Below are 230,686 nucleotides of genomic sequence, written 5' to 3'. Positions count from 1 at the left end.
TGGTGAACCAGAGCGGTTCACGAACCGGGCAGAGCACCTCGGTGATCGGTGGTACGACGTCCACGCCTTCCGTATCGGTGACCCCGAAGAGCGCAAGGTCGCCATCGCGTTCAAAGATATCAGCGATTCCAAACACTACCAGATCGCTCTCGAACGTCTCAACGAAGCGAGCCGGGAGCTTATCGACGCCGACGCCGAGACAATCAACGACCGCGTCGCCGAACTCACTCGGGATGTCCTTGATGTCGAGTACGCCACACTCTGGCGCTACGACGAAGTGTCTGGAGAGATCCGAGAGCACGCGAGCAGCACGGTCTCTGGTATCGACAGCGAGGCGCTCCGGTTGCCAGACGAGTCCACCGATACGGTATGGGAGACGTTTATTGGGGGCGATATCGACGTTCAGAATGACCTCGACATCCCGGTGGACGAGCCGTCCCGATCTCTACTCCGGAGTCGAGTGATACTGCCGCTCGGGAGGCACGGCGTCGTTTGTCTCGGTTCGACGCAGGTCAACTCCTTCGACGAACGAACGGTCGACCTCGTGGAGACGTTCGCGGCGACCGTCGAGACCGCATGGGACCGCGCCGACGGAGAAGCGGAGTTAGCGGACCGGAACGAAGAGTTGGCCCGTCTCGACCGGCTCAACACACTCATTCGAGAGATCGACAAAGCGCTCGTGGCTGCCGACACACGTGAAGAGATCGACGACGCCGTCTGCGAACGGCTAGCCGACTCCGACCTCTACGAGGCGGCCTGGCTCGCCACCTACGATTCGGAAACGGACACGTTGCGGCCACAGACCTGGGCGGGCATAGATAGTCGCCACTTGGAAGACCGGACCGTGGCTGTAGGAGACGCGTCGAGCGACGATCCACTCGTCGCTGCCCACCGAACGCGAGAGATACAGGTCGTCTCCGACATCGCCGTCGACGCCCGCGCAGCTGGATGGCGCGAAGACGCGCTCGGACGCGGCGCGCGCTCGTGTCTCACCCTTCCACTCGTCTACGAGGAGTCGATATACGGCATCCTCACAGTGTACGGTCGGGCCCCACAGCCGGACGAGCGCGAGACGGACGTGCTGGCGGAACTCGGCGGGACCATCGCGCACACGATTTACACGCTCGAAGCGACCACTACCCGACGGACCGACAGCATCGTCGAACTCACACTCCAGACAACGATGGCCGAAACGCCACTCGTTCGTCTTGCGCGGGAGCTGGACTGCGTGATCGCGTTCGAGGGGCTGGTACCGGGGGCTGACGGTGACACCACCGTGTTCTTCACCGCACACGACGTGTCTCCCGAGGAACTGGTGGCTGCCAACGAGCAGTTGCTCGCCATCGAGGACCTGCAGCACGTGGCTGCCCGAGAGACCGGGCCCCTGTTCGAGGCACGGCTGACCGAGGAGACGCTCCCCACACGGTTCCTCGAACGGGGCGCGACCATCGAGTCGCTACGCATCGATGCTGGGACAGTGACAGCCGTTCTGGAGCTGTCGGAGTCGGCCGAGGTCCGCGAGTTCGTCGAGCAGTTGCAACGAGACATGTCCGACCTCGAACTGCTCTCGCGACGAACGCGAACGCGCGAATCGGGATCGACACTCCAGCAGACCGTTCTCGACCGGCTGACGCCGCGCCAGCAGGAAGTCCTCCAACTGGCCTATCGGAGTGGGTACTTCGAGATGCCACGGGTTCAGACGGGCGAAGAGTTGGCCGACGTGCTGGGGATCGTGCCATCGACGTTCGCCAAACACATCCGGAGCGCTGAGCGCAACGTACTCGACGTGATCTTCGCTAACGGACACGAGTTGCAAGAGTAGAGGCGAAATAGTTTCATCGCTCTGCTTCACGACGTGGATTATTTCTGCAGTCCAATCTTCCCGTTGTGGCGTCGAACGGAATGTATGACCATCGACCAACCGCAGAGCGATTCAGAAAAGACGCTGATTGCGGGCGACTCCACCGTAACTGGCGATCCGGCGTCGCTCTCGGAGATGTTGGAGGTACTCAGCCGCCGTCCGAGGCGCCGGATTTTCTTTCACCTGCTTCACGAAGATGAGGCGGTTCCAGCCGAGTCCCTGGCAAGAGCGGTGGCTACGTCGGACTTCTCGCCTGTAGCTGACGGGGAAGAGCCCAGCGATGGGAGGACTGCATGAATCATGACCGGTGATACCGACTCAGCGGACGCCGGTCTGGACTCGATGCTTGACATCCTGTCGAACAGGTATCGTCGCGGTGTGCTCGTCGCGTTGCTGGACCACAACCCACAGGACGTCGACGACCCGCAGGTCCCCAACGACGTTCACCTCGAATCCGGGGATCTGGAACAGCTGATGATCAACACGCGCCACACGCACCTTCCGAAACTGGCGGATGCGGGGTTCATCGAGTGGGACCAGGAGACGAACACGGTTCTGAAGGGCCCTCAGTTCGAGGAGATTCGACCGTTACTGGAGTTGATGGCGAACCACGCCGACGAACTTCCTGACGACTGGCTCTAAGTCCTCGACAGCTCAGTCCCCGACACAGTGTCCCTCGCTCCCCGAAGCAATTCGAATCACCTCTGAAAGCGGCGAACAGCTACTCACAGCCGCTCGTGAGCGGACGGGACAGGCAGAGTCGACGCAGTCGCGGTATGAAGGGGCGCACACGACGTTCCTCTACGACGAGAGAGGGAAGGCGTTCATGACGAAGATCGGCTTACAGAGCTACTTGAGAGCGCCGAGGATGACGTCTGGCTGGTGCCGTCGATTACACTCCAGCGTTCCGTCGATAATGACCAGTCCGAGAATCGTCAACCCAGTGTTCCCTCGAAAACACGGCTTGAATGTCGCAAGTGCGGTCGAATGACTAAACACCAGTTCCAGGAGTTCGAGTCTCTTCCAGATGACGAGTGGTCGGGCCAGCCGATGTGGGAGTTCCAGGTGTGTCAGTCGCCTCGTCACGGGCCGAATCCAAAATAGAAGTGTCGAGTGAGAGTCGCAAATCGCTCTCGCTCTTATGTAGAGCTGGGGAATGCCCCACGGTTACACTGTGATGGCTGATCTCAAGAGAATATGTCTCAGCCAGCATTCGGGAAGATGCTGCAACAGCTCGTTGATCTTGGAGTGATTGAACTGCAGACGAAGCCGCTCGATGATCAAATCGAGCGGCGACTCAAGAAATTCTGGGAGCAGGCTCCGTGTCCAGAATGCGGTGATCCAAGCATCCAAACGTGGCCGTCATCGAATCGTGTTATCTGCCGAAGCTGCGGGTTCAAGCCGGTTTGCACCTACGGAACACCGTTTCACGAGAAGCACCTCACCACTGGAGAGGTGCTTCTCGCATTCATCCTCTATGCCGACACGCTGTTGAGTATCTCGAAAATTGCGACACTGCTCGATCGAGCGTACAAGACCGTCTACTACGCCATTCGAGAGGTCGAAGCCGCGGTTCAGCGAGGCTTCCCGGTCGTCTGGAACCAGTTCCAGCAGGAAATCGACGGACCGGTACAAATCGATGAATCCAGCAGCGTCTGTTCAGGATACAAAGGCCAAGACCCGCCGCGGGACAGCCGTCACCGCGGCGGGTCGTCTCGATCAGGACGCTCGCGCTGGCGTGGACGACACGGCGACCAGATAACGCTCGTTGCGGCGTGCCGCGACGTGCTACGGGTTGTTCACGGCCAGCTTGGCATCAGTTACGAAACAGACCTTGATCCAGTAATACAGGAGGCTGAAGACCTCTCCCAGCCGCTGGGAGAGGTCTGGACTAATGGTCTCCAAGCGTATCGGCAGATGGTGTACACTCACCAGATCGTTGTGCACGACGAGACGTACGTCTCGCCTGACGGTGTCCATATTGACCAGGTTGAGTGCCTCTTTTCACTCATCAAACCGTGGCTACGGAAGTTCCGCGGCCTGTCCAAGCACGGCTTGGAGCAGGCCGCTCACACATTTGGAATCATCCGTTCATTGAATCTCGCTGGCGCATCCCTCGTAAGCGTCATCGACTGCCTTGCTATGGGGGCATTCCCCAACTCTACATAAGAGCGGCCTCGAAGTCGCTGGCGATCCGAAGTGGGACGGCAAACAGGGTCGGTTGGAACTGTACTACGACGAATTTTCGGACCAATTCAGGGCCTTTCAGCCTGTCACGGTAGACAATTCCCGACAGGATTCACCACTGGCGGACGAAACCGCCGCTCTGGATATCGGTGCGAACAACATCGTCGCCTGTACGACTACGTCCGGCGAGCAGTACCTGTACGAAGGCCGCGGCCTGTTCGAGCGGTTCCGCGAAACGATGCGGGAGATAGCCCGGCTACAGTCGAAACTCCGCGAGGGCCGATACTCGTCGAATCGGATTCGGCGGCTGTACCGGCGCCGGACGCGACGGCGCGACCACGCGATGGACGCGCTGGCCCGCGACTTGATCGAACGACTGTACGACCAAGGCGTCTCGACGGTGTACGTCGGCGACTTAACCGACGTACTCGAGACGCACTGGTCGGTTCGGACGAACGCGAAGACACACAACTTCTGGGCGTTCCGGGCGTTCATCGACCGACTGGCGTGTACGGCCGAAGAGTACGGGATCACCGTCGAAGTCCGCTCCGAAACGTGGACCAGCCAAGAGTGTCCGCAGTGCGGTTCGACGGAGGACACGACTCGACACCAAGACACGCTCACGTGTTCGTGCGGCTTCGAGGGACACGCAGACCTCACCGCGTCGGAGACGTTCTTGAGACGGCACGAAACAAATGTACCACGGCCGATGGCACGGCCCGTGCGATTCGAGTGGGACGACCACGACTGGTCGGAGATACCACACTCTCACGAAAGACCCAAAGAAGCGCGCACGAACCAGAGTATCCTACACACGTAGGAGAAAGTCGCTCGCGTGGTGGTTCGGCATGAGCCGAGACCCCCAACGTGAGGATTCCCGCGCCTTTAGGCGCGTGGAGGATGTCAATGGCAGTAGGTTCGAAGCGGTAGTTGGTGCAGAAACGAGTGAACTCATCGCCCCATAGCAGAATTGCGAGTCCCCAGCCATCACCTGAGCGGCTGTTGGGTGCATACCCAACACACTTATCGTGTTGGGAGACAAACCAACAGGGGAGGGATGGGCTAAGAACTCACGCACCGCTACACCCACGTCGAAGCCGGACTCGTCGAGAACGTCGTCATCCGACGGACGACCGATACAGATGCCTACCCGTCCGGTTGGAAGTACACATTGCACCTGGGAACGCTGCAAGATCTGACGCTCATCCGCTACGACAACGCTCACGAAGACACCAAAGGCCACGAACTCCACACCGCTGCCGGGGAGGCAGACGTCGAGTTCTCTGGTATGGAAGAACTCATCGTCGAGTTTTGGGCTAGTGCTGACGAATACTGGGACACGATTGGTGGCAACCCACCCCCACCCTATTGAACTGCAGATACAATACAGATCCAATCCACCCGAACATGACCACGCTTCACATCACCGTAGGCGATCGAGCACAGCTCCGAGAGGACACGCTCCAGTTCATTCAGACTGCTGAAGCTGATGAACTGGATGAAAGCGATGAGCGTGCAGTGCTCCAGTTCGGGACTTATGACGATCTCGTCGACAGCCTCACACCACTGCGCCTCGATCTCATCCAAGCAATCGCCAAAGAACGCCCATCAAGTATGCGGGAGGCTGCACGACTCGTCGACCGCGACGTCTCCGATGTCCATGCAGATCTGAAACAGCTGGAGGTATTGGGTATCCTCGAACTCAAGGAAGGTGGCCCTGGGGGAGCGATCCAGCCAGTTGTCCCGTTCGATAAAATCGAGATGCACATCGACTACCCACTTCTCGACGACGTCGACGTAGACAGTACTCCCGCTAGTGCAGACTAGCCACTTGTTTTTCACCCTCTGAAAGGGTGCGAGCGCTATCAGATGGCTCTCGTGGAGAACGTATGTCTGACTCAAAGCAACAACCAAGCCGAGCAGTTGAATCGCCGTCCAGTAGAGAACGCACGAACCGAACCGAGTACGTCGAACGAAGCGATGTCGGCGTCTCCCTCACTGTGAAGCTGACTCGCGGTACTGGGACTCGAGGAGTGGATATGTGATGTCGGACCCTCAATCGCGTGATGATCATCCATGGAGGGAGAAAGAGACGCTTCGGGAACTCTATTTTGAGAAGGATTTGTCGCTAAGCGATGTTGCTACTGAATTAGACTGCAGCAAGCACACCATCATAAACTGGATGGACCGGTTTAATCTCGAACGAGAATCTCGTGGAGGGACGCCGCAATACCCCATTCTAACTGATAAATCCCGACTTCAGGACCTGTACGTTGATGAGGAGCTATCCGCAGTAGAAATCGCTGACCGTATTGGTTGTTCAACGAATATCGTGTACTCATGGCTAGACCGACATGGTATTGAGCGACGTGAACCGGGGCGCCATCTAGTCGGTGCTCGGGGTAGCGAGCATCCTACATGGAGAGGAGGTCATGAGGAGAATCGAGGTCACACATGGAAGAGACAACGCAAGCGAACACTTGCTCGAGATGGATATCAGTGTCAAAACTGTGGTTTGACTAATGAGGAGCATCTGGAGCAATACGATCGAGAAATTCACGTTCATCATATAGAGCGATATTCATCATTTGAGTCCTGTGTCGAGGCGAACAAGCTCAGTAATCTTGTCACACTCTGTCGCCCGTGTCATGACGAATTAGAAGGCGAACCACCCGCCAAAGTAAAGGCGAAAACACTGGAAGAGGCCCGCGAGGATATGGAAACCCTCCGCGAGTACATCCACGATCTCGCCGAGAGTACCCGCCAGATCCAGCTAACAGACCCACACGAAGAGTAATTCTTTTGGGTGTTGCACAGAATTGTGTAACCATGGGATGTACGAGGTATGCGGTGAAAAGGAACTCAAGGTAATCCTCGCGCTCGACCCAGGAGATTCCATCTCCGGCGTCGCGCGAAAGATCGACGAGAACCGCGAGACGATTCGGCGCGTCGTGAATCGCCTCGAAGAGGCGGGATACGTCGCGTACGATGATGGCCTCCACCTCGTCGATCAGACGCTCCGCGACGTCGGTCTCGAGTTCCTGACGGCGGCAGCAACCACCTTGCCGCCATCGATTTCAGAAGCGTACGTTCTCCCGCAGTTCGCGGGTATGGAGTATGCATTCACTAGAATCGATGCGGTCTACGTCTGGACCCGCAGTGGTTACCAGGTCGCTCGCAATCCGGAGGACTACCCGCTGTTCATCGCCGTCCGCGAGTCCGATCTTGACGCCTGGACGGCGTTTTTCGATCGGTTCGGAATCCCGACTGCAGAAGAGCGCCAGGCCGCTGAAGACCTCGATGGAACCATCCAGGTCGTTCTGGAGCCACGGTCACAGATCGATGCCGAGATGGTCAACGGACGACCCGTCATCTCGCTCCAAGAAACCGTGTCATTCGCAAAAGAGCATTACGCGCATTTCCAGTCAGCACTCGACATGCTCGGACGGATGTACGACAACGTCGACTCGGCCGCAGCCTACCGGATGGACTGACTGGGATTCCCTACAGGCTCTCTACGGACGTTCAACATTGCAGCAGCACTCGTAAGACTGCTGAGCCGTTGAATCGGAACTGAACGACGGGTTTCGATTTGTGAAGTTCGTGGGAATGCAGACCATTCCGGGGAATATTGTCGAGCCACGGAAGCGACCAGGGCTATCCGATTAGAGTGCGTACGTGTACTATGGAATTCGTTCGTGGAATCGAAGTCGCTGACAGGGTGTATCGATTCGGGACGCGCCGGATCAACTGGTACATCGTTGAGGAAGACGATGCACTCACTGTCGTCGACGCTGGTCTTCCCGACCACTGGGACCTCCTCGTCGAAGGTGTCGAGGCACTCGGATACACATTATCCGATGTCGCCGCGATCCTCATCACGCACGGCGACCTCGACCATCTCGGATTCGCCGAATGGCTTCGAGAAGCCGCTGACGCGCGGGTATGGATTCACCCCGCCGATGTGCAGCGGGCGAACACAGTTTCCCGCTCGCTTCCACCTCTCGACTTCGTGAAGGTCCTCTGGAAGCCCCCTGTGTTTTCGTACTTCGTCGAGGTCGTCCGTTCAGGCGTCGGATCAGTACCACGGCTCACGGCGTTCGAGATCTTCGAAGACGGCGACGAACTTGACGTTCCTGGGCATCCGACTGTCATTCAGGTTCCTGGCCATACGTCCGGGTCGTCCGCGTTCTACCTCCCTGATCGAGATGTGCTCTTCTGCGGTGACGCCCTGATGACGTACAACGTGCGAACCGGCCGCCACACCGAACCGACGGTGCTGCCACCGATACACTACGACACCGAGAAGGCACGGTCGTCGATACGGAAACTGGACTCCTGTGGCGAGGTCGTACTGTTGTCCGGACATGGTGAGCCCTGGGAGGGCCACATGAGGAACGTCGGGTAACAGCTAGCTCGGCGGGCCAATAACAAAGTCCGTTCGCCGCGAAGTATAGTGGGAACACGAGGGGGGTCGGAAGAATCCCCCCGCGCTCCAGCACCAGTCCGATGAATCCAATCGAGAGAGGAAAGATCACGCTCGACGTGTGGCGGGCCAGAGGAGGGACCCGTGCAGAGATAGAGGCTCGGCAGCGACGACGACTCGCTGAAATGCTCTCGTTTGCCCGGCGACAGTCACGGTTCTACAAGCGACACTACGCCGATGTCCCCGAGGGCAGTACCGACCTCACACAGTACCCGCCGGTGACGAAGCCGATGCTCATGGAGCACTTCGACGACGTCGTCACGGACACGGCGATTACCAAAGCCGAGGTCGACGCGTTCGTCGCTGACGAGACGAAGATCTGCCAGCGGTTCCTCGGTCGCTATCCGGTCTGGACGACATCGGGAACGACAGGAGAACCGGGCATCTCCGTCCAGGACGACACCAGTTTGGCGCTGCTCGGAGCGCATCCAGATCGCTGGATACTGGATGCGGTACTCGACATCGACACGCTCAGGCGACTCGTCAAACACAATCTTCGAGAGGCCGTCATCGCAATCACCGGCGGTCACTTCCTCGGGGCTTCCGCGTTCGCCCTGCTCCAGCGCGAGTCCAAATTCCTCGAAAACCGGATTCAGCTGTTCTCACCGACGCAACCCCTCGACGATATCATCGAGGCACTGAATCGCTACCAGCCTGCACTCCTCATGGGCTATGCGAGTGTCATCGTCGAACTAGCCCGCGCCCAACGAGACGGTCGCCTGCACATCAGCCCGGCATTCGTCTCCCCGGCGTCAGAACCAGTTTCTGAAGCCCAGAAGCGCGACATCGAGCATGCATTCGATTGCGAGGTGCGCGAGGCGTACGCTGCAACCGAGTTCGACCCGATCGCAATCGAGTGTGGCCACGGAAACCTCCACGTCAACGCCGACTGGGTCGTCCTCGAACCCGTCGACGAGGAGTATCGGCCGGTCGATCTCGGGGAACCCTCGGAGACGGTACTGCTCACGAACCTCGGGAATCGCATTCAGCCAATCATCCGGTACGACCTCGGCGACAGCATCACGATGTACGACGAACACTGTTCGTGTGGCAGTGCATTCCCCGTCATCGACGTCGAAGGGCGCCAGGGCGACGTCCTTCACTTCGAGACAACGGACGGACGCGACCGTCCGATCTTCCCGCTCGCCCTCTCTGGCGTGGTCGAGGACGTGCCAGGGGTCCGTCGGACGCAACTCGTTCGAACCGGTCCGTCCACCATTCGCATTCGGCTGGAGGTCACGTCAGACTGTGACGACCTGGTCGTGTGGGAGCGCGTGCGTGCGGGCCTCGAGACGTTCCTGGAAGACCAGGGCATCGCTGGGATTACTGTCGAGAGAGCGGCTGAGCCACCGCAACGCGACCCCCTCAGCGGGAAGTTTCGACACGTCTGGGCCGAACAGACCTGTGACGGGCCTGGAAACGAGTCATGTTGAGTCGGGGATGTCCAAACGAATGGGCAAACCACGTAGTACTCCGATGGCGTCCGCGGCGAACTGTCTTTACTCCACGGACCGAACTACATCCCTGTATGACCCAGAACACCACCAAAACAGCGATATCGTTCGAATCTGGGGGGATTCGGTGTTCTGCGGATCTGTACTTACCGCTTGAGATACATCGAAGACTCCCGTGTATCGTCATGGGCCACGGCTTCAGCGGCACGAAAGACCTGGGACTGCCTGCGTTCGCGGAGCGATTTGCTGCCGAGGGATTTGCCGTCCTGGCGTTCGACTATCGACACTTCGGAGAGAGCGGTGGGGAACCGCGCCAGGTCGTCGACGTCGAACGACAGCGTGACGACTATCGTGCGGCGATTCGTCGCGCTCGAAGTCTCGGGATGGTCGATCCCGACCGCGTCGCCATCTGGGGAACGTCCTTCGCCGGTGGACACGTAATCGCCGTTGCTGCCGACGATCCGAAGCTTGCCGCCGTCATCACACAGGTTCCGATGCTAGATGCGTTCCGGGGACGGGGGTCCGAGCGAGCTCCTGTCGGGGTCTTCGTTCGGATGCTTCTCGCGGGCGTGTACGATGCGGTGCGGGGTAAACTCGGGCTATCCCCGTATCTGGTTCCCGTCATCGGTGAACCAGGGGGATTCGCGGTCATCACCGAACCCGATGCGAAGCCGATTGCGGAGCGACTCGCTGCCGATGCAACAACGTGGCGCAACGAGTTCGCTCCGTGTGTCGTGTTCGACCTTCCACGATACGAGGTGGGGACCGTCGAACGCATTACCGCCCCAATTCTCCTCTGTGTCGCAGAAGAAGACCAACAGGTATCGCCGGAATTTGCCGTACAGGTCGTCGAACACGCCCGAAATTCCGAGATTATTCGATATCCGGTCGGGCACTTTCAGGTCTATGTTGGGGAGATGCGAGAGCAGGTGATCGAAGACCAGCTAGCGTTTCTACAACGGCATCTCAGAAACACGCACCAGACGGCCTGAATCTCGTCGTGGAGCGTGAACAGCCTGTCCGCGGACAGTATGTGAATCGTGGTTGGTCGACTTCGGAGTCGTCACCCACCGTCGCTGGAATGAGGCCTGTTAACTATACTCCTCGCTCGCGAACGCACAAGTAGTGGAGGATGGCATGAGACAGAGTCCGATAACCAAGGGGAAGCTCGTACTCGACACCTGGCGGCTGAAGCGAGCGGATGCTGCGACGATTGCGTCTCGTCAACGACAGCGACTCGAATCCCATCTCGCGTTCGTACGACGTCAGTCCCGATTCTACAAGCAACGGTACGCGGATATCCCCCAGGGGACGACAGATCTTCAGCGCTTTCCGCCAGTGACGAAGTCGATGTTGATGGAGCACTTCGACGACGTCGTCACGGACACGGCGATCACCAAAGCCGAGATCGACGCGTTCGTCGCCGACGAGTCAAAAATCGGCCACCGATTCCTCGACCGCTACCCAGTCTGGACGACATCGGGAACGACAGGTGAACCGGGGGTGTTCGTCCAGGACGAGACCGCATGGACCGTTGCAGACGTGCTGGGTGATCGGTGGATCCTGCCCGCAATGGCTGGAATTTCATCACTGTCCCGACTCTTCAGGCAGAATCTCCGCATCGGGGTCGTCGCAGTCTCGGGCGGTCACTTCGGCGGTGCGGCCGCCCTCGAGATGATGCGTCGAGAATCCATCTATGGAGAGCGTCGCCTTCGGCTCTTCTCCCCGAAGAGCCCGATCGACGACCTGATCTCCGACCTGAACCAGTACCAGCCCGCCATCCTCAGTGGCTACTCGACCGTCCTCGTCGAACTGGCGCGAGCCCAGCAAGCCGGCCGTCTCGACATCAGCCCGGCACTCGTTCGCTCCACGGCAGAACCCATCTCCGAGACACAGAAGCGAATGCTCCGGGACACCTTCGATTGTGTGGTCCGAGAACTCTATGGAGCGACGGAATTCATCCCCATCGCCGTCGAGTGCGGACACGGGAATCTCCACGCCAATACCGACTGGGTCGTACTCGAGCCGGTCGACGAGGACTATCAGCCGGTCGAACCTGGAACAGCGTCGGACACCGTCCTCATCACGAGCCTCTCGAATCGAGTGCAACCGCTCGTTCGGTACGATCTCGGGGATAGCATCACGCTGTACGAAGAACGGTGTCCATGCGGGAGCGCGTTCCCCATCATGGAGGTCGGCGGACGGCAAGGGGACGTCCTCCAGTTCGAAACCGATGAGGGGGAGGAGGTGCCAATATTCCCACTCGCACTCTCGAGCGTCGTCGAAGAGGTTCCGGGTGTGCATCGAACCCAGATTATCCGCACAGCCCCCACAACACTTCAGGTCCGCTTCGACGTCACCCCTGATGCGACCGAGGAGGAGGGCTGGGAGCATATCGAACAGGAGCTCCAGTCGTTCCTTCGTACTCACGGGATTAGCTACGTAACAGTCGAAGCTGCATCGGAGGCTCCACGACGGGATTCACGGAGCGGGAAGTTCCGGCACGTCTGGTCCGAACTAGAAGACCAGTCCACCTGATTCTATGCTCAATCGACTCAAGTCTGGGTATGGGAGATAATCCGCTGAGTTTTACTTTCACGATGGTACGATGACGCTTATATGTAAGCGCTGAGACTACTCGATGGCAATAGTGACAACTGAAATGAAGCTTGAGGTGCGTTAGCTTACCGAACCGCCTTGCTCGTGAAGCGGGAGATTTTCGACATAGGCATCGACGGTTTCCCGCTTCATTTGCCTAGTTCTAACGGTTGAAGTCGGCGCTGTCTATCGATTCACCAGAGCCGTTCAATTCATTATGCTCGTCTCTAGTGTTTCGGCAGGGTCCACGGCTACCTTTGAGACGAATGGAAAGATTGTAGCTTCATGACCAAACGAGTAAGGCTTTTAACTGTTACCGGATTATTAGTAACTATCAGATGTACGAGGTTCTCGACGACACGGCGGCGCAGATAATCCTTGCCATCGAGAGTGGTGACTCCATCCGAGGTGTCGCCCAGCATCTCCACACGCCGTACGAGACGGTGAGACAGGCCGTCAATCGGCTCGAAGACGCAGGCTACGTCCACTATGACGACGGTCTCTCAGTCGTCGACGAGCGTGTGAGAGACGCTGCCCGCGAGCTCGTCGCTTCCAGCGCCGGCGTCAGTCCACCCTCCATCGAAGAGGCGTACGTCATCCCACAGTTCGGTGATTGGCCATTCGCTTTCACACGGATTGACGGCGTCTACGTGTGGACACAGGGCGGCTATCAAGTCGGTCGCGAGCCTGACGACTATCCACTGTTCCTTGCCGTCCGTGAGCAGGACGTCGACGCCTGGCAGGCGTTTTTCGAGTCGTTCGACTTCCCAACCGCATTCGAGCGACAACCCCGAGACGACCTGGACGGACCACTGCAAATCGTTCTCGAACCTCGCTCGTCACTCGACATCGAACACGTCGAGGGGTACCCGGTGATCCCGAGAGCCGAGACGATCGAGTATATGCGCGAGAACTACGCCCAATTCCAGTCGGCACTGGCGATGCTCGACCGGATGTACGAAGATCTTGATCTCGGCGTCACGTACCGGGAGACGGAACGGGTCCAGCCATGAGCTTCAACAATCGAAGTGACGCACTCATCGAACTGCTCGATGAGCTCACCCAAGAGGGGCACGAGTGCGTTCTTGTCGGCGGCTACGCTGTCTCAGCATTCAACGCTCGCTTCTCAACGGACCTCGATATCGTCGTCGCCCCGGACTCCAAGGCCGACTTCGTCGAGTTCCTCGAACATCGGGACTTCGAGGAAACGGACAGCCACGCCAAGGAATGGTTCTACGACACCGAAGTGATCGAGTACGAAAAGCGACTCACGCCGCAACAGCCGATCGGCTTCGATCTCCTGGTGAACGGACTCGGGTGTCGCCAGACTGAGGCACAGTGGTCGTTCGACTACCTGTACGACCACAGCCACCAACAGAAGGTCAGCGGCGGGACGGTAACGACGACGGCCAGGGTCATCGATGGAGCGGTTCTCATCGCGGTAAAGCTCCACAGCGGCCGCGAAACAGACCTTCGGGACGTTCTAGCAGTCGCAGAAAAGATCGACCTCAACGCTGTCACGCCCCACCTGCGCCGAGGAGACAATGATGCGCTACGGGAGCAACTTGAGCGTGGACTGGAGATCTTAGAGAGCGACGAACTCAAGCACGGGTATCGGAGTGACTTCGGGGCCTCAGCTGTCTCAGAAGAAACGGTCACGGCTCTTCAAGAGTACCTGTCTGCGCAGATTAACCACCTGAGATGAAGCGGTCAGGGTCTCGTTGATCGGAAACAAAGATACGAACCTCTTCAGCGGTGCTTGCATTCGGTCAAAAAATTGGAGGGCGGTGTCAGTCGACCGTCGCTAACTGGATCCTCGGTGACGGCTGCCGACCACCGGAAGAGCGTCCCACTGCCACCTCACCGTCAGCGACGGGCTCTGTCTCTGCTGTCGAAGCGTCTTCCTCTCGATGTCGAGTATCGAAGCGATCGTCGCGAACGGCGATGACGCCGTCTCGATTGAGACTGACGGTGAGGATGTCGCGCCCGGTTTCCAGTCGGTGTGCGAGTAGTTCGTGAATCTCCACTGGTGCAGCACTCGGTAATACGAGATCGAACGAGTGCGGGCCCGTCCGCTGGACGATGTACTCTCCAGGTGGGGTGGTCGCGTCGACGATCGCGGCGAGACGCGTGACATCCTCCCCGCCGTGAACGGCGGGACTTCCCCTCCGAGGGGAATCCAATCTGGCAGGTTTCAGTCCAAGGAAGCCGCGAGCGTCATCTGCGAGGTGGTCTCGCTCGTCTCGCGGTGGACTGTGCGCTGTCACTGGCGCTCCCATCCTGCGGCGAGTCATCGCGTCCGGGTTCCCAGCGGACGCTCTCTCCCCACGGGTCGACGCGACCGGCGATATTCGCCGCCGTCGCAAGATCGCAAAGCGATCTTGCTGCCCGTCAGGACGCAGTCCTGCCGACCGCGTTGATGTCTGCTTGGAACTCCGTTACGTGGCAGTCGTCGTTCGCGCACCGGAACTCGGCTTGCGCCCCACGTCGTCCGATGTGGCCGCACTCGTGGCACGTCTGCGACGTGTACGCCGGATGCACGTACTCGACGGCGATACCGTCCTCCGTCGCCTTGTCCTCGATGCGCCCTTGCAGTCGGGCGAACGCCCACGAGTGAAGCCGACGGTTCATGTACGTCCCGTAGTCAAACCGCTCGCGGATGTACTCCGGAGTCGTCGCCCACCGTCGCAGAAATGAGGCCTGTTAACTATACTCCTCGCTCTCGAATGCACAACGTACTGGAGGATGGCATGAGACAGAGTCCGATAACCAAGGGAAAGCTCGTACTCGGCACCTGGCGGCTGAAGCGAGCTGATTCTGCGACGATTGCATCTCGTCAACGACAGCGACTCGAATCCCATCTCGCGTTCGTCCGACAGCAATCCCGATTCTACAAGCAACGGTACGCAGATATCCCCCAGGGGACGACAGATCTCGAGCACTTCCCGCCAGTGACGAAGTCGACGCTCATGGAGCACTTCGACGACCTCGTCACGGACACGGCGATCACCAAAGCCGAGATCGACGCATTCGTCGCTGACGAGACGAAGATCGGCGAGCGCTTCCTCGGCACGTATCCGGTTTGGACAACCTCTGGGACGACAGGTGAACCGGGGGTGTTCGTCCAGGATGAGACCGCATGGACTATTTCAGACGTATTGGGTGATCGGTGGATTGTGCCCGCAATGGCCGGAACTTCGCCACTCTCCAGACTCTTCACACAGAATCTCCGCATCGGACTCGTCGCTGTCTCGGGCGGTCACTTCGCCGGTGCGGCCGGTCTCGAAATGATGCGTCGAGAATCCGTCTATGGAGAGCGTCGCCTTCGGCTCTTTTCTCCAAAGAGCCCGATCGACGACCTGATCTCCGATCTGAACCAGTACCAGCCCGCCATCCTCGAAGGCTACTCGACCGTCCTCGTCGAGTTGGCGCGAGCCCAGCAGGATGGTCGACTCAACATCAGCCCCGCACTCGTGATGCCCACAGCAGAACCAATCTCGGAGGCACAAAAGAACGTTCTCAGACGGGCTTTCGATTGTGTGGTCCGAGAACTCTATGGGGCGACGGAATTCGTCCCGATTGCCGTCGAGTGCGAACACGGAAATCTCCACGCCAACATCGACTGGGTCGTGGTCGAACCGGTCGACGAGGACTTTCAGCCGGTCGAACCTGGGACGCCGTCGGACACCGTTCTCATCACGAGCCTCTCGAATCGAGTGCAACCGCTCGTTCGGTACGATCTCGGGGATAGCATCACGATGTACGAAGAACAGTGTCCATGCGGGAGCGCATTCCCCATCATGGAGGTCGGCGGACGGCAAGGAGACATCCTCCAGTTCGAAACCGACGAGGGAGAGGAGGTGCCGATTTTCCCACTCGCACTCTCAAGCATCGTCGAAGAAGTTCCGGGTATCCATCGAACCCAGATTATCCGCACAGCCCCCACAACACTTCAGGTCCGCTTTGATGTCACCCCTGATGCGACCGAGGAAGAAGTCTGGAAGCATATCGAACAGGAGCTTCAGTCGTTCCTTCGTACTCACGGGATTAGCCGCATAACCGTCGAAGCGGCATCTGAGCCTCCACAACGAGAGGAACGAAGTGGGAAGTTCCGGCACGTCTGGTCCGAACTGGTAGAGTAGTCGACCTGAGTTTCAGGACCGTCAGTTCAGCTACGAGCGTGCCCATCAGATCGGGCTATCTTTGAACAGCGAGAGAATCCCGTCCTGAGGCCAAAGGCCGAAGGGTGGACGTGAATCGCGTAAATTCCGTGCCGCGTCCGGTGAACTACCCTGCCCTACCGCGCTCGGGCCTCCCCGGCCCTCGCTTGTTAAGCACAGGGCTTCCTGCTTCGGTGTCGGAACGTGCAGGGAACGTCCCCACAGCGTCCACAAGACGCTCCGCGTCTCGTGCGGCCCGGCAGAACGCTGTTGGCGTTCTGCGGACGGTTCCAGACTCCACAGGCGGCTTCCCTTGACAGGTGGTTCGGAGTGTCCCACTCCTCCCGGTTCGACACTCGGCCACAACCGACGATGCACGCTTGTTGTCGCGTTTGAACACCGCCGGAAGCGTGGTGAGCATCTTACTCTCACCTTCGACCGCTGTGGTAGTAAGGGTGCCGATTCACACGAAACCAAGACGTGCGGGCGCTGTATCCCTCCCTGCTCGCTTCGCTCGCTGCGGATAGCGCGGGACCGTCGGTCCCGCTGACCATGCGAACGGCGTCGCCGTGAGCAGAAGGGGGCTTAGCGCCCTCAATTACAGCTAAATGACGCGAACCAGCCCTGGTCCTCGACGCCATAGAACGGCTGGTGATACTTCACGGCGCGGCGCACGTGTGGCACTTCGCGTTGGATGATCTCGTCGAATTGTGTCGCGATCGCCCGCTTCCAATCCGGCAGCGCCGCGATGTACGCCTTCACCGCTACCGATCCATCGGTATCATCACCCCTTCGCGCCGCCTGGTACCGTTTTTGCCGCTCTTCCCATTCTTGCTCCGTTGGAACCTGGTCCGACAGCTTGATTTCTCCGACGTCTTCGTCCACGATGGTATTCCTCCCTGCTCGGCCTGCTATCGCGGTCACGACCAGGATCGAGTCTGGCTCTTCGGATCCAGAAAACAGGTCGAAGTCCAGCCGTAACGTCCCGCCTCGCCAGTGGCGAGCGAAGCCTACCCAGCCGTCGGGATGATCGTCCTGGATGTCTTGCTCAACCCTGAATAGATCCATCAAGGCTGGAATGACGTCGGCCCCCCATTAGAGCCCCCTGTCCAGATCCGTGAAACGAACCTCCTCGTCATGGTCGGCATGGTAGTAGGGTGCTCTGATCGCTCGATTCGCCATCACGAGTTCAGAGACCCGCTGGATCGTAAGTGGGCCAGACACACGCATACTCACTCACCGATAGGTGGTATGGGAGTGTGACCTCCTCCACGCCCTAAACGGCGTGGGATCCCACCATGGGATATCACCCGAGCGTGGCTTTCGAGGTTTCAACCCGCACTTCCAAGGGAACCAGCAGCATACTGGGGGACCCTCTCGGTTTACCTCCCTCGGGAGGGCTGTGGCCCGGTCACTCAGGCCCCGTCTCCGGCCGAGTCATCGGCATACGTGTGTTCTCTGGTATGACTCTCTCCACCGGAGTAGCATACTGAAACAGGCCAGACAGCCGCTTAAACGTACCGAAAACGGATATTCGGCCCGGTATTGACGGCGGTTGTCGCCCCGGGCCTACCACTCAACCCGCGCCTAAAGACGCGGGTATGCGTTAGACATTCCTATCAATATATCCGCGGTGAGTAGCTATCGCCCGATGCGTACCGATCCGCCGTGCAAATTACCCGCCTTCTACCCTGCACAACGACTGAGAAATTCATTGGATCTGGTATTTGATTATGGGGGCTACAACTCGCACCTTCAGGGTTGAAGCTACACCTGGATGACTTCTAGCGACTGAATTCTCGCTGGAACGGTCCCTGTGTTCGTCCACTCGCCGCCAGCCCGTCGAAGCACAGAGCCAGTGTGCGTTCCTGCAAACACACCACCGTCGGTCTCATCGAGAGCTGTCCACGCGAGTACGAACGCGTCGCCAGCACCAGGATACGAGACGGCATCGAGGGTCTCACCCTCGTCCGTCGACTCGAAGAGCGTGGCGTCCATCTCGCTAACCCATGGCCCTCGGGTCGCCGCCGCATACAGCCGGTCGCCGTGACTGAACGCCTCCCGGAAGTACGGATGATTGTGATCGTCGAGGCGCGTCCAGGAGTCACCGGCATTTCGCGTCCGGTAGAGCCCGCCACCACACGAGACGACCAGTTCGTCACCACTCAGGGAGAGGGCGTGGTGGACGTCGAACTGGAGGTTGTCCTCCCGTTCGTTATGGAGTCCCGCTCGGCGCTCTTCCCATGACTCGCCGCAGTCGTCGCTCACGAGAACGCCGCCGACCTCGACGCCGGCTATCATCCGATCTGGAGTGTCAGGGTGAACACTGAGACTCCTGACGTGGGCTTCGTTGCGGTGGCGAGGGGTGTGCCACGTCTCGCGCGACGGCACATCCTGAAAGCCCGTTAGTTCCCGCCAGGTGGCCCCGTCGTCCGTGGAGATGTATAGGTGCGCGGGATGTGTCCCGGCGTACAGACGTTCGGCGTCGGGACTCTGGACCACCGAGTAGACTTCGCGTCGGGGGACAGCCAGGTCGGTCCAGGTCTCGCCGCCGTCGCGTGAGCGGAACAGACCGGAACGCGTGGCCGCGAACATTGCGTCGCCGAACCGCCGCACGCGAAGGACGAGTTCGCTCTCCAGGACACGCCGCGAATCGGCAATGTCGTCGGTGTAAGCGCGATATACGCCCTCGTCGGTGCCGATAAGGAGCGCCCCGCGGCTCATTGTGCGTCCTCCATGACATCGCCTGAGCGGTTCGCTGTCCGCCGCAAGGCCCCGACGATGGTGATCGCTGCGGTCACGTGCATTAGACCAAGGATCGCGTAGATGACCGTGGGAGCACCCGCGAGCGCCGGCGTGAGAAGGTTGGCGTACGAAAGGACCCACACAGCTGCAGCGATGATGGTGAACGTCCGGTTCGGCCGCGTCGAATAGCGCGCGATGATGCCGTACACGACCGTCGCCCCGATCGCACCGACCGTGGAACTCGCGACGACCGGTCCCCAGCCAAGCGGGAGGGGCGTGAACGCAGGGGGGACATCGAGGACAGCGAGGGCAAGTTCGAGGACGAGAACGTTCACCCCGCTCGCTGTGAGGATCGCGAGGACACCGGACTTCGTCAGTTGGGTAATGCTGACCTGCGTCGAGGCTTCTGCGTCGGCCGCTGTTGCCGTGGTTGGCATACCTCGTCCTATTCCAGGAGCTATCACGGTAGTACCCGTGAACAGGTTCACCAACGTATATACCTCGGACGCGCCCCAAGCAAATCCCGAATGCTATGCCCCGCGTACACTTGAAAATCAACCCCGCAGCGTCCGAGGATTGGCTGGCTACACTGTCGACCGAATTCCCGGACACCGAGTTTCAATTGCTGTCGAGCCATCCCACTGACACTGGGGTACTCGGGATCCTCCAAATACAGGGGCCAGATACGGACGAGATCGTTCGTCGCTTCGACGATGCCTCAGAAGTGCGATCGTATGATCTGTTACATACCGACGAACGATCTGTGCTGATTCGGGCTACGACACCAGTTCCGGAGGGATATCGGGCGAATCGAGAATCTGGAACGCCTCCGAATTTTCCCGCTCGAATGCAAGATGGGTGGATACATACCGAGTTGACGGCTTCGCACGAGCGGCTTTCACAGTTCACCGACGAGTTAGCAGCGGCTGACATTCCGTATCAGATACTGTCGGTGACGCAATCGCACGATTCGACAGAGGAGCTCACCGATCGCCAACAAGAATTCATCACTGAAGCGGTCGAACGGGGCTACTACGATAGCCCCCGCGGCTGTACGCTCACCGAGCTAGCGGAGTCGTTCGATGTCAACAAATCAGCCGCGAGCGGGGTACTTCACCGCGCAGAAGGTCGGATCATCAAGGAGTTCGTCGCAGCGTCGGTCCCAAAAACAGCTCTGGACGGAGCGCCAGAATAGCCACCCCATCTCAAGCTATCGTAGCAGTCGACCGAGCACGAACAAGCCAACGGAAACTCGTTTTCGGAATCTGATTGCTAGTTCACGAGTTTCGGTGAGCACGAACGAACGCCCGTCGCAGGACAGTCAAGAGGATGTATGTCTCGTACTTCTGGGTCCGGCAGTGTTCGCAGGGCTGCATGTCCGTAACTATCTCATCGATTGCGTCGTCGTATTCGTCAGTGAGCGTTGCAAGCGCATCCGTAATCTGGGGCTGGACGGCGTCGATCATCTCTTCGACGGTAGGAGCGGCCGAATCTGGCAGCGAGTACGAGAGAACGATTGTATTCGCGTGATAGTATTTTGTCGTCCCGCCGCGCCCCTCTTCGAAACGAACGACGTCCACGAGGTTGGCATCCCGTAACTCGTTGATGTGGTGGCGAACCGTGTTCTCCGTGCGGTCGACGCCGCGGTCAGCGAGGCGGTCGTGGACCTCGGTCGCAGTCAGGGCCTCGTCGGCCAGAATATCGAGGATCATCGCCCGCATCGGTTCGTCAATGGCGTCCGAAACCCGCGTGTCTCGAACCGCGATGTCGTTGAGACGGTGGTCGGTACCGGAACTATTCATACGTGAATTGAGCGCGAGCATGCGGGAAAAGGTAGCGGGATGCTAGTGAGATGGTTTTTGAGCTAGATCCGACACCAAAGCCTAGATGGCCCGTTTGACTGTTCCAACGAGCTATTCCACCGATAAAACATATCATCTAAAAAATACTTATTGAGGTCTCGGCTCTACATAGAACTGTAATGAGCGACACGACCCAGTTTCGCGTCCTTGACTTCGACTGTCCGACCTGTGCAAGTATCGTCGAACGCGCCCTCGCGAACGTCGATGGCGTCCAGGATGTCGAAGTCCACTACACGACCGGCCGCATCGAAATCGAGTACGACAATAGCATCGCGAACCCCGACGTGTTCGCCCAAACCATCGAAAACCAGGGCTACACTCCTCAACCCGTCTAGAACATGGACAAGAAAAAAGTTACACAGTACTACCGGAAACACCGGAAGGCCATCGTCACGGCGACGAGTGGCCTACTCTACGGCGGTGGCTGGAGCCTGGGATACCTCACTAGCTTCGACACCGCAAGCACCGCCGTGCTCATCCTCGCGGCCGTTGTCGGCGGGTACGACATCGCGAAGATTGCCTATCATGAGGTCACCAACCGGACGCTCGGGATTAAGACCCTCGTAACGCTGGCCGCCATCGGCGCTATCGTCATCGGCGAGTACTGGGAAGCCGCAGCCGTCGTTTTCCTGTTCAGCCTCGGCAGCTACCTCGAGGGCCGGACGATGCGCAAGACTCGGACTGCCCTTCAAGAGTTGCTGGAGATGACGCCCGCAACGGCGACTGTCCGCCGCGACGGGAGACTCCAAGAAGTACCCGCCCGCAAGGTCGATGAGGGTGAAATCGTCGTCGTCAAGCCGGGCGGGAAAATTCCGGTTGACGGCACCGTCGTTGACGGCGAGAGCGCCGTCAACCAGGCGCCGGTCACCGGCGAGAGCGCCCCCGTCTACAAGGCCGACAGCGATGAAGTCTACGCCGGGACGGTCAACCAAGACGGTGCGCTGGAAATTCGGACGACGGGTTCAGGCTCGGATACGACGCTCGAACGGATCATCCGTCGCGTTGAGGAGGCCCAGGAGGCGCAATCGCCCACAGAGAGCCTCATCGATCAGTTCACGAAGTACTATACGCCGGGTATTATCGCGCTGGCTGTCGTCGCGTTCGCGATCACGCAGAACGCGATACTCTCGCTGACACTGTTGGTCATCGGCTGTCCCGGCGCACTGGTCATCGGCCCGCCGGTCAGCATCGTCTCTGCGATCGGGAACGCTGCCCGATCGGGCGTGCTGATGAAGGGCGGCGATCACCTCGAACGCGCTGGCAAGATCGACCTTGTCGCCTTCGACAAGACCGGTACCCTCACGAAAGGTGAAACGCGCGTGGCGGCTTCGCCGTCACGGAAAGGCGAGAACGGCGACGCCGTCCTCGCAGTCGCCGGCGTCGAGGGGGTCGGCGTCACCGACAACGAGGTACTCGCGTTCGCGGCGACCGCCGAGAAGAAAAGCGAACACCATCTCGCCGACGCCATCTTAGACGCGGCCCGCGAACGCCCGACCGCTGCGATGGACGGTGGAACGATGGTCGCCCAATCGGATAACACCGCTGTCAAACTGCAGTCGATACCCGATCCGGATGACTTCGACGTGGTCGCCGGCAAAGGTGTCGTCGCCCACGCCGCCGGTCATGAGCTTATCGTCGGCAACCGGGCACTGCTGGACGATCGCGGTATCGACATCCCCAAGCGCATCACCGAATACGTCCACGAGCGTGAGGCGCGCGGCGAGACGGTCGTCCACGTCGTCCGGGACAGCACCGTTATTGGCGCGATCGCGATGCGCGACGAACTTCGAGAGGCCGCCCCCAGCGTCGTCGCTGCGCTCCAGGACGCTGGCATCGAGACGGTGATGCTCACAGGCGATAACGAGCGGACGGCTGCCGCGATCGCTGACGAGGTCGGTATCGATGAGTACCGTGCCGAACTGCTCCCCGAAGACAAGCAGACCGTCATCGAGAACTACCAGACCGACAGACACGTCGTCGCGATGGTCGGTGACGGCATCAACGACGCGCCGTCGCTGGCGACCGCCGACGTCGGCATCGCGATGGGCGCTGCCGGGACGGATACCGCCATCGAGACAGCAGATATGGCGTTGATGGCCGACGATCTCGACCGCATCCCATACGCAGTTATTCTGAGCAAAGCGACGCGATGGAACGTCCTCGAGAACGTCGGGCTCGCGGTGTTGACCGTTGCCGTCCTGCTCGCGGGCGTGCTCACCAGCTACGTCACCCTCGCCTCCGGGATGCTCATCCACGAGGCCAGCGTCCTCGCGGTCATCCTCAACGGGATGCGGCTGCTTCGCTATTGACCACCAGAAACCATCACTAAAACCAATGACAGCAAATTCAGATACGACTGACACGACCCACACTGGAACCGATTGGCAGATCGATTACGACATCGACCCGATCGAGATCCGCGACCCCGTCGCGGAGGCTCTGGGCGTCCTCGCTCCGGGCGAACCGTTCGTCGTCACATATATGGACGCAATGAAAGAGGCCGGCCACTCCTGTCCGACGGCCTCGGGAGCCTACCGAATTGTCCAACTCGGACTCGAGGCGCTGTATCCCGACGACTATCCGGTCCGAAGCGAAATCGAAGTGCAGGCAGCGGGTCCTCGGGACGACACCGTGTATGGCGTGATGAGTCGCATCATCTCGTACGTGACGGGCGCAACCGAAGACGACGGCTTCGGCGGACTGGCCGGCGGCTACGGCAGCCGCCGCGATCTCTTGCGCTTCGATGTGTTCGATCCGGAGACTGCGGAGCCGACGTTTCGTTTTCGGCGAACTGACACTGACGAGACTGTCGAAGTGACCTACCACGTCAGCGACGTCCCCGACGGCGGGCCCGCAATCGGGAATCTACAGCAAATTCTCGACGGGTCGGCGAGCGAAAAGCAGCGAGCGGACTTCGCTGACGCCTGGCACCGCCGCGTGCAGGTCGTCCTCAGCGACGATTCCCTGTTCACCATCGAAACAATCTGATTGGCAGTCAGGAAACACCGTTTTCTGACGATGCCCGAAGGGGCGAGCAGGGAGTGGCATTAGCGCATCGATTCAGGGAAGAGACAGCCTCTCAGGGGAGAAGTCAGTCAAGCTTCCATGTGCTCCTCAACGAACCAGTGAATGATGTGGCCCTCGGCACGATGGAGCACGTCGCTACACGTTGCGTTCGCGATGTCGAGCGCCTCGGCCACGTCACTCAACGTTGATTCTCGCGGTGCGCGGTAGTAGCCGGCTTCAACCGCGGCCATCAGCACTTCTTGCTGACGGTCAGTCAACAATTGGTCGGCCTGGCTCGCATCGATCTCGCGAACGTACTCGATAGAAAAGCCGATCCCCAGATCGTCGAGGTGGTCTCGGAGGCTCGAGAGACGGCTCGTCGACGTTGTCACCTCCCATGTAGCCTCCCCATTCTGGATGTCGAAGGGCATCTTGAGCGGCACGCCGGCTCGCCAGACCGGGAGGAGTGGGAGCGGGTTCACCGTCTGTATCTGAAGGAGCGCTTCGTCGTCGTGTTTCCAGAGTAGCTCGAGGTCCTCGACGTCGTCGCGGGCCTGAATGTCGGTGATGAGAGGAAGCGGATCGGTCGCAATGAGTCGAACGAGTCCGATCCCAGTTCCTTCGCCGGGGATACTCGTAACGACCTGGAACACTACCTCCGGGTGGGCGGTTGAGAGGTCTTTGATCCAGGTACTGTCCGGAATGTGGATCGTAAGTTTCGCGTGTGGCATCGTCAGTAAGTCTCCTCAACAGGTCGCTCAAAATAGCGCTAGTTGCGAATATGTTAGGTATCTCCTGGAATGTTCGCACTGACGACTAACCAGCAGAGCACTCTAAATCACGTAATAACGGTGCTCCTCCCAAACACGACGATAGACGGACTGAACGCACAATCCCATTTCATCCGTACCTACGTAGCTGGGAGGCTGTTTCGCGCCAGGTATGGCGTAGCAATTGCTGTGTCTCGTGTCCTGCCCACGTCTGTAACCCGGGAGGTGAGTCCTCAATAATGTTCGATATGAGCGAGTGGATCACGAACAATGCTCGGCTCGTCGTTGCCGTCATGATCATCGTGTCCGCGGTCGTCGCTGCTGGTATTCCAATGGTCGAACGCTCGACCTCACTCGACCAGTTCCAAACCGACGCCGACGAGGCTGACGCCCTCGAGTACGCCGACGAGAACTTCTCCAGCGGAACGACGGACACGACATCCGCACAGGTCATCGTGAAAGACGACGACGTACTCGATACGGAGACGCTCATTTCGATGCTCGAATATGAGCGGGCGCTCCGGACCAACGAAACAGTCAACGAAACACTTGTCGAGAACGATTCCGTTCGAAGCGTCGCGAACCTGGTGGCGACCGCGGCAATTCGTGACGAACGGGCCGGCGAGCTGCAAACCCGTGAGCGCGAACTCGCCGGGACGGAGGCAGCACTCGCGGATGCCCTCGATTCGCTCGCCGACGACCAGAACGCCAGCATTCGATCCGCTTTCGAGGCCGTCGACGCGAAGACGTCCGTAAACCTCACCGAGGAGGACTATGAGCTGTTCGCGGACGCCGTCGAGAACCGACGCGGAGAGACAGACGGAAACACGACGACCAACGGAAACACGACAGCCACAGCTCAAAGCGAGACGAGAGCTGGCACCTGGAACGTCACAACACGGATACTCGATGAGGAGTACGCGAGGCTCTCCGAAAACAGGAGCGACCTAGCCAACCTCGACCCCACTCTTGGGGACCAAATCGAGGAGCTCCGATCGCTGAACGATTCGGAGGTCGAAACGCTCGCCGCGGACGTGCTCGCTGGAAATTCGAGCCAATCGGCACGGGCGCTCGCCTTCATGCCCAACTACTACGAACCAGGATCAGCCACAACCAACGCGACGCTGCTCGTGGTGACCCAGGAGACGCCGGGTGGATCGTTCGCGCCGGGTGATGCGCCAGATGAAATCGAGGACTCACAGGTCGCCATGACGGATCTTGCGCCGGATGACGACTCGATGTCCGTCCTGGTTTACGGCGACGGCATCGTGTCCACAGAGATCATGGACTCGATGGTCGACAGCGTCCTGCTGGTCGGCCCGCTGGCCGTCGCCTTCGTCTTGCTCGTGCTCGTGGGCGTCTACAGGGATCCGCTCGACATCCTGCTCGGACTCCTCGGCATCGCGCTCGTACTCGTATGGACGTTCGGCGCGATGGGATGGTTCGACATCGCGTTCAGCCAGCCGTTCATCGTTGTACTCGTCCTCCTCATCGGACTCTCCATCGATTATGGACTCCACGTCGTGATGCGCTATCGTGAGGCCCGTGAGTCAGGCGAGACGCCCCCAAGTCGCGCCATGGCTACCGCACTCGGCAGCGTCGGTGTCGCACTCGTTTACGTCACTGCGACCACCGTCATTGGGTTCCTCTCGAACCTTACGAGTCCGCTCGCGGTCTTCCGCGAACTCGGTATCGTCAGCGCGATTGGAATCGTCGCCACGCTTCTCGTCTTCGGCCTCTTCGTCCCGGCTCTGAAAATCGAACTCGACAAACTTCTCGAAAGACGGGGAATCGACCGGGTAAAACCAGCCGTCGGAACCGGAGGTGGGCCAGTCAATTACCTTCTCGATACGGGCGCGACACTGGCAGCGAAGGCCCCATACGTCGTCATCGCCATCGCACTCCTCGTCAGCGCCGCAGGTGCCTACGGAGCGACGGACATCGACGCCAGTTTCGAGCAGTCGGACTTCCTCGCGGAGGATCCCGATGACTGGCTGAAAGAATTGCCCGGCCCGATCGCACCGGGAACGTACACGGCGGAGACGGCGATCGACACGCTGGACCGGGACTTCGTCAGACAGGACACCACGGCCACGATACTCGTCAAGGGCAACGTGACCGACCCCGCGACACTAGACCGCCTCGACACGGCACGCGCGAACGCCAGCGACATGTCAGCGACGGAGACATACGCTGACGGCGAGGTCGCGGTGACCGACCCGATAACGGTGATGAACCGAGTTGCAGCGGACAACGAGTCGTTTAACCGGACGTTAGCAGCCGCCGACACTGACGGTGACGGCGTCCCAGATAGGAACGTGACTGCCGTCTACGACGAACTCTATCGGGTCGCCCCTGCAGAGGCTGCCGACGTCAGCCACCGCGACGACGGCGAATACCGGGCTGTTCAGATGGTCGTGACCGTCGACAGTAGCGTCGACGACGGAACCGTCCGTAAGCAAATGGAGTGGGTCGCCGCCGACACCGACGGAAAGGATGTTTCGGCAATCGCGACTGGCGACGTCATCGTCAACCAGATCACAGCCGACCAGCTCGCAGAGACGGCGCTGCTGAGTCTAGTCGTCGCGCTGCTGTCGGTACTCGTTGTCCTCGTGGCGGCCTACCGGGTCACTGAAGGGAGCGCCTCGCTCGGCGTCGTTACGATCGTTCCCGTTGCGTTCACTTTGACGTGGGTGCTCGGGACGATGGCGCTGCTTGACATCCCGTTCAACATCGTCACCGGCATGATCACCGGGCTCACTATCGGGCTCGGCGTCGACTACAGCCTCCACGTCAGCGAGCGGTTCAACCAGGAGCTCGCCGACGCAGAGACGGTTGTAGCGGCGCTGCACGAGACCGTGACCGGCACCGGCGGCGCTCTGCTATCGAGCGCGGCGACGACAGCCAGCGGGTTCGTCGTATTACTCGTCGCGATCCTCCCGTTCCTCCAGTCGTTTGGGCTCATTACCGCGCTCACGATCGTCTTCGCGTTCCTTGCCAGCGTGTTCGTCCTTCCGAGCCTGCTAGTCGTCTGGGCACGGTTCGTGGAACATGACACGATCACGGAGCGATTCGATACAGTCACAACGGCGGAGCGCACAGGAAAGTAGCCGAAGGCGGCCCCGATGCTACGCGCACCATCCACCATCCCTACGAGTGTTGAACTCCATTTCGAACGTTTTCGTCATATACTCGAATTACCTGAATCGAGGCGCTACTGTCCCTTCCTCAGCGAGCGCCGACCGAAGGGAAGGCGCGAGCAGGGAGGGGAGACAGCGCCGCACGAGTTTCTTGGACTACTCTACAGCAGACCCGCAGGCCCACAATATCGGTGGATTATGAGTATCTACCTCGTAGATACACTCAATGGATCGGTACGAGGTCGAAGGACACGAAGTCCTCGAAGCCGAAGTCAAACCGACCGGCAACGGTGCGCACATCTACATCCCAAAAGCGTGGACTGGCGCGACCGTCAAAGTCGTCCGCGTCTCCGAGCCAACCGACGAAGACGAGTAGACCATGCGCTACAACTACAGGTATCGGCTCAACCCGACCGACGAACTCCACGAACGGTTAGCGTGGACTGTCGATACCTGCAGGCAGGTCTACAACCACTTTCTGCACCGACTCAACCGAAAGGACAGCACAACCGCCTACTCCGAGCAATCGGTCCTTCCCGACCTCAAACGCGAGTGGACGGACCTGAAACAAGTCCACTCGAAGGTGCTGCAGAAGGTCGTACAGCGGTTGTACGACAACCTCTCAACACTGAAGGGGCGGAAGGACAACGGCTACCGCGTCGGCGAACTCAAGTGGAAAGGCCCGCAAGAATATCGCTCGATCAAGTACAGTCAAACCGGCTTCGAACTCAAAAACACGAGTGGCCGTACTGTGCTCTCTCTTTCAAAAATCGGTGATATTCCGATGGTCTACAGTCTTACAGCGAGAGTGCCTCGGGGCTTGACCCCGAGGGTGAATCGCGTAAGCTTTATTAGCTTCACTAACGTGTTTAAAGATACAGTTGTGCGAATTAAAGACTGTACTTCGTCGCAACTGTGCACAGTTGCGGAGGAATGTGGCTCTCTCAAAACCCACGTCTTCGGCGTGGTGCGACGGACGCCATCGGGCCGTGGTGGAGCGGCCGACCCTCACGGACACACCGCATGTTCGGGTGTGAATTCTAGATGACCCATCTCGGGGAGTCCGAGGGGAATCAAATTCGCCTGCGGCCATATGGCCCGTTTCTGGGCTTGCCGCCAAAACGGTGAAGCCACGGGGCTTGCCCCCGTGGTACTTCACCACCGCGACGTTCCCGCCGACGCCACGATCAAAGAAGTCGTCGTCAAGCAAGAACCGACCGGCGAGTGGTTCGCTGTTCTCGGAATCGAAACCGAAGACGACGCACCGCCGAAGCCCAAGACTCTTGAGGATTGTGTCGGGATCGACGTGGGTATCCTGAAGTACGCTCACGACACCGACGGCACCGCCGTCGAACGTCCCGACCTCTCAGCCGAACGCGACCGGCTGGAACGCGAGCAACGAACACTCTCGCGCAAAGAGCACGGGTCGGCGAACTACCGCAAACAACAGCGTGCCGTCGCCAAACGTCACGCCGATCTGCAACGGAAGCGCCGGGACTTCTTGCACAAACTCTCGAACTACTACGCCCAGGAGTACGACCTCGTGGCGGTCGAAGACCTCGACGCGAAGGGTCTGATGGAACTCCCGTCGAACAGCCGGAACCGTGCCGGAGCAGCGTGGGGGACGTTCCTGCGGATGCTCGAGTACAAGTGCGAACGCGAAGGAACGCACTTCGTCGCGGTCGATCCGGCCGGAACGACCAAAGAGTGTGCAGCCTGTGGCGTCGAGACGGACAAACCACTGTGGGTTCGCGAGCACTCGTGTCCCTCGTGCGGGTTCACGGCGGACAGGGACTGGAATGCGGCCTCCAACATCTTGGGACGCGGCCTGAAGCACGTAGGGACGGGCTGTCCCGAATCAACGCCTGCGGAGACTGCGCTCCCTACGGGGACCGATTCGGTTCCTGCAAAGCGCGTCATGGAAACAGGAAGCCCCACCCTCACGGAGCGAACGGCGCAAGCCGTGAGCGAGTAGGGTGGGGAGGAAGTCACAGGGGTTGCGAGCCACTGACATCCATTTGTACGAGTTCGAGCGCGAACAGCGCCGTCGCCACGGTAATCGAAACTGCTCCAACCAAAACCAGTACGGGGGGAAGACCGAGATATATCTCCGAGAGGATACCAATCGGCATGAGGAGTCCAGCGAGCGCCAACAGCGAAATCCATCGAGCACGACGCTGGCGAACAGGCAACCACAGGAGCAGTGCCCCAAAGACGATATTGAGCAACGAAAACAAGTTACCGTGGGCGTGCGCGAGGCGGGTCTCGAAGTGCGGGCTCACGTTCGCTCCTGCAATCCATGCCTCGCGGCCTGGGGCAAAATCACGCATGTAGATCAGAAAGAATCCGTAGAGCATGAATAAGATCATCACTCCGAGGCCGATTCCGATGTTCCACTTCCCGACAGCCGAGTCGGACATATAGCGTGTAAATCATCGCCCATTGACATAGGTATTAGGCGAATTGTAGAAGAAGGTCGTTGGAAAGCATACGTTTTCTGAATCGTATCAGCGTGATCGACGGCGAGACCCCAACTAATCACGAATATATTCGACATGTGCTACGTTATTCGCGGGAACCCATTTTGGGGCTGCGCCCATATGTGTAACTATGACACGCCAACCGATTCGGTTCACTCCGTTCCACCTCGCAGGCGCGTTGTTCCTGCTCGCCGGCCTCGTATTGGCTGTCTATCACGGCCTCGAGCAGTTCAATCTCGTTCCGCGTCTCGGCTGGGTTTCGTGGAGCCACATCCACTTCGTGACGATCGGTGGCTTCACGCAACTCCTATTCGGGATGCTCCCCCAGCTCACGGCTCGCAAACTCGAGCGTCCACTGCCCTCGAAGTACTACGACTGGCTGAATTTTATCGGATTGAATGGCGGGTTTCTCCTGCTATGGTACGGACGCGGATGGGGCCACACCTGGGCGTTCGATGGTGGCCTTATCGCAATCTGGCTGCTCGTCGCAGGATTGCTGGTAATACTGCTGCGGATGGTCATGCAAAGCGCTCGCGCGTGGAACGCGACGATCGGGCTGTACCTGGTATCGATTTTCGTATTCCTGTGGGGGATCACATACGCGTACGGGCTATTTGCGCACACCTGGCAAGTTCCCGGAGGCTGGCTCGGCTTGCGCGAAGCTCATGTCCACGCCAACGCGTGGGGCTTTCTCGGGCTCGCAGCCATCGGCACGCTCTACGACCTCTTTCCTCGCATGCTCGGTACCGTTCTCTACAGCAAGAAGTTACGGAATTACTCGGCGTGGTTATTCATCGCCGGCATCTTTCCGCTGATCACCGGTCCCTGGATCGGGATGGGGCGGACAGTCACGGCGACTGGATTGGTCCTCTTCGCGACGGGGTTCGCACTATATCTGTACAACCTCGTCCAGACGTATCGATCGGCGAACTCCCGATCGGGTATTGCGGTGTCGGTGCTGGTAGCCCAGTTCTGGATGCTCGGGCCAGCGGGGTTCGCACCGTTCGTCCTGTTCGGTGTCGAGTGGGTGGATCCGGCATATATCGAAGACGGCGCTCTCCACTTCTTCTTCGTGGGATGGGCGCTCCCAATCGCGCTTGCCGGACTCTTGCTCTACTTCCAGAATCTCCCCGCCCTGCGCGAAGGGCGTTTGGGGGCCAGTGACCACGTCAGCGAGGCCGATCTCCTCCCGGGTGGAGACATTCCGTCCGTGATCTCAACGTGGATGGTCTGGGTGTGGAACATCGCGATCTTACTGGTTGGCGTCGGCTTCTTCTATCAGGATCAGTCGTGGTCGGCATACCTCTTTGGCCCCGGATACACTGCTCTCGTCATCCTGTGGCTCTATGAACTGGCCCAGGCGTTCCGCTTGCGCTGGGCTATCCAGACGACCGCAGAGACGACTACCGACGCAGATCTCTGAGACAGCGTGTCATAGAACACTTCTCGTAATTGTTGACGTGGTAGATACAGACCGGGCAGTTATCGGAGGGTTTTATTGAAAGTCATTATCATTACGCTCCTCGGATCTGCGTTACCGAAATTCGTCGCCTGTGATCGTCTCGAGATACTAAGAACGACGTTCAATCTGTACTGTCAGCGGCGCACGATCTCGGCGACCTCACAATGGCGGAGGTGCAAGCTAATCTCGTCGGACTACTACTTGCCGGCCACGACTCCTTAGCAGTAGCGCTCATCCACGCGTGGTACGAGTTGAGTTGCCATCCCAAAATACGGGAGTCACCCTACCGATCCGTGACCAGCTCAATATCGACCTGTTTGTTAGTGCTGACGCCGGCGGGATGTCCTCGCGGTTGGTGATGAACCGGGTATCAAGAGCCCGCTCACGGATGCCGTCATGCTCTCGGCGATCACTCACCTATGGGTTGACGAGAGCCTCGGTATGTATGGCTATGGAAGCGACGGTGCGCTCATCCTCGACGAGGTCACAGACAGGATCGCCCGTGCCGCCAAACGCGACGACTTGCTCGGTGCGTTGGGACTCACACCACGAATCGTCGACGAACTTGGGGACCTCTTAGAAGTCGTCACGATGGAAGCCAGCCGTCTCCCTGTCGCCGTTGCCCGAAGCAGAGTCGGCGATACCACGATTCGAGATGACGCCCGGTCCGTCGAATTCACCCCGGCGAGTACGGTGACATTCTACCTCGTTCTAGAGGCAATCGCAGTAGCTTCTGATCTCAACGAACTGTTGGATCGAGCGTCGTTATGTATCGGGGCCGTCCCAGTTGGTCAGTTCGAGAAAGTTGCCATCGGGATCATGGAAGTAGATGCTCGTGCGAGATTCGTGCACCTCCACATCCCGGTCGACTAACCGCCGTTCGACGGTGTTGATTTCGTCTTCAGTGGCACGGAAGGCCAGATGGGGGTCGTCTTTCTCCTCAGGATGGTTAGGCGTTACATCCGGTCGATCAGCGAGGTTCATCAACTCTCCGTCGCCAATGTCCATCCAGTAGTAGTTCGCGGTCTGCATAGTGTTTTCGGGGTTGTCGGGGCCGATAGGAGCAAACTCAAGTACCTCCTCGTAAAATGAAACTGCACGAGGAAGGTCCGATACCGCAAGTGCAGCGTGGTGAAATCCTTCAACCATACTGCATGCTAGTGTTGACAGTGAGTTAAACATTGGCCAACGACTATACTGCAACGAGTATTATATGACACTACCGGCACAGGGAGTTTCCGAGGTTGCTCTCGAAGTATCTGACATGGATCGTGCAGTATCATTCTGGACAGAGACGCTTGGATTCCCGATCGTCGACCAATGGGGGTATGCCGATGGTCAGTTCACCGGGACGGTTACAGACGGGAAAATTTGGGCAACCTGGATCTATGTCGGTGGTAACACTCGTGTCGGTCTATGGTTACCTCGCGAGTTCGCCGACCAGGATGAGGAGCGAAGAGGCGGGTCCGTAACCGACTGGCCTGGCTCTGCACTCTACGACGAGGGCGGTGAACACGTCCACTTCGCACTCTACGTCGACGAGACCGATTTTGACGACGCTTACGGATTACTCCAGCAGAAAGGTGTTTCGGTGACCGAACGGGAGTTCGCCGCTGATGCTCCGTACCGGTCGATGTATTTCAAAGATCCGGACGAGCACGTTATCGAGTTATATACCCGTCCAATGAAAGACAATTATCAACTGAATCCGACTGGGTGACCTCCTCCCCATCGTACACGACGGGGCTTCCCACGAGCCGAGGCTTGCTGCGTTGGGAGAGGGACGGTGTAACACCCGACGGGATGCTGGCTGGACCACGCCACCGTTACTCCTCTCCCACGAAGGGTTCGGAGGTATCTGGCTTGGTTTGCGTCGGTATCCTCACCCCTTTCGCAGGGATACCCACGAGACTCGAGTCGGAACGCCGATGGTGTCCGATTGTCCCAGCACGGGCGCAAGCGTGCCACGTCGGTCAGCATCCAGTACGGCCACAGACCATGTGAATCAGTGGTGCGGCGATTCACGTCTGGCCTACAGGCCGGGATTCTATCGCCGTTGCAAGATCGTTTCCAACTATGAGAAGATGTAAGCGAAGATTCATCTATCAGCCCTGTTAAGTTTATAACCCAGGAGCATATGCTGGAGTAAGTAAAATATACCACCCCAATGATCGAGAGCAAGACACAGGTACAACGGATAGCCGAATATCTCTGGCAGCGATTCTATTGAATCGTATCCCAATCGTGCAAACATAAAATTCACAACTACCAGAACGGTCCTCGCACTCGTCCTCGTCTATGGTATCTACATCGGAGTTTACATCCTGAGTCCAGCACCATTATACACGGCAGTGATGAGTTCCATCATCTTCCTCATCTTCGGAATCCGAGTGTACTATATTGTGCTCTATTGAAAATGCGGTACGGCGGCGGGGTCAGTAGATTTTGAGCCAAAGAATTATACATTTTGGCCGAGAAGTGACGCGACTTTCTCACCTAATCTGGCGGTGCTCGAGGTGATCATCTCGAACCAAATATATTCCAACCACAATCAAAGGTATTTTACTGAATAGCAACCATCATAATTGCGGTATCCTCACGCAGTCTCCCATTTTCAATAGAGCAGTTTTGCTACACGTAGTGCCTTCTCAACGAGGTCAAGGAGTGCGACTGCCATAATCGGCTTCTCGACCTCGTTCTCTCAAATTATTCCGGAACAGTCCCGACGCCGTCTGCTGTTTTCAATAAAGCAAGCAAAACAAGCTTTGGGGAATCACGCGGGGAAGCCCGAGTCAGGCGGGCTTCCCCGCGAAGCACACATCGTTGCTCATTGTATTCGGAAGGAAGAAGGCCACACGTTCACCGAACTCGTTGATCGGCTCGGGCTTATGCCAGATATCTGCGAACGTCTTGGCATTCACCCAGATGCATTGCCTGACCCAACGACGTTCTACCACTCGCTTGACCGATACGCGATGTACGTCTGGCGGGCGTTGCTGCGCGCTTCCGCGCAGCAACTCCGCCACTCCGGCCACGTCGCTCTCGACAGTACGTTCTTCGAACGGAAGCAAGCCTCACAGTACTACCTGCAGCGACAGGGTCGAGCGGTGAAGACGATCAAAGCGACGACACTCACCGATACAGAGTCATTAGCGGTGCTAGACGTGCATTGTTGTATCGAGCGCGAACACGATACGAAGGCTGGCCCGCGGGTCGTCCGCCGGAACGCGGACGACCTGCGGGCCGTCGTCGCCGACAATGGCTTCCAAGACTGGCACACCGAATACGAACTGTCCACGTACGATCTCGATTATCGTGTTCATCATCGTGGATCGAAACCGATGGCTGTAGCACACAACGCGCTCAACCAGACGAACAGCTACACGCAGCGATGGATGGCAGAGACGTCCTACTCAACGACGAAGCGAACGCAAGCCTCCGCCTTGCGTTCGCGGTTCTGGTACCGTCAGTTCCGTGAGATCGTCCTCATGTTCACTCTCCATAACATCAAAAAACCGCTAAGAAGCTATGATCGTACCGCCGTACCGCATTTTCAATAGAGCACGCTTGCTGAGTTGTGTCCAAGCAAGCAAAGCAAGCGGACGGTACAATTCACTCACGATCAGGTATCACCGATGATACGTTGGAAGTATTCACAGGTGAATGAATATCGGTACTTCCCGAACGTCGCTTCGTGAACTGTGCTGAGTCATGGACGAACGGAGTGAATGCCGTGTGGTAACTGAGTGAACAGGAAATAGAATCCACGGATGAGGAGAAGTAAAGTAAGAAGGCTGAGATACGCTGTTCTAGACGAATGCTGTTGCTCACCAGGAGCTTGCCCAAGGCCGCGGGCTGGCGTCAGCCCGCGGCCGGCGCGTATGCTTCTGGCACACCTGTTCCGTTCATCTCGATCTCCCAACTCCGCTCTAGCTCTTCCTCTAATGCATGTCTGATCCAGTCAGAGAAGGTCTTGAACGTGAATTCCTCGGGCAGGTCGCGCCCGCCCCGCTGGGGGCGGGCGACGACCGCCCATCGAAGCACAAGCCAGAGGTTCTCCAACAGGAATCCAACCAGGACGAACGCGAAGCGGATGATTGGGTCTTGTGTCGTCGTCACCACTCGTGCTTGGCGAAATACACGGTAGCTCGTTTCGATCGCTGACCGTTTCCGATAGAGTCGTTCGACTTGTTTCGGCGTACGATCGGCTAGATCGCACGCCACATAGCCTCGAACGACCTCGCCGCTTTTCCCGCGATCTCCGGCGTGATATGACACAGCGACCGCGAGCGGGAACTGGAATTCCCGCTCGCGGCCTTTGTACATCCGATAGGTCGTCATGTACGAGCAGTGCGTATCCAGCTTCTTCCTCATGCGCTTGCCCTTCTTTTGGACGGGAACGACAGTCGCAGCAATCTCCCGTGAGCGGCGCAGAATACGTTCGTTGTAGAAGCCACGATCAGCCAAGAGCAACTCTATCTCGAAGGGATAGACTTCGACGCGGTCGAGGACGCGCTCGACCGCGTCGGCCTCTTTCTCATCACTACGGACGTACGTCATCGCCAATGTCACTGGCTTTCCGTTCGAGACGAGATACGCCGTGCAGTACCGGTGGCACGTCGTTGTTCCGTCTTTTGCGTGCATGCGGCAGAGTTCACCTTCTTCATCGGCGTACGTTCCGTGGTAGGGGTTATCGACGAAGTCAATGGAGACGATCCTCGACCGATCAGGGTCGAGGATCGTCATCGCCAACTCCTTGAGAAGGCGGTTAGCAACCCGCTCAAGCCACTCTCGGTTGAGCGTATGTAGCCAGTCCATGACAGTATCGTCACAGGCAGCGTTGTCGTTGTCCTTGCACGTCTCCCAGATGGATGTCTGGTTCACTGCTGCAAGAACCACGACAGCCCAGATATCGCCGGGATCGAGGGGCGAGCCCACGATCCCTGGCAAAGGGAGCTGGCAGATGACGTCTTCCGCTAAATCTTTCACGTCCGAGTCCGAAAGAACACCGTCTGGCTGAGGGGTTTTGAACACATTCACTCAACCAGACATCTTCCTCATCAGACCCACGCTTTAGCTTCAGCTCTCACACCAGTCGGGAAGTACCGAATATAGATACCCGCAAGTACTGAGTTTGTTTTGATGAGTAGCACTTTTGAGGGGTGGCCCGCAGGAGATACGAGAAAGGTATCTCAACAATGAATGCTCTATAGCAGCGACGAGACCGCCAAGTTGGTCTGATTCTAGCCCACTTCACGAACCTCTGTATACTCCCCGATACAGGACATACCCAACAAAACTCGAGAGATACGCGACTGCTATCGTGGTCGTCAGCGCTGACCGCCCTACAATGGCAATAAGTACAACAATAACCGGTCCAAGGAGCAACATCGAATCGAAAACCAAGTCTTCGGCACCGCCTTCAAGCGGTTCTCCCACAATCGGAAGGCTGTCGATTTTCATCGATATAGCCCACCACGGTCGAAGACCGTCCGTAACGTGACAAGTACGGGGATGATTTCGAGGCGGCCAATCCACATATTAAATAAGAATATTATCTTGCCGAGCGTCGGCAACGATTTGGGACCGGTGATGCCAGCTGAGAGGCCGACGTTGCCCTGTGCGCTGGCCACTTCGAAGATGATGTTTTCAAGGGTGTATTCACCCTGTGGAAGGATAAATAGGAGAACGAAGGTACCGACAGCGAGGAAGACAAACCAGAGGAAGCCGATGATGGCTGCTTCCTCAAACTCCTGACGTACTTCCTGTTCATTAAGCCGGCGACCGTTGATTTTCAGCCGGCGAACTGCACTCCTGGGATAGAAAACGTCAGAAATACGGAACCTAATCCCTTTCAACAGCGTGAGTGCTCTGATGAGTTTTATTCCACCAGCTGTCGACCCGGACGCACCACCGACGATCATCCCGAAGACAACTGTGAGCTGGGCCTGGGCTGGCCACCGGCCAAGTGCCACGTTGGTCGTGTCGGCAGCGGTTTGGAAGCCGGCGCAAGTCGCCGCTGAAACGAACTGAAACGAACTGTAGCGAAACGCCGCGAACAGCGTGTCGTACGTCTCAGTTACGTAGACGAATGCAGTGAGTGCGAGCGTGCCGGCACTCATATAGATAAATACCCAGCGTGTCTGGAGATCCGTATAGAAGTTTCGGAGGTCGCCTTGGAGGATGAGATAGTGAACCGGGAAGGCGATGCTGCCGAGTAACATGACCGGTAAGAGAGCGAAGTCGATAGCTGCGCTATCGTAAGTGGCAATTGAGTTGTCAGTAATTGAGAATCCGCCAGTCGAAAGCCCAGTCATGCCGTGGTTGATCGCTCCCCAGAGCGGCATGCCGACAACCCACAGCAGCAGAATAGAGACGAACGTAAGAAGGAGAAAGATCCACCAGATCGTCTGGACGGTCGAGACGATACTCGGATGAATACGCTCGGATCGGGCTTCACTCTCATAGAGGGTTAAAGAACCACTGCCGGGCCGTGAGAGAATCGCCGTTGTGAGGACGATTACGCCGACGCCGCCGATCCATTCGATAAATGACCGCCACCATTGGAGGGTTCGCGGCAAGACCTCCTCGTTGTCGGTCATCGTCAGTCCGGTGCCGGTAAAGCCACTCATGCTTTCGAAAACGGCATTGATCGGATCAGTGAACGCCGCGACCGTCGGCGTCTGTGCCGGCGTTCCAAGCGCTGACGGTGCCATCTCAATTGTCCACGCTATGAGCAAGAAAGGCAGCGAGCCAAAGAGCGCGACGCAGAACCAACCTAACGCGGCGATGATCATCCCGTGTAACTTCCCAGGTTGGGCAGCCCCGCGAAACCGCGATGTTAGGGCATAGCCGGTAGCAAACGGCACCACTCCGGAGACGAGCAACGCGGGCATCGCCCAGTACTCGCCCCAAGCTAGCGGAACGAGCAGCGAGACGAACAGGAGCCCGGCCAGTGCCTCGAATATCCGCCCAAGGTCTCGACCGATCGTTTCCACCGCTCCGTTCATTTATTACCCACTGTCCCGTCTGGATTCATATACACGTCGAAACGTCGATCACGCCTCTCGACCCTACCTTCTCGGTGAGTATTGCGGCTGACAGACATAGATAGATAACTGTCTGTAGTGGCTGTCACTTCACCCGATCTTCGTAGTGGCCGAACACGTCCGTCAGTTCGGGTTCAGCGCCAAATCCCGAATAGACAGTAAGCAGATCGTCCGTGTGGATTTCCGTATCGCCCTGCGGGGTCAGCGGCGGATCCTGTCCCTCGCGTTCAATTGCGACAATTAGGACATCATCAGGGATGATCCCCTCGTCTGCGGCCCCGACGATCGTCTTTCCGGCAATCGGTGCGTTTTCGCCGACTCGGATTTCGAACACTTCCGCTTCCTCGCCAATCCGCATATAGTCGACGATTGCTGGGCGAGCTACTGAACGATAGAGGTACCCAGCAATTAGTTCCTGTGGATTCTCCATCGTGTTCACACCGATCTGACGAAACACGTTCATGTGCTCGGGGTCGTGGACGACCGAGACGATTGCAGGAACCTCGTGTTCCTGTGCGAGCAGACAGACCATAATATTGGTCGCATCCCGGTCGGTCGTGCTTATCAGGGCATCAGCGTTCCCGATTCCAGCATCAATGAGAGCTTCGTGGGCCGTCGCATCGTCATTGAGAATCAGACAGTCGTACTCACCGGCAGCCCGGTCCGCACGCTCGGGATCTTTCTCGATGACGACGACCTCGTTCCCCGATCGGGTCGCGATATCGATCAGTGGAATACCGATATCGCCCGCACCGACGACGATGATGTACATCATGTCGGCCTTGTCGCGTCTATGATGAAAATATACCGCTTCGACGTACAAGTCGTGTTCTCGGGCGATAGCCGTTCGAGCCTACTCGATTGATGGTCGCCACCGTTACTTGTCCCAGGGCGGTCGCCGCCTTTGTCGCTTCGCCCGTTCTTCGGATTCACTCAAAATTCGCTCGATCGCCCACGCGGCCCACAGAAAAACAATCGCCATGAACACCACCATTTCGGTCCTGATGATCGAACCGTACCATATGGCGAGGACGAGGGCCATGATCGCCACCGCAACAGCGACGACGCTGAAGACGTCGTAAAACGAGTGTGGGTGACGGACGCTCGGTAAGCGAACGTTCATGAGTTGGATTACGCGCGGCTCGTATAAAGATCCTGTACCCGTCTCGGCCGCGACTTGAGTCCTGGGATCGGCGAGTATGCCTAGCTGCTATTCTTTCAATCCGTCAGCACGGAGTAAACGGTGAACCACCTCGAGGTCAAATGGTTCGAAAGGCCGCCAGCCTTTCCTCATTGTGGAATCGGAGATCTCGTTTGCAGTCAAATTCCGACTGAATCTGACGATATCACAAGAGAAGTTCGCTCTCTCGAACGTCCTTGAGGCATTCACCTCGAATCCCTGTGGATATAATATGAATCACGAACGGCGTGACAGTCATGATGACTTAATACGTTCCTGCCGAAAGGCCGTAATATATCGTGTCCAGACGTGGCTACGTAAGCGAGGTGGTCTATGCGGCTTCGAACTGACTGGCGGGCCAGTTTCGCGCTCGTTGGAACCCTCCTAAAATATCTTGCCGTCCCGCTCGTAGTTCCGATCGTCGTCGCGCTCATCTACGGTGATCCCTTATACCCGTTCATCGCGACGATCCTCCTCACAATCATCTTTGGTCATGGTCTTGAGCGGCTCAGCCCCGAACCGGATCTGGAGATTCGCGAGGCGATGCTGTTCGTCGCGATTTCGTGGCTCGCGGTCGCCGTCGTGGGCGCAGTGCCGTACGTGCTCGCGGGGTGGGGAACCGAATCGACGATTGCTCACCCGGTCAACGCTCTGTTCGAGTCGATGTCCGGCTTCACGACGACCGGAGCGACGGTTTTAGGCGAAATTTCGCTCGAGCGCCACTCTCACGCCGTGATGATGTGGCGACAGCTCACACAGTGGCTTGGCGGCATGGGGATCATCGTGCTAATGGTTGCAATCCTCCCCGAACTCGCGGTCAGCGGGGCACAACTGGTCGAATCAGAAGCGCCGGGGCCGCAGTTGCAGAAACTAACACCGCGGATCGCCGAAACAGCGCGCATTCTCTGGCTGGTCTACTTCGCTTTCACAGTCGTCTATATCGCTATCCTTTACGGACTCCACCTCGCTGGACTTGCCCCGAACATGGGACTCTACAACGCGATCTCCCACGGGTTCACGACGCTCCCTACGGGCGGATTCTCGCCAGAGGCCGACAGCGTCGCGGCATTCTCCGCGATTGTGCAATGGACAGTCATCCCGTTCATGATCATCGCCGGGACCAACTTTGCACTGTTCTGGCACGTCTTCAGCGGTGAACGGCACCGTTTCGTTCGAAACTCCGAGTTTCGCGCCTACATCACTGCTATCGCCGCTTTAACAGTACTTCTCGCTGCGGTTCTCTATGCCGGTGCTGCGCCGGCACTGGCGGAACTCGGCGGCATGACAGAAGGGATATTCGGAAACTCGTTACGACAGAGCGCCTTTCAGATTACCTCAATGCTGACTTCGACCGGATATGCGACCAGCGACTTCGCCGACTGGAACTCGACGAGCAAAGTCATCGTCTTGTTTGCCATGCTTGTCGGCGGCTGCGCCGGCTCGACCGGCGGTGGCATCAAGGTCGTCCGGTGGCTGATTGTCTTCAAATTCCTTCGTCGGGAACTGTTCACGGCCTATCATCCTGAAGCCATCCGCCCGATTCGGCTCGGTAACAACATTGTCGACGAAGACGCCATTCGCGGCGTACTCGGTTTCTCGTTCATGTATCTGGTTATCTTCGCCCTCGCGACGCTGATCATAATGCTCGATGCGAGCCGCATCGGATACGCGATAACACCGCTCGAGGCATTCAGCGCAAGCCTCGCGACGCTCGGCAATATCGGCCCCGGCTTCGGATCGCTCGGCCCCTTCGGAAGCTACCTCGAGTTTCCTGACAGTTCGAAATTGTTGATGGTCTTTCTTATGTGGATTGGCCGCCTCGAGATCATCCCTGTTCTTGTCTTGTTCACTGGCGGATTCTGGAAACGGTGAATCGTCTCGGGGTCAAGCCCCGAGGCTTCCCGTTTCTACGACGTGACTTGCAGACACGCGCTGGAAATCAGTGGTGTCCGTAGCGGTCACAGTCTCCATGGGCGTAGATTCGGAGTGAACCACTTCTAGTGTGTTGAGACCACGCGACAGCACGTTCAACGACGCGTTCCAATCCCTGTCCAGTTCGAACCCGCACGCCGGACACGAATGCTCGCGTCTCCAGATGGGCTTCCACGTCGAAACGCCGCACGAGGCGCACTCCTTGGTCGTCCCGCGCGGCTCGACTTCTTTGACGTGACAGCCGTTCTTCTCGCCGTGGTGTTCGAGGATGGTAATGAAGTCGCGCCACCCGACCTCGGCCTTGTTCCGTGCATTCTCCGGTGATTCGAGCATCTCCCTTACGGTGAGGTCTTCGACGAACACGGCGTCGTACTCGGTGGTGTAGAAATGTGCGAGCTTGTGCTTGAAGTCCTGCTTCTTGTTCGACATCCGAGCGTGGACTTCTGCGACACAGCGGCGTTGCTTCTCCCAGTTGTTTGATTCGTACTCTTTCCGAGAGAGCGAGCGTTGCTCCGTGGTTGGGAGCAATCGAAAGCGAGGGCTGTATATCATCCGATGTGTCTTTATGTACGACAGCTTCTACGGTAAAGATTCTGGTTGTCTCGTGTTTGAGACTCGTGGGGGTGCCGTATCCCCGCCCTACTTGCTCCCGCCGGTCGCTCCTCGAGGGCGGGGGCTTGGCACTCTCACCGCCACTGCTAACGGACCGTTCTTTGCCGCGTGAGACTCCTGCATACATGGATGTAATTTGACCGAAAGACACATTATTCTGTGTGTCCATAGGATCCTGTATGCCCAGTATCACGGTCAACGTAGATGATGATCTCAAAGAGCGAATGGAAAACCATCCGGAGATCAACTGGAGTGAGGTTACGCGCCAAGCCATCCAAGAGAAGATTGAGGCACTCGAAATGATGGACGAACTTACTAGTGAAAGTAAGCTCACCGAGCGCGACGTTCAGGAAATTGCCAATAAGATTAACGAACAAGGACGTAAGCGCGTCGAAGAAGAGTCGGCGTAGACTCGACGGATGAAGCTGGTCATTGACGCCAACGTCGTTATCTCTGCACTCATTGCTAATTCGAAAACACGGGAACTCATTGTCACACTCGAACCAGAGCTCTTGACACCCGCCTTTGTTTATGACGAAATCGAGAATTATGAAGAACTGATCGTGGATAAATCTGGAATGAAGCCGGATCGAGTAGCACAGTTCATCGACCTCTTGTTCCAGTACATTGAGGTCGTTCCTGCCGACGACTTCTATCCGGCTATCGAAACAGCAAAAGCGGAAATCGGAGATACTGATCCTGACGATGTGTTGTACCTCGCGTGTGCGATCGCCAGTGATGCCGCTATCTGGAGTGACGATTCTGACTTCGACGAACAGAGCCTAGTGGAGACGTACTCGACAAGTGACGTGATCAACTCGTTTGACACGCTCTAATTCGGAATGTCTGTCTCTCAGTTTCACTCTGGAGTCGGCCCATAGCGCGGCATCCCGCAGACCTGGCACTCCCAGATTGCATGGCCGGTCCAGGTTTCGTCGGGAACCGATTCATGAGCACTGAATCGATGATCGGTTGTGCGTCCGCACTGGTGACACTCGAGGCGTTCTTTGGTCGGAATGCCACTGTCCTGATGCTCAGGTTCACGTTCTTTAGGTGCCTGCTGGAGGGCAATTGCGGGGACTAACCATGCATCACCACCGGCGTTGTCGAGCAGCGTCGCAAGTCGCTGCTCATCGCGAATACCCATCCCACCCTCGTCACAGAGATAGGTTGTTGGTTCGCAGTCGCTATCCACCGCTGATTGGTCAGTCCACGCTGTTCGATCATGAGCCGCTGCGAAAAGCTGCTCACCGTCAGTGGATGAGATCCGTACTGCAGCGGGTAGTACAGGCCACCGATCGGTCAATTGGGCTGCAGGCTCGTCCTCGAGATCGTAGATGATCGTACAGTCGTCGACCGTTGATTCCGTCGCACTCGAAGCAAGGAGTGTCGCAGCGGCCGCGCCTTTCGCGACGGCACCATAGAACGTCGACGACTCGACAAGCATGTGGACGACGCCAAGCAGTGTCCACTCTGTTGGTGGTACGTCTGTTTCAGAAGAGGAGTTCTCGAGATGGTTGGTGAGACAGAACAGGCATTTGGTCCGGTCAGCTGGGATCGGTGCGCCACAGGACCGACACTCGGTATCCGTTTCCGTTGGAGTGTCTGGATATCCAGCCGTCGCCGTCGCAACTCGTTGTCGATCAGGCTCACCGTCAGTACACTCGCTGAGTGTCTCATCTGGGATATGCGACGCTTCGCCGGTCGGACGAAGCTCCTTAACGTCAGAATCTCGGTCAGTCTTGGTTGAGTAGTGAACCGTATTGTCTCATGTCTTGATGCAGGCTCCAGCTCGATAGAGATGATCTTGGAATAAGTTCACTTAGACGCTATTGCTGACGAAGTCCTGATTCTCGAGCTTCACAGTTGCTGGCACAATGGATACACGCTGGCAGATCACTACCAACGGCGAAAACCCGATAGTAGTTCTCGGTGACATGAGAGCCACAGCCATCACATTCTGGCATTATCCAAATTTATGTTGTTACTCCAGTAAATATCTTGTTCTAATACTTGTGTATTTTTTCTAAATAGCATTCTATCTAAGTGAGATTAACTCTTTTCTGGGTCTGGTATTGTTGCGGTTCAATAAGGTGTCCACAGTCCTCACAACGAGTTTCGACTGCGTTGGTGGTCACCCGTCCGTTGCATTTGGGACACGGACTAGCGCTCGAGGCGGGCTGGATGTCTTCGTCGAACGTTGTCTGGTAGATCACTCTGAGAGTCATGGTGTTCACGAGGAGCAACGAGTAACTCCGACTGCTCCTCACCTGCTCGTGGGATAGAGAAACCTATCTCGAAGTAGACTGTAGCATGGTTCCTTTATTCAGGACTCCTTGCGAAACTCGCGGCAAGTATAGAGCAGCAACATACTGTTCTACAGTATTACAGCGAGAGTTCCTCGGGGCTTGACCCCGAGGGTGAATCGCGTAAGCTTTATTATCTTTCCTAACGTATTTAAAGACACAGTTGTGCGAATTAAAGACTGTAATTCGTCGCAACTGTGCGCAGTTGCGGAGGAATGTGGCTCTCTCAAAACCCACGTCTTCGGCGTGGTGCGACGGACGCCATCGGGCCGTGGTGGAGCGACCAACCCTCACGGACACACCGCGTGTTCGGGTGTGAATTCCAGATGACCCATCTCGGGAAGTCCGAGGGGAATTACATTCGCCTGCGGCCATATGGCCCGTTTCTGGGCTTGCCGCCAAAACGGTGAAGCCACGGGGCTTGCCCCCGTGGTACTTCACTACGTTTTGGCTGAGATAGTGTGCTGGTTAGATTAGATGTCACGGACGTGAGAGAGATGGTGGTCGAATAATGTAGTGGCAGATCGATTATAGAACATGATCCAAGGGCAAATCAAGCGTTTGCTTGAGTTCTTTATCGTAGGGATCGTATTCGGTGTAACCGAAGATATCCTCGCCGTTTTAATTGCTACTGATGCAGAACTGTCATTCGATATAGTAGTAGTAGTGGTGCTAATCGCAATTCCGTTTGCCATAATCTCGGAACTTATTGTTGATCATCCAAGATTCCTTCATTTTGAGAAGATATCAATGCGAATCAGTTCATCAATCCTCGGCCACGAGAGTATCCAAAACAAGAATCCACCCGGTGATCTTCAGAAAGAGACCGCGCCATGGCCACACCATCAGTATTACTGTGACATCTGTAACATTGAATTCGAAACGGGAGCACTACTCCGGGAACATCTCAACCACCAACATCCTGGTGTACATATCCATTGGTCTATCCATGCCGATAAAGCAAGTCAGTAGTCTAGTATCCAGTAAGGCGTTCAGTACGCACGCGTAGTTACCGAAGCAGGACACCCCTGTTTCGAACCTGAATCTGAATAAAGAAACCGTATTACCAATCACTGTCATGATGAGCAGTAACTCTTTACTCTGGACTGAGCAATCAATTGAGATCTGAATCACTGACTGTGTTAAGAATCATGTGGGTCTAATGAACTGATGGGGAGTTAGTGAACCCGTCCAGCGCGAAACCGGTAGGTCAGGAAACGATTCATAGGTAAATATTACAGGCTGATAGAGCGTTCATTCTAAACTCCTATCGTCTGTTCTGGAGTGACATGGATCGTCGCAAATTCCTGGCCTGCTCCGGAGCCGCTGTCGGTGGCGGAGTGTTCGGGGGCTATGCGTTCGCCCGCACCGAATCGACGTCTGCACAAGCACTTGAGGACGACGCGGCGAGCAAGCACCGGCACAGCTCCAGCAACTTGAGGGCGAGTGGCCGAAGTTTCGCTACGACCTCGCCAACACCGGATTCGCCGCGACCGAAACCGGACCGGAACCGCCGATTTCGCCGCGGTGGCGCTTCCAGATCGGCTTTTCTGTGTTCTCCTCGCCGGCGGTGGCCGACGGCACCATCTACATTGGGAACGTGTACGCGCTGGACGCAAAGACGGGCACCGAACAGTGGCGCTTCCAGACCGGCAGTTCTGTGCCATCCTCGCCATCAGTGGCCGACGGCACCGTCTACGTCGGGAGTGACGATGGCAACGTGTACGCCATCGAGGGCGAACCGCCCGAGCCTGAGGCGTCGATCACGTTCGCCGACCAGGAGTCCGACAGCACCAGCGTCGTGATCGACCAGGTTGACCTCTCCCACGGCGGGTACATCGAGATCACCGACGCAGAGGGCACCGTCCGCGGCCAGTCGACGCTCCTTGAGGCTGGGACCCACGAGACCGTCGAGGTGACGCTCTCGCCGGTCCTTGAGGAGACCTCGGAGCTCACCGCGACGGTCTATCTGCCCACTGGCGAGCCGTATCTCGGTCCGGACGGCGAGCCTGTCAGCGCCACGGCGCTGATCACCGTCGTCGAACCCGTCCAGCCGACAGCGTCAATCACGTTCGACGACCAGAAGTCCGACGGCACTACCGTCGTCATCCAGCAAGTCGAGCTTTCAGAGGGGGGCTACGTCGAGATTGCCGACTCGAACGGCGTCGCCCGTGGCCGAACCGCGAACCTCGACGTCGGGACGTACGAGAACCTCAAAGTGGCGCTCACCCCGCCGCTCACGGAGACACAACAGCTTACCGCGACCGTCTACCGTGATCTCGACGCTCCGTACCTCGAAGATGGCGAGCCCGTCAGCGCCACCGCCCTGATCATCGTCCGTCCAGACGAGAAGCCGCCGAAAAAGATCCGCTGCCAGAAAAAACGCGCCGTCAAGCGAACAAAGCGCGAGTACAAACAAGCCAAAAAGAAATTCCAGAAAGGGCAACTAAGCAAGAAGGAACTGAAGAAAAAACAGGGTTACTACGAGCGGGCCAAGCGCGAGTACGAGAAGTATAAGAACCGGTGTAAGTAGTCGCCCCGAGTTGATCGAGTGATCTGTGCGGAGCAGGCACATACGTGCCGTTCGATACACCGTATCGGAACGAGCGCTACTCCAGTTCATCTTCGGTGCTGTATTCGTACGTGTACTGACTGATCAATACTCTTTGTCGATCAGCTTGCAGTCTGTGCCACAGTAGCGCTGTGAGTTCAGCAGGAATCACCCGAACTACTCGACTTCTGTCAGGGATTGTGTGACCGACTCAGAGCATGCGTTCAGCACGACCGTCAGTGTGAAGCGGAAGACGAGCGACGGTCGAGTCACACCGCCTCAGCCGCCAGAACATCGATGTTCGCGTCCTTGTCACTCGACCGGTTGAGCTTCGGGGAACTGATAGCTCCCGTCGAGAATCTCCTCGCGGGGACCGTAGAGTCGGACCACGTAGAACCACTCCTCTGGGGTGTAGAGGAAGTTCGGTTGATCGGGATCTCCGCCGAAATGGATCGTGACACTCCCGTCATCGGCTTGCTCTGCAGTCACGTTGTTAATCGTGTATGCGTCATACTCGTTCTCCTCGAGAAACCCATCACTGTTGTAGACGGTGACCGACCAGAACGCGTCGACGGGGACGTTTTGGGCAGTGAGTGTGTATGGCGTCTCACCGTCGTTCTGCTCGGGAATCCTCGATGAGTAGATCGTTTCGGATTCCGGAAACCCGAACGGTGTCACGCTAGCGAGCAAGTACTTCACGGGGTTGACCTCGCCGACATCGCCATACGCGCCGCCGAAATCGTCCATCGTTTTGACGAGCGTGACGAGCGCGTCGAAGAGTTCGTCGTGTGCCTGGCGGTCCCAGTTGGGAATTTCGAACGTGCCGGCCGAGTCCTGACTCACTGCGAGTTCGTCCTGTAATCCATGGACAGTTTCTACGTCGTCCGGATCGGTCGGGTCGACGAATGTGCGGACGAGGACGATGGTGTACCGCGTCCCGATCCCGTCCCGTGTCAACGTGTACTCGCCGGGATCGTAGAGAGTCCCTTTCACGTACTGGTCCTCGTCGAGGACGACCATCGACTGGTAGCGGTCACCGGTGTCCGGTTTGGTGATGGTGACCGGCCCGGTTAGATCGAAGACACCGAACGAATAGAACGTGTCGTGATTGGGCAAGGCTGCAGGCTGCTCACCCGGGGGAAGGAGGGTTCGGTAATGATAAAACTCGCCGAACCCGCCCTGTTCGACGATGTTCTCCATTATGAGATGAATCTGTGCCCGTGGGAAGTTTTCCCAGGTCACTGGGACTGACTCGTCAGCTGCTGACGTCTCGGTTTCAGTCTCCTGGGTGTTCGCCTCCGAGGCGTTTTGGCTGGCAGTGGCACTGCCACCGGCTAGTGCGAGCATTCCGGCAAGGCCCGCCCCGCGAAGTGCACTTCGGCGCGTTGCCCGCAGCGGTTCGAAGTCCGATTCTGGTGTCGTGTGGGTTGTTTCTTTGCTCATGGCTCATGCCTCTCTGAGTGGCCTACAGCAGCAGCTGCGGCCGACTCACACGCATCCACTCCAGCATTCCATATAATACGGTGACGATACCCGAGAAGGATTTCAGGACCTGATGATGGTGGTAGATGAATGACTATCTGTGAACTACCCTGCCCTACCGCGCTCGGGCTTACCCAGCCCTCGCTTGGTGCGGACGGAGCGTCCTGTTTCTGTGTCGGAACGTGCAGGAACAGATCCCACAGCGTCCACAAGACGTGGAGCGTCTCGTGCGGCCCGGCAGAACGCCGTAATGAGTGACGGAAGTTATGGGCATAGACTGAGACGGGCGAGTAATGGGAGGAGACCGGCGAGGCGATCTTGTTCGTCATCTAAGTGAGCAGGAGTTGGATCGTCTGCTGGACGAAGCAGACGATCCAAAGATCATCAAGCGACTCACCTTTGTCAAACGTCTCTACAAGGGAGCAACGTACGAGGAAGCAGCCGACGACGTTGGCAAATCTGCGTCGACTGGAAGTCGCTGGGCGCGTCGATGGAACGATGGCGGACTTGGTCAGTTGACACCGAACTTCGGGGGCGGAAGGCCCCCGAAGCTCGGTGACGAGGAACAAAAGCGTCTGTTAGAACTTCTCCGGGAGGGGCAACCCTGGAAAGCACAGGAAGTTCATCAGCTCTTGGACGAAGAGTTCGGTGTAGAGTACCATCCGGATTATCTCGGTCGATTCCTCCGGAATCTCGGACTGTCCTACGCTAAACCACGTCCAAAGCGCCCCTCTCGGCCAGAAAACGCAGATGAAATCCTCGAAGAACGCGTCGCAGACGCGTTCGACGAGGAGACAGAGACGGCACATAACAAGCGTCCTGATGATGAGGACGAAGGATGGGTCCTCGACGACGATATTTGCACGGATGGGGGAACTGTCGTCGGTTTTTGTGATGCTTCGCATCCACAACCATACGACAATTCGCATCGACTGTGGTACGTTGATGATCCGACACTGGAACGACCGCTGGTGAACTTGACGAACCAGCGGTCGGATGCTATACGCTCAACGGCGAAAGTGTCCTGACGTTCCCTGAAGATCAATCGAAAGAGAACATCTGTGCGCTATTGGAGCAAGTCCGCGAGCAGAATCCGGGAACACGGATTCTGCTCGTCTTGGATAACTTCTCGTCTCACATCTGTGAACACACGCGCAAGCGCGCACATCAACTCGGTATTGATCTCGTCTTTCTTCCGGTCGGCTCACCGCATCTCAACCCGATTGAACAGGTCTGGAAAGTACTCAAACGCACTGCCTCGCCAATCGTGGTGGCGAGCGAGAGCGCGTTCCGAACTCTCGCTCGCCGTCTCTTTGACACCCTTACCGATCGACTCGGATTTGCCAAGTCCTGGATCGATCAATTCCTCAGTCCATATTTGCAAAAGTTATCTTGATCATTATGGCGTTCTGCGGACGGTTCCAGACTCCACAGGCGGCTTCCCTTGACAGGTGGTTCGGAGTGTCCCACTCCTACCGGTTCGACACTCGGCCACAACCGACGATGCACGCTTGTTGTCGCGTGTGAACACCGCCGGAAGCGTGGTGAGCACCTTATTGCCACCTTCAACCGAAGGGATAATAAGGGTGCCGATTCACACGAAAACAAGACGTGCGGGCGCTGTATCCCCTCCCTGCTCGCTTCGCTCGCTGCGGATAGCGCGGGACTGTCGGTCCCGCTGCCCATGCGAACGGCGTCGCCGTGAGCAGAAGGGGGCTTAGCGCCCTCAATTACAGCTAACAGCTTCGAGAGCTACGTCTGAAGGTGGTCCGCGTCAACGAGAGCGTGCAAATCGGCGCTCGGAATCTTCCGTTCCAGGCGTCGAGTCCGGGAATCGGCACGTTCGTGACGGATTAATTCACCGTGCAAGTGATTGGGGTCAACATCTAGAGAGGACATTCTCACTTCGCTACGTTTAGGTACCTTGAGGGATTCGTACTTGACTACGATATGCCAACTCAGCGTCGAATGCAGTTTGTGCACGGACAGATCGCATGGATGATTGCGACAGTCCTCGTGCTCACACTGTTGAACGCTCTGTCCTACGAGTTGGTTTTTGTTCTCTCTCTGATTGGCTTCCTGATCATCACGGAGCTTACGGCTCCATTCAACGTCACGCCGACATGGCGAAGAAGGCTCCGTTGGCTTATTCTGCTCGGTCTCGTCGGTTTCGCAGTCATCGTCGTGCGACGGATTCTCGAAATTCTGCCACCGGAGGTGGTTCCGATATGATTATCAATCATATCACCTGTGCCGCTCGAGTCATGACGGTGATTCGATGAGTTGGCTTGGCGATAACAGGCTCGACTGGCCGCGGATCCTGTTATACGCACTTGTCATCACCGTACTCGTCACACTAGGCACCGTGGCTGCGACGTCGTCAACTGCATTCGGCCCGTACAATCCATCTTGGGATGGATCGTCTGACTTCCGGCAGGATGCTGAGGATGACCTTACGGTCGAGAGCCATCTCCTTCGTGACACCGCCCAGTACGAGGAACTGCCGGCCAACGAGACGGTCGCATTCATCATCGCACCGGACGAACCCTACGAGGGAGAGGACGCTGAACGAATTGAAGAGTTCGTCGCTGAGGGTGGCACACTAGTTGTCCTCGAGAACTTTGATAAGACAGGGAACACATTGTTAGCCGATATTGGTGCCGAGGCGCGGGTTGACGGACAACTTCTCCGGGACGAACGTCACCACTTCCGCGGGCCGACGATGCCGGTCGCGACGAGTGTTGAGAACTACACGCTCACGACCAATATCGAGCAACTGACGCTCAATTATGCGACAGCGATCAAACCCGGGGACGCAACGGTACTGGTTGAAACCAGTGACTTCGCATATCTTGGTCCCGAGGATGCCAATCTAAACGAGCAGAACGAACTCAGATCGTATCCAGTCGCCACCGTCGAAAACGTCAGCGATGGGAAAGTTGTCGTCGTCGGCGACCCAAGTATCACGATCAACGCGATGTACGGTGAACCGGACAATACCGCGTTCGTGCGCGGATTATATGCTGATGCCGATCACGTGATCTTCGACCGGTCACACGGTGCCGGAGTTCCTCCGCTGACCGCTGCGATGCTGGCGACCCGAGGCTCCCCACTGTTACAGTTGCTCGTTGGTACCGTTGGCATCGGATTTGTTGCTGCCGTCTCGAAGATCCGGGTTACGTCTGCACTCGAGGCCGTGCAATCCCGACTGCCAGCGCGCTTCCAGCCTGCCAGGAATCGCATTGGTGGGACGAATAGTCCTGGCTTCTCTGATGCCGAACGCGCCGAGTTCCTGCGCAGACAGCATCCTGACTGGGATGAAGATCAGATCCAGCACATGATAACAGCACTTAACCATCCCCGTTCGGAAACTGAGACAGACGAATGAGCGGTACCACTGATTCGGCCGGGGGAACGAGTGCCGATCCCGAAGCCATCTATAACTTACTTCGCAGAGAGATCGACCGTGTTCTCATCGGCAACGACGAGGCAGTCGAGTATTTGACGGTCGCGTTACTGACTCGTGGCCACCTCCTGCTTGAAGGGGTCCCAGGTATCGCCAAGACGACGCTTGCGAATCTTTTCGCACGGACGACTGGCCTGGAATACAACCGAATCCAGATGACCCCGGACACTCTCCCGGCCGACATCACGGGAACGCACATCTACCGACAGGGGGCGGGGACGTTCGAACTCCAGCGTGGTCCCATCTTCGCAAACCTCGTGGTTGCTGACGAAATCAATCGCGCGACACCGAAAACCCAGAGCGCGTTGCTCGAGGCGATGGAAGAACGTCGCGTGACCATCGAGGGCCAGACGCTTTCGTTACCGAATCCGTTTATGGTTGTCGCGACCCAAAATCCGATCGAGTCTGAAGGGGTATTCAAGCTCCCGGAAGCCCAGCGTGACCGCTTCCAATTCAAGCTGACGCTCGATCTGCCGAATCGAATGGACGAGCGGGAGTTACTCGACCGGTTTGACGATAATCCGGAACTCGGTCCCGAGGATGTCGAACAAGTCATCGAGCCACAGAAGCTCGCCTATGCGCGCCAGACCGTTCAAGAAGCCTTCGTTGCACCGGCTGTCAAGGAGTACGCGATCGATCTCGTCGCCGCGACGCGATCGCATGCTGATGTCGAACACGGTGCCTCACCGCGCGCGACCCTGGCGTTTCTCAATGGTGCCAAGGCGCGTGCCGCGATCCGGGGCCGCGACTTTGTAATTCCGGATGACGTAAAGACGATGGCTGAACCAGTGCTGCGTCACCGGCTCGTGTTGAGCACCAGCGCCGATCTAAGCGATGTCGACCCTGAAGCTATCGTCGCAGAGATCGTGGATACGATCGAGCCGCCAGGAGCTGATACGAAGCAGGCGTCTTGAATCGGCTGCAGCGAACGACAGCGATACCAAATTCCCGAGTAAACGGAGACTTCACTCCCATACGATTTCGTCTTTCTCGTTACCGGTGTCGTCTTTTTCGTTACTTTCCCAATCGATAGCAGCGTCATCTACATCTTCTTGATCTGTGCGATCATCCCACCGGCAGGTGACCAGCCAGTCCGATCGCTCGTTGGCTGGTGTGACCTCGAGTCGGATTGGCCGCTCGAGCCCAGTGACGAACCCAACTGCGAGAAATGAGATGATCGGATGGTCAAAGCGGTCAAGATCGCCGAACGCGCTATCGTCGATGGCGACGGTGATACGGTTCGAGGCTACATCGACATCTGGCTCGGCATTACCTGCGAGTTCGAACTGCTCGACGAGGCCGTCAGCGAGCTGGGTTGCAAGCGGTGCTGGCGCAGTCGCGAACTCGTCGGTCAACGCACGCTCGAACTCTTCGAGCAGCGTTGCTCCAGTGGGCTCGAGGACAAGTCCCCGGTGCTCAGGATCCGTCAGGATCGGCCCCTCAAGTTTGTCGAGCGTGGGCAGTTCGTTGGCCGTCTGCTGGGGAATGTATAGGCGGGTATCTGCGGCATCGTCGGTCGGGAGGTAGACCCGATCACTGCTCAAGCCTAGTTCGCTGGCGATTGCGGCCTCGTTGGCTGCCATCGCAGCATAGATCCGTTCTCCAACATTCGCAGTAACAAACGTTTCAGGCGTCAGGTAGTGAGTGAGTACCCCCCCAAATAGACCCACCGAAGCAAGTGCGAAGAGCACCTCCCGTCCATCAGGGAAGAGGACTGCGGCGAGGGCCGCACAGGTACCAACGAGAGCGAGTCCCGCTGCAGTGCGACGGTATCGCGATTGCTTGGCGCGAGCATACTCGGCCCGTAACCGCTTGTTTTCCGCCTCTAGAAGTTCCGTCCGTGCCGCGAGCTCGAGCTGGTTATCATCCTGTTCGTTTGTTTGGTCAGCGTCCAGGTCGGTCGTCGTCTCATCTCGGTCAACGTCACTTGTACTCATATTGTACTCATATATCAGTTTTCAGTGGAGGATTCAATCGTCGATCTGGTGGCCGTCCCAGTATCCGTATCAATGGTTGATTCAGCAGTCCGCTCGGTATCGGTCTGGGATGCCTGTTCTCCGTCTTCGTGGTCCGGGTCTGGAACCAGCCCGAGTCGAATAAGCTCGAGTCGGTGGAAACCATACGAGGCGATTGCGAGGAGAACGATCACTGTTGCGGCGGCCATATAGACCGGTTGTGAGCCGACAACGAGCCACATAGCGCCTGTCAACGTGAGAGCGCTTGTGATCGCGACGAGCGTGATGCGACCGGGACTAGTGGTCCAGCGGATGGATACGAGCAGGACGGCTATGAACGTGACTTCGACGATGACGAACGGGGATGGGTCGATCCCGTTCGGAAAGGATGCGGCGAGTGCAACATGACCGGCCGCAAGCGCATATGGTATCCCAAACAGGTAGCCGACAAGTGCCGTCGCGATTCCTGCGAGCACGCCGAGCGGGCCAGCGGCAGCACCAAACGCAACGACAATCGCAGCGAGAGAGATGACGGTCAACCAGCCGCGGCCGGTCGCGACCGGGACCGTATCGATTCGGGCGCTCACGAATAACCACCTTTCGAGCGGCCTGTCTCGAGAATAGCTGACAGCCGATCGACCGGCCCGACCTCGAGGGCAGTTACGTTCCTGGTACGAGTGAGTTTTCGCCGGAACTCCTCGAATTCGACATAGCGGTCGTAGGCCTGCTCTATATCCGCCAGCCCGCCCGGTTCGTAGAGTACCGAGGGTGTGAGTAAAACCAAGACCTCGTTTCCGCTCTGGCGTGCGAGCGAGACCGTCTCGCGGAGCTCCGCTGGCCGTGAATCATCAGTACAGATGACAGTCCAGATCGAATTCTGTGCGTTCGTCACTCCCTTGTGGGTCGCTCCGTATAGTGGTTCCTCGGCGATCCGTTCCTGGTATCTTTGTCGATCAGAATAAAAAGGACGCAGTGTCCGTGCAAACGTATCATCTGTCTCTTCGAGGTCGGAGAACGACCGCTCGGCATCCGCGGGGGTGGTGTTCCGTTGTAGAAACGAGACGCTGTTTCTGCCTGCGCTGACCGTGCTCAGTTGAGTGATCGAGGATCGAAACGCGCCCGATCCACTCAAATCTGCCTCTGTGCTGTTCTTGATCGAGGTCCCCTTTCGGTTAGAGACGGCCGTGTCCGCCGCTATCGTCGGCTCAAGAGCGAGCAGTTGACGGCGAACTGGCCTGTAATTGACGGCTGGCGATGCTAGTTTCCGGTAGCTGGTGATTCCACCGTCACCAACCGTTACGAGCCCGAGCGGGTCATTGAGTCGACGGGTGTTCCTTGCAATGACGAGGGCTACTTCGCGAAGGGCTTCAAGTTTTGTTTCGCCCTGTGGACCCATCGCAAGTGAGCTACGGTGGTCGACGACCAACAGGGTCCGGCGGTCACTCTCGGCCTCGTACTCGCGGACGTACGGCGTCGTGTGCCGTGCCGTTGCCTTCCAGTCGATCCGTTTCCCCGTATCGCCGGGGTGGTACTCACGAAGTTCAGCCGGTTCAATCCCCGTTCCGGTTCGTCGAGATTCGTGAGACCCGTACGACGTGGCAATCCGGTCACCACCCTCGCCGACGTGGATTGATGGCGGGCTGAGTTCTTCGACGATCATTGTTGGTGTCGAACCAAGCGTCATCGTCTCTCGGAACAGTCCGTCCGTCGCTGTTACGGTCACTTTGTCGAACGTGTGACGACCAGCAACGGGCCAGGTGACCGTCCGTGTTCGGTTTGCCTGTTCGACACCTGGTTCAAGTGAAATCAGAAACGGTCTAATTGCGGTCGCTGTGACCGGTAGCCCAGCAGCAATCTCGAGTGTTAGTTCCGTCTTGGCCTCTCGCGTCGCGGTAAGCGTGACCGGAGTTTCGTCTCCCGTTTGGACGGCCATACGGGCGGGGGACTGAACGACAGACAGCGATTCTACTGTTTGCTCGAGGTCACGGGTGAAGCGATATTGGTGGGTCAGCAGCCACGCGCCGATGAGGGCCGACCCGACGAGCACGAGTGGCCGTGCGAACACTACTGCGAGGACGGCGAGGACAACGGCGAGTGCGGCGACCGTCCATCCCTGGCGCGTGGGATACATGTCTGGACAGATTTCCGTGACCGTGTTCAAAGTACTGATTGCAAACAGGCGAGAGGATCTAGAATCGAGATGCAGGCGGAGATCTGATTGTACTCTGGCATGTGGACCGCCATGGGGTCAAGCCCGGAGGAACTCGCCCTGCACCGCCTATAGACAAACCAGTCGGTTGTGGCGGGTCTCATTGCTCGAGAGAATACCTTATTGGGATGCACGAAAATCCTTCAGCTGTGAATACTGTCGGTAGTCTTTCGCCTGTCTTCGCCTTCCTGATCATCGTAACAGCGGTTACCAGTGGGATTGGCATGGCGAATCCGGCGAGTGCGGCGGACGACGATGCCGTCTACCGTGTCGCGGTCCAGCAAAACGAGACAACCCCCCATCGGAATCCAAACAAATACTCCGAGGACGGTGACCTCGAGGGCGTTGAACGGTGGTTGGCGGATTATCTGTCGACGCAGCTTAGCGAGGGAGCGATCCAACTGAGCGAGGGCGAATACGAACTCGCGAGTGACTATGTCGGCGAGGAATATCGCGAGCGGCTCGGGCAATACGTCGATGTCGCGGGACAGACTGACGGCGAAAGTCAAGAAGACGAATTTAAAGAAGCCGGCGAAAAGCAGTCCCAGCTATCCGAAACCGTTCAGGAGTACTGGGAAACGAAAGACGAGTACGAAGCAGCCCGTGAGGCGGGAAATGAAGAGCGCGCGCGTGAACTCGCACGTGAACTCGAGACACTTGCTAACGAGACCGAGTCCCTCGGTGGCTCAGTTCGGACAAGCTACGACGAGATCGAGGACCAAACGAACGCCGATCTTTCAGAGGCAGACACGGCAATCGAGGACGTTACTGAAACGATCCAAACCGAGCAGGAAGTCGTTCGCGAACAGCTGTTTAAGGAAACAGAGCTGACGCTGACGCCCGAACGAGAGACGATCTCGTTCCTCGAGCCACTTGTTGCAGCGGGCGAACTACGGACAGCTGATGGGACTCCGATCGCGAACGAGAGAATCAAACTCGCTGTCGGGAACCACACCGAGTGGGTCACGACGGATGCAGCAGGTGGGTTCACGTTCGAGTATCGCCCGACCAACGAGCAATTATCGACCGACGAACTCACCGTCCAATACGTTCCCAAGTCGCAGTCGGTGTATCTAGGCGACGAGTCGAACGTCAGTGTCTCGATCGAGCAGGCTGAACCGACCGTCTCACTGGACGAGGTTAGTCGTGAGGTATCGTACGGCGATGAGGCAGCCGTTGCCGGCGAGTTAGCGGTCGATGGCATTCCCGTCGATGGGGTCACTCTTGCTGTGTTTATGGAAGGAGAGAAAATTGGAACGACCACCGTCACGGACGGTGTGTTCGACGGAACGGTGACGGTTCCAGCGTCTGTCCCCGACGGAGAGGCTGAACTGGACGTCCGACTGCCGTTCGATGATCAGGCCCTCGCCGCGACGACCGCCACAACGACTGTGACCGTCCGCGAGACCGAAAGCGAGCTCTCGATCGAGGGGGCGTCGACTGGCGATCGAGAGATTACGGTCAACGGGACACTTGGCACCGTCGATGGCGACGGGGTCGCAGGCGAGACCGTGCAGCTTCGAGTTGACGGAACGGTCGTTGGTAATGTTACAACCGAAGCGGGTGGGACGTTCGGTGAGACGGTCTCCGTTCCTGACTCAGTTAGTGAGGGGGATGTGACAGTTACTGCTGTCTACGAGGGGAATGGCTCTAATCTTGCACCATCAACCGCTGACACGGTCGTTACGGTCAGTGAGGCGGGAATGCAGCTACCGGCATCGGTCTGGCTCGCTGGCGGCTTCCTCGTAGTGAGCGCAGCCAGCCTTGGCCTCTGGTGGTACCGTCGGTCCGCGGCAGAGCTTCCATCGGACGGCCCAGCAGGTGACTGGCAGTCTACATTAGACGGGACAACCGCCGCTGATGAGCCACCGGCGGATGACGGGCAGTCTCCATTGGACGGGACAACTGCCGCTGATAATCCGTCGGATCCGTCGCTAGACACCATCACACCGCTACTCGAACGGGCACACGAGCAACTCACACACGGACAGTCTGACGACGCGACACGAACGAGCTATGCAGCGGTTCGCCGAGCACTGGCAGCACGGATCGATAAACAGGGTGCGCTAACTCACTGGGAGTTCTACCAAACCTATTGCAGCAACTATGAGACAGACGCCGGGTTACTCTTCGAGATTACGCAGGGATACGAACGCGCCGCATTCGGTCGTAATAGCGTTTCGACGGACGAGGCATTGCGTATTCTCGAGCGAGCCTGGCAGTTGTGTGGTCATGACGAGCAATCGAGCGATGGTGCACCAGCCGACGACTGACAAATCGGTCACAGCACTCTTCTTCCGATCACCTTTCCCTCAGGCGGTACTGTTGGCGAAGACGCCGATCGTAAGGCCCGGCTTAGTATGATAAAAGCGTGTGATAAATACGTCCTGCACTCTGTATGTGACGACTCATAAGACGGCAAGTACAGGTGAAGCACGCACTGCTAGCGATCAGCAGCGCAATCCATAGTTTTGGTCGGCTACTATACAGAATCTGATAGAGGGGGTGTGTGAGATACGATGCGTAAATGTAGTCGGTTCATGGCTGGAACTACTCTGTGTTGGATTCGGTATGCGCAACGGCCAATCCCCACTTCTCGAGCGTTCCGGTCGGTTCTTCGGCCGTGTCTCGAATCCGCAACCGCCAGCTTCCCTCGGCCGAGTTCTCTAACGCCTCTTTGAACTTTTCAGGATTGTCACCAGAGCGGAATCGCCGATAGAGCGTCGCCGATGGTCCATCGAGACGCTCCGTAAGGATGATTTCCTCGCCGGCCGGAGGGATAAGAATTACTTGCATGGTATCGTGTTCAGCTTGGCGAATCTTTATGCTCACTTCTACCCTTTTCGGGGTGACGTTCAACGGGAAATCGATGGTGTCTTCGATTTCTCCCGTTTCGGGGATCGATCGGTTAATTCGATGATTTAGCGAAAGTTCGTTTGGGAACTCTTCGTCACCGTCACCCGCCAGGAGAGCGGTCGCTCTCTGTGCGTTGATCCGACCGTGTCCATACCAAGGAGAGTGTCCGTCCTCGTACTCGCCGTCATCTTCATCGATCTTGTCGGCTGTCGTCGTCAGGATCCGCTTTACTTCGACCGAAGACAGTTCGGGATCGAGTGAGAGCAGGAGCGCAGCGAGTCCGGCCACGAGTGGGGTTGCACTCGAGGTTCCGCCGAATGTTTGGGTGTAATCGGTACGAGTGTAGCCCTGCCACCCGCGTCGATCGGTGGTGACGATTCCCCGCCCAGGTGAACCGCTCGAGGGCGCACAGACGGTCAGCTCCGGTCCGTAGTTACTGTATGACGATCGTTTGTCGTGACTGTTAGATGCGCCGATTGCAATCACATCGGGGTGGAGAGCGAATCCCTGGTGAGAGCGCGTCCCCTCCTTTTCGCCATCCAATGGGAGATCAGCATTTCCGGCTGCGAACAGGATGACACAGCCCTTTCCGTTCCGGCGTCCCTGTCTTGCCGCTGTGCGAATAATCGCGTTCATCTGCGTCGAGAGCGGGAAGTACGAACCGGCTGCACCCCAACTACAGCTTATTACATCTGCATCATTTCGGATCGCGTGCTGAAACACGCTCACTATGGCTGGATCGGACAGCCACTTGGACGTCCGTACCGGCATGAACGAACAACCAGGTGCCAGTCCCACGACACCGGTTCCGTTCGCTTCGGCGATCGCGACGCCAGCGCACGCAGTACCGTGATTATCACTGCGTTGTACTGGACGCACATCGTCTAGGTCGCCGTCTTCGCCGAAATTAGCGGGCCCGACGATTTTTCCAGGGGCATCGAAATCCGAATGCTCGAGATCGAAGCCATCGTCTGTGACACAAACGGTAACGTCCCGGGTCCCCATCGTGTACTCCCAAGCCCCTTCTGCTTTGACGTCGGCGCCGGCCGTCAGCCCGGCGACATCGCCCCGATTGTTGAGATGCCACTGTTCCTGGTACAGAGTATCGGCCGGAAACCGATAGAATTGGATCTGGAACTGGAGATCCGGTTCTGCGGTCTCGATTTCGGTGCGATCCTGGAGTTTATCGGCGATCTTCAGCGGGTTCTCTGTCGAATCGTGTGTGAGTCTGACAGTATATCCGTCAGGAAGGAAATCGAGGTCCGTAAGCACTTCAAGCCCGAATTCGGCGAGGATTTCGTTTTGCTCGTCGATCGCAACGTCCGGTTTGAACTGTACCGTCATGGTCCCAGTGGGGATCATCCCCTCCCCCGATCCATCGTGCATCGTGTACACGTGAGTGACTATATCGGAGGCAGGTGCATCACGCGTCTCATCCATCGTTTCTTCCAATTCATCGGGATCTGCGACGGCGAAGATGTCGAATCGCTCCTCGGGCACTGATTCGACGTGGTGAACGTCGCGCTGTGACGTTCCGGTGGCTGTTTCTAAAGATTCCTCATCGTCAGCGGCCCCTTGGTTCAAACGCACGGCAAAGTACTCAGGATGTTTCTCGAACTGAACGGTCTCTTGACCGCGTTTCAATGTGATTGTGTCCATAGCTAATTTTTACCTCTAATAGCCCACACCCCGATCCTATACTTAATATCCTATCAAGAGATATTGATTAGTTACTCTATTGAAGATAAAAGACGGCATAGGAATTCAGTAATTATGACGGTTATTTCCCAGTAACATTTTTGATTACTCAACTCAGAATGTTCCTGGGTAGAAATGGCTACGTCAACCACCGTTAAAACCGAAAATATGTAAATTTATGCCAATTCGGCTCTGTTGAAACCCTATTGATTCGATACTTTTCCTGCTGAAAAAGTTGTTAGGTAGGGCTGGAATTTACTAAGGGCAAGCGATTTGCTACCTCCCAGCAATTGACGAGTATGGCAGAACTTCACTCCGATGCTGTGGGTCAACTTATTGAGTGGGCGGGGACGGAATCTGACGAGGTGCTCAATGATATGGAGCTGCGAGCTGAAGAAGAGGAATTTCCGACAGTCGGGGCTGAGGTTGGTCGCACCTTTGCTCTCTGCACCCGACTGTTGGGCGCTCAGTCTGTACTCGAACTTGGTTCCGGGTATGGTTATTCCGCCTACTGGATTGCTCAAACACTTCCCGATGACGGAACAATAGTCCTCACTGAACGCGATAGCGAACTACTCGGTGACGCCAGAACCTATTTTGAGCGCGGTAACCTCTCCGAACGTGCAGTCTTCAAACATGGGGACGCCCTCGAAATTGCCGAGAATTGTACTGACTCCTTCGACCTCGTCGTTCTTGATCACGATACCGCAGATTACATTCCTGGCTTCGATATTGCACGCGGGTTAGTTGACCCCGGTGGAGCGATCCTCATCGACAACGTGGCTATTTACGAGGAAATCCTCACTCCAGAAGAACTCCTTGCCACATTGAACGGTGAAACGCCACCGAATGAGCGCACTCGAACCGTGGCGGAGTTTTTCAACCATCTAAAAAATGACACCGCATTTGAGACATACATTCTCCCTGTCGGTGAGGGACTGGCAATCTCCTACCGTACTCAGTAAATCCTCTATATCTAACGTTCAGAGTGTCTTGTCGATGTTGTGAGTGAGACAGCCAACAACGAGTTCACGGGAACTGCTTCCACCAGTGTCGTGAGCGGACGAATGCGCCATATTTCCGTTTCAGGCGGGAGTTCACCGTCTCGTTCTGACTCCGTTGCCCATAGAGGTTGGCGTCCAGCCGAGCGTTCTACGCTTTGTGGAGCGACGAAAACTCTCGGTGCTTGATGAGCGGACGAACATCTTCTTCACGGGCTAACGCGCGAATCGCCTGGTCGTCATACCCCTTATCTCCGAGCAGAGCCGCTACTTCGTCGGCATTGCGCTTGATGAGCGAGGGCGCAATCTGAGAGTCGTGTTTTCTGGTAGTCGTAATGTGTAGGTCGAGGATCGCGTTCGCCCTCGTGTTCACGAGAAGTGTAACTTTCAACTGCTGAATCGTCAACCTCGTTCGCTTCGTGTAGTGCTTCGAGGCGTAACTACGGTCAAAGCCGGAGGCATCGATTCCGACGACACCGTTGGTCGGGAGAAGCGTGATTGAGTGATTGAGAAGAACCTGCCAAACAGCCATGTCAAGACGGTTGAACGCCTTACACAACGTCGAAGGAGAAGGGGAGTTCCTCAAGATCGAGGGCGTCTCAAACCCGAGGCATCTCGATAAGTTCGTCAAGTAGCATTCGGTACGTCGTATTCTTCCGAACTTTGAGGCAAAGCAAGACGATGTGCTGATGCAGTGTATACTGTCGTTTCGAGAATTTCGAAGAGTAGCGAGCGACAGCTCGCCGAGCCAAGTGCATCGCTTGTTCCACGAACCGGAGTAACCGCGACTTCGGGAAGGCCTGCATTCAGTCAAACAACGGGGCGAATCTGTAACTCTCTGAGTGTTTCAACAGAGCTGTTAATTCCTATGATTGTACGTTCAGCATTTTGAATTATCCCATCGTAGATTTCTTATCTCTCATTGCAGTAGGGTAGAGAGCGCATTCATGTCAGTATCCATGCCGCCAGAGGAAGGTGATACCTACACCTACGAACGGACTTTTACCACGGAGGATGTCAACCAGTTCGGTGAGGTTTCGGGGGATCAGCAAGAGATTCACACAGAACCTGACGAGGAGGGTCACTTAGTCGTTCAAGGGTTGCTCACAGCAACGTTACCGACGAAAATTGGCGGAGATTTGAGTTATATAGCTCGAACGATGAAATTCGACTTTCTTCAGCCGGTCTATACAGGGAACACTATCAGGTGCGAGTGGACAAATAAAACGGTCGAAGAACAAGAGGACCGCTACACGATAACGAGTTCAGTCGTTTGCCAGAATGAGGACGAAGAAACAGTGATGGAAGCCCAGATTGACGGGCTGATCTGGAAGGAGCAGTAATTAGAGTGAAACCAGGCCCGGTCGTTCACTTCACACATCTATTCATCGGCTGATTCAATCAGAGGGAGTTGAAACAAAGCATCTGGAAGGCTTTCTGTGACACACTCGGATGAGACATCAGAGAAGTAACGACTAATAGGCCACCAATGGAACACCAGAATCAGGATGACTCGGGCGAGAAGAATACAGCGGTGCGGCTGAATAAAGAAATCGTATTACCAACAACTGATAGAAAGTTATCGACGGCGTTCGCGCATACCTTTCGGTTTGTTTTTACCTCCGTTGTCAGTACTATTGATTGAATGGTTGCGTTCCGGTCATTGTGGTTGTTGCTCCCACGACCAGTCAGACAACTGCCCGCTGATCTCGCTGCTGTGCTGGTGCTCGTTGTCGCGACTAACATCACTGCACTGGCCCCTGTGATTCGGGAGACGCCACTCCGGGTTCCACTCGGCCTCGCGTTCGTCCTCTTCGTCCCTGGCTATGCGTTTATCGCGGCGCTGTTTCCCGAGGCTGGTGAGTCACCTGTATCAGATGACGAGTCTACATCACCAGACAGCCAGACGTTTGTTGATGACTCGGATCCGGATGGGTGGTACGACTCGATTGCCTCACGGTCCGGAATCGATGGCATCGAGCGCGTCGCGCTCTCCTTCGGGCTTAGTATTGCAATCGTTCCCCTGATCGGCCTCGTGCTGAACTTCACGCCCTGGGGAATTCGTCTGGTGCCAGTCGTAGTGGCAGTCAGTGGCTTCACACTTACTTCGACAGCTGTGGCAGCAGGACGCCGACGGGCACTGCCGGTCGACGAGCGGTTTCAGGTACCTTACCGAGAATGGTACGTTGCCGGCCGCACGGAGTTGCTTGAACCAGATACGCGTGCAGATGCTGCATTGAACGTCTTGCTGGCGATATCGGTCATACTCGCAGCCGGGAGCGTAGGTTATGCGGTGACGGTCCCAGCCGACGGAGAGCAATTCTCAGCGATCTATCTATTAACTGAGGACGACAACGGTGAACTGGTCGCCGACGATTATCCGACCGAGTTCGTCCAAGGAGAGAGCCAAGAACTGATCGTCGGGATCGACAACCACGAACACGAAACGACAGAGTACACGGTGGTGGTCCTGGAGCAGGAAGTCGAGGTGGTCGAGAACGAGACGGCTACCAGTGAGGGAGATACTAATACGACGGTCAACGAGACAGTCGTTCAAGAACAGCGCGAACTTGATCGATTTAACACCACGATCGCGCACAACGAGCGTTGGCACCACGAGTTCAATCTCGAGCCAACGATGACTGGGGAGAACCAGCGGATAGTTTGGCTACTCTTCCCTGGTGGCGACGTGCCAGCCGAGCCCTCGATGAACGACACAGAGTACTCCGTTCACCTCTGGGTGAACGTCACCGAGTCGTGAACTATCTCACCCTACTCGCTCACGGCAGATATCATTCGCTCCGTGAGGGTAGGCTTCGTGCTTCCACGATGCGCTTTGCAGGAATTGATCCGGCTGCCTGATGGTCTCCAACCCTTCTTCGGTCACCGTGTGGGTGTTTCTCTCACAGATATCAAAGCCATCAAGACGCGACCGTTTGTACTCTCACATATGCACTCGAGACGACAATGAAACTACGTTACTACGCTGAAGCGGACGTCGGGGTCGATCACCGTCGGACACTCGAGTTACTCGGGTCGATCCACGAGGAACACGCGATTCCAGTCGAAGTCGTCCAGGTCAAACCACAGCGAGCGCCGCCGCGGGAGTTCGTCGGTGAGGCCGAGACCCGGTCACTCGAGGACGCCTGGGACGATTTCACGTACAACCAGACACTCCAGAAAGGGCTCGGCGGTGCCCCCTCCAAGCGGTATCGCGACCAGGAGGACATCGTGGGGAATGTCGGCATCGTCGCCGACGACGAGCTCGTGTGGGCAACGGAGTTCTGGGGTACCCACCACGGCTGGGGGAACGTCGACCCAACGAAAACCGCCATCGGCTTTCTCGAGGAAGTCGAGGCGAGGGGGACGCCAGCAGTAGCCGAGCGTGTGCCACTTGAGGACTGGTCGTGGTCACCTGACTCGTCTGGTTTCGGTTCAGACTCGCGTTCCGGGTCTCGAGACGGGACCAGCACCGACCCGCCCGTCGCCGAGATTTACGAACCAATCCGCGACGCGATTCGGGATATCTGTACCGCACAGTCGTTCCAGCGCGGCGTCTCCTACTTCGAAGAAGGGCGTGTACGGGAGCTGACGGTCGAGGGATATGAGGTAACTGCAAAAGTGCGGGGGAGCCGGGAATACCGGACGACGGTGGACCTCTCTGCCGAGAACTTCGACGGATGGTGTTCCTGTCCGTACGACTACGCGGGCGACTGCAAACACATCGTTGCAGTGTTGCTGGCAGTGCGAGACCGATACGACGCGATAATCGATCAGTTCCAGGAGAATACGACTTCGGACGAACCATCGAGTGCGTCGGATTTCGTGTCTCTCGAGACGTCGATAGCGGGCAATGACCTCGAGTCAGCACTCGAGACCGCGGACGTCGAGACGCTCCGGGACTTTCTGCGTGCGGTCCTCGCCGACAACGAGTCTCTTCGAGAGCGGTTTCTTGCCACGGTCGGCCAGCCGATCGAGAAAAGCGTCGCCGACTACAAGCGTGATATTGACCGCCGGTTCGAGAACGTCGCCGGCCGCCGCGGGATTGTCGAGTACGACACCCACCTCGAGTTCACCGAATACGACGACCTCGCAGCGACCTACCGGGAGAACGGCGAGTACGACCGTGCCCTCGAAATCTACCGGGCTCTGGCGGAGGCGATACGCGAGAACCTGGAACGGATCGATAACAGTAGTGGCCACTACGGTCGCCAACTCGAGTCTGCCATCGATGCCTACGCCGCGTGTCTTTGCGAGGGGGAGTTCGACCTCGAGACAGTGTGTGAGCACCTCGAGTACCTCTACGAGCAGTACAGAACTGCCGAGTTTCGTTTCATCCGGGGCTACTACGACAGCGCGCTCCGTGAAGTGTGTACCACAGCTGATAATCTCGAGCATCTGCTCTCACTCGTGCAATCCGACCTTCCAGCGCTGGACGGCATCGCCAGTAACGAGACGGGAGCGGTCGTTGCAGCCGGGCCCGGATCAGAAAGCGGGACACCACAGACAGACATCGACAATGCCGTCGAGACAGATGAGAGAGTTCCGGATCCGACCCAGTGGCGACTCGAGGTCGAATCGTTCACCGGTGCTGAACTGGATGTCGAACATCTCGATATCGGCCCACTCGAGGTGACCGACTTCGTCGGTGAGACGCTCACGACCATCCTTGAGGAAATGGAGTCGCGACCGGACGAGAATGGGGAGACGACCGGGTCTCGAGGTGGCGATGGTCGTCCTGATCAACAACTGAGTCTCTACGTGGACGAACAACAGCTCCTGTCGACCTATCTGTGGATCCTCTCAGAACTCGAGGAACGCGAGCAACTAGCCGCTGTCCTCGAGGACGTCTATATTGAACGGAGCGAGTTTTATCGCCAATACGTCGACGTGCTACGAGCCGATGGACAGGACGAGCGAGCACAGGAGGTCGTCGAGGACGGACTGGAGGAGTTTCCACACTCTGTCAACGTCCATCAGCTGGCAGCCGAGTTCTACCGTGGACACGACGACGAGCGCTATCGAGAGGTGCTCCGGATCTTGTTCGTCCGCTTCGAGGACTGGGACGCCTACGACGGTCTACGATCGGCCAGTTCCGCTGAGGAGTGGGAGTCGATCTCCCACGGGTTACGAACCCAACTCGGTCGAATCCATCCCGACCGACTAATCGAGCTGTACGTCCGCGAGGACGACCTCGAAACGGCCTTTGAGAAGGTTCTGGAGAGTGATGACCTCGAGACGCTTCGGCGGTATCGAGAGCCCGTCGCCGAGGTCGATCCAGAAGCGTACTTCGAGGCATATCGGGACCTGCTGGAACTGTCTCTGGCAGCCGATACCGGACGCGACCACTACAGGACCGTTATCGAACATTTGCGTGACATGGAGGACCTCGGGTTCGACAAGGAGCTGGCACCATTCATTGAACATCTCCGTGAGAAACACTCGAACCGGCCGGCGTTCCTAGACGAACTCGAAACGGCAGGATATTGAGTCTCTCAGTTATATTATCGCTTCAATCTTGGTATCGGGTGAACTGTTCTCGGGGATGGTTAGCTGTAATTGAGGGCGCTAAGCCCCCTTCTGCTCACGGCGACGCCGTTCGCATGGTCAGCGGGACCGACAGTCCCGCGCTATCCGCAGCGAGCGCCGAAGGCGCGAGCAGGGAGGGGATACAGCGCCCGCACGTCTTGGTTTCGTGTGAATCGGCACCCTTATTATCCCTTCGGTCGAAGGTGAGAGTAAGATGCTCACCACGCTTCCGCCGGTGTTCAAACGCGACAACAAGCGTGCATCGTCGGTTGTGGCCGAGTGTCCAACCGGTAGGAGCGGGACACTCCGAACCACCTGTAAAGGGAAGCCGCCTGCGGAGTCTGGAACCGTCCGCAGAACGCCGTAATTATCAAGATAACTTTTGCAAATATGGACTGAGGAATTGATCGATCCAGGACTTGGCAAATCCGAGTCGATCGGTAAGGGTGTCGAAGAGACGGCGAGCGAGAGTTCGGAACGCGCTCTCGCTCGCCACCACGATTGGCGAGGCAGTGCGTTTGAGTACTTTCCAGACCTGTTCAATCGGGTTGAGATGTGGTGAGCCGACCGGAAGAAAGACGAGATCAATACCGAGTTGATGTGCGCGTTTGCGCGTGTGTTCACAGATGTGAGACGAGAAGGTATCCAAGACGAGCAGAATCCGTGTTCCCGGATTCTGCTCGCGGACTTGCTCTAATAGCGCACAGATGTTCTCTTTCGATTGATCTTCAGGGAACGTCAGGACACTTTCGCCGTTGAGCGTATAGCACCCGACCGCTGGTTCGTCAAGCTTCACCAGCGGTCGTTCCAGTGTCGGATCATCAACGTACCACAGTCGATGCGAATTGTCGTATGGTTGTGGATGCGAAGCATCACAAAAACCGACGACAGTTCCCCCATCCGTGCAAATATCGTCGTCGAGGACCCATCCTTCGTCCTCATCATCAGGACGCTTGTTATGTGCCGTCTCTGTCTCCTCGTCGAACGCGTCTGTGACGCGTTCTTCGAGGATTTCATCTGCGTTTTCTGGCCGAGAGGGGCGCTTTGGACGTGGTTTAGCGTAGGACAGTCCGAGATTCCGGAGGAATCGACCGAGATAATCCGGATGGTACTCTACACCGAACTCTTCGTCCAAGAGCTGATGAACTTCCTGTGCTTTCCAGGGTTGCCCCTCCCGGAGAAGTTCTAACAGACGCTCTTGTTCCTCGTCACCGAGCTTCGGGGGCCTTCCGCCCCCGAAGTTCGGTGTCAACTGACCAAGTCCGCCATCGTTCCATCGACGCGCCCAGCGACTTCCAGTCGACGCAGATTTGCCAACGTCGTCGGCTGCTTCCTCGTACGTTGCTCCCTTGTAGAGACGTTTGACAAAGGTGAGTCGCTTGATGATCTTTGGATCGTCTGCTTCGTCCAGCAGACGATCCAACTCCTGCTCACTTAGATGACGAACAAGATCGCCTCGCCGGTTTCCTCCCATCACTCGCCCGTCTCAGTCTATGCCCATAACTTCTGTCACTCATTATGGCGTTCTGCCGGGCCGCACGAGACGCGGAGCGTCTTGTGGACGCTGTGGGATCTGTTCCTGCACGTTCCGACACAGAAACAGGACGCTCCGTCCGCACCAAGCGAGGGCCGGGGAGGCCCGAGCGCGGTAGGGCGGAGTAGTTCACAAGTCATCTGTTATCTCGCGTTCCTCGAGCGCGTTTGCAGTAACTGGTACCGCAGATACCTGTCGTCGATGATGATGAACTCAAGGACATCTCACTGTGTGGACTGTCGAGGGCTGCTCGAGAAAGGCACTCCATCCAAGCCGAAACTACCTGTTAGGAGGCGATTAACCCGAGAGTGGCAGCAAACAACTATATCGTGGTAATAGTTGACACATAACATGACCTGCGAATGGTGGCCGACCTGTGATGATGCCGCAACCTACCGGATTGACGTCATCAATACGAAATCGGGCGCGTCGAGTGTGTTCTATTACTGTACTGCCCATTCGACGCTCGGACTTGAGGAGGTGGCGACGAGTGCTACCCTCGAATGTGCGGGGATTCGGTCGCTCGAGCAGTCGGCCAGCCGTGTGCAGTAGCCGGTCCATGGCAGTCGGGGACAGTGGGGCGCCGCCCAGACCAGCCGCTGGAGCTTCCACCGGTCGTCACTCGTCGACGCCAGCCGGCAGGAGTGTCGGTGGCAGGTGCGGCTTGCGAAGCAGGGCGTGCCGTCGGCCGAGGGGTGCCAAACAGTTATGTAGTCGGTGGGCCCTTCCGTCGCACCGCCCGTCGTGTGAATCCGCCCCCCGGCGCCCGCCCGCGCGGCCAGCGCCGCCCACTCGAGAGTGGCGGGCTGGTCGGCGACGCGCCTCGCAGCCCGGCGCCACCGGCGGTCAGCCGTCGGCGGGCCGTGGCGGGCCGAACCGGGCCCAGACGCGCAGCGAGATGAACACGAGCAGCGCCGTCACGATCAAAGGACGTTCCGGGTGGGTCCCTGACTGGCGGTATAGCTCGAGGATGCGAATCCAGGGAGCGACACTGTCGCCCGCATACCGGGGCGCGGCGAGTAGCGGCCAGCCCAGATAGGTCAGGCTGTCGTAAGCGCCCGCGCGCAGTGGCCCGAGACTATCGCCAACTAGATGCGACAGGTAGCCGATGCTGAACGCCGCCGGAGTGACGACACATAGACGCCCGACCCAGCGGTGCGCAGGGCGCCAGCGGTGGAGCACGTGGGCGCCCCAGGTGACGAGGCCGGCGATGAGTACGGTGATCAGGAGCGAATGGGCGACCGATCGGCCGCTCGCGAGGACGCCGTAATACGCCAGTGGTTTATCGATCAGGTCGGGGAATTGACTGCCGATTGCCATCGGGACCAGCGCCCAGCGAGCTGGCAACGGCCGGCGCGTGAGGGCCGCGTACGCGACGTACCAGAGATACGCGAAGGCGAGATGGCCGAGCGGAAACACACTGCAGGGTGAGTCGTGGACCCTGATAAATTGGGGCAATTTGGGGTCGCATCCGGCTGCCGAACGTGACAGCCGCCGGCGCATGCTGCTCCCTATCATAGTCACGGGCCGTGAAGTCGTGGGTTTTGCGCCTGTTCAGCACTATAACACCGTTTCCGACTTCGGACGCGGTGGCGTTTTTCGACTGGGTGGGCGGGGCAATTGGCCGGATCGATCACGACTTGACCGCTTTCCCTGACCAGGACAAGGAGTGCGCGTTGACCGTCGCTCCCCGGTAGGACGACCCAGTTGGCGACGCTTCGTGCATCGAATGGGCGAGAGCGTTCCACGACACGATACGTCAGCACTTGGCCCAGGGCGCGTCCATCAATTACCTCAACGCGGACGACGAGGCGGCGATCGAGGCCTCTACCATGGACGACTCGACAGACTCGTCGCTCTCAAGAACGAGTATGATCTGGACAACCGTTTCCGGACGAACCAGAATATCGAGCCGACCGTTTAACTGTTTTCAGGCGCTAAGTCCCCTTCCTCAAGGAGCGAGCACCGCGAGCGAGTAGGGAGGGGATACAGCGCCGTCATCGTCTTTCATACACTGTACAACGACTGGCCCACAGGCACACGTAATCAAAAAATCAAAAACTATATCTATATGGGATACATATAGATGAGTGATGGATAGGTACGAAACAGAGGACGCTAAAGAAGTCCTTGACCAAACCGTGAAACCCTTCGGAAGTGGCGGTGCTCACATCACTGTCCCAAAGCGGTGGATCGGAGCGGACGTGAAAATCGTTCGTGTTTCTGAACCAGATCCCGACGAATAGGCCATGCAGTACACCTACAAATATCGGATCGAACCGACAGTCGCCATCCGAGAGGAACTTCTGCGCCACGTCGATATTTGTAGACAACTGTACAATCATTGCTTATTCAAACTCAACGAATCCGACGACATCCCCGCCCGATACAAGGTGCAGGGAACGCTCCCCGACCTCAAATCGTGGTGGGATGACCTCCGAGACGTTCACTCGAAGGTGTTACAGATGGTCGTCAAGCGCGTCTACGACAATCTTTCGACACTGAAAGCACAGAAAGAGAACGGACGCGCCGTTGGGATGCTCAAATGGAAGCGACCTCGGGACTACCACTCGCTCACCTACAACCAAACCGGCTTCAAGCTCAAGAATACGAGCGGTCGGCCCGTATTGTGGCTGAGCAAACTCGGTGAGATTCCAATCCATCTCCACCGAGATATCCCCGAGAACGCGACCATCAAACAGGTCACGGTCAAGCAAGAACCGACGGGTGAGTGGTTTGGGACGTTCGCCATCGACGTTGACGAAGAAACGCCCGAGAAACCGAAGGCTCCCGAGAAGTGTGTTGGCATCGACGTGGGCATCCTCAAGTACGCCCATGACACGGACGGGTATGCAATCGAAAGCCTCGACCTGTACGAAGAACGTGAGCGTTTGGAACGCGCACAGCGCGATCTCTCGCGGAAGGAACACGGCTCTGCGAATTGGGAGACTCAGCGAACGGTCGTCGCTCGCCGTCACGCCGATTTGAAACAGAAGCGCCGTGACTTCTTACACAAGCTCTCGAACTACTATGCTCGGGAGTACGACCTCGTGGCTGTTGAAGACCTGAACGTCGCTGGAATGATGCAGTTCGATTCAAATTCACGCAACCGAGCATCCGCCGCGTGGGGTACTTTTCTTCGGATGCTCGACTACAAGTGTGACCGCGAAGGCACGCACTACGTTCCGGTAAACCCACGGAACACGACGAAGGAATGTGCGTCTTGCGGCGTGAAGACGGATAAACCGTTGTGGGTGCGTGAGCACTCGTGTCCGGCGTGTGGGTTCGAAGCGGATCGAGACGCGAACGCGGCATGGAATATCCTTGCCCGAGGTCTCAAGAAAGTAGGACTGGTTCACTCCGATTCAATGCCTGTGGAGACTGCGCTCCCTGTGGATACACCTGTATCTGCAAAGCGCGTCTTGGAAGCAGGAAGCCCCGTCCTCAGCGAGGCCGTCAGGTCGAGCAGGGCGGGGTAGTTCACGTTCAGCACGGCCGTCCGGACACTACCTGCTACGAAGCATTATCATGGTTGCCATCGTCTAACAGGCACACCTGCTCCGTTCATCGTAGGGCGGCAGAAACGCAGAGGTAGGTGCAAAAAGGGTAGAAAACATGACGCATGGACAAGATGGACGAATCGATGCTGTCGTCGTCGGGGCTGGCCTGGCGGGGCTCACTGCGGCGCGAGAACTCGTGAGGGACAGCCACAGCGTAACGGTGCTCGAAGCACGCGACCGCGTCGGCGGCCGAACGCTCGACCACAGATTGGCGGACGGTGAACAGGTCGACCTCGGCGGGCAGTGGATCGGCCCCACTCAGGACCGTGTGAACGACCTTGTCGAGGAGTTCGACCTCGACACAGTCCCCCAGTTCGACGAGGGACTCGACCAGGTCTCAATCGACGGTACGGTGAACGAACACGACGATGCACTCAGGGCACTTCCCGCCAAGGCGTACGCGGAACTGATGGACGCGTTCGGACAGATCGAGACGCTTCGAACGCAGATCCCTCTCCATGCCCCATACGACGCACCGGACGCCGAGGAGTGGGACGCGACCACCGTCGATTCCTGGAAACGAGCGACCCTAGAGACGACAACAGCGCGAGGTGCCTTCGATGCACTTTTTCGGGCGTTATTCACCACCGACCCGTCAGAAATTTCCCTTCTGTACTTCCTGACGTACGTCCACGCCGCCGGCGGGATCGAGGTGATAACCGGCGTCGAAGGGGGTGCCCAGGAGCGGCGTATCGAGGGGGGGGCACAACAGGTGTCTCGACTGTTGGCTACCGAACTGGGCGAGGCCGTCCAGCTCGAGGCACCGGTCCGGGCTATCACCCAAGACGATTCTGGAGTGACCGTCGAATCGGACGCTGGCGCCTACACCGGAGCATACGTGATCGTGGCGATTCCACCGGCGCTGGCCGGACGAATCGCCTACGACCCTCCACTCCCGGCCCGTCGGGATGCACTCACGCAGCGCATGCCGATGGGCGCGACAATCAAGTGCATCGCGACGTACGAGGACCCCTTCTGGCGGACGGACGGCTATTCCGGCTTCGTGCTTACAAACGACGACATCGTCGGATTCATTTTCGACGACATGGATGCCGAGAGCACCACCGGGGCGCTCGTCGGCTTCATCGTGAGTAATGAGGCCCGCACGTGGAGCGAGCGGGACGCGTCCGACCGACGTGAGCGCGTGTTGGACGATTTCGCCCGATACTTCGGCGGCCAAGCCGCCAACCCAGTCGAGTACACCGAGCAAGTGTGGTCGAACGAGGCGTGGTCGGCCGGATGTTATGCCGGGAACATGACGCCTGGGACGATGACCGGATACGGCGATGTCCTCCGCGAACCTCAGGGGCGTATCCATTGGGCGGGGACGGAAACTGCGACACAGTGGTGTGGCTACATGGACGGGGCGATTCGCTCCGGCGAACGAGCGGCAGCCGAGGTGAGCAGCCGACTCACATGAGTATAGGCGCACTATCTCTGCAGCAGGAATTACGCAACCTGAGGCCAACATATGGGAGACTTCGAAACAGCGGCGTTTCTCGTCGATTATCACGGTCTTCGCAGGACGGTCGTAGTCGGCTACTGCCACCTCGTGGTCACTGGCTTCATGGGTGGTGTGCTGTTCGCAGTGTTCGACAAACTCGTTACGTTGATTCCGTTCCTGGCCACAGTTCCGGCAGCGCCAGTAGCGCGTCTTGTATTCGTAGCTGTCGGTGAGATCAATCTCGTATGGTGGCGGCTCTTTGCCAGGCAGCCACTCATCGACTGCGACGAGTTCGTGCCCGTTCAGCTGGGCGACATCGCCTGTTCCTCCAGCCAGGTTCGATAGCCGGCGACTTGAGTCGCATGCGGACACTGCTTGGTGATCAGCAACGTATTTCGATGCGAACAGTCGTGAAAGCGGCTCTGGATATCGAGCCATCGCTGGAACTCGTCGCTCGAGACTGCGTCGGTGACTTCCGCGAGGAGGTCTTCGACCCACGCTTCGATCGTGCTCTGCATCTCGTCACGTCTGGTGTCCGAATCGTTGAAGGACACCTGCTGGTAGTCGCTCGTAGCGATTGTTTTCGTTTGTGCGTGTATCAGATACTGAATCGTCCAATTACTCCATTATTGTCGCAAATGAAGAAAAAGTTTTGAAACCCAACGTCGGTAATAGAGTATCCCTACAGCGATAATGAATAAAACGGTCGCAATCTCATACCCGTAGACTCCTAGTAGGAGAACCAGAGAGGAACCACTAGATCCACCAAGCAGCAAAGGTGCAAATAATGGACCGACACAGGCTGGACAGGCCGCAATTCCGACGATACCGCCGATCGCCGATCGAGCGAAATCGAGCAATGCATCGTAGACGAGGTATGAGAGTGCTATGAGACCGATTGTCTGATACGGAACGAGGGTCAACGTGATCCATTCTCCCGTGTAGATGAGGACGGGACTCCACCCGAGCGATCGGCCCCAAGTCAATCCGACTCCGTGTGGTCCCGTTAATTGCGAAAGGTGCTGTACGCTGGGTCCAAGGATACCCGTGAGATACAGCAATATCAGGAGATAAGCAAAAGAAATCACAGCTGCAAGGATCTGGAAGAGACGTCGGGCCTGTGCAGGTCGTGTATGCCAGATGACCCAGATAGAGACCGTGGTCCAAATGAACGGAATGAAGAAGTAAGTGAGTCGACTCCCCATGTCACCCGTCCTGTATGCGAAAGCGAGGCCGGCGAACAGTTGAATCGCGAATAGAAGATTAAACCGAGTACCTCTCGTGAGAAGACGTCTCCTATGGTCACTGTTGGATGCGGTTTTCATCATGAGTTAGGAATCTCAGATTTGAGATCTCCAGACAATCGTACTACTACCTATGAGACCGCTAGGAGAAAAGTGATTTGAATAGAGACGAGTACCTACCGATTTGAGAACTCTTTTGTCACTCTCTGATATCCTTCGGAAGATCAAACATCTACATCATTCTCGAGCGGGCCATTGCCGCCTATCGGCGTTGATAAGTCCGAGCAACATTGTACGACGATCACTCAACTCCTCGAGAGACGAGGCGAATTCGTCATCGGAAACGGTTGGCATATCCCGGTCCCGGAGAAGATCTATCTGAGGCGGTGGTGGAGTGTTGTCGGCGGGATCGACGAACGTCTCAATTGCCAGCTTCGTCGGCTTTTTCAGTCTGCTGGCTGTGGCTTCTGTGGCGCAGACACGCCCGGCAGGTTTGGGAGGTCGAGATCAACGCGACGGAGGAACTGCGCATTGATCGCGACGATCACGGTACTGAGCGACATGAGTAAGGCGCCGACTGCGGGCGAGAGGAGGATCCCGATCGGGGCAAGAATACCTGCCGCAAGTGGCAGTGCAAAGACGTTGTAGCCGGCGGCCCAGACAAGGTTCTGCTGCATCTTCCGATAACTCGCTTTGCTCAGCTTCACGAGGCGGACGACGTCCATCGGGTTGTTCTGGACGAGGATGATGTCAGCCGACTGGACGGCGACGTCCGTCCCGGAGCCAATAGCGATCCCAATGTCGGACCGCGTCAGTGCCGGTGCGTCGTTGACGCCGTCACCAACCATCGCCACGAACTTACCCTGATCCTGCAGTTCGGTCACCTTCTTGTCCTTGTCCTCGGGCAGCACCTCTGCGAAAACCGTGTCGATACCGAGGTCGTCGGCGACGGCGCGAGCGACGTCCTCGGAGTCCCCGGTCAGCATCGCGACTTCGAGACCGAGTTCGTGAAGCGCGTCCACGACCTGATAGCTCTCGTCGCGAACGACGTCCGCGAGCGCAAATGCGGCGACCGGTTCATCCTCACGAACGAGATACACGACTGTTTGGGCACTTTCACCAGCTCGATCTGCGAACGACGCCAGTTTGGGCGGAATGTCTATCTCGAGGTGTGGGAGGAGGTTTGGTCCGCCAACGTACACTGTTTCACCGTCGACCGTCGCGCGAACACCGCGGCCTTTGAGTGCCTCAAAGCGGGTTGCGGTTTCTGGCGTGACGCCCCGCTCGTCAGCGGCCTCGCGAATCGCCTGGGCGATCATGTGTTCCGAATCACCCTCGACTGCTGCCGCGAGTGCAAGTGCTTCGTCCTCCTCGAGATCACTGACGGTTTCGACGTCGACGATACCCTGCTCGCCCTTCGTGAGCGTCCCCGTTTTGTCGAAGATAACCGTGTCAAGTTCTCGGGCCTGTTCCATGGCGATCCGATCGCGGATCAGCATTCCATTTCGCGCCGCGAGCGACGTGTTGATCGCAACGACGAGTGGTATGGCGAGTCCGAGTGCGTGCGGACAAGCAATCACAAGGACGGTCACGACCCGTTCGATGACTGTGGCGTTAAACGAAACGGCGACGGTCCAGGCGATTGCGGTCACGATCGCTACTGAGAGAGCGACATAGAAGAGCCAGCCTGCCGCTCTGTCGGCGAGCATCTGCGTTTGGGACTTGCTCTCTTGAGCTTCCTCGACGAGGCGCATGATTCCTGCCAGCGTCGTCTCGTCACCCGTCGCACTGATCTGGACCCGAAGGCTCCCGTCACCGTTGATGGTACCACCGATCACCTCGTCGCCTGGTTCCTTCGAAACTGGCCTCGATTCACCAGTAATCATCGATTCGTTGACGTCGGAGTCTCCCTCTTCGACGATGCCGTCGGCAGGAACGCTCGCACCGGGCCGGACGAGAACGAGATCACCTTCGGAAAGGTCACTCACAGGCACCGTTTCGGTATCACCGTTTTCTGTGATTCGCTCGGCGGTGTCTGGGAGAAGTTTTGCGAGTTCGTCGAGCGCACTGGAGGCCCGTCGAACGGAACGCATTTCGATCCAGTGTCCGAGCAGCATGATGTCGATCAGCGTAACCAGCTCCCAGAAGAACGTCGATGCCGTCGGGAAGACGACGCTCGCGAGACTGTAGACGAACGCGACCGTGATCGCCATTGAGATGAGCGTCATCATTCCTGGTGCTTGGTCCTCGAGTTCCGGACGGGCCATCCGGAGGAACGGGACACCACCGTACGCGAAGACGATCACCGCGAACACAGGGTTGATCAATTCACTCCCGGGGAACGCCGGTACTGAAAAACCAAGCCACGCCTGTAGTGTCTCGCTGTACAGGAGGACGGGAATCGAGAGTAACGTCGAGATGAAAAAGCGCCGTCGGAACATCTGCTCGTGGCCCTCGTGCATACCACCGTCTCCGTCATGACCATCATGACCGCCGTGATCGCCATGACCGCCGTGGTCAGAACCCCCTGAACCATGGCTCGCCCCATGTTCGTACTGTTCGTCGACCTCGCGCTCGCCCTCGTCTGCGTCTTCGGCTTCTTCCTCTAGTATCGACTGTTCGACGCGCGATTCCTCTTCGCCAGCAGGTGGCTGTGGCTCGTCTTTGGCATCGTGGTGGCCACCGTGGTGAGTCGAGGCATCACCGTCGTCAGGTGTCTTCCCGTGATCGTCCATAAGATGCCCTCGTTAGCGCGAATAGGATCTCACAGAAAATAGGTGTGTGGCTTGCCTGGCGGATAAATCTCACAATTTCTAATCGGAAACAAACGAGGAGTCTCATCCACCCAAGTCGCGGTAGGCTGTTCGCCCTCCCCGATAGACGATTATCGCTGCGAGGACGAACGCAGTCCCGAAAAGAATCGTGATACTGAGGTAGTGGAGGATTCGGATATCATAGGCGTGGCTGATCGTCTTACTCGCTACTGCGATGCTGTCGAGGAGTAGCATCACAGCAAAGTAGCTCATCAGTGCGCTTTCGTCGACAATATCAGTCAATCGAGATCCGACAAAGGATCCAAAGACACTCCCACCGAGCAGTGGGAGTACGACCGAGAAATGGACGGCTCCTTCCTGAAAGTAGCGAACCGATCCGAACGCGCTCGACCCTGCGATTTGAAAGATATCGGTGCCGACGGCTATCGTTTTCGCGATTCCTACTCCATAGACGAGACTGGGGACCATCAGGAAGCCACCTCCAACCCCGAGGAATCCAGACAGAGTTCCGATAGCGACACCGACGAAGAGGATGAGCCAAACGGACACCTGCACACCAGGATGCACCTTGATTGCCGGTGGGAATTGGGTAAGGGGAAACTGCTCGAAAGCTGGTTGACCGCGTCGTTCACCGGAAATCGCGGTGAGGTCAGTGTGAACTCGACGGAGAATGAGGACACCAACTACTGCCAACAGAACAACGTAGGCAATGCTAATGACGAGATCCGATATCCCTCTCCTGGCGAGCCAGAACAGCACTCGCCTGCCGGCCTCAATGCCAACTGCCATCCCGACGATGAGAAGCGTTCCGAGAGTGTAGTTGATGTGTCCAGCTGACCGGTGGGTAACCGCCGCAGCGATGGACGTTCCGAAGACAAATACGAGACCAGAGCCAACAGCAGCTTCGGTGGGGTGCCCGAGCACGAGGAGTGCAGGGGTGACGAAGAAGCTCCCACCCAGTCCGAAGAAGCCGAAGAGAATGCCGACTAGAAATCCAAACCCAACAAAGAATAACGCTTCTGACTCGATAACTACCATTGGTTTTACTTACCTCTAATAGATCCAGAATAGGTCGCTTAAAAGGGCTCGATTCATCTGCAGATCGCAACTATAGAAACACGAATGCTGCGCCATCATTAGTGTAGGTACGGGCTGGAACCTGAAATAGGATGCAGCTGCCAACGAAGCTTGGGCGACTCGAGACGGATCGTAGTCCGCCTGTTGGGGAGACAGAATTGGAGGAGAAGAGCATGGCGTTCGTCTACGAATGTTCTGGTTTCTCTCAGGCATGGGCGGTGTACCCAGTGTCCTCAACAGCCTGTACGAGTGCCGTGACGTCAGCGTCACCATCTACATTCGCTTACTCCACCTCACGATCGGCGGTTGCATCGGTCACGCCGGATACGTACAACCCAGCCGAGGCGGGTCTCACAGACCTCTACGACGCCATCAAGGACGCTGGCTATTCGCCCGTCCGCGAGGACGCTGAGACCGAAGATGGGCCGGGAGGTGAGGCCCAAGAGGCTGCCAGACAAGAGGAGATCGGACGACAATTGCGGTTGACCTTGTTCGGAGCAGCGCTTTCAGCCCCCTGCTGTTCTTCCTCGTCGAGAAGTTCCTGCTCGGCGGTAGCGTTCTTCCGGAGACGGCCTCCGGCATCGAATTCGGTTGGGACGAGTTCCTATTGGCGACGCCCGTCCAGCTGGTGCTCGGCTGGCCATTCCACAAGAACTCCTATAAGGCGCTCGTCAAGAGCGGCCGTGCCAACATGGACGTGCTCATCGCGCTGGGGTCGACCACCGCGTACGTCTACTCCGTCGCAGTATTGCTCGAGGTGATCGCCGGGGGACTGTACTTCGATACGGCAGTGCTCATCCTCGTGTCCATCACGCTCGGGAATGACCTTGAGGCGAGGCCCGTTCGAAGGGGTAAGCCGACGAGGCGCTTCGGAAACTGCTGGAGATGGAGGCCGAGACGGTTACCGTCATCGACGAAGAGGGTAACGAGGAAGAAATTCCTCTCGAAGATGTCGAGGTTGGTGACCAGATGAAGGTCCGACCCGGCGAACAAATTCCAACCGACGGCGTCGTCGTCGATGGGCAGAGCGCTGTCGACGAGCCGATGGTCACCGGCGAGTCTGACCCAGTCGAGAAGAGCGATGATGACGAGGTGGTCGGCTCCACGATCAATGAGAACGGCGTGCTCGTCGTCGAAGCGACGAAGATCGGGAAAAACACTGTCCTCCAGCAGATCATCCAGGCCGTCAAGGAAGCGCAGTCTCGCCGGCCTGACATCCAGAACCTCGCCGACCGCATCTCGGCGTCTTCGTGCCCGCGGTCATCGTGAACGCCCTCTTCTGGGGCGTCATCTGGTACTTCTTCCCCGGCACCCTCGCCGAATTCGTCGAGTTGCTCCCGCTGTGGGGGCTCGTCGCGGGCGGCCCCGTCGTCGCCGGCGCGATGGCGTTCTCCAGCGTGTCAGTGCTGTCGAACAGCCTGCTGTTCCGGCGGTACATCCCTGATCACGACTACGAACTGCTCGGATGACTCCACTGGCCACCATCCGTGTTCGGTTAAGACAAGAAACCGAGAGACTGCGCTCGATTGACGAAGCTATCGTTGTAGACCGCGTGGGGAGAGAATGTGTTCAATACGCTCTCCCCGGACCTCATACGACGGCGGCTGACTTCCCTGTTTCCAGCCGAACGTATCGAAGACATCGCGCGAGAGCGCGATGTCGTCCAACGCCACCGGACAATCGACATCACGATGCTCGTCTGGACGCTCATCATGGGCTTCGCCGTCGACGGCGAAGCCCGCACGATCGCCGGATTTCAGCGGGCCTACTCCGCAGCGACTAACCAGACTGTTGCTCGCTCCAGTTTCTATGACCGGTTCACACCAGCACTTGGTGCCCTGTTGAGCGACCTCCTCGAGCACGCTCTCGAGGAGGTCGCGGTTCCCCACACGATCGCACCACAGTTCGAGTTATTTCGTGATGTGCTGATCGCCGATGCAACCGTTTTTCGGTTGCATCGGCTCCTTAGCGAGTTTCCAGCGACTCACTCGGATCAGTCCGGCGCGAAGCTTCACCTCGTCCATAACGCTACTACTCAGAGCCTCGAACAGTTCCAGCTCACCGACGAACGCACCCAAGAGAGCAGCCAGCTCCGCACAGGGAGCTGGCTGCGAGACCGGTTGTTACTGTTCGATCTCGGGTTCTACAGTTTCCGCCGGTTCGCGTTGATCGAGGAAAATGGCGGGTTCTTTTTGACGCGGCTGAAGTCAAACGCGAACCCGTTGATCGTCGGGGAGCGGCGGAAATGGCGCGGGCGCGCCATTTCCTTGCCAGGCCGTCGCCTCCAGGACGTTCTGGGCGACCTCACACGCGAGATCGTAGACGTGACTGTGGAGATCACATTCAAGCGACGGCCGTACGCAGGGAAACAGTCAACCGACACGATGGAGTTTCGCGTCGTCGGTGTCCGCAACGAGGACACCGACGACTACCATCTGTACGTTACGAACCTGCCCGATGAGTTCACTCCGAGGCAAGTTGCGGCGCTGTATGGGTTGCGGTGGGAAGTGGAATTGCTATTCCGGGAGTTAAAATCGCTGTATGGGCTGGAGAAGTTCCAGACAAGCGATCCAGCAATCGTGGAACTGCTGGTTGTGGCGGCTCTGCTGACGCTCGTGGTCAGCAGAGCCTTGCTCGGTATATTTCAGGAGCTGTTTCCTGAGACGGTGTTCCCTCGGGAACGCTGGGCGAGGACCTTCAGGTCTCTCGCCCAGCTCATCCTCGAAGAGTTGGCCCAGTCGTTCGGGCATCCACCGCCGAACCTGCCGGAGTTGCTGTTTCGTGACGCTCGTCAACCAGAGAAATCACGCCTCTTACTTAGTGAACGAGTGGCTGAAGCCTACACGAGGTGATCCAGTGTTTAACCGAACACCAATGCACTGGCCACAGCTTCCTCGTTCGTTGTTGATCTGCCCCAAGTGGCTACGAACGGTGCTCGAGATCAGCCAAGAAAGTATCCCGTCCACGGGTACCGTTCGATGAGTGGTTCGCCGCGGATTTCGTACTGTTCGATATACGCGTCCAGGCCGAGTATTCGGCCTGCCCCGAACGCGGCGACAGAGAGGAACACGAGCATGTACGCAAAATCTCCGTTGATGTAGCCGTGCGAAACGTCCCAGTTCCCGAAATAAAACAGAAGCATCATGAACGCCCCCCAGAACGCGGCGAGGCGAGTGAGTACACCGAATAGTAGTCCAAGCCCGATGAACACTTCCCCCCACGGGACAGCGACGTTCACGAAGTTGACGAACCATGGCGTGTTCCCTATTGCGACGAACAGATCTGCGAGTGGACTTCCGCTGTTCGGGACGGCTCCAGTCAAATACCCTCCGGCACTGAATTTTCCGGAGAGGACTTTGTCGAGGCCGCTTTGGAAGAAGGCGATGCCCATCATCAATCGAAGTGCCAAGATGAACCAGACACTCAACGTGTGGAGTTTTCCGGTCGCGGTGAAGCCCCAGATGGTGCTCTCCAGCGTTACCTCGTGTGATGCCATATTGTAGAATAGTTCACGAGTATATATTAAGAAGTCACCTTGGCGAGTGATGTCTGGGAACGATAGAACCGTCCTGCAACCGATCGAATGGCTTCGGTGAACGGTTCTAGGGGATTGTCGTCCGTCGTACCGTCAGCGGTCGATCCGAATATCGTGCCGAGTTGTGATGAGTGTCCCGTCCGGTTTCGATTGAAGGAACAGCCGGTATCGCCCGGGCGTAGGAAACTGCGCGCCGAATTCGACACGCCCGCTGTCGGGACTCGTCTCTTTGGGGTGGACGTGCAGATAGGCGAGATCGCCTTCACGGAGCGTAACGAGATGGCCGAGCGCTCCCAGATACGGGTCTAGACGCGACACGGGCTCACCATCACGACTGATTTCGAACGCTAGCTCAACCGGCTCACCGGCGAGGACCTCGTTGGTCTGGAGGTCAACGACGTATCCATCTGCCGTCGCACGTCGTGACGTATCTGAGCGCGGGGCAACCTCCATTTCTCCCGAGACGAAGAGGTCAAATCCAAGTGTCGTCGGTCGACCGTCGACTACGAGGTCGATGAACGCTCGGTAAACACCGGGATCAGGGAGGGAGAACGCCTCAACACGCCACGTTCCATCGGCGTCAAGCGTCGGATGGAGATGCTGGAATCGAGTCAGGTCGCGACGAACGACGATCAAGTGGCCACGCTGCCCGTGAGCCTCGTCGAACTCGGTCACGATGTTGCCATTCGACGTGACGACCTGGAAGCTCCAGTTGAGCGGGTCACCTGGAGTAAGGCGCGTGTCCGTCGGGACGAAGCGGAGTCCATCTGCGTCGACCGAGAGTCCGCCCAATGTAGCGTGTCCACTAGGATTATATCCCTCAGGTGGACTGTGGCTCCCGTGTTCGGAGTGATTCGCCATAGACTAGCAATGGGTTGCTACGGATTTACCGATTGCTTCGATCTGGCGTTGAAAATCGTCTTCTCTGTCGATCCATCGATCAGCTTCCGGTTCACAATCGGGAGATCGACCTATTAGTGGCAATTACGACGTCGGCGTGGTAGCGTCGGATTCGAGCCGCTCTTTGAAGAAGACGAGTTCCTTGTTGGTGTGGTCGTAAAGCTTCGCCTTCCCGTCGAGGAAAGTGGTGAACAACCACTTCAGGAAACGACCACGACGGTTGTTCGGGAAATCCATCCAGACGGCGTGTGACATCCGGGTTCCATCCTCGGTCTCTTCGAGCCGAATGGTGCCGCCCTCGGGAATTCGAACTGTGACGAGGCCGCGAAGGAAAGGATAGTACGCCATCCCCGTCCAAACCGCCACGTTCGGATAATCGATGTAGGAGAACCGACCGTGCAGGTCGGCGTATATGCCGGCGACCTCTTCGTGCTGGTGAAACGTCGCGCCCTCGCGTGGGCGATTGTCAGGCGTGTCGTACTCGAGCCCGTAGTGTTCCTCGGGATTCGACGCCGTCCAGTGGACTGGGTCGGTCACGTACTCCCAGATTTCCTCGGGAGTGGCTTCGATGACGATTTTGGCTTTGTCGGTGACGTACATGGGTGTCTCCGTCTCCCCTAGCGCGCGAAGACGTTGTACAGCCACGCGAAGGGGTACGCGAGGACGAAGCTGATCACCGCTGCCTCGACCATACCCGCAACGGTCCCGACGACGGTCGGCTCGAAGAACAGATGCCACTGTTCCATCATCTCGACCGCGCCCTCATAGACACCGATCGCACCGAACACGCTGAGTAGGAGCATTACGACCGCGGAGACCACAGCCGCCGCTCCGGCGAGTGCCAGTGCATCGAGGTACATCACACGACTAGCCGAGTCCATCTCGTACACGTCTTGGTTTGTGGTAGAAGTACTCATGGTTAGAGATACGCTCGACTCATTTAATCGACTTTCTCTTACTATTCGAAAGCAGGGTCATTTCGACTGATGCGCGGGAATCGAGTGGAATAAGGACGACACGACATCCGTGTCTGTGTTCCCCTTTTCTCAGATGAGTTAGCAACGATCAACAACGGGAACCAGTGACCGTCAGAGATCGATATCCAGAGGTACGGTCTCCGAAGAATAGTCCATAGTCGAGAATCGACTGTATCTTGGAATCTACAGTGAAGAGTGGAAACGGCCTTAAATTTTTAAGAGCAACTAACAAAATAGATGGCTGCGATAGTCTAGATATGCAAGCGGCCCTCGCCGACGGAATTTTCGAGGCCCTACGGATTGGTGTCGGCTTCCTCTGGACCGCCGCGTGGGCGATTATCATGGGCCTGGTGATCACGAGCCTCGTCCAGGTCTACGTTTCGAAAGAGCGGATGGCCCAGGTCCTCGGAGAGGAGAATCTGAGTGGACTCACGAAGGCAACGGTGTTCGGAGCCGCCAGTAGCGGCTGTAGCTTCGGGGCCGTCGCTATCGGGAAGGGGTTGTTCAAGAAAGGTGCGCACGCCGTGAACGTCCTTGCATTCATGTTCGCCTCGACGAATCTCATCGTCGAACTCGGCTTGATGATTCTGATTCTGCTCGGCTGGGAATTCCTCGTTGCAGAACTTCTCGGCGGTGTCGTCCTCATCGCCGTAATGGCACTCCTCGTCCATCTGACCCTCCCCGAGAACCTCTTCGATGAGGTTCGACAGGAACTGAATCAGCACGACCACGAGCACGGTATCACCGAGGATCCGACCTGCGGGATGGAGGGCAAAGACGAATATTCACTCACGACCGACGGCGGCGAAACGCTGAAATTCTGCTCAGCAGGTTGCATGGAGACTTACCAGCAGGAGGTCGCACGTAGCGGCGTGTGGCGCGACGAGCTCCTGTCATGGGGCGGCTGGTACAAACTCGGCAACCAGTACCGGAAGGAGTGGTCGATGATCTGGAAAGACGTCGTTGCGGGCTTTCTCGTCTCGGGGTTCGTCATCGTCTTTGTCCCGCAGCGGGTTTGGAACGCGCTATTCCTCCAAGGGGAAGGACTGTTGGTGAGCGCAGAAAACGCCGTCATGGGCGTGGCAATCGCGGTCATCAGCTTCGTCGGAAGCATGGGAAACGTCCCGTTTGCCGTCGCCCTCTGGGGTGGTGGGATTAGCTTTGCGGGCGTCATCGCGTTCGTCTACGCCGACCTCATCACGATTCCTGTGCTGAATGTCTATCGCAAGTACTACGGCTGGAAAGTGATGCTATACATTCTCGGCATCTTCTTCGTGACGATGGCGTTCACGGGCTTTCTCATGGAAGAATTGTTCAACGCGCTCGACATCATACCGAACCTCGCTGGCGGGCAGACAGCGTCCGAACAGACGTACTTCGAACTCAACTACACGTTCTATCTCAACGTGATTGCGTTCGCACTCTCCGGATTCCTCATCTATGTCTACCGCCGAGGATTAGGTGCACCCGGCCAGTACCGCGACCCAGTCTGTGGGATGCGCACCGACGATAGCGGCCCGAGCGTCACCCACGACGGTGAGACGTACTACTTCTGTTCGAACCGATGTAAGCGGTCGTTCGAGGCAAATCCGATCGCGTTCTCAGATAAACAGCCGCAGACCTCCGAAAGAGGGGCATCCGAGAGCCACGACCACTAATTGTCTCCCGTCACACCGAATCGACAAAAGACTCCGGTCGGAACGTCACGTAATGTGAACTACCCCGCCCTACTCGTCGCCTTCGGCGACTCCTTGAGGGCGGGGCTTCCTGCTTCGACGACGCGACGTGCAGATACTTCAGAAGTATCCACAGCGGTCGCAGTCTCCACAGGCGTTGCTTCGGAGTGAACCACTCCTAGGTTCTCCAGACCACGCGACTGGATATTCAACGCCGCGTTCCAATCCCTGTCTAATTCGAACCCACACGACGGGCAGGAATGTTCCCGAACCCACACCGGTTTCGCCGTCTCCACGCCACACGATGCACACTCTTTTGTCGTGCCACTCGGTTCGACTTCGATAACGTGACACTCGTTCTTCTGACCGTGATGTTTCAGAATCGAAATGAAGTCACGCCAGCCGACTTCGGCCTTGTTCCGCGCGTTGCCACTGCCTTCAAGCAGTGACGTCACGTTCAGGTCTTCGACGAACACGGCATCGTGCTCGGTCGTGTAATAGTGTGCGAGTTTGTGTTTATAATCTCGCTTCTTGTTCGACATGCGAGCATGGACCGTCGCGACTCGCCGCCGTTGCGTCTCCCAGTTGTTCGACTCGTATTGCTTGCGAGAAAGCGAACGCTGCTCGCGCTCGAGGCGCTCACGCTCCGCAGACAGGTCAAGACGTCCGACGGAGCGTCCGTCCGAATCGTGGACGAAGGTGAGAACGCCAAGGTCGATTCCGACGGTATCCTCCGCGTCGATGTCTGCTGGGTCTGGTTGCTCTGGTTCCTCAGTGGCGATACAGAACGAGGCGTACCACGCTCCTGTGGGTTCTTTCTTCACCGCGACTTCTTTGATAGCATCGTGGTCGGGAAGGTCGCGGTGAAGTCGAAGTGGGATTTCAAGGGTTTCGCCGCGTACTTTTGTGAGTCGGAGTATCGCTCGGTCTCTCGGGCCACTCTTCGTGTCGAGTTCGAAGCCCGATTGCCGGTACGTAAAACTCCGGTACTCACGCGGTGACTTCCAGTTCAACGAGCCAACATCGTAGCCCTTGGCTTTGAGTGTGCCGAGGTTGGTGATGTTGGTGCGGATACGCTCGACAGCTTTCTGCAAGACGGTGGAGTAGACCTGTTTGAGGTCAGTCCACTGTTGTTTGAGTTGTGGCAGTTCGTCGCGGACGTGCCAGACACGCTGTCGAAGCGTCCCCTCGTCTTCTGGTATCTTGTTGAATTCGTGGAGGGCGTGGTTGTAGAGTTGTCGCACGGTGTCACGAGTCCAGTCGAGACTCTCCCGTTGGGTGGTGGTGGGAAAGAGTCGGTATCGTGGACTGTACTTCATGCGACTTATTCTCTACTAGTGTTTGTGTTTAGTTAACTGTTCTGGCTAGAGTAAGTCGGCGCTCGTGCGGACGCTGTATCCCCGCCCTACTCGCTCGCGGCTAACGCCGTTCGCTCCTCGAGGACGGGGGCTTAGCGCCCTCTCTTTCAGCTAACCCGTTCTGCTGATTGACACAATGTGTAGAATGAAGGTTTGTACCGAAACTATTGTAGTGAGTGCTGATTGCTGTTGCCCGACAAATATAGAGTCTAGCAACTAGTCATTACCCTTTCAGGTAACGGCCCCCCCAGGTGGTTGCCTTTCCCCAGCGGCCAGAGCGCATACATTCCAGTTCGACGATCTGGGAGTTGTCCACAAACAGGTTGATCTCAGAGCTGAAGTTCTTGATGTCTCACTCGAACATCTCGGGGCCCGGCGCCTCGAACACTAGATTCTCGATTCCGGTTCGTTCGCGACTTGGTAGGCGACGTCGGTTCGTCGCTCAGTCACCTCCTCAGTGATGCCCTCGGCCTCGATCATCAGTAACTCGGCGCCGGCATCTAAGTGGCGACGGCTCTCCTCAATGGTCTGCAAGGAGTCCTGTTGACCCTGCTCCTCGAGAACCTCGGGGTCGGTAGCGCCACCTGCTCAGAACTGGACGTTGATCTCCGGTTTCGGATCGAGTTCGTAGTCACTCGCCACGACTTCAGTCATCCGTACCATGTCGTCGGTCCCAATTGCGAGGAATCCGCTCGAAAGCTCTACAACATCGAATCCGAGCCTGTCGTGAACTGGGCACTGCCCGGCACCGGTGCGGACGGGCCGCCGGCCGATGAATGATACAGCACCGACGAGGCGATGAACGCCCTCCACGACGTTGGATTGGCGAGCGAACACGAGGCCGCCCGACCAGAGACGGTCCTGCTGATTGCAATGCTCGAGTGACGGTCCGGCAGCCTGCTCGAACGCGGTTTTCGGCCGGGCCGAGGCTGCGTTTCTCAGACGTCAATCGAGGCTGCCATGAACTGAAATGCCCGTCATTTTTCACTGCAGTTGTGGGCGATTCTGTGATGGCCGACAACAATCGAACCGTCCCGCGCCGACAGGTGGTTCGCATCGGCGGCGCGACGCTGGTCGGAATTTCGGGACTCGCGAGCGGAATCGGATCGGCGACCCTTGAGCGGCCTGCACAGGAGGACGACGGCGCCACGCAGGAGGAAACGCTGGTCGCCTCGAGCGAGGAGGTCGACATCGGAGCGGACGAGAGCGTCGAGACGTGGCTGTACGAGGAGCAGTTCCCCGGGCCGGAACTTCGCGTAAGCGAGGGAGAAACGCTTCGCGTCTCGCTCGAGAACGGGTTGCCCGAGGAGACGACGATTCACTGGCATGGCGTTCCCGCGCCGAATCCGATGGACGGCGTTCCGGACGTCACGCAAGAACCCGTCTCGTCGGAGGAGACGTTCGAGTATGAGTACGAGGCGTCACCGGCGGGGACGTACGTCTATCACAGCCACGTCGGGTTGCAACTCGACAGGGGGCTCTACGGACCACTGATCGTTGAGGAGGAGTCGCCGAACGTCGAGTACGACCGTGAGTACACGCTGCAGCTCGACGATCACCTCGGGGAAGAGCCGACACTCGACTCGATCGAAGCTCCGCCGAGCGGGAGTGATGAAATGGGCCCCGGCGGGGGACCGGACGGAGACGGAAATAGGACGGATCCCGGCGATGGCGACAGAGGGGGCGGCGGTCGCAGACCAGGTAACGGAATGGGTCATGGTGGTGACAGCGATGAAATGGATCCCGGCGACGGTGGGTCTGACGGCGACCGCAGACCTGGCGATGGGATGGGACCCGGTGACGGCATGGGACCGGGAAGTCAGATGATGAGTCAGCGACCGCCGTACGAGGGACTGCTCGTCAACGGCCGCCTTCCATCGGATCCACCGGTGTTCGAGGTTGAGGAGGGCGAGCGCGTTCGACTGCGGTTCATCAACCCGAGCAGCGCCACTACCTATCGCGTCGGCGTCGGCGGCCACTCGCTGACGGTCACGCATGCTGACGGTCGTCCGGTCGAACCCGTCGATGTGGACTCGTTCGTGATGAGCATGGGCGAGCGCTACGACGCAATCCTTGAGGCCGACTCCCCCGGCGAGTGGGCTGTCGTCGCAGAACCCGTCGTCGGCGAAGAGGACCCCGCGGAGGCGAGACTGCGGTATGAAGACGCGTCCGGGGACGAGTCCGACGAAGGGCCGCAGTTCGACGGCAATGAACTCGAGTATGAGGATCTCGAGACGCTTGAACCGCTGGCTCTCGACGGGGAGCCGGATCGAACGTTCGACCTCACGTTGTCGGGCGGGATGATGAGAGGTGCCGATTCTGACGCATGGACCATCAACGGCGAAATATATCCCGACGCTGACCCGTTCGAAATCAGTGAGGGCGACCACGTCCGCGTACGGATGGTAAACCGCAGCCCGGCAATCCACCCGATGCACCTCCACGGTCACTTCTTTCAGGTCGGCGATGCGATCAAGGACACTGTTCTCGTCGCGCCTCACGGCGACCAGGTGACGTTCGACTTCCTGGCGGACAACCCCGGCGACTGGCTGTTCCACTGCCACAATGTCTACCACCTTGAGCGGGGGATGGCTCGCGTGTTCGAATACGACTGACCGGCACCGCCACGATCAGGAGTACAGTTACCGGACCACGATCACGTCGTAGACCGTCTGTCGAGGACTATCTATCGCAGGCAGACGTCTCGCGGTGGATGAGCTACCAGTCACCTGGCCCTCAAGTCGGGGACGCTGAACGTGAACGGCGAGTACACGCCTACCGAGTTACTCGGGGAGAACGGGAATTCACTGACAAGCCTCGGGGCGTGACCCCGAGGCGGTTGACCTCGAATTCTGTCGAACTCTGTATCGCGATACCGGGTATCGTACCAGGCGACCTCGATTTTTGCATCGACCAATCACAACTGGTACAGTGATGTCTTGCTTACTCTCAGGTATGAACAAGTACTCCGGTGAAGTGCCTCGGGGTCAAGCCCCGCGGCATTCGCCTCGTACCGCTTGTAAATCGAGGTGGAATGGATGAATCGACGGCAAGTCGATGCAGTAGTCGGGTTCCTCGTCGCTGCCATCGTTATCATCGGTGGAGCGCTCAGCTGGCAAGCGTACCAGCAGCAGCGGGCCTTCGACCAGATGGGATCGATGATGGGGACATCGATGGGAGCTGTCCACGGGACGAATCCGCTCTGGTACGTCCTCGGGACACTGCTCGTCACCGCTATCGTCGGTGGACTATATTTTGCCGTCCGTGACGATCTCTCAGTAGCTGATGTAAGTGACCAACCACTGAACGAGTCACCAAGCGCGGCCAACATGGAGGTCAACGGCTCGCCGGAAGGTGACGTTCAATCGGATGGCGCGCTGGATCCGGAAGAACAGCCTCGAGCCCGTGTCCTTGATCTCTTGCCGGACGATGAACGCCGGATTCTCGAACCAGTCCTCTCCTCGCCTGGAATCACACAGATCGAACTTCGGGATCGCTCGGACTTTTCGAAGAGCAAGGTGAGCCAAACAGTTAGCGCCCTCGAGAAGCGCGGTTTACTGTACCGCGAGCGTCAAGGACGGACGTATCGCATCTATCCGAGCGACGACTTGCAGCAGAATCAGGCACACTAGCAATTGTTACCGCAGATCTCGAGCTGCTGGGTCGCACCGACAATGATGACCGCGAAGACGCTCGTGCAGTTGACGAACGACCCCATGAGACCCTCCTCACGAGTGAAATAGAGAAGCAGAATGAAGACGAACGGCAGCTCGAAGGAGAGCACGACCTGCGTGAGGTCCTCAACCTTCTCAGGCTCGACCGCGAAGCGTTTGTCGAGCAGTTGACCGAGAACGCTCCGGAAAAGCCCCGAACTGCGAGATAGTTATCGCCATCAACACCAGCAAAGAGCCATCGACGATGAGGGCGAGGCACCGGAACCCCCTCCCCGAACTGGTGACAGCTGGATGTGGTTAGAGCTCCGGAATCGCCGTGAACAGGAGAATGAACGCGTTCACGGTCAGCAGCGCCAGCACGACCCACTGGAAGATCCGCTCGGGGATGTTATCGAAGATGTAGACGCCGACCCACGCACCGAGGAACACCATCGGGATCGCGATGGCGGCCTCAATTATTAGCGGCGTCGTGACTGCTCCTGTGTACGTGAGGCTCCCGAGACGATACAGCATGAGCGTCCCGAAGAACGCGGTAAACGTAGCCTTCATCTCTTCGTCGCTCCAGAACCCGCTTGCAGACATGAACGCTCCGTAGACGATCATCGGCGGACCGGGGACGGCGACGGCACCGCCGAAAATCCCCGCGAGGAGACCAGCCGTCGCGCCAACTATCTTCCCTGGTCTGTAGTCCTTGTCCTCGATCCAGTCCGTGACGGTATCGAGTTGCTGGGTCGCGCCGACGATGATGACCGCTAGCACGAGAACTGCGCCGATGGCGACGCGCATCTGTGCTTTGTTGAACTGGCTGAACACGTAGATGCCAAGCGGCATCCCGACGACGAGGCCGCCGACAGGGACGATCCACTTCTCCCAGTCGAACGCGTCGCGGACGCTCCACCAGACGCGGGCGTTACTCACGACCGCCGTCGCCGTGAAGATGATCGAGGCGCTCGAAGGCGACCGGAACAGCGGCATCAGACCCATCGACACCTGCGCGAAGCCGAACCCGGCAATCCCGTGAACGACGGACGCGACGAGGATGACGACCCCGGACAGCCCCGTCGTTACCCAGTTACTCGTCATCGGTACCGCCTCCACGAGCGAGTCAGTGTTCGCATCTGTCCAACCAAGACTATGGCTTCCTGACTTAGGCGAATTCTCCCTAAGAAGCGTAAGGCCAATTCCCCCTCACATTTCGCACCCACCGCTAGAACGCGCGATGAATTTGTTTTGAAAGCTATACTCGACAATTCTCACAGTCTAATCAGACATATGGCAGATCTGGGACTCGTAACTAGTCTTGCACGGCATTTCGAATTTCAATCACAATTCATGAACAGCCAGAGGTCGTATCTGCAGTCGCGCCACGATGAACGGGAACGAGACACCCGTCAGCGAGTGGCAATCTCTCAGCGGCAATCTGACCAGTGACGGCGCGGGCGACCCAGACATCATCTTCGCGCACGTAAGCGACCTCCATGGGCAGCTCACGCCACGCTACCAGGTATACTACGAGAACCCGACGTCGAAACCGAACTTCGAGTTCAGAGACGACGACTGTGTCATCAAGCACGGGGGCGGTATTCCGCTCCTCGCAGCCAAACTCGACGAACTCCGAACGGACCACGACATCTGTACTCTGGTGAGCGACGACACGTTCCATGGCTCCGCCGTGACGACCTACACCGACAGTCGGGCGATGCTCGATCCCATCAACGAGTACATCGACCCCGACGTCTACGTCCCAGGGAATTGGGATTACTCGAATGAGGCTGACGAGGACGGCAATTTCGTGGAACTGATGGACGAACTCGACGCCCATGTCCTCGCGAACAACCTCTACGACTGGGAGACCGACGACCGACTGTACAACGCCTACGAACGCCTCGAGGTCGGCGGTCTCTCCGTGGGCGTCGTCGGGATGACGAACGTCTACGTCGACCGAATGGCACCCGCGTTCTACGAGGGGAAATACCGCTTCGGCAAACGCCCCGCGTTACTCGAAGAGTCAGCGCGTGCCGCCCATGAAGACGGCGCGGATGTCGTGGTCGCCGTTACCGAGATCGGCCTCCCGTGGATGGAACAGGCCGCCAAGGACTGCCCGAGCGTCGACGTGATGTTCAGCGCGCACACCCCGAATACACATACGACTCTATCGTCTCGAGGAGACCGAGACGGTGGTCGTCGAGTCGGGGATGGGCGAGGCACTCGGCCGTGTCGACCTCCGCGTGCTCGACGGTGACGTGCAGTTCCGACACCACCTCTACTGTCTCACCGAGGACGGCGAGCACACGTCGGAACCGGACGCCGATGCACAGAAGTCGGTCGAGGCCGTTCGCGAGCCGTTCTTTGCTGACTACCCCTGGTTCGAGCGGGGAGCCGGAACGCTCGACTGACCCCTCGATACGATCGTCGGGGAGACGAAAACGCCGCTCTACCCGCAGTCGTTCTTCGAGAGTGCGTGGAACACGCTGTTCAACGACGCATTCCGGACGCACTTCGACACCGACCTCGCCGTCTCGCACGGATTATGGTACGTGACCGCCATCCCGCCTGGCGAGATCACGCTCGGCCAGCTGTACACGTTCTTCCCGATGGCGACGCCGCGGGCGATGGGCGTCGCGTACAGCCAGCAACTCACGAGCCACATGGAGGAGTTCCTCGAGGACAACTTCACCCCGTCCTACGACCAGGAAGACGGTCGAGTCCAGAACTCTTCGAACGGCGAGGCACCTCCACGGCCACCTCTTCCAGGTTGCGAACGCTATCAAAGACACCATCATGGTCCCTGGACATAGAGGGCAGGTACCATTAAATTTCCACGCGGGTAATCCCGGCCGATGGTTGTTCCACTGTCATACCCTGTACCATCTCGACGTAGGGATGGCACGCGTCGTGAAATACGTCGAGTGACCGGGTTGAAACCCCGGTTCGGGACTATTCACACCGTCGTGTGGTCTTAGTCCTGTCACGGGAGAGAAAGGGTTGAGCGCCAACCTGCCGAATTCAAGCCAAATGAACGGTCCTTTCTCTGAAAAACGATTAGATCGCTCTATAAACGTTCTCGGACGTTCTCCTGGGCGAGTTCACACCCATCGTGATAACTTCCGGGCCGTCATACGAGTAACCGAGGAGAAGAACAATGACCAACTTCAAACTCGGCCGCTGGCTGCTCGTGGCGCTCGCAATCGTCGGATTCGCGGTCGCCGCCCCCGTGGTTAGCGCACACGGCACCGAAACGGCCGCTGACGATGTGCCTCCGTTCGACGGGACCGCCGACGATTGGGCGGACTGGATGGGGACGCACATGACCGAGCACATGGGCCCTGATGGCGTCGACTGGATGGAGGACCACACGGGTGTGACCGTCGGCGAGATGGCTCAGGACATGACCCACGACAACTACAACGGCGGAATTGGCGGGCAGGGCCACTGCTGACGGCCCCTAACCGTTTCGATCGCTTCAATCAAACACCCCACTCACCAAACCACGACAATGACACAACTCACCGCTCATATCGGACGCACTGTTCGTCAACTCGCGATACTCGCTGTCCCGCTGCTGGTCGCGACGACTGGCACGGCTGCTGCCCACGGTGGCAGGAGTTCCGGCGGCATGATGGGCGGCGGCTGGGGGCTCTTCGGCGGCGTAATGGGTCTCTGGGGGCTCCTCTGGATGGGGCTACTGCTCGCGATCCCGCTCTATCTAATCTTCGCGCTCGCGAGGCGTCGAGGAGGAAAAACCGACGAACGGCCGCTGTCGGTCCTTCGAGAACGCTATGCACGCGGAGAACTCTCTGACGAGGAATTCGAACGGCGGCGTGAACAGCTGGAACGTGCCGGATGACCTCACCGATCCATCTTTTAACACAGATGAGATATGTTATTCTGTAACGGCTATCCTGGATCCCCACAATTAAGTCCTCCAGCAGTGTATTATGTTGTGTGAGCTATACAATACAAACGTCCGTATCCGGTGAGTTCGATCAGGTGGTTGAGACCACGACCGACGCGCTCAAAGACGAGGGATTCGGCATCCTTTGCGACATCGACGTGCAGGCGACGCTCGAGGAGAAACTCGGTGAAGAGTTTCGACAGTACCGCATCCTCGGTGCGTGCAATCCGGCGCTCGCACACGAGGGGCTGAACGAAGAGATTGAACTCGGCGCACTCCTCCCGTGTAACGTAATCGTCTACGAAACTAACGATGGCGAAGTTGTGGTAAGTGCAGTCGATCCGCAACAGCTCGTCGGCATCACGGATAACTCCGAACTTGACTCAATCTCCGAGGAAGTTGCTGACCGATTCGAGCGGGTACTCGAAAACCTGTGAACTAACCGTCGACATCTCGGCGTCGGTTCCTCCAGCTACTAGGCGGAGGAGGTGCGAGTGCACTTGCAGGGTGTCGGGGAGTAACGGGCTAAAGCCCACCGACGGATCGCAGCCTATCACACCACGTCCGACCGTCTCTGCCCCTGCAGACATGTCAACGACTGTCACCGTAGCGCCCGTCCAAATCCAGCCAGGTCCGAATACATCTGCCCAAAATTGGCTGTACAACGGTAATTTCCCGGGACTGAACTTCGAGTCAAAGAAGGAGACGTACTCGAGGCCACAGTCAGAAACAACGTTTCCGAGGAGATCTGCAGACTGTGGATTCAATCCTTACGCTGATATCCTTGTGGGCCGTTGACGCCCGGTATGTAGACACGACTGAGTTCCGTGCACCTCCAATTGGAGTTTGATTGAAGCTACCATACATACACCCAGCCGGTGACTAGAACCTATGACCGAAACGGGGGAGAACGAGTTCATGGCCGACGACTGGGCGACGCTCCAGCGGCTCCTGTACCGAGACTCGTGGAACGAGGACCTCGGACGCCATCGGTCGCCGTACGTGTTCCGCGGCATGACCAACACTGACCATACCCTCCGGACGTCGCTCCAGCGGTTCGTTGGCGATTCGAACAAGTGGGACCTCGAGGTCCACCTGCTCCGGAACTTCCGGCAGTATGCACGCCAGGAAATCGACCAGCCTGAGTCGCCGTTCCACCTCATGGCGCTCGGACAGCACCATGGGCTTCCGACGCGACTCCTCGATTGGACCTATTCGCCGGCGGTCGCCGCGTACTTCGCGACGGGCGGTTCACCTGACACCGACGGAGTCGTCTGGGCGGTCGATTACGAAGCGGCACACGAACGGCTGCCCGATTACTTCGAAGAGCTCCTCGATGAGTTGGGAACGAACATGTTTAACGCCACAATGCTCTACGACCTCATGACGCGGGTTATCGAGCAGACGAGAGAGAACAACAGACAGTTGGCCGACCGACGCACGCTTCCGATGCTCGATGTTAGAGACGTCCTCGAGGAGTTCTCCAAACAGCGAGGTGAGGACTACATCGTCTTCTTCCAGCCACCGTCGATCGATCAGCGCATCGTCAATCAGGCCGCGCTCTTCTCCAGTATGGCCAATCCCCGAACCTCGATGGATGAGTGGCTCGAAGACCATCCAGAACTCTTTTGGAAGATTGTTATTCCCGCCGAGCGCAAACGGGAGTTCCGCGATAAACTGGACCAGGCGAACATTAATCACCGCACCCTGTTCCCCGGCCTCGACGGAATCGCGATGTGGCTCAAGGAGTACTACAGACCGAGCAACTCACAGTGACCGCACGGAGAAAAGGGTAGACAGAACTGCTGTCACGGCTGAAAGCCAACGAATCAGTGTCGCCCGTGACGGTGTTTCCCGCGACGATGGCACTTTTGGCGGTGACGGGGAGTCTGTTTCATAGTTCCCTGCTCGACCCGTTGGGCCTCGTTTGCGGGTTCGGCATCAACGTCACTTCGGTTTTCGACGTCTGCTATCGTCTCGTTCTCCAGTAACGTCTCTAATCGACGTTCGAACTCCGCGTCATCGATTTCACCGACGGCATACTGCTGTTTGAGCGTGTCCAGGGCTGCTTCCCGATCAACCGAAGTATCCGAACTCGATCTGTAACCCTCGGTCCGATTTTCTGATTCGTGGCCGATGAGGGCCCATGCCATCCCGCCTACAATGAGGAATGCCAGGGGAAGCCGGTACCAGCCGATATTCGGGGATACAAGGAGGAAGCCACCCCCAAACACAACCAGACCAACGATCCAAGGACTACCTATCCTAGTGCCCGGTATTGTATGTTCCATACAATAATAGTTGTGGCCTCTCCACCAAAAAAGACATGGTGTGCTTAGGCGCTCGTTGCGGTCGGACCTGTCAATTAGAAATTGCAGTGCGCTGTATAGCCAGACCTGGTAAATAGATAGTTACGTCACCATGTCCACGGCCATCTTCTCGGGATTCATCCCTTTCTTGACGCTGAAGTGGATGAGCAGGAGATTGGCCGGATACGCCGCGACGGGCCCGACACGACGATGGTCGTGATCAATCTCAATACCGAGCGCGCCGACGCGTACGAACTCGAAGACGGTGAGCCGACAGTCGCGGACGCAAACCCCGAGTACCCAGCGAATGGCGACGTCGGCGAGGTCGTCGCTCGAGTCCACGGTCGTGATGGTGACGAAGAGGTGAATCATGAAAGCGACCGCCGAGACTATGACCATGGATGGGGTCAGAGGCAAGCAAACTCAGTACGTCTGCGCACTCGACGGTCGCGCCTTGACACACTATCTCGCTGTGCTTGAAAAACAGGGTCGCGTTCGGGGTTGCCGGGATCTATACCTTGTCGTCTCCAAAAGCGGTCGCGAGTACCTCGATGAGATGTGACTCGAGGCCTGCGAGTGTCCCGTTCACGTATATTGCGATCGTCGGTACACACACATATCCTCCAAGTAGGCGGCGCTCGTGGAAGCCCAGAGGACCAGCGGTGCAAGCAATAATCAGAGTCGGACGAATCCGTTCGCGTAGTTCGCCCACCCGTTTCGACGAACGAGCACGGCCGCGGCGAGTACTATCAGAAGCGCCCCGCTGGCAATGTCGCTGACGGTCATCTCGACGCTCTCGTACCCGAAGGTGAACAGGTTCGCGATGAGCCAGAGACCGAGGATGACAATGGGATACTGCGGTCACAGCTCCATCGTCGGGTGCTTGAGCATCATGGTCCCCGGCTCTTGGGTCTCGTACCCCTGACCGGCCATCCCGCCCGACGAAGCGCCGTCGTGTTCACTCATAGGGTTTTGACCGATAGTTTCTCTTCGGTTGCACAGGCCAAAGTATATCCGGCGCCCGCGGACTCGCAAAGACGATATCGGGGCTCCTTGGCCCGCTGTTCGTCCTGCTGTGATAGCCTGAGAGAGGGAGGTCCGAACCTCGCGTATCGGGAAGCATGGTCGGACGTATATGCTGATCGAGAGACCGGATCGGGTGGGTCCCTACACTTTTCCACTTCGCTGTCGTACTGTCCGAGTGATGTCGAACGAGCGCTCTGTCGTCGACCTTCGAGTGGGACGAATAGCGCGAAAGGACGTGGTAAGCGTAACCAGTGACACAACTGTGAGTGAGGTCGCACAGACGATGACCGACGAAAACGTGGGTGACGTAGTCGTCACCGATGATGACGAGATCGTCGGGATAGTCACTGATCGTGATCTCTCGATGCGCCTCCTGACGGACGAATACGGGACGAACGTCCTCAGTGGGGAGTCAGGAGTAGACCTCACCGCAGGTGACGTGATGAGCGAGGACCCCCTGACGATCGAGTCTCAGGCACGCGTCCCGCGGTTACTCCACCACATGAACCAAGCGAGCGTGCGGCGAGTTCCGGTCGTGGACGACGGGAAGGTGGTCGGGATCATCACGTTCGACGACCTCGTCGTACACTTAGCGGGTGAGAGCGCACATGTGGCCGCACAACTCGAAAGCCTCGCCGACGTCGTTCACGCTGAATCGCCAGCGTCCAACTAACCCGTTTGCCCCCTCTTGACGAAGATACCTAAGCCGCGATAGCACTGAACAGTGATGCCGTATTAAGTGTGGACGGGATAATCGGTCTCCTCGACCGCAATTGCTGAAACGGTATCAGCTGACTAGGCACCGAATGTGGATTTCAGTTCGACGCTAACAGCAGCCCGTCAATATCCGATACGAAGAGGAAGACTAGGAGCACAGCGATTTATGCCGTTAGCTAGCGTACCGTCTACGAACGATGGTTCGGTGCTACATCTGCAACTCCCAGTGTGAAGGCGACGACGAGGTGTTCGTCTGCGAGCACTGCGGCATCAGCTGTCACCGCCACTGTATGGAACAATACGAGACAGACGTCTGTCCTAAGTGTGTAGGCGAACCGATGATCGGGGCAATCGAATTCTAGCGTCGCCATCCCACACCTGTACTGCTGACAGGCAGGAATCGAATTTCTGGATGTTCGGCTGGCGAAATACGTTTTTGAGTCGTGCCCGTAATGCAGGTATGTCTACGACCGTCAAACTCCCCGACGCCGACGAGACCTGTGCGTACTGCAGGTCGCGCATCTTCGATCACGACCCGATCTGTGTGCGCGATTGCACCGACGACTGTGGGACACCCACGTACTTCTGCAACTACGCGTGCCTCACGACCTACGTGGACGAAAACAGCCTGGCAATAGGCGACGCGTGCGAGTGGTCACCTGACGACCCCGACTGCTGCTGAGTGGACTTAGCTCAGTGGATACACAGCGCAATGTCCCGTTCGCTCCCTCTCCGCTCTCAGCAAGCACTGGATCGAGACTGGTAGCCGACCAAATTTATCGAGACAGCTGACGAACGTTCCTAGTGGTTCACCATGTCGACAGCGCGCACGTCCGACGGCTTGCTCCGCATCGTCCTGATCGTCCTCGCAGTGATCGTCCTGTTCCCACTGTTGATGATGGTCTTCGCGATGCCGATGATGGGCATGATGGGGTGGTGGTGGGGAGGGGGCACGGCTGGCGGCCTCTCACCCCTATGGGGGATCGGGATGATGCTCGTTTGGCTTGTGATCCTCGTGGGCATCGGCTACCTCCTCTATCGTGGTCTCGTCGGCGGTGTCAGGTCATCGATGACCGGCGATAGGGCACTTGAAGAGCTCCGCATAGCGTACGCTCGTGGTGATCTCTCCGAGAAAGAGTTCGAGGACCGGCGTGCGAAACTCAGTCGCGAGGAGTCGCAGTAGGTCACGAACATGTCCCTGATAGTACAGCGGCGAGAATTTCTGACAGCACTTGGAGCCGGTATCGCAAGTCTCTCGGGATGCGTCGGAAATCTCCCGGGCAGTGGCGACGGCGTCGACAGGACGATCTACGTCGGAGCCTACCACTGGGGCTTCGTCATGTTCGACGACTTGGGCGAGGAACAGGAGCGTATCAGCCTGCAACGTAACGATATTCTTCGGGTCGTTTCGTTCAATACCGGTGCGAGTCAAGCCGTGCAATCCCTCCCGGCGTCGATCCAGGAGGCCCTCCCCGGCCATGAAGCGCTCGAAGAGCGAAACGAGGAGCGTATCCCTCCCCCTGCCGACGGTGACTTCCACGAACTGCTGGAGGAGGCGAACGAGCAGTATCCCGACCACAGCCTCGCGATTATGCCTTCCGGACAAGACCACATGGGCGGTGGGATGATGATGCACTCGGTCGCGCTCCCTCGAAGTGCCACCAGACCTGCCGTTCGTCAACTCGGTGCGACACGCCGTGACGATTACACACTGAGCTGCCTGACCGACTGCGGCTACGGCCACCCCTACATGGAGGTCGACGACGGCATCGTCGTCACGTGAGCATTCGTCGCTTGCCACGAACTGCCGGTCAACTGCTTCCAGCACTATGGTCGGACGAGCGATGAGCCCCCTAACTGTCTCGCTTGCTCGATTCAGAATGGCACTCGTGATTCACTCAGATCGAGTCGGTCAGGGAGCGTGACTGGTTCTGCGGCTGTGAGTTGCGTCATCGACGTGACCCCGGTGTCGTGGAAACGCTCCTCGTACGTTGAACCGATCCCGTCGAGCGTTTGCAGCAACCGATCCTAGTCGACCATGGCCGACTCCTCAGTCTGTGTTACCGACCACTCACAGAACCACGTCGCAACGCGGGGCCACAACTCCGCGTGAGCCTTCCCTGAGACGGCCATCCCAACGTGGGCCGGTCAAGAACTCATAGATGTCGGTGTCCTCACTCGGAATAACGTCAGTAAAGGGCTTGTTCGCGTCCGGCGGGATGAGATGGTCGAACGAGCCGATGATCTGTAACACCAGTATAGTGAGATTCTCAATGTCGACGGGATGACCATCCAGTACGAGTTCGTCCCTGTACAATGGATTCTTCTGGTAGATGTCCTTGATGAACTGCGTATCCCGCGGTGTTGAGTGTTAGTCTCTGGTTTGAGACCGCCGAGGACGCGGGTGTGATCGTCGAGACAGACGGGCCGACGATGACCCTAATGGTTTGTATCACGAGTTATCGGCTTCATCCCCGACCACGGTGGGTCGGGGTATTCGCCTCGCTAACCAGTATAAAGAACCGTAGCCTCACTCTTCGTCAGCTGATTGCTGAGCGATGTCCTGGACCCGACGCTCGTGGTCTGTAGAAAGCCCTGTTTGCTGGGCGCTCTCGAGTTGGGAATCAACCACTGCATCCTGTTGCAGACCCCATACCTCGGGTGGTTGTTCTTTCATATATTCGACCCACTGGCGGACGGCCGTGAACCGCTCTTCTGTGATCCGATCGTGTTTGGCCGCCAGGTCCCCCTATTTCTGTGAATTGGTCATTGGTTTGGGCTGACGTCGGTGGCGTCGAGATCGGGTTCGTCGAACTTGAGCGCGTCTGCGACAGTGGCTGGAAGTTCCGGGCGCGGTGCCGCTTCGTGGCGTTCAATCTTCTCCGTTTTGCGAGTGTTCTCGTAGAGAGCGCGAGCGACTGGGAGACCACGCAGATACTTGTAGTCGTGGAGGATCTCAATGCCTCGCTCGGTAAAGCCGTAGAACTGCGATGGAAGATCACGCTTTCCGTGACTCGGTTCGTATGTGTACCGTGGGACGGTCCCCGCTTCGATCAGCGTCTCAAGTCGGTCTTTGATCGCTGCCTGGTTCTCTCCAGTCATATACTCGAACTCCGCGAGCGACATAAGATGAGTGGGATGGCCAAGAAACTCCTGAACAGTAAGGTAACGCGTATCCTGGGACAGCAACGTGAACAGTCGTTGCTGTTCCGCGAACGGCCCCGAATCGGGTATTCCAGTACAATTCTCGTTCATGGGGGGTCGTACTTGCTCAACCCAGATCGATATGCGGAATCGCCACGACATCGAATAGCTGGTAGTGACTATCGTACGTTGCGATGTGATTGACGCCCAGTTCGTTCATGTGACACGTTATGACGAAGTCCGTGAAGGAGGCGTCGTTGTTGTCCCACTCAACGAATCTCTCGCGTGCCTGCTTGAATGCGCCGTCAGAAACACGCTCGAAGCGAAACAGACCGCTTTCATCGACCGCTCTGAATAACAGTTCAGCATATCGAAGCGAAGCGCGTTTTTTCAGACGAGTTGCGGCTTCGTCGAGGGCGTGCTCGTTGACAATGAACTGACGATAGGGGAGATCCCCCTCACGTGCGAACTCAGCGATCGCTCGTGATGTATCATGGAGTTCATCGTTCGGGTTGAAAAACGCGAACAGGAACTTTGGACCGAGGAATACACGATGTGTGAGTCGTGCCGGTTCGAAATGATCTACGGGAACTGATCCAACAGCGGTGTCAATCGAACGACCCATTCATTCCTCGCTGCTGGACGAATCCGAGAACTGGATATCAACCGTTTCCCCACTCCACTCTTCGATCAGGTCTTCTTCTGTCGCAGCATTCGTGTGTGGGATGTCAGGCTCTGATTCTTGGTCGAGTTGCTCGAGAATCTCGAACAACGGGTCATCTGGGTCGACTTGTTCTTGTTTCTCCATCCAGACTTCGGTTGCTTCACGCAATGCCGCAGTCAGTGAGAGCCCCTTCTCTTGAGCAAGCGATTTGAAGTGTCGGTATTCTTCCTTCGACAATTCAGTCTGGACGTATGTTGACTCACTCATCGACTATCACCCTATTCATGAATTAGTTGTGGGTCATGGTCCATAAGCCTATTCATGATACCTTTGAAGCATTGTCGTACTGAAGCACCCAGCATGGTTCGGAAGTCCGGAGGTCTTCCGCCATCACGAAACGGGGCCCCGCCCCGAATAAACTCATAAAGAAGTCTTAGTGTTATTGCGCGGAAGGATGTCAAGATAACTCGGCAACCCGTACATCGTTGGCATCGCCGTGGGACCACTCCCGTTCAGGGACGGCGCCCCCGTCTACCCCGAGTCGGTCAGCAGCCTCGAGAAGCGCTGGGAGAAGGTCCCCAGGTTCGTCAGTAGCCGGTTTCGGGAGTAGCTCACCGTCAGTCTGAGAGGTGTCGAACACCGGTGCGGTCTGAACCCAATACTCCCCTTTGACCACTCCTCAGGCGGTGTCTCGTCATAGTCACAGTCGCTGTCCTCGTGGTAGTTCGGTGAGTTCTCGCACTCCGGACACTGCTTGGTGATGATCGGGCCCATATCCAGATGGCTAACTCGCCTTCCTGGACGTTGCGCTCAGGTTCGATAGCCGTCGACCTTCGTCGCCTCGGGACACTGGCGCTTGATCAAGAGCGTATTTCGGTAGGAATAGTCGTTCACACGACTTTGGGTGTTGAGCCAGTCCTGAAACTCTTCGCCAGCCTGAGCGTCTTCGACGACAGCGACGAGGTCGTCGCTCGAGTCCACGGTCGTGATGGTGACGAAGGGGTGAAATTATGAAAGCGACCGCCGAGATCATGACCATGGATGGGGTCAGATGCAAGCAAACTCAGTACGTCTGCGTACTCGACGGTCGCGCGTTGACACACTACCTCACTGTGCTTGAAGACCAGGATCGCGTTCGGGGTTGCCGGAATCTGTACCTTGTCGTCTCCGAAAGCGGTCGCGAGTACCTCGACGAGATGTGACTCGAAGCCTGCAAGTGTCCGTATCACGAGTACCGCGACCGTCGGTACACACACATCCGACGAGTCGCCTTCGCGATTGGCGCTGAATACGTCCCGATGGCTCTCCACGACGTCGGCGGCGAGCTCGGTGAACACTGCAGTGGTGAACCGGGGTGGTCACAGTGAGCTATCAGCGGGTCGCGTTCGCCGTCCGATGGACGCCACTGCAAGGGCCGGCGCAAAAAGAGATGTTCGAACCACGACCGGTCGGCGGCTACGATCGCGAGGAGTACGGATCGTAATGGCGAGTGACAGTGCGTCAGTCATGTGATCGTCGCCCACGTCGGCCTCGAGAGTTCATAGTTGCAAAACCGTATAGGTTGAGGCTGAGGCCTCGAGGCTTGGACGTGTGAGCGTGGTTTCCACTCTTCGTAGATGATGTACTGATATCCGCGTCGCGCTGAATCCACGCTAACCAGTGACCACTCGGTTATGAGCCGAGGGCTCTACCCGACCAAGCTAAAGGCCCACAGATAGGACGAGGAGACGAGATTGATAGCGTTTCTCATTTACGACAGTCATCTCCTTGCCCCACTCACTGGAATCACCCATTCTGAGGGCAATCGCAGTACACACAGCGAGAATTGGTTGTCAGTTTTCCGATCGACGTGAGAGGTGGGTATTCGACGGACCGCCGAGTGCCCGCGATCGTGTGTCAGGCCGTTAGATGCGTGAATTTACATCATGCCGCCCATACCGCCTCCCATTCCGCCCATACCACCCATACCGCCACCCATTCCGCCGCCGGGGCCACCGGCAGGCGGGCCGCCTGCGTCGTCGTCATCGTCGCCGTTAACCTGGCCGCCCTTGAGATCGCCAGCCGCAATGACGTCGTCGATGCGTAGGAGCATAACAGCCGCCTCTGTGGCCGACTCAATCGCCTGGGTCTTTACGCGCAGCGGCTCGTAGACGCCCTCGGATTCCATATCGATGATATCGCCCGTATAGGCGTTAAGCCCAGCCGTCGTATTGCCGGCATCGTGCTGGCTCCGGAGGTCGACGAGCGAGTCGATCCGATCGAGTCCGCCGTTCTCGGCGATCGTTCGTGGGATGACCTCGAGTGCGTCGGCAAAGGCTTCGACAGCCAATTGCTCGCGGCCGCCGACGCTGTCGGCAAACTGGCGCAGTTCGAGTGCCAGTTGGGTCTCCGGGGCGCCACCGCCGGGGAGTGCCTTTCCTTCCTCGAGAGTGATGCTAACGACACCGAGGCTGTCCTCGACAGCGCGCTCGACTTCGTCGATGACGTGCTCAGTTCCGCCCCGCAGCAGCAGCGTGACAGACTTAGCGTCTTCGACATCTTCGACGAGGATCTGCTGGCTGCCGGCAATCTCCTGCTGAGAAACGGAGCCGGCACTGCCGAGATCGTCAGCGGTGATGTCGGTAACGGCGCCGACGATGTGAGCGCCGGTTGCGCGAGCGATCTGCTCGGCATCGCTGGATTTGGTGCGGCGGACCGCCAGGATACCCTCGTCAGCGAGGAACTGCTGGGCCATATCGTCAATGCCATCCTGTGCAAAGACGACGTCGGCTCCGGCGTCGGCAATCGTGTCGACCATTTCGCGAAGTTGCGCCTCTTCCTGCTCGAGAAATTGCTGGAGTTGATCGGGATCGGTGACGTTCACTTCGGTATCAACCTCCGTTTCTTTGACTTCGAGGGCGTCGTCGAGTACCGCAACGTCAGCATCCTCAGCGAAATACGGCATGTTCTCGTTGACCCGCTCTTTATCGACAACAACGCCCTCGATGAGTTCTGAATCCTCGGTTGCGCCACCGACGATCTTCTCGATTTTGACATTGTCCACATCGACGCGGCCATCGTCGGCGACACTGCTAGCGGCGCTGACGATGAGTTCGGACAAACGATCCTTGGCACTTTCTGCGCCTTTTCCGGTCATTGCCGTGGCAGCAATCTGCTGCAAGATTTCAATGTCGTCCGCGCTGACATCGATCGCCATCTCTTCGAGAACGTGTTTCGCTTTGTCGGCGGCCTGGCGGTAGCCCTGTTCCACGGACGTCGCGTGGACGCCTTGGTCGAGGAGGTCTTCGGCTTGATCGAGAAGTTCTCCACCGACGACGACAGCGGAGGTCGTCCCGTCGCTGACTTCCTCCTCCTGTGTCTCGGCAACCTCGACAATCATGTTGGCGGCTGGGTGCTCGATCTCCATTTCCTTGAGGATCGTGACACCATCGTTCGTTACACTGACGCTGCCTGTCGAATCGACAAGCATCTTGTCCATCCCTTTGGGACCAAGCGTCGTTCGGGCTGCCTCCGCGACGGCTTTTCCAGCAGTTATGTTCATTGACTGTGCGTCATCCCCCGAGGTTCGCTGACTCTCCTCGGACATGATGACCATCGGCTGATTGCCCATTTGTTCTGCCATAACAACAACTGAATTGCAAGAGGTTCTATATATGTGTGTCGCTATCGGTCGAAGTTCATTTGAATTCCTGCTCGAGTATAGTAAACTTCCCATAGCGGCCCCTGGGAACCGTCTTGAGCAGGTCCCACGCACTACTCGACATTGACCGATCGAACGAGGGACCACCACGTAACGAGACCACGCAACAGCCGTGATCGAGGTGGAGTAGTCGTTTTGTGAATGCTAAAATTAGGAGACCCGCTGTTTTGCTCTCAGTTCTTGGGTTCGGCCTTGCCTGCGAAGGTTTGGAAGTCGATCGTCTCTTCGGGGATATAGAACGTGTCGGTACAGAACTCGTAGGTATTGTCCGGCGTTTCGGCGTGCCACAGGAGGTAGGCGAACTCATCCTCGACGATGGTGTCATCCACCTCAAGGGTCGACCCTTCCTGGGCAAATTCGTCGAACAGATCCGTAAACAGCTCCTCGATTTCGTCGAGCCCTCGGAAGACTCCCATGTTCGTGATGACTACTGAGTCATCGCTGTAGTCAGCTAGAATCTCCTTGAGTTCCTGATTGGCGAATGCGTCAAGATGGTGGTCAAGCACTGCGTTCGTATCACTCATAACTTGTTGTCCAGAGTAAGCATACAACGAACAGTCATATAGTGTTTACTCGAGTAGCGCCAACTTCGTTCTGTTCGACGGGGTAGAAGTCCGACTTTTTCACTCGTTTCGCTGAATACGCGCTATCTATTCACCTAGAGCGTGTCATACAATGGTTCCCAACAGCTATTAACCACCGTCCATATTTTGAATCAAACCTATAACTGACGAGACTCACAGGATATACGTGAAATGCGGGCTGTATAATCACCAAGTAGCGGGTGTGGGACGAATTCTATGACACGCTGTCCCGAACTGAACGCAGTTGAAGGCTGCTGGGACCAGTTACAAGAGTGGTTCAAGTATCGACTCGTCCCTGATTTATCGACGCTAAAAGACTACATCCCACGAGAAGTGAACGCGATCAGCGAACCAAACATTTGGCCGTATCTTACCGGTAAAGATTCGACCTAATCACTATGAGGCGTTGCATCCTGTCCCGTACGCCCGCCTCGCTGATCCACTCGCAGGGGCGGCGTTCGCGGCGGTTCGAAAGCAACTCGAAGATGACTCTGCGTCGGTGGATGAGGAACTGCTCCGGACGATGCTGTCTGATGCGGCAGCGGACGCGTCGAACGTGGATCGCCGTGAAGCACTCCGCCTGGCGATGGCTGCAGTGAAACACTGTGGCGATTCTCGGGAGGTCGCTGTCGATGCAACGTTCGACCTACTTGCGGACGAGCCGTCGGCGCTCAACCGAGCGGCGCTCCAAGCACTTCACGAAGCCGCGACGGACGACCCAACGGTGCTGAAAGATTCCGTGGGAGACCTGGCGACCTACGCGAGTCAGGACTCGATGTACCAGGCAGCCGCGACGCACTGCTTGATGGAGTTGGCGGAAGCTGACCCGGCGAGCGTTCTCGACGCCGCCCCTGCCTTGGAAGCAGCGGCGACCGCAGAGACGGAGGCAACACAGAGTTACGCCGTATACGCACTCTCCTGCGTCGCAGAAGCGCATCCTGAAGAGGTGTTCCCCGCGATTGCTGCCTTGATTAAGGCAATGCAGAGTGAGGATGAGACGACGAAGACGAATGCGTTAGCGGCGCTCGGGAAGATCGCGTCGAACTACCCGGACGCCGCGGAATCAATTATGGACGAGTTAGTGACGGTACTGGACGCTGACTCGAAACGCGTTCGGAATAATGCGGTCGGGTTGCTCGGTGACCTCGCGCAGGAACATCCAGCGGTCGTGATCGAGTACGCTGATCAGATCGCCGCGCGGTTGGAGCATAACAATATTCAGGCGCGGGTGAACGCGTCGATTGCACTCCAGCGAGCAGGTGAGGCAGATCCAGCTGCGATTCGTGCCCAGCAGAATCATTTAGAGGCTGCGTTGCAGGATCCGAGTCCGGAAGTCCGGTCGAACGTGTGCTCGCTGATCGGGAATGCGAACGTGAGCGTGCCTATCGAGACGCTTGAAGAAGTGAAAGAGAACGATCTGGACGAGACAGTACGCGACCGGGCGGCATGGGCAATCTCCCGCTTGAGATGAGACAGAGGTGGATTACGTCTGACGCTGTATTGGTGTTGAGTAGGAACCTGATTTAGATTCTATGTACGCTGAGCGGCTGAGAAGCGGACTTTCCTTAATCTAACTCTCAACGAATACCTTTATCCCGAGGGAGATTTAGATTCTATGTACGCTGAGCGGCTATGGGGTCAACAAACGACGAAGGAATTCAACGAAAAAGCCTGTCGACACGTGAGTCGCAGGCGCTGTCACGGCTCGCAAGTGAGAGCCGGCAGATTATCACGATTAGTGACATCGCGGACGTACTCGATATCTCTCGGAAATCGGCGAAGGACATGGCGTATGCGCTCAAGGAGAAGGGCTGGCTTGAGCGGATCGCCCACGGGAAGTATCTAATTCTGCCGCTCGCTGCGGGCGAGAACGCCGTGTATACCGAGCACGAGTTCGTGATCGCGTCTGCTCTGGTGGAGCCAATGTACGTTGGGTACTGGAGTGCGCTGAACCATCACGGGCTGACGGAGCAGCTGTCCCGGACGGTGTACGTCGTGACGACAGCGCGCGCTCAAGAGCGCGAAATCCACGGGGTGACGTATCGACCCGTGACCGTCACGGAGCAGAAGTTCTTCGGCTATCAACCAACGGCGGTCGGGTCGAATCAGGTGAACATTTCGAGTGTCGAAAAGACGCTGGTCGATTGCGCCGACCATCCGGAGTTCTGCGGGGGTATCAGCGAGCTTGCGAAGGCAATGCAGAACGCTGTCGACATGCGATGTTCGTGGGATCGAGTCGTCGAGTACCTGCGGCGAGTCGGGAACGGTGCCGCAACGAAACGACTCGTCTACCTTGCCGACCAGTTGGCCATCTCCCTGCCAGAGTACGAGGATCTCGTCGAGAATTTCACGACTGGCTACCCACTGCTTGATCCGACGAGAGAAGCGAAGGGTACCCGCGACAGCGAGTACCAACTTCGTCTGAACGTCGCCCCCGAATCGTTTCTTCCGGATGATTTCTCATGATTTCTGAAGCGCAACTTCGACGGCAGGCCAGAGAGTTAGATGTACGCCTCGGCTACGCGGAGAAGAACTACGTCAATTCGTGGATCCTGTGGGCGATCTACACGAGTCCCTTCGGTAACAACCTACTGTTCAAAGGCGGAACCGCACTCAGCAAGTTGTACTTCCCGGAGACGTGGCGCTACTCGGAAGACCTCGATTTCGGTGTCGAAGGAGAGTATCACGGGAGCGAAGCGGGGTTACAAACCACATTGGAAGACGCGACGAGAGCCTCCGGTATCGACTTCGAGGTGACCAAACACCGCGAACTGCAGAAAGAAGCGTATCCGACGCACTACGTTGATATCGACATCCAGTACAATGCTGTGCTCGGTCACAAAAACACGACGAGTCTCGACGTGATGATCGACGAATACGTGGCGTTCGATTCAGTGACTCATCACCACCGCTACGAGGATGTCCCCGAATTCGAGTTGACTGCGTACAGTCTGGAGGAGATCTTCGCTGAGAAGTTACGAGCGCTCTATCAGCGGTCACAAGCTCGTGACTACTACGACCTCTATCGAATGATTACGGAAGCCGACATCGACGATTCGGGTATCCTCCCAGCATTCACGCGAAAGTGTGAACATGACGATCTGGACATCGACCTTCGAGACGAGCTTCCCAGAGAGAAACGGGACGAGATCCGAGACGGCTGGCAGCACACGCTTCCCGATTTGGTCGCAGATCTCCCCGAGTTCAGCGTCGTGTATGAAGCGCTTGAAGACTACATCGATTCGCTGGTAGACGGATAGCAGGATTAGTCCTGGAGATGGGCGACGGCACGGCCGAGTTCCCATGCGTGTTCGCTCTCATCTATGTTGTACCGCTCTTCTATCGAGCGGGAACGGGTTGAGTTCTGTTGCGGATGCATTGGTGTTCGGTTAAACACTGGATCGCCTCGTGTAGGCTTCAGCCACTCGTTCACTAAGTAAGAGGCGTGATTTCTCTGGTTGACGAGCGTCACGAAACAGCAACTCCGGCAGGTTCGGCGGTGGATGCCCGAACGACTGGGCCAACTCTTCGAGGATGAGCTGGGCGAGAGACCTGAAGGTCCTCGCCCAGCGTTCCCGAGGGAACACCGTCTCAGGAAACAGCTCCTGAAATATACCGAGCAAGGCTCTGCTGACCACGAGCGTCAGCAGAGCCGCCACAACCAGCAGTTCCACGATTGCTGGATCGCTTGTCTGGAACTTCTCCAGCCCATACAGCGATTTTAACTCCCGGAATAGCAATTCCACTTCCCACCGCAACCCATACAGCGCCGCAACTTGCCTCGGAGTGAACTCATCGGGCAGGTTCGTAACGTACAGATGGTAGTCGTCGGTGTCCTCGTTGCGGACACCGACGACGCGAAACTCCATCGTGTCGGTTGACTGTTTCCCTGCGTACGGCCGTCGCTTGAACGTGATCTCCACAGTCACGTCTACGATCTCGCGTGTGAGGTCGCCCAGAACGTCCTGGAGGCGACGGCCTGGCAAGGAAATGGCGCGCCCGCGCCATTTCCGCCGCTCCCCGACGATCAACGGGTTCGCGTTTGACTTCAGCCGCGTCAAAAAGAACCCGCCATTTTCCTCGATCAACGCGAACCGGCGGAAACTGTAGAACCCGAGATCGAACAGTAACAACCGGTCTCGCAGCCAGCTCCCTGTGCGGAGCTGGCTGCTCTCTTGGGTGCGTTCGTCGGTGAGCTGGAACTGTTCGAGGCTCTGAGTAGTAGCGTTATGGACGAGGTGAAGCTTCGCGCCGGACTGATCCGAGTGAGTCGCTGGAAACTCGCTAAGGAGCCGATGCAACCGGAAAACGGTTGCATCGGCGATCAGCACATCACGAAATAACTCGAACTGTGGTGCGATCGTGTGGGGAACCGCGACCTCCTCGAGAGCGTGCTCGAGGAGGTCGCTCAACAGGGCACCAAGTGCTGGTGTGAACCGGTCATAGAAACTGGAGCGAGCAACAGTCTGGTTAGTCGCTGCGGAGTAGGCCCGCTGAAATCCGGCGATCGTGCGGGCTTCGCCGTCGACGGCGAAGCCCATGATGAGCGTCCAGACGAGCATCGTGATGTCGATTGTCCGGTGGCGTTGGACGACATCGCGCTCTCGCGCGATGTCTTCGATACGTTCGGCTGGAAACAGGGAAGTCAGCCGCCGTCGTATGAGGTCCGGGGAGAGCGTATTGAACACATTCTCTCCCCACGCGGTCTACAACGATAGCTTCGTCAATCGAGCGCAGTCTCTCGGTTTCTTGTCTTAACCGAACACGGATGGTTGCGGATGTGGTATCGAGACGGGCAAACTAGAGCCACGAGAGACCAGTATTGAGTTCCTCTAGGAACGACGGTTGCACTTGTGCGCCGGGTGGGAATGCGAGTTGTTCGCCGTCCCGGCTGAGAATGGTTTCGCGGAGGAACGGATGCGCTGGATCGAATGACGGGCTGGCACGGATGCGGTAGTCGCTGTCGATTGTGAATAGCGCAGCGTCGAATGCTCGGTGATGGAGCGAGTTAAGCACGAGAACATTCTCTGGGTGTTCTGCAAGATCGGGATGTTGACTCCGTGGCAGGATGTGCGCGAGATCCAACAGCTCATCTTCTCGAATACCAGTCAGGGTACACGCGTGGTCGTAGCGGTCGAGAGTATCTGCACGGAAGGCGTCGCTCACGGTGATTTCGGACGTTTCGTAGCGGCGAATCCAGCCGCTCGAATCGAGGGGTTCGCCGGTCGGCCACTGGGCAACCTCCCCGGTCTGGACCCAGTGCTGCCAGACGTCCGGTGCGGCGCTGTCGTCATTCTGCTGGGCGCGCCCGTGCAGCCACGTGACGGGGACGGCGTTAGTGTTGAGGATCGAGAAGTGGAACTGGTAGTTCGGGACCTGCGTGCCGTCATCGGCCTGGTACGCGCGGACTTCGAAGTGGTCGGGAACACAGAGGCCGCAGAACTCGACGACCCCTGATTCGGGCTTGCGGAAAACGAGGACGGGCGGGACGTCCTCGCGCCGACCGGCCGCGGAGTCTTCGAAGGCGGCCTTGATCTTCAGGTTCTGCGCAGACTCGTCGTAGGGATTGTCAGCTTTCGCGTCGCCCCAGTAGCTGATGTAGCCGGCGTTGACGGCGAGCGTATCCTCCCACGGGTCGTCGTGCTGGGAGATGCCACTGTCGTTCGAGACGAGCACGAGCGCTGCAGGCGTCTCAGACCGATCCGCACCGAGATCCCGGATTCCACCCGTGTTTTTGATACCGCTGTCGAGCGGGCCGCGGATCCACCGCAGGAACTGATCGTCCGAGTTGCGGTAACTCCCAGTGTCGCGGTATTGTTGTCCGACCCGAAACGCGTGGTGCATGATATCGTGGCATTACGTCTGTTAGTCAATAAATTCCTGCGTGATACGCGTGCTACTCGTCCGGTTCAGCCTGCGGTTCGAGCGGTTCGAACGTTCTGACCTGGTCACCCAGCTGCTCTCGGAAGTCGTCCGTTGACGTTACTTGGATGCTTCCCGGCATCGGGCCGTAGTCATCCCAATCTGGGGTATGTCGAACGACGCGCGAGTGAAATTCACCGCTTCCGGTTTCTATGAGGGTGTCATAGAACTATTCACAAAGTGGTTGGTTTCACCATATGACTGACTGAACGCGTTGGTAGGTAGATCTGCGAACGGTGCAACCGACTACGTTTACCAGAGGAAGGATTTCTCTGGATGTCGATAGTAATGCGTCCCCAATACCACACCAACAATGAGGGTATCATATATCGGCTCTTATACCTACTGTGCGAGTACTTGAATCGGTAAATACAGTGTGCGTATGCAGTACTAACTTCTCGACAATCAGTAACGCGTTTAGTAGTTCTGGAGAGTGGCTATTTGGCGTATCGCACAAGGGACCGCAGATTAATATCGAGAACTGCAAGGAGAAGCAGTCCGTATCCTCCGAAAAGGGGGATAAGTGGAAGGTAGTAGTACGGACACCCACAGATGCATCCAGCAGGCTCAGCGGTTACTCGAGTGGCTGGCCCCAGCCCTAACGGTGATGAGAAAGTAAAGTCTGCTCGAACATGCTGCCAGTAGACATAGTTCTCTGGGATATCGCAGACACACCCCAAACAACCGCCAATAAATGGGGGTGGAACGGTACTCAAAAAGAGGAGGAGGAAGCCGCCCACACTGAGTGCCCAGCGCCCTGAGACATAGCCCACGAACCCTGCTGCGACGAGAAGGCTTCCAAGACCGAGAAAGAGTCCGATGAACGGAATGAGTCCGGAGAGAACATAGGTAAGGACAGTTAGACAGATACCGAAAGTGAGAACTGCGTACACTCCCACTACCTGTTTTCGAGACACCACGTCCATAACCACCGATATTTTTCCATATGGTGATAAGAATTTATCAATTTCGAATTGACATTCTGTCACGTTCTATACTCAATGGTTGATTCGCTGGCTTGTTCTACCGGCTTATTCAATGAAACAGAAATGGAGGAGGTCACAGTCGTTCGCTGCTCCGATTGATAACTCGACCTCTTACACCGAAGGGCCGGCTGAATCGAGGAGCGGGCGCTATCGGGTGTTCAGAGCCGCCGCTTGTTGTTTTCATCGTATGCCCGGAGATCCTGTGCCGCGAGTTTGACGGCTCGCTCGATCCGCTTCTGCTTCGTCTCCGCCGTCTTGGCTGCCTCGACAAGCGCGATGAACGCGTGCTGATCCGTGTTCGAGAACGCCTGGAAGTGCTCCCAGGCCGTGTCGTTCTCCCGTAGGGCGCTCTCGAGTTCGTCCGGAATCTCGTGGTCGTCGGCCAGCCGATAGGCCTCCTCCCACTCTCCAGATTCCTTGGCCGCCTCGACGAGTTCCATTCCGGCGGGCGTCATCTTCCCGGTGTCGACCATCGCCTTGACGCGTACCTTGTTCTTCTTCGACCACTCGCTATCGGGCTTCCGTGGCGTGAACCGCCGCTTGTACATCTCGTCATCGATCCCATTGATGAGGCCGTCGATCCAGCCGAAGCAGATCGCCTCCTCGACCGACTCGCCGTAGCCGATGCCGGACTGCTCCGCGTCGGCCTTGTAGTAGCCGATCCACAGCTCGTCCTTGGTGTCGTAGTGCTCCTCGAGCCAGTCGCGGAACGCCTCTCGGGTTTCGAAGAATATCGGATCATCGTCAGGGGTACGACTCACGACTCCAGCAACTCCTTCAGGTTGCTCAGCACCATCTCCCAGTTCTCCTCGGAGTGGGCCCGTGCTTCCTCGGTATCGTTATTATCCTGGGTAAGCGTCACGTCGGTCTCGTCATCTCGTCCGGTTAGCTCCCACGTAACCGTGTGGTAGCTCTCGGGCACGTCGGGCTTGCCCGAGAGCGGTGACCAGTGGGTGTATTCGAGTACCCGTTCCGGCTCAAATCGCTGGATTTCACCCTTGTCCTCGTACGTTTCGCCCTCCCACTCGCCCCGGAAGACGATGGGACTCCCAACCTCCCAGTCCGTCTCGATTGTGGAGCCGAAGAAGTACTGTTTGATCAATTCCGGAGCAGTGAGTGCATCCCAAACAGTCCTGGGGGGCACGTCGATCGTCGTTGATGCCGTCGCGGTGTACGTGTTGCTCATGTGCTCACTCACTCAGTTCCTGGACGGCCGTAACCACACTCCAGTTCCGCCGTGTTGCCTCCATTCCGAGTATCTTCCCGGCGTCCGTGAATCGACCGTCACCGAGGGCGTCTTTGTCGAGTTCGCTGTAGACCTCGCGGCCGCTCACCACGAAGGACTCCGCCTCGTTCTGTGCATTCAGGAGGGCTTCGACCCGTCCGTCCGTCGGTCCCTCGTTGAGGAAGGTGATGTAGTGTTTGATGCCATCCTCCGCAGGAACGTCGAAGGGTTGTTCGGCTACGACATCCTGGAGTTCCGTCCGCGTCCTGATCATCACGGAGATATCGTAGCCGAACGTATCCTCGACTGCGTCGTGGATGTCCTCACGCAGCGCTTCTTCGTCGGATTCCGAGGTCTCGAACACGGCGTTGCCGCTCTGGATGTACGTCTCGACATCGTCGTAGCCGAGCGATTCGAAGACCGCCCGCAACTCATCCATCTTCATCCGGTTGTAGGCACCGACGTTGATCCCGCGATGGAATGCGATATACGTCGTCATGGACCAATGATTACTCTACACATCGGGGGAGCATAGAACCTCACTTTTGAATGGGTGCGTGACCTACAAACTCCGCAATCACCGCGCTCTCTGCCAGAAGTTGGAGGGCGCGTCGTCTGGATATCGTCCCGTTCACCGACGGTGACAGTGTCTCAAAGCGGTGCGTGTCGTTTCGAGGCTCGTTCTTCCATCGAGGGCATCGTCGGACCGGCGGGAATCACTCTATTCCTTGCCTGATTCCTCCGCTCTCAGAGGATTACTTCCCACTTCAATGTATGGAAAAGAAATCTCGGACTGGTCATCGAAGTGTGGATTCCGTCCGAGTTGTCGTATCGAATTCATCCCGCGCCTAAACGCGCGGGTATTCTCCTCGCATCTCTATAACCGGAAGGGTCCGCCAAGGGAGTTTCCCGGTGGTTTGAATCGAACTCGGGCTCTGGGCATACACTATATTGTCGGTGCACGGCCTTATTCCCGCAGCTTCGAACATGTTCTAGTGTACCACCAATACCGTCGTCCCCGTTCGAGCCACTATGGACCCATCCAAAACTGGACCAGTAGAGGACCATCGAGACCACGGAATGGCTCGCACCGGTGAACAAATCCAGTGGCTTGGCACACGCTCCGTGAAGCGTATTGTACGGGCGTTGCTGGGCGTGGAGGCCACATCCTTCTTCCTCGCCGCTATGGTACACGCAGGCGTCCTCATCAATGGATACGAGCATCGGGAGGCGATGATTGCTGAGAGTGTAATCGGTACTGTCCTCCTTGTCGGCCTAGCGATGACCTGGATTCGGTCGCGCTCGTCGTTCTCGATCGCTGCGGGCGTGCAAGCGTTTGCCCTGTTAGGAACATTCGTCGGGATTTGGACGATAATCATTGGGATCGGCCCCCGAACGCTCCCGGATATCGTATATCATGCCGTCATTGTGCCTGTGTTGATGACTGCTCTGGTGATGGCATGGCGCTCGCGTGGAACCGAAGCAGCCAGATGATCGCGCACGTATTCTACCATCGGTATCGGTAATTCGATCGATACCGTGGCCAGTCTGCAGATGTCACAACGGTGACTATGAGATGATTCCGGAGTAGTATACGACGCACGCGCCCCTGAGTTTATTTCCAATGATGTGGCTCGCTAATGCCTATGAATACACGTCGTTGAACTCGCGTTCACATCGATCGTATCCCTGTGTGAATCGCCTCGGGGTCACGCCCGAGGCACTCTCGCTGTATCTCTGTAGAAGCCTCTCTCGAGGTAGATGCGTCTGATCGAGACGAATTCTCGTGCTGGTTCGGTCAAGGAGCAAACAGTTTCGCGCTTGGCGTGAAAGCTGATCGCGAATGTTCACCGCACCATGTTTATGTCGGTTGCCCGCTACTGAATACGTATGGCTACCGAGGGCGTTTCCGACCGAGTCCGAGAACTCGCACAGTACCGCGGCCTCGGCGAGTCTGAGGTCATCCAGCAGGCGGTCGAAAAGGGCGTTGAAACCTTGTACCGCGACATGGTCATCAGCAAGTACCTCAACGGCGACCTCTCCCGTGATGAAGCCGTTGACGAACTCGGCATTGAGGTTGTGGACGACGTTGATGCCGCAAAGGAAGCCATCGACGAGGACGTGGAGTGGGGCCTCCACGCGTGAACAGGCTTGTTGTCACCGACACAGGGCCACTACTTCATCTTGCTGATGCAGGCGTCCTTTCCATACTGAAACTGACTGGTGAGATACTCGTCCCGCAAACCGTAGTGGACGAACTTGAACACGGCAATGAATCCAATATACTGACGAAAGTGGAGCACACGGTTCACGATGTCGAATACGACTCAGAAACCGCATATCCTCACCTTGATCCCGGCGAAACCGCCGCACTCATCCTCTGCGTTGGCCGCGATGCAGTACTGTTGACGGACGATCTCGACGCTCGGAACACAGCAACTGACGAAGACATCGAAGTTCACGGATCAGTCGGCGTCGTTCTGTACGCGTACAGTCGTGGAGAACTCACCGATAGCGAGGCGAAGCAGATTCTCCGAACGCTCAAACAGGACACGAACTTGTATCTCTCCACCCCACTTCTCGAATACGCACTCCAACAAGTCGAGGTGGACGATGCGGGCTGGTAGCAGGGAGAGGCCAACTGTGAACTACTCCGCCCTACCGCGCTCGGGCCTACCCAGCCCTCGCTTGTTGAGAACGGAGCTTCCTGTTTCTGTGTCGGAACTTGCAGGAACAGGTCCCACAGCGTCCACAAGACGCTCCGCGTCTCGTGCGGCCCGGCAGAACGCCGTAATTATCAAGATAACTTTTGCAAATATGGACTGAGGAATTGATCGATCCAGGACTTAGCAAATCCGAGTTGATCGGTAAGGGTGTCGAAGAGACGGCGAGCGAGAGTTCGGAACGCGCTCTCGCTCGCCACCACGATTGGCGAGGCAGTGCGTTTGAGGACTTTCCAGACCTGTTCAATCGGGTTGAGGTGCGGTGAGCCGACCGGAAGAAAGACGAGATCAATACCGAGTTGATGTGCGCGCTTGCGCGTGTGTTCACAGATGTGAGACGAGAAGGTATCCAAGACGAGCAGAATCCGCGTTCCCGGATTCTGCTCGCGGACTTGCTCCAATAGCGCACAGATGTTCTCTTTCGATTGATCTTCAGGGAACGTCAGGACACTTTCGCCGTTGAGCGTATAGCATCCGACCGCTGGTTCGTCAAGCTTCACCAGCGGTCGTTCCAGTGTCGGATCATCAACGTACCACAGTCGATGCGAATTGTCGTATGGTTGTGGATGCGAAGCATCACAAAAACCGACGACAGTTCCCCCATCCGTGCAAATATCGTCGTCGAGGACCCATCCTTCGTCCTCATCATCAGGACGCTTGTTATGTGCCGTCTCTGTCTCCTCGTCGAACGCGTCTGCGACGCGTTCTTCGAGGATTTCATCTGCGTTTTCTGGCCGAGAGGGGCGCTTTGGACGTGGTTTAGCGTAGGACAGTCCGAGATTCCGGAGGAATCGACCGAGATAATCCGGATGGTACTCTACACCGAACTCTTCGTCCAAGAGCTGATGAACTTCCTGTGCTTTCCAGGGTTGCCCCTCCCGGAGAAGTTCTAACAGACGCTTTTGTTCCTCGTCACCGAGCTTCGGGGGCCTTCCGCCCCCGAAGTCCGGTGTCAACTGACCAAGTCCGCCATCGTTCCATCGACGCGCCCAGCGACTTCCAGTCGACGCAGATTTGCCAACGTCGTCGGCTGCTTCCTCGTACGTTGCTCCCTTGTAGAGACGTTTGACAAAGGTGAGTCGCTTGATGATCTTTGGATCGTCTGCTTCGTCCAGCAGACGATCCAATTCCTGCTCACTTAGATGACGAACAAGATCGCCTCGCCGGTCTCCTCCCATCACTCGCCCGTCTCAGTCTATGCCCATAACTTCCGTCACTCATTATGGCGTTCTGCGGACGGTTCCAGACTCCGCAGGCGACTTCCCTTTACAGGTGGTTCGGAGTGTCCCACTCCTACCGAATCAACACTCGGCCACAACCGACGATGCACGCTTGTTGTCGCGTTTGAACACCGCCGGAAGCGTGGTGAGCATCTTAATACCACCTTCGGCCGAATGGATATTAAGGGTGCCGATTCACACGAAAACAAAACGTGCGGGCGCTGTACGCTTCGCTCGCTGAAGAAGGGAGCTTAGCACCCTCAATTACAGCTAAAACTCTGAGTTAGTAGCCCGGGCAGATTCGAATTGATCGACAACAAGGCCCTTTATCACGTGAGAGCACTCGGCCTGAGAGCCAGTGACACATGATGTCCTCGGGGAACCGTCTTGAGCAGGTCCCAAGCACCACACGACGTCGACCGATCGAACGAAAGACCAGCAAGTAACGAGACCATGCAGTCGGCCGAGATCGCGGTGGGTCAGTCGTTTTGTGGACCGAAATGAGCCCGGTTGGGCGATGTTCTATCCCTATGGCCACACCTATCCGTGGACACCAGCCGTCTCTGGTGAGTCTATCGTTTCAGTGGTCTCCCCAGGGATCGAGGAATCCGCCTTCAACAGCACTCGACGCTCCGTGTATTGCAGTCCATTCTTTCGTTCGGTTTGTCTTCTAATGGCCAGCCGGTTCTTCGACAGCTCGAGCAAGGCGTCGATCGTCCTCGAGACGAGCTTTTTCGCATAAGCGTCGCTGACACCGCTCTCTTGTCGTCGGATCCAGTGTTTCATATCGCTGGCTTTGACGTACTCACGGACACCCTTGCACCCTTTCTGCCAGGGATTATCGCCGACGCTGGGATCAGTCCGAGCCCGCCAGAGTTTTACCGCGAGTCGAGACGGCAACGAGTTCGTCGACGACCGGAGCATATCGTCGTCCATCTGTGCGAGTTGCTGGATCGGCAGGAGATCGCCGTGGGATAGCGTGACCGATCCACCACGGTCGAGCGGATCCTCGGAGTCAGGAATCCGCATGTACGTGTTGTCCTCTTTGGAAAATCGTTCGAGGCGATCGACTCCATCCGCAAGCGAGTCTGGGTCGACGTGATCGGCGAGGAGATGCGCACCTTTCTCGAGTTCTCTCGTTTGGAGTTCCGCGATTCGGTCTTTGTTTGCGCCGCCTTTCTTGAGAGCCGCCTGTGCGACTGCGTCCAGGCGTGTATTCTCTTCTTGAAGGGTGTCGATCTCGTCCTCGAGAGTATCGATCTGCTCTTGCTGTGCTTCGACTTTGTCGCTCTGCTCGGTGACGGTCTCTCGGAGGATCTGGTTCTCATTCTCGAGATCGTTGATTCGCTCCTCGAGCTGTTGGAGGTGGTCGCGAATCGATACGTCGCTATTGGGACTGTTGGATGTCATCGGGAAATCGGGGGAAGTCGGCGATCGTTCGCCAGAACGGAACTCAGAGGCCAACCAGTGACCACGGCGCTACCGCTATCGCGACAGAGCAGCTGTCCGTCTCGAGCGCGCAAGGCGGCTGCTGACGACGTGACCACTGGTGACTGGCCGTTCGTGAAGGGAGCACCGTTCCGGGAGGCTATGCGATGGAGTGGTGCTCAGGCGGTAGCCACGACTGTCGGCTCGATGAGGATCGTCCAGTGGGTCTGACTGGCCATCGCGAGCCCCATATCTGCCTCAAGGAGGACGTCGTCTCGACCGTGTGCGGTCTCCGTCAGCTCCATGGGAGCACAGCCGGCACAGTAGATAGCCGCGATCGTGTAGGTAGGCTCGTCCGAGTACCGGCAGGCTCGAGCGCTTATTGGACGTCCTTCGTGGAGGTGGTCACCACAGTCGCGACAGGAAACGGTCTCGCCTGGCGTGATACGTGTGCCCTCGAACTGTTGCTCAAGGAGAGACTGATGTCTGGTTTCGGTCGTTGTCAGATTTGGTTGGCCGTCGGGTGACTCGAGAGCGTCGTCACAGACCGATGCCAGCCAGCCGGAGGAGTCCGTCATCGTTCGTTCTCCGTGAAGTCGGAGTCGTCTGCCTCGAGGCGCTTGTACACCTCGATCGTCTCCTCGAGATTCTGCATCGCCGGCTCGAGCGATAGTGGCTCGATTATTTCACCCTCGAGCATCCACACGTCGGCGAGGACTTCCTCGAGACGGACGCGAATCGGATGCTCGGGTCCGGAGGTCATGCTTCAGCCTCCGGGTTCACGGCAGTGGTTAGGGCCTCGTTCACCGAGGGAGTCGATTCGTTGGTTTCTGGTCCAGCGACCGTCTTCGCTTCTGCGAGGAGTGGGGTTTGGCGTACAGCTTCACGCTCGAGTTGCTCACTACGGAGGCTCTTGTGTCGATCTCTGGCGGTCGACATGCTCAGAGTTCCTCCTCGAGGACGTCCTGTGCCTTGTCGGCTGCCGAGACTGGTCGGTCGGCCCACCCGCCACGCTCCTGGTCGATGAACTGGATCCAGCGCCGGAGATCCTCGCCACCTTCGCCCATCGGGCCGAGTTCGATGGCTTCGGTGTGCAAGATCGGTCCCTCGAGTGAGAATACTGGAACAGCGCCGGAATCGTCGCGGTCGGCGCGGGAGTCCGTGACGACGATGCACTCTCGTTTGCAGTCGACGTGGTCGTATCGGCCGTTGCTCTCTTCGCCGACGTAGCCGTAGTTCCATGAACGTCGCTCGAGGACGACGTCGGTCTGTGCGTGAGTCGAAACCGTTTCATCTGCTTGGCGTTGTACGCTCATATGCTGGTTCCATCCAGCACGGGAGGTCGGTGCACTAACACCGGCCTCAGATTCTCTGAGGCATCCCGTGCTCAATTACATCTACTATCCTCGCCCTTAAGTAACTAACGTATAGTAAGAACAAAGAGTGCCTATTAGAAGTTGTAGCAGTGATTTACTACCGTGAGTACGAAACCAGACTTGATGACACTCGAGCCGAGGCAATTGAACGACGCCGATCGCGACATCCTCAACTTCATGCGGGAGGAGGGCGAACGGGTGAACCCGAGCTACGTCGCCGAGGAGACGGGGCACAGCCGACCGTATGTCAGCCAGCGGCTGAAGCGGTTGAAGGAACACAATCATGTCCGCCAGCCGCATCGCGGTCTGTGGGAGCTTGTGGAGGATCCACGCGAGATGAATGATGAGTAGCCTGCAGTAACCCGATGACGGATCCATCCTAGAATGACCTGCCGGCTACAATCGGAGCGACCCGGAAGACCGCGAACCGTATCGGGGCAACCTCTCGGTCAGCCACAAGCAGGCCTTCGAGAGCATCGTTGAGGAACTCGAACGCTAGGGAAGACCGACGTCCAGTCGAGACGGCCAGCCAGCACTATGCGAAGGACCCCAATATCCCTCATATGTCCGATGATCCCGACAACGTCAGCGTCGTGGCTTACTACCGCGACCTCGAGGGCGTAAAGGCCGAGCTTCAAATCGATAACGGGGAGGTAATCAACCACCAGAACCGGCTGTTCTTAGATCCGTCGTCTGCCAGCGAACTGCTACCGGGTCACACCTACGGACGAAAGTTCGAGATCTACCAGCTGAAGGACCCGGATGCGGTCTCGAAAAATCATCCGTCATACCATCCGAAGATGGAAGTGCTGGTGAACAAGTCGATGAACGACGGCGAGGCATGGGCGTGGGCTGATCGCCACGATGTCACCGAGCAGATTGAGGAGACACTGCTGAATGTGCTCCACTGGGAAGATATTCTGCTTGGTCCCGACGCAAGCGGTGTCTACGTCGCTGACGATCACTTCGACGCCGTTGCTCGAGACGACCAGGTCAAACTCTACGAAGATCCCACGCCGCGACTTGAGGCCAAGTCGGATCACCTCTTGATGACGACGCTTCGGGAGCGGTGGCTCACGGTGATGCCCGAGTAGCGCTGTAGTACCGCTGCGGATCACGATCGGTTACGACGGCGTCAATCGATCCCACAGCGACTTCAGGTCCTTCGCCGTTGCCAGCGTCTCGAGGTCGCGGAAGGTGGACTTCTCCTCGTTGTAATTTGAATCGAGCGGCCGCTGAACGTCAACGCCGAGGTCGATCTTTTCCGCAATGGTGATCAGCCCTTCGTAGACCGTCATCTCCATACGCTCAGCCATCATCGCCGCGTTGAGATAGATCATCCTCAAACACGCAGGCCGTCGCAGTGACCTGTTTCGTTTGCTCGATTTTTTCGAGTGTATCGGAAAATGACCGGCCGAACGGCTGCACGAGGTCCTGAATGCCCTCGATCTCCACGCAGAAGAAACGCGTCGATTCACCGGGAGCGGTACCCACCTCGCCTCTACTCGCCTGAATATTCACGTGTCGTCTCGAGGAGAGGAACTGTGCTGCTATCCCCATAATCACTAGAGGGCGTGGGAATACCGGCACGTTCCAGCCGTGCCACCTTCTACGGTGCAGTCGTCGTTCAGCATGGCCCTAACCGACTACCAGCTCCTGCACTTCATAACCACATGGGATGGGGCCACCGTACGCGACCCCACCAGGTCGCGGTATTTTGGGGATGCTCGAGATTTAGCGTTGACAGTGTCCGTGCCGAGGGAGCTCTGATCCGGGGCAAGCTGCCGCACCTACCCGGCATACTCGAGATCCGCTTTGCTAAGATAGACCGTCCGGAAAACTCGGGCAGTGCGACTGCAACAGGGCCCTCTCGGCGGTCGATGAGTTACACCGCCGATATCGGCCTCAGTTTCCGTTCGGAGCGATCCGGCTGTACTTTCTTACTCGTCCTCAGCGAACGGGGGAGCATGTCCGACATTGTCCTGATCGACGCTGCCCGCACGCCGCACGGGACACTCATGGGCTCGCTCGCCGACGTTGAAGCGGTGGAACTCGGCCGCGTCGCACTCGACGGGCTCGTCGAACGAGTCGAAATCGGCGGAGATGCCATCGACTGGGTAGCGCTCGGAAACGCAATACAAGCCGGCATCGGGCAGGTTCCCGGTCGACAGGCCGTGGTCGAGTCGAGTGTGTCCGACGAAACGGCGGTGACGACGATCAACGAGGCGTCCGGCTCTGGATTGCGGGCGATCACCGTCGCTGCCGACCGGATAGCCGCCGACCGAGCGGAGTTCGCGATCGCCGGCGGATTCGAATCGATGACGAACGCCCCGTGGATTCTGCCCGGATACCGCAAGGGACGGCGTCACGGCGACGTCACGCTCAGAGATTCGATGATCCTCGACTCGCTGTGGGACGTCAATCTCGACGTTCACATGGGAGAGATCGCCGAGCGACTCGTCGACCGTGTCAGCGACAGCAAACAAGATCAATCTGAGGCGGACTCCGACACATACGACCTCTCACGGGATCGTCAGGACGAGTACGCGTTGTCGAGTCATCGGCGAGCTGCCGAGGCAATCGACGGAGGTCGCTTTGACTCGGAGATCGTTCCCGTGGAAACGTCTTCTGGAACCGTCGCCCGTGACGAAGGACCCCGTCCCGACTCATCGGTGGACGATCTAGCGGCGCTCTCTCCGGCGTTTCGAACGGACGGAACAGTCACTCCGGCCAACGCGTCGAAGTTGGCCGACGGTGCCGGAGTTGTGCTCCTCGCAGACGCGAATGCGACGGAAAGTGTTGGTCTTGATCCAATGCTTGAATTGGTCGATTACCGACTCGCATACCGGGCGCCCGACGAGTTTAACGAAGCCGTCGGCGACGCACTTGAAGAACTGCTCGACAACAACAACCTTGCGGTCGAAGACATAGATCACTTCGAAATCAACGAAGCGTTCGCTGCCCAATCTGTCTACGTCATGCAACGGCTCGAAATCCCTCGCGAGAAGTGTAACCCGAACGGCGGTGCAGTGGCCTTCGGACATCCAATCGGCGCCTCTGGAGGGATGCTAGCCGCCTCCCTGGCGTACTCGATGACTGAAGAGAATCTGGACTACGGCATCCTCGGCATGAGTATTGGAGGCGGCGGAGCTATCATGTCGTTGTGGAATCGAATGTGACAGGAAGGCTACGTGTACCCGATCAAAGTCAAGTCATTTCACAGGGCCGTGTTGAATCGCCATACGGAATCGGAATTCACTGCTTCACGGCACGCTTGATGTTGTAGACGACACACATCAGGGCGATTTCGCGGAACTCACGGAACCAAGAACGCGCTCGCTCGGCTTCGCCGTGCGAGCGCTTGACAGCCGAGTTGACGGTCTCGGTCATAGAGCGCTGATTGTAGCGTTATACGTCAATTCTGGTGTTGTGAGCGTGGTCGTAGGGCGCGAAGATACGATGCTTGATCAGCGGTCTGATGTCAAGGTCACGAAGCGCTTCGCGGAGTGACTGCTTGTCGTAGCTTTTATCCGCGGCAAGAGACCGCAGATCGCCCGCGTTCCGGCGGGCGATCTGGTCGGCGAGGTCTGCGTCACTTCCTTCCCGGTTTGTCGAGCAGTGTACGTCGAGGACGGCTTGGGACTCCGTATCGACGAATTTCGTGACTTTGAGCTTCTGGACGCGGTAGCTTATTCGCTGACAGTAATGACGGCTCGCGGCTGATCGCTCGTAGAATGTGGCGTCAATAGCGCCGTGTTTCGAGGGATCGTGCAGCTGCGCCGACTGGCGCAGCAGCACTCGACAGACGCTCATACTGATCCGGTCGAACGCTTTACACAACGTGGATGGACAGGGGAGATCGGCCGCACTGAGGCCGATCTCCCCGGTTATTTGTGGCATCTCCTTGAGCAGGTCAATCGTCATCCGGTAGGACGTATCGAGGTAAATCCGCAGATAGTGGAGTGAAACGAGGGCATAGTCGGCGAATCCGCCGCCCCGGAAGGTGGCGGCGGATTCGTCTCCATCGCCAGTAACGTTTTGAGCAACCGGCACAACTTCCCCAATGAAGCGGGAGATTTGCGTCATGGACACTCGCAGCCTCCCGCTTCAACTCCTTTGATTTACTGACTTGTTCCGCCGCCGTCTAGTGATTCAACACAGCCGCTGTACCACATACGATGTTGCCTTGTATTCGATTAACCAACAAAGCGGCCAGAGACATGATTTTGTTGGTTAATCGATTAGTCCCTTCGTTAGGGGCTGAAGAGTGCGAATAGCAGCACTGTTAAATCGAGATTCCTTCGCCGCCGGAGTCCAGAGAAATGAGTGGGTCTCCAGTATCAATATCAAAATTATTACTGATACGCCGTTTCGTGCGAAGTGCTACTCAGGCCGCCTTCCTATTGCGGTCCTATAGTAAAAAGTAGAAGTAATTACTCACTGTCGGTACAGAGAACTGATCAAGCACCGTATCATTCGTTGTTGTGAGGACATTGAGTGATTCTAAGAAGCGGTTACTGAGTGCCGCCTGGAACTGTCTCCAGCACTCCTCAACCGGGTTTCGTTCTGATGAGTACGATGGCAACGTCACGAAGGTGAGGTCGTCGTGGGCCGCCAAGTCTGTGACGACTGACACCCAGAAAGACGGCGATCCATCCAGTACGATGATCAGATCATCTTCGTTTCTTTCCATAAATCGGGAATGAAATATTTTGCGTGGACGACGATAACGTGCTCTTCGAACCGATAGAAGAATCGATCAGTGTTCTCAGTAATCACGCCCAAGGTACATATTTATTCGCTGTCATCACTATCCACCGTTCGTCGCTGAACATCGGACCACTCGGCGAGTTCAGTCTGCATGACGTCATTTTTGTATGCATTGCCGCTAATAGCCGTTGTGACGGCCTCTTTCCCTCGACGTCGTCGAAGATATTCTAAATATCTGACAGGAATATCGTTGGAATCGTCTACTCGGCACCATATTCTGAGTAAAAAATTCTAACGGATACTGTGATTTTTGAGGTCATTCTCGATATCGCTGTCTTTGGTCGATGAGACATCGATCCAGTCGCCACATTCCTACGTCGATTGACCAAGAAACACGATCAATGATTTGCAGAGCACTGATAGACGGCAGTACCATCCGGAGATTACAATCTGTGATTCACACTTATTTCGGGCAGGACATCTGAGATCTTAGCCTGAGAATCTAATATAAGAATCCAAGATCGTTATCATTTACGGATTGATCTTGTTGCCTTACCAGTGACGCCGTTGGCTGGCCTCGCTGTGGACGATTTTCCGTATACTGCCGATTTCGTCGACGGTTCCTCGTACGATACTGTGGTACATATGTTGGACGTGAATGAGTTATAATTGAGTTTACAGTTGTCGCGGGTATCCACACTCGCCGGAAGTCGTCCCGCCCAGACGCGGGAAACCAACGCTGCCGACAGCACTTGCTCTCGCGTAGCTACGCCGGCAGTACTCACCCGTTGGAGATGGGTCCAAAAGAAGGCAGACGATGGCGCGAGATAGCGCTCTCGGAGTCCGACTGTCTATTCGAGCGTGAACTCGTAGTCGCCAGCACCGACCTCAATGCTGACAGCGTCGTCAGTGCGTTCGACCGCGGTGACGCCGTCAGGGTACGAGTCTGTGGCGGTTCCGTCCGCCCAGATGGTCATACCGCTCTCGGTAACGCGGACAGACTCGCTGTCGAGCGTCGGGACCTGGATCGTCGCTGTTGTATTCCACGGGATGGTAACTGCGAGTTCGAACCCATCCTTGGTCTGCTCCCATCGGGATTGGATCTGTCCACGCACGGTGTCGACGCGCCCGCTCGCTGTATCGAGATCCGCGACCGGTTTCGGTGCGATCTTAACGTGCTCAAAGCCGGGGTCAGCGGGTTTGCGAACGCCGGCAAGGTACTGGTAGAACCATTCGTCAATCGTCCCGAGGAAGTGATGGTCACGCGATCTGGCGTCAAGAGGCCAAGATTCCAGCAGTGCCGTCATTCCGTTCTCGATCCAATGCCCCCAACTCGGGTAGGTCGTTTGGGTCGCTACCGTGTACGCCAAGTCGTGGTGGCCGTACTCGCTCAGGACTGGGAGGATGTGCTTCGTACCGAACAGGCCAGTATAAAGGTGTCCGTCGTGTTCCTCTACGATATCACTGACGAGTGCGTCGACAACCGTATCGACACGCTCGTCGGGTACCATGCCAAACGCGAGTGGCAGCACGTTCGATGTCTGGACGTACGTGTCGACTTCGTTTGTTCCGTACGAACCAGTTTGCGGGTCATAGAACCGCTCGTTGAACGCGTCCATGACGGCTCGTTTCTTTTCTTCATAAGTGCTCGCCTCGCTGCTGTGACCGAGAACCGATGCCACCTTCGAGATGATATCGAGTTCTCGGTAGTAGTAGGCGGTCGCGACGATCGGCACTTCGTTTTCTCCGGGAGAGACCCAGTCGCCGAGTCCCATTTCGGGGATATAACCGTCGAAATAGCCTTCGAACCACTCCAGGTACTGCTTCATCGGCTTGTAATGCTTCTGGAGGACACGTTCATCGCCGTTGAATTGGTACATGAGCCACGGTACGATGAAGTACGTCGCGTCCCACCCGGGTGTCGGCCCCTTGACGGCTCCCCAGCCCGGGGTATTTTCGTAGCTCCAGTCGCTCGTCGGAACGATAGTCGGAACTTCGCCGGAGTCAAGCTGGGCATCCCGCAGATCCCGGAGCCACTTCTGGTAGAACCGCGCCATGTCGAAATTGTACATGGCCGTCGCGGCTGTCGCCTGCGCATCGCCGGTCCAGCCATTCTTCTCGTATACGGGCGTGTCTGTCGGGACGCCGTGGTGGTTGTTTAGAAGCGCCCGGCGAGTGTTTTCGTGGATCTGGTTCAGCAGGTCGTTCGAACACGCGAAGTCGCTATCATTGCCTGATTCGAGATCGGTGTAGGCGAAAATGCCTTCAACGTTCTCAGTTGTGGGAGTCCCCGGAAAACCTTCGATCTGAACATACCGGAAGCCTTTGTAGGTGAAGCTGGACTCCCAGGTCTCTGTCCCTTCGCCGCTCAGGATGTACGTGTCCTCCTGAATCGACTCCGGGTAACCAGGTGACCAGCTGTGATGGACGGTTCCATCGTCGTTGAGTTTCTCACCCATCGTAATTCGGACCTCTGATCCTTCTGGTCCGTTGACTGTAAGACGGGTCCAGCCTGCAACCATGACCCCCATATCAAAGACGAACACCTCGTCTTCGGGGTTCGACCGACTGACTGGTGTGACGGTTTCGTGGGTTCGGACAGGTTGAACGCGTTGGGGTTTGAGTTCACCTTCGGGTTCGTTGACCACCGTGGCGGTGTCCCAGTCGGCGTCGTCGAAGGTCGGTTCCGTCCATCCAGGTTGTTCCTTGCGTGCGTCGTACTCCTCGCCATCGAAAAGCGAGTCATAGCGCGTCGGCCCGTCTGTCGCCCGCCAGGCATCGTCACTCATGATTGACGCGGTCGAATCATCCGCGTAGGTGACGTTGAGCTGGACGAGCAGTTGAGGATCGTCCCACCACGGCGTGTCGTCCCAGAACCAAGTGTTCTCGAGAGGTTCACCGAACCGACCACGTCCGAGGGCGACGCCGATGGCGTTCTCGCCCTGCTGGAGGAATTCGGTTACGTCATACGAAGTGAATAGCACCGTCTCCTCGTAATCGGTGATAGCCGGATCAAGGACGTTGTCGCCAACTCGCTCGCCGTTGAGATACGGTTCGTTGAATCCGAGACCACTGATATGAAGTCGCGCCTTCAAGATCTCTTTGTCGAGAGTGAACTTCTTCCTTAATAGCGGATCTGGAGGGACCTCGTTCGAGTGTCCTTCTGGTGACTCGATAGGGTTGAGGTCGGCACCGATCCACTCGCCTTCCCACTGGTCGTCCGCGTCCGGGATAGCCGTAGAGAATGTCGCGGTCTCGCTCCACTCGCTAACGTTCCCATCCTGATCCCAAACTCGGACCTTCCAGTAATAGGTCTGGTCGGGTGCGAGGACCGCACCTTCGTACTGGACGTTCGTCGATTCGTCCGTGGCCACTATGCCTGAATCCCACACATCACCACGATCTCGATCGAGGTTACGGCGCGTCCGGGAGACGACGATACGATAGGCAGATTGTTTTCCCCCGCGAGACCCGGTGGCGCTCGTCCACGAGAAACGAGGTCGCTCGGCGTGACTCCCGTTCGTTGGTTCAAGATTGGTTGGATCAAGTTCATACTCAACTTGAAGGTCGACAGGTTCGGGCAGGATTGCGTTCTGTGCGTCGCTATCATTTCCCCTTGCTGCCGCTAGTCCGCTTCCGAGAAGCGGTGCGCCCGCGAGTGCGCCCGTATATTGGAGATAGTCGCGCCGATCGAGCGGGATCCGTCTTTCATCTACGTTCTCTCGATTCGATTCATCCACCGACGCTGAAGCATTATCGGAACTCATCGGTTTGCAGTACGCGGTATTCTACACCGCGGTAGGATGATAACGCAATAAATAAACATATAGTATAATACGATAGCTGCAAAAACTGTAAGTAGTGGGGTCACTCTCTACCAGAGTGAGACTGGTCCAATTACGCGTCTGGGCTCAGCTGCTCTAGTTCGAAGCTGTACTCGCCTGATCCGACCTCAATGATCACATCGTCGCCATCACGGGAGACCGCTTCAACACCGCGGTGGGTCTGCCGAGTAGCGTTTCCATTGTTCCAAACGGTCTTGCCGTCCTCACGGATACGGACCTGATCGCCATTTAGCGTTGGAATTCGGACAGTTCCGGTAGCGTTTCCGGGAATCGTCACCTCTAGCAAGAGACCATCGTCGGACCGCGAGTCTCCGGCAGTACTCGTCCGCTCCCACTTGGCCGCGACAGTACCCCGAATGGTCTCGGTTTCCGCCTCGGCCCAATTGAGGCCAGTGACCACGCTAGGTGAAATATCGACGTGCGCGAAGCCGGGCTCGCCGATGTCGATGCCAGCCAAGACGCGATAGAACCATTCTGAGATTAGCGTCCATGGTCGGTGGTTGAACGAGTTCATCCCCGAGCCAATCTGGTCGTCGCTGTCCCATCGTTCCCACATCGTCGTCGCACCGTTACGGACCATATACACCCACCCGGGTCGTTCAGGCTGGCTGACGATGTTGTACGCCAAGTCCTCATGGCCGTGCTCGACGAGCGTGTTCAGGAGCGGTCGGGTACCGATGAAACCAGTCTGAAGTTTTCCTCCATCTTCGGATCGGATTTTCTGGACTAGGTTCTTTGTGACCGCCTGTTCGTGTTTGTCAGGTACGATACCGACCGAGAGGGGCAGCGCATACGTGGTCTGTGTACCGCTACCGTAGCTGTTCATCTCCGAGTCGAAAAACACATCGTTGAACGCCTCGGCGATGGCCTCAGCCTGCTCGCGGTACAGAGCCGCATCCTCGTCACGGCCAAGCACGGCAGCCATCTTCGCGAAGAGATCCGTCGTCTGGTAGTGAGCGAAGGTGTTGAACAGCGCCGGGTCCGACCGAGGCGGTTCGAACGCGAGCCAGTCGCCGTAATGTGCCATCGAGGCGGGAATGATGTTCCCCTCAGCGTTACTATCCCAGAAATCGACATAGTCACGCATCCCTTCATACCGGTCCGCAAGGACGCGTTCGTCACCTGTGTGGAGGTACAGATACCACGGGACGATGACGCGAGTTTTCGCCCAATTTGGGTCTGAATGACCCCAGTCGACAGCGTGGGGGATTGCATCACTCTGGGACCCATCAGAGTCCTGATCGTCGTCGTGGTCACGCATCCACTTTTCATGGTATCGGAACGCGTCGAAGTTGAAGAGGTCAGCACGGGCATTCTGATGGACGTCGCCAGTCCATCCGAAACGCTCGTCTCGCTGACAGCAGTCCGTGGGATGCCCCATCGCGTTGCTTCGCAAACCCCAGACGGCGTTGTGCTGGACCTGATTGAGGTCATCGTTCGAGCATGCGAACGAACCCGTCTGTTCGAAGCCGGTATGTACTACTTTCGACCGGATGTCATCCGCAGTTAACGCGCCGGGGTAGCCGGTTACCCGTACATAACGGAACCCGTGATAGGTGAATCGCGGTTCGTATGTAACCTGTTCGGAACTGCTCGCGATATACGTATCTGTCGCCTCCGCCGATCGAAGGTTCTCGGTGACGATGTTCCCGTTTTCGTCGAGCACCTCGGCATGTTCGAGTGTGATCTTGTCGCCTTCTGTTGCACCATCGATCACGAGCTCTACCCACCCGGCGTGATTCTGCCCGAAATCAACGAGATATGTGCCATCTCGTTCTTCAATAGACGATGGTTCGAGGGTCTCTGTGACTGTGATCGGCGGGAGACGCTGTGGCCGTAATTCGAAGTCGTCGCTCGGCGCTTCAACGACTTCGACGGGGTTCCACTCGCCGTCGTCGAATCCAGGAGTCGACCATCCGGGTTGTTCCTTCCGCGCATCGTACGTTTCGCCGTCGTAGATATCGTTTTCCGTGATTGGGCTCGAGGTGGTTGTCCACGATGGGCCCGTCGTTACACTCTCGGTCTCCCCATCTGTGTAGGTGACATTAAGTTGTACTAACCCACGTGGTGAACCAAAAGCCTCCCAACTCGGGATCCGACTGGGGAGTTCTTCTTTGCCCTTCGAGTACCAACCTCGCCCGAGCCATAATCCGATGGCGTTTCGGCCCGCTTCAACCGTTTCGGTTAGGTCATGAGTCGAGTAGAGCACGCGGTCGTCGTACTTCGTCCAGGCAGGATTCAGCTGTTCATTACCGATCCGCTCGCCGTTGACGTGGAGTTCACCGTAGCCAAGCGTTACGACGTGCGCGCGTGCCGACTCTATTTTGCGATCGAATTCAACGTCAGTTCGTACTAGCGGCGATGGGTCTGTACTGTCATTCTGCCTGACGCGAATCGTTCGATCGCCATCGACGGGTTCGCCATCCTCGTATGCTCGCCCCCCGTCGAGGACGTCGTCGGTGTGACTCCACCAGCCGACGGTACCGTCGGACTCAGACTGTTCAAAGTAGTATGTCCCCGCGGGCAATGGCTCGTCGAATTCCAAGGAGATCCACGCGTTATCCTGTATGTTAGTAAACCGATCACTCGAGATCAGGGTACCATCTGGTCCGTTCTTGTACAGCGAAACCGTCACTGAGGAGTTATCTGCACCCCAAGTTGGGAACCGACCACTCACCGTCTTGAAAGAGCCGTCTATCGTGAAAGACTGGCCCAGCGTCTCCGCTTCGTGAAGCGGGGCCGGATAGTTCTGCGCTGCGTTCGTTATGGATGTCGTGTTGTCAGTATTGATACCGATCCATTCGCCGCCCCACTGTGCGTCGTCGACTGGGAGCGCCGTCGTAAACCTCGCCGGATCGCTCCACTCGCCTGTGGCACCGTTTTCATCCCAGGTACGAACCGTCCAGTAGTACGTCGTATCTGGTTCGAGTGGTGCACCGCTGAACTCGATGTTCGTTGAGCGAGCCGATTCGACTCGTCCGCTGTCCCAGACATCGGCGTCGCCCGCTGTGAGGATATCGAGCGTCGACGCGATGCGAATCCGATACGCTGACTGGCTGCTTCCCCGGCTATCGCTTTCGAGCTGCCACGAGAGGCGTGGTGGATTATCCCCCGACGGATCGAGATTGGTCGGGTTGCGTTCGTACTCAGCTGCTAAGTCAGTTGGAGCCGGAACATCATCAATCGAGGCCTCTTCAAGAACACCACTTGTATTGGCGCTACCGACACTGGTTGCAGGAAGTGCTGTTCCTGCGAGTACGCCGGTATACTTGAGATACTCTCGCCGTTTGACCGGGAGATAGTCGGTGAAGCGACTCGGACTGTCGTTACTGGCCATCGGCTATCCTCCAAATCAGGTGTACTATCATCTAACATGACATCAATACGCACCTTACTGGGAAGGAAAAGCAGAACTCGTAGTGGCAATGATTGCAGGTATCAGAAATGGATCGCTAAGAAGGGATCGAAGCAAAACGGTAAATCGCGACGTTTGCATAAATATAGGTTGTAACGCCACACACTACATTTCGTATCCCGTCCGAGCGCCAGAAACTACACTGATTCCCAAGAAAGAGGCTTGATACTTCCAGAACGACGTGAATACTACTGCTGAATCAATGGTCTAATTAATGAAAATGACTGGCTGAGTGTGTTCAAAACCCCTAAGCCAGACGGTTGTCATTGACTGAACCAACCCGCGGCCCGAGGTGCGTGGTGAGCAACAGCACTCGCCTGAGACCACGATTACTTCGTGACCCAGCTAACGAACCTAGTGACGAACACTTCTGCCCTCCCGGTTGATCCGGAGCTACGATGGTACTCTCACTTTAGCTGGATTCCTTCGACTCATCGAGAAAATACGTGGGAAGAACCGAGACGAGATGTTGATAGGGGAGGTTCAATCGGAGTTGGAGTAAGTGCTAGAAATATACTCGGATATAATCAATCTCGATAGTCGCTGTCTCGCGGACTGCGTCCAGGCGAAGGCCGGTCACAGAGCTATCCTGTGGCGGCATGTCGATGGTGTAGGTCTGCCACTCACCGCCAGTAACATCGAAGGTCTTGCTCTTTCCCTCCGACCAGACTGGAGCGTCCGCAGTCGTCCAGAACACTTGGCCGCCGCTATTCACGGACGTCTTCATGCGGATCTGGATTGACAGACCATTTGGAGCGTCGATTGAGAGTGGATCGGTCTGTCCCATATAGGGGTCACCGCCTGTTGAACGGTACGAGAGCGTACCATCCGTGACTGTGAAGTCCGTTATGTCATTCCACGGTTCCCACCCCTCAGGGTCGCCTGCCGTATCGAACTCCCAACTCGCGACTGGCCCGAGGAAGATACCGGTCGACGCGCTGTCGGCGAAGTTATCTCCGTACGTCGCCGTCAGTGCCGCCTGCACGCCGTGCTCCGCGTCCTCCGGTGCGGTCACGGTGAACGTGACCGTCGTCTCACTCTCTGCGGGAACACTGTAGTGCTTCGTGCCACGGTCGACAGTCCATCCGTCGGGGAGCGTGACCGAGAGGTCGCCAGTTACAGTCTCGTCAGCAGTATTCGCCAACATCACGGACAGCGTCGTCTGGTCGCCCGCTGCCGCTGGCGGCGCTGTAACCCGCTCAATAGTTACGGGCGACCCGACTTTGGCGATCGTCTCGACTGGGATTTCTGCGACACCGCCCCGGTGACGGTACGTCGCGGTCCCCATAATCGGGACCTTCGTGCGCGCCTGACTGAGCGGCACGTCCACATCAAAGGTTGCGGTGAACGACTCGTCCACTGGGATGGCCTTCGAATGTGTAGTTGTCGTCGGTGTAACTGTCCACTCCTCGGGCACGTTCACGTCCACTCTGGCATCGTAGAGTTGACCTGCACCCTCGTTGAGCAGCGTCAAATCTACCGTGCCCCGCCCGCCAGCCACGAGCGCCGATTGCTGCAGTGTGGCCGTTGCATCGACATCAAGTACACTCGTGCTTGCATGCGAGAGTGCGGCGTCGATGGCAATCAGATCATCCGTCAATACCGACGCAGTATCCGCTGTAAGGCTGCCTGCTGCCCGTTTCGATGCCACCCAGTCACGGAGCGAATTCACCGTCGTCAACGCGTTCTGGACGTACTGGATCGTGTGCGTCCGATCCGTTATCTCCCGAGCTGACAGCGCATTCGCTGTCTGCTCAACGAGGTTCGCCAGGTTCGTGTCTAGGTGGTGGGCCTGCGCATCCGAGAGTTTCCCACTGGCTTGGAGGTTATCCACGGACTGCTGTGTACGCTTCGCAACGCGATTGGCAAACCCAGTACCGCCACGGACGGGATCCGAGAGAAGCGTGTACGTCCCAGATCCGACCGAGAGTACGGCGTAACCGTCCTCCATGCGATCGAAGGTAACACCGGTCGCGTCCGTGAGTGCGTCGCCGTTCTCAGTCACTGCGTCAGTGTACTCCGCCGGCACGTATACGGTTGCAGTCGTATTCCACGGAATCGTCACCGACAACTCGACGCCGCGATCGGATCGCTCCCAGCGCGATGCTACCTCGCCCCGGACCGTTTCGACACTGCCTTCCGCCCAATCGAGATCGTCGACGAGTCGAGGTTTGATTTCGATTTCCTCGAAACCAGGTGATTCTATGTCGATGCCCGCGAGTACGCGGAAGAACCACTCCGAGATTTCCGCCCAAGGCCGGTGGTTGAACGAGTTCATCCCCGACCCGATGCGCTCGTCGCTGTCCCAGCGTTCCCACATGGTCGTCGCACCGTTTCGAACCATGTACACCCAGCCTGGCTGCTCCGGTTGGCTCACCACGTGATACGCGAGTTTCTCGTGACCGTACTCCACGAGCGAGAATAGCAGTGGTCGTGTGCCGATGAAGCCGGTCTGGAGTTTGCCGTCGTCCTCGGTCTTGACTTTCGTCGCAAGGTTGTCGGCGACCCGCTGTTCGTGCTTGTCGGGAACGATACCGGCGAAAAGTGGCACCGCGTATGTGGTCTGTGATCCTGAGCCGTACACGGCGTTCCGTTCGTCGAAGAAGGCGTCGTTGAATGCACTCGCGATGTCGTCAGCGAGTGCGTGGTAGGTCGCGGCATCGCCGTCCCGGTCAAGTTCGTCGGCAATCCGTGCGAACAGCTGCGTCGATTGGTGGTACGCGAATGTGTTCAGGAGTGCGGCATCCGGTGTATCCTCGAACGCCAGCCAATCGCCGTAGTGCTGTTTGTGCGCCGGGATGATGTAGCCGTCCGCTTCGCCTCGCCAGTAGTCGACGTAGGCCTTGAGGCCCTTGTATCGGTCCCGGAGCACTTGTTCGTCGCCCGTGTGAGCGTACAGGTACCAGGCGACGGTCACCCGGGTTTTTGCCCAGTTTGGATCGGCGTCGCCATCACCGACCGCGGACGGGATAGTGTCGCTCTGGTAGCCTTCAGGCGATTGGTCATCGTCGTGGTCGCGCATCCACTTCTCGTTGAAGCGAGCAGCGTCAAAGTTGTACATCGAGGATCGGCCGGTCATGTGCGCGTCGCCGGTCCACCCGAGACGCTCGTCACGCTGGGGGCAGTCGGTCGGGATGCTGTGAGAGTTGCTTTGCATCCCCCAGACGGCGTTATGTTGAACCTGATTGAGGTCCTCGTTCGAGCACGTGAACGACCCTGTCCGCGGTTTGTCCGTGTGAACGACTTTCGACACGAGGTCGTCAGCGGTGAGCTCGCCTGGATATCCCCGGACTTCGACGTACCGATAGCCGTGGTAGGTGAAGCGCGGCTCGTACGTCTCGACGTCGTCGCCACGCGCGACATAGCGGTCCGTGCTGTCTGCGCCGCGCAGATCTTTCATTACTAAGTCGCCGTTCTCGTTTCTGACCTCTGCGTGCTTGAGTACGATTTCGTCGCCCTCGCTCGCCCCCTGGACCTGCAACTCGACCCAGCCGGAGTGGTTCTGCCCGAAGTCAACGACGTACCCGCCATCGTGCGATTCGATGGTCTGCGGTTCGAGCGTGTCCACGGCGCGGATCGGCTGGGTGCGTTGTGGCTGCAGGATGAAGTCCTCGCCGGGTGCGTTGAGTGCGTCGACTGGACTCCAGTCGCCGTCGAACCCCGGCTCCGCCCAGCCGGTCTGTTCCCGCCGGGCATCGTAAGTCTCCCCGTCGTAGATATCATTTTCGAGCAGAGGGCTCTGGTGAGTCTGCCACGTGTCATCTGTGACGACAGTCTCCGTCGATCCGTCTGCGTACGTCACGGTAAGATCGAGGAGCGCTCGTGGCGGACCGCGAGATTCCCAGCTCATGTACCACGGCGTGTTCTTCGAGAACCAGCCCTTACCGAGCCAGATGCCTGCCGCGTTCGTTCCTTCGGTTACGAGGTCTGTTACGTCGTATGTCGAGTATACGACACGGTCCTCGTATAGCGTCCAAGCCGGGTTGAGAACGTCGTCGCCGACCCGTTCGCCGTTCAGATAGAGTTCCGAGTAGCCGATGCCGGCGACGTGGACGCGCGCATCCGCGATCGGTTTGTCCGCGGTGAACTCGGTTCGGAGGAGTGGACTCGGATCGAGAGAGCGGTTCGTGTGGAGTACAATGCCCGTACCTGACAGGTCGAGCGCCCCGTTTGAAAGCGTGCCGCCGGTAAACGACGTGAGAACCGGCCCTTCGAAGTCCGCTTCGAAGTGAACTTCGTCGTCCTGGCTGACGACGGATACGTTGTCGATACGGGCGTGTTCGGTGTTATACTCTCGGAATCCGATAGTCCCCGAAGAGTGTGTCGAATCCTGCCGTTCGTCGACTTTCGTGTCGTCAATGTACGTGGTAATCGTGTCCCCCGCGACATCGATGCGGACGTCGTGCGGATCGTGCTCGGTACCGCGGAGCACGCTGTCGACGGAGAAGTTCCCGAGGCGAGTCCAGGCGCCGTTTTCGCGGACGTGAGGGCGGAGAACATGCTCGTCGCCGTCTGCGTCCGGACTCGAAGCGAGCACTAGTTGCCACATGTAGCAGTTGTCGGTGTCCTGTGCGCGAAAGACAAAGCCCGTGGCGGCGTTCTCTATTGTGACGGTCGACTCGAACACGTAGTCCGTCCAGTCCGTCCCGACGAGCCCGCTATCGACTGAACTGTCCACCCCGATCCACGACCCTGTCCAGTCCGCAGGGTCAGCGGACTTCGCAGTGGTAAACGATCCAGGTTCGCTCCAGGCGGTGGCTTGCTCCTGACTGTCCCAGATGCGGACTTTCCAGTGATATGTTGTGTCGGGGTCGAGTGCGGGACCCCTGTAGTCGATAGTCGACGAGGTGGCCTGCGCGACGCGGCCGGAGTCCCACACGTCGCCTGTGTCGCTTGTGAGCGTCGATTTGTCCCTCGAGACGAGCACACGGTACGCTCGTTGTGACCTGTCACGGCTATTCGTCCGCACATGCCAAGTAAAGCGTGGCGTTGCGTCCGGCCGAAGGTTGTTCGGCGCAGGTTCGTAGTCAACCTCGAGGCCGGTCGGTGCGGAGACCGGTTCGAGGTCTCGTTCTTCCGTCTGGGCCTGAGTCTCCTCGGCCGTCGTCGCAGTGCTGACACCGGAGTTTACGGTCAACGTGGCGCCCGCGGCACCGAGATATTTCAGGTATTCACGCCGTGCAACGCCAGGGATTGCTGTACATGTCGATGGAGGAGTCTTGTCTGTCATGTTGCTCTTTGCTGTGTGCTGTTAACACAGCTCACTCAAATATAATATGGTTCCAAATAAATTTTTCGATGTTAACTAAAATTTTGTTATTGTATGTAATTCAGCATCAGAAATTTTTTGAATGAGGTTACTCGCTTGTCAAGGTTCAAGGGTTCCAAAGAACGCTATAGACTGGGCCTATATCGACAAATTACAGATATATTTCTACAACTTGGCATCAGACCCCTATTCAAACATCGTATCTTCGCTCTCTCCGATCACGCGCATAACGCCAGAATTGACGATAAACGCTATAATCAGCGCTCTATGACTGAAACCGTAAATTCGGCTGTCAAGCGCTCGCCGCCGTGCGAGCGTGTACCAGGTATCGGGAATTCCGTGAAATCAGCCTGATGTGTGTCGTCTATAACATCAAGCGAGCCGTCAAACAGTGAAATCCAACGGCGTATGCCGATTCAACACAGCCTCTCGACGCTAAGCGCCGACTTCGTGCAGTTCGAGACCCGGTGATGGCGTCTCGAGCTGGCATTTTTCGTCGCCACCGTCTATCCAGAGCCGACCGTACCTGAGGATTACGAACCACAGTCCACGAAGCTGTTCTACGTATCGTCAAATTACCGACTCCTGCCTGTCGAACTAATCAGTTGCTATCGTAGTCCCATTCTACGGATTTGGAGGTGTAATAATTGGTCCTCGCATCTTTGACGGAAGGCTGTTTTTCGACGAGATCCGCCTGTTCGAGCTTCGAAAGTGCGTATCGAACCGTTCGTATTGGAAGAAGCGTCTGTTCGGCGATGTCGTTTTGAGTTAGCGAATCCCCGTCGCGCAAGACTCTATAGACGAACTTCGCACTCGGCGAGAGATCACTTAATCGATCGAACCGCTCTTTTGATACCTGCTGACTTGAGCTCGGACGTGAACGGCTTACTCTGTTAGCCTCACTCTTGTTACTCATACGTGGCCTGTAATTTCCATCAAGGCTTCAACTCATATTCTTTGTTATAAATTTGTTTATGATTGGTGGCAAACACGTGTTTGCGTATACCGTCCGTCTGCGTACTTGACAACCATCCGGCTCTCACCACAGTGCTTACTATTATCTGTTATACAAAACGCGATACTCGTATCCATTTGACGGTCCGAAACGGAAGATAGCGTAAGGAACGTATCGCAACAACCAGCCGAGAAGGATCACGTTTCAGACGCAGTGGGGAACCGTTGTGGGTACGCTCGTTACGAGACCGTCAGTTATCGGAACTGGGGGACAACCTCATCGGCGAACAGCTCCATCCCATCGGTATCCGGGAAGTCGACGAACCAGCCCATGAACTTCGTCACGCCAGCCTCTATCCGCCGCTCGATGGCCTCTGCGCACTCCTCGGGCGTACCCATGATGAAGTACTCGTCAGCGTTCTCGCGGGTGATGTCGGGCTGGTCGGTGTACTCCTCCTCGAACTGGATAGGCGTCATCAGATCGAGCATTCGGTTGAGCTTCTCCTCGTCACGAGTGCACACGACATGACCGTCCCAGGAGTACTCGATCTCGTCGGGGTCGCGTCCGACGGTGTCACAGTGGTCTTCGATGACACTGATCTTCTGCTCCAGCGTCGCGACATCGCCGTTAAACACGTCGGTGTTCCAAACATCCGCAAGCTTGGCGACGAGTTTGAGCGTCACTTCTTCCCCCTGCCCGCCGACGAGGATCGGTGGGTGTGGATCTTGGACGGGGCCGGGTTCACAGTGCGCGTCCCTGATCTGGAAGCGGTCACCCTCGAACGTCGCGCTCTCGCCAGGGTTGGTTCCCCACATCTCCTTCATCACGCGAATCCCCTCGTCGAGGCGCATCAGACGCTCGAACCCGTCGCGGTACTCCCACCCGTAGGCGTCGTACTCGGGTTTGTGCCAGCCGGCCCCGAGGCCGAGTTCGAGGCGGCCGTCGGAGACGACATCCAGCGTCGCGGCCATCTTCGCGACTAACGCCGGGTTACGGTAGTCGTTACAGAGGACGAGCGAGCCGAGATTGATCTCGTCGGTAAATCCTGCCATCGCACTTAGGAGCGTCCAGGCCTCGTACTCGGCATTGTCGCGGCCTAGCATCAGGTGGTCCGGAGCCCACGCGGCATCGAATCCTAGCTCCTCGGCTTTGAGAATTCCTTTCTTCGTCGTCTCCCAATCTAACGCGTCATAGCACGGCGTGTCCCGGTGCACGGGCTCATCGTCGCCTGCATCGGGGGCGCCTGCGAACACGGGAACGTTGTATTCAAAGGTAACGTCACTCACGATTGATCACTCCACGGTGAAGTAGTCGAGCGCCTCGCGGTTGAGTTCCGCGCTCAGACCAACGCCCTCAGGCAGTGCGAGGACGCCGTCCTCGGCGTTCGGCGGGTTCTGATAGATGGCGTCAGCGTAGGTCGAATCCTTGTCCTCTTGCTGTTCCTTGTACCACTCCGGAATCGGGAAGTACTCCGCCATAGGTGCGTTCGTCGAAGCAGCAATGAAGTGGAGGTGCGGGTTCGTTCCGGTGTGGGGAATTACCGGCACATCGTGGGCGCTGGCCATGGCGTCGATGCGCTGGAGTTCTGTGAGGCCACCGCAGCGGTGAACGTCGGGTTGGATGATATCCACTGCGTCCCGCTCCAGCAGTTCCTTGGCCCCCCATCGGGTGAATTCGTGCTCGCCGCCGGAGATCGGGACGTCTACGGACTTGCGGATCTCTGCATAGCCGTCAATATCGTCGGGGATAACCGGCTCCTCTATCCATTCCATGTCGTACTTCTCGAGGCGGCTGATCATCTTCTTCGCGTAACGGACGTCCCAGCCCATGTAGGCGTCGCCGGCGATCTTGATCTCGTGCCCGACGGCCTCGCGCACGGTTTTGACAACCTCCTCGTTGCGTTCCATGCCCTGTCGGCCGGCCTCTGGACCGTGCTGGAACCGAAGCTTCATCGCGTCGAACCCCGCCTCGGCGTACTCAAGCGCTTCGCGTTCGAGCGTCTCGAGGTCGACCGGGTGGAGGTTGCTCGCGTAACAGGGGATCTCGTCTTTTACGGGGCCCCCGAGCAGTTCGTACACTGGCTTGTTGGTCTCTTTGCCGGCGATGTCCCACAACGCTAGGTCGACAGCGCTCATCGCCTCGACGGCGGCGCCCTTCCGCCCGAACGGAATCGTTGCGCGGTACATCATGTCCCAGAGCTTCTCGCGCTCGCGGGGATCCTCGCCAACAACGAGCTTTGAGAGCGTTTCATCGACGATAGTCTCAATGGCGCCGGTCGCCCAGTTGCCGTGTCCGATACCAGTGATGCCCGCGTTAGTCTCAACCTCGACGACGACATCGCCGACCGGTCCCATCCACTTCCGGCGGGCCTGTGGGTTGTCGCCGTCGGCGTTTCTGTATTCCTCGTACTTACTCATGACCGTGACGAGTGGGAACTCGACAAACTCGCCCCAGGATTCGGTGCTAACTTTGGTCGCGGTTATGTTTGTGATTTCCATGGTGTCTATCGTTCAGGTGTATTGTTTAAACTCTTTCCGTCAGATTCGGCGGTGCCGACTTTGTCGACTGCGCCGCAGCTGTTCGTCCGCTGCATCGATCGCGCCACGATGGATCAGTCCGCGAACTGAAACACAGGTTTACAGGTCTCAGAGTTGAGGAACGCCTCAAACGCTCCCGTTGGATCGTCGATATCATAGGTAGTGTCGAGAATTCGGTCGACGGCGATCTCGCCGCGCTCCATCAGGCGGAGCGCCTGTTCGAAGTTCTGCCACGTAGACCCATAGGAGGTGTTGATTTCGACCTCGCCGCGCACAACTGATGTGAGCGAGACCTCACTAGCGTCATTGGGGATACCGACGACAACGACTTGCCCGCCCTTGCGGACGAGGTCGACGGCAGTTTCGACGCCGGTGTGGTGACCCGTCGAGTCGAACACGATATCAAAACCGATGCCGTCGGTGAATTCCTTGCTGCGCGCTTGGAGATCCTCCGACTGAACGTTGATCGTCTCTACGTCGAGGTCGTCCAGCAACGGGAGGCGGTACTCGGTGTCCTGATTGAGTCCGGAGACAATAACGTTCGCGCCCAGCGAATCGGCGACTGCGGCGACAAGCACGCCGATCGGTCCAGGTCCCTCCACGAGGACGTTGTCGCCCGGGGTCGTCGTTGACTGTTCTAGGACGGCACGAGTGGCGATGCTCGTCGGCTCTGTAACCGCCGCGTGCCGCAGTGGAACGTCCTCCGGGACGGCGTGGAGATGTTGCGGCTCCACGGTCACGTACTCTGTGTAAGCACCATCGCGGTGCATTCCGGTGATTGAGAAGTTCTGACAGACGTGGGACTGGCCGTTTTTGCACTGGAAGCAGTGTCCGCAGTCATGAATCGGCTCTTCGATGACCTTGTCGCCCTCGTTGAACCCATCGACATCTGCACCGACTGCGGTGACTCGACCGGAGTACTCATGTCCCATGATGCGCGGGATCGGGATCCACTCATAGCCGCCGTCGTACTTGTATGCGTGGGCGTCGCTTCCACACAGTCCCGCAGTATGGACCTGTACTAAGACCTCATTGTCGTCTGGTACGGGCCGCTCTCGCTTCTGTGTCTCCACGGAGCGAGGACCCGTCTGAACAATCGCTTTCATAGTTCTGATAGTGGCTGCTGTGTATGATTCATTCTGATGGTGTTGGTACGTAGGTTAATAGCTTTGGATGCTCCTCATGATGACCGCTCGACCTGCCGGGAATGCAACCGCTGACGCTTGGGGCTACAAACTAATCGACCCTGGTATCTTGGATCCGAAGCGAGCGGTCTTCGGAGGAGAGCGAAGAGCGAGGATCGATGATGCGGTCGCCGGGTCCGAACGGCGAGAGTCAGACTTCCACCTCGCTGGCGGATGCCTCATCGTCGGCGCGCTCAGCAACGAGTCGCCCCTTCAGCAGCTCCTCGGTCCTAGCATCGAACAAGTAGACGTGTTCAGGCGCAATCGTGAGCGATAACTGTTTTCCAGACGACAGGTCGTGAAATCCCCCGATTTTGGCTGTGACATCACCTGGAGCCGAGTCCCCATGGACGATTGCTTCGGTCCCGACCGGTTCAACAACCCGAACTTCGGTATCGAGTTCAGGACCGTCAAGTGCCCGGCGGCGTGTCTGGTAGAAGTCCTGTGGACGGAAGCCGACGAGCACCTCGTCGGTCGTGATCTCCGCGTCGACAAGCCGTTTCGGGAGATCGAACGACGATCCGTCCAGTTCGACTCGGAAGGAATCCTCGGTCTCGCCGATCGTCGCTTCGAAGAGGTTCATGTTGGGGCTCCCGACGAACTGAGCAACGAAGAGGTTCGCTGGTTCGTTGAACACCTGGTCAGGGGCCCCAAGCTGCTGGAGTTCGCCGGCGTTGAGGACGGCGATCTTGTCGGCGATCGTCATTGCTTCCTCCTGGTTGTGCGTGACGTACGCCGACGTGATGCCGACCTTGGACTGAAGTTCGTCAATCTCGGTCCGCATCGTCTTGCGGAGCTGGGCATCGAGGTTGGCCAGCGGTTCGTCGAACAGGAACAGCCGCGGTTCGCGGATAATCGCTCGGCCGAGCGCGACACGCTGTTTCTGCCCGCCCGACAGCTGTGCCGGCTTGTTGTTAAGTAAGTCCTCAATCTCGAGCATCTCAGCTGTCTCGACGACATGCTCTTCGATGTCGTCGTCAGTCATGCCATTGTCCTCGCGACGGAGCCCGAACGCGAGGTTCTCGCGAACGGTCATGTGCGGATACAGCGCGAAGTCCTGAAACACCATCGCAATATCGCGGTTACGTGCCTTGACGTCGTTGACGACGGTGCCATCGAACTTGACCTCCCCCTCGGTTGGTTCTTCGAGACCCCCGATCATACGTAGCGTCGTCGTCTTGCCGCACCCGCTGGGACCGAGCAACACGAGAAACTCGCCGTCGGCGACATCGATAGTTAAGTTGTTTACCGCTACAACGCCGTCCTTGTTCGGATCCCCGAAAGTCTTCGTGACACTGTTTAACTCCAAGTGTGTCATTGGAAATCGCTACCGTCTAACGGATATTAAAGCTACTGACCCTGGGAGGTCAGCCCTTGATCGCGCCGCCGGTCAGTCCCTGGACGAAGTACTTCTGGATGTAGGCCAGCCCGATCAGCACTGGGATCGAGATGATAATCGACGCCGCGGCGACGACGTTCCACTGCGTGTTGAACCCCTGCACGAAGGTCAACAGCGCCGGCGGCACCGTGTAGTTCTGGTTGTCCAGCAGTGTCAGCGCGAACACCAACTCGTTCCACGCCAGCAGGAATGCGAAGATGAACGACGCGATGAGCGAGTTACGCGCCATTGGCACGATGACGTACCAGAACGTCTCGAAGGACGAACACTGGTCGATGCGCGAGGCCTCAACGATCGATTCCGGGAAATCGTCGAAAAACCCCTTCATAAGCCAGACGACGAAGGGTGACGTCATTGCGCCGTAAATGAGGATCAACGCTAGGTGCGTGTTAAACAGGCCCAACGTCGAAATGAGTTCCCACTCGGGCACCATAATTGCTGTGCCGGGGAACATCAGCGACGCTAGGAGCAGGCTCATCAGCACGTTCTTACCTCGGAATTCGTGCCGCGAGAGGACGTACGACGCTGCGGTTCCGAGGACGACCGCGATCACGCCGGCGCCGATCGCCACCTTCAGACTGTTGAAGATCATCGTGAGGACGTCGATGTTGATCGCGGAAGAGATCTCGACTCCGAAGGTGTTCTCCACAAAGGTATCGTACCCGCTCGATTGGAACGACGATTCGATGACGAGACGGAATCCCTGGAGAGAGAGGTCCGACGGGAACAGCGTCGGCGGAATCTGCTGGATCTCCGCCGTCGTCTTTAGTGCCGTCACCACCATCCAGTACAGCGGGAACAGCACGAACACAGCGATGACCAGCGTCAAGAGACCGATCGCGCTCTTCCTGACATACCCGCCCGCGGTCGAGTCGTACAGCCATGATTGATTCTTGCGGAACTCCGCCGTCGGATCTGTGTTGTCTGTCGCCATTATAGTCCACCTCGCATCTTGTCGTAGAATTGGATGTAATAGTACGAGAACACCAGAAGCACCACAAACAGCAGCACCGACAGTGCCGAGGCGAAGCCGACCTCGAAGTCAACGAACGCAGATCGATAGATCATCACCGGGAGCGTACTGCTGGAGACACCCGGACCGCCTTTGGTCATCACCCAAACCATAGAGAAGTTCCGGATATTGTAAATAAGCATCAGCAGGAACCCGATTGCCAGGTTGTACCGCATCATCGGTATCGTGATGTACCGGAACCGTTCCCAGGGTGTCGCACCGTCCATCCGCGCCGCCTCAAAGAGGTGTTCGTCGATCCCCTGGAGCGACGTCAATGTCAGGAGCGCAAATAACGGCGCCAGCCGCCAGATCATCCCGACGATCGGCGGCCACAGCGAAAGGTCAGACGACCCCAGCATGACGATGTACTGGTCAGTAAGGCCGATCGTGACTAGTAGTTCGTTGACGATGCCCTGTGAGCCGTTGAACATAAATCGCCAGATCGACGCGCCAACTACCCGGGGAAGAACCCATGGGATGAGAACGATCGCGCTGGCGACGCTCGTATACGGCAGTTTCTCGTGGAGCAACCAGCCCATCAGGAATCCGAGAATGATCGCGGCGATGCTGCCGACCGTCACCCAAACGAATGTGTTCCAGAGGACCTGGTGGATGTCCGGATTACTCCAGATCTCCATGTAATTCGCGGGGCCGACGAACTCCGCATTTTCGGGCCTCACGAGACTCTTGCTGAAGAGACTGGAGTAGATTGCCTGTGCAATTGGATACAGAATGAACACCCCGACGAGAGCCATCACGGGGAGTATCGGCAGATACACCCGCAGACCTTCGGGAACTCGACTGGTCGCACTTTCGTACGACGACTGTGCCTGGTCTACGTAACTCATTGTTTATGATCGTACGGACAGTGATTCAGTTTCTGCTGACAAAAGTATTGCTACGCGCGTTCAGGCAATCTCTTCGTCGACAACTTTCTGAACTTCTGAGTTTGCGGCAGCACAGGCCTCCTCAGCTGTGGCCTCACCTAGCACGACGGGCTGGATGACACGCGTATTGATCGTGCTCTGGATCGAGGCGATCCCCGAGAACGATGGGAACCGAGACGTCCGATTGAACAGGTCGTCGTTCTCGTATAGCGTGATGAGGTCACCGAACTGGCTTCGGAACAGGTCCGATGGGTCCTCGAAGGCACTCTTGAGTGTGGGAACGCGACCGCGAATACCAACGTCGGCGTCCGAAGAGTATGTCCAGGGTGCCAGCTGCTCGGGCTGGTTCCACCACTTCACGAAGTCGAACGCCTCCTGGGACGGATTACCCAGCATATACCCCTGGGCATTCTGCATCAGCAGATCTTGCGGCTCGAATGAGCCCGAGGGGTTCTCGGGCAGCGGCGCGCGTGTGACTGTGTGGCCCTCGCCGTCAAGCCATGGCTGGGGAGCGCCGGTCGTTTGGTAGATCGCGTTGGCATGCGAGTATGTAATGAGGATGCCCGACTCGCCCTCGCGGAGGAGTCGACCAGCGGCAATGTGGTTATTCTCCGGCATCGAGTCCGGGAATAGGCCGGCCTCAGCGATGTCTTGGTACAGTCTAACGGCGTCGACGAAGCCAGGCTGGTCAACGGTCGCCTTCATCGTCTCAGGGTCGAAGTACCGGCCACCGTTCGCGTAGACGAACCCGATGAAGTAGCCAGTCGTCAGTCCGAAGTCCGTTCCTGGTGCCGTGATGGCCGCCGACACTTCATCGATCTCCTGCATCTCCTCCCCGAGTTGGATGAGTTCAGGCCAGGTGCGCGGTGGTTCGTCGAAGCTCGTCTGTTCTAGGTAGTCCGTCCGGATATCGACAAACGGCCCGAGGTCGGCGTAGCCGCCGGGCAACCCCCACTGGCGTTCGCCGTCGGTGTCGCCCAGCCCGTCGTAAATTAGGGTGTCGATGTTGGCCTGAATGAAGTTGCTGTTGAGCTCCTCGAGTTGGCCTTGGAAGTCATCCTGATCGATCGGTCGGACCGCTTGGGCGCCTACGTAGTCTGGAATCTGCTGACACTGGCCAGCCATCACGTCCGGGAGGTTTTGGTTGGCCGCCGCGGAGGCGATGATCTGGTACTTCTGCCCCCATTCTTGGTGCTGGTAGTTGACGGACTGGTCTTCGTAGTTCTCGTAGTGGCTGCTGATGTACTCCCGCTCGGCCGGGATGCCGCCGAACAGCCAGAAACTCAATCCATCTGAACCGCCGCCGCCCATGCACCCGGCGAGACCTGTAGCCGCTGCTAACCCGAACCCTGTTAGATACTGCCGCCTACCGAGTCCACGTGGTGGACTATTATTTCCCATAGTCTCCAGAATATGGCAGGTGGTGTATAATAAAAGTAACGGCAGATACTTCCACTCTATCATATTTCGAAACGCGCCGGTCGCCGAACACGGCCGATACCTCAAGCTTGAAGCCAGTTTGACCACGGGGAGACGGTACGAACGGCGGATCACCAGCCAAGGAAGCTGAGTATACTCTGACCCGATATTCGAATCTCACCAACTTAACCAAAACTAAATGATGATGTAGTCCCAGTCTGCACGTGCTGATGACAATCGCACTCTCGTCGTTCGAGGCATCTCTCGACGAACTAGGTGTCTCGGTAACACGAACCACTGCTGACGAGTTCCACGAACACATCGGCGAGATCGTCGTGGAACCCGCCGTCGGTGTTCCGCTAGAGGAGACGTTCGACGACCCGGCGTTCTCGCTCGTCGATACGGTAGTCGTGGTCGATCCCACGCCAGCATCGCTTCGCCAGGCGACGACTGGCGTGACCGGGGCACGTATGGGGATCGCCGATTACGGATCATTGGTGCTCTCTCTGACCCGCCAGGCGAGCGAACTAGTGAGTCTGTTCGTCGAGCGCCATGTCATCGTCGTCAGCGCAACGGACGTCGTTTCAAACATGGACAAGGCAGTTGACGAACTCCACGAAGAGGTCAACGAGAACGGCGGAAGCGCGATCCTGTCGACCGGGCCGAGCGCGACTGCGGACATGGGCGCGCTCGTGAAGGGGGCTCACGGGCCGCGGGATGTCCACGTCATCGTAGTCGAGGAGGAGACGTGACGATGCCGTCGGCTGACGATATCCGCAAACTGATGCGGACCGAAGGAGCGGTCGTCGCAAAGAACACTCGGGCGTTCAACGAAGGCCGGTACGACTCAGTAGGCGACCTGGAGGACTACGAAGCGCTGAAACGCGAGGCGCGAGCGATCAAGGAAGATTCAATTGAACGGCTCCCAGAACTCGTCGAGCAATTGACCGAGACCGTCGAGGAGAACGGCGGCACAGTGTACGTCGCCGATAACGCCAACGACGCAAATGAGTACATCCGATCGGTCGTCGACGATCGGGACGCCGAACGTGTCGTCAAGAGCAAGTCGATGACCAGCGAGGAGCTCGAAGTCAACGACGCCCTGAAGGCCGACGGTATCGACGTCGTCGAGACGGACCTCGGGGAGTGGGTCCTGCAAGTCGCCGACGAGGCGCCGTCGCATATCGTCGCGCCGGCGATCCACAAGTCCCGTGAAGCTATCGCAGAGTTGTTCAACAGGCGATTCGCTCCCGAGGTTCCCTTAGAGAACGCCGAAGAGCTGACCCGATTCGCGCGCGAAAAACTTGGTGAACAGATCGTCGACGCTGAGGTGGGGCTCACCGGCGCAAACTTCCTTACCGCCGACACAGGGACGATGGCGCTGGTCACTAGCGAGGGGAACGCTCGCAAGACTGTGGCGGCGACGGACACCCAGATCACCGTCGCTGGGGTCGAGAAGATTATCCCCACGGTTGAGGACCTCCACCCGTTCATCGAGCTAATCGGTCGATCCGGCACCGGCCAGGACATCACGTCATACGTCTCTTTGCTAACACCACCAGTCAAGACGCCGGTAGTCGACTTCGAGGACGACAAGACACCGCTATCGGAGTTCGACGCCGACCGCGAGTTCCATCTCGTGCTCGTCGACAATGGACGGCTGGCGATGCGCGAGGACGAACACCTGCGCGAGACGCTATACTGCATTCGGTGTTCGGCCTGCTCAAACTCATGTGCGAACTTTCAGAGCGTCGGCGGTCACGCTTTCGGTGGCGAGACGTACTCTGGCGGCATCGCGACCGGCTGGGAGGCTGGCATTGAGGGGCTGGACGTCGCAGCAGAGTTCAATGACCTCTGTACAGGCTGTACCCGCTGCGTGAATGCCTGTCCGGTCGGGATCGATATTCCATGGATCAACACCGTCGTCCGGGATCGGATCAACCACGAGGGCGACGAACCCGCCGAGTGGCTCGTCGACGGACTGACGCCTCACGTAGAGGACGAGGCTGCTCCGCTTCAAAAACGCTTCTTCGGCAACTTCGAGACGGTTGCTAAGCTCGCCAGTGCGACCGCGCCGGTCTCGAACTGGCTGGCCGAGACACGAATCTCCAAGCAGCTTCTATTACGGGTGCTCGATATCGATCCTCGTCGCGAACTCCCGTCGTTCGAGCGTGAGACGCTCGTGGAGTGGTTCGCTGACCGCGACTCGGCGATCGCGGACCCTGAAAGGCGGGTTGTGCTCTATCCAGACCTCTACACCAACCACGTTCAGGTCGAGCGCGGCAAAGCCGCCGTCGAAGTGCTCGAAGCGCTCGGCGTCGACGTCGTTGTCCCGCCGGCGCCTTCGAGCGGTCGGGCACCGCTTTCTCAGGGGATGGTCGCGACCGCAACAGATCACGCCGAGCGTGTCGCCGAGGCGCTCGACCCATACGTCGCGGAGGGGCATGACATAGTGGTGATCGAACCCAGCGACCACGCGATGTTCCAGCGTGAGTACCAAAAACTACTCGACAGCGAGACGTTCGCCCGGCTCGCTGAGGGGAGCTACGAACTCTTGGAATACGTCTACGGACTCCTCGAAAATGGCGCGGATGTGTCGGCGCTATCGACGGTCGACGGCGACGATATTGCCTATCATAGCCACTGCCAGCAGCGAACCCTCGGGTTAGAAGCCTACACGGTCGCAGTCCTCGAAGACTGCGGCTACGACGTGACCACCTCAGAGGTTGAGTGCTGCGGGATGGCCGGGAGCTTCGGGTACAAGTCTGACTACTACGAGCTAAGTATGGACGTCGGCGACCGACTCTGCGACGAACTCCGGACCGACGGCGTCCGTGAGCGCCCGGTCGTAGCGAGCGGGACCTCTTGTCTCGAACAAATCGACGCACTGCTGGAGAGCCAGCCTCGGCACCCGATCGAACTGCTGGCGGCGTGAGTTCTGAACAGCTGATTCCATTTCGCTGGACTAAGTCGGTAGTTCGGTCGGAGCCGGTTAATAACGTCCTATCCGGTGATGCCGGATAAGCGTTTTCAGACGGAGATAGAACTCCAGTACCCTAGTTTTCACGGTAGAACTGTGATGGGGGGGCGATCGCACGGTGTGAAACGTTGTCCTGAGCGGTGGAAAGCATCGATCTTCCACTGTTAATTGAATTCAACGCCGGATACGTCTGACGAGCAAAGAAGTGGTTGGTCCACTCATCCTCTTTCCAACGGTATGGCTGTTATCTCCTATCGCCTGTTTTACAACCATACTAATGTAATTGATGGCAATCATAAGACTTCCATTCATTATCCGCTGATACCGGATAGACATTGGTTAGAGGTAGAGCGGTGATATATGCGCGGCTCACGTGACCCGTTTCCCGGGAAAACCTCACAGGCGAAGAAGCGGCGATTGGAACGTGGTCGGAGCGAGAACAGCGGCGAGATAGGTGATCGGTGATACTGACAGAAAAAAACTAGATGCGTGCTTTCCGGTGATAGCGGAAGCTTTTTGATGGCCAGTGTCAAAAGATGTCGTATGACAGAGGAAGTCCCCGTTAAGGCGGTAAAAAATATGTTTGAGATCATCAACACGCTGCGCGAACTCCAAGGGGCCGGCGTCTCCGAACTGGCGGATAGGATTAATAAGCCGACGAGCACGGTCCACGATCACCTACGAACGCTCGAAAGTGAGGAGTACCTCGTCAAGAAAGACGAGAAGTACTACGTCGGGACTCGATTCCTCGGAGTAGGCGAACAGGCACGCTCACGGTACAAGGTGTATCCGATCGCCCGTGAGGAACTCGATAAACTGGCCGAGCAAACTGGCGAGCACACGAATCTGATGATCGAAGAGCACGGAAAGGGAATCTTCCTATATAAAGCTCGCGGTCCCGACGCTGTGCAGCTTGATACCCACGCTGGCATGCGAGTCCATCTGCAGACAACGGCACTAGGGAAATCGATCCTCGCGTTCCGGCCTCGTGAGAAAGTCGAGGCGATCATCGATCGCCACGGCCTGCCAGCCGTGACCGAGACGACGATCACCGACGAGGAAACGCTGTTCGATGCGCTCGACCAAATCAGGGAACGGAAGTACGCGTATGACGACGAAGAGCGTGTCAAGGGGATGCGCTGTGTCGCCGCTCCAATCACGAACGAATCGGGGCGTGCCATCGCCGCGATCAGCGTCTCAGCGCCCAAGAGACGTATGAACGGCGAGAGGTTTCAAGAAGATATCCCACAGCTTCTCCGGCGGTGCTCTAACGTCATTGAGGTAAACCTCTCGCACACCTGACCAACTAGAGGCGAACGATCAGGTCGCATCAATCGGCAGTACGCGACGATACAACGCATACGGCGCGTCCCTGTAGCGAGAGCGTCGTGCATCCGTGGGATCGACGTACGAACGACTTAGGACGATGGAGAGTGAATGGATGAACGGCCACGAGGATACGAGCTTAGCCGAGAAAAGAAAATCTAAAGGGACAGGGCAGTAAGTGGACTGGTATGCGCATTGGACGATTCCAAGCCGGCAGTCAGTCGCGTATCGGTGTGTTCGAGGACGATGGTGTCCGAGACGTCAGTGACGAATTCGACGACTTTCAGGACGCCGTCACGCGGCCCGAAGCCGCCGACGATGTAGACGGCGAGACGTTTGATCTCGATTCAGTCACACACCTGGCTCCGACGACCCGCGAGAACACAGTGTTTTGCGCGGCGCTGAACTACGAAGCACACGCTGAAGAGTCCAATATTGCGGTTCCTGAATGGCCGCTGGTCTTCCTGAAGCTCCCGCGGACGCTCGTCGGACACGGTGAGCCAATCTCGTATCACACGCGCGTCACCGAGGAAATCGACTATGAGGCCGAGATGGCGGCGGTGATCGGCGAGCCGGCGAGACACGTCGATCCCGATGAGGCACTGGAATACGTTGCTGGGTACACTATTCTCAACGATACGTCTGCGCGGGACCTGCAACTCGGCCTGCAGGTCGGCGACGACGATATGCTCGACTGGTTCTCGGGCAAAGCGATGGAGCGAACGACGCCGGTCGGACCCTACGTCGCCGTCGACGAGATCGAGGATCCGCAGGACCTGAACATCACGTCACGCGTGGACGGCAAGACGATGCAGGACGACAACACCGGCATGATGATCCGGACCGTCGCCGACCTCGTCTCATTCGTCTCCACTCGCGTTCGCCTCGAGCCAGGCGATATCATCGCCACGGGGACACCAGAGGGCGTCGGCACGTTCCAGGATATCCAGCTTCACCCCGGCGAGACCGTCGAGATCGAGGTTGAGGGGATCGGCACGCTGGTCAACACCGTCAGGGAAGTCGACGAGTAGTGCGATTGCCGGAAAGACAGTGACAGTTAACGTACGTGCACGACCCGAAAGGGAGGGAACAACTGAGCCCGACGTACCGCACGACAAGCAGACGACCCCGATCCTTGTCGATGACGAAAGTAAGCGGCTCGTCGCGACCCGTGACATGCAGCGAACCGAGATGCGTATCGAATAGCGAGGTCTGCCCGAATCAATACGAAACTGACCGTCGAGAAGAGGACCTGAGTCAGTCGAGACTGACGTGGCGTCGAAATGATTTGTCGGTGATCCAGTCGCGGTCAGCATCTGACAGTACGTCGACCTGGCGGAGCCAATTGATTGCTTCGGCGTAGCTTGCGACATCGCTGACATTCGGGTAGTCGGACCCCCATATCACCCTCTCACGGCCGAACGTCTCGAGGAACCACCGCACGTGACCGTACATATCCTCGTATGGAAAACTCGTCTTGGACATGTGAGGGATCTCCGAGATCTTCACCGCGACGGTGGGGTACTCGGCCAACTCGGAGAACTGTGTGAATGTCCCTTCGTCGGTCGGTGTCTCCGGTCCTGCATGCGCGAAGTGATCGAAGAGGTACACAAGATCGGGATACGTCTTGACGAGTTCGATCGCCTGTGCTAGTTGTCTGTGATCGCATAGGATCTGGACTACGGCGTTCGTCTCGACGGCAGTCGCCCAGAACTCAGTCTCCTCAACGGCATCCCGGAGCCAGGTGACGCTCGAGTCGAACGTCTCCCACATCCGATCATAGGGGCATGCAGCACCTAGGCGGAACCCGAGGATTCCCTCTGTGTCCATACACCGACGAAGTTGCTCTGCGGCGTTGTCGGCGAACGGATCAAGCATAACGATTCCATGGAGTCGATCGTACTCTTCCGTGATCTGTAGCGTATACCAGTTGTCCGTCCAGTCGACGATGGGGTAGCCGACGACCACGGCCTCGTCAATGCCGTTACGGTCCATGTCGGTTAGCAGCCGATCAGCCGAGTAAACGGTATGGACATCAAACCCGTCGACAAGATCTAGCAGGGACCCGTTCACCCATGGGTGTTCTTCGCTTGCTGCATCCCATGCGTGCGTATGGGCATCAATCATAGAATGACTATTGTGTGTTATCGTATTAAATAGTGTCCACAGAAGAACTAAGCCGGGGCATCTACTCTCGTATACCATGGCGCGAATAGCGTTCCACCTCCGCATCGAAGATGGACAACGAGCAGCGTATCGCAAGGAGCACGAGGACGTTCCGACTGCTCTCGAATCGGCCTATCTTGAGTCAGACGCGGAACTCGAGACGTACAGCGTCTTCGAGAAAGACGGCCATGTGTTCGGATACATGGAGGTTGAAGATCCAGAGGCCATCCGAGAGATGATGGCTCAGAGCGAGGCGCAGGCCGATTGGGACGAAGTGATGGACCCGATCCTCGTCGACGAAGACGACCCTTGGATGGACGAAGTGTACCGGATGATCTAGCTCTTTAGGTAACCACCGTCAACGGCGATCGACTCGTTGGTGATCCATTCAACCCCGTCGGACAGCAACAGGACGATAACATATCCGATCTCAGCTGGTTGCATTGGTCTGTCTTAGCAATTCTGCTGGCGTTCGACCGTTGAGTGACTAGTGCGGTCGCTGTGTGTTATAGTGTATGAACTGCTCGATTTGCTCTCTGCCGCTCGCCCGACTGCCCACCCACAAATTGTGGAAGAGGCCAATTTTCATCTTCACGATATGATACAACTTTTAAATCAGGTTTCGGTCAACGTAGTTGAGCTGATCGCTCAATCCGAATCGAGCGAGAGAGCAGTCAGATAGCCGAAGCCATCGACGAGAAACACTATTTCAGAGAGACCGTGTCTTTCGGTCAATCGATGCAGGAACGCGGCGGTTGGATCAGTGCCTCGTCGTTCAAAGACTGCGATATCGAGAATAAGCTTAGAGGCTATAGTATCCGTTAGAATATTTTACTCAAAATACGTTGTTGAACAGAGTGGATCATCTCGACGAGATCTCTGTCGAGGAATTGCAAGATGCTCTCGCCAACGTGGACGGAAAGAAGCCGTCACAACGGCTGTTGGCAACAATAGCGTATAAAAGGGCGTCACGCAGACTGGACTCGCCGAGTGGCACGGTGTGCAACGACGAATGATCTATCGCTGGTTCAACCGACTTGACACTGACAAGTCGCTTGAGCAGGCCGGTACCAATATTCATCGGTCTGGTAGAAAACGAAAGCTCTCAGAAAAGAGCAATAAGAATTCGAAGAAGCTGTCCACGACTCACCCGAGGAAGTTGGGGTTGACGCGCCGGCGTCCACGCCGGCGCTCGTCCAGCAGCATCTCGACGAGACCTACGATGTCGAGTACTCAATCCCGAGTTGTCGGCGGTTGCTCAACGAGGCGGGCTTGAACTATCCAAAGCCATGGCGATCAGCCGCTGAATCTGACGCTGACGAGCACGAAACGTTCCATGACAAACTCACAAAAGCGACGGAAAATGGACGTCCAGTAGTCTGTATCGATTAAACCAAGCAATCCGTCCAGGTCGAGCCGCGTGCCGCGCGGAAATCACGCGGCACGCGGCCATCTGTCGAATTATTCGGCCAACGCGACTGGACGTGTCTCTTGGGCGCGATCACCGAAAGCGGTGATCGCTTTTTCTCCGATTCGAAGAGTACGTGACCGCCGAGCACACGAAACATTTCATTCTCTTGTTATGCAACGAGTTCAAAGATGATCTGCTCACCGTGCTGGATGGGCGCCGTCTTTCCAGGCGTTGGCTGTCACGGACCTAGTGGGTCGCGACGACCTCGCCTTCGTGACGTTGCCGGCGTACTCGCCAGAACGAAATTCAGTTGACGAGTGCTGGAGACAACTCCAAGCGGTACTCAGCACCCGCTTCTTTGAGTCACTCGATGACCTCACAATAGCGATTAATACTGCTCTATTGAAAATGCGGTACGGCGGGAGGATCATGGTTTTTCAGCGGTCAGTTTTATGTTGTGAAGAGCGAATATCAGGACAATTTCACGGAACTGTCGGTACCAGAATCGCGAACGCAAGGCGGAGTCTTGCGTTCGCTTCGTGGTTGAGTAGGACGTTTCTGCCATCCACCGTTGGGTGTACCCGTTTGCCTGAGTGAGTGCGTTATGCGCAACAGCCATCGGTGTCGATCCACGGTGATGAACGAGGTATTCGAGATCAAGCCCGGACAGCTCGTATTCGGTGTGCCAATCCTGAAATCCGTTATCGGCGACGACCCGCGGGTCAGCTTTTGTATCGTGTTTTCGCTCGATACAGCAATGGACGTCTAGCACTGCAAGCGACTATGTATCGGTTACGGTCGTCGCTTTGATCGTCTTTACTGTCCGGTTTTGTCGCTGGAGGTAGTACTGCGAGGCTTGCTTGTGTTCGAAGAACGTGCTGTCCAGAGCGACGTGTCCGGACTGGCGGTGTTGCTGCGCGGAGACGCGCAGCAACGCCCGCCAGACGTACATCGTATACCGATCGAGTGAGTGGTAGAACGTCGTTGGGTCGGGCAACGCGTCCGGATGGAGCCTGAGACGATCAACGAGTTCCGTGAACGTATGGCCTTCTTCTTTGCGAATACAGTGAGCGACGATGTGAGCCTCCCCTCCCCGCTCGATTCCCTAACGCTTGTTTAGCTGCACGAAGTACCTTCTCAACGAGGTCGAGGAGTACCACTCCCATAATCGCCTTCTCGTCCTCAGTTCCTCGAGTCGTTAGGGAACGATCCCATTGCCGTCTGCCGTTCTCAATAGAGCGCGGTAAATCCGTTTCAGTACACCTGTGCATATGTCATGGCGAGTCGTAGGTGCTTTCGCTGTCATGGAGACTGTTGCCACGCATCCGATGCGCTCCAGTGCCTGATTTTTGTGTGTATCCATTACATGCGTACGAATGTAATTAATATGCAGGTCGTGTGCCACCGGTCCTCGCTGGGCCGAGATTCAGGCCCCGTTTTTTCGCGGGTTACCCCCATTGAAACACGTATGTTGGTTTTGCAAGGGTCATATGTATCGGTGAGCACGATAGACAGTGAGGGAGCAACAAAAGGTGATTTTCATAGGGAGAGAGTCTGGTCTTCCAGTGCCCGCGAGAGATAGTGGTCAGCCATTCAATTGGCAGTGGATGCACTGTACATTATCCTCGTTTTGAGAGCGACAATCACTTCCTATTTTCGACGCGGATTTCCAGTTCGATCGTGTTCGCGGCACTGACAACGTCGTGGGGAATCATGTTCATAAACTCGGAGTCGCCCATCTTACTCGCGGGGAAGGCAACGGAAAGCGCTCCGATAACATCCCCGTTTTCGGCCGTAATCGCAGCCCCGACCGCCGACAGCCCCTCCATATGCTCCTCGTCGTTAACCGCGTACCCCTGTTCGGACACCTCCGATAAATCTTCGTAGAGCTCCGCTTCGTCAACGATGGTGCTCTCGGTGTACTCTGGCAGGCCGTGTTTCTCGATGATCTCTTCGACACGGTCGTCGGCGAATTCGGCGAGCATCGCCTTGCCGGCGGCGATGACGTGCAGATGTACCTGATCACCTACTTTATCGAGTGGGAGGATGCTGTTGGGGCTGCCTCTCTGGCCGATACAGGTTGCCACGCCGAACTCCTCGACGTAAATTTGCACCCGGGTGTTTGTCGCTTCAGCGAGATCCTCGATCTTATTTGATGCGTGTCCGTAGAAGATATTTTCCCGTCGACGGGTTTCACCCACTCGCAAAAACTTGAAGCCGGGATAGTAGGTGCCGTTTTTCTTGGCCACTAACTGGTTCTCGTAGAGCGTAACGAGGTGTGGGTGGATTGTTCCGGGCGTTAACCCAAGGTGGTCTGCGAGTTCTGTCAGGGTCGCACTTCGGAGTTCATGCAGCCCATCAAGGATGGCACAACTCTTGTCCACCGCCGAAATTGTCCGCGAATCGTTTGAAATCGTGTGATTTGTCATATCATCTCGTATGTGGATAACCTACTTAGTTCTTTTTGCGTGCTGCAAAGACGATCCAAGGGATGTCCAGCACAGCAGACGGACTATCAACATGCGCCCGCAGCATTAGGGATGGGCGCCGGTTGACAATTTACGTCTCTGTCAGCACAACTCTTAATAGAGCAGGAACAAGAGCTAGAGTGATGCCAACACCGTACATCGTTACCGTCGGGAGTACACCTGTCGGTAAGTTTGACACAACCGGTCGTGAATTATTCTCCCAGGCCATTGAGGACGCCTTCGAAAATCTTCCCGCTCCCCGAGAAATTGTAGATGCACTGTACGTCGGAAACCAGTCAGAGGCCTACGAACACCAGATCATTTATGGCTCCCAGCTTGCTGAATGGGCCGGACTGCGACATGTCCCCGCCGAGCGGGTTGAGGCGTGTGCAGCTTCCGGTGGTCTGGCGCTGAAAAACGCCGTCCAAGACGTACAGTCTGGGGCCCATGACGCGGTTCTCGCCGGTGGCCTCGAGATGATGAGTTCTGGTGGGACCGGGACGGCGACAGATGCGTTGATGGCAGCATCCGAGCGGATGTTCGAGCAGCGGTCGGGCATTACCGCACACGGGTTGTACGCGATGCTCGCTCAGCGATACTGCCACGAAACCGAGGCGACGGAGGAGGATTTCGCACGGATAGCGGTGAAGAATCATCGCAACGCCAGGACCAATCCGATTGCCCAATTCGACATGGCCCTCGACATAGAGACCGTGCTCGATTCCCAATACGTCGCGAACCCATTGAAGTTCTATGACTGTGCTCCCATCAGCGACGGCGCAGCCGCAGTGCTCGTCACGAACGAGGAGGTGGCGACGGAACTGGTCGCCCGGGATGATATGGTTGAGGTTGACGGATATGCCGCTGTGTCAGACTACCTGGCACTCGCAGAGCACAACCTGACTGAACTAGAGGGCGCGTCGAAGGCGATTCACTCTGCCTACGACCAAGCCGGCCTTGAGGCAGCGGATATCGATATCGCAGAAGTGCACGACGCGTTTACTGTCAACGAAGCGCTGTTGGCAGAGGCAGCCAGCTTCACGCCCCCCGGGAGGGGAATTGAAATTGGGTTCGACCCCGACGAACGCAGCGCCGAGTGTACGGACGTCCAAGTGAGTACCAGCGGCGGACTCAAGGCCAGAGGGCACCCGGTCGGGGCGACCGGACTGTACCAGGCAATCGAGGCGTACGAACAGCTAACTGAACGCGCCAACCCCGCCCGGCAGGTCGACGACGCGACCGCAGCGCTCACCGTAAACGAAGGCGGGACCGGCGACGCACTGACGACTGCACACGTTTTCACAGCCTAAAACGATGAGAGATCACACCCACTCTGATGCGACGGACGACCCAGACGAACAGCCCCCCTGTGCGATGACCGACGGCGGGAGTTCACGTAGTGACTTGACCCTGGATCACTCACTTACCTCGGCAGGCTTCTTCGAGGCGCTCTCAGAGGACAGGCTCGTCGGTGGCCGCTGTCAGGACTGCGATGCCGTACTCCTCCCCCCGCGGCCGATCTGTAATGAGTGCGGGGGGTCCGACGTCGTCGCCGAAGACCTCCCCAAGGAAGGGACCATCGTCACCCATACGAACATCCACAAGACTGCACCCGTCTTCGACGACTTAGCACCGCTCGCAGTCGCCATCGTGGAACTCGATTCGACCGGTCGCTTCCCTGCCCGCGTTGAGGCTCCCTACGACGAGATATCGATCGGTGACCGTGTCCGGGTCGAACAGCGCGAGCCGACCGACGCAGATCGGGAATTCGCGCTCGACCACGAGGAAGACTGGCCGCTTCCCGTCTTCGTCCCTGTTGACGAATAACGGCTGACGCCCTTCCGCAGTTTCTTCTCGCGTCACTGTCACCAAGTCTACCCACGCCGTGACCGTTATACAAAACATCCCTCGCATATATTCAGCCGTCATATATATGATTAAACGAAGGATTTATAATCTCCTGCTTCATCATCGGAGTTGGTGTTAGCCAGTGACAAACACAGTTCGCCGAATGGCAAAGCATAGCAAAGCTGCCGTACATAGATACCTTCCAGATGCGTTCATTTTTGCAGTTTTACTGACTATAATCACGTACATTCTCGCGTTCCTCGCTGTCGAACCTCAATCAGGTACTGTGACCCACGCGCGCAGACTGATGATCGATGGGTGGTACGGTGGCTTTTGGAACCTTTTAGCATTCGCGATGCAGATGACACTAATTTTGATGACAGGGTACGCACTGGCGCAGACAGACGCTGTTGACCATCTGTTGACAAAGATTGCGAGTGCACCCTCCACAGAACGGCGAGCGGCAGCGCTCGTCCCGATTGTCGCAGCAATCGCTTCGTTCATCCACTGGGGACTGGGTCTCGTCATCGGAGCTATCTTCGCGCGAAAGGTCGCCGAGAGCATGCGAGAGATCGACTTCCCCCTCATCGTGGCAGGGGCTTACTCCGGCTTCCTCGTGTTTCACGGGGGGCTGGCCGGGTCTATCCCGCTACTAATGAATACGGAGGGGAACTTCCTCATCGAAGCCGGCATCATCAGCGAGACACTCCCGACCAGCCAGACGATCTTCACTCCGATGAATCTTATACTGGTGGGTGTGCTAACGTTCATCTTCCTCCCACTGATGTTTTACCTGATGTACCCCGGCAGTGACGAGGAGAAAACGACTATCGACCCCCGTGAGTTCGACACTGCTACGGACGGTGGCGAACCCGTGTCAGCGACGGCACCGGTGCAGACTGAGTTGTCCTTTGCCGATAAACTCGAGCGATCGAATCTGATCGCCTATTCTATCGGTATAGCTGGTCTCTTCGCCGTCGGACTCTACTACGCCATTCCCATGGTTCAGGATGGCGTGATGCCGTGGAACAACCTCAACCTGAACATCGTGAATTTCTTCTTCCTGTTCGCAGGGTTGACCCTTCACGGCTCGCCGATGGCGTACATCGAATCGATGAAAGAAGCTGTCGAGAACGTCTGGGGAATCATCCTCCAGTTCCCGTTCTATGCTGGGATCATGGGGTTGATGGGCTATGCTCCCGAAGGGTCTGTGAATCTGGCAACGCAGATTGCAATGGGGATGATCAACGTCTCACCGGACGGAACGTTGCCTGCAGTCGCGTTCCTGACTGGTGGTATCGTCAACTTCTTCGTCCCAAGTGGTGGCGGTGAGTGGTCGGTCATCGGCGAGACGATCATCAGGGCGGCCGAAGCTAGCGACACCAGCGTCGCTCGTGCATCGATGGCTACCGCTTGGGGTGACGCCTGGACCAACATGCTCCAGCCGTTTTGGGCGATTCCCCTGCTGGCTATCAGTGGTCTCTCCGTCCGCGACATCATGGGCTACTGTGTGATGATCCTGATCGGCAGTGGGCTGATAATCGTCGTGGGTGTGACGTTTCTACCGATGTAACCGTGTCGGCATACCCCTTCGGATGGCCTCAACCCTGGAACTGACAGTTCATCTGCCTCACATTCTCTGTCGTCTCGTCCACCGATAGTCACACCACCCGGATGCCTGCAGAAATTGCGGTCGGTGACTGACACCGTAACTTCATTATGCTGGAGGTGTTTACTGCAAGCTGTACTCATGACCGACAATACCGATTCAGCGTGGCCGAACAGTCCACCAGCAGTCGGTGAGAGCGCCAGGTTATCCCGCACAGTTGAACGTGAGGATATCGAGAAATTCTCTGAGATAAGTGGTGATTTCAACCCGCTCCACTACGACGAAGCGGCCGCAGAAGCGTCCCAGTTCGGCGAACTCGTCGTCCAGGGTGGTATCACCAGCGCCATCCTCAACGCTGTCGTAGCCCAAGAACTCCCCGGCCCAGGAACCGTCTTCTTAAACGTCGACTGGAATTTCGAGGCCCCGGTCCGGCCGGGAGAGACAATTACCGGAATTGTCGAGGTCACTGACGTTCGTACGGACAAACCCATTACCGAAATGGAAACACGCGTCGTTAGAGACGACGACGTCACGGCTCTCGAGGGAACTGCTGTCTGTTATACCATGGACGTTACCCAGGAGTCGACGTAGCGGTCACTCGGGACGGCTATCTCACGGTTAGTCCCGCAGTCCTTGGGAGGAATTCGCCCCGATCGGAAATCGGGGGAAGGATAATACTCTTTAATGTGCAGAGTTTCCTCTCATATGGCATGTCAGAGCAAGCCGTATCCGAACGGGTAGTCCATCGTCCTTCCGAGGAATTCGTGGAGTCTACCAACGTCTGGGCGTTCATGCAGAAATACGAAATCGAGGATTACGACGAACTCCTGGTTCGGGCGAACGGAGACATCGAGTGGTTCTGGGACGAACTCGTTGATTTTCTCGATATCGAATTCTACGAACCGTACGACATGGTCCGTGATGACTCACGGGGCCCCCAGTTCGACGAGTGGTACAAGGGCGGCGAACTCAACGTCGCGCATAACACTGTCGACAAACACGCCACACTGGACAACGAGCGCCGGAACAAAGTTGCATGTCTCTGGGAGGGCGAGGACGGCGAAATTCGGGAGGTGACCTTCCACGAACTCCAACGGCAGTCGAACAAGGTGGCGAACTATCTGACTGGCAGGGGCATCAAGAAGGGTGATACAGTGGGGCTGTTCATGCCCATGGTCCCCGAGGTAATCAGCATCATTTATGGCTGTTTCAAGGTTGGGGCTATCGCAGTTCCCATCTTCTCGGGTTTTGGCGTCGAGGCGACGGCTACGCGTCTCGAGGACCCCGAGTGTTCCGTGCTATTCACCTGTGACGGCTTCTTCAGGCGTGGATCCGAAGTCACTCTCAAAGAGACTGCCGACCGTGCGATCGACCACGCCGATACCGACGTGACGGACGTCGTCGTGTACAACCGGCTGGGTGCCGACATCCCGTGGTCTCCAGACCGCGATAGCTGGTGGGACGAGGCCATCGAGTCCCAGGACGACGACTTTGACACCGTCGCGATGCAGAGTACCGACGAGAGTATGTTGCTGTACTCCTCAGGGACGACCGGAAAACCGAAAGGGATCGTCCACACACACGCCGGCATTCAGATGCAGTGTGCCAAGGAGGTGTACTTCGGGTTCGACCTCAAGCCATCGGACCGGTTCTTCTGGGTCTCGAACATCGGCTGGATGATGGGGCCGTGGTCACTTATCGGGACGCACACCTTCGGTGGGACGGTGTTCATGTACGAGGGGGCGCCGGATTACCCCGATCCCGACCGCTTCTGGATGATGATTGACCGGCACAAAATCACCCAGCTCGGCGTCTCGCCGACGGCAATCCGAGCACTGCGGGAACATGGAGACGAGTGGGTCGAACGCTACGACCTCTCGAGCCTCCGACTGCTCGGCTCGACGGGCGAGCCGTGGGACCCGGAATCGTGGCTGTGGTTCTACGAGACCATTGGTGGCGGTGATACGCCCATTATCAACATCTCCGGAGGTACCGAAATCTGTGGCTGTTTCCTGATGCCGCTGCCCACCAACGACCTCAAACCGTGTACGCTCGGCGGGCCGGGGCTTGGCATGGACGTCGATATCGTCGACAGCCAGGGTGAATCGGTCACAGATGAGCACGAACGTGGCTTCCTCGTTGCGCGTGACTCCTGTCCGAGTATGACGAAGTCGCTGTGGGGAGGGGACGATCGGTATCTCGAGGAATACTGGAGTTCTTGGGACGACATCTGGGACCACGGCGACTGGGCCCAACAGGACGAAGACGGGTCCTGGTTCCTACACGGTCGTGCCGACGACGCGCTCAACGTCGCCGGCCGGAAAGTCGGTCCCGCTGAGGTTGAAAGTGCGGCGATGGACCACGAGGCGGTCAACCAGACGGCTGTTATCGGTGTCCCCGACGAACGGACCGGGACGGGCGTCGTCCTCTTTGTCATCGTCGACGACGACCACGAGAGTAACAGTGACCTGGCCACGGAGATTCGGGAAACCGTCGGTAAGGAACTCGGCAAGCCCTTCCGACCACGGGAAGTCCACTTCGTCGACGGGTTCCCCAAAACGCAGTCGGGGAAAATCGTACGGCGTGTTATCGAATCCGCCTACACTGATGATGATCTGGGCGACCTCTCCTCTATCGACAATCCCGAGGTGCTCGAGGCGTTCAAACAGAACGCATAGCTCTAATATCACTTCCGCGTACCGGCATCTGTGAAGCCGTTGCGCCCAGTGGACCGAAACCTTATTTTACTTGTAGTATCCTCTTTCATTTACGAATGGCAGCTATCGCTAACGGGAAGTGGCGTGCACTCATCCTAGTCGGGATTGCGGAGTTGTTTGCGATGACGTTGTGGTTTAGCGGGACAGCAGTCGGCCCAGAACTGGCCAAGATGTGGCACCTCTCCGCTGCGGAGACGGCGTGGCTGACCAACGCCGTCCAACTGGGCTTCGTCGTCGGTGCACTGCTGTCGGCAACACTCACCATCGCTGACGTCATCCGCCCTAGGTATCTCTTTGCAGGCTCTGCGCTCGCCGGCGCTGGTGCGACGGCACTCATCGCTGGGTTCGTCTCGAGTGGTCTCCCGGCCATCCTCCTCCGTTTCGTCACCGGCGTCACCCTCGCAGGCGTCTATCCGACAGGGATGAAGATGATGGCCGCGTGGTTTGACAAGGGGCGTGGGCTCGCTATCGGTGTCCTCGTCGGCGCACTCACCGTCGGCTCGGCATCGCCACATCTCATCCGAGCGGTCGGCGGCATCGGTCAACCGGATCTCGTGCTCTATGGGACCGCAGGGCTCGCAGCTCTCGGTGGGCTTCTTGTACTCGCTTACGAGGACGGGCCGTACCAGCCTGAGACGTCCCCGTTCGACCCCAGCGCAATCCGGCGTATCGTCACTGACCGTGGTGTTGTCTTGGCAAATACCGGCTATTTCGGTCACATGTGGGAGCTGTACGCGGTCTGGACCTGGATACCGATATTTCTCGCAGCCAGCTTGGAGGCCAGTGGGACGGCCAACGCGGAACAACTCGCTGCACTCCTGGCATTCGGGACCATTGCAATCGGCGGCGTGGGGGCCTGGCTTGCGGGCTCGGCTGCTGATCGCTGGGGACGGTCGCTGGTGACTAGCGTTTCGATGGGCGTCTCCGGCACCGCCTGTCTCCTCGCCGGTATCGTCTTCGGCTCGTCGCTGGTCATCATCGTCCCGTTCGTCCTTCTTTGGGGATTCTTCATCGTCGCGGACTCCGCGCAGTTTTCCGCGGCCGTCTCGGAACTGGCCGACGATAGTTACGTCGGCTCTGCACTGACGCTTCAGACTGCCATTGGCTTTCTCATTACCATCGCCTCCATCCAACTGATTCCCATGGTTCAGAACATGGTTGGATGGCGGTGGACCTTCATCCCGCTCGTTGTCGGCCCGCTCGTGGGCACGGGCGCGATGCTGCGGCTGCGGTCGCTCCCCGAGGCCGACCGACTCGCTGGTGGGCGGGGATAAACCGGGCTACTCCCATGCTCTCCAGACTAACCGACGGGACCGTTTACTACGGATGGGTCATTGCCCTGGCGTGTTTCATCGTCAACGGCGTGGTCTTCGGAATGACCTACTCCTTCGGCGTCTTCCTCGATCCGCTCGTCTCGTCGTTCGGCGCGTCGATGGCCCAGACCTCGCTCGTCTACGGCGTCCAACTGTTCGTCCTCTATGCCGCTGCGGCGCCGATGGGCGTCCTCGTGGAATGGGTAGGCCCTCGGCGAGGACTGGTGCTGGCTGCCATTCTTCTGGGCGGGGGCATGGTCACCGGGAGCCAGGCGACGAGCCTGCTAGTGCTCATCCTGACCTACAGTCTCATCTCAGGGGCCGGCATGAGTCTTGCGTTCATCATCGGCTATGCGACGCCGCTCCAGTGGTTCCAGCAGCGACGTGGCCTGGCGACAGGAATTGCAAGCGCAGGCCTCGGGATCGGTATGGTCGTCATCGCGCCGACGGCATCGCTCCTTGTCACGTCGGTCGGGTGGCGAGGGGCGTTTCCCCTACTCGGCGCTGGCCTCGGGCTCACATTGGTCCTGGCGGCACTGGCGATAGCGGACGATCCCACACAATTTGATGCCGTCGATACCGAGTTTCCCGACGGGCGTCCCACGTCGGGGAACAACTGGCACGATCAGTTGCAGACCATCTACAGCATCGCCAGAAGTCGCGCCTTCGTCCTGCTGTTCGGTGGCTACATCCTACTGTATGGCACGCTGTACGTGATGCTCAACCACATCGTCAACTACGCCGCCCAGCATGGAATTCAAGAAACAGGCGTGCTCGCGGTCAGCGTTATCGGTGGTACGACGACAATCACCCGCTTTAGCGTCGGCGGCATCGCCGACCGGCTGGGACGGCTGGCCGTCTTCGTAACGTGTGGTGCCGTGATGGCACTGGCTCTAATCGGGCTCTCACTCACCGAGGCGCCGCTGATGCTTCTCGCTATCACGGGCTTTTTCGGCGTTGGCTATGGTGGTACTGGTGCCTTGCTATCCTCTGTTCCGGCAGACCTCTTCGGGGGCCGCAATCTCAACGCGCTATTCGGCTTCACCTCGCTCTCACTGGCGGTACCCGCACTATTGGGCCCCTGGCTGGCTAGTCTCGCATTTGACCAACTGGGGACCTACATACCGATTTTCTTCATGACCGGTGTCTTCGGGTTAGCTGGCGTCGCCTCCATCATTGCTTGCGCGCGGTATCAAGGCAATCTCTAAGGAATCGTCCGTTGGGGATGGCTCCGACCCTCCGAGACACACCGTTCACGACCAGTGTTGACTGGCCGCTGTCCAGCACGAACCAATCTGGATGTGAGACCGGTAGCGCTCCCTGATGAGCCGGAGGACTGGGAGTTGCGGGGGGTAGTCTCTCTACGACGGCAATGTCTATAGTATCCGTTAGAACTGTTTACTCAGAATATGTTTCTGAATGCAGTGAATGATATCGACGAAATTACTGTCGAGGATGTGCAAGATATTCTCGACAACGTGGAAGGAAAGAAACCGATACAACGGCTCATAGCGGCAATAGCGTCCAAAAATGCGTTACGCAAACTGAACTCGCCGAGTGGTACGGCGTTCAGTGACGGACTATCTATCGCTGGCTCAAGAGGCTCGACATTGACGAGTCGCTCGAGCATACTGCTGTTAATGTTCATCGATCTAGAAGAAATCGGAAGCTATCAGAAAAAAGTAAAAAGAGTCGGAGAGACTGTCCACGGATCTCCTGAGGAAATTGGGGTTAACTCGCTACCGTGGATGCCGGTGCTCGTCCGGCAGTATCCTGACGAGACCGACGATGTCGCGTACTCGATCCCGAGTTGCCGGCTGTTGCTCAACGAAACGGGGTTGAGTTATCAAAAACCACGCCGTACAGCCGCCGAATCTGACGCTGACGAGCAAGAGACGTTCCGCGTTGAGCTCAAAAACGGCGGGAGATGGACGCCACAATAGTCTGTATCGATCCAAGAAATCCGTCCAAGTTGAGCCGCGTGCCACGCGGGAACCACGCGGCACGCAGCCGTTTGTCGAATTAACCGTCCAACGCGACTGGACATGTCTTTTGGGCGCGATCACTGTTTTCGGTGATCGCTTTTTTTCTCAATTCGAAGAGTATGTGACCGCTGCTCATGCCAAACGTTTCATTCTTGCTTTATATGAAGAATTCAAAGATGATTTGCTTATCGTGTTGGATGGAGCGCTGTATTTCCAGGCGTCAGCCGTCACAGACCTAGCGGCCCGCGACGACCTCACATTTATAACGTCGCCTGTTATTCTCCCGAACTAAATCCGGTTGAGGAGTGCTGGAGACAGCTACAAACTGCTCTATTGAAAATGGGAGACTGCGTGGGGATACCGCAATTATGATGGTTGCTATTCAGTAAAATACCTTTGATCGTGGTTGGAATATATTTTGCTCGAGATGATCACCTCGAGCACTGCCAGATTAGGTGAGAAAGTCGAGTCACCTCTCGGCCAAAATGCGTAATTCTTTAGTTCAAAATCTACTGACCCCGCCGCCGTACCGCATTTTCAATAGAGCACTACAAACGGCTTTCAGCGATAGATTCTTTGAGCCACTTGCCGAACAGTCAACAGTGATTGACACTGCTCTCGACTAACTCTCGGTTCCAAAGTGGGAAATTACTTCTAGTCCTAATTATAGTTAGCACTATCTAGATCGTTCTAGGGCCACGGTCACTGATCGAGGCCGAGATGGTCGCGACGGATGACCCGTCATCCCGCTTCAGGAAACCATGGCGTTCACAAACGAGTACTAAACGACCTTCGAGTCTGCACTCGATATGCTTGGCCGCATGTGCGACAACGACGACGCTGACGCGTCCTACCGGATTGATCTAGCCTGAGCATGAGTAAAGAAGACCGAAGCAAGGCACTCATCCATGTGCTCGAAGAACTAGAGGCGTGATTTATTGGCTTCGACCTTGTTGGAGGCTACGTGGTTAGTCAGGTCGAGACGCGGTTCTCGACCGACCTCGACCTTGTCATCGCTCCAGATGACTACGACAAAGTCATTGCTTTCCTTGAAGCGCGTTGATTCGAACGAGAAGCTGATCTCAAAATTTCGCCAGAAGAGGGCCATAGCTACCGTGAAACGCCGAACCGGCTGAAGCATATGGCCTAGATTCGTGACGTACTTGGCTTTGATCGAGTCGATCTCCTGGGTTAAAGCACGATCCACAAGTCGTTCGATCGGCTCAAAATGTGGGTGTGGCGGGCGGTACTGCGCGTTTCAGCGCAGCAACACCCGCAGTCTGGACACACAGCCATCGACAGCACGTTCTTCAACCGACGCGCTGCCTCGTCATATCACCGTCAGCGATCTGGGAACAGTGTTCAGACGCTGAAAGTGACGACAGTAACCGATGTAGAGTCTCTTGCTGTTCTTGACGTTCACATCTCAGCACGATGGAAACACGATACGAAGACGGGGCCGCAGGTCGTCCGCCGAAACGCAGACGACCTGCTGCCCGTGGCTGCTGACAAAGTCTTCCACAACTGGCACACGAAGTTCCAGTTCTACCCCACGGTGTCGAGCCATCGATCTTACAACGTGGATCGAGATCACTCAAGAAAGGACACAACGCGCTTATCCGGGCAAGCGGCTACTCTCAGCACTGGATGGCCGAAACCTCATACTCGACAACGAAGCACTCGCTCGGCGATGCCATGCGAGCGCTGGGCTGGTATCGACAGTTCCGTGAAATCGTCCTCATGTTCACTATCACCAATATAGAACAGCTCTGTGAGCCGCTCTAACTACCACTTAGCATCTAGTCAACACAGCAGGTTGGACCAATGTGCTAATGATTCGCTGTGCTTCCGCGCTGCGACACTGCTGCGCCGACGGTGCGCCGGGTGGTGGTATCGCCTTTCGACGGCCACCACGATCGAGGTCACGCGTCGTGTGGAATCGAGATACAGGCGGCAGATTAAAGAAGCACGATTGCGATTCGTACACTATGGAGACCGACACAATCTCGGGAACCGAACAATCAGACGTATCGTCACTCGCCTCGCGGCTTGGCGCCGCTATCGCTGATATGCCGGAGTATCAGCGTTTCCTCGAAACGCAGATGGCAGTGCAGAACTCCGAGGAGGCCCAACAGAAGATCAGCGAGTTTGAACAGGCCCACGAGTCGTACATGCTCTCCCGACAGTCGGGGTCCGTCTCGCAGGACCAGATCCAGCGGCTCCAGAACCTCCAGTCGGAGCTCAACTCCATCCCCGTAATGGCCGAACACTTGGAGGCGCAGGCCGCGTTAGAAGCGCGCCTGACGGAACTCAACGATGTCATCTCCGAGCCTCTATCCATCGACTTCGGCCAGAAAGCCGGCGGCTGCTGCGAGGACTGACGGCCCGATCGCCGTTCAACTGGGAAGTCCAACCGCCGCAGGATGGCTTTTCCCGCGTCGAGTACGCCGACGATCAGATCAGTGGTCCGAATATTCGCTCACTCCGAAAACCAAAGGAGGGCGAGAGCAAAGGGGCCCGCCGCCGGAAGAAAACGGCGGATCCCCCGAACGCGATGACGACGCTCGATTGGACACGGATCGTGTCGGACCTCGTGAGGGAGTCGGGGATCCGAGGTCTGGGGTAGCCCTGCTAACACAGTAGGAACTATCTAACGAGGTGTCACGGGACTGCGGGCGGGGCGAGCAGCGTGAACGTCGGCGAATCGGTGCGAGTCGCCGTGACGACCAGTTCGGGCGAGTCGCCGATTGTCGTTACGGTTTGTGTTCACCTCCATCTGTCGGTGCCAACGCAGAAACGTCCTGGTCGGTGTAGTCCTCGATCCACCCCCCACGGAGGCCGGTGAGTGCGTCGGCCTTCGGGGCGAAGGGTTTGACGTCCAGTACCGGCGTCCCGTTGACGAGGTCGAGAGACTCCACGGATAGGACGGTATCATCTCGGCTTGTGAGGCGGACGATTGAAAGCCCGATGGGGTTTGGACGCCGCGGTCCACGTGTGGCGAAGATCCCAGGTTCGACGTCGGCAAACGGGGGATCACACGTCATGGCCGCGTCCTCGACGAGGTGGAGGTGCGTGACCAGAACGATGTGCGAGAATCCGTCGATCTCGGCTAGCCCGTCACCGTATTTCTCGTCGAGTTCGACGGTTCCACTGGCGTCGACCGCGGCGCTCGCGTGTTTCGGGATGTCCGCCGGTGACTCATACGGCGAATGAACCACCCCAATGGGATCGTAACAAATCTCTTTGCGGAACATATTCGTTGTACGAGCACAGCAGACGAATAACTGGCGGTAGTTGTCCGCGGGCTACCTGGCCTTGTCGAGATCACTCGGGCGATCGACGTCGCAGAGTACGGCCGGGTCAGCGGTTTCGATGGCGACGGCCGCGTCGGATTCGGTTAGCAGCCGTCGGCCGCCGACGTCGCCGTCGACGTCGGTTAGTTCGTCGAAGAAGCGCACGTCGAACAGGACCGGGTTGCCGCGCTTCCCCTCGTAGGCGGCTGCCACGACATCGGCGACACCGCGTTCATAGGCGTCGACGAGCAGGTCGACCGACGTCGGGTCGACGTTGGGCATGTCGCCGAGCGCGACGAGGGCGGCATCTGCGTCCTGCGCTGCGGCGCGTTCGATACCTGTTTGGACGGATATGCTCTGGCCCTCGGCGTAGGCCTTGTTGAGACGTACTGTTACCGGGAGGGCCTCGAGGGCGGCAGTGACGTAGTCGGCTTCATGGCCGACGACAACCGTGATACCATCGACGGCGCTTGCGAGGAGTGCCTCGGCCGCGTGGCGGACCAACGGCTGCCCGTCGACCGTCGCCAGGAGCTTGTTCGCTTTTCCGTAGCGACTGCTCGTCCCAGCGGCAAGCAAGATGCCGTGGACTGTCGCCCCTAACCGTGGCTGTCGATCTGGGAACGACGCCGGCTGTTGGACGGGGAGGTTACGTCGGGCCATCTCACTCGACAACCGGATACGGAACAACGCGCACGAGCTCGCCCGCCGCCAGCGCCGACTGCGTGATGACAAACCCGTCGGCCCGCGTCGCGCGCGTGCTCGAAGACAGCACACTCGGGTCGAAGGTATCCTCGTAGACCGACAGCGGCGACTCGACGTGCCCGAGCGGCAACGCGGTGCCGTCCTCCAGCGTGACGGGGACCGCGTACTCGAACCCGTCGGGCCCGAGCCCGACATCATAGGCAAACCGTGCTTCGATCGTCGAGAGGTCCGTACGGCCGGTGAAAAACGGCCGCATCACGAGCGTCGAGATGGTGTAGGCCCCGAGTGGTTTGCCAGGAATGGCAAATGCGACGGCGTCCTCGAGAGTTGCCAGGGCGATGGGTTTTCCGGGACGGATCCGGACGCGGTGGAACTCCACCTCACCGAGTTCAGCCAACGCCCTGATGACGTAGTCCTTGTGTCCGACGCTAGTTCCACCAGTCGTGAGGATGACGTCGTATTCATCAGCAAGTGACTCGATTGCGTCCCTGACCCGCTCGTACTCATCGGGTGTCGTACCCTCGTAGGTCGCATTGTGTCCCCACGATCGGACGAGGTCCGCAAGCATCGGTGAGTCGAGATCCTGTTGGCGGCCTTCGTGGATCTCGGTGCCCGTCGCGAGCACGCCCGTCGCGAAGCGCTCGTGGACCGGAACTTCATCGTAGCCGAGATCGCCCAACAATATTGCATCCTTTGCGGCGAGGCGATCGCCGGCGGCGAACAGCTGTTCGCCGGCTGTGACGTTGCTCCCGCGCGCGTACGTGTACGTTCCGGGTTCGATGTCGATCCCAGACAGTCGCCCGTCCTCGACGGTCGCCTCCTCGCGCTTCAAGACGGCGTTAGCCTCCGGCGGCAGGCTTGCTCCCGTCGCGATCTCGACGGCCTCGCCAGGGCCGATCAACGGCGGTTCGTCCTCAGGGAAAATCTCCGACTCGACGATCTCCAGCGGGTACTCGTCGGTCGCGTCGAAGGCGTACCCATCCATCGTCGCGTGGTCGTGGGCAGGGACGTCCGCCTCGGCGACGATCTCGCTGACCAGGACGCGGCCAGCGACCCGGTCGATCGAGATTCGTTTGGGCGGTTGCCGTTCCAGAGCCTCATCGCGTACCGAAAGAACTGTCGACACAGCTGCGTCACGCCACACCATGTCATCGTGCTTGTGAGCCATATCTGCTGGATAGAACTGAGGGTATGAAAAGAATTGCCGTAGCGTGGCCGTACATGCCAACAGCGGCTCCGGCGTGGGCTTTCCCTCCTCGACCGTTTCGCGGGCCAGACGGCGTCGATCTCGAAGCATTCGAGGGCGCGCTTGATTCGATGCGCTGGCTGATCTTGTCGGTGGGCGACTGGGTTTCGTTAGCGGGGTCCTTGATTTCGTCGGCAACGACTGCGAAGCCCGCGCCGGCCTGACCCACCCGGGCGGCCTCGATGTTGGCGTTCAGCGCAAAATGTTCGTCAGTTCAGTGATGTCGTTGATCATCTCGACCACCTGGTCAATCTCGTCCATCGCGCCTCGAGGGGTTCCATTGACGCCTGGAGCTCTGTGCCCTGGTCGGCGATACCGTCGCTCGCTTCGTGCGCGTCCTCGTTGGCCTCGCGGCCGCGTTCTGGGGGCCGCGCCCTCGTCGTCAGCCGGTCGCGCGAGGCCTGAAGCCTCATAGTATATATGTCACCACACCCATAGCCCGTGATGAACCATGACACACACTTGTCCCATCTGTCGCGCCCCCGCTGAGCATGTCCGCCGAGAGCGGCCCGACGACCCGTCGGGCCACCCGGACACGATTCCTGGCCCGCACGCGACGATCGAGGTCGAGGAGCTCTGTGCGGCCGATGACGACGAGCAGTGGGACCGCATCTGTACAAAGGCCGCTCTCGAGCGATCCAGCAGTGGCGGCGTGATGGTCCCCGTCCTTGAGGTCTTCTACCACTACTTCGAAGAGGATGAGGAGGAGTAACCGGCCAGACTGGACCGGCTCATGAGGAGTACGGTCGCGCGGAGGCCAAAGAGATCATCGATCGGCAGTTCAGGCAGCCTGAAACGTTCACGCGGTACAAGGACGGCTTGTTCAGCTCCGACTAGAGTCTTGAGGTTGTCCTCGACGATCCCGATCACCTTCCTCGCCACAGCCTCGCAGAGTACGGCCTGAAGTTCGCGCCGAACCCGGCATTGTCGGGCCGGGCGACCATCGGCGGGTCGATCGGCAACAACTCCACGGGCGCCCACTCGGTGCGCTACGGGATCACCGATGCCTACACCGAGGAGGTCGAGGTGGTCCTCTCGGACGGCTCAATGCTTCACGCCCGGCCGGTCGTCCTTGACTCCTAGTGCTGTGGAATGGCCGGCTCGTTCGGCTACGAGGCCGAATACTACAAGCTGTCGAAGGCCATCGGCGGCGTTCTCTTCGATCAGGTTGAGACCAGCCCGGACAAGCAGGTCGTCGCCACCAGCTCATCCTGCCGAACCCGGCTCGGCGACCGCCCCAGTGAGGACCGGCCGCCGCACCCAGTGGAGATGGTCCGGGATGCCCTCGCCTGGCAACCAACCCGCCGCCCGCTCGCAGATGGTTTTCAGAATCGCACGAACCCACAAGCCGCTGGAAAGTTGCGAGCTACGGGCAACCGTGATCGAGATGGAGGAAAAAGTAGTAGGTGGGCGAGATATTACGCGGGCTGGGACTGGGATGACCGGCCTTTCTCGAAGTAATCCCGTAGGAGGAACAACACCTTGCCGACGGCAACGGCCACTAAGAGCGCGACGGCCCATAATGGCGCATTGCGGGTGTACCCGACCAGCGCAACCAGCGAGAGATCGATCGCCATACCGAAGTGGCCGAGTGCGCGGACGAGCTGGACTCCGCCGGTAATGAACAACAGTGGGACGCCCCAGACGGGCGAGATCATCGTAATAACGCCGAGTACGAGCAGCCAGATGCCGACACTGGTATCGAGGATCGCCCAGTCCTCGGTCAGGTGGACTCTGACGAGCTGGGACAGCGCGAGCACCAGGACGACGATCCCGACGTTCCAGTCCGGGATGACGTACACGAGCGCACCGATCAGGAACATCACTACTGCCAGGCCGAGTTCGACGAGTTGTTCGCGTTGGATCATGGATGAGCGCTCCGAGACGGCGTGGACAATCGCGTGTGTGCAACTGGAAACCGTGCCTGGCAGACACAAACAGAGGGCCACGTATAATAGTATCGGTCAAGTGCGGCGCCCGGCAGTGGCCGCGGACCGCCCATGTATTTATTAAAGGGGTGGAAAGTTGGGGTGATAGCCCTGATCGCCCCAGCGTCAGTTCTCGCGTTCGGCGGTGCGATGTTCATCGCGAGCCAGGCGCTCACCGTCAACCGAGGCATCGCGGCGGCGAAGATGACGACACAGGAGTCGCCGGCGTTCACGGCTGCCTTCGCGACGATCATCGTCAGCGTCTGCATCTTCTGGGCGCTGCTGCTCGCCCAGGGGATCCCCGACGGCGCCGCCGCGGTGAGAAACGCCGCGCCTTCCTCGTCGCTGGCCTACTTAACCCGGCGGTGTTCCGGCTTCTGTACTTCAGGGGCATTGAAGAGGTCGGCGCGAGCGTCGCCGCGGCGATTATGGCGATGAACCCGCTGGTCGTGATGACCGTCGCTGTCCCGCTGCTTGAGGAGACGGTCACGCTCGCGACGGGCGTCGGCGTCCTCTGCATCGTCGACGGGGGTGTCGTCCTGCAGACGGACCAAAACACCGACGACGATGCAGACGTTGACGTGATCGCCCGGCGGCTGGCGCGGGCCCTGCCCCGTGACTTAGCATACCCGCTCGGCGCGATGGTGTTTATCGGTATCTTCTAGGTCTTCATCAAGTTCGGCCTGAATCGTTTCTCCGACCCCCTGTATGCGACCGCAGTCGCCCAGTCGGCAGTGTTGGTCGCCTTCCTAGCGATCGTCGCCGCCTCGCCGACCGTCCGTCGGACGACCACCTCAATCGACCGCCGGGCGCTGGGCCTGTTCGCGATCGCAGGTGTGTTCACCGCGCTCGCCCAGCTGACGAACTTCTTCGCCCTAGAGATCGGCGCCGCCGTCCTAGTCATCCCGCTTTTCAACACCTTCCCACTGCTCGTGCTCGTGCTGACGTACCTGATTGCGCGTGAGCTGCCGAAGTCACCGGCGGTCATCCTTGCCGTCGTGTCGATCGTGGTCGGCTCCGTTCTCATCGAAATGCTCTAGGGGGATAAGGACTATACCAGATGCCGAAGCATTCTGGGTGTATGAGCAGCGAGACTATGCGAGCAGTACAGGTAGCCGAAGCCGGCGGTCCGTTCGAAGTGGTCGACCGCCCAATCCCGGAGCTCGGCCGGAAAGAGGTGCGGGTCAAGGTTGAGGCCTGCGGCGTCTGTCACAGCGATTCCTACACTAAAGAAGGGTCCTGGCCCAGCATCGAGTACCCGCGGGTCCCCGGCCACGAGATCGCCGGGCGCATTGACGTCGTCGGCGACGACGTCGACACTTGGTCGGAGGGCCAGCGAGTCGGCGTCGGGTGGCACGGCGACCACTGTTTCAGTTGCGAGCCCTGTCGCCGCGGAGAGTTCATCGACTGCGAGCACGAGAAGGTCACGGGGATCGACATCGACGGGGGCTACGCCGAGTACGTGACCGTCCTGGAGCACGCGCTGGCGCGCATCCCGACCAGCCTCAACGCCGTGGACGCGGCGCCGCTGCTCTGTGCCGGCGTAAGCACGTTCAACGCGCTCCGAAAGAGCAACGCCGGTCCCGGCGACGTCGCCGCTGTCCAGGGGCTGGGCGGGCTCGGTCACCTCGGCGTTCAGTACGCTGCCGCGGCCGGCCTCGAGACGGTTGCCATCTCTCGAGGGACCGAAAAGCGCGATCTCGCCTACGAGTTCGGCGCGGACCACTACATCGACTCGACCGTGAGCGACCCAGCCGAGGAGCTGATGCGCCTCGGCGGGGCGAAGGTGCTGCTCGCCACCGCACCAAGCAGCGAAGCCATCGAGTCCATCGTCCCCGGGCTAGCCGTCCAGGGGCAGCTGCTCACGCTGGGCGTCCCCGACGACGCGATCGAAGTCAGCATCCTGGACCTGATCGAAAACCAGCGCTCGCTGCGCGGCCATTCCTCGGGGACGGCCCGCGAGTCACAGGATACGCTCGAGTTCAGCTCGCTGCGCGACATCACGCCGATGATCGAGACCTTCTCGCTGGAGGAGGCGGCGGCGGCCTACGAACGAATGATGAACAACGACGCGCAGTTCCGGGCTGTCCTCGTCCCGTGAGGGTTGCGGAGAGAAACGAGCGCCGAGTCAATTGAACGCCGTCGCGTCGCTGCCCTTCAGAGCCAGGAACTCACGGACCTCGTCGGCGCTGGCCGGCTCACGACCGCTGACCTCCCAGGCGAGGTCGACGATCTTCTCGACCTGGTCGGCGTTGCTCTCGGCCAGCTTGCCGCGGCGGAGATAGAGGTTATCCTCGAGGCCGACGCGGGCGTGGCCGCCCATCGAGATCGACTGGGTGGTGAGCTCGAACTGCGAGCGGCCGGCACCGATCGTCGAGAAAGAGTATTCGTCGCCGAATAGGCCGTCGGCGACAGTCTTGAGGTGCGCGAGGTTCTTCGGGTCGGCGTCGATGCCGCCGTTGATCCCGAGGACGAACTCCAGATGGAGCGGCGGGTCGATCCAGCCCTGGTCGATGCAGTGGCCGAGGTTGTACAGGTGGCCGACGTCGTAACACTCCAAGCTGGGGACGACGTCGTGATCGTCCATCGTCTCGAGCATGACCTCCAGGTCCGCGAAGCTGTTCTGGAAGATGAGCGTGTCCGTGCCCTCGAGGTACTCGGTCTCCCAGTCGTACTCCCACTCGTCGTAGTTCTCGGCCATGGGGTACAGACCGAAGTTGATCGAGCCCATGTTACAAGAGCACATCTCCGGGTCGAGCCGCGGGACGACCTGGACGCGCTCCTCGGGCGCCATGGTCGGCGCGCCGCCCGTCGTCGGCTGGACGATCACATCGGTTTCGCGGTCGATCTTCGCGGCGATTTCCTCGAAGAGGTCCAGGTCGGTCACGGGCTCACCAGACTCGGGGTCGCGGACATGCAGGTGGATCACGGCGGCACCCGCCTCGCTGGCGGCGATGGCATCCTCGGCGATCTCCTCGGGCGTCACTGGCAGGTGCGGCGACATCGTAGGAGTGTGGATGGCCCCAGTTACCGCGCAGGTTACGATGACGTTTCTACTTGGGATAGTGCGCATGCCCCATACCTTGGCCGGCCCCGGCATAACGTTTGTGAATGGTCTGGATTCAGATAGGACGGGGCGGCGGTCGACCCGGCAGATCACCCCGACCGAACGTGTTCAGCTGGCCCTCGATGCGCGGGGGAAAAGCTAAAGCAGCAGCAGTATGATATCGAGACTGTGGATTGTAAGCATGCCAAGTTATCCCACCCAAGATGATCGACCCGAGCAGCGTGTGTCGATCACTGTCAATGGCCAGGACATTGTCCAAGATATCGAACCCCGGACGAAGCTCTCGGACTTCCTCCGGTACAAAGCGGACCAGACCGACGTTCGCGTCGGCTGCGAACACGGTGCCTGCGGCGCGTGTACGATCGAGTTGGAGGGGAAGTCGGTCAAGTCGTGTATGGTCTACGCGGTGCAGGCGGACGACTCTGACGTGTTGACCTCGACCGGACTCAACGAGGCCGATGGGGAACTCGGTCCCATCCAGGAAGCGTTCCACAAGAACCACGGGCTGCAGTGCGGCTTCTGTACCGGCGGCTTCATCATGGCGACGAAGTCACTCCTCGAGGACAACCCCGACCCCAGCGACGAGGAGATCGAAGAGGCCCTCTCGGGGAACATCTGCCGCTGTACCGGCTACGTGAACATCGTACGCTCGGTTAAGGACGCCGCCGATCGAATCAACTCGCCCGGCGACCTAGAGAACGTCACCCAAGAAGCTAAAGGAGATGACTAACAGATGAGCCAAGCAGAGGACACTCGTCAGGAAGAGGTGCAAGCGGAAATCGAGCAACAGCCGACCCCCGACCAGTACGTCGGGACAGAGTACGACCGGAAGGAAGACGAGCAGATCATGACGGGCAACCGGGAGTACACCCACGACCGGAACCCCCACGACGCCGGTCACGCCGCGTACGTCCGGAGCCCCCACCCGCACGCAAAAATTAACGAGATCGACACGAGCGCCGCTGAGGAACACCCCGACTGCCACGCGGTCATCACGATCGACGACTACTACGAGGCTGGCTTCGCGCCGATGATCTGCGGCATTCAGGAGTGGGCCGAGCCACCACTGGCCGAGGACAAGATAACGTACGTCGGCCAGTGCGTCGCGATGGTCGTCGCCGAGGACCGCTACGTCGCCGAGGACATCGTCGACCTCGTCAAGGTCGACTACGAGCGACTCGACCCGGTCGTCGACGAGATGGAGGCCCGCGAGGACGAGAACGTCATCTACTCCGAGCAAGGCCCGAACGCGCCGTCGAACATCGCCTTCGACGAGCAGTTCGAGCTGGGCGACCCCGAGGGCGCCTTCGAGGAGGCCGACCACGTCATCGAGAAGGAGTTCAAGTGGAACAGTCGGGCATCCGGCGTCCCGCTCGAAACCCCGGGCGCGGTCAGCACGTACAACCCCCACCCCGAGGACGGCGAGGAGAAGTTCCACGTCTGGTCGAACCAACAGCTCCACACGTGGGCCGACGTGGCCATCTATGCCGCGCTCGACGAGCCCCGCGAGGAGGTCCGCGTCGAGGTGCCGCTAACCGCCGGTGGCAGTTACGGGACTAAACACGCGACGGTCTACCGCCACGCCGTCATGACGGCGGCGGCCTCGAAGATCCTCGACGGCAAACCCGTCAAGTATGTCGAGGACCGCGTCGAGGACCTCCAAGGCGGCGACAGCGCGTCGACCGACCGCACGTACAAGGCCCGGCTGGCGTTCAACAACGACGGCGAGTTCCTAGCCAACGACTTCTGGCTGGCCGACAACTTCGGGGCGTTCCCGCGGTTCATTTGTACCAATCAGGTGCTGAAGCCGCTAGCGATCATCAACGGGCCGTACGACGTCGAGAACGCTCGCTACGAGTACGAAATCGTCTGTACCAACAAGATGCCCCAGACGTCCTACCGCGGATTCGGGACGCCCGCCCACAGCTTCGTCTGGGAGATGCTCGTCGACGAGGTCGCCGACACCCTCGACATGGACCCGATAGACGTCCGCCTCAACAACTACATCGACGAGGAGGACATGCCCTACAAGACGCCGTCGGCCAACACCTACGGCGAGGGCGACTACGCCGCGACGCTGAAGAAGGCCTGGGAGAAGGCCGACGAGGAGATGGACGGCGGTATGCTCGACCCCGACCGGATCGAGGAGCTCCGCGAGGAGGGCATCTACCGCGGCGCCAAACCGACGCTCATCCTTGAGCCTGGGTTAGGCTGTTATGACTACCACACTCGGCAGTTCGTCCCTCGGGAGGAGCTGGAGACCTACTATACGCCGGAGAACCGAGACTTCAGCGACGTCGTCACGATGCCCGAGCCGCTTGAGGCGTATATCCGCTCGGACGGCAAGGTTGTCGTGAAGCTATCCTCGGACGACCAGGGTCAGGGCCACCAGACGATCGCCTCGCAGCTGATGGCTGACGAGCTTGGCATCACCCCCGAGGACATCGTCGTGCCCCAGCAGGACAACCTCGACGTGGCGAGCGACGTTGGCAGTGCGTCCTCGCGGATGGCGACGGTCATGTCCAGCGCGGCAATCGGCCTCGGCGAGAAACTCCGCGGGCAACTCGAAGAGCTGGCCGCCGAGAATTGGGGCCCTGGCTGCGACGTGGAGAACGTCGAGTACACCGAGGGCGGCGTGGAGCTGAAATCGACCGAGGGAATCGACCCGGTCGACGCACGCCACAAGGAGCGCCTGGAGAACGACTTCCTATCGCTGGCCGACCTTGTCGAGATTGACAAGTACATGGAGACGGGCGACTCGTTCTTCAAGCCCGAGGCCGAGCTGAAGACCTACGCCTACTACGAGTACCCGGACGTCGCCTACGACAACAGCGAGTGGTTCAAGGAGGCGATGATCCGCAAGCGCCCGACCTATCCGAGTGTCTCCTTTGCCGCGAACGTCGTCATCGTCGACGTCGACATCGAGACTGGCGAGATTGAGGTGCCGAAGATCCTCTCCGTGCGTGACTCTGGCCGCATCATCAACCCGAAGATTGCCGAGGGGCAATTCCACGGCGGGATTGCCCAGGGCATCGGTGCCGCGCTCCAGGAGGAGTTCGGCTACACTGAAGACGGCCAGCCCCAGACGACGACGTTTTTCGACATGATGCTGCCGTCGATCACGAACATCCCTGACCTGGACATCGAAAAACAGGAGACATGGAGCGTCTTCACCAAGTCCGGCGCGAAGGGCCTCGGGGAGACTGGCATCATGGACATTCCGGCCAGCATCGCCACCTCGGTCAACGACGCTCTCAAGCCGCTCGACGTCAAGGTGGACGAGATGCCGCTAACGTCCGACCGCGTCCGAGACCGCGTTCGCGACAAGCCCGAAGTGGCTACGCCCGCTGACGACTGACGACCCACTGCTCGAGATCGGTCTCTGGCGTCTTCTTTCGTTCTCCGCGCCCCCACAGCGACGCATCTCACCCCGCGAGGACGGACGATTACGAGAATAGCGCTGCCGGCGGGCCGTCCGATAGCTCGTCGCGGTCGTGATCCGCGGTCAGATCGCAGTCGGGACCGACCAGGACGAATCCCGTCGGATTGAAGTCGCAGTGCCGCTATCCTCGTTGCCGGCGTTCTTCGCTGCGTCGGATCGCCATTCCCCGTCGATCAGGCGGCCCACGACCGCCCTCCTGAACCCCTATTAGGTGCTCACGCATCATCGGAGTCGTAGACTTGCCCGGTGTCGACGCTGGGAGCACCGAAACTCAGCACCGTCGCTGGCTCCCCGGCGTCGGCGGGGACGAACATCCGGTGGGGGTGGCCACCCTCGACGAGGAACATCTCGCCGGCCTCGACAACGTACTCGCGTTCAGGCGTCTCCACGTGGACGGTCCCCGACCGTACGAGGAACGCCTCCTCCTGGGTCTCGTGGTAGTGGTAGGCAAGCGGGATCTGCTCGCCGATGTCGACCTCGTTGTTCCGAATGCCCACGATCTCGAAGTTCGCCGCGTCGCTGAGCGAGTACGTGTCGGCGATCGGGTCTGGCGCCGGCTCGATATCCGGGCGGTCGGGCTGAACCGTCACTTCGTCGGGATCGATGACGTGGTATGGCACATCGTCCATGCTGCGTGATAACCCTGGGTCGGCAATAGTTTTCCGGTGCAAGGGGCGGCTGACCGTGGACGGGCCGTAACGCCCTCAGATGACTCGTCCGTCTCGTGACGGCTCAATCGGGCATGGCGACCGACTGAACGCATCCGGGCCTGTCGACATCGAAGCGGTCGCCGATTGTCGGGTGTTCGATGATACGCGGGTGCTCGAAGGAGGCGGCATGGTGGGAGAGCACGGCCGGGTCCAGGGTGACGCCGCGCCAGAGGTCGTGGTGGACTGGCAGCAACCGATCGAGTTCGAGCATGTTGGCGGCCTCGACGATCTGGTTCTCGTCCATGTACCAGTCGGTGCGCTCGATCGACTCGTCGTCGGGGGCCGCAACGTTGCCCACTGAGCCCATCGCCAGCACTCCCGCGTCGAGGTCGAATTCCTCGGCGATCGCCGGGAACACCTCGTAGTCCGGGCGGCTGTCCCCGGCGTTGAGGAAAGTGCCCGACTCGTGTTCAAAGACGTACGAGACCTCGTCGATGGCGGCCGGATCGTTTGCGCCGCGGACGTGGACGACGAGGTCGCCGATCTCGAAGCTGTCGCCGTCGGCCACCACGTGCTTCTGTTCGGCCGGTACACCGACCTCCTCTTCGGACTGCGGCTCGTCGTAACAGCCGGCCGTCGCGTACACGTCGGTGCCGAGGTCCTCGACCAGTGGACGGTATGACGGTGGGTGGAAGTGATCGAGGTGTTCGTGCGTGGCGAGGACCGCGTCGCACGTCGTCGCGTCCGCAGGATCGAGCGGGACCGGGAGCATCCGCACGATGCCCGGCGGGTCCCCATCGCCGAAGTACGGGTCGACGTAGACGGTCACCTCGGGCGTGCGCAGCACGAACCCAGTGGCGCCGAGGTACCACATCGTCAGTCCCGACGGTTCCGCCGCCTCGATCTCGTCGTTGACAAACCAGGTGCCCCAGTTCGAGTGAACCATGCCGGACAATCTCGGGGCTGACACCTTAAATCTATGAGTGCGCGTCGACGTCCCATGGTCGCGGCATAGTCAGGGTTCAGAACGTCAGCGCCACCTTGACGGCGTCGTCCTTGCGCTCGGTGAACGTCTCATAGGCCTCGTGGAAGTCCTCGAAGTCGAACTCGTGAGTGAACAGCGGGTCGACCTCAACCCGGCCGTTCTTGACTAGGCGGGCGCTGGCATCCGCGCGGTTGGCGTGGGCGCGGCAGCCGCGGAATTCGATCTCGTTGGTGACCAGGTCGGCCATTGGGATCTCCTGGAGGTTTTCGTTGGGGATTCCATCCATGCTGACGGTCCCGCCCTTGCGGGTCACCTCCACAGCCTGACGGAAGGCGACGCCCTGGCCTGCGGCCTCCAACGAGATGTCGACGCCGAGGCCGTCGGTGAGGTCGAATATCTGCTTGACCACGTTGTCGTCCTTGTAGGAGATGGTGTAGTCGGCGCCCAGCTCCTCGGCCAGGTGGTTTCGCTGGGGGTTGCCGACGCCAATGACCGTGGTAGCGCCCATCGCCTTGGCTATCTGGACGGCTAGAAGGCCGACGGTGCCGGTGCCAAAGACGGCGACCGTGTCGCCAGGGCTCACCTTCCCGCGCTCGGTGAGGTACAGCGCGATCGCGTTGACGTCGAGCAGGGCGCCCTCGCGCCAGGAGAGCTCCTCGTCGAGGTGATAGAGCGTGTCCGCCGGGACCGCGGCGTACTCAGCGTAGGTGCCGCTGGAGGTGTGGCCGATCTGGCGGTGGCCGGCCTCGAAGTCGGCGTAGTTCTCACAGAGGTTATACTTCCCCTCGCGGCAGCGCTCGCAGTGGCCGCAGCCGTGGTGGCTCTCAGCGAACACCCGGTCGCCGGACGCGAGGCGCTCGACGTCCTCGCCGACCTCGACCACGCGTCCAGACCACTCGTGACCGGGGATGAAGGGAAAGCTCGGCGGCCACCCGTCGACGTAGCCATTGATGATCTTTGGGTCCGTCCCGCAGATCGAAACCGTCTCGACCTCAACGAGGACGTTGTCGACGTCGTCAATCTCGGGTGTCTCAACCATCTCGATCGACCAATTCCCAGCCGTCTCGACTACGAGTGCACGCATCTCTGCGGGCACCTGCTGACTTCGTGCCATACGCGAGCAATTCATTGGGAATTTATATTTAGCTTCCGCTCTTACGTGACAGATTATTAATTTCAGAGCATAGTGGACAGCGTGTTTGAGTGCGTCTCGTCTTGGGTTTCGGTAGAGTTTCTGCCGGAGCTGGATGGCTCTGAGATACTGTATCAGTTTGTCCTTAGAGATGCCTCGATAGGGCTCTCACAGGTGTTGATATGTACCTCGTTGTCAGCGTATTCACAGCCGCCGTGGACAACGTATTCGCGGTTGAACGTGGCGTCGTCTTCCAGCGATTCGTACCCTCGAAAGCCGTAAGGAAAGACAGTAAGCGACTCCTGCTGGCGGTCAGCAAGCAGGAGTTGAATCGCCGTTCGTCTGCGGCTTTCGCCAAGATCACGAACCTCTGTTCGGTGCCACGATCGACGAGAATGAACACAGGTGACTTGTCGCTGTCGTACGAACCACGTCCACGTGTAGAGAGACCCCGCGAGCGCGACCAGGAGCCGCTCTCACGGCCTTTCTTTCCGACAGAGAGTACACTTGGTCGATTTCGACTGGTTCAATAATATCGAGAAAGGCGTATCGAGCGCTCTGGCGAGGCGCTTGATGCGCCGCTGTACCGTCTTGTGAGTAACGTCGTAACGTCGATCTCGCACCGAACCTGTCGGAGGACCGTGTTAAACTGGAGGAGCGCGTAGATTGAGAACAATCACCGACGGAGGGGCACTTTGGAGTGAGCGAAGATCGGTCAGTCTTATCGTTGAACGTGCGGTCGCAATTCTTACAGAGATACCGCTGAAACTCTCTGTCGCTGTCGTGTCTGACCGTCCAGTCAGAACGGCAGCGAGGACAAGCGCACCGTTACGCCGGCGAACCTGCGCCAACAGGGCCGCTGCGACCGATTCCGACCCAAACACATCCAGCGGAATCATTCGTGTCGGCCACCGCGGTAGCAGTACCCTTGTCTCCTTGACTCCACGGGCACCGCTCAGCAGCGTCAACAATCTCCGACGGAAGAGCGTTGAGATTTTGTTTACCGGAAGTTCTCCGGCGTTGGGACCTAACGTGCCGGTTCACCGCGGCAGTCGATCCGAAATCACTCCTTGGCGAAGGCGATTGGTCGAGTCCAGCCTGCGCTGGCATCCTCGACCTTGATCGGCATCGCGACGAGGGGAATGTCGGTGCGCCGCGGGAGTTCATCCAAGTTTGCCATTTTCTCGATCTGGCAGTACTCCATCTCGCGGCCGGCCAGATGGGCGGGCCACAGCTCGCTGTTGTCACCTGTCTCGGCGAAACGCCGCCCCATCTCGATGAATGGCTTGTCGAACCCGTAGGCGTCGATTCCGATTACCTTGATTCCCTGCCCGACCAGATGCTTGGTGGCTTCAGTACTCATGCCAGGGAACTCGGTGAGGTAGTCCTCGCTGCCCCACAGCTCGTCGGCACCGGTCTCGATCAGGACGATCTCGCCGGGCGAGAGCTCATGACCAATCTCTTCGAGTTGTGCGTCAATCTCGTCGGCGGTGATCTCGGTCCGGGGCTTCTTCCAAGTGAAGTCTAGGACGACTGCGCTACCCCGACACCAGTCGGCGGGAATCTCGTCGATCGTCTTCGAGGGGGCACCCTCCGATTTGGGCCCGTAATGCCACGGGGCGTCCATGTGCGTCCCTGTGTGGATGATCGCCGTAATCTGCTCCCAGGCAAGGCCCTCGCCGTCTGGGAAGTTTTCGTGGCTGAGATCCTCGCCGTAACCCGACTCGCGGAGATTCTCGGCCAGCTTGTCGCCGCAGGTCTCGTGATCCCAGTACTTGATCTCGGGCGTCCAGGGCTCGCTGGGACTCCCCGATTCGACAGGGATGCTCAGATCGATCATCCGTGTGTTGTCTGCAGTAAGTGGTGACTCCATCGGTCGCCCGTACCTTCATCGAGATAGGTAATAAATCGGTCGCTAGATGTACCCACGCACGAATCGAGGACGAACCCAGGTCGCCTCCGGGCGGAGCGTTCGCCGCGCGTTCGCCAGCGGATCGATTACTCCTCGACGAAGGCGACCGGTCGAGTCCAGCCTGCGCTGGCATCCTCAACCTTGATCGGCATCGCGACGAGGGGAATGTCGGTGCGCCGCGGGAGTTCATCCAAGTTTGCCATTTTCTCGATCTGGCAGTACTCCATCTCGCGGCCGGCCAGATGGGCGGGCCACAGCTCGCTGTTGTCACCTGTCTCGGCGAAACGCCGCCCCATCTCGATGAATGGCTTGTCGAACCCGTAGGCGTCGATTCCGATTACCTTGATTCCCTGCCCGACCAGATGCTTGGTGGCTTCAGTACTCATGCCAGGGAACTCGGTGAGGTAGTCCTCGCTGCCCCACAGCTCGTCGGCACCGGTCTCGATCAGGACGATCTCGCCGGGCGAGAGCTCATGACCAATCTCCTCGAGTTGTGCGTCGATCTCGTCGGCGGTGATCTCGGTCCGGGGCTTCTTCCAAGTGAAGTCTAGGACGACTGCGCTACCCCGACACCAGTCGGCGGGAATCTCGTCGATCGTCTTCGAGGGGTCACCCTCCGATTCGGGCCCATAATGCCACGGGGCGTCCATGTGCGTCCCTGTGTGGATGATCGCCGTGATCGTCTCTTCGGCGAGGCCGATCCCGCCCGGGAAGTCGTCGGCGCTGACCTCGTCGATTCCGATCTCGTGCATCTTCTCGGCGAGTCGCTGTGCGACCTGTTTGTGGTCACGATACTCTATCTCGGGCGTCCAGGGTTCGCTTGGGCTGCCAGGTTCGATCCCGATGCTAAGATCGATCATTTCCGATTCGATCAGCTGTTGCTGTAACTGCTTCATTGAGCGTTCTCGGCTTTCGCAGACACGATAATAAAATGTTCGGTCACCGGTACGTTCCGGAAACGGCGTTGCGACTGGTCGACCGGGCGAACAGACGTCCGATGTTCAGGGAATCCAGGAAATTACTTGACGGTCGCTTCCGCGTCCTCGGCCGCCGCCAGCTTCGACTCGGCGGGGACACCGCTGTTGATCTTCTCCTCCATGTCGTCGAAAAACTGCCCGACGAGGCGCTTCGTGACGCTGCCGAGTGCGCGCTGGCCAAGCGAAGAGATCAGTCCCGAGACGTTGGCCACGGCGACCCACTCTAGGCAGGTGCCATCGTCGGTCTCGTGCATCGTCATCGTCCCGACGGCGTTGAACGCGCCCTTCCGGCCGGCGCTGCCCTCCATGGACATGACGAGCTTCTCATGCTTGTCGGCCTCGACGACAACACCGTCGACGCTAAACGTAGGCTTGACGCTGCCGACGCCAACGGTGATCGTGGCCTCAAACTCGGACTCGCTCAGCATGTTCATCTCATCGAGCCCCGGCGCGCAGTCCGAGAGGTGGCCGGTGTCTGTAAAGTAGTCCCACAGTTCTTCTGGCGGACGGTCAGATTCGAACTCACCGTCGAATTCCATTGTCATAGATTCGGTGTGTTAGGGTCAGGTCAAGGGTATTCGCAGGGCGATGCTGTGGGCATCATTCGTTCATTCGAGACCGGTCGGATAGCTCTACGATGTTGCCTTCGGGGTCATACATGTATGCGACCCGGACCCCCTTCGAAAGGGTGACGGGCTCGTAGATGAACTCGACGCCTTTGTCGGTGAGCTCGTCGTAGAACGCGTCGATGTCCTCAACTTCGAGACAGAAGTGAGAGGCACCGGCGTCGTTGTTCGATGCCCCGTGAGCGTCGGTGCCGTCCGGGCTGTTGTACTGCAGGAGCTCGACCTGGCAGCCGCCGGCGTCCAGGAAAACGACCTCGACGTCAACGGCACCGTCAACGCCCACGAACTTCTCGAACTTTTCGCTGTCCTCGCTGCCTTCGTTGACGTGCCCTTCCGAGATAACCTCGAGGCCGAGCGTGTCTCGATAGAACGGTAAGACCTCCTCCATGTTCAATACTGTGATGCCGTAGTGATGGGCGGTTCCTATCATGTATGTCCACACGTAACGTTATCTGGCTCTGGAAAATAGTTTTCGGTGTGGGCGACCCCAACGCCGATCGGCCCTTCGTGGCCGTCGGCGACTGCTCGCCTGGCGGGACTCCGGGCTAGCCGAACCGCTGCATAGCGAGGTAACCGCGGCAGAATCGGGCCTCGCGCACAAGCGGGCAAAAATTTATGTGTATTGTAATTCCAGTAGAGCTTGTATACTCATGAAACCAGCAGCATTTAATTACCACTCACCGACATCAGCGGAGGATGCGGTCAGCCTCATGGCAGAGTATGAGGACGCTGAGCTCCTGGCAGGCAATCAGTCGCTCGGCGTACAGATGGCGAACCGACTAGCGACGCCCGCACACCTCATCGACCTCAACGAGATCGAGGACCTCAAGTACATCAACGAGACGGACGACGGCATCGAGATCGGCGCACTGACCCGACACGCGACGATCGCCGATTCCGATCTGCTTGACCGGCAGCTGCCCGTGCTCGCGGAGGCGGCCGGCGAGATCGCCGGTCCCTCGGTCCGCAACATGGGAACCCTCGGCGGCAGCCTCGGCGAGGCAGACCCGGCGGGCAACTACCCCACGGTGCTGATGGCGCTGGACGCGACGCTGACGCTCCAAGGCCCCGACGGCACCCGCGAGGAGGACGTCCAAGACTTCCACATCGCCTACATGATGACCACGCTGGCGGAAGACGAGATGATCGTCGGCGCGACGATCCCCACCGACCCGCTACCGCCGGGACGGACGGGCATGTCCTTCCAAGAGATCAAGCGCGTGCCCCATACTTGGCCGAAGCTCAGCGCGGCCGCCGCGGTCGTCGTCGACAACCCCACCGCCGACGAGCCAACCGTCGAGGAGGCCCGGCTGTCGTTCGGCAACGCCGCCGACACGCCGCTGCGCACCGCTGACGCTGAGGACGCCGTCGAAGGGACCGCCCTTTCGGAGAGCGCGCTGGCCGATGCGGCCGAGGCCGCGATGGACGCCTCTGAGCCAGCCAGCGAGATGCAGGCCGACGCCGATTACAAGGAAGATCAGATCCGCGTCTTCGCCCGGCGCACCCTACAGGCCGCGTACGACGACGCGCTCCAGGACTAACCGCGACCGCGATCAGGCAATCAGCGGTTCACGACGACTCTTTCTTTGAGCGACACTGACCGACGAGCCACGTGGCCGCCGCGCCCCGGTGTGCCACCCATAATACTAAGAGCGATACTGCACATCCTCCCCACATGAACGACGAAGACGACGCAGTGATCATCAAAGGAAAGATCTTCGACAATATGCAGACCATCGAGGAGTACACCACCTCGAGCCTCGCGCGCAAGGTCGGTATGACCAAGGAGGAGATTGAGCCCTATCTCCAGGAGCTGGCAGAGGATGGCCGCATCCGCAAGCGCGAACGCAATGACCAGACCAAGTGGGTCCGATTCGGCTGAGACCAATGACCGACACACCACTCTCCAACGGGAACGACCGCGACCCCTGGAGTGCAACCACCCAGGACCTCTACGAGGCTCTCATGGCCTACCGCAAGGCCAATGAGCCCGCAGTTGTCGCGACGATCGTCGACGTGGAGGGGTCGGCCTACCGGCGACCGGGCGCCAAGATGGTCATCGACCCTGGGAACGACAGCCTCGGCGCCATCACGGCCGGTTGTCTCGAGGGGCCTGTCACCAGCCTGGCCGCGCAGGTCCTCGACGACGGGGCGCCGCTGGTCGAAACCTTCGATCTTACCGACGACGATGAGTGGGGCCTCGGGCTGGGCTGCAACGGCGTCATCGACATCCTGCTCGAGCCGCTGGACGCGAGCTGGGGTCCCGCGCTGTCGGCGCTGTCGGACGGCCGGCCCATCGCGACGGTGACGGTGACCGACCCTAGCGACACGGCACTAGCCGTCGGCGACCGCGTGCTCGTCGACGAGGCGGGAACCGGTCAGGAGGCGGCCGATCGGGCGGCGCTGCCTGGGGACGTCGTCGCTGCGGTCCGATCGGTGCTCGAGGACCTGCAGCCCAACGCGGAGTCCGCGTCAGTCACCGTCGAGACGGGCGACGGGGCAGCGACGCTGTTCATCGACTGGATGACCCCGTCGCCCGACCTGCTGCTATTCGGATCGCAGAACGACATCCACCCTGTCTCGCGGCTGGCTCGCGAGGTCGGCTTCCGGGTGATCGTCGCCTCCGCACGGGGCGCCCGGTCCGACGCGAAGCAGTTCCCGCACGCACACGAGGTCCGGATGACCCGGCCGATGGAACTCGCCGACGCGGTCGACGACCCCGAGCGAACCTACGGCGTGCTGATGTCGCACAACCTGCTGGAGGACCGGCTGGCCCTAACCTCGCTACTCGAAACCGAGGTGCCGTACATCGGGCTGATGGGGCCGCGCAAGCGTTTCGACGAGCTCCGGGATGCCCTCACTGCCGAGGAGGACCGTGAGCTCACCGAAGCCGAACTCGAGCGCATCGCGACGCCCGTGGGACTCGACATTGGTAGCGGCGAGCCGATCCACATTGCACTGAGCGTCGTCGCGGAAGCGCTGGCCGCCCACCACGGCCGCGAGGGCGGGCGACTCACCGACCGAGCGGGCCCCATCCACGCCCGTCTCGATCTGTCGCCGTAGTCGGGATCACTCAAACAGTTAACTTCGCTACCTGTGCCTTGAGACGTATGAGCACGAAATCAGTACTAGTAGCGGTGGCTGGCGACGACAACGCACGGATCGGGAGGTACACGGACATCGTGGAGACGCTTACCGGCCGCGACGCGATCGAGGTCCACCTCGTCCACGTTTACCCCGAGGAGGACGCCGAGACGGTCGAGGAGATGTACGACATTGACTCCCAGGAGAGCCGCCAGCTGGACGCCGCCGAGCATAACACCGCCATCAAGGCCCGCGGAGACGAGCTGGGCGAGCGCGACATCGAGTTCACCACCCCGGCCAATCGGCTCCGTGGCGACCGAGGTCGTCGAACTCGGCCAGGACCTCAACGTCGACTTCCTCCTCATAGGCGGGCGCAAGCGCTCGCCGGCCGGCAGGGCACTGTTTGGGGGCACCTCCTGACGGCGGACTACCCGGTCGTCTTCTTGGGCACGAAGAACTGAGCGGCGGTCGCGGGCCGTCCCTACTTCTCGACTTTCGCGACGGCGCGGATCGGCGAGCCGGTGCCGTTGCGCAACCGTAGTGGGAAGCCGATGAAGGTGAATGTCTCGCCGACGACGGCGTCAATGTTACAGAGGTTCTCCATGTGTGGCACTTCGTGTTCGGTACAGAGGGTATGACACGGGTAGGTGCTGGATGGATTGTCCGGGCTCGGCTGGTCGACTCCGAAGTTCGCGACGTCCTGGTCGATGATCCATTGGGCGGCCGCCTCGTTCAACCCGGTATGGTGTTCGTTGTACGCGCGCGAGGGGTGGGTACGGTTGTAGTGACCGGTGTACAACAGCAGCGTGTCGCCGGGGTTGACCGTCTGGTCCGTCTCCTCGAGGCCGGTCTGCAGGTCGTTAATGGTGATGTAGCCCTCGGGGTCGCAGTGGGAGACGTCGATCGCTTTCCCGGGCGTGTGGAACTGCGAGAGGTCCATCTTGTCGATGGGCGTGCCGTCTTCCTTGAAGTGGCGGATGGAGTCGACGTGGCTGGGGCCGTGTTCGGACATCTGGACCGTCCGAGACTCGTAGGTGAACGTCGGCTCTTCGATACCCTCCTGTTTGAAGATGTACTCTGAGTCCTGGAAAGATGTGTCCCGCCAAATGACCGTGTCTGGGTGCGAGAAGTACACGGGGTGTTGATGATAGATCTCCTGGCTCAGGTCGACAAACTCCGTCATGTCACGAGCATCGGCCACTGCTCATATTAAGCTATCGTCAGCAACGCCGCCGAAAAGGCGCCGTCACTCGATTCCGACCGACTAGGGCCCGGGCGGACGCACCCGGTGACCACCTCATTAGCGAGCGGGTACATCGGTCATGGGAAAAATATAAAGGGGTAAGCAAACTCTCTTTGACAGAGATGAGCACACATTCAGGTGACGGTTTGCTAGACACATTAACCAGGATTCGATTCAACGACGAACGAGTGATCTTCGTCGAGTCCGTGATCGTCATCATTCTCACATGGACGCTCGCGGCTCACATCTTCAACATCGTCGACGTGATTTCCAAGCCGTCATTAATCGGAGGCTCGATGTGGGAGATCGTCAACAGCGGCTCCTTCCTCGAACACATGGTCCCGACGCTACGCCGGACCGCGTACGGGCTGGTCGTCACCGTGATCTTCGGGACGACGCTTGGCATCGCGATGGGCATACGCAACTGGATCAAAATGGCCTTCCAGGACTACGTGACAATCGGGCTGGCGATGCCCGGACTGTTCATCGCCATCTTCGCGGCGATGTGGTTCGGGATCACCGACGTGACGCCGATGGTCGCGGCCGCCGTTATCGCGTTTCCGTTTCTCACTCAGAACGTCTTCGAGGGTGTCAACGACATCGGCAACGACATCCTGCAGATGGCCAGCGCCTTCGACGTGAGCAACCGTCGCGTCGTCCGGCGCATCGTCATCCCGAGCATCATGCCCGAGTGGTTCGCCGGCATCAGGTACTCACTAGCGATCATCTGGAAGACGGTGACCCTGGCCGAGCTCGTCGCCGCCGAGAACGGCGTCGGTTTCATCATCCGGGACCATCTCGAGCGCCTCGACTTCACGGGGGCAATGGCGTGGACGATTCTGTTCGTCTTCGTCGTTCTTCTGGTCGAGTACGGGATCCTTCAGCAGCTTGAGAAAAGAATATTTAGCTGGCGGGAAGACATTAGCGGAGTGATGGCAGCATGAGTTCACAGGACCAGCAAGTAAGCGGGGCGTCCCTCGGCGTCGACACCGGCAGCGCAGGATCAATCCACATCGAGAACCTTACCAAGGAGTTCAACACCCAGCAGGGACACGAGCTCGTCTTCGACGACGTCAACGTCGAGATCGAGCCGGGGAGCTTCGTCACGCTCCTCGGGAAATCTGGCAGCGGGAAGTCGACGATGCTCAACATTATCAGCGGCGTCCTCGAGCCGACGGAGGGCCAGGTCCGCTTCGAGACCGCTGACGGCTCCGGCGAGGCCACGCTCGGTCACGTCTTCCAGTCGCCGCGGCTGCTACCGTGGAACACCCTCGTGCGCAACATCGAATTTGTCCACGAGGACAACCCCGAGTTCTCCCGCGACCTCGCCGAGGACTACCTCGATCTCGTCGACCTCTCCGACCAATACGACAAGTACCCCACGCAACTCTCGGGCGGCCAGCAACAGCGCGTCGGCATCGCCCGCGCGCTGAGCATCAACCCCGAAATTTTGCTCATGGACGAGCCGTTCAGCGCGCTAGATGAGATTACCGCTGAGGGACTCCGCGAGCAGCTGATGGAGATATGGCAGCATCTTAATAAAACCGTGTTCTTTGTCACCCACGACATCACGGAAGCCATCGAGCTGTCCGACCGAATGCTCATGCTCGGCGGTGGCGGCATCTACGCCGACCTTGAGGTGCCACTCGACCGCCCGCGTCGCATCGACTCCGACGAATTCCTCAAGTTCAGGCAGAAGGCCCTCGACGCCTTCCATAGCATCGACGAGTAACATGGCAACCAAAGACCAACCACTGCGTGTACCCGCCATCAGCGGGCTCGACGGCTGGCTCGCCCGCGGCCTTGGTATCGTATTGTTCTTCCTCGGCTGGGCGGCCGTGGCCTCGATGTTCCCGATGCGGCTGATGCCGTACCCTCATGAGGCGCTGTTGCTGGCCTGGGAACTCGTCAGGGCCGGGCAGGTCTGGCCCCAGCTGTCGGCGACGCTCGCCCGGATGTTCTGGGGTTTCTTCGGCGGCATGGTATTGGGCATCTCGATGGGGATCATGATGGGCATCGATGACTACCAGCGGAAGTTCCTCACTCCACACGTCGTGTTGAGCCTCTCTATCCCGCACATCTCGTGGGGGATCGCCATGACACTCATCTTCGGCTACGACATCCTCGCGCCTATCGTCGCGACTATCCTCGTCGTATTCCCCTTCGTCGCGGTCAACGTCTGGAAGGGCGTTGAGGACATCGATGGCGACCTTCTGGAGATGAGCAAATCCTTCGACATCTCCTTCCTCCGGACGCTCCAGCGGGTCATCCTCCCGAACATCGCGCCCTCGCTGTTCTCGGCCTCGCGACTCGGCCTCGCGATGTCCTGGAAGGCGGTGACCATCACGGAGATGTTCGCCGCCAGCTCTGGCATTGGCTACAAGATCATTGAGTCCTACGAGAGCATCCGGTTCGAGCGCGCCTGGGCGTGGGCGATCGTCTTCATGATCGTCATTCTGCTCATTGAGTACGGGATCTTCAAACCGCTCCAGCGGAAGGTCTTCGAGTACCGCCAGGACGCGGACTTCACGACCATCGGCTGAGTTCCCGGTGTCTCACTTCCTCGATGTGTCCACCGGTCGCCAGCGCCACAACCGTGCGCCGGCTCGCTGTTCTCAAGCAATCCCCACCAACCGCGAGTCCACGACTTGTTTCAAGTGCTGACAGTCTCCCACCGTGGCCTGCGCGGCACGCGGACGACAGCTGCTCCGCGATCTGTCGGCCACCGGGTCGGCTGTGATGCACCCCCGTACTTTCCCGTGAGCCGTGACATGGCGCATGCGGCGAGATCAACCTTGGCCTTCCGCACTTGGGAGCGTTCGACGGGGCGGGCCGCGTTATGCGGCGCCACAAGGCCGCTCAGGATGGACGAGCCGCTGGAGCCGACGCCGACGGTGCGGTGGCTCCCTCAAGGCGAAACACCGACAGGAAGGCGAGCGGAGCGCGACCACTGTCAGGACAGCAGTAAGATAAGAAGTGATGTGATCAGCGCCGATCGAGGTGACTACACGTGGTGCGGCGGGGCTATCGCGACACGCACGGTCAGAATTGGACGTGCTGGACGTAGTCCCCCCAGTTCTTCTCGGTGAGGCCCTTCTGGGCGACCTTGTTGAGGAAGTCCGACTGCGTTTGGACGTATTGGTCGGACATTGCGGTCGTGTCGTAGATGGCCGGGTGCTTGGGCGCGGGCAGGCTGTCCGTGCCCTCCAAGTTGATGCCGTAGTTGACGATGAACTTCGCCTCCTCCTCGCTGCCGGCGCCCATCGTCTCAACGTAGTCCTTGCTCCGGGTGATGACCGACAGTGGATCCTTTCGGAGTTTCTGCAGAGCCTTCTCCTGGGCCTGGTAGTAGACCTGGATGGCCTTCTTATTGTTCTCGTAGAACTCCGTTCGCGTGACGAGGTTCTGCATCGTCGGGAAGCCCCACTTGTTTTCCTGCCCGAAGACCGCTTTCGAGACGAGGTCCTTCAGCCAGAACAGCGGCTTGATGTCGCCGTTCATCATCTGCGGCGCGGCGCCCATTCCCTCGCCGGACGACCCGACGGCAAGCTTGCCGTCGGCAACCTGCTTGCCCATGGTAAAGTACCCGGCAGTGACAACGGAGAAGTCACCACCGTCCTCCTTAAACCGGTAGTTGAAGTTCTCAGCCATAGCAACGTCGTACGCCGTCGCGTCCGCACCACCCCAACTGCCGATGCCGAACTTCGCGTTGTCGTTGACGATTTTGTCGATTGACTGTTTGACACCGCCGGTCTTCTTGGGATCGTATTTCCCCCCTGTCTTGACCATCGGCCCGAAGTTTAACGGAACAAACTTCCCAAACACGGTGATCGGAATCTCGCGCCGCGGCCCGATCCGGCTCGCCTCAAGGGCACCGAATTGTGCGATGTCAGCCTTACCGGAAGTCCACGTCGGGACGTCGTCCCACGTGTTCTTGAACGTGAACACCGCCTTGGTGCCGAGTTCCTCGGCGGCCTGTTTATAATAACCTTCGTCCGAGGCCAGTTTTCGCAGCACCGCCCACCAGCCAGTCGGTGGAACGGCCGCGATCACTTCAGTAGCGTCCTCGTCGTCGACGTTGCCGGCCTTGTCGACGTTCTGATCGCCACCGTTGCTATTGGTATTCATACATCCGGCCATCGCAGCGATGCCTGCTATCGATCCCGCTGATTTCAGCACTGTTCGTCGACCTAGTTGGTGAGTTTGGCTATCAGCCATGTACATTGATACCAAATGACTACGCATAATTATTTCGGAACAGGCGTAATATTGTGTAGATTAACAAGAACCCGGATTTTCGGCAATTTCAGACCGCCTGGAAGGCGTTTGGAGATTTCACGGCCAGAAACTGGCCGGGATCAGAACACGATCACGTTCGGTTACCGCCAGCGCCGCGCTCAGTCGTCCGGGTCGCGATTGAGGAACATGGTCGCGGTGAGACCCTCGTCGCTTTGTTCGACCTGGTCCTCGCGGCGCTTAACGTCGTTGAGGACTGACTCTGAGAGCGTCGAGATGTCCGGCCAGTTGATCTCGATGAGGTTACCTGCGGGGTCGCGCACGTACAGCTGGACGGCGCCATCGGGCAGCTCAAAGGCGTGGGCGTCCGTGTTCGCGCGCTCGTCGTCGAACAGGTCGCGCTCGGCGGCCGTCCGGTATACGGCCTCAAAGTCGTCCACCTCGAACGAGAAGTGGTGGTACTCCGGCGGCGGCGTCTCCCGCTCGAAGATGTGCAACTGCTTGTCACCGCAGCGAAGGTACTGGACAGGCACCGGGAAGTCGTAGGTCGGGATCCGATCAAGTCCGAAGACCTCCTCGTAGAACGTAACCGATGTCTCAAGGTCGTCAGCGTGAATACTCACATGGTTGAAATCTGTGGCTCGCATAGTCGTCGTGTACGACTGAGGCCAGCTACATAAAACGGACGGGCGAGTAACAGCCTGTCGATAGAGGGGGTAAGTGTGTTACCTGTGTGGTTCGTTGTAGGATGGCGGAGTCTGAACGGCAACGATCGGAAGTTAAAGACGACCGGCATGGTGTTCGATATCCTGGAGGCGCTCAGGGAGCTGGACGGGGCGCGGCTAACGACCACTGCCGAGGAACTGGATTTCGTAAACAGCACGGTGTACCGCCACCTCTCGACGCTCGCTGACAAGGAGTACGTCGTCAAAGAGGACTACGAGTACTACCTCAGCACGCGATTCTTACGCCTCGACTGCTACGTCCGTGAACGCAAGAAAATCTATCGGGTCGCCAAGCCGAAAATCGTGGAGTTGGCGGCCGAAACCGACGAGCGCTCCGAATTCATGGTTAAGGAGTACGTCCGGTCGATGTTCGTCCACCGCGAGACAGACGTCAACGCCGTTCAGACCGTCTCCGGCATCGGGAAGTACCACTCGCTCCACGCCACGGCTGCCGGAAAGGCGTTCCCTTCAGGCTTTGCCACAGAGCGCGTCCGAGAGATCTACGACAAGCGCAGTCTTGAGTCCTTCACGGAGAATACGATCACCGACGAGGAGGCGCTGTTCGAGGAACTGGAGACCATCCGGGAACGCGGCGTAAGCTACAACCTCCTGGAGTATATCAACGGCCTGCGCGCCGTCGGCGTCCCCGCCCACGACCCGCGCGATGAAGTCATCGGGGCGATCAGCGTCTCCGGACCGACCCACCGCCTGAAGGGCCAGTGGTTCGAGGAGGAGATCCCCAACCTGCTGCTGGGGACGGCCAATGAGCTCGAGCTGAAAATATCCTCCTCCTGATCTAGGGGCATCCGTGTTCGGTTAAGACAAGAAACCGAGAGACTGCGCTCGATTGACGAAGCTATCGTTGTAGACCGCGTGGGGAGAGAATGTGTTCAATACGCTCTCCCCGGACCTCATACGACGGCGGCTGACTTCCCTGTTTCCAGCCGAACGTATCGAAGACATCGCGCGAGAGCGCGATGTCGTCCAACGCCACCGGACAATCGACATCACGATGCTCGTCTGGACGCTCATCATGGGCTTCGCCGTCGACGGCGAAGCCCGCACGATCGCCGGATTTCAGCGGGCCTACTCCGCAGCGACTAACCAGACTGTTGCTCGCTCCAGTTTCTATGACCGGTTCACACCAGCACTTGGTGCCCTGTTGAGCGACCTCCTCGAGCACGCTCTCGAGGAGGTCGCGGTTCCCCACACGATCGCACCACAGTTCGAGTTATTTCGTGATGTGCTGATCGCCGATGCAACCGTTTTCCGGTTGCATCGGCTCCTTAGCGAGTTTCCAGCGACTCACTCGGATCAGTCCGGCGCGAAGCTTCACCTCGTCCATAACGCTACTACTCAGAGCCTCGAACAGTTCCAGCTCACCGACGAACGCACCCAAGAGAGCAGCCAGCTCCGCACAGGGAGCTGGCTGCGAGACCGGTTGTTACTGTTCGATCTCGGGTTCTACAGTTTCCGCCGGTTCGCGTTGATCGAGGAAAATGGCGGGTTCTTTTTGACGCGGCTGAAGTCAAACGCGAACCCGTTGATCGTCGGGGAGCGGCGGAAATGGCGCGGGCGCGCCATTTCCTTGCCAGGCCGTCGCCTCCAGGACGTTCTGGGCGACCTCACACCGCGAGATCGTAGACGTGACTGTGGAGATCACATTCAAGCGACGGCCGTACGCAGGGAAACAGTCAACCGACACGATGGAGTTTCGCGTCGTCGGTGTCCGCAACGAGGACACCGACGACTACCATCTGTACGTTACGAACCTGCCCGATGAGTTCACTCCGAGGCAAGTTGCGGCGCTGTATGGGTTGCGGTGGGAAGTGGAATTGCTATTCCGGGAGTTAAAATCGCTGTATGGGCTGGAGAAGTTCCAGACAAGCGATCCAGCAATCGTGGAACTGCTGGTTGTGGCGGCTCTGCTGACGCTCGTGGTCAGCAGAGCCTTGCTCGGTATATTTCAGGAGCTGTTTCCTGAGACGGTGTTCCCTCGGGAACGCTGGGCGAGGACCTTCAGGTCTCTCGCCCAGCTCATCCTCGAAGAGTTGGCCCAGTCGTTCGGGCATCCACCGCCGAACCTGCCGGAGTTGCTGTTTCGTGACGCTCGTCAACCAGAGAAATCACGCCTCTTACTTAGTGAACGAGTGGCTGAAGCCTACACGAGGTGATCCAGTGTTTAACCGAACACCAATGGATCTAGGGGCGTTACTGGACGCTGCGCATGGGGATCGTCGCCAGAACCACGACGAGCCCCGCCGTGCTGACGAGGACGAGCCCTGGGTCGAACGACCCGGTCAGGTCCTCAAGTGTACCGATGACGAACGGACCGGTGAATCCGCCGATTTCGCCGAACATGAACACGAGGCCCACAGCCGTCCCGGCGTGTCGTGACTCAATCCCGTCTATGTTCAGCGGCACTGAGCGGACGAGTGTAGCGAGACCGCCGATGCCGACGCCGACGCTCCCGAGTGTAACGACGATCGTACCGAGCGTCAGCTGCCCGAGCAGGAGCACGCTGGCCGTGCCACCGGCGATCATGACCCCGCAGGCCGCGATCACCGCGCGGCGGCGCGCCAGGTAGTCCGACACCGGCGGCAGTACGACCGTGCCCACCAGCTGGGCGACGATCAGCCCGCTGGTGGCGGTCGCTGCCGTCGTCGTTGCGAGACCGCGTCGTTCGAGGATGACCGTCAGCCACCCCTGGAGGCCGTGGGTTGCGAACAGGTACATTACGCCAACGACGACCAAAAGCTGGAGGTCGCGGTGCGTGCCCACCCGCCGGGCGTCGGCGAGTAGCGACTCCAGGGAGAACGAGCCCCCGTCGGCGCTCGGCTCGGCCGCGTTGGTGCCCGCAACGTGGCGCCAACCGTAGGTCATCGCCAGCCAGACTAGGGCGACGGCGGCTGTCACCAGGCCGCTGGCGACGAACAGCGGACGCCAGCCGCCCAGCGCCGGGCCGAGGAACGCCCGGTTGAGACTGAACGCGGCGGCTGTGCCCGCGTACAGTCCGACGAGGTACGCCGAAGACATCGCGCCGGATTGTTCGGGCGGGAACAGCTCCGAGACGAGCTTGGGGAGGCCGAAGGTCAGCCCCGTCCCGCCGAGACCCAGCAGCACCGTCAGCGCGAGCATCGTCGGGAAGGAGGTGGCGAGGCCGCGCCCGATGTGGGCGATCCCGACGACGAGCAGGCCGACGCCGATAGCCCGCGAGGCGCCGACGCGGTCGATGACGAGGCCGCTCAGCAGGGCGAACGGGACGTACGTGAGCGGGACCGCACCGTTCAGGAAGCCGGCCGCCGTGTTCGAGAGGCCGAGCTGGTTCGTAATCGGCGTCAGGAACGCCGCGATCGAGAACCAGACGAACAGGAAGCAGCCGTACCCGACGGTACCCACGAACAGCAGGAGGTACGCGCGACGACGGGACGGGTGGGTCGACCCTGTCATCGGAGACCCCCAGCGGGGGACGGCTCGATACGACCTGGCGACGGTGGGACTCGTTGGCTCACTGTTAGGGACATTCAAGCCGACGGCCCTGAAGATTGCGCTTTGGCGCCCCGAGCACTAACATTTAATACCGTTACCCTAGTCTCGGCTAGATGGAATCACCGCCGACACATGAAATTCGCAAGCTTTGACGTCACGACGGAGACGGGTACCGACAGGCGAGTGGGCGTCTACTCCGAGGCGACCGAAGAGCTCGTCGACGTGGCCGCCACGTACGCGCGGGCGCTGGCCGACGAGGGAGAAGGTAGCCCCCGGGAGGTGGCCGCGGCGCATGCGCCGACGGACATGACTGAGTTCCTCAAGCGCGGCGACCGCGCGATGGACGCTGCCCGCCGCGCACTCGAGCACGCCGACGAGACCAACGCAAACACCGGGCTTGACGATGGATCGCTGCGGTATGACCCCAACAACGTCCGCCTGCTCAGCCCCATTCCGCGGCCGAACTCCATCCGCGACTATATGGTGATGGCTGAGCACGTCCAGAACGTCTTCGACGACATCCCCGAACAGTGGTACGACCTCCCCGTCTACTACAAGGGCGACGCGGACTGCATCGGCCACCCCTACCAGGATATCGAGTGGCCATCCTACACGGAAAAGATGGACTACGAGCTCGAGCTGGCCGCCGTCATCGGATCGAAAGGTCGGGACATCAGCGCCGACGAGGCTGAGGATTACATCGCCGGCTACACCATCTACAACGACCTCAGCGCCCGCGACATCCAGTTCGAGGAGATGGAGGTTAATCTCGGGCCCGCCAAGGGGAAGGACTTCATCGGCTCGAACGTCCTCGGCCCCTACCTTGTGACGCCAGACGAAATCGAACTCGAGGACGTCCAGCTGTCGGCCCGCGTCAACGGCGAGGAGTGGTCCTCGGGATCCCTCGGCGCGATGCAGCACTCCTTCGCGGAGATCATTGAGTACACGTCCCAAAGCCTGTATCTACATCCTGGCGACGTCCTCGGCAGCGGGACCGTCGGCCTGGGCTGTGGCCTGGAGATGGACAAATTCCTCGAGCGCGGCGACACCATCGAACTCTCCGCCGCGGGCATCGGCACCATCTCGAACACGCTCGTCGACAAGTAGCGGCGCTGGTCCGCGAACTTTTATTCGAGGGCGCCACGAGGAGCGTGTGTGATACGGAACCGCTCAGAGTTCGACGGGACGGGCGCAGCCGCCGTCGCGCTCGTCGTCGACGAGGCGTGATCACTCGGTGTCCTGCACCCAGACGGTCTTCTTGTTGACGAACTCGTGGATGCCGTCCCGGCCGAGCTCGCGCCCGTAGCCCGAATCCTTCACGCCGCCAAAGGGGAGCCGCGGGTCGGACTTAACGAGCTCGTTGACGAAGACGCAGCCGGCCTCGATACGCCCGGCAAGGCACTCGCCGCGGTCGAGGTCCGTCGTCCAGACGGAGCCGCCCAGCCCGTAGGGGCTGTCGTTGGCCACCTCGATGGCCTCCTCCTCGTCGCTGACGGGGATGACGGCCGCCACGGGCCCGAACGTCTCCTCGGCGGCGGCGGGGCACGTCTGCGGGACGTCGGTCAGAACGGTCGGCGGGTAGAAGTACCCCTCACGGTCGAGCGGCTCGCCGCCGGCCAGCACCTTCGCGCCGGCGTCGACGCTGGCCTGGACCTGCTCGTGGAGCTCCTCCATGAGATCCTCGCGGGCCTGCGGGCCGATGTCGGTCTCCTCATCTATCGGATTGCCGACGGTGAGGCTCTCAATCTTGGCGGTGAATGCGTCGACGAACTCGTCGTAGACGTCCTCGTGGACGATGAAGCGCTTGGCCGCGATACAGGACTGCCCGGAGTTCTGGTTCCGCGCCTTGGCGGCGACCTTGCAGGTCCGCTCGATGTCGGCATCGTCGAGCACCACGAACGGGTCACTCCCGCCGAGTTCGAGGACAGTCTTTTTCAGCTCGCGGCCGGCTGTCTCCGCGACGGCTCTGCCGGCGTACTCGCTGCCGGTGAGCGTGACCGCGGCGACCCGGTCGTCCTCAATGACCTGATCGACCTTCGAGGAGCCAATCAGGAGGCTCTGGAACGTGTTCTCGGGGAAGCCGGCCTTCTCGAAGACCTCCTCGATGACCAGCGCACAGCCGCTAACGTTCGAGGCGTGTTTCAGCAGGCCGACGTTCCCGGCGACGAGGTTCGGCGCGGCGAAGCGGAACGCCTGCCAGAACGGGTAGTTCCAGGGCATAACCGCCAGTACCAGCCCGAGCGAGTCGTAGCGGACGTAGGTCTTGGCGTGCGAGACTGCGCCGACGTGTTCGTCCTGGAGGTACTCGTTGGCGCGCTCGGCGTAGAACTCACAGCCCCAAGTGCACTTCTCGACCTCGGCAATCGCCTGGGAAATCGGCTTGCCCATCTCCTCGGTGATCGTCTCGGCGTAGCGATGCTTGTTCTCCCGGAGGACATCGGCCGCGTCGTCAAGGAGCTGCTGTCGGTCCGTCAGATCAACGTCGCGCCACTCCTCGTAAGCGGCGCTCGCGTCGGCGATCGCGGTGTCGACTTCCTCGGCAGAGAGCGCGTCGTAGCTGGCGATCGACTCCGCGGTTGCAGGATTGACTGATTCCATCGGTGGACACGAACTCGAATACGACCAAAGCATGTAGCGTTTTTGATTATAAATTTGAGGCGTTCGGTCGCGCCGTGATCGGGAACGGCCTCCCGGCGTCGTCGCCGATCGCCCACCGATTGGCGACACTCGTGGTAACACTTCACACAATTATTCCCGTATAGTGGAAACGACCGTCAGACCGCCTATATGGCCAGTATTTCCGACCCTTCCTCCGGTTATGGAGAGGATGTCCAGCACCGACGGCACAATCCCAACTGGGAGTGACTCTCCAGGCCGTTACTCACGTATATCCCAGTAGTCGTTCGATTTCTTGTTAGTTGAGTCAGCTCACCAGGCAGTACGTTTACTGGGCGTGAACGAGGATGAATTCACATACACATCAGACGTAACATTCGTAGTGTCCGAAGATGCAGGCTCGATAGCCCATGTTTCCGCATTTTGGAAATGTGGCCTGCCCATGTGCACAAAAGAGTGGCACGAGCCGGGATAGCACGGATTTCGAGTGATAGTGGCACGGAAGCTGACGATATTCGCGCGCCAATTCGGGATAGTTCCCACATTCCGGGATTTTAAGCAAATGATGCAGTTTCATCCCTCAAACCGCGGCGATCCGCGAGCGAAACGTTTCCGCATTCCATAATTTTAAATACTATCACGCGTTCTATCATGTTAAAATGGGAAAGAATGACGCGGGGTCGGCCGGGGTGATCAAGTCGATTAGCAGAGGTTTCCGCATCGTGGAAACACTCAAAGAGCTGGACGGGGCCCGGGTATCGGAGCTCGCCTCGGAACTCGACATGGCCAACAGCACGGCCCACCGGTACCTGACGTCCCTGGAGGCTAACGAGTACGTAATTCAGGAGGGGTACCGCTACTACCCGAGTATGGAGTTCCTCAACATCGGCGACTACGTCCGGAACCGCAAGGAGGCCTACCGACTCGCCGAGGAGAAGGTGGCCCAGCTCGCGGAAACCACGGATGAGCGCGCGGAGTACCTGGTCGAGGAGTGCGGCCACGTCGTATTTGTCCACTGCGAGACCGGCGCCCACGCCGTCCAGGCGGACTCGCACCTGGGTAAGCGGCTTCCAATCCACGCGACATCGGCCGGGAAGGCGATCATGGCCTTCCTCCCCGACGAGCGGGTCATGGAGATCATCGAGCGCCACGACCTCGAGAGCTACACCGCCAACACCATCACGGACTCGGACGTCCTGCGCGATGAGCTGGCGGAGATCCGTGAGCGCAACGTCGCATTCGCCACCCAGGAATACATCCAGCGGATGAATACGGTCAGCGTCCCGGTGATGGACGTCGACGGACAGGTCTGCGGCGCACTCGGGATCTCCGGGCCGACCCACCGCATGAAGGGCGAGTGGTTCCGCAAGGAAATCCCAGACCTACTGCTGGGAACGGCCAACGAGCTCGAGATCAACGTTTCCTACCAGTAACGCCCGCCGTTCTTCCCACATAAACACCCTGCCACCATTGTACCTGCCATTGCAACACGGACACGCCCAGGACGGCTAGATTTCCGTTATGTAGGAGTACTCCTTGGAGAGCGCCTAGACATCGTCCGAGAAGAAAGCGACAATGAGGTACCAGGACGCCGTAGTACAAGGCCTGAATCCGAACGCTACTACCTGTGTCGGTGTCAAGCGCGAGATCGGCAAGGCCGGCCGCGATCGGGGGCGCAATCCGCTCGACGAGCCGCCGGACGTATCGGGCGTGCGCGGGTTCATACAGGACCGAGAGCGCGGCATCGCATTCAACGACGAGGAGGACATCGACAGAGTGCGAGCCGTCACGGCCTCGATCGAGGACGAACACGGCCGGGTCGACGGGTCACTGAGCGTGTGCGGCCCCGCCCGGCCCATGCGAAGCGACCTGTACGAGGAGGAAATCCCTGATCTGCTCGTAGAGAAGACCAACGACGTTTGGTTCAACGTCGCCTTCATCGAGCGCCAGGATCTCAGCTGTCGGCGCAGGCGCTCACACCGATGGACAGCTTTTAGTAGCATTCCCGATGACTCTTGATTATGAGTGACTCTGTGTCGAACACGGACCGCCGGTACAAGGTCGGGAAGGTCATTGATTCGTACGCGCTGGACGGGATAGCGGCAGAACTCGAAGAGCGCTGGCTCGGCGACGGCCGCGAGTCCCAGAGCTTACGCAGGCTGGCCGAGTACTTCAACAAGCGTGTGACCGAAGCCGCGCTGAACGAGACCGGCGAACAGCCGACCAACGGCTTCGTGGCCAACACCTATCAACTCCTCACGGACGACGACGTGAGCAGCGGCGAACGCACGTCGGTCCGACGGAATCTGGAGCGCAAGGGCGTTGATGTCGACCAGCTCGAACGCGACTTCGTCACCCACCAGGCCGTCCACACCTTCCTGACGAAAGGCCGGGACGTGAGCAAAGTAACCGAATCGGCCGATCGGGCCGATCGCATCCGGGACACTATCCAACGGCTCAAGAGCCGCGTCAGCGCGGTCACTCGGACCTCCGTCAACCAGCTCGCAGCCGCAAGGGCGATCACCATCGGCGATTTCAACGTCCTCGTCGACGTCACCGTGGTCTGCCAGGACTGCAGCGCGCACAAGACGATCCCGGAACTCCTCTCCGACGACGGCTGTGACTGCCAGTAACCGCGAAGGCTGGCCACCCTTCGTCGATACCCCATTACTGGGCTAGTTCTGTAATGGCAGAGTAGGATATTCCATTACTGGGCTAGTTCTGTAATGGCAGAGTAGGATATTCCATTACTGGGCCAGTTTTGTAATGGCAGAGTAGAGCATCCCATTACTGGGCTAGTTCTGTAATGGCAGAGTGGTATTCCGTTACAACTCCAGCGTTGGAATCGGCAGTCGGGCCCACGACTGCGATCGGTGACTTAGAAACGAGCCGCCAGACAAAAAGCGACGTTTTCAAGCGGCGGATTACAGATCGGTGACGTGCTGGTAGTCGTCAGACAGTGCGGCAGCGTCTTCGGGCAACAGTGCGACGAGCAGGTTGTCAGCGTACTGTTCGAGGTACTCGATGAGGGCCGCGATGCGGTCGGAGTCGATCGCTTCCAAGGAGTCCAGCAGGATAAACGGGACGTCCTCGTACACTTCATGCACGAGGTACCCCGCGAGCGCGAAGACCAGACCGGTCACCTCACGCTCGCTCTCGCTGAGGTGGCCGATAGTGTCTTCGTACGACGTGCCGTCCTCCGTCTCGCGAATTAGGTGGAGGTCGAACGCCGTCTTGTCGACCTTCCGGCGCTCCTCTCGAACCGTCGCCTCGCGACGTTCGATCCAGATGCGGGCTATGTTCCCATAGTCCAGGATGTCCAGAACGTTCTCGATGTGCGTGTTGAACTCCTCGATGGCCTCCTGTTCGATGCGATCGACGCGGGTCCGGAGATCGGTGAGTTCGTCTTTGAGTTCCTCGCGCTGGGCCTTGAGACTCTCGCGATCGGCGAGGCGATCGTCGATCTCGTCGAGTTCGGCTTCAATGTCCTCAATCTCTGCACGCTTCTGCTTGTGCTGGAACTCCACCTCATTGGCCTTCTTGTGGAGGTCTAGGAGTTCGCTGTACGTCTCGTCTTCGAGCCTCTCGATCTCGCCTTCGAGCCCCTCGATCTCTGTCTTGAACTCATCGCGGTTGTTCCGGAGCGCCTCGATGCGCTCCTGGCGTTCGTCGATTTCCGACTCGACGGCCTCGATCCGGTCCTCGGTCGACGCTCGGAGGTCCCGTTGCTGCTCATACGCCCTCCGCTCGGACTGGAGTTCCTCGATCTCGGTCTGGACGCCGTTGAGCTTCTCGAACTTCTGTTTGCGGACGTCCTTGAGCCGTTCAAGAGTCTCCTCAATCTGCCCGGCCTCAACAGTCGAGCCGCACGTCCAGCACTCCATCGTTTGTGAATCGTCCAAGAGTTTGTCCGTAACTGCACCCCCCTCGTCACCGTCAGGCGCGGCGTCGAACACCGCGGTATCGCCGTCCTCGAGCATGTCCTCGTTGAACCTGATGATGCTCCGCAGCTCGTTGATCGTCGAGTCGAGGACCTCTTTCTGGCCACGGAGCCGCTCTATTCGCTGCTCGATTTCGTTGATCTCCCCGGCCGGCGTCTCTGAGAGTTCAGCAAGTTCATCCTCCAGATCCGCTTTCTCCTCTCGCAGCGACTCAATGCTCTTGGACTCGGTCTCGAGTTGGTGCTTGACGCGGTCGAGTTCCGATCGCTTCGACTGTAGTTCGGATAGCTTCGACTCGAGTTCGGCCTTCTCTTCACGGGTCTCCTCGACATCCCTGTCGGCGGCTTCGATCTCCTCGCGCTTCGCTTTGAGATTCGCCTTCAGCTCCTCGATCTCGGCGGACAGACGCGTTTTGCGCTGGTGGAGGGCGGTCTTTTTCTCTTCAAGGTCGTCCAGTTCGCCCAGTTTTTCGGAAATCTGTTTTTTCTCCTGTTGTAACTGATCGATCCGGTGATTTATCGCGTTCGTATCGACCGGGCGCATGATGATCTCCCGGAAGTCGTCACCGCGTTCAACGGCACGCCGCGCTTCGTTATCTTCGAGTAAGAATGCGAACAAGTCCGCCAACTCCGAGTTATCCAAGAAGGATTCACCGCCAGTGGAAACATGGCCGTTCTTGCATTCGAGCGTCCGCGTCGCGGTTTTGCCATGGAGTTGGAGCTGTACGCGGCCGGAATCGGCGTCGGCTTTCAGGATATCATCGTCGGTCCCGAGTGCGACCATAAGTGCGCGCAGGAACGACGTGCGATTCGTCGCGTTTCGCCCAGAGAGAACGGTCACGCCTGGCTGGAATTCCACTCGTGTCTTATCAATCCCACCGACGTTCTTGACATCGACTATCACCTCTTTTTGACCCGGATCAGTCTGACTCATTATAGTATATGAGACAGCACTTCACTTAATGGTTACTAAAATACGTACGTGCAATATTACATATAAACCATAGCCAAATACACTAATTGCAATAGGAAAAGCATTGGGATATTAAATTCCCTCTGCTGAAATTGCAGTTTCTCTTGAAATTATGGCCACGCAGCCCCATCACTGAAGAGAAATTCAATATTTCATGATGTATAATACCATGAGTCAATAGTTCTTTTATATGTATAGTGAGTGCGATTTTAATATCGCGATATCTAAGAAATAGTAATAATATATAACATAATATCCCTACGAATTATCGTGGTTCCTAGAATATTAGGTTCTATATCGAAAGGCACTGTCTAGTTCAGCCCCCCTCAGCCGGCATTCGGCCATTGAGCGCTTGATTCGGTCGATCGTGGTTTTAGTGGTGTCTGAAGCGTTTCAGCCAGCGGCGTGTGCTGGCTGGACTGCCCCGCCAGAACGAGTGAAAGCAGTCGATCCTCATGGAGACAGTCCGAAACCACTTTTCGACGTAGGTTCGATCGCTGTAGTTGAGCTGACCGCTCAATTCATGACGAGCGAGGGCAGTCAGATAGCCGCCAGCATCGACGAGAAACGCTGTCTCGGCGATATCGTGTTTCTGGATGAGTCGGCGCAGGAACGCCGCCGCGGGGTCAGTCCCGCGGCGGCTGAACACGTCGATTTCGAGAAGTAGCTTTGAGTCTGTGTCGATCGCGGCATACAACCACTTCTTTTCGCCGTCTACCTTGATCTGTTTCTCGTCAACCGCGACCCGCGACGGCTACGCCGTCGGCGGGTCGCTCTGATCCTCCGAGAGTTTGTGCGTCCAGTTCCAAATTGCGCCGTGAGACCGGTCAATACCGAGTAATTCGAGCACTGGACGACCTCCCGAACTGACAATCCCATTGAATGCAGTCGCACCCCGAACACCCTGACGGGTGTCGGGGTGCGCTCGTTCTCCCAAACCTCATCACAGTCCACGTTAAAGGTCTCTCTGAGCAGGTTGGCGAGTTGCATGGACACTTCTCGCCACCACCTGCTCGTTCCTCAAATCTCGCCACCACCTGCTCGTTCCTCAAACTCTCATCTAGACAGTGCCCTGGTCAGTTACGATTGATACCATTCGACAATCTTAGCACTCGACAGTTTTTACAGAAGTACATCTGTAAACCGATGGGCCGCCAGGTGAGATGGTGATCTCGACTCTTCGTTCGTTCGTTTCATATTGTTCTTTAACTTGTTTGTATATGATAACAGTACTTCTGAAAGTTCTTCTTTCATCTACTCATGTTTCAACCGTTCTGCTGGTCCGATAACACAGGACACCTGCTGAATTAACCTCGGAACGCGTGATGGGCACTCTTTGGAGTCCAGCCACACTGCGATCCTTTGTTGACTTATTTCGAATCCCTACTCTCGAACCCTTTCTATCTTCTCTATTAACGATTCGGAGTCAGCGATAGTGTTTGCGTTATGCTCTTGGAAGCAAGTCTTAGCAATGATCTCTTCGTACTTCTCGTTGAAAATTGTTGTTCTCTATCAGAGAATAGAGTGAGTGACCGGACGTATTCTTCCAGGTCGATTTGGCCTCTTCCCTTCGATATCCCCGATTTGAGATCCCTGGAATTCTTTGACTGAGAGCGCTCACTGATACACCATCGCACGACACACTATGCCAACCGCATTCCGTTCTCTCTTCGGGAACAATAACTGACGGATGAACGAAGGCGTATCAGCAACGGATTTCAGTGCTTTTCTTCCGCAATATTATACAAAATATGACGATAACCTTTATACCAGTGGACATGTGACGAAGAGGTGGAATGGAAATCGAAGACCAAATAACAGTCAATGCGCCACGAGACGTTGTTGTCGAAGAGATGCAAGAGCCAGAAGTTCTCCAAGAGGTGCTCCCGAACTGTGAAGACGTTACGCAAGTAGATGAGCAGACGTATATTGCGAAGGTCTCGGAACGAATCTCAATGGTGTCCCTCGATATGGAGGTCGATATCGAGATCGAGGATTACAACCCGCCGGAATCGTTCACGGTGGCTGTAGACGGCACGGCACCGGGCAGTAACACGGATGTCGCAGCTGACACCTACTATGGGCTCTCGGAGGCTGAAGACAGCGGTACGGTTATCGATTACCAGATGGATATCGAAGTTAGCGGAAAGCTTGCGTCGCTCGGCTTTCGGATGCTAAAGAGTACGGTCAACAAGCGTATCGACCAAATGGCCGAGAACATCGAAGCACAGTTTGCCGAAACGTCGGCGGCATAACCCCGTTTCAACTATGTTGTACGGACGGGGCCGTCGTCCGTCCCTACTGATGGGTATTCTTTTATGCGATCCGAACAATTAGTCAGATATGGCGTCTCATTCGCGGATCTCCGAGGAGATGTTACAAGACCTCACGTCCGAATTACGACTGTGTCTCGATCCAGAATACGCAGCGGAGCTGTCGGCACCTATTACCGATATTATCGCATCTATGGACCCTGTATCCCGACCGCCGAGTAATACCGAGAAGGTCGATCGACCGGCGATCCATGCAGTCGATACCGACGATCCATACAACGCGTTCATCACCAGATGCGCCGTGAGAGAGCCCGAAGCAACTGGTCTGTTAGACGACTCGAGGGTCGCACTCAAAGATAATATTGCACTCACCGGCGTGGAACTCACCGCCGGATCGGGCATCCTATCCGACTGTATTCCGACGCGCAATGCGACCGTTACCGATCGTCTCCTTGAAGCCGGCGCAACCATCGTCGGTAAGACGAACATGGACGAATTTGCGTTCGGACCGACTGGTGAAACGAGTTACTACGGCCCAACCCAAAATCCGCGTATGCCCGATCATACACCCGGTGGTTCCTCAAGCGGAAGTGGGGCCGCGGTGGCAGCGGGCGACGCTGACATCGCGCTGGGGACCGATACCGGCGGTAGCGTTCGCATCCCTGCCAGTTACTGCGGTGTCGTCGGATACAAACCGACACAGGGGCTGATTCCGCTAGACGGCGTCGTCGAACTCGCAGGGAGTCTCGATACCGTCGGCGTGCTCGCCGATTCGGTCGAAGATGCCAGTTGCGGAGCAGCAGTTCTAGCCAGGACGGATGCTCTCGCGGATCCCGAGATGAAGGACCCGGAATCAGTCACGATCGGCATCCCGGATACGTTATTCGACGACCCTGTCGCCGAATCCGTCGCCAATCACGTAGCTGACCTCATCGATCAACTCGTTGATCGCGGCGCAAAGCGGGTCAAGATTTCACTTCCCGACACGTCGCTCTCATCAGCGATCTGGCGTGTGATCTCTATGAGTGAACTTTATATGTATTTCTTCAGCAATGGACGCCCCTACCGATCACCTGCTGCCACGGAACCACCGTTCGGGACAGCGTTTGCAAATGCGCGATCGAACCGTCTCGAGAAGTTATCGGACCCGCTTACACAGTATCTCCTGATCGGGGCCTATCTCGTTACCCGGGACGACGGCGATCTGTATGCGAACGCGATCGAACATCGGGCGGCGTTACGTGACGAGGTCGATAGCGAACTGGCCGGTGTCGATGTCCTCGCATGCCCCTCGACGCCAACGACAGCGTACGAATTCGGGGAGTTTTCCCGCGATTCGTCGCCGCCGATCAACAACAACACCCATCTGTTCAACCTCACCGGACACCCGGCTATTAGCGTTCCCTGCGGAACAATCGATGGACTTCCGGTCGGAATCCAAACGGTCGGAGCCCGTGACGCCGACGCGGAACTACTCGAAATCGCCCGCACTGTTCAGAATCTCATCGAAGAAAGTAACTAGTCGTCGCGTCGGCCGTTACGCCGCTTCCTGGAGCCGTTCGATGTCTTCGTCGCTCGGTTCCCACCCGACGAAGTCGTCGAGTTCAAGCGGCACATCGAACGATTCAAGCATGAACCCGGTTGCGACGTAATGACTTGAGAGCATTCCGACGCCGGTGACCGTCTCGTCATCGAAGTACTCTTCCAATCGCCGGTGGATCTCGTCCGTCATTTCGTTACGAGCGAACGCCTGTGAGTATTCGAGCAGCGTTTGACTCTCTTTGTCGAAGTACGAGAGATCATCGCGACCGATAGCCCGCATTGCCTCCGGCGAAACGTCCTCATTATACCCGATGTCGACATGCTGTTCCCATTCGTATTCGGATCGAAGTGCTCGTCCGATCGCGAGGATCACGAGTTCTCGGTCGTGAGCCGAAAGTCCACATTCGTTCCAGACTGTGGTTCCATACAACATGTACGACTTTAGAATGTCAGGATTATTGCCCATCGCTCGGAAGATATTCCGCTCTCCGAGGGCGTCTTCGTCCATGAGATATTGATACTCCTCTGGCAGATCTGACTGGTTGACGAGTGGAACTCGAACCATACACTATCATCTTCGAGCCTAGTATAAAAAGTTTGTATCGAATGATTGCTAGTCGGGTCCCACATACCAGACGTGCTCGCCATTTCGTGAGCGCAGTGTAATCGCGGCACAGTTGCTTCGACCCGAGAGCAGTTCACCCTACTCAGCGTTCGATTAGTCTGAAATCGGGACGATCACCTCCTTGCGTTTGAGGTCTTCAATCCGTTTGTCGCTGTATCCGAGCACGTCTCGCAGGATCGACTCGGTGTGTTCACCAAGTCGAGGTGCAGGGTCTTTTTTGATTTCGGGAGCCTTGGAGAGCCGCATCGGCGTTCTCGCGAACGTATTCGTCCCGTACTCGGGGTCCTCAATATCGACGAGCATGTTCCGCGCCTCAACCTGCGGATCGTCGAAGACGTCTTCCGCCGTTTGAACTGGTCCCGTTGGTACACCGTTGTTGTTGAAAATCTCACAGGCTTCTTCTCGCGTTTTATCGCTCAGCCAGCCCTCGATGGCGTCCCGGATGATATCATCGTTTTCCGCTCGAGACGGCCCATCAGCGGTTCGCGAATCTTCGATGAGATCCCCTCGGTCGATCGTTTTGCACAGCCGCTCCCAAAGGGCATCGTTCGGAATGTTGAGGGCGACGTATCCGTCCTGTGCTTCGTAGGCTCTACGTGGTCCCTGATGTCGCAGCCGCCCGCGCGGTTGCATCTCGTCGGTGAATGAGTATAGCATCACCATTCGTTCATTGAGTGAAAGCATCGAGTCGTACATCGCCGTATCGACGTACTGACCCTCACCTGTCCGTTCGCGCATGAACAGTGCGAGCATAATGCTGTACGCCGTGACCATTCCCGAGTAGAGGTCGGCCAGTCCGTAGATCGTCCACTGCGGAGGGCGATCCTCGAATCCGACGAGTTGCATCATACCGCTCATAGCCTCGACGACGATGTCGAACGCTGGACGTTCTGTATCCGGACCTCTGTAGCCCGGCATCTTTCCGAATCCGGAGACAGCCGCGTACACCAGACCGGAATTGATCTCGCTGAGCGTCTCGTAATCGATTCCCAGTTTTTCGGTTACGCCGGGCCGCACGTTTTCAACGACGACGTCGGCCTCTTCCGCCAGCGATTTGAAGGTATCGAGTCCTTCTTGGCTCTGCAGATCGAGAACAACGCTCTTCTTGTTTCGGTTATACGCCATGAATCCGCCTCCGATCGCGTCTTTCTCGTCTTCAGCTTCTTCGGGGAACGGCGGAATCGACCGGCGTGGATCCCCTGTCCCAGGCCGTTCGACTTTGATCACTTCGGCGCCCATATCGGCCAACAGCATCGTACTGTACGGGGCACTCATGTACTGTCCGAGGCTCAAAACACGGATGTTGTCTAATGGCTTCATGATCTCCTCCGACGCACTACTATGGTAAAGTATACAATCGTACTTGAAACTTGCTGACGAATCGGTGATTTCATACTAAGAATGGCGACCCACGGGGCGAAATCAAGTAAAAGAACGAATCGAGAACTAAGGCTGCTCTTTGTTGGCCAACGAGTAAACGTTCTCGGGGAGCATTGGGAGTTCAGACGGATATGTCCCGACTGCATCCCGGATCGCCGTCGCGATCGCCGGGATGATCGCGACAGTCGGTGCTTCGCCGATCCCCTTCGCTCCGTAGGGCCCCTCGGGATGGCTCTCCTCAAGATAGATTGGCTTGATATCCATCGGATGCTCGTGAATAGACGGGATCTTGTAATCGGAGTAGTTGGCGTTGATCGTCCGCCCCGTTTCGGGATCGTACTCCATCTTCTCATACAGCGCAGCGCCGATACCCATACTGAAGGCACCGGTAATTTGTTCCTCGACCAGCTTAGGGTTGATCGCCTTTCCGACGTCGAAAACGCCCACAGTCTCGGCGAGTTCCACCTCGCCCGTTCGGGTGTTCACACGGGCCTTGACGCCAGCTGCACCCTCCGAGTAGAACGAGTTGACCCGACCGACCTTCCCCTCCTCGGGATCGCCGGCCTCGACGTGCCACGTATCTTTGCCGATGATCTCGCCGCCTTCTTGCAGGAAGTACCCCGACTCGTAGATGGCCTTCGTGAAGACGTCCTCGATCTCGATCCCGTGATCGGGGTCGCCTTCGGGGTAGACCCGCCCGCGGCTGGTCTCGAGTTCTTCCGGCGGGATCTCCAGGACGTCTGCTGCCTGTTCGAACAGTTCCTCCTTCGCGTCGTCGCATGCCATCCGGACTGCGTTGCCCATATTGAACGTCGACCGGCTCGAAATCGAGCCCTGATCGAACGGTGTCACGTCCGTGTCTGCCCGCACGATTTCGACGTCCTCGACGTCGACGTCAAACTCTTGGGCGACGATCTGGGACATGGCGGTCGTCGAACCCTGCCCAATCTCGTCCGAGGAATAGCGGAGTTCGACCGAGCCGTCCGGGTGGACCTTGACCGTCGCCGACGACGCCGTCGGCGCGAGACTGTATTTGTTCACCAGCGCGCTGCCGACGCCGGTCACCCACGGATCGTCCGCATCGTCCTTTTCGGCCGTGAATTCCTCTTCAAGCGTCTCGAGGCAAACGTCCGCGGAGACGTGTTGGCGCCGTTCGTTGAACGCGGTGATGTCGCCCTCCTCGAGCAGATTCCGCTTGCGGAACTCGATGGGATCCATGCCGAGATCCCGGGCGATCTTGTCGATCTGACTCTCAAGCCCGAACAGTACCTGTCTGTTCCCGAAGCCACGGAAGGACCCTGAGACCGGCGTGTTCGTGTACACGCCGTACGTATCGACGTCAATGTGGGGAATGTCGTAACTGTTAGCGATGCCGAACGTGCAGTTTCGGGCGACCATGAACCCCGTCGAAGCATATCCGCCTCCCGGAAGCAGTGCCGACACTTCGCGGGCGACAATGTCGCCGTCATCGGTCACTCCCGTTTTGACTTCGGTCTTGACTTCACCGCTAATCGTGGCATTTTTGAATTCCTCCTCGCGAGAGTGAACGACTTTAACCGGACGCCCGGTTACGTCCGCGAGTCGCCCCGCGATAGGTTCGAGCAGCGGGCTCTCTTTCCCGCCGAATCCGCCTCCGACGTACGGCTCGATCGCACGCACCTTTCGCGCCGGTTTGTTGAGAATAGCCGCCGTCGTGTGCTGGATCTTGTGGACAGCCTGGCAGGACGTCCAGATCGTCAGTTCACCATCGCCTTCGGGCCGCGCGACGGCCATGTGCGGCTCCATCGGGGCATGCTGGATGGGTGCCGTGCGGTAGGTGTCCTCGTAGATGTGGTCGGCCTCCTCGAATCCTTCCCCGACGTCACCTTTCCCGACGGTGTAGTTCTGATAGACGTTGGGACGGTCCTCGACGAGGGTTGGCGGGAGGACGTCGGAGGTTTCGTACTCGAAGAGGTCCGGGTGGATGACCTCGGGCGGATCCGTTTTGAAGGCTTCTTCGCCGTCGACGACCGGTTCGAGCTGGTCGTACTCGACATCGACGAGTTGGGTCGCCTCGTCGGCGAGGCGGCGCGACTCGGCTGCCACCACCGCGACGTAGTGGCCCTCGAACAGCGCCTTCTCGTCGGCCAGACACGTTTGATCGAGGAGGCCGTCTCCGAAGCGTTCGTCCGGGAAGTCCGCCTGAGTCAGGACGGCGTGAACGCCGTCGAGTTCCTCGGCCGCGCTGGTATCGATGTCCTCGATCCTCGCGTGGGCGTACGGACTCTTGACGAACGACGTCCACAACATGTTCGGGAACTCCACGTCGTACGTGAATTCGGCAGTCCCGGTGATTTTTTCGACGCCGTCTGCTCGCTCGATGCTCTCACCGACGGTCGTGAACTCTTCGTCCTCGGTAGCCTGATGTGCTCCACTCATCTTAATCACCTGCCGCTTCGACTTCGGTTTCTGGATCGTATTTTTCGGCGGCGGCCTTGACTCCTTCGAGGATGGCGACGTACCCCGTACACCGGCAAATGTTCCCGTGCAGTGCGTCTTTGATCTCCTCTTCGGTTGGGTTCGGATTTTCGTCGAGCAGCGAGAGCGTCGAGTTCAGGAATCCGGGGGTACAGAACCCACATTGGAACGAGAACTCCTCCAGGAACGCTTCCTGAACGGGATGAAGCTCGTTCGTCTCGCCGTCGACGAGGTCCTCGACCGTCCGAATGTCTGCGTCCTCGACGGCACCGGCCATGTGGAGGCAGGATTTGCGAGCCTCACCGTCGATGCGTACCGTACACGCACCGCAGATTCCCGTCGAACAGGATTGTTTGGTCCCCGGTAGCCCGAGTTCATCGCGCAGGACGTCCGCCAGCGGCTTCGCCGGGTCGACGTCCACCGTATGATCTTCACCGTTGACCGTCAGCGATAATTCGGCCATCGATTTACCCACCTCGTGCGCGTTCGCGTGCATCCTGCAGCGTCCCTTCGACGAGCGATTCGACGAGGTCCTCCCGGTACTCGGTGGATACCGAGGGGTCGGGATCGACTGGAACATCCGCTTTGGCAGCTGCAGCGGCATTTTCGAGGTCCTCGTCGGTGAGTTCACTCCCAACCAGTTCATCGCTCGCATCCGTCGACAGGTACGGGCGATCCGTCACGCTCCCGACGGTGACGTTCGCTTCGCTGCAGACTCTGTCCTCGACGCGAACGTGCGAGACGACGTTGACGAGGGCGCGGTCGTTCTCTCGGTAGGCCATCTTTTCGTAGCCGGTGCCCTCGTTCTCGTCGAGCGTGGGGATTCGGACCTCGGTGACTAGTTCGTGGGGGTCCAGTGAACTTCGATAGTATCCCTCGAAGAAATCGTCTCGAACGTCGTACTCTGTTTTGCCGTCGACTGTTTCGGAGACGACGGTGCCACCCAGTGCGAGAAGCACGAGCGGATACTCCGCGGTGGGATCGGCGTACGCGGCGACTCCACCGATCGTCCCTGCGTTACGGATCTGCACGTCAGCAATGTGCTCGGCTGCTTCGGCGAGGACCGGGACCTCTTCTGCGACGAGCTCCGACTGCTCGATGGTTCGATGGGTCGTCGTGGCACCGAGGAGGAGTTCACCGTCGCTTCGTTCGATTCCTTGCAAGTCGTCGATTTGCTTGATGTCGACGAGCACCTCCGGAGTGATGATCCCTTCTTTGGTCAACAGACCGAGTGACTGGCCGCCGGCGACGACGATCGCCTCTGGGATGTCATCCAGGAGTTGACACGCCGATTCAACGTTTGTCGGTCTATGATATTCGGCTTCGGATAGCATGCGTCTTGATACAGAATGTTATTTCGAACATCTACGGCATAAAAGTTCGTACAGTCAGCGGATCGTGACCACCGAACACCTCATCGATTAGCCGAAGATCTCCCCGTATCGACTGATCCAGCTATCGGGGTCGTTGTAGTACGAATCGTCGTTGTAGGCTACTGGAAGGATCTCGACGTCTTCGGGGAAATACTCGTTGAACTCTTCTTGCGCGACGCTCGAGAGGGCCGGCGTCCGGCCCGTTTCAGCCAGCGCGCGCTGGCCCTTTTCCGAGAGGAACCACTGTGCGAACGTTTCGGCGTTTTCCGGACTCGGACTCCCCTTCGTGAGATACGTCGGGATGTTGAGCGCGACCGTCGGTTCGAGCCAGAGTGCTTCGATCGATTCCGCTTCCCCGCCTTCTCTGGCACTGATGAGGTTGTTGAGCAATCCGATGATCAGATCGACCTCGCCGGTGGACAGAACGCGGTACGATTCGCTCCCCCCTTGCGTGATCCGCGGTTCGTTGGCGGCGATACCCTCCATGACGTCCCGCCACTCGTCTTCGCCGAGTTCGGCGCGCATGCTGGCGAACTGTCCGCCAGCCGCGTTGAGAGTTTCCGGATCGTCGAACCCGATTCGGCCTTCCCAGGTCGAATCGGTGAGTTCCGAGTAACTCTCGGGGACTTCGTCCTCGCTTACGTTCTCTGTATTGTACATGACGACGATGGGAATGTTGTATCCTGGAAGTCGCGTAGACGTGTACGAGTCCTCCGGATAATTTTCCTCGACCGTTTTCATCAGATCGCCATCCGGATCGGGCTCTCGGAATCCGCCCTCGTTATCGAGTGATTGCATCGTCCCTTGCGTGTTGAGGGCGAGATCGGATTCGATCGAATTCGTCTGGAATTCCGTCGACATCCTTGATGCAATCTCCGTCGGCGACTGCGACACGAGTCCGATGTCTCCAACGTCGTGTTCGGATTCGAACGGGGGAAGAATCGTATCGTTCATCGCCGGTTCGTCGACGACGGAGTAAATGGTGAGTCCACTGCTTCCGCCACCGTTTCCGCCGCCTCCGGCACATCCTGCGATCATCGAAGCGAGACCTGCGCCTGCTACTCCCAGTACGTCCCGTCTGCGTATGTTTGACATACGGACGTGTATCTATCAATATAGCATATATGAATTTCTAATATTTTCATACTAAAAGACCCAGAATTATAGCGTCAAGGGAGAATGAGTATAATACTAAAATATGATATGATAATATCATCCAATTTTATTATACATATATTATATTATGGGGGCGAAACGAACCACCAGATATAGATGGTCGTGAAATGACTGAGAGACTGGGTGAGTGATTTGAGCCTCAAAGAAAGCTCTGATGAGCGAACCAGTAGAGTCATCGATCAATTACGTGAGATGGGCGATCCCCGCTGGATACCGCTGTATATCACACTGCTCTTTCTCGTCCTGTTTTCATCTGTGGTGATCGCACTGTTCGTCGGTTCAGTCGTTCTCGGACTCGGCGGCAACGCTGGTATTACGTTCGCTGACGTCAACGAATTACTCTTGAACAGAGAGGCTGCGGTCCTTATCGGTAACACCATCGCGATCGGTATCGGTGGCGGCCTCATCGGGACGGCGATGGGTGCGATCTACGCATGGCTCACCGTCAGAACTGATATGCCAGGTAGTCGCTTGTTCAAAGCCATTGTCGTTCTGCCACTTTCGATGCCGTTCATCGTGAAAGGGATTGGCTGGATTTCCGTGTTGAGCCCGCAGTTCGGCCTCCTCAACCGTCTCACTCGATCGCTGTTCGGATTCACGTTGTTCAACATCTACTCGATGTGGGGAGTCATTCTCGCCATCGGCGTCGGTGGACTTCCACTCGCATTTCTCGTCATCGAACCCGCGATCCGATCGATCGACCCGGCGCTCGAAGAAGGATCGAGAATAGCGGGGCGCGGGCTTATCTCGACGTTCTTCCGGGTGACGCTCCCGATGCTGTTTCCGGCCCTCTTCTCGTCGTTCATGCTATTGATGATCTTCGGGCTCGGGAATTTCGACTATCCCTTCTTGCTCGGCGCAGCACAGGGTGGCTTCGATACGCTCGCGACTGAGATCTTCATGGTCGTCTTCGGCAGTGTCGTTCCCGACTACACGGCCGCCGGTATTTACAGCATCGTGTACGTTATTATTGCGTTCATCGCGATCACTATTTACTGGTACTCAACCCGCCAGACGCACAAGTACCAAACGATCTCCGGCGGTTCCCGACAGACGGTCCACAAACTCGGCAAGTGGAAATGGGCCGCCCTGGGCGTGTGTGGGTTCCTCTGGGGAATCTCGTTCATCCCCCCGTTCGGTGGTATGCTCCTGATGTCGCTGTCTCCGGGGATCGGAGACATCACCACTCTCCAGTTCACGCTCGAAAATTACGTTGCACTGTTCGACATCCCATCACTCCGAAGCGTCATCATCAACACCCTCCTCGCGTCGCTCATCGCGGCCTCGCTAACGGCGATCTTCGCGACCTTCATCTCGTATACGAGCGTGAAGTACGATCGGTTCACCGGCCTAGGGGACTACGTGTCGTCGATCCCGCTCGGATTCCCGCCGATCGTGTACGGCCTCGCGATCTTCTGGCTCATCCTGCTGGTTCCCTACGTCGACTCGCTCTATGGGACGCTCGCGCCGATTATCCTGGCACTCGTGTTCGTTCGCCTCCCCCACGGCGTGCGAATGATTACGAGTAATCTCATACAGATCTCGGACGACCTCGACGAGGCATCGGCGATCAGTGGCGCAACGTGGGGCACCACATTCCAGAAAATAACGGTTCCGCTCGTCAAGGGTGGGGTTACTAACGCGTGGATTTACTCGTTCATCGGCTCGATGCGAGAGTTGGGGGCGATCGTACTCCTCATTAGTGCCGGCAATAACGTGTTTACCGGCCTGTTGTTACAGATGTATAATCAGGACGCGTCCGCTCTCCCCACGGTCGCGGCGGGATCGGTAGTCCTGTTCCTGATCATCCTAGTGTTCGTGCTCGGGTACGAATTCCTGGGTGAAGGGAAATATACTGCGGGTTAAGTGGTGAAAATAATATGTATAACGGATGGAACTGCAGCGGTAACGAAGGTGAAACGACCATATGATGCAAAGCTATAAGAAAGAGCACGTTCGGTATGTGAACGAATATCGATCGCCACGTATGAGCACACGACACAAGAGATTCAACAACCATGACGGTTAAAGTCGAAAATCTCACCAAGAAGTACATCAGCGCGGACGAGGAGGTCGTCGCGGTTGACGACGTGAGCTTCGAAGTCACAGAAGGTGATCTGTTCACCCTCCTTGGGCCGAGTGGCTGTGGAAAAACGACAACATTGCGGTGTCTGGCCGGTCTCGAAATCATAAACGGGGGACGAATCGAGATCGATAGCGACGTGGTCGCGACACCGGACCAGTCGGTGCAACCGGAACACCGGGATATCGGGCTGGTGTTCCAGTCCTACGCGCTCTGGCCGCACATGACGGCGCGGGAGAACATCCTCTACGCGCTGAAAGGGCGTGATTGGCCGAAGGAGGACCGCGAAAACCGGATCCAGGAATCACTCGAGCTCGTCGGACTACCGGACGTCGGCGATCGATACCCGTCCGAGCTAAGCGGCGGGCAGCAACAGCGGATCTCGTTCGCGCGAGCGGTCTCGTACCAGCCGTCGGTGCTGCTGATGGACGAACCGCTCAGCAATCTCGACTTCAAGCAACGGCGTCGAATGCGTCGACTCCTGCTCGAGATGCTTGACGAAGTCGGAATCACGACGATTTACGTAACGCACGATCAAGAGGAGGCGTTCGAGATTTCCGACGAAACGCTTGTGTTGACCGACGGAAAAGAAGCCCAACAGGCACCGCCGGAGGAGCTCTACGAGAAACCGACATCCCCGTTCGTCGCGAACTTCCTCGGTGAAGCGAATCTCTACTCGGCGACCCCCCTCGAAGTAAACGAATCCGAGCAGACCGTCGTCTGCGAAATCGCTGAAGGGGATACCCGACTCGAGATGAAGTGTACGTACGGTGACGAAGAGGTCCTGGAGAACCCGGTCGTCGTTATCCGACCGGAAGACGTCAAATCGAAGGTTCGTGCGGACGGTGGAACGTCGAACAACGGAGTCATCACTCAGGAGACACAAGAGGCGAATCAGTGGGAAGGTGAGATTTCCCGCCAGCTCTATCGGGGAAGCTTCACGCAGAACATCGTCGACGTCGGCGATATCACGATCAAGATGAAGACGGACAAGCCGATCTTGGGCGAGGACGAGACGGTCACAGTTTCGGTCGATCCGGAAGACGCTTCGCTCGTCCTCGGCCATCGGTGAATCGGGCGAAACCCCCTTCTTTTAGATTCCCTTCCGGTTCGTATAATGCAACTGCCGTTCGGTTCGCGGAGAGTAGAGTATTCGCGAACACAATCACACTCAGATTCCGTCGAACGGACGATTCGATCGAGAAATACTCCCCGGGTCATAACAGCAAAATCGGCACGGTATCCGCCTGTAACTTCCGATACCGGCTCTTGACGCGGCCGAGGAGATATCTTTTTACGAATAGCTTGTATACATCTGTCCGTTACTCGAATGACATCTGCTGAGGCCGTGGACGAATCGGAGCGAAAAGCGTCGATCCCGTGGCGATCACCGGGTCTCTACGTCGCCATCGCAACATCGTTAGTAGCCGTAATGGGAGTCGCACTTATCAGTCCTGGTCTGCCGGCCCTTCGGAGAGCGCTTGCTCTTACAGATGCTCAAGCTGGACTCGTACTGACTGTTTTCTCGATGCCGAGTATCGTTCTTGCGCCGGTTATGGGCGTATTAGTGGACCGGTACGGCCGCCGAATCGTATTGATTCCCTGTCTCGTCGGTTACGGAGTTACGGGCGCTGCCGTCGCGTTTACGCCGTCCTTCTCTGCCATTCTCGTCTTGCGGTTCCTGCAGGGATGTGCGGCGAGCGGCCTCTTGACACTCTCGCTGACCCTGATCGGTGATCTTTTCGACGGCCCCCGGCGAAACGCAGTCATGGGGCTCAACGCCGCCGCGATGACCGGTGGCGTCGCCGTATATCCCATTCTCGGCGGACTACTCGCCGACATCGCGTGGAACGTCCCGTTCGCCGCCTACGGGGTGAGCGTCTTCATCGGAGCGGTCGCATTCGCGGTGCTCGAAGAACCGACGGTCGAACAGAGCCGGTTTGGTCTCGAGTACTTTCGCGGTACGGTTGCGCGGATCACAACGGGGTCCGGGCTCGCCTTGTATGGTGCAGTCTTTCTCACGTTTTTCGTATTCTTCGGTGCGATCAACACGTCGATTCCGTTCCTCCTGGAACAAGATTACGCGCTCTCGGCGTCCGTGATTGGACTCGTTCTGAGCGTTCCGCTTGTAATGAGTACGTTCGTCGCGCTGACGAACGGTCGCCTCGCGAGATACCTCTCGAACGGGCGGCTGATCGGAATTGGATTCGTCGGCTACGGGATCGGTCTCGCCGGAATTTGGATGACCGAGTCCGCAATGGGCGTCGCAGCGACCCTCGTCGTATTGGGGGCCGGATACGGTCTCATCGTCCCGTCACTAGATACCGGTATTAGCGGTCTCGCTCCGGACGCGTTCCGCGGTGGCGTAATGAGTCTTCGCCTTAGCGTGAAGAAGGTCGGGCAAACGATCGGTCCGGTGCTGTTCCCGCTCGTCGCAGCCGTCGCCGGGTATCCGCGGCTGTTACTGATAACCGGACTGTTAACCGCTATCGTCGGTTTCGTAACCGCCTGGATCTCTCATCGGTAACCGAATAGCGGGAACAATTATGAGGGTGCATCTCAGATATAGATTCTGTAGGATGACGGAACAAATCGATCACGAGTGTCCTACCTGTGAACACATGAACTACAAGATAGTTGACGAATTGGACGACTTCGCAGGGACGACTGCGGACGTCAGCGAATCCCCAACTGACGGGTATCGAATGCTACCGGTCAACTGCCAGCGACACGGGTGTGAGGCAACCTACAATCTGTATCTCAATCCATGAGGTATAATGGTTTGGCCAGTGGTACGAGCTAACATTGAATTCAAGTAGCGAAATACTTAACATATGTCAGAAGGTACATGGAGCGCCTCGGAATCGACAGTTCTGAATAGTGTTCGTCAACTCCTCGAGACCGAGCGTGAGGGAGTACTGGCGACGATCATCAGTGTCGAAGGGAGCGCGTATCGACGTCCCGGTGCAAAGATGCTCGTCTCTGCCGAGGGAGACGGAGTCGGAAGTATTACGGCGGGATGTGTAGAGGACGAGGTGCGATCGCTCGCGACGACCGTTCTCAACGCAGAGCAACCGCGTGTTGAGACATTCGATCTGATGGCCGACGACGATATTTGGGGGCTCGGCATCGGCTGTAACGGAGTGATCGATATTCTCCTCGAACCGCTGACCGAGCAGTATCGTCCCGTCATCGAAGCTTATAAGAACGATGTCGCTATCGCAAGCGCGATAATTACCAAGAGCGACGGCGGAGCCGTTGAGGAGTGGACGCGCGTCTACTATCGACAGGACAACGGTATCGTGACCGACGACCCGCTTCCGGGGTGGTTCGAACGCGAACTGTCCGACGTCGCCTCGTACGTTCTTGAAGAAGACACGTCGGAGATGATTACGATCGACGGCCCGAAAGACGAGGGAAGCATCGAGGGGTTTGTCGACGGCATCAGGCCGCCGCCAGAGGTACTTGTCGCCGGGACGGGTCACGACGTTCGTCCGCTCGTCGAACTGGCCAGGAAGAACGACTTCCGAACGACTGTCGTTGGATTCAGAGGCGCAGCAGCAACAAAAGAGCGGTTTCCCGAGGCGGATACCGTCGTTTCGACCTCGCCGGGGAATCTCCGCGACGAAGTCGATTTAGACGAGGAGACCTACGCCGTCGTCATGACACACAACTTTATCGACGATCGACTCGCCCTCGACGAACTCATCAAATCCCCAGTTCCATACGTCGGTTTGATGGGGCCACGCGAGCGCTTTGAGCAGATGCGCGATGAGTTTGCTACGGAAGACCGGACGTTCAGCGACGACGATCTCGAGACTATCTATACGCCTGTCGGGCTCAGTTTAGGCGGTGGAACCCCGTACCAGATCGCCGCCAGTATTACCGCCGAAATACTCGCTGTCCACAACGAACGGGAACCGAAACATCTGAAGGATCGCGAGGGGCCGATTCACGACCGTGTCGATACCGAACCGCTTTCCTGACGGGTGCCGATGCGGTCGATAATTTGCGCCCCATTCAGATACGGATATCCGTGCGTTTCTGCGTATTGTCGCGCCGCTTCGGGAGAAAGGGCGTCGACGGTTCCATCGTCCAACATTTCACACACGACAGCTGCAGGCGCGCAATCGGCTTCGCGGGCGATTGCAATGCTGAACTCGGTATGCCCCTGTCGTTCGTCCAACACGTTTGGAGCGGTTTTGAGAACGCTGATGTGGCCCGGCGCACGGAATTCGTCGGCGAAATCCGTTTCCGCCGGCCTCGCTGCCGCGTCTGCCAGTGCGGTGATCGTTCGTGCCCGATCGTTGTCGGTAATTCCGGTGTACGTATCCCGATGATTGATCGACAACGAGAAGGACGATCGTTCGTCGTATTCGAGATCGAGGTCGTTGCTCGCCGGATGTGAAATCGAGTCGTCGAGGTACGGGAGATTGAACACCTCTGCGACCTCGTACGCAAGGGCAACACAGATGAGCCCACCCGCGTCGTTTCGTAACTGGGCGACGTCAGGTGGGGTGACGTGTTCTGCCGCGTAGATAAGGTCCGTTTCGCCTTCTCTGTCGTCGGCGTCGAATACGAGCACTGGATCGCCGCACTTGAAGGCCTCGATCGCTTCGTCTAGAGTATTCGTTTCTTCGATCATAGTTTTCATCTCATGGCGGATGTTCGGTGGAGGGTGTGGCAGTGAACACCTTCTGCTCGATTCTACCGTCGGATACCGACGTGGTTCGGCGATAATGACGCACCATCCGGCGTATCGCGCTTCGATATCTATAATGGAATTATGCTAAATAAACGTACCGCCGCCGCATACCTACAGCGACGTAACAGAACCGACCACCGTGTCGAATGCGAACGACGGAAAAGAAAGTCGGTCATCCTCGCTGATCTTCGTGCCGTAATCATCTCACAGCGGCGTAACGACGTCGATAACGTACCCGTCGGGATCCTCGACGAGGAACAACCGCTCGCCCCAGTGGGCCTCGCGCGGCTCGGTCAGTATCGTCATGTCGTGTTCATTTGCCCGTTCGTAGATCGCGTCGAGATCCACCACGTGAAAGGCAGTGACGACCCCCTCAGCGCGGTGACCGGTGGGTTTCGGTAAGTTATACGCTTCGAACGTCTTTTCGTCGAACTCCTCTTCGAGGACGAACGTACACTCGCCCGTTTCAAACGCGACTCGACTCCCTCGACGCTCCGCCACCTCAAGCCCAATCACGTCCCGATAAAACGGGACTGATCGATCGAGATCCGTAACGATCAGCGTCGTCTCGTGCAAGGACGGCATGATACACCGTACGATGGGTCGTAAGCGGATAAATATCGGGGGCGATCGACCACGTATATGGGGATCGCCGTTCAATACGGTGCATGGCGCAGATCAACTCCTACACCGGTGAAGTCGTATCGGAAGTAACCGAAATCGAAGAACGAGACGACGAGTTCGTCATTCACATTGAGGACGCTGTTCTCGACGCGATTGGACTCAAGCCAGACCAATCTATCGTTTTGAAAGGAATGATAGGAGACAAATCGCTCACGATCGAGCCAGCAAAGAAGCCGTGAGCACCGGAAGGTCTATGTCCGTTGTGCGAATGCATCCCGCGTATGCACAATGAAGACGACGCGTTTTCTTCGTTCGAGGCGATGCGGCCTGAATACGGGTCGGTGCTCGGTGAAGAAGCTAACGACGTCGATCTGGATTCGTGTGAACTCGTCGCTCAAGCGTACGACGACCACAGCAATCAGGGGACGCGGCTCTATCACGTTAGGAACGACCGATACGCACTCAGTAGATACGGTCGTTCAGTCGGTCGGGAGTGGACGGAAGAAGTCCTTCAGTCGGGTCGACTGCTCATCGACCCGGCCATTCTCGAGAGCGAGCCGATCGCAGAGGCTGTTCGTGACGCCGGCGCCGATCCGCTTACTGACGACCAGCTTGAACGCGTCCGATCGACGTACGCCGATGTGTGTTCGCGCGCGATCTGGACCCGCATCGATGCCGACGAAACGAATAATGGGCTGATCATCCGCGGTCCGATCGCCTGCGTAGAGGCATACTCGTGGCGCGACGACCTTCAAGCGGTGTTTCCCAGCGGCTTCGACGAACTGCAAGTCGATGGCATACTCGATGGGATCATGGACGCTCGGCCGACTATCGAAGACTGGCTATGGTACCGATTGTACGCCCCATACGTCGCGCGGTTGACGTTTCGCGACGACTCGACTGGCACCGACGCCGAGTGACGCGGCGCCGTATTCAAGTGACCGAGTTGTCGACGTTCCGAAGTTCGAGAACATACCCGTTCGGATCTCGAACGAGCAGTATCCGTCCCCCCCACGGCACCTCCTGTGGTTCCTGTAGAATCTCGCCGCCACCGTCGGATACCGCCGTCGAAAGCCGCTCGTGAACAGTCTCGAGCGATTCGTGGACCCCGAATACGTATACGGCACCGGCACCGCGGCCTTCTTCCGGTGGCGGAGAGATGTTATAAGAGTCGAGCACGTCGGGCGGGAAATCGGCCTGCACCTTGAGTTCGCTTCCGGCCGTTTCGTACGCGATGCTGGTATCACCGATCTCGGCAGGTTCCAGTGCCAACCCGTCCTCGTAGAACGAGCGCGTCGCTTCCAGATCCGCCGTCATCAGAAAGAGCTGTTCGATACTTGGCATACTCGACATTCGTTCCTGCGGGATGATGAAATTTTCGACGATTGCCACGTCTTATCTACTCCTCCGTTACGGTCACAACTGGGCGGTCGATTGAGAGGAGAATCGATTGCGTGGTACTTCCAAAGAGCGCCTTTCCAACGGGCGATCGCTTTCTTCCGCCGATCACCACGTACCTCGCATTGTGCTCGGTCGCCTTCTGCAGAATCATGGCCGTCGGATCTCCGGTCGTTCCATCTGATGTGATGTCGGATACGCCGTCGATATCCGGCGTATCGAGTGCCTCTTCGGCCCGTTCCTTGGCGACAGCCGTCGCATCCTCCACCGCGTCTTCCTGGTAATACTCGTGTTTTCGATCGCGCCGTTCCTGGAACTCCTCCTCGTCGAGGACGTGGACGACGACTAGGCGATCGTCGAATGCTGTCGCGAGGTCCCATCCGGTACAAACGACGTCACTGTCACGCGGACCGCCGCCAACTGCAGCAAGTATCGACATACGTTCCAACAAGGACCTATTGCTACGTAAACTCTCCGTCTACGAAAGGCAGCGAAACGAACGGCGCGGTTTTAGCCGCTCAATCGTCGATAGATTCTGTTAGTTCCTCGACTGTCTCCGCGTCGAGTTCATCGATGTCCTGCGGTTCCTTGAGAATGGTACTCAGAGAGTTGCTGACCGTTTCAGGGGTGAGATCCGTTTCGCCGAGTTCTGAGAGTGCAGCGGCCCAATCGAGTGTTTCCGTGATGCCGGGTGTTCGAAGCAGATTCTCCTGGTACCGGATCGTCTGCATAAACTGAACGATCTCCCGCGACAGTTCCTCATCGAGATGCGGAACCTTCGTTCGAACGATTTCCAGTTCTTTCTCGAACGTAGGAGGTTCCAGATAGAGGTAGAGACACCGTCGCTTGAGCGCGTCACCGATCTTTCGAGTCCGGTTTGAGGTTATGATGACCAAGGGCTCTTCGTCCGCGATAACGGTCCCCAGTTCCGGGATCGAGAGCTGGAAATCATCGAGGACCTCCAGAAGGAACGCCTCGAAGTCCTCGCTGGCCCGATCGATCTCGTCTATTAGCAGTACCGTCTGTTCACCGTTTCTGATAGCTCGCAGAATGGGCCGCTCGAGCAGGTACTCTTCATCGAAGATGGAGTCCTCGATATCACCCGGGTTGAAGTCAGATCGTGCTTCTCCCTCGGCGCGAATTCGAAGAAACTGCTTCATGTAGTCCCATTCGTAGATCGCGTTTTCGGTTTCTAATCCGCGATAGCACTGAAGTCGGACGAGGTCCGTCCCGGTCGCACCGGCAACGGCCTTTGCCAGTTCGGTTTTTCCACATCCGGGCGGACCTTCGATCAGTATCGGTTTTCGCAGTCGATCGGCGAGCAAGAGGGTTGTCGCGATCTCGTCGTCAGCGATGTAGTCGGCTTCCCGCAATAGCGTCTGCACTTCGTCCGGATCGTCAACGCCTATCTCCATGTCTGTCTATGACTGTCGAATGCTGATAAAGCTTGGAGTTGCTTCATTAGCGAACTCGGCAGGACCATTGGTCACGACGGTTCACAGGGTCTGATCTCGACAAGTATCGGTTCGCATCTCGTCCAAGCTTACATCGATCGGAGGACCGAGCACGTTTCTGCGTGAGCGTCCGCTCGCTCACGTCCGCCGAATTGGGACCGACACT

General features: G+C 58.1%; 202 protein-coding genes and 30 pseudogenes (1 of these 232 cut by a window edge). 122 read left to right on the top strand and 110 right to left on the bottom strand.

The features are described 5' to 3' along the window. The 17 genes and pseudogenes from NJU76_RS19170 to NJU76_RS19100 form a co-directional block, all read left to right on the top strand. Nucleotides 1-1,822, top strand: the final stretch of a protein-coding gene (locus NJU76_RS19170) for a GAF domain-containing protein (protein ID WP_254533420.1). The gene continues 4,502 nt to the left of window position 1, outside the view; 1,822 of the gene's 6,324 nt are visible here — the last part of the coding sequence; its start codon lies off the left edge, out of view; its stop codon occupies nucleotides 1,820-1,822. A gap of 84 nt (nucleotides 1,823-1,906) precedes the next feature. Further along, nucleotides 1,907-2,158, top strand: coding sequence for a hypothetical protein (locus NJU76_RS19165; RefSeq protein ID WP_254533419.1), 252 nt, complete (start codon nucleotides 1,907-1,909; stop codon nucleotides 2,156-2,158). 3 nt (nucleotides 2,159-2,161) lie between these two features. Next, nucleotides 2,162-2,503, top strand: a complete 342-nt coding sequence (locus tag NJU76_RS19160) for a DUF7344 domain-containing protein (RefSeq protein ID WP_254533418.1) — start codon at nucleotides 2,162-2,164, stop codon at nucleotides 2,501-2,503. A gap of 28 nt (nucleotides 2,504-2,531) precedes the next feature. Further along, nucleotides 2,532-2,965: pseudogene (locus NJU76_RS19155) on the top strand (biosurfactant protein 1); the annotation flags it as partial. 93 nt (nucleotides 2,966-3,058) lie between these two features. Further along, nucleotides 3,059-4,030 (top strand): IS1595 family transposase, encoded by a 972-nt coding sequence (locus tag NJU76_RS19150; RefSeq protein WP_254533417.1) that lies wholly within the window; start codon nucleotides 3,059-3,061, stop codon nucleotides 4,028-4,030. A 7-nt stretch (nucleotides 4,031-4,037) separates the two neighbouring features. After that, a pseudogene (locus NJU76_RS19145) lies at nucleotides 4,038-4,868 on the top strand (RNA-guided endonuclease TnpB family protein); the annotation flags it as partial. Nucleotides 4,869-5,126: 258 nt separating this feature from the next. Continuing rightward, nucleotides 5,127-5,420, top strand: a pseudogene (locus NJU76_RS19140) (toxin-antitoxin system TumE family protein); the annotation flags it as partial. Between the two features lie 35 nt (nucleotides 5,421-5,455). Beyond that, nucleotides 5,456-5,875: an HVO_A0114 family putative DNA-binding protein gene (locus NJU76_RS19135; protein ID WP_254526037.1), complete on the top strand. Its 420-nt coding sequence runs from the start codon at nucleotides 5,456-5,458 to the stop codon at nucleotides 5,873-5,875. 62 nt (nucleotides 5,876-5,937) lie between these two features. Continuing rightward, a pseudogene (locus tag NJU76_RS27125) lies at nucleotides 5,938-6,087 on the top strand (DUF7389 domain-containing protein); the annotation flags it as partial. 5 nt (nucleotides 6,088-6,092) lie between these two features. Then, nucleotides 6,093-6,845: a DUF7389 domain-containing protein gene (locus NJU76_RS27120; protein WP_425604327.1), complete on the top strand. Its 753-nt coding sequence runs from the start codon at nucleotides 6,093-6,095 to the stop codon at nucleotides 6,843-6,845. Between the two features lie 37 nt (nucleotides 6,846-6,882). Next, entirely contained in the window at nucleotides 6,883-7,542 is a 660-nt protein-coding gene (locus NJU76_RS19130; RefSeq protein ID WP_254533416.1) for a helix-turn-helix domain-containing protein, read from the top strand. 191 nt (nucleotides 7,543-7,733) lie between these two features. Then, nucleotides 7,734-8,456, top strand: coding sequence for an MBL fold metallo-hydrolase (locus NJU76_RS19125; protein ID WP_254533415.1), 723 nt, complete (start codon nucleotides 7,734-7,736; stop codon nucleotides 8,454-8,456). 203 nt (nucleotides 8,457-8,659) lie between these two features. Continuing rightward, nucleotides 8,660-9,967, top strand: coding sequence for a hypothetical protein (locus NJU76_RS19120; RefSeq protein ID WP_254533414.1), 1,308 nt, complete (start codon nucleotides 8,660-8,662; stop codon nucleotides 9,965-9,967). Between the two features lie 95 nt (nucleotides 9,968-10,062). Then, entirely contained in the window at nucleotides 10,063-10,980 is a 918-nt protein-coding gene (locus NJU76_RS19115) for an alpha/beta hydrolase (RefSeq protein ID WP_254533413.1), read from the top strand. A 145-nt stretch (nucleotides 10,981-11,125) separates the two neighbouring features. Further along, nucleotides 11,126-12,526, top strand: a complete 1,401-nt coding sequence (locus NJU76_RS19110) for a phenylacetate--CoA ligase family protein (RefSeq protein WP_254533412.1) — start codon at nucleotides 11,126-11,128, stop codon at nucleotides 12,524-12,526. Nucleotides 12,527-12,924: 398 nt separating this feature from the next. Then, nucleotides 12,925-13,599 carry a helix-turn-helix domain-containing protein gene (locus NJU76_RS19105; protein ID WP_254533411.1) on the top strand — a complete coding sequence of 225 codons (675 nt, stop codon included), beginning with the start codon at nucleotides 12,925-12,927 and terminating at the stop codon, nucleotides 13,597-13,599. Further along, a complete protein-coding gene (locus NJU76_RS19100; RefSeq protein WP_254533410.1) occupies nucleotides 13,596-14,291 on the top strand; it encodes a nucleotidyltransferase family protein in 696 nt (231 codons plus the stop codon). The genes NJU76_RS19105 and NJU76_RS19100 overlap by 4 nt, the downstream gene beginning before the upstream one ends. Before the next feature lie 85 nt (nucleotides 14,292-14,376). Here NJU76_RS19100 and NJU76_RS19095 read toward each other — a convergent pair whose 3' ends face one another. Both NJU76_RS19095 and NJU76_RS19090 read right to left on the bottom strand, forming a co-directional pair. Continuing rightward, nucleotides 14,377-14,769 carry a hypothetical protein gene (locus NJU76_RS19095; protein ID WP_254533409.1) on the bottom strand — a complete coding sequence of 131 codons (393 nt, stop codon included), beginning with the start codon at nucleotides 14,767-14,769 and terminating at the stop codon, nucleotides 14,377-14,379. An 11-nt stretch (nucleotides 14,770-14,780) separates the two neighbouring features. Next, nucleotides 14,781-15,250 (bottom strand): annotated as a pseudogene (locus NJU76_RS19090) (transposase); the annotation flags it as partial. 86 nt (nucleotides 15,251-15,336) lie between these two features. Between NJU76_RS19090 and NJU76_RS19085 the strand changes: the two are divergent. Next, nucleotides 15,337-16,728 (top strand): phenylacetate--CoA ligase family protein, encoded by a 1,392-nt coding sequence (locus NJU76_RS19085; protein ID WP_254533408.1) that lies wholly within the window; start codon nucleotides 15,337-15,339, stop codon nucleotides 16,726-16,728. Between the two features lie 612 nt (nucleotides 16,729-17,340). Here NJU76_RS19085 and NJU76_RS19080 read toward each other — a convergent pair. From NJU76_RS19080 to NJU76_RS19070, 3 genes are all read right to left on the bottom strand, one after another. After that, entirely contained in the window at nucleotides 17,341-17,814 is a 474-nt protein-coding gene (locus NJU76_RS19080) for a hypothetical protein (protein WP_254533407.1), read from the bottom strand. Nucleotides 17,815-18,513: 699 nt separating this feature from the next. Continuing rightward, complete coding sequence (locus NJU76_RS19075) at nucleotides 18,514-19,470, bottom strand: WD40/YVTN/BNR-like repeat-containing protein (RefSeq protein WP_254533406.1); 957 nt, start codon at nucleotides 19,468-19,470, stop codon at nucleotides 18,514-18,516. Further along, on the bottom strand, nucleotides 19,467-19,928 hold the full coding sequence (locus NJU76_RS19070; RefSeq protein WP_254533405.1) for a DUF6069 family protein: 462 nt from the start codon (nucleotides 19,926-19,928) through the stop codon (nucleotides 19,467-19,469). The genes NJU76_RS19075 and NJU76_RS19070 overlap by 4 nt, the downstream gene beginning before the upstream one ends. A gap of 437 nt (nucleotides 19,929-20,365) precedes the next feature. On the opposite strand from NJU76_RS19070, the gene NJU76_RS19065 reads away from it, so the two are divergent. Then, entirely contained in the window at nucleotides 20,366-20,686 is a 321-nt protein-coding gene (locus NJU76_RS19065) for a helix-turn-helix domain-containing protein (protein WP_254533404.1), read from the top strand. A gap of 82 nt (nucleotides 20,687-20,768) precedes the next feature. On the opposite strand, the gene NJU76_RS19060 is transcribed toward NJU76_RS19065, so the two are convergent. Further along, nucleotides 20,769-21,293, bottom strand: a complete 525-nt coding sequence (locus tag NJU76_RS19060; protein WP_254533403.1) for an ArsR/SmtB family transcription factor — start codon at nucleotides 21,291-21,293, stop codon at nucleotides 20,769-20,771. A gap of 179 nt (nucleotides 21,294-21,472) precedes the next feature. Here NJU76_RS19060 and NJU76_RS19055 point away from each other — a divergent pair, with 179 nt between their 5' ends. The 3 genes from NJU76_RS19055 to NJU76_RS19045 are packed head-to-tail and all read left to right on the top strand — an operon-like array spanning nucleotide 21,473 to nucleotide 24,341. Next, nucleotides 21,473-21,688, top strand: a complete 216-nt coding sequence (locus NJU76_RS19055) for a heavy-metal-associated domain-containing protein (RefSeq protein ID WP_254533402.1) — start codon at nucleotides 21,473-21,475, stop codon at nucleotides 21,686-21,688. A 3-nt stretch (nucleotides 21,689-21,691) separates the two neighbouring features. Then, the gene (locus NJU76_RS19050; protein WP_254533401.1) at nucleotides 21,692-23,662 is read left to right on the top strand and encodes a heavy metal translocating P-type ATPase; all 1,971 of its coding nucleotides are present in this window, start codon (nucleotides 21,692-21,694) and stop codon (nucleotides 23,660-23,662) included. 25 nt (nucleotides 23,663-23,687) lie between these two features. Then, a complete protein-coding gene (locus tag NJU76_RS19045; protein ID WP_254533400.1) occupies nucleotides 23,688-24,341 on the top strand; it encodes a hypothetical protein in 654 nt (217 codons plus the stop codon). 107 nt (nucleotides 24,342-24,448) lie between these two features. Here the strand turns inward: NJU76_RS19045 and NJU76_RS19040 are convergent, their stop codons facing one another. Further along, complete coding sequence (locus NJU76_RS19040; RefSeq protein WP_254533399.1) at nucleotides 24,449-25,090, bottom strand: helix-turn-helix domain-containing protein; 642 nt, start codon at nucleotides 25,088-25,090, stop codon at nucleotides 24,449-24,451. 278 nt (nucleotides 25,091-25,368) lie between these two features. Here NJU76_RS19040 and NJU76_RS19035 point away from each other — a divergent pair, with 278 nt between their 5' ends. From NJU76_RS19035 to NJU76_RS19020, 4 genes and pseudogenes are all read left to right on the top strand, one after another. Then, nucleotides 25,369-28,239 (top strand): efflux RND transporter permease subunit, encoded by a 2,871-nt coding sequence (locus tag NJU76_RS19035; protein WP_254533398.1) that lies wholly within the window; start codon nucleotides 25,369-25,371, stop codon nucleotides 28,237-28,239. A 256-nt stretch (nucleotides 28,240-28,495) separates the two neighbouring features. Further along, nucleotides 28,496-28,645 (top strand): DUF2080 family transposase-associated protein, encoded by a 150-nt coding sequence (locus tag NJU76_RS19030; RefSeq protein ID WP_254533397.1) that lies wholly within the window; start codon nucleotides 28,496-28,498, stop codon nucleotides 28,643-28,645. A 3-nt stretch (nucleotides 28,646-28,648) separates the two neighbouring features. Continuing rightward, on the top strand, nucleotides 28,649-29,317 hold the full coding sequence (locus NJU76_RS27115; RefSeq protein WP_425604326.1) for a helix-turn-helix domain-containing protein: 669 nt from the start codon (nucleotides 28,649-28,651) through the stop codon (nucleotides 29,315-29,317). A 111-nt stretch (nucleotides 29,318-29,428) separates the two neighbouring features. Beyond that, nucleotides 29,429-30,244: pseudogene (locus tag NJU76_RS19020) on the top strand (RNA-guided endonuclease InsQ/TnpB family protein); the annotation flags it as partial. A 13-nt stretch (nucleotides 30,245-30,257) separates the two neighbouring features. Here the strand turns inward: NJU76_RS19020 and NJU76_RS19015 are convergent. Further along, entirely contained in the window at nucleotides 30,258-30,689 is a 432-nt protein-coding gene (locus tag NJU76_RS19015) for a hypothetical protein (RefSeq protein ID WP_254533396.1), read from the bottom strand. A gap of 190 nt (nucleotides 30,690-30,879) precedes the next feature. Between NJU76_RS19015 and NJU76_RS19010 the strand changes: the two genes are divergently transcribed. Further along, nucleotides 30,880-32,172 carry a hypothetical protein gene (locus NJU76_RS19010; protein ID WP_254533395.1) on the top strand — a complete coding sequence of 431 codons (1,293 nt, stop codon included), beginning with the start codon at nucleotides 30,880-30,882 and terminating at the stop codon, nucleotides 32,170-32,172. A gap of 435 nt (nucleotides 32,173-32,607) precedes the next feature. Further along, nucleotides 32,608-33,084, top strand: coding sequence for a DUF1152 domain-containing protein (locus NJU76_RS19005; protein ID WP_254533394.1), 477 nt, complete (start codon nucleotides 32,608-32,610; stop codon nucleotides 33,082-33,084). On the opposite strand, the gene NJU76_RS27110 is transcribed toward NJU76_RS19005, so the two are convergent. Beyond that, nucleotides 32,977-33,360 carry a VOC family protein gene (locus NJU76_RS27110; RefSeq protein WP_425604325.1) on the bottom strand — a complete coding sequence of 128 codons (384 nt, stop codon included), beginning with the start codon at nucleotides 33,358-33,360 and terminating at the stop codon, nucleotides 32,977-32,979. The two genes, NJU76_RS19005 and NJU76_RS27110, sit on opposite strands and share 108 nt — an antisense overlap. A gap of 64 nt (nucleotides 33,361-33,424) precedes the next feature. Here NJU76_RS27110 and NJU76_RS19000 point away from each other — a divergent pair, with 64 nt between their 5' ends. Further along, entirely contained in the window at nucleotides 33,425-33,931 is a 507-nt protein-coding gene (locus NJU76_RS19000) for a VOC family protein (protein WP_256566973.1), read from the top strand. Between the two features lie 988 nt (nucleotides 33,932-34,919). Further along, nucleotides 34,920-35,771: a transposase gene (locus tag NJU76_RS18995; protein WP_254533905.1), complete on the top strand. Its 852-nt coding sequence runs from the start codon at nucleotides 34,920-34,922 to the stop codon at nucleotides 35,769-35,771. Between the two features lie 301 nt (nucleotides 35,772-36,072). On the opposite strand, the gene NJU76_RS18990 is transcribed toward NJU76_RS18995, so the two are convergent. The 5 genes from NJU76_RS18990 to NJU76_RS18970 all read right to left on the bottom strand — a co-directional run bounded on the left by NJU76_RS18990 (nucleotide 36,073) and on the right by NJU76_RS18970 (nucleotide 40,383). Continuing rightward, the gene (locus NJU76_RS18990) at nucleotides 36,073-37,245 is read right to left on the bottom strand and encodes an ISH3 family transposase (protein WP_254532891.1); all 1,173 of its coding nucleotides are present in this window, start codon (nucleotides 37,243-37,245) and stop codon (nucleotides 36,073-36,075) included. 219 nt (nucleotides 37,246-37,464) lie between these two features. After that, entirely contained in the window at nucleotides 37,465-37,674 is a 210-nt protein-coding gene (locus NJU76_RS18985; RefSeq protein ID WP_254533392.1) for a hypothetical protein, read from the bottom strand. Next, on the bottom strand, nucleotides 37,671-39,221 hold the full coding sequence (locus NJU76_RS18980) for a TrkH family potassium uptake protein (protein ID WP_254533391.1): 1,551 nt from the start codon (nucleotides 39,219-39,221) through the stop codon (nucleotides 37,671-37,673). The genes NJU76_RS18985 and NJU76_RS18980 overlap by 4 nt, the downstream gene beginning before the upstream one ends. Nucleotides 39,222-39,345: 124 nt before the next feature. Further along, nucleotides 39,346-40,032 carry a potassium channel family protein gene (locus NJU76_RS18975; RefSeq protein ID WP_254533904.1) on the bottom strand — a complete coding sequence of 229 codons (687 nt, stop codon included), beginning with the start codon at nucleotides 40,030-40,032 and terminating at the stop codon, nucleotides 39,346-39,348. 105 nt (nucleotides 40,033-40,137) lie between these two features. Further along, entirely contained in the window at nucleotides 40,138-40,383 is a 246-nt protein-coding gene (locus NJU76_RS18970) for a hypothetical protein (protein WP_254533390.1), read from the bottom strand. Nucleotides 40,384-40,773: 390 nt separating this feature from the next. Here NJU76_RS18970 and NJU76_RS18965 point away from each other — a divergent pair, with 390 nt between their 5' ends. Beyond that, nucleotides 40,774-42,312 (top strand): TrkH family potassium uptake protein, encoded by a 1,539-nt coding sequence (locus NJU76_RS18965; protein WP_254533389.1) that lies wholly within the window; start codon nucleotides 40,774-40,776, stop codon nucleotides 42,310-42,312. 12 nt (nucleotides 42,313-42,324) lie between these two features. On the opposite strand, the pseudogene NJU76_RS18960 reads toward NJU76_RS18965, so the two are convergent. Continuing rightward, nucleotides 42,325-42,885 (bottom strand): annotated as a pseudogene (locus NJU76_RS18960) (RNA-guided endonuclease InsQ/TnpB family protein); the annotation flags it as partial. Between the two features lie 278 nt (nucleotides 42,886-43,163). On the opposite strand from NJU76_RS18960, the gene NJU76_RS18955 reads away from it, so the two are divergent. Continuing rightward, nucleotides 43,164-43,394 carry a hypothetical protein gene (locus NJU76_RS18955; RefSeq protein ID WP_254533388.1) on the top strand — a complete coding sequence of 77 codons (231 nt, stop codon included), beginning with the start codon at nucleotides 43,164-43,166 and terminating at the stop codon, nucleotides 43,392-43,394. Nucleotides 43,395-43,403: 9 nt separating this feature from the next. Further along, on the top strand, nucleotides 43,404-43,820 hold the full coding sequence (locus NJU76_RS18950) for a PIN domain-containing protein (RefSeq protein WP_254533387.1): 417 nt from the start codon (nucleotides 43,404-43,406) through the stop codon (nucleotides 43,818-43,820). A gap of 23 nt (nucleotides 43,821-43,843) precedes the next feature. Here the strand turns inward: NJU76_RS18950 and NJU76_RS18945 are convergent. Together NJU76_RS18945 and NJU76_RS27105 are read right to left on the bottom strand one after the other, a co-directional pair. Then, nucleotides 43,844-44,725 (bottom strand): annotated as a pseudogene (locus NJU76_RS18945) (biosurfactant protein 1); the annotation flags it as partial. An 88-nt stretch (nucleotides 44,726-44,813) separates the two neighbouring features. Beyond that, nucleotides 44,814-44,951, bottom strand: coding sequence for a DUF7563 family protein (locus NJU76_RS27105; RefSeq protein WP_425604324.1), 138 nt, complete (start codon nucleotides 44,949-44,951; stop codon nucleotides 44,814-44,816). Between the two features lie 876 nt (nucleotides 44,952-45,827). On the opposite strand from NJU76_RS27105, the gene NJU76_RS18940 reads away from it, so the two are divergent. After that, entirely contained in the window at nucleotides 45,828-46,262 is a 435-nt protein-coding gene (locus NJU76_RS18940) for a hypothetical protein (RefSeq protein ID WP_254533386.1), read from the top strand. 544 nt (nucleotides 46,263-46,806) lie between these two features. Next, nucleotides 46,807-47,823, top strand: a complete 1,017-nt coding sequence (locus NJU76_RS18935) for a DUF7282 domain-containing protein (RefSeq protein WP_256567104.1) — start codon at nucleotides 46,807-46,809, stop codon at nucleotides 47,821-47,823. A 330-nt stretch (nucleotides 47,824-48,153) separates the two neighbouring features. On the opposite strand, the gene NJU76_RS18930 is transcribed toward NJU76_RS18935, so the two are convergent. Next, nucleotides 48,154-49,284 carry a DUF1214 domain-containing protein gene (locus tag NJU76_RS18930; RefSeq protein ID WP_254533384.1) on the bottom strand — a complete coding sequence of 377 codons (1,131 nt, stop codon included), beginning with the start codon at nucleotides 49,282-49,284 and terminating at the stop codon, nucleotides 48,154-48,156. A 332-nt stretch (nucleotides 49,285-49,616) separates the two neighbouring features. Here NJU76_RS18930 and NJU76_RS18925 point away from each other — a divergent pair. The 4 genes and pseudogenes from NJU76_RS18925 (at nucleotide 49,617) to NJU76_RS18910 (ending at nucleotide 53,703) form a co-directional block, all read left to right on the top strand. Beyond that, nucleotides 49,617-50,719: pseudogene (locus tag NJU76_RS18925) on the top strand (IS630 family transposase). A gap of 554 nt (nucleotides 50,720-51,273) precedes the next feature. Beyond that, the gene (locus tag NJU76_RS18920) at nucleotides 51,274-51,555 is read left to right on the top strand and encodes a DUF8044 family membrane protein (protein ID WP_486642022.1); all 282 of its coding nucleotides are present in this window, start codon (nucleotides 51,274-51,276) and stop codon (nucleotides 51,553-51,555) included. 46 nt (nucleotides 51,556-51,601) lie between these two features. After that, the gene (locus NJU76_RS18915) at nucleotides 51,602-52,711 is read left to right on the top strand and encodes a DUF4350 domain-containing protein (protein WP_254533383.1); all 1,110 of its coding nucleotides are present in this window, start codon (nucleotides 51,602-51,604) and stop codon (nucleotides 52,709-52,711) included. After that, nucleotides 52,708-53,703 carry an AAA family ATPase gene (locus tag NJU76_RS18910; RefSeq protein ID WP_254533382.1) on the top strand — a complete coding sequence of 332 codons (996 nt, stop codon included), beginning with the start codon at nucleotides 52,708-52,710 and terminating at the stop codon, nucleotides 53,701-53,703. Before NJU76_RS18915 ends, NJU76_RS18910 begins: the two co-directional genes overlap by 4 nt. 51 nt (nucleotides 53,704-53,754) lie before the next feature. On the opposite strand, the gene NJU76_RS18905 is transcribed toward NJU76_RS18910, so the two are convergent. Genes NJU76_RS18905 through NJU76_RS18895 form a run of 3 tightly spaced genes read right to left on the bottom strand, consistent with a single transcriptional unit; the run spans nucleotide 53,755 to nucleotide 56,875 of the window. After that, nucleotides 53,755-54,726 carry a DUF7982 domain-containing protein gene (locus NJU76_RS18905; RefSeq protein WP_254533381.1) on the bottom strand — a complete coding sequence of 324 codons (972 nt, stop codon included), beginning with the start codon at nucleotides 54,724-54,726 and terminating at the stop codon, nucleotides 53,755-53,757. Nucleotides 54,727-54,740: 14 nt separating this feature from the next. Continuing rightward, nucleotides 54,741-55,331, bottom strand: a complete 591-nt coding sequence (locus NJU76_RS18900; protein WP_254533380.1) for a DUF8163 family membrane protein — start codon at nucleotides 55,329-55,331, stop codon at nucleotides 54,741-54,743. Continuing rightward, nucleotides 55,328-56,875 (bottom strand): DUF58 domain-containing protein, encoded by a 1,548-nt coding sequence (locus NJU76_RS18895; RefSeq protein WP_254533379.1) that lies wholly within the window; start codon nucleotides 56,873-56,875, stop codon nucleotides 55,328-55,330. The genes NJU76_RS18900 and NJU76_RS18895 overlap by 4 nt, the downstream gene beginning before the upstream one ends. A 227-nt stretch (nucleotides 56,876-57,102) precedes the next feature. Here NJU76_RS18895 and NJU76_RS18890 point away from each other — a divergent pair, with 227 nt between their 5' ends. Beyond that, complete coding sequence (locus NJU76_RS18890; RefSeq protein WP_340681252.1) at nucleotides 57,103-59,226, top strand: hypothetical protein; 2,124 nt, start codon at nucleotides 57,103-57,105, stop codon at nucleotides 59,224-59,226. Between the two features lie 277 nt (nucleotides 59,227-59,503). Here NJU76_RS18890 and NJU76_RS18885 read toward each other — a convergent pair whose 3' ends face one another. Further along, entirely contained in the window at nucleotides 59,504-61,468 is a 1,965-nt protein-coding gene (locus tag NJU76_RS18885) for a S8 family serine peptidase (RefSeq protein WP_254533378.1), read from the bottom strand. Between the two features lie 338 nt (nucleotides 61,469-61,806). Between NJU76_RS18885 and NJU76_RS18880 the strand changes: the two genes are divergently transcribed. Next, nucleotides 61,807-62,472 (top strand): O-methyltransferase, encoded by a 666-nt coding sequence (locus tag NJU76_RS18880; RefSeq protein ID WP_254533377.1) that lies wholly within the window; start codon nucleotides 61,807-61,809, stop codon nucleotides 62,470-62,472. 18 nt (nucleotides 62,473-62,490) lie between these two features. On the opposite strand, the pseudogene NJU76_RS18875 reads toward NJU76_RS18880, so the two are convergent. Further along, nucleotides 62,491-63,314, bottom strand: a pseudogene (locus tag NJU76_RS18875) (IS5 family transposase). Nucleotides 63,315-63,455: 141 nt separating this feature from the next. Here NJU76_RS18875 and NJU76_RS18870 point away from each other — a divergent pair. From NJU76_RS18870 to NJU76_RS18860, 3 genes are all read left to right on the top strand, one after another. Beyond that, nucleotides 63,456-63,851: a MaoC/PaaZ C-terminal domain-containing protein gene (locus NJU76_RS18870; RefSeq protein ID WP_254533376.1), complete on the top strand. Its 396-nt coding sequence runs from the start codon at nucleotides 63,456-63,458 to the stop codon at nucleotides 63,849-63,851. Between the two features lie 302 nt (nucleotides 63,852-64,153). Beyond that, complete coding sequence (locus NJU76_RS18865; RefSeq protein ID WP_254533375.1) at nucleotides 64,154-65,269, top strand: DUF1616 domain-containing protein; 1,116 nt, start codon at nucleotides 64,154-64,156, stop codon at nucleotides 65,267-65,269. A 206-nt stretch (nucleotides 65,270-65,475) separates the two neighbouring features. Continuing rightward, nucleotides 65,476-67,998 (top strand): SWIM zinc finger family protein, encoded by a 2,523-nt coding sequence (locus NJU76_RS18860; RefSeq protein ID WP_254533374.1) that lies wholly within the window; start codon nucleotides 65,476-65,478, stop codon nucleotides 67,996-67,998. A 409-nt stretch (nucleotides 67,999-68,407) separates the two neighbouring features. Here NJU76_RS18860 and NJU76_RS18855 read toward each other — a convergent pair whose 3' ends face one another. Next, complete coding sequence (locus NJU76_RS18855) at nucleotides 68,408-69,511, bottom strand: IS630 family transposase (protein ID WP_254533373.1); 1,104 nt, start codon at nucleotides 69,509-69,511, stop codon at nucleotides 68,408-68,410. 411 nt (nucleotides 69,512-69,922) lie between these two features. Here NJU76_RS18855 and NJU76_RS18850 point away from each other — a divergent pair, with 411 nt between their 5' ends. Further along, on the top strand, nucleotides 69,923-70,123 hold the full coding sequence (locus NJU76_RS18850; protein WP_254533372.1) for a hypothetical protein: 201 nt from the start codon (nucleotides 69,923-69,925) through the stop codon (nucleotides 70,121-70,123). Nucleotides 70,124-70,417: 294 nt separating this feature from the next. On the opposite strand, the gene NJU76_RS18845 is transcribed toward NJU76_RS18850, so the two are convergent. Beyond that, complete coding sequence (locus NJU76_RS18845) at nucleotides 70,418-71,029, bottom strand: metal-dependent hydrolase (protein WP_254533371.1); 612 nt, start codon at nucleotides 71,027-71,029, stop codon at nucleotides 70,418-70,420. Between the two features lie 271 nt (nucleotides 71,030-71,300). On the opposite strand from NJU76_RS18845, the gene NJU76_RS27100 reads away from it, so the two are divergent. The 4 genes from NJU76_RS27100 (at nucleotide 71,301) to NJU76_RS18830 (ending at nucleotide 74,551) form a co-directional block, all read left to right on the top strand. Then, nucleotides 71,301-71,495, top strand: a complete 195-nt coding sequence (locus NJU76_RS27100; protein WP_425604323.1) for a BBE domain-containing protein — start codon at nucleotides 71,301-71,303, stop codon at nucleotides 71,493-71,495. Between the two features lie 169 nt (nucleotides 71,496-71,664). Next, nucleotides 71,665-71,817, top strand: coding sequence for a DUF2080 family transposase-associated protein (locus tag NJU76_RS18840; protein ID WP_254533370.1), 153 nt, complete (start codon nucleotides 71,665-71,667; stop codon nucleotides 71,815-71,817). A gap of 3 nt (nucleotides 71,818-71,820) precedes the next feature. Further along, nucleotides 71,821-73,050, top strand: a complete 1,230-nt coding sequence (locus NJU76_RS18835; protein WP_254533369.1) for an RNA-guided endonuclease InsQ/TnpB family protein — start codon at nucleotides 71,821-71,823, stop codon at nucleotides 73,048-73,050. Between the two features lie 136 nt (nucleotides 73,051-73,186). After that, complete coding sequence (locus NJU76_RS18830) at nucleotides 73,187-74,551, top strand: flavin monoamine oxidase family protein (protein WP_254533368.1); 1,365 nt, start codon at nucleotides 73,187-73,189, stop codon at nucleotides 74,549-74,551. A 162-nt stretch (nucleotides 74,552-74,713) separates the two neighbouring features. Here the strand turns inward: NJU76_RS18830 and NJU76_RS27095 are convergent. From NJU76_RS27095 to NJU76_RS18810, 5 genes and pseudogenes are all read right to left on the bottom strand, one after another. Continuing rightward, a pseudogene (locus NJU76_RS27095) lies at nucleotides 74,714-74,947 on the bottom strand (hypothetical protein); the annotation flags it as partial. Continuing rightward, nucleotides 74,899-75,093: pseudogene (locus NJU76_RS18820) on the bottom strand (DUF955 domain-containing protein); the annotation flags it as partial. The pseudogenes NJU76_RS27095 and NJU76_RS18820, both read right to left, overlap by 49 nt. A gap of 108 nt (nucleotides 75,094-75,201) precedes the next feature. Then, nucleotides 75,202-75,900, bottom strand: a complete 699-nt coding sequence (locus NJU76_RS27090; RefSeq protein ID WP_425604337.1) for a DUF7546 family protein — start codon at nucleotides 75,898-75,900, stop codon at nucleotides 75,202-75,204. Between the two features lie 365 nt (nucleotides 75,901-76,265). Then, nucleotides 76,266-78,554 carry a copper-translocating P-type ATPase gene (locus NJU76_RS18815; RefSeq protein WP_254533366.1) on the bottom strand — a complete coding sequence of 763 codons (2,289 nt, stop codon included), beginning with the start codon at nucleotides 78,552-78,554 and terminating at the stop codon, nucleotides 76,266-76,268. 102 nt (nucleotides 78,555-78,656) lie between these two features. Then, nucleotides 78,657-79,631: a sulfite exporter TauE/SafE family protein gene (locus NJU76_RS18810; RefSeq protein WP_254524951.1), complete on the bottom strand. Its 975-nt coding sequence runs from the start codon at nucleotides 79,629-79,631 to the stop codon at nucleotides 78,657-78,659. Between the two features lie 365 nt (nucleotides 79,632-79,996). On the opposite strand from NJU76_RS18810, the pseudogene NJU76_RS18800 reads away from it, so the two are divergent. Further along, nucleotides 79,997-81,049 (top strand): annotated as a pseudogene (locus NJU76_RS18800) (heavy metal translocating P-type ATPase); the annotation flags it as partial. A gap of 186 nt (nucleotides 81,050-81,235) precedes the next feature. Next, nucleotides 81,236-82,522: an IS4 family transposase gene (locus NJU76_RS18795; protein ID WP_254529671.1), complete on the top strand. Its 1,287-nt coding sequence runs from the start codon at nucleotides 81,236-81,238 to the stop codon at nucleotides 82,520-82,522. An 89-nt stretch (nucleotides 82,523-82,611) separates the two neighbouring features. Here NJU76_RS18795 and NJU76_RS18790 read toward each other — a convergent pair whose 3' ends face one another. From NJU76_RS18790 to NJU76_RS18775, 4 genes are all read right to left on the bottom strand, one after another. Then, the gene (locus NJU76_RS18790) at nucleotides 82,612-83,166 is read right to left on the bottom strand and encodes a DoxX family protein (RefSeq protein ID WP_254533365.1); all 555 of its coding nucleotides are present in this window, start codon (nucleotides 83,164-83,166) and stop codon (nucleotides 82,612-82,614) included. A 132-nt stretch (nucleotides 83,167-83,298) separates the two neighbouring features. Then, nucleotides 83,299-83,997: a FixH family protein gene (locus NJU76_RS18785; protein ID WP_254533364.1), complete on the bottom strand. Its 699-nt coding sequence runs from the start codon at nucleotides 83,995-83,997 to the stop codon at nucleotides 83,299-83,301. Nucleotides 83,998-84,189: 192 nt separating this feature from the next. Continuing rightward, the gene (locus NJU76_RS18780; protein WP_254533363.1) at nucleotides 84,190-84,705 is read right to left on the bottom strand and encodes an SRPBCC family protein; all 516 of its coding nucleotides are present in this window, start codon (nucleotides 84,703-84,705) and stop codon (nucleotides 84,190-84,192) included. 17 nt (nucleotides 84,706-84,722) lie between these two features. Continuing rightward, entirely contained in the window at nucleotides 84,723-85,022 is a 300-nt protein-coding gene (locus NJU76_RS18775) for a hypothetical protein (protein ID WP_254533362.1), read from the bottom strand. A 317-nt stretch (nucleotides 85,023-85,339) separates the two neighbouring features. Here NJU76_RS18775 and NJU76_RS18770 point away from each other — a divergent pair, with 317 nt between their 5' ends. After that, nucleotides 85,340-86,740, top strand: coding sequence for a permease (locus NJU76_RS18770; RefSeq protein ID WP_254533361.1), 1,401 nt, complete (start codon nucleotides 85,340-85,342; stop codon nucleotides 86,738-86,740). 59 nt (nucleotides 86,741-86,799) lie between these two features. Here NJU76_RS18770 and NJU76_RS18765 read toward each other — a convergent pair whose 3' ends face one another. Continuing rightward, complete coding sequence (locus NJU76_RS18765) at nucleotides 86,800-88,077, bottom strand: RNA-guided endonuclease InsQ/TnpB family protein (RefSeq protein WP_254533360.1); 1,278 nt, start codon at nucleotides 88,075-88,077, stop codon at nucleotides 86,800-86,802. A 262-nt stretch (nucleotides 88,078-88,339) separates the two neighbouring features. Then, a pseudogene (locus tag NJU76_RS18760) lies at nucleotides 88,340-88,839 on the bottom strand (phosphosulfolactate synthase); the annotation flags it as partial. A 287-nt stretch (nucleotides 88,840-89,126) separates the two neighbouring features. On the opposite strand from NJU76_RS18760, the gene NJU76_RS18750 reads away from it, so the two are divergent. Together NJU76_RS18750 and NJU76_RS18745 are read left to right on the top strand one after the other, a co-directional pair. After that, on the top strand, nucleotides 89,127-90,731 hold the full coding sequence (locus NJU76_RS18750) for a multicopper oxidase family protein (protein WP_254533359.1): 1,605 nt from the start codon (nucleotides 89,127-89,129) through the stop codon (nucleotides 90,729-90,731). A 423-nt stretch (nucleotides 90,732-91,154) separates the two neighbouring features. Further along, a complete protein-coding gene (locus tag NJU76_RS18745) occupies nucleotides 91,155-91,748 on the top strand; it encodes a helix-turn-helix transcriptional regulator (protein WP_254533358.1) in 594 nt (197 codons plus the stop codon). Here NJU76_RS18745 and NJU76_RS26750 read toward each other — a convergent pair. Next, the gene (locus tag NJU76_RS26750) at nucleotides 91,745-91,900 is read right to left on the bottom strand and encodes a hypothetical protein (RefSeq protein ID WP_340681251.1); all 156 of its coding nucleotides are present in this window, start codon (nucleotides 91,898-91,900) and stop codon (nucleotides 91,745-91,747) included. The genes NJU76_RS18745 and NJU76_RS26750 overlap by 4 nt on opposite strands. Nucleotides 91,901-92,087: 187 nt before the next feature. After that, a complete protein-coding gene (locus NJU76_RS18735) occupies nucleotides 92,088-92,873 on the bottom strand; it encodes a sulfite exporter TauE/SafE family protein (protein ID WP_254533357.1) in 786 nt (261 codons plus the stop codon). A gap of 286 nt (nucleotides 92,874-93,159) precedes the next feature. Here NJU76_RS18735 and NJU76_RS27085 point away from each other — a divergent pair. The 7 genes and pseudogenes from NJU76_RS27085 to NJU76_RS18695 all read left to right on the top strand — a co-directional run. Further along, nucleotides 93,160-94,534 (top strand): annotated as a pseudogene (locus tag NJU76_RS27085) (metallophosphoesterase); the annotation flags it as partial. A gap of 37 nt (nucleotides 94,535-94,571) precedes the next feature. Further along, nucleotides 94,572-94,703 carry a multicopper oxidase domain-containing protein gene (locus tag NJU76_RS18715; RefSeq protein ID WP_254524943.1) on the top strand — a complete coding sequence of 44 codons (132 nt, stop codon included), beginning with the start codon at nucleotides 94,572-94,574 and terminating at the stop codon, nucleotides 94,701-94,703. A 229-nt stretch (nucleotides 94,704-94,932) separates the two neighbouring features. Further along, nucleotides 94,933-95,229 (top strand): hypothetical protein, encoded by a 297-nt coding sequence (locus tag NJU76_RS18710; RefSeq protein WP_254533354.1) that lies wholly within the window; start codon nucleotides 94,933-94,935, stop codon nucleotides 95,227-95,229. A 57-nt stretch (nucleotides 95,230-95,286) separates the two neighbouring features. Then, the gene (locus NJU76_RS18705) at nucleotides 95,287-95,637 is read left to right on the top strand and encodes an SHOCT domain-containing protein (protein WP_254533353.1); all 351 of its coding nucleotides are present in this window, start codon (nucleotides 95,287-95,289) and stop codon (nucleotides 95,635-95,637) included. A 98-nt stretch (nucleotides 95,638-95,735) separates the two neighbouring features. Beyond that, entirely contained in the window at nucleotides 95,736-96,122 is a 387-nt protein-coding gene (locus NJU76_RS18700) for a DUF302 domain-containing protein (RefSeq protein ID WP_254533352.1), read from the top strand. Between the two features lie 14 nt (nucleotides 96,123-96,136). Next, a pseudogene (locus NJU76_RS27080) lies at nucleotides 96,137-96,214 on the top strand (twin-arginine translocation signal domain-containing protein); the annotation flags it as partial. A gap of 362 nt (nucleotides 96,215-96,576) precedes the next feature. After that, nucleotides 96,577-97,461 (top strand): FRG domain-containing protein, encoded by an 885-nt coding sequence (locus NJU76_RS18695; protein WP_254533351.1) that lies wholly within the window; start codon nucleotides 96,577-96,579, stop codon nucleotides 97,459-97,461. Between the two features lie 53 nt (nucleotides 97,462-97,514). Here the strand turns inward: NJU76_RS18695 and NJU76_RS18690 are convergent, their stop codons facing one another. After that, nucleotides 97,515-97,838, bottom strand: a complete 324-nt coding sequence (locus NJU76_RS18690) for an SHOCT domain-containing protein (protein ID WP_254533350.1) — start codon at nucleotides 97,836-97,838, stop codon at nucleotides 97,515-97,517. A gap of 258 nt (nucleotides 97,839-98,096) precedes the next feature. After that, the gene (locus tag NJU76_RS18685) at nucleotides 98,097-98,393 is read right to left on the bottom strand and encodes a hypothetical protein (RefSeq protein ID WP_254533349.1); all 297 of its coding nucleotides are present in this window, start codon (nucleotides 98,391-98,393) and stop codon (nucleotides 98,097-98,099) included. An 805-nt stretch (nucleotides 98,394-99,198) separates the two neighbouring features. Between NJU76_RS18685 and NJU76_RS18680 the strand changes: the two genes are divergently transcribed. The 4 genes from NJU76_RS18680 to NJU76_RS18665 all read left to right on the top strand — a co-directional run bounded on the left by NJU76_RS18680 (nucleotide 99,199) and on the right by NJU76_RS18665 (nucleotide 101,520). Next, a complete protein-coding gene (locus NJU76_RS18680; protein WP_254533348.1) occupies nucleotides 99,199-99,693 on the top strand; it encodes a CBS domain-containing protein in 495 nt (164 codons plus the stop codon). A 504-nt stretch (nucleotides 99,694-100,197) separates the two neighbouring features. Beyond that, nucleotides 100,198-100,419, top strand: a complete 222-nt coding sequence (locus NJU76_RS18675; protein WP_254533347.1) for a hypothetical protein — start codon at nucleotides 100,198-100,200, stop codon at nucleotides 100,417-100,419. Nucleotides 100,420-100,551: 132 nt separating this feature from the next. Further along, nucleotides 100,552-100,920 (top strand): SHOCT domain-containing protein, encoded by a 369-nt coding sequence (locus NJU76_RS18670; protein WP_254533346.1) that lies wholly within the window; start codon nucleotides 100,552-100,554, stop codon nucleotides 100,918-100,920. Between the two features lie 9 nt (nucleotides 100,921-100,929). Further along, nucleotides 100,930-101,520 (top strand): hypothetical protein, encoded by a 591-nt coding sequence (locus NJU76_RS18665; RefSeq protein WP_254533345.1) that lies wholly within the window; start codon nucleotides 100,930-100,932, stop codon nucleotides 101,518-101,520. Nucleotides 101,521-101,808: 288 nt separating this feature from the next. On the opposite strand, the gene NJU76_RS18660 is transcribed toward NJU76_RS18665, so the two are convergent. From NJU76_RS18660 to NJU76_RS18635, 6 genes and pseudogenes are all read right to left on the bottom strand, one after another. Next, nucleotides 101,809-102,054, bottom strand: a complete 246-nt coding sequence (locus NJU76_RS18660) for a hypothetical protein (RefSeq protein ID WP_254533344.1) — start codon at nucleotides 102,052-102,054, stop codon at nucleotides 101,809-101,811. A 213-nt stretch (nucleotides 102,055-102,267) separates the two neighbouring features. Then, nucleotides 102,268-102,480 (bottom strand): DUF8150 family protein, encoded by a 213-nt coding sequence (locus NJU76_RS18655; protein WP_486642026.1) that lies wholly within the window; start codon nucleotides 102,478-102,480, stop codon nucleotides 102,268-102,270. A gap of 23 nt (nucleotides 102,481-102,503) precedes the next feature. Beyond that, complete coding sequence (locus NJU76_RS18650) at nucleotides 102,504-102,992, bottom strand: ArsR family transcriptional regulator (RefSeq protein ID WP_254533342.1); 489 nt, start codon at nucleotides 102,990-102,992, stop codon at nucleotides 102,504-102,506. Between the two features lie 16 nt (nucleotides 102,993-103,008). Continuing rightward, entirely contained in the window at nucleotides 103,009-103,506 is a 498-nt protein-coding gene (locus tag NJU76_RS18645) for a type II toxin-antitoxin system VapC family toxin (protein WP_254533341.1), read from the bottom strand. Further along, on the bottom strand, nucleotides 103,507-103,812 hold the full coding sequence (locus tag NJU76_RS18640) for a hypothetical protein (RefSeq protein ID WP_254533340.1): 306 nt from the start codon (nucleotides 103,810-103,812) through the stop codon (nucleotides 103,507-103,509). A 211-nt stretch (nucleotides 103,813-104,023) separates the two neighbouring features. Then, nucleotides 104,024-104,535, bottom strand: a pseudogene (locus tag NJU76_RS18635) (DUF955 domain-containing protein); the annotation flags it as partial. Between the two features lie 20 nt (nucleotides 104,536-104,555). Between NJU76_RS18635 and NJU76_RS18630 the strand changes: the two are divergent. Beyond that, nucleotides 104,556-104,747, top strand: a complete 192-nt coding sequence (locus NJU76_RS18630; protein ID WP_254533339.1) for a hypothetical protein — start codon at nucleotides 104,556-104,558, stop codon at nucleotides 104,745-104,747. 716 nt (nucleotides 104,748-105,463) lie between these two features. Here NJU76_RS18630 and thsA read toward each other — a convergent pair. Both thsA and NJU76_RS18620 read right to left on the bottom strand, forming a co-directional pair. Next, nucleotides 105,464-107,155, bottom strand: a complete 1,692-nt coding sequence (thsA, locus tag NJU76_RS18625; RefSeq protein ID WP_254533899.1) for a thermosome subunit alpha — start codon at nucleotides 107,153-107,155, stop codon at nucleotides 105,464-105,466. A 263-nt stretch (nucleotides 107,156-107,418) separates the two neighbouring features. Further along, a complete protein-coding gene (locus tag NJU76_RS18620) occupies nucleotides 107,419-107,769 on the bottom strand; it encodes a nuclear transport factor 2 family protein (RefSeq protein WP_254533338.1) in 351 nt (116 codons plus the stop codon). Between the two features lie 466 nt (nucleotides 107,770-108,235). Between NJU76_RS18620 and NJU76_RS18615 the strand changes: the two genes are divergently transcribed. The 3 genes from NJU76_RS18615 to NJU76_RS18605 all read left to right on the top strand — a co-directional run bounded on the left by NJU76_RS18615 (nucleotide 108,236) and on the right by NJU76_RS18605 (nucleotide 111,089). Then, on the top strand, nucleotides 108,236-109,300 hold the full coding sequence (locus tag NJU76_RS18615) for a HEAT repeat domain-containing protein (RefSeq protein WP_254533337.1): 1,065 nt from the start codon (nucleotides 108,236-108,238) through the stop codon (nucleotides 109,298-109,300). A 161-nt stretch (nucleotides 109,301-109,461) separates the two neighbouring features. Then, entirely contained in the window at nucleotides 109,462-110,295 is an 834-nt protein-coding gene (locus NJU76_RS18610) for a type IV toxin-antitoxin system AbiEi family antitoxin domain-containing protein (protein WP_254533336.1), read from the top strand. Beyond that, nucleotides 110,292-111,089, top strand: a complete 798-nt coding sequence (locus NJU76_RS18605) for a nucleotidyl transferase AbiEii/AbiGii toxin family protein (protein ID WP_254533335.1) — start codon at nucleotides 110,292-110,294, stop codon at nucleotides 111,087-111,089. Before NJU76_RS18610 ends, NJU76_RS18605 begins: the two co-directional genes overlap by 4 nt. Nucleotides 111,090-111,218: 129 nt before the next feature. Here the strand turns inward: NJU76_RS18605 and NJU76_RS18600 are convergent, their stop codons facing one another. From NJU76_RS18600 to NJU76_RS18580, 5 genes are all read right to left on the bottom strand, one after another. Then, nucleotides 111,219-112,517 (bottom strand): IS4 family transposase, encoded by a 1,299-nt coding sequence (locus NJU76_RS18600; RefSeq protein WP_254533334.1) that lies wholly within the window; start codon nucleotides 112,515-112,517, stop codon nucleotides 111,219-111,221. A 112-nt stretch (nucleotides 112,518-112,629) separates the two neighbouring features. Continuing rightward, entirely contained in the window at nucleotides 112,630-113,673 is a 1,044-nt protein-coding gene (locus NJU76_RS18595; protein WP_254533333.1) for an HNH endonuclease, read from the bottom strand. A gap of 1,222 nt (nucleotides 113,674-114,895) precedes the next feature. Continuing rightward, a complete protein-coding gene (locus tag NJU76_RS18590; protein ID WP_254533332.1) occupies nucleotides 114,896-115,498 on the bottom strand; it encodes a YdeI/OmpD-associated family protein in 603 nt (200 codons plus the stop codon). Beyond that, nucleotides 115,495-115,923 carry an SRPBCC family protein gene (locus NJU76_RS18585; protein ID WP_254533331.1) on the bottom strand — a complete coding sequence of 143 codons (429 nt, stop codon included), beginning with the start codon at nucleotides 115,921-115,923 and terminating at the stop codon, nucleotides 115,495-115,497. Before NJU76_RS18585 ends, NJU76_RS18590 begins: the two co-directional genes overlap by 4 nt. A gap of 4 nt (nucleotides 115,924-115,927) precedes the next feature. Beyond that, the gene (locus NJU76_RS18580) at nucleotides 115,928-116,461 is read right to left on the bottom strand and encodes a DUF1697 domain-containing protein (protein ID WP_254533330.1); all 534 of its coding nucleotides are present in this window, start codon (nucleotides 116,459-116,461) and stop codon (nucleotides 115,928-115,930) included. A 581-nt stretch (nucleotides 116,462-117,042) separates the two neighbouring features. On the opposite strand from NJU76_RS18580, the gene NJU76_RS18575 reads away from it, so the two are divergent. The 3 genes from NJU76_RS18575 to NJU76_RS18565 all read left to right on the top strand — a co-directional run bounded on the left by NJU76_RS18575 (nucleotide 117,043) and on the right by NJU76_RS18565 (nucleotide 118,589). Continuing rightward, entirely contained in the window at nucleotides 117,043-117,456 is a 414-nt protein-coding gene (locus NJU76_RS18575; RefSeq protein WP_254533329.1) for a hypothetical protein, read from the top strand. Between the two features lie 396 nt (nucleotides 117,457-117,852). After that, on the top strand, nucleotides 117,853-118,107 hold the full coding sequence (locus NJU76_RS18570) for a hypothetical protein (protein ID WP_254533328.1): 255 nt from the start codon (nucleotides 117,853-117,855) through the stop codon (nucleotides 118,105-118,107). Continuing rightward, a complete protein-coding gene (locus NJU76_RS18565; RefSeq protein ID WP_254533327.1) occupies nucleotides 118,104-118,589 on the top strand; it encodes a PIN domain-containing protein in 486 nt (161 codons plus the stop codon). The genes NJU76_RS18570 and NJU76_RS18565 overlap by 4 nt, the downstream gene beginning before the upstream one ends. A 170-nt stretch (nucleotides 118,590-118,759) precedes the next feature. Here NJU76_RS18565 and NJU76_RS18560 read toward each other — a convergent pair whose 3' ends face one another. The 6 genes from NJU76_RS18560 to NJU76_RS18535 all read right to left on the bottom strand — a co-directional run bounded on the left by NJU76_RS18560 (nucleotide 118,760) and on the right by NJU76_RS18535 (nucleotide 122,649). Then, nucleotides 118,760-119,863 (bottom strand): IS630 family transposase, encoded by a 1,104-nt coding sequence (locus tag NJU76_RS18560; protein WP_254533326.1) that lies wholly within the window; start codon nucleotides 119,861-119,863, stop codon nucleotides 118,760-118,762. A 582-nt stretch (nucleotides 119,864-120,445) separates the two neighbouring features. Continuing rightward, the gene (locus NJU76_RS18555) at nucleotides 120,446-121,315 is read right to left on the bottom strand and encodes a DUF8008 family protein (RefSeq protein ID WP_254533325.1); all 870 of its coding nucleotides are present in this window, start codon (nucleotides 121,313-121,315) and stop codon (nucleotides 120,446-120,448) included. A 197-nt stretch (nucleotides 121,316-121,512) separates the two neighbouring features. Beyond that, complete coding sequence (locus NJU76_RS18550; protein WP_254533324.1) at nucleotides 121,513-121,911, bottom strand: DUF8112 family protein; 399 nt, start codon at nucleotides 121,909-121,911, stop codon at nucleotides 121,513-121,515. Beyond that, complete coding sequence (locus NJU76_RS18545; protein ID WP_254533323.1) at nucleotides 121,908-122,096, bottom strand: hypothetical protein; 189 nt, start codon at nucleotides 122,094-122,096, stop codon at nucleotides 121,908-121,910. Before NJU76_RS18545 ends, NJU76_RS18550 begins: the two co-directional genes overlap by 4 nt. Beyond that, entirely contained in the window at nucleotides 122,093-122,272 is a 180-nt protein-coding gene (locus tag NJU76_RS18540) for a hypothetical protein (RefSeq protein WP_254533322.1), read from the bottom strand. Before NJU76_RS18540 ends, NJU76_RS18545 begins: the two co-directional genes overlap by 4 nt. 2 nt (nucleotides 122,273-122,274) lie before the next feature. Further along, on the bottom strand, nucleotides 122,275-122,649 hold the full coding sequence (locus tag NJU76_RS18535) for a hypothetical protein (RefSeq protein WP_254533321.1): 375 nt from the start codon (nucleotides 122,647-122,649) through the stop codon (nucleotides 122,275-122,277). 162 nt (nucleotides 122,650-122,811) lie between these two features. On the opposite strand from NJU76_RS18535, the gene NJU76_RS18530 reads away from it, so the two are divergent. Next, on the top strand, nucleotides 122,812-123,060 hold the full coding sequence (locus tag NJU76_RS18530; protein WP_254533320.1) for a winged helix-turn-helix domain-containing protein: 249 nt from the start codon (nucleotides 122,812-122,814) through the stop codon (nucleotides 123,058-123,060). A gap of 239 nt (nucleotides 123,061-123,299) precedes the next feature. Continuing rightward, nucleotides 123,300-123,776: pseudogene (locus NJU76_RS18525) on the top strand (DUF7845 domain-containing protein); the annotation flags it as partial. A gap of 57 nt (nucleotides 123,777-123,833) precedes the next feature. On the opposite strand, the gene NJU76_RS18520 reads toward NJU76_RS18525, so the two are convergent. Further along, complete coding sequence (locus NJU76_RS18520) at nucleotides 123,834-124,049, bottom strand: DUF892 family protein (protein WP_340681250.1); 216 nt, start codon at nucleotides 124,047-124,049, stop codon at nucleotides 123,834-123,836. Between the two features lie 627 nt (nucleotides 124,050-124,676). On the opposite strand from NJU76_RS18520, the gene NJU76_RS18515 reads away from it, so the two are divergent. Further along, nucleotides 124,677-125,888 carry a thiolase family protein gene (locus NJU76_RS18515; RefSeq protein WP_254533319.1) on the top strand — a complete coding sequence of 404 codons (1,212 nt, stop codon included), beginning with the start codon at nucleotides 124,677-124,679 and terminating at the stop codon, nucleotides 125,886-125,888. A 76-nt stretch (nucleotides 125,889-125,964) separates the two neighbouring features. Here NJU76_RS18515 and NJU76_RS18510 read toward each other — a convergent pair. The 5 genes and pseudogenes from NJU76_RS18510 to NJU76_RS18490 all read right to left on the bottom strand — a co-directional run bounded on the left by NJU76_RS18510 (nucleotide 125,965) and on the right by NJU76_RS18490 (nucleotide 139,816). Then, a pseudogene (locus tag NJU76_RS18510) lies at nucleotides 125,965-126,795 on the bottom strand (IS5 family transposase). A gap of 325 nt (nucleotides 126,796-127,120) precedes the next feature. Beyond that, nucleotides 127,121-127,500, bottom strand: a pseudogene (locus NJU76_RS18505) (transposase); the annotation flags it as partial. 770 nt (nucleotides 127,501-128,270) lie between these two features. Then, nucleotides 128,271-131,186, bottom strand: a complete 2,916-nt coding sequence (locus tag NJU76_RS18500) for an alpha-L-rhamnosidase (RefSeq protein ID WP_486642021.1) — start codon at nucleotides 131,184-131,186, stop codon at nucleotides 128,271-128,273. A 130-nt stretch (nucleotides 131,187-131,316) separates the two neighbouring features. After that, nucleotides 131,317-134,601 carry a family 78 glycoside hydrolase catalytic domain gene (locus NJU76_RS18495; RefSeq protein ID WP_254533317.1) on the bottom strand — a complete coding sequence of 1,095 codons (3,285 nt, stop codon included), beginning with the start codon at nucleotides 134,599-134,601 and terminating at the stop codon, nucleotides 131,317-131,319. A gap of 583 nt (nucleotides 134,602-135,184) precedes the next feature. Next, a complete protein-coding gene (locus tag NJU76_RS18490; RefSeq protein WP_254533316.1) occupies nucleotides 135,185-139,816 on the bottom strand; it encodes an alpha-L-rhamnosidase in 4,632 nt (1,543 codons plus the stop codon). A 306-nt stretch (nucleotides 139,817-140,122) separates the two neighbouring features. Between NJU76_RS18490 and NJU76_RS18485 the strand changes: the two are divergent. Next, a pseudogene (locus tag NJU76_RS18485) lies at nucleotides 140,123-140,343 on the top strand (IS5/IS1182 family transposase); the annotation flags it as partial. 206 nt (nucleotides 140,344-140,549) lie between these two features. On the opposite strand, the gene NJU76_RS18480 reads toward NJU76_RS18485, so the two are convergent. The 8 genes from NJU76_RS18480 to NJU76_RS18445 form a co-directional block, all read right to left on the bottom strand. Further along, on the bottom strand, nucleotides 140,550-140,864 hold the full coding sequence (locus tag NJU76_RS18480; RefSeq protein WP_254533315.1) for a MarR family transcriptional regulator: 315 nt from the start codon (nucleotides 140,862-140,864) through the stop codon (nucleotides 140,550-140,552). Between the two features lie 293 nt (nucleotides 140,865-141,157). Further along, nucleotides 141,158-142,189, bottom strand: a complete 1,032-nt coding sequence (locus NJU76_RS18475) for an LLM class flavin-dependent oxidoreductase (protein WP_254533314.1) — start codon at nucleotides 142,187-142,189, stop codon at nucleotides 141,158-141,160. A gap of 6 nt (nucleotides 142,190-142,195) precedes the next feature. After that, entirely contained in the window at nucleotides 142,196-143,401 is a 1,206-nt protein-coding gene (locus tag NJU76_RS18470; RefSeq protein WP_254533313.1) for an enolase C-terminal domain-like protein, read from the bottom strand. Between the two features lie 113 nt (nucleotides 143,402-143,514). Further along, the gene (locus tag NJU76_RS18465) at nucleotides 143,515-144,546 is read right to left on the bottom strand and encodes a zinc-dependent alcohol dehydrogenase (RefSeq protein WP_254533312.1); all 1,032 of its coding nucleotides are present in this window, start codon (nucleotides 144,544-144,546) and stop codon (nucleotides 143,515-143,517) included. A 229-nt stretch (nucleotides 144,547-144,775) separates the two neighbouring features. After that, nucleotides 144,776-145,942, bottom strand: coding sequence for an ABC transporter ATP-binding protein (locus tag NJU76_RS18460; RefSeq protein ID WP_254533311.1), 1,167 nt, complete (start codon nucleotides 145,940-145,942; stop codon nucleotides 144,776-144,778). Between the two features lie 49 nt (nucleotides 145,943-145,991). Continuing rightward, nucleotides 145,992-146,957, bottom strand: a complete 966-nt coding sequence (locus tag NJU76_RS18455) for a carbohydrate ABC transporter permease (protein ID WP_254533310.1) — start codon at nucleotides 146,955-146,957, stop codon at nucleotides 145,992-145,994. Beyond that, nucleotides 146,957-147,883, bottom strand: coding sequence for a carbohydrate ABC transporter permease (locus NJU76_RS18450; protein ID WP_254533309.1), 927 nt, complete (start codon nucleotides 147,881-147,883; stop codon nucleotides 146,957-146,959). The genes NJU76_RS18455 and NJU76_RS18450 overlap by 1 nt, the downstream gene beginning before the upstream one ends. Nucleotides 147,884-147,943: 60 nt before the next feature. Then, nucleotides 147,944-149,233 carry an ABC transporter substrate-binding protein gene (locus tag NJU76_RS18445; RefSeq protein WP_425604336.1) on the bottom strand — a complete coding sequence of 430 codons (1,290 nt, stop codon included), beginning with the start codon at nucleotides 149,231-149,233 and terminating at the stop codon, nucleotides 147,944-147,946. Between the two features lie 338 nt (nucleotides 149,234-149,571). Here NJU76_RS18445 and NJU76_RS18440 point away from each other — a divergent pair, with 338 nt between their 5' ends. The 4 genes from NJU76_RS18440 to NJU76_RS18425 all read left to right on the top strand — a co-directional run bounded on the left by NJU76_RS18440 (nucleotide 149,572) and on the right by NJU76_RS18425 (nucleotide 154,678). After that, a complete protein-coding gene (locus NJU76_RS18440; protein ID WP_254533307.1) occupies nucleotides 149,572-150,093 on the top strand; it encodes an LUD domain-containing protein in 522 nt (173 codons plus the stop codon). Nucleotides 150,094-150,095: 2 nt separating this feature from the next. Then, nucleotides 150,096-152,276, top strand: coding sequence for an LUD domain-containing protein (locus NJU76_RS18435; RefSeq protein ID WP_254533306.1), 2,181 nt, complete (start codon nucleotides 150,096-150,098; stop codon nucleotides 152,274-152,276). 588 nt (nucleotides 152,277-152,864) lie between these two features. Further along, the gene (locus NJU76_RS18430) at nucleotides 152,865-153,623 is read left to right on the top strand and encodes an IclR family transcriptional regulator (protein WP_254533305.1); all 759 of its coding nucleotides are present in this window, start codon (nucleotides 152,865-152,867) and stop codon (nucleotides 153,621-153,623) included. 212 nt (nucleotides 153,624-153,835) lie between these two features. After that, entirely contained in the window at nucleotides 153,836-154,678 is an 843-nt protein-coding gene (locus NJU76_RS18425; protein WP_254533304.1) for a fumarylacetoacetate hydrolase family protein, read from the top strand. Between the two features lie 226 nt (nucleotides 154,679-154,904). On the opposite strand, the gene NJU76_RS18420 is transcribed toward NJU76_RS18425, so the two are convergent. Further along, nucleotides 154,905-155,774: an amidohydrolase family protein gene (locus NJU76_RS18420; RefSeq protein ID WP_254533303.1), complete on the bottom strand. Its 870-nt coding sequence runs from the start codon at nucleotides 155,772-155,774 to the stop codon at nucleotides 154,905-154,907. A gap of 76 nt (nucleotides 155,775-155,850) precedes the next feature. Between NJU76_RS18420 and NJU76_RS18415 the strand changes: the two genes are divergently transcribed. Beyond that, nucleotides 155,851-156,153, top strand: a complete 303-nt coding sequence (locus NJU76_RS18415) for an L-rhamnose mutarotase (protein WP_254533302.1) — start codon at nucleotides 155,851-155,853, stop codon at nucleotides 156,151-156,153. A 147-nt stretch (nucleotides 156,154-156,300) separates the two neighbouring features. On the opposite strand, the pseudogene NJU76_RS18405 reads toward NJU76_RS18415, so the two are convergent. Continuing rightward, nucleotides 156,301-156,620, bottom strand: a pseudogene (locus NJU76_RS18405) (transposase domain-containing protein); the annotation flags it as partial. Nucleotides 156,621-156,670: 50 nt separating this feature from the next. Here NJU76_RS18405 and NJU76_RS18400 point away from each other — a divergent pair. Further along, a pseudogene (locus NJU76_RS18400) lies at nucleotides 156,671-157,626 on the top strand (IS630 family transposase); the annotation flags it as partial. A 25-nt stretch (nucleotides 157,627-157,651) separates the two neighbouring features. On the opposite strand, the pseudogene NJU76_RS18395 reads toward NJU76_RS18400, so the two are convergent. Together NJU76_RS18395 and NJU76_RS18390 are read right to left on the bottom strand one after the other, a co-directional pair. After that, nucleotides 157,652-158,390 (bottom strand): annotated as a pseudogene (locus NJU76_RS18395) (transposase). Nucleotides 158,391-158,867: 477 nt separating this feature from the next. Then, entirely contained in the window at nucleotides 158,868-159,653 is a 786-nt protein-coding gene (locus NJU76_RS18390) for an IclR family transcriptional regulator (RefSeq protein WP_254533301.1), read from the bottom strand. A 182-nt stretch (nucleotides 159,654-159,835) separates the two neighbouring features. Here NJU76_RS18390 and NJU76_RS18385 point away from each other — a divergent pair, with 182 nt between their 5' ends. From NJU76_RS18385 to NJU76_RS18340, 10 genes and pseudogenes are all read left to right on the top strand, one after another. After that, nucleotides 159,836-161,002 (top strand): thiolase C-terminal domain-containing protein, encoded by a 1,167-nt coding sequence (locus NJU76_RS18385; RefSeq protein ID WP_254533300.1) that lies wholly within the window; start codon nucleotides 159,836-159,838, stop codon nucleotides 161,000-161,002. Between the two features lie 4 nt (nucleotides 161,003-161,006). After that, nucleotides 161,007-161,519 (top strand): Zn-ribbon domain-containing OB-fold protein, encoded by a 513-nt coding sequence (locus NJU76_RS18380; protein ID WP_254533299.1) that lies wholly within the window; start codon nucleotides 161,007-161,009, stop codon nucleotides 161,517-161,519. A 163-nt stretch (nucleotides 161,520-161,682) separates the two neighbouring features. Next, entirely contained in the window at nucleotides 161,683-163,113 is a 1,431-nt protein-coding gene (locus NJU76_RS18375; RefSeq protein WP_254533298.1) for a short-chain fatty acid transporter, read from the top strand. A 177-nt stretch (nucleotides 163,114-163,290) separates the two neighbouring features. Next, nucleotides 163,291-163,740 (top strand): MaoC family dehydratase, encoded by a 450-nt coding sequence (locus tag NJU76_RS18370; RefSeq protein ID WP_254533297.1) that lies wholly within the window; start codon nucleotides 163,291-163,293, stop codon nucleotides 163,738-163,740. Between the two features lie 119 nt (nucleotides 163,741-163,859). Next, nucleotides 163,860-165,827, top strand: coding sequence for an AMP-binding protein (locus NJU76_RS18365; RefSeq protein ID WP_254533296.1), 1,968 nt, complete (start codon nucleotides 163,860-163,862; stop codon nucleotides 165,825-165,827). 95 nt (nucleotides 165,828-165,922) lie between these two features. Further along, nucleotides 165,923-167,140 carry an MFS transporter gene (locus NJU76_RS18360; protein WP_254533295.1) on the top strand — a complete coding sequence of 406 codons (1,218 nt, stop codon included), beginning with the start codon at nucleotides 165,923-165,925 and terminating at the stop codon, nucleotides 167,138-167,140. A 14-nt stretch (nucleotides 167,141-167,154) separates the two neighbouring features. Beyond that, a complete protein-coding gene (locus NJU76_RS18355) occupies nucleotides 167,155-168,387 on the top strand; it encodes an MFS transporter (protein WP_254533294.1) in 1,233 nt (410 codons plus the stop codon). Between the two features lie 216 nt (nucleotides 168,388-168,603). Continuing rightward, nucleotides 168,604-169,497, top strand: a pseudogene (locus NJU76_RS18350) (IS630 family transposase); the annotation flags it as partial. Between the two features lie 763 nt (nucleotides 169,498-170,260). Continuing rightward, nucleotides 170,261-170,949: pseudogene (locus NJU76_RS18345) on the top strand (transposase); the annotation flags it as partial. 203 nt (nucleotides 170,950-171,152) lie between these two features. After that, the gene (locus tag NJU76_RS18340; protein ID WP_254533293.1) at nucleotides 171,153-171,545 is read left to right on the top strand and encodes a YlbF/YmcA family competence regulator; all 393 of its coding nucleotides are present in this window, start codon (nucleotides 171,153-171,155) and stop codon (nucleotides 171,543-171,545) included. Nucleotides 171,546-171,917: 372 nt separating this feature from the next. Here NJU76_RS18340 and tsaA read toward each other — a convergent pair whose 3' ends face one another. The 5 genes from tsaA to NJU76_RS18315 form a co-directional block, all read right to left on the bottom strand. Next, the gene (gene tsaA, locus NJU76_RS18335; RefSeq protein WP_254533292.1) at nucleotides 171,918-172,418 is read right to left on the bottom strand and encodes a tRNA (N6-threonylcarbamoyladenosine(37)-N6)-methyltransferase TrmO; all 501 of its coding nucleotides are present in this window, start codon (nucleotides 172,416-172,418) and stop codon (nucleotides 171,918-171,920) included. Nucleotides 172,419-172,469: 51 nt separating this feature from the next. Continuing rightward, nucleotides 172,470-173,117, bottom strand: a complete 648-nt coding sequence (locus tag NJU76_RS18330) for a nucleotidyltransferase family protein (protein WP_254533291.1) — start codon at nucleotides 173,115-173,117, stop codon at nucleotides 172,470-172,472. Between the two features lies 1 nt (nucleotide 173,118). Further along, nucleotides 173,119-174,327: a molybdopterin molybdotransferase MoeA gene (locus NJU76_RS18325; protein ID WP_254533290.1), complete on the bottom strand. Its 1,209-nt coding sequence runs from the start codon at nucleotides 174,325-174,327 to the stop codon at nucleotides 173,119-173,121. Next, on the bottom strand, nucleotides 174,308-174,574 hold the full coding sequence (locus NJU76_RS26745; RefSeq protein WP_340681249.1) for a hypothetical protein: 267 nt from the start codon (nucleotides 174,572-174,574) through the stop codon (nucleotides 174,308-174,310). The genes NJU76_RS18325 and NJU76_RS26745 overlap by 20 nt, the downstream gene beginning before the upstream one ends. Nucleotides 174,575-174,635: 61 nt before the next feature. After that, entirely contained in the window at nucleotides 174,636-174,818 is a 183-nt protein-coding gene (locus NJU76_RS18315; RefSeq protein ID WP_254533957.1) for a hypothetical protein, read from the bottom strand. A 38-nt stretch (nucleotides 174,819-174,856) separates the two neighbouring features. Here NJU76_RS18315 and NJU76_RS18310 point away from each other — a divergent pair, with 38 nt between their 5' ends. After that, nucleotides 174,857-175,117 (top strand): hypothetical protein, encoded by a 261-nt coding sequence (locus tag NJU76_RS18310; protein WP_254533289.1) that lies wholly within the window; start codon nucleotides 174,857-174,859, stop codon nucleotides 175,115-175,117. A gap of 152 nt (nucleotides 175,118-175,269) precedes the next feature. Next, nucleotides 175,270-175,485 (top strand): annotated as a pseudogene (locus NJU76_RS18305) (FAD-binding oxidoreductase); the annotation flags it as partial. Nucleotides 175,486-175,823: 338 nt separating this feature from the next. Here the strand turns inward: NJU76_RS18305 and NJU76_RS18300 are convergent. Next, a complete protein-coding gene (locus NJU76_RS18300; protein WP_254533288.1) occupies nucleotides 175,824-176,273 on the bottom strand; it encodes a hypothetical protein in 450 nt (149 codons plus the stop codon). Nucleotides 176,274-176,435: 162 nt separating this feature from the next. Here NJU76_RS18300 and NJU76_RS18295 point away from each other — a divergent pair, with 162 nt between their 5' ends. The 4 genes from NJU76_RS18295 to NJU76_RS18280 are packed head-to-tail and all read left to right on the top strand — an operon-like array spanning nucleotide 176,436 to nucleotide 178,434. Next, nucleotides 176,436-176,771, top strand: a complete 336-nt coding sequence (locus NJU76_RS18295) for a hypothetical protein (RefSeq protein WP_254533956.1) — start codon at nucleotides 176,436-176,438, stop codon at nucleotides 176,769-176,771. Then, nucleotides 176,699-176,998, top strand: a complete 300-nt coding sequence (locus tag NJU76_RS18290; protein WP_254533287.1) for an EamA family transporter — start codon at nucleotides 176,699-176,701, stop codon at nucleotides 176,996-176,998. Before NJU76_RS18295 ends, NJU76_RS18290 begins: the two co-directional genes overlap by 73 nt. A 6-nt stretch (nucleotides 176,999-177,004) precedes the next feature. Continuing rightward, a complete protein-coding gene (locus NJU76_RS18285) occupies nucleotides 177,005-177,373 on the top strand; it encodes an EamA family transporter (RefSeq protein ID WP_425604335.1) in 369 nt (122 codons plus the stop codon). A 41-nt stretch (nucleotides 177,374-177,414) separates the two neighbouring features. Further along, nucleotides 177,415-178,434, top strand: a complete 1,020-nt coding sequence (locus NJU76_RS18280) for an alcohol dehydrogenase (RefSeq protein WP_254533285.1) — start codon at nucleotides 177,415-177,417, stop codon at nucleotides 178,432-178,434. Nucleotides 178,435-178,461: 27 nt separating this feature from the next. Here the strand turns inward: NJU76_RS18280 and NJU76_RS18275 are convergent, their stop codons facing one another. Then, complete coding sequence (locus NJU76_RS18275) at nucleotides 178,462-179,406, bottom strand: beta-keto acid cleavage family enzyme (RefSeq protein ID WP_254533284.1); 945 nt, start codon at nucleotides 179,404-179,406, stop codon at nucleotides 178,462-178,464. Nucleotides 179,407-179,581: 175 nt separating this feature from the next. Between NJU76_RS18275 and NJU76_RS18270 the strand changes: the two genes are divergently transcribed. Together NJU76_RS18270 and NJU76_RS18265 are read left to right on the top strand one after the other, a co-directional pair. Then, nucleotides 179,582-180,130: a (2Fe-2S)-binding protein gene (locus NJU76_RS18270; protein ID WP_254533283.1), complete on the top strand. Its 549-nt coding sequence runs from the start codon at nucleotides 179,582-179,584 to the stop codon at nucleotides 180,128-180,130. Nucleotides 180,131-180,133: 3 nt separating this feature from the next. After that, complete coding sequence (locus NJU76_RS18265; protein WP_254533282.1) at nucleotides 180,134-182,758, top strand: xanthine dehydrogenase family protein molybdopterin-binding subunit; 2,625 nt, start codon at nucleotides 180,134-180,136, stop codon at nucleotides 182,756-182,758. 299 nt (nucleotides 182,759-183,057) lie between these two features. On the opposite strand, the gene NJU76_RS18260 is transcribed toward NJU76_RS18265, so the two are convergent. The 8 genes and pseudogenes from NJU76_RS18260 to NJU76_RS18225 form a co-directional block, all read right to left on the bottom strand. After that, nucleotides 183,058-183,471 carry a cupin domain-containing protein gene (locus NJU76_RS18260; RefSeq protein WP_254533281.1) on the bottom strand — a complete coding sequence of 138 codons (414 nt, stop codon included), beginning with the start codon at nucleotides 183,469-183,471 and terminating at the stop codon, nucleotides 183,058-183,060. 103 nt (nucleotides 183,472-183,574) lie between these two features. After that, complete coding sequence (locus NJU76_RS18255; RefSeq protein WP_254533280.1) at nucleotides 183,575-184,438, bottom strand: MBL fold metallo-hydrolase; 864 nt, start codon at nucleotides 184,436-184,438, stop codon at nucleotides 183,575-183,577. Between the two features lie 76 nt (nucleotides 184,439-184,514). Beyond that, a complete protein-coding gene (locus NJU76_RS18250; RefSeq protein ID WP_254533898.1) occupies nucleotides 184,515-185,591 on the bottom strand; it encodes a zinc-dependent alcohol dehydrogenase in 1,077 nt (358 codons plus the stop codon). Nucleotides 185,592-185,654: 63 nt separating this feature from the next. Beyond that, nucleotides 185,655-186,508: pseudogene (locus NJU76_RS18245) on the bottom strand (transposase); the annotation flags it as partial. 164 nt (nucleotides 186,509-186,672) lie between these two features. Beyond that, entirely contained in the window at nucleotides 186,673-187,482 is an 810-nt protein-coding gene (locus tag NJU76_RS18240) for a cyclase family protein (protein WP_254533279.1), read from the bottom strand. A gap of 125 nt (nucleotides 187,483-187,607) precedes the next feature. Next, entirely contained in the window at nucleotides 187,608-188,417 is an 810-nt protein-coding gene (locus NJU76_RS18235; protein WP_254533278.1) for a cyclase family protein, read from the bottom strand. 122 nt (nucleotides 188,418-188,539) lie between these two features. Continuing rightward, nucleotides 188,540-189,043, bottom strand: coding sequence for an SRPBCC family protein (locus NJU76_RS18230; protein ID WP_254533277.1), 504 nt, complete (start codon nucleotides 189,041-189,043; stop codon nucleotides 188,540-188,542). Nucleotides 189,044-189,098: 55 nt separating this feature from the next. Further along, on the bottom strand, nucleotides 189,099-189,554 hold the full coding sequence (locus NJU76_RS18225) for a VOC family protein (RefSeq protein ID WP_254533276.1): 456 nt from the start codon (nucleotides 189,552-189,554) through the stop codon (nucleotides 189,099-189,101). A 220-nt stretch (nucleotides 189,555-189,774) separates the two neighbouring features. Between NJU76_RS18225 and NJU76_RS18220 the strand changes: the two genes are divergently transcribed. From NJU76_RS18220 to NJU76_RS18205, 4 genes are all read left to right on the top strand, one after another. After that, nucleotides 189,775-190,665: an FAD binding domain-containing protein gene (locus NJU76_RS18220; protein WP_256566961.1), complete on the top strand. Its 891-nt coding sequence runs from the start codon at nucleotides 189,775-189,777 to the stop codon at nucleotides 190,663-190,665. A gap of 134 nt (nucleotides 190,666-190,799) precedes the next feature. Continuing rightward, entirely contained in the window at nucleotides 190,800-191,006 is a 207-nt protein-coding gene (locus NJU76_RS18215; RefSeq protein WP_254533274.1) for a hypothetical protein, read from the top strand. Nucleotides 191,007-191,011: 5 nt separating this feature from the next. Further along, nucleotides 191,012-192,187, top strand: coding sequence for an XdhC family protein (locus tag NJU76_RS18210; protein WP_254533273.1), 1,176 nt, complete (start codon nucleotides 191,012-191,014; stop codon nucleotides 192,185-192,187). A 47-nt stretch (nucleotides 192,188-192,234) separates the two neighbouring features. Then, entirely contained in the window at nucleotides 192,235-192,669 is a 435-nt protein-coding gene (locus NJU76_RS18205; protein ID WP_254533272.1) for a hypothetical protein, read from the top strand. Nucleotides 192,670-192,689: 20 nt separating this feature from the next. Here the strand turns inward: NJU76_RS18205 and NJU76_RS18200 are convergent, their stop codons facing one another. Further along, nucleotides 192,690-193,391, bottom strand: a complete 702-nt coding sequence (locus tag NJU76_RS18200) for a cyclase family protein (RefSeq protein ID WP_254533271.1) — start codon at nucleotides 193,389-193,391, stop codon at nucleotides 192,690-192,692. Nucleotides 193,392-193,573: 182 nt separating this feature from the next. On the opposite strand from NJU76_RS18200, the gene NJU76_RS18195 reads away from it, so the two are divergent. Genes NJU76_RS18195 through NJU76_RS18185 form a run of 3 tightly spaced genes read left to right on the top strand, consistent with a single transcriptional unit; the run spans nucleotide 193,574 to nucleotide 195,994 of the window. Further along, nucleotides 193,574-194,395, top strand: a complete 822-nt coding sequence (locus NJU76_RS18195) for an ABC transporter permease (protein ID WP_254533270.1) — start codon at nucleotides 193,574-193,576, stop codon at nucleotides 194,393-194,395. Then, nucleotides 194,392-195,183, top strand: coding sequence for an ABC transporter ATP-binding protein (locus NJU76_RS18190; protein ID WP_254533269.1), 792 nt, complete (start codon nucleotides 194,392-194,394; stop codon nucleotides 195,181-195,183). Before NJU76_RS18195 ends, NJU76_RS18190 begins: the two co-directional genes overlap by 4 nt. A gap of 1 nt (nucleotide 195,184) precedes the next feature. After that, the gene (locus NJU76_RS18185) at nucleotides 195,185-195,994 is read left to right on the top strand and encodes an ABC transporter permease (protein ID WP_254533268.1); all 810 of its coding nucleotides are present in this window, start codon (nucleotides 195,185-195,187) and stop codon (nucleotides 195,992-195,994) included. 499 nt (nucleotides 195,995-196,493) lie between these two features. On the opposite strand, the gene NJU76_RS18180 is transcribed toward NJU76_RS18185, so the two are convergent. Both NJU76_RS18180 and NJU76_RS18175 read right to left on the bottom strand, forming a co-directional pair. Next, the gene (locus tag NJU76_RS18180; RefSeq protein ID WP_254533267.1) at nucleotides 196,494-197,579 is read right to left on the bottom strand and encodes a substrate-binding domain-containing protein; all 1,086 of its coding nucleotides are present in this window, start codon (nucleotides 197,577-197,579) and stop codon (nucleotides 196,494-196,496) included. A 269-nt stretch (nucleotides 197,580-197,848) separates the two neighbouring features. Next, nucleotides 197,849-198,334: a VOC family protein gene (locus NJU76_RS18175; protein ID WP_254533266.1), complete on the bottom strand. Its 486-nt coding sequence runs from the start codon at nucleotides 198,332-198,334 to the stop codon at nucleotides 197,849-197,851. Nucleotides 198,335-198,481: 147 nt separating this feature from the next. Between NJU76_RS18175 and NJU76_RS18170 the strand changes: the two genes are divergently transcribed. Then, nucleotides 198,482-199,207, top strand: coding sequence for an IclR family transcriptional regulator (locus NJU76_RS18170; protein ID WP_254533265.1), 726 nt, complete (start codon nucleotides 198,482-198,484; stop codon nucleotides 199,205-199,207). 91 nt (nucleotides 199,208-199,298) lie between these two features. Continuing rightward, nucleotides 199,299-200,586: pseudogene (locus NJU76_RS18165) on the top strand (IS4 family transposase). A gap of 37 nt (nucleotides 200,587-200,623) precedes the next feature. Here the strand turns inward: NJU76_RS18165 and NJU76_RS18160 are convergent. Further along, entirely contained in the window at nucleotides 200,624-201,862 is a 1,239-nt protein-coding gene (locus NJU76_RS18160; protein WP_254533264.1) for an MFS transporter, read from the bottom strand. 171 nt (nucleotides 201,863-202,033) lie between these two features. Between NJU76_RS18160 and NJU76_RS18155 the strand changes: the two genes are divergently transcribed. Next, nucleotides 202,034-203,008 carry a fumarylacetoacetate hydrolase family protein gene (locus NJU76_RS18155; RefSeq protein ID WP_254533263.1) on the top strand — a complete coding sequence of 325 codons (975 nt, stop codon included), beginning with the start codon at nucleotides 202,034-202,036 and terminating at the stop codon, nucleotides 203,006-203,008. Nucleotides 203,009-203,128: 120 nt separating this feature from the next. On the opposite strand, the gene NJU76_RS18150 is transcribed toward NJU76_RS18155, so the two are convergent. Continuing rightward, nucleotides 203,129-204,532 carry an NAD-dependent succinate-semialdehyde dehydrogenase gene (locus tag NJU76_RS18150; protein ID WP_256566960.1) on the bottom strand — a complete coding sequence of 468 codons (1,404 nt, stop codon included), beginning with the start codon at nucleotides 204,530-204,532 and terminating at the stop codon, nucleotides 203,129-203,131. Nucleotides 204,533-205,176: 644 nt separating this feature from the next. Between NJU76_RS18150 and NJU76_RS18145 the strand changes: the two genes are divergently transcribed. The 3 genes from NJU76_RS18145 to rdfA all read left to right on the top strand — a co-directional run bounded on the left by NJU76_RS18145 (nucleotide 205,177) and on the right by rdfA (nucleotide 207,150). Continuing rightward, the gene (locus NJU76_RS18145; protein ID WP_254533261.1) at nucleotides 205,177-205,950 is read left to right on the top strand and encodes an IclR family transcriptional regulator; all 774 of its coding nucleotides are present in this window, start codon (nucleotides 205,177-205,179) and stop codon (nucleotides 205,948-205,950) included. Nucleotides 205,951-206,092: 142 nt separating this feature from the next. Continuing rightward, nucleotides 206,093-206,536 (top strand): IclR family transcriptional regulator, encoded by a 444-nt coding sequence (locus NJU76_RS18140; RefSeq protein WP_254533260.1) that lies wholly within the window; start codon nucleotides 206,093-206,095, stop codon nucleotides 206,534-206,536. A gap of 2 nt (nucleotides 206,537-206,538) precedes the next feature. Next, nucleotides 206,539-207,150 carry a rod-determining factor RdfA gene (gene rdfA, locus NJU76_RS18135; RefSeq protein WP_254533259.1) on the top strand — a complete coding sequence of 204 codons (612 nt, stop codon included), beginning with the start codon at nucleotides 206,539-206,541 and terminating at the stop codon, nucleotides 207,148-207,150. A gap of 291 nt (nucleotides 207,151-207,441) precedes the next feature. On the opposite strand, the gene NJU76_RS18130 is transcribed toward rdfA, so the two are convergent. Together NJU76_RS18130 and NJU76_RS18125 are read right to left on the bottom strand one after the other, a co-directional pair. Beyond that, entirely contained in the window at nucleotides 207,442-209,391 is a 1,950-nt protein-coding gene (locus NJU76_RS18130) for an archaea-specific SMC-related protein (RefSeq protein ID WP_254533258.1), read from the bottom strand. A gap of 412 nt (nucleotides 209,392-209,803) precedes the next feature. Next, nucleotides 209,804-210,420 (bottom strand): annotated as a pseudogene (locus NJU76_RS18125) (IS6 family transposase). An 806-nt stretch (nucleotides 210,421-211,226) separates the two neighbouring features. Here NJU76_RS18125 and NJU76_RS18120 point away from each other — a divergent pair. Both NJU76_RS18120 and NJU76_RS18115 read left to right on the top strand, forming a co-directional pair. Then, nucleotides 211,227-211,685 carry an SRPBCC family protein gene (locus tag NJU76_RS18120; protein ID WP_254533257.1) on the top strand — a complete coding sequence of 153 codons (459 nt, stop codon included), beginning with the start codon at nucleotides 211,227-211,229 and terminating at the stop codon, nucleotides 211,683-211,685. An 88-nt stretch (nucleotides 211,686-211,773) separates the two neighbouring features. After that, nucleotides 211,774-213,225 (top strand): amidase, encoded by a 1,452-nt coding sequence (locus tag NJU76_RS18115; protein ID WP_254533256.1) that lies wholly within the window; start codon nucleotides 211,774-211,776, stop codon nucleotides 213,223-213,225. A 15-nt stretch (nucleotides 213,226-213,240) separates the two neighbouring features. On the opposite strand, the gene NJU76_RS18110 is transcribed toward NJU76_RS18115, so the two are convergent. The 6 genes from NJU76_RS18110 to NJU76_RS18085 all read right to left on the bottom strand — a co-directional run bounded on the left by NJU76_RS18110 (nucleotide 213,241) and on the right by NJU76_RS18085 (nucleotide 220,175). After that, a complete protein-coding gene (locus NJU76_RS18110) occupies nucleotides 213,241-213,810 on the bottom strand; it encodes a carboxymuconolactone decarboxylase family protein (protein WP_254533255.1) in 570 nt (189 codons plus the stop codon). Nucleotides 213,811-213,963: 153 nt separating this feature from the next. Continuing rightward, nucleotides 213,964-215,190, bottom strand: a complete 1,227-nt coding sequence (locus NJU76_RS18105) for a CaiB/BaiF CoA transferase family protein (RefSeq protein ID WP_254533254.1) — start codon at nucleotides 215,188-215,190, stop codon at nucleotides 213,964-213,966. 126 nt (nucleotides 215,191-215,316) lie between these two features. Then, on the bottom strand, nucleotides 215,317-217,668 hold the full coding sequence (locus NJU76_RS18100) for a xanthine dehydrogenase family protein molybdopterin-binding subunit (protein WP_254533253.1): 2,352 nt from the start codon (nucleotides 217,666-217,668) through the stop codon (nucleotides 215,317-215,319). 1 nt (nucleotide 217,669) lies between these two features. After that, complete coding sequence (locus NJU76_RS18095) at nucleotides 217,670-218,170, bottom strand: (2Fe-2S)-binding protein (RefSeq protein WP_254533252.1); 501 nt, start codon at nucleotides 218,168-218,170, stop codon at nucleotides 217,670-217,672. Between the two features lie 4 nt (nucleotides 218,171-218,174). Continuing rightward, a complete protein-coding gene (locus tag NJU76_RS18090) occupies nucleotides 218,175-219,041 on the bottom strand; it encodes an FAD binding domain-containing protein (protein ID WP_254533251.1) in 867 nt (288 codons plus the stop codon). Nucleotides 219,042-219,128: 87 nt separating this feature from the next. Continuing rightward, nucleotides 219,129-220,175: an ABC transporter substrate-binding protein gene (locus NJU76_RS18085; protein WP_254533250.1), complete on the bottom strand. Its 1,047-nt coding sequence runs from the start codon at nucleotides 220,173-220,175 to the stop codon at nucleotides 219,129-219,131. 213 nt (nucleotides 220,176-220,388) lie between these two features. Between NJU76_RS18085 and NJU76_RS18080 the strand changes: the two genes are divergently transcribed. The 5 genes from NJU76_RS18080 (at nucleotide 220,389) to NJU76_RS18060 (ending at nucleotide 226,325) form a co-directional block, all read left to right on the top strand. Continuing rightward, nucleotides 220,389-222,122, top strand: coding sequence for an ABC transporter permease (locus NJU76_RS18080; protein ID WP_254533249.1), 1,734 nt, complete (start codon nucleotides 220,389-220,391; stop codon nucleotides 222,120-222,122). A gap of 152 nt (nucleotides 222,123-222,274) precedes the next feature. Beyond that, nucleotides 222,275-223,411, top strand: coding sequence for an ABC transporter ATP-binding protein (locus NJU76_RS18075; RefSeq protein ID WP_254533248.1), 1,137 nt, complete (start codon nucleotides 222,275-222,277; stop codon nucleotides 223,409-223,411). Nucleotides 223,412-223,669: 258 nt separating this feature from the next. Beyond that, nucleotides 223,670-224,866, top strand: coding sequence for an MFS transporter (locus NJU76_RS18070; protein ID WP_256566957.1), 1,197 nt, complete (start codon nucleotides 223,670-223,672; stop codon nucleotides 224,864-224,866). A gap of 52 nt (nucleotides 224,867-224,918) precedes the next feature. After that, entirely contained in the window at nucleotides 224,919-225,110 is a 192-nt protein-coding gene (locus NJU76_RS18065) for a hypothetical protein (RefSeq protein WP_254533246.1), read from the top strand. Nucleotides 225,111-225,173: 63 nt separating this feature from the next. Next, nucleotides 225,174-226,325, top strand: a complete 1,152-nt coding sequence (locus NJU76_RS18060) for an XdhC family protein (protein ID WP_254533245.1) — start codon at nucleotides 225,174-225,176, stop codon at nucleotides 226,323-226,325. Here the strand turns inward: NJU76_RS18060 and ribB are convergent. After that, entirely contained in the window at nucleotides 226,292-226,984 is a 693-nt protein-coding gene (gene ribB / locus NJU76_RS18055; protein WP_254533244.1) for a 3,4-dihydroxy-2-butanone-4-phosphate synthase, read from the bottom strand. The genes NJU76_RS18060 and ribB overlap by 34 nt on opposite strands. A gap of 264 nt (nucleotides 226,985-227,248) precedes the next feature. After that, nucleotides 227,249-227,629 (bottom strand): VOC family protein, encoded by a 381-nt coding sequence (locus NJU76_RS18050; RefSeq protein ID WP_254533243.1) that lies wholly within the window; start codon nucleotides 227,627-227,629, stop codon nucleotides 227,249-227,251. Between the two features lie 83 nt (nucleotides 227,630-227,712). Here NJU76_RS18050 and NJU76_RS18045 point away from each other — a divergent pair, with 83 nt between their 5' ends. Together NJU76_RS18045 and NJU76_RS18040 are read left to right on the top strand one after the other, a co-directional pair. After that, a complete protein-coding gene (locus NJU76_RS18045) occupies nucleotides 227,713-227,907 on the top strand; it encodes a hypothetical protein (protein ID WP_254533242.1) in 195 nt (64 codons plus the stop codon). Between the two features lie 42 nt (nucleotides 227,908-227,949). Next, nucleotides 227,950-228,588: a hypothetical protein gene (locus NJU76_RS18040; RefSeq protein WP_254533241.1), complete on the top strand. Its 639-nt coding sequence runs from the start codon at nucleotides 227,950-227,952 to the stop codon at nucleotides 228,586-228,588. 13 nt (nucleotides 228,589-228,601) lie between these two features. Here NJU76_RS18040 and NJU76_RS18035 read toward each other — a convergent pair whose 3' ends face one another. The 3 genes from NJU76_RS18035 to NJU76_RS18025 form a co-directional block, all read right to left on the bottom strand. Then, nucleotides 228,602-229,012 (bottom strand): VOC family protein, encoded by a 411-nt coding sequence (locus NJU76_RS18035; protein ID WP_254533240.1) that lies wholly within the window; start codon nucleotides 229,010-229,012, stop codon nucleotides 228,602-228,604. Between the two features lie 55 nt (nucleotides 229,013-229,067). Next, entirely contained in the window at nucleotides 229,068-229,505 is a 438-nt protein-coding gene (locus NJU76_RS18030) for a universal stress protein (RefSeq protein WP_254533239.1), read from the bottom strand. 79 nt (nucleotides 229,506-229,584) lie between these two features. Next, entirely contained in the window at nucleotides 229,585-230,481 is an 897-nt protein-coding gene (locus tag NJU76_RS18025) for an AAA family ATPase (RefSeq protein WP_254533238.1), read from the bottom strand. Nucleotides 230,482-230,686 lie beyond the last annotated feature (205 nt).

Origin of the sequence: Natrinema gelatinilyticum (genome assembly GCF_024266705.1) — an archaeon.
Taxonomy (GTDB): Archaea; Halobacteriota; Halobacteria; order Halobacteriales; family Natrialbaceae; genus Natrinema; species Natrinema gelatinilyticum.
This window is presented reverse-complemented; position numbering and strand designations above follow the sequence as displayed.

Excerpts from the sequence above, each read along its gene's own strand:
- NJU76_RS19165 (WP_254533419.1), top strand. The coding sequence starts at position 1,907 with ATGACCATCGACCAACCGCAGAGCGATTCAGAAAAGACGCTGATTGCG.
- NJU76_RS19160 (WP_254533418.1), top strand. The coding sequence starts at position 2,162 with ATGACCGGTGATACCGACTCAGCGGACGCCGGTCTGGACTCGATGCTT.
- NJU76_RS19150 (WP_254533417.1), top strand. The coding sequence starts at position 3,059 with ATGTCTCAGCCAGCATTCGGGAAGATGCTGCAACAGCTCGTTGATCTT.
- NJU76_RS19135 (WP_254526037.1), top strand. The coding sequence starts at position 5,456 with ATGACCACGCTTCACATCACCGTAGGCGATCGAGCACAGCTCCGAGAG.
- NJU76_RS27120 (WP_425604327.1), top strand. The coding sequence starts at position 6,093 with ATGTCGGACCCTCAATCGCGTGATGATCATCCATGGAGGGAGAAAGAG.
- NJU76_RS19130 (WP_254533416.1), top strand. The coding sequence starts at position 6,883 with ATGTACGAGGTATGCGGTGAAAAGGAACTCAAGGTAATCCTCGCGCTC.
- NJU76_RS19125 (WP_254533415.1), top strand. The coding sequence starts at position 7,734 with ATGGAATTCGTTCGTGGAATCGAAGTCGCTGACAGGGTGTATCGATTC.
- NJU76_RS19120 (WP_254533414.1), top strand. The coding sequence starts at position 8,660 with ATGCTCTCGTTTGCCCGGCGACAGTCACGGTTCTACAAGCGACACTAC.
- NJU76_RS19115 (WP_254533413.1), top strand. The coding sequence starts at position 10,063 with ATGACCCAGAACACCACCAAAACAGCGATATCGTTCGAATCTGGGGGG.
- NJU76_RS19110 (WP_254533412.1), top strand. The coding sequence starts at position 11,126 with ATGAGACAGAGTCCGATAACCAAGGGGAAGCTCGTACTCGACACCTGG.
- NJU76_RS19105 (WP_254533411.1), top strand. The coding sequence starts at position 12,925 with ATGTACGAGGTTCTCGACGACACGGCGGCGCAGATAATCCTTGCCATC.
- NJU76_RS19100 (WP_254533410.1), top strand. The coding sequence starts at position 13,596 with ATGAGCTTCAACAATCGAAGTGACGCACTCATCGAACTGCTCGATGAG.
- NJU76_RS19085 (WP_254533408.1), top strand. The coding sequence starts at position 15,337 with ATGAGACAGAGTCCGATAACCAAGGGAAAGCTCGTACTCGGCACCTGG.
- NJU76_RS19080 (WP_254533407.1), bottom strand. The coding sequence starts at position 17,814 with ATGGATCTATTCAGGGTTGAGCAAGACATCCAGGACGATCATCCCGAC.
- NJU76_RS19075 (WP_254533406.1), bottom strand. The coding sequence starts at position 19,470 with ATGAGCCGCGGGGCGCTCCTTATCGGCACCGACGAGGGCGTATATCGC.
- NJU76_RS19070 (WP_254533405.1), bottom strand. The coding sequence starts at position 19,928 with ATGCCAACCACGGCAACAGCGGCCGACGCAGAAGCCTCGACGCAGGTC.
- NJU76_RS19060 (WP_254533403.1), bottom strand. The coding sequence starts at position 21,293 with ATGAATAGTTCCGGTACCGACCACCGTCTCAACGACATCGCGGTTCGA.
- NJU76_RS19055 (WP_254533402.1), top strand. The coding sequence starts at position 21,473 with ATGAGCGACACGACCCAGTTTCGCGTCCTTGACTTCGACTGTCCGACC.
- NJU76_RS19050 (WP_254533401.1), top strand. The coding sequence starts at position 21,692 with ATGGACAAGAAAAAAGTTACACAGTACTACCGGAAACACCGGAAGGCC.
- NJU76_RS19045 (WP_254533400.1), top strand. The coding sequence starts at position 23,688 with ATGACAGCAAATTCAGATACGACTGACACGACCCACACTGGAACCGAT.
- NJU76_RS19040 (WP_254533399.1), bottom strand. The coding sequence starts at position 25,090 with ATGCCACACGCGAAACTTACGATCCACATTCCGGACAGTACCTGGATC.
- NJU76_RS19035 (WP_254533398.1), top strand. The coding sequence starts at position 25,369 with ATGTTCGATATGAGCGAGTGGATCACGAACAATGCTCGGCTCGTCGTT.
- NJU76_RS19030 (WP_254533397.1), top strand. The coding sequence starts at position 28,496 with ATGGATCGGTACGAGGTCGAAGGACACGAAGTCCTCGAAGCCGAAGTC.
- NJU76_RS27115 (WP_425604326.1), top strand. The coding sequence starts at position 28,649 with ATGCGCTACAACTACAGGTATCGGCTCAACCCGACCGACGAACTCCAC.
- NJU76_RS19015 (WP_254533396.1), bottom strand. The coding sequence starts at position 30,689 with ATGTCCGACTCGGCTGTCGGGAAGTGGAACATCGGAATCGGCCTCGGA.
- NJU76_RS19010 (WP_254533395.1), top strand. The coding sequence starts at position 30,880 with ATGACACGCCAACCGATTCGGTTCACTCCGTTCCACCTCGCAGGCGCG.
- NJU76_RS19005 (WP_254533394.1), top strand. The coding sequence starts at position 32,608 with ATGCTCTCGGCGATCACTCACCTATGGGTTGACGAGAGCCTCGGTATG.
- NJU76_RS27110 (WP_425604325.1), bottom strand. The coding sequence starts at position 33,360 with ATGGTTGAAGGATTTCACCACGCTGCACTTGCGGTATCGGACCTTCCT.
- NJU76_RS19000 (WP_256566973.1), top strand. The coding sequence starts at position 33,425 with ATGACACTACCGGCACAGGGAGTTTCCGAGGTTGCTCTCGAAGTATCT.
- NJU76_RS18985 (WP_254533392.1), bottom strand. The coding sequence starts at position 37,674 with ATGAAAATCGACAGCCTTCCGATTGTGGGAGAACCGCTTGAAGGCGGT.
- NJU76_RS18980 (WP_254533391.1), bottom strand. The coding sequence starts at position 39,221 with ATGAACGGAGCGGTGGAAACGATCGGTCGAGACCTTGGGCGGATATTC.
- NJU76_RS18975 (WP_254533904.1), bottom strand. The coding sequence starts at position 40,032 with ATGTACATCATCGTCGTCGGTGCGGGCGATATCGGTATTCCACTGATC.
- NJU76_RS18970 (WP_254533390.1), bottom strand. The coding sequence starts at position 40,383 with ATGAACGTTCGCTTACCGAGCGTCCGTCACCCACACTCGTTTTACGAC.
- NJU76_RS18965 (WP_254533389.1), top strand. The coding sequence starts at position 40,774 with ATGCGGCTTCGAACTGACTGGCGGGCCAGTTTCGCGCTCGTTGGAACC.
- NJU76_RS18955 (WP_254533388.1), top strand. The coding sequence starts at position 43,164 with ATGCCCAGTATCACGGTCAACGTAGATGATGATCTCAAAGAGCGAATG.
- NJU76_RS18950 (WP_254533387.1), top strand. The coding sequence starts at position 43,404 with ATGAAGCTGGTCATTGACGCCAACGTCGTTATCTCTGCACTCATTGCT.
- NJU76_RS27105 (WP_425604324.1), bottom strand. The coding sequence starts at position 44,951 with ATGCCAGAATGTGATGGCTGTGGCTCTCATGTCACCGAGAACTACTAT.
- NJU76_RS18940 (WP_254533386.1), top strand. The coding sequence starts at position 45,828 with ATGATCCAAGGGCAAATCAAGCGTTTGCTTGAGTTCTTTATCGTAGGG.
- NJU76_RS18930 (WP_254533384.1), bottom strand. The coding sequence starts at position 49,284 with ATGAGCAAAGAAACAACCCACACGACACCAGAATCGGACTTCGAACCG.
- NJU76_RS18920 (WP_486642022.1), top strand. The coding sequence starts at position 51,274 with ATGCCAACTCAGCGTCGAATGCAGTTTGTGCACGGACAGATCGCATGG.
- NJU76_RS18915 (WP_254533383.1), top strand. The coding sequence starts at position 51,602 with ATGAGTTGGCTTGGCGATAACAGGCTCGACTGGCCGCGGATCCTGTTA.
- NJU76_RS18910 (WP_254533382.1), top strand. The coding sequence starts at position 52,708 with ATGAGCGGTACCACTGATTCGGCCGGGGGAACGAGTGCCGATCCCGAA.
- NJU76_RS18905 (WP_254533381.1), bottom strand. The coding sequence starts at position 54,726 with ATGAGTACAAGTGACGTTGACCGAGATGAGACGACGACCGACCTGGAC.
- NJU76_RS18895 (WP_254533379.1), bottom strand. The coding sequence starts at position 56,875 with ATGTATCCCACGCGCCAGGGATGGACGGTCGCCGCACTCGCCGTTGTC.
- NJU76_RS18885 (WP_254533378.1), bottom strand. The coding sequence starts at position 61,468 with ATGGACACAATCACATTGAAACGCGGTCAAGAGACCGTTCAGTTCGAG.
- NJU76_RS18880 (WP_254533377.1), top strand. The coding sequence starts at position 61,807 with ATGGCAGAACTTCACTCCGATGCTGTGGGTCAACTTATTGAGTGGGCG.
- NJU76_RS18870 (WP_254533376.1), top strand. The coding sequence starts at position 63,456 with ATGTCAGTATCCATGCCGCCAGAGGAAGGTGATACCTACACCTACGAA.
- NJU76_RS18865 (WP_254533375.1), top strand. The coding sequence starts at position 64,154 with ATGGTTGCGTTCCGGTCATTGTGGTTGTTGCTCCCACGACCAGTCAGA.
- NJU76_RS18860 (WP_254533374.1), top strand. The coding sequence starts at position 65,476 with ATGAAACTACGTTACTACGCTGAAGCGGACGTCGGGGTCGATCACCGT.
- NJU76_RS18855 (WP_254533373.1), bottom strand. The coding sequence starts at position 69,511 with ATGGGAGGAAACCGGCGAGGCGATCTTGTTCGTCATCTAAGTGAGCAG.
- NJU76_RS18850 (WP_254533372.1), top strand. The coding sequence starts at position 69,923 with ATGACCTGCGAATGGTGGCCGACCTGTGATGATGCCGCAACCTACCGG.
- NJU76_RS27100 (WP_425604323.1), top strand. The coding sequence starts at position 71,301 with ATGGGCGAGAGCGTTCCACGACACGATACGTCAGCACTTGGCCCAGGG.
- NJU76_RS18840 (WP_254533370.1), top strand. The coding sequence starts at position 71,665 with ATGGATAGGTACGAAACAGAGGACGCTAAAGAAGTCCTTGACCAAACC.
- NJU76_RS18835 (WP_254533369.1), top strand. The coding sequence starts at position 71,821 with ATGCAGTACACCTACAAATATCGGATCGAACCGACAGTCGCCATCCGA.
- NJU76_RS18830 (WP_254533368.1), top strand. The coding sequence starts at position 73,187 with ATGACGCATGGACAAGATGGACGAATCGATGCTGTCGTCGTCGGGGCT.
- NJU76_RS27090 (WP_425604337.1), bottom strand. The coding sequence starts at position 75,900 with ATGAAAACCGCATCCAACAGTGACCATAGGAGACGTCTTCTCACGAGA.
- NJU76_RS18815 (WP_254533366.1), bottom strand. The coding sequence starts at position 78,554 with ATGGACGATCACGGGAAGACACCTGACGACGGTGATGCCTCGACTCAC.
- NJU76_RS18810 (WP_254524951.1), bottom strand. The coding sequence starts at position 79,631 with ATGGTAGTTATCGAGTCAGAAGCGTTATTCTTTGTTGGGTTTGGATTT.
- NJU76_RS18790 (WP_254533365.1), bottom strand. The coding sequence starts at position 83,166 with ATGGCATCACACGAGGTAACGCTGGAGAGCACCATCTGGGGCTTCACC.
- NJU76_RS18780 (WP_254533363.1), bottom strand. The coding sequence starts at position 84,705 with ATGTACGTCACCGACAAAGCCAAAATCGTCATCGAAGCCACTCCCGAG.
- NJU76_RS18775 (WP_254533362.1), bottom strand. The coding sequence starts at position 85,022 with ATGAGTACTTCTACCACAAACCAAGACGTGTACGAGATGGACTCGGCT.
- NJU76_RS18770 (WP_254533361.1), top strand. The coding sequence starts at position 85,340 with ATGCAAGCGGCCCTCGCCGACGGAATTTTCGAGGCCCTACGGATTGGT.
- NJU76_RS18765 (WP_254533360.1), bottom strand. The coding sequence starts at position 88,077 with ATGAAGTACAGTCCACGATACCGACTCTTTCCCACCACCACCCAACGG.
- NJU76_RS18750 (WP_254533359.1), top strand. The coding sequence starts at position 89,127 with ATGGCCGACAACAATCGAACCGTCCCGCGCCGACAGGTGGTTCGCATC.
- NJU76_RS18745 (WP_254533358.1), top strand. The coding sequence starts at position 91,155 with ATGAATCGACGGCAAGTCGATGCAGTAGTCGGGTTCCTCGTCGCTGCC.
- NJU76_RS18735 (WP_254533357.1), bottom strand. The coding sequence starts at position 92,873 with ATGACGAGTAACTGGGTAACGACGGGGCTGTCCGGGGTCGTCATCCTC.
- NJU76_RS18715 (WP_254524943.1), top strand. The coding sequence starts at position 94,572 with ATGGTCCCTGGACATAGAGGGCAGGTACCATTAAATTTCCACGCGGGT.
- NJU76_RS18710 (WP_254533354.1), top strand. The coding sequence starts at position 94,933 with ATGACCAACTTCAAACTCGGCCGCTGGCTGCTCGTGGCGCTCGCAATC.
- NJU76_RS18705 (WP_254533353.1), top strand. The coding sequence starts at position 95,287 with ATGACACAACTCACCGCTCATATCGGACGCACTGTTCGTCAACTCGCG.
- NJU76_RS18695 (WP_254533351.1), top strand. The coding sequence starts at position 96,577 with ATGACCGAAACGGGGGAGAACGAGTTCATGGCCGACGACTGGGCGACG.
- NJU76_RS18690 (WP_254533350.1), bottom strand. The coding sequence starts at position 97,838 with ATGGCATGGGCCCTCATCGGCCACGAATCAGAAAATCGGACCGAGGGT.
- NJU76_RS18685 (WP_254533349.1), bottom strand. The coding sequence starts at position 98,393 with ATGGTCATAGTCTCGGCGGTCGCTTTCATGATTCACCTCTTCGTCACC.
- NJU76_RS18680 (WP_254533348.1), top strand. The coding sequence starts at position 99,199 with ATGTCGAACGAGCGCTCTGTCGTCGACCTTCGAGTGGGACGAATAGCG.
- NJU76_RS18675 (WP_254533347.1), top strand. The coding sequence starts at position 100,198 with ATGTCTACGACCGTCAAACTCCCCGACGCCGACGAGACCTGTGCGTAC.
- NJU76_RS18670 (WP_254533346.1), top strand. The coding sequence starts at position 100,552 with ATGTCGACAGCGCGCACGTCCGACGGCTTGCTCCGCATCGTCCTGATC.
- NJU76_RS18665 (WP_254533345.1), top strand. The coding sequence starts at position 100,930 with ATGTCCCTGATAGTACAGCGGCGAGAATTTCTGACAGCACTTGGAGCC.
- NJU76_RS18650 (WP_254533342.1), bottom strand. The coding sequence starts at position 102,992 with ATGAACGAGAATTGTACTGGAATACCCGATTCGGGGCCGTTCGCGGAA.
- NJU76_RS18645 (WP_254533341.1), bottom strand. The coding sequence starts at position 103,506 with ATGGGTCGTTCGATTGACACCGCTGTTGGATCAGTTCCCGTAGATCAT.
- NJU76_RS18640 (WP_254533340.1), bottom strand. The coding sequence starts at position 103,812 with ATGAGTGAGTCAACATACGTCCAGACTGAATTGTCGAAGGAAGAATAC.
- NJU76_RS18630 (WP_254533339.1), top strand. The coding sequence starts at position 104,556 with ATGAAAGCGACCGCCGAGATCATGACCATGGATGGGGTCAGATGCAAG.
- thsA (WP_254533899.1), bottom strand. The coding sequence starts at position 107,155 with ATGGGCAATCAGCCGATGGTCATCATGTCCGAGGAGAGTCAGCGAACC.
- NJU76_RS18620 (WP_254533338.1), bottom strand. The coding sequence starts at position 107,769 with ATGAGTGATACGAACGCAGTGCTTGACCACCATCTTGACGCATTCGCC.
- NJU76_RS18610 (WP_254533336.1), top strand. The coding sequence starts at position 109,462 with ATGGGGTCAACAAACGACGAAGGAATTCAACGAAAAAGCCTGTCGACA.
- NJU76_RS18605 (WP_254533335.1), top strand. The coding sequence starts at position 110,292 with ATGATTTCTGAAGCGCAACTTCGACGGCAGGCCAGAGAGTTAGATGTA.
- NJU76_RS18595 (WP_254533333.1), bottom strand. The coding sequence starts at position 113,673 with ATGCACCACGCGTTTCGGGTCGGACAACAATACCGCGACACTGGGAGT.
- NJU76_RS18585 (WP_254533331.1), bottom strand. The coding sequence starts at position 115,923 with ATGAGCAACACGTACACCGCGACGGCATCAACGACGATCGACGTGCCC.
- NJU76_RS18580 (WP_254533330.1), bottom strand. The coding sequence starts at position 116,461 with ATGACGACGTATATCGCATTCCATCGCGGGATCAACGTCGGTGCCTAC.
- NJU76_RS18575 (WP_254533329.1), top strand. The coding sequence starts at position 117,043 with ATGGCTCGCACCGGTGAACAAATCCAGTGGCTTGGCACACGCTCCGTG.
- NJU76_RS18570 (WP_254533328.1), top strand. The coding sequence starts at position 117,853 with ATGGCTACCGAGGGCGTTTCCGACCGAGTCCGAGAACTCGCACAGTAC.
- NJU76_RS18560 (WP_254533326.1), bottom strand. The coding sequence starts at position 119,863 with ATGGGAGGAGACCGGCGAGGCGATCTTGTTCGTCATCTAAGTGAGCAG.
- NJU76_RS18555 (WP_254533325.1), bottom strand. The coding sequence starts at position 121,315 with ATGACATCCAACAGTCCCAATAGCGACGTATCGATTCGCGACCACCTC.
- NJU76_RS18550 (WP_254533324.1), bottom strand. The coding sequence starts at position 121,911 with ATGACGGACTCCTCCGGCTGGCTGGCATCGGTCTGTGACGACGCTCTC.
- NJU76_RS18545 (WP_254533323.1), bottom strand. The coding sequence starts at position 122,096 with ATGACCTCCGGACCCGAGCATCCGATTCGCGTCCGTCTCGAGGAAGTC.
- NJU76_RS18540 (WP_254533322.1), bottom strand. The coding sequence starts at position 122,272 with ATGTCGACCGCCAGAGATCGACACAAGAGCCTCCGTAGTGAGCAACTC.
- NJU76_RS18535 (WP_254533321.1), bottom strand. The coding sequence starts at position 122,649 with ATGAGCGTACAACGCCAAGCAGATGAAACGGTTTCGACTCACGCACAG.
- NJU76_RS18520 (WP_340681250.1), bottom strand. The coding sequence starts at position 124,049 with ATGATCTATCTCAACGCGGCGATGATGGCTGAGCGTATGGAGATGACG.
- NJU76_RS18515 (WP_254533319.1), top strand. The coding sequence starts at position 124,677 with ATGTCCGACATTGTCCTGATCGACGCTGCCCGCACGCCGCACGGGACA.
- NJU76_RS18500 (WP_486642021.1), bottom strand. The coding sequence starts at position 131,186 with ATGAGTTCCGATAATGCTTCAGCGTCGGTGGATGAATCGAATCGAGAG.
- NJU76_RS18495 (WP_254533317.1), bottom strand. The coding sequence starts at position 134,601 with ATGGCCAGTAACGACAGTCCGAGTCGCTTCACCGACTATCTCCCGGTC.
- NJU76_RS18480 (WP_254533315.1), bottom strand. The coding sequence starts at position 140,864 with ATGAGTAACAAGAGTGAGGCTAACAGAGTAAGCCGTTCACGTCCGAGC.
- NJU76_RS18470 (WP_254533313.1), bottom strand. The coding sequence starts at position 143,401 with ATGGAAATCACAAACATAACCGCGACCAAAGTTAGCACCGAATCCTGG.
- NJU76_RS18465 (WP_254533312.1), bottom strand. The coding sequence starts at position 144,546 with ATGAAAGCGATTGTTCAGACGGGTCCTCGCTCCGTGGAGACACAGAAG.
- NJU76_RS18460 (WP_254533311.1), bottom strand. The coding sequence starts at position 145,942 with ATGACACACTTGGAGTTAAACAGTGTCACGAAGACTTTCGGGGATCCG.
- NJU76_RS18455 (WP_254533310.1), bottom strand. The coding sequence starts at position 146,957 with ATGGCGACAGACAACACAGATCCGACGGCGGAGTTCCGCAAGAATCAA.
- NJU76_RS18450 (WP_254533309.1), bottom strand. The coding sequence starts at position 147,883 with ATGAGTTACGTAGACCAGGCACAGTCGTCGTACGAAAGTGCGACCAGT.
- NJU76_RS18445 (WP_425604336.1), bottom strand. The coding sequence starts at position 149,233 with ATGGGCGGCGGCGGTTCAGATGGATTGAGTTTCTGGCTGTTCGGCGGC.
- NJU76_RS18440 (WP_254533307.1), top strand. The coding sequence starts at position 149,572 with ATGACAATCGCACTCTCGTCGTTCGAGGCATCTCTCGACGAACTAGGT.
- NJU76_RS18435 (WP_254533306.1), top strand. The coding sequence starts at position 150,096 with ATGCCGTCGGCTGACGATATCCGCAAACTGATGCGGACCGAAGGAGCG.
- NJU76_RS18430 (WP_254533305.1), top strand. The coding sequence starts at position 152,865 with ATGACAGAGGAAGTCCCCGTTAAGGCGGTAAAAAATATGTTTGAGATC.
- NJU76_RS18425 (WP_254533304.1), top strand. The coding sequence starts at position 153,836 with ATGCGCATTGGACGATTCCAAGCCGGCAGTCAGTCGCGTATCGGTGTG.
- NJU76_RS18420 (WP_254533303.1), bottom strand. The coding sequence starts at position 155,774 with ATGATTGATGCCCATACGCACGCATGGGATGCAGCAAGCGAAGAACAC.
- NJU76_RS18415 (WP_254533302.1), top strand. The coding sequence starts at position 155,851 with ATGGCGCGAATAGCGTTCCACCTCCGCATCGAAGATGGACAACGAGCA.
- NJU76_RS18390 (WP_254533301.1), bottom strand. The coding sequence starts at position 159,653 with ATGACAAATCACACGATTTCAAACGATTCGCGGACAATTTCGGCGGTG.
- NJU76_RS18385 (WP_254533300.1), top strand. The coding sequence starts at position 159,836 with ATGCCAACACCGTACATCGTTACCGTCGGGAGTACACCTGTCGGTAAG.
- NJU76_RS18380 (WP_254533299.1), top strand. The coding sequence starts at position 161,007 with ATGAGAGATCACACCCACTCTGATGCGACGGACGACCCAGACGAACAG.
- NJU76_RS18370 (WP_254533297.1), top strand. The coding sequence starts at position 163,291 with ATGACCGACAATACCGATTCAGCGTGGCCGAACAGTCCACCAGCAGTC.
- NJU76_RS18365 (WP_254533296.1), top strand. The coding sequence starts at position 163,860 with ATGTCAGAGCAAGCCGTATCCGAACGGGTAGTCCATCGTCCTTCCGAG.
- NJU76_RS18360 (WP_254533295.1), top strand. The coding sequence starts at position 165,923 with ATGGCAGCTATCGCTAACGGGAAGTGGCGTGCACTCATCCTAGTCGGG.
- NJU76_RS18355 (WP_254533294.1), top strand. The coding sequence starts at position 167,155 with ATGCTCTCCAGACTAACCGACGGGACCGTTTACTACGGATGGGTCATT.
- NJU76_RS18340 (WP_254533293.1), top strand. The coding sequence starts at position 171,153 with ATGGAGACCGACACAATCTCGGGAACCGAACAATCAGACGTATCGTCA.
- tsaA (WP_254533292.1), bottom strand. The coding sequence starts at position 172,418 with ATGTTCCGCAAAGAGATTTGTTACGATCCCATTGGGGTGGTTCATTCG.
- NJU76_RS18330 (WP_254533291.1), bottom strand. The coding sequence starts at position 173,117 with ATGGCCCGACGTAACCTCCCCGTCCAACAGCCGGCGTCGTTCCCAGAT.
- NJU76_RS18325 (WP_254533290.1), bottom strand. The coding sequence starts at position 174,327 with ATGGCTCACAAGCACGATGACATGGTGTGGCGTGACGCAGCTGTGTCG.
- NJU76_RS18315 (WP_254533957.1), bottom strand. The coding sequence starts at position 174,818 with ATGAGGCTTCAGGCCTCGCGCGACCGGCTGACGACGAGGGCGCGGCCC.
- NJU76_RS18310 (WP_254533289.1), top strand. The coding sequence starts at position 174,857 with ATGACACACACTTGTCCCATCTGTCGCGCCCCCGCTGAGCATGTCCGC.
- NJU76_RS18300 (WP_254533288.1), bottom strand. The coding sequence starts at position 176,273 with ATGATCCAACGCGAACAACTCGTCGAACTCGGCCTGGCAGTAGTGATG.
- NJU76_RS18280 (WP_254533285.1), top strand. The coding sequence starts at position 177,415 with ATGAGCAGCGAGACTATGCGAGCAGTACAGGTAGCCGAAGCCGGCGGT.
- NJU76_RS18275 (WP_254533284.1), bottom strand. The coding sequence starts at position 179,406 with ATGCGCACTATCCCAAGTAGAAACGTCATCGTAACCTGCGCGGTAACT.
- NJU76_RS18270 (WP_254533283.1), top strand. The coding sequence starts at position 179,582 with ATGCCAAGTTATCCCACCCAAGATGATCGACCCGAGCAGCGTGTGTCG.
- NJU76_RS18265 (WP_254533282.1), top strand. The coding sequence starts at position 180,134 with ATGAGCCAAGCAGAGGACACTCGTCAGGAAGAGGTGCAAGCGGAAATC.
- NJU76_RS18260 (WP_254533281.1), bottom strand. The coding sequence starts at position 183,471 with ATGGACGATGTGCCATACCACGTCATCGATCCCGACGAAGTGACGGTT.
- NJU76_RS18255 (WP_254533280.1), bottom strand. The coding sequence starts at position 184,438 with ATGGTTCACTCGAACTGGGGCACCTGGTTTGTCAACGACGAGATCGAG.
- NJU76_RS18250 (WP_254533898.1), bottom strand. The coding sequence starts at position 185,591 with ATGGCACGAAGTCAGCAGGTGCCCGCAGAGATGCGTGCACTCGTAGTC.
- NJU76_RS18240 (WP_254533279.1), bottom strand. The coding sequence starts at position 187,482 with ATGGAGTCACCACTTACTGCAGACAACACACGGATGATCGATCTGAGC.
- NJU76_RS18235 (WP_254533278.1), bottom strand. The coding sequence starts at position 188,417 with ATGAAGCAGTTACAGCAACAGCTGATCGAATCGGAAATGATCGATCTT.
- NJU76_RS18230 (WP_254533277.1), bottom strand. The coding sequence starts at position 189,043 with ATGACAATGGAATTCGACGGTGAGTTCGAATCTGACCGTCCGCCAGAA.
- NJU76_RS18225 (WP_254533276.1), bottom strand. The coding sequence starts at position 189,554 with ATGATAGGAACCGCCCATCACTACGGCATCACAGTATTGAACATGGAG.
- NJU76_RS18220 (WP_256566961.1), top strand. The coding sequence starts at position 189,775 with ATGAAACCAGCAGCATTTAATTACCACTCACCGACATCAGCGGAGGAT.
- NJU76_RS18215 (WP_254533274.1), top strand. The coding sequence starts at position 190,800 with ATGAACGACGAAGACGACGCAGTGATCATCAAAGGAAAGATCTTCGAC.
- NJU76_RS18210 (WP_254533273.1), top strand. The coding sequence starts at position 191,012 with ATGACCGACACACCACTCTCCAACGGGAACGACCGCGACCCCTGGAGT.
- NJU76_RS18205 (WP_254533272.1), top strand. The coding sequence starts at position 192,235 with ATGAGCACGAAATCAGTACTAGTAGCGGTGGCTGGCGACGACAACGCA.
- NJU76_RS18200 (WP_254533271.1), bottom strand. The coding sequence starts at position 193,391 with ATGACGGAGTTTGTCGACCTGAGCCAGGAGATCTATCATCAACACCCC.
- NJU76_RS18195 (WP_254533270.1), top strand. The coding sequence starts at position 193,574 with ATGAGCACACATTCAGGTGACGGTTTGCTAGACACATTAACCAGGATT.
- NJU76_RS18190 (WP_254533269.1), top strand. The coding sequence starts at position 194,392 with ATGAGTTCACAGGACCAGCAAGTAAGCGGGGCGTCCCTCGGCGTCGAC.
- NJU76_RS18185 (WP_254533268.1), top strand. The coding sequence starts at position 195,185 with ATGGCAACCAAAGACCAACCACTGCGTGTACCCGCCATCAGCGGGCTC.
- NJU76_RS18180 (WP_254533267.1), bottom strand. The coding sequence starts at position 197,579 with ATGAATACCAATAGCAACGGTGGCGATCAGAACGTCGACAAGGCCGGC.
- NJU76_RS18175 (WP_254533266.1), bottom strand. The coding sequence starts at position 198,334 with ATGCGAGCCACAGATTTCAACCATGTGAGTATTCACGCTGACGACCTT.
- NJU76_RS18170 (WP_254533265.1), top strand. The coding sequence starts at position 198,482 with ATGGTGTTCGATATCCTGGAGGCGCTCAGGGAGCTGGACGGGGCGCGG.
- NJU76_RS18160 (WP_254533264.1), bottom strand. The coding sequence starts at position 201,862 with ATGACAGGGTCGACCCACCCGTCCCGTCGTCGCGCGTACCTCCTGCTG.
- NJU76_RS18155 (WP_254533263.1), top strand. The coding sequence starts at position 202,034 with ATGAAATTCGCAAGCTTTGACGTCACGACGGAGACGGGTACCGACAGG.
- NJU76_RS18150 (WP_256566960.1), bottom strand. The coding sequence starts at position 204,532 with ATGCTTTGGTCGTATTCGAGTTCGTGTCCACCGATGGAATCAGTCAAT.
- NJU76_RS18145 (WP_254533261.1), top strand. The coding sequence starts at position 205,177 with ATGGGAAAGAATGACGCGGGGTCGGCCGGGGTGATCAAGTCGATTAGC.
- NJU76_RS18140 (WP_254533260.1), top strand. The coding sequence starts at position 206,093 with ATGAGGTACCAGGACGCCGTAGTACAAGGCCTGAATCCGAACGCTACT.
- rdfA (WP_254533259.1), top strand. The coding sequence starts at position 206,539 with ATGAGTGACTCTGTGTCGAACACGGACCGCCGGTACAAGGTCGGGAAG.
- NJU76_RS18130 (WP_254533258.1), bottom strand. The coding sequence starts at position 209,391 with ATGAGTCAGACTGATCCGGGTCAAAAAGAGGTGATAGTCGATGTCAAG.
- NJU76_RS18120 (WP_254533257.1), top strand. The coding sequence starts at position 211,227 with ATGGAAATCGAAGACCAAATAACAGTCAATGCGCCACGAGACGTTGTT.
- NJU76_RS18115 (WP_254533256.1), top strand. The coding sequence starts at position 211,774 with ATGGCGTCTCATTCGCGGATCTCCGAGGAGATGTTACAAGACCTCACG.
- NJU76_RS18110 (WP_254533255.1), bottom strand. The coding sequence starts at position 213,810 with ATGGTTCGAGTTCCACTCGTCAACCAGTCAGATCTGCCAGAGGAGTAT.
- NJU76_RS18105 (WP_254533254.1), bottom strand. The coding sequence starts at position 215,190 with ATGAAGCCATTAGACAACATCCGTGTTTTGAGCCTCGGACAGTACATG.
- NJU76_RS18100 (WP_254533253.1), bottom strand. The coding sequence starts at position 217,668 with ATGAGTGGAGCACATCAGGCTACCGAGGACGAAGAGTTCACGACCGTC.
- NJU76_RS18095 (WP_254533252.1), bottom strand. The coding sequence starts at position 218,170 with ATGGCCGAATTATCGCTGACGGTCAACGGTGAAGATCATACGGTGGAC.
- NJU76_RS18090 (WP_254533251.1), bottom strand. The coding sequence starts at position 219,041 with ATGCTATCCGAAGCCGAATATCATAGACCGACAAACGTTGAATCGGCG.
- NJU76_RS18085 (WP_254533250.1), bottom strand. The coding sequence starts at position 220,175 with ATGTCAAACATACGCAGACGGGACGTACTGGGAGTAGCAGGCGCAGGT.
- NJU76_RS18075 (WP_254533248.1), top strand. The coding sequence starts at position 222,275 with ATGACGGTTAAAGTCGAAAATCTCACCAAGAAGTACATCAGCGCGGAC.
- NJU76_RS18070 (WP_256566957.1), top strand. The coding sequence starts at position 223,670 with ATGACATCTGCTGAGGCCGTGGACGAATCGGAGCGAAAAGCGTCGATC.
- NJU76_RS18065 (WP_254533246.1), top strand. The coding sequence starts at position 224,919 with ATGACGGAACAAATCGATCACGAGTGTCCTACCTGTGAACACATGAAC.
- NJU76_RS18060 (WP_254533245.1), top strand. The coding sequence starts at position 225,174 with ATGTCAGAAGGTACATGGAGCGCCTCGGAATCGACAGTTCTGAATAGT.
- ribB (WP_254533244.1), bottom strand. The coding sequence starts at position 226,984 with ATGATCGAAGAAACGAATACTCTAGACGAAGCGATCGAGGCCTTCAAG.
- NJU76_RS18050 (WP_254533243.1), bottom strand. The coding sequence starts at position 227,629 with ATGCCGTCCTTGCACGAGACGACGCTGATCGTTACGGATCTCGATCGA.
- NJU76_RS18045 (WP_254533242.1), top strand. The coding sequence starts at position 227,713 with ATGGCGCAGATCAACTCCTACACCGGTGAAGTCGTATCGGAAGTAACC.
- NJU76_RS18040 (WP_254533241.1), top strand. The coding sequence starts at position 227,950 with ATGCACAATGAAGACGACGCGTTTTCTTCGTTCGAGGCGATGCGGCCT.
- NJU76_RS18035 (WP_254533240.1), bottom strand. The coding sequence starts at position 229,012 with ATGCCAAGTATCGAACAGCTCTTTCTGATGACGGCGGATCTGGAAGCG.
- NJU76_RS18030 (WP_254533239.1), bottom strand. The coding sequence starts at position 229,505 with ATGTCGATACTTGCTGCAGTTGGCGGCGGTCCGCGTGACAGTGACGTC.
- NJU76_RS18025 (WP_254533238.1), bottom strand. The coding sequence starts at position 230,481 with ATGGAGATAGGCGTTGACGATCCGGACGAAGTGCAGACGCTATTGCGG.